Genomic DNA, 230,686 nt, shown 5'->3' on the forward strand with positions numbered 1-230,686 from the left:
CAGCGATTTCGGAGTGCGTGATTGAGGCGTACGGACCATCCGAGTACCTGACACGGCTTAGCGATCCATTCTGGTTTCAGGCCTTTGGCGCAGTAATGGGGATGGACTGGCATTCGTCCGGGATTACCACATCGGTGCTGGGAGCGCTCAAGCGGGGGTTGAACCCGCGCTCCGCGGATCTGGGTTTTACGATCTGCGGAGGCCGCGGAAAGCACTCCCGGCGCACGCCGGATGAGCTGATCGATTTCGCATCGCATACAGGATTGAACGGAGCCGAGTTGGCGCGTACAAGCCGGCTTACCGCTCGCATTGACAACAACGCTGTGGCCGACGGCTTTCAGCTGTATCTGCATTCGTTTGTCATTCACAAATCGGGCGAGTGGGCCGTAGTGCAGCAGGGGATGAACGAGGGAAATCGACTGGCCCGGCGCTACCACTGGCATTCGGCGGCGGTGCGGGATTTTGTTTCCGACCCGCACACCGCAATCGTGGGGAAGCCTCAAGGGACAATCCTGAACCTGGTGGACGCGCGTGCGGCAAAGGCTCAGCACGCACTGCTGGAGATCGCTCACGAGCCGGTGGAGTCGTCGCTCGGCGAGATCAGGAAGCTGGTGATGCCGGTTCATCATGATCTTCGCGCCAAGGACGTTGATCTGAAGCGGCTGGGGGCAGTGCTGGCGGTGGCGCACGAGCAGGATCTGCGGGACTTTGCCTCGCTTTTACTTGTGGAAGGCTTGGGGCCACGAACGCTTCAATCGCTGGCGCTGGTGGCGGAGGTGGTGCACGGCGCCCCGAGCAGGTTTGCAGATCCGGCGCGGTTCTCGTTCGCGCATGGCGGCAAGGATGGTCATCCCTTCCCTGTTCCGCTGAAAACGTATGACGAGTCGCTTGGAGTTCTGCGGCGCGCATTGGACGCGGCGAAGATCGGGCACACGGAGAAACTGGCGGGGTTTCGCCGGCTCGATAAGCTCACGCGAAACGTTGAAGCCGATATGGATCCCGTCGCGGACTTCAGCGGGGCGATGGCGCATGAGCGGGAGATCTCGGCGTCGCTGGGTGGGCGGACGGTGTTCGATGACCGGGCCGAACAGAGAAAAATGAGTTCGAAACGCCAGCTTTCGTTGTTTCCTGAATGATCTGAAAACGCGCGATGAGGCGGAGGAGAATCGGCTGTAGACTTGTTCGCAATGAACAAGCTACTCGGCATAGTGTTTGCCCTCTTTGCAGTTCATGCGTGCTTCAGTATGCCGGCGAAGGCGGGACCGCAAAGGCACGTGCGCCTGGCGATCTGCCAGATTCTTGTGATTGACAGCGATCGGGAGGGGAACTTCCGACGTGTGGAGTATGCGCTGGAGCAGGCCGCCGCACAGCACGCGCAGATTGCGGTGTTTCCTGAATCATCCATTCTTGGTTGGGAAAACCCTGACGCGCACAGGATGGCGGCGGCCATTCCAGGAGCAGACAGCGACCGCATCGCAGGTCTGGCGCGCAAGTACGGGATGATGATCGCAATTGGGCTGGATGAAAAGGACGGAGAGCGTCTTTATGATTCCGCCATTCTCGTGGACAGGTCGGGCAAGCTGCTGTGGAAGCATCGGAAGATCAATGTGCTTCCCGAGTTGATGACGCCGCCGTATTCCCAAGGCCGGCCGGAAGACATTGGAGTCGTGGAAACGGAGTTCGGCAGGATCGCAGTGCTGATCTGCGCCGATACGTTCAGCAACGAGTTTGTGGACCGGATGAAGACACTGAAGCCAGACTTGATGCTGGTTCCCTACGGGTGGGCCGCCGCGAACGACAAATGGCCAGACCACTCGAAGGAGTTGGAGGCACTGGTGAGCCGGCGAGCCGCGCAGGTTCACTGCCCGATGGCGGGCGTAGATCTGGTGGGAGAGATGACGCACGGACCGTGGGCTGGCTGGACGTACGGGGGGTCAAGCTTTGTGGCCGACGGCACCGGGCGCATCATCCTGACCGCACGCGACCGCGATACCGACCTGCGCGTGCTTGATCTGCCGATCGGCTCCCTTGCGGGTTGAAATCCTTTGATATTGAGACGCATCGAAGTCCTTGAGGAGTACAGCCGCAGACGTGTCCGGTTCCGCCACGCTCAGCAACGCTGAAATCGCCGACCGCCTTTCTTCGCTTGCGCAGCTGCTTACAGTGAAAGGCGATAACCCGTATAAGATCCGTGCGTACCGGCGAGCGGCGGCGACAATCCGTGGGCTGGGGGAGAGCGTAGACGAACTGGTTCGCAATGAGGGCGATCTGACTACGTACGAGGGGATCGGTAAGGCGATCGCCTTCGCGGTGCGCGAGATCGTTCTGGAAGGCAAGCTGGGCAGCCTGGAGAAGCTTCGCGCGGAAGTTCCACCTGAGGTGGTGGCCATCAACCAGCATCCGCGGCTGGATGCGAAGCGGGTGCTGCGCGTGTACAAGAAGCTGGGCCTTTCCTCTATCGAGGAGTTGCGCAAGGCTCTCGACAGCGGGCAGATCGACGAGGTGTTCGGTGCGCGCATGGCGCAGCACATCCGGCAGGGGCTGATCGAATCGAGTGCCATCCTTCTCTATCACGCGCACTCGCTGGTTGCGGCCATCCAGCATTTTCTGCTGAAGAAGTGCGGCGTTGCGAGAGCGATCGCAACGGGAGACTACCGGCGATGTGTGGAGGTGATCAGCTCGCTTGACTTCCTTGTCGAGACGACTGACTTTCGCGACGCTGTCGAGGCATTTCAGAAATTCGGCGGGCGTACGCCGATGCTGGAGTTGACCGCGAAAGCTGCAACCTTCTCATTGCCTGCGGGACCCATGCTGCGGCTCGAACCAGCCTTCAGGAATCATTGGGGCCTGGCGCTCATACGTCGGACGGGATCGAAGACGCACCTATCAAAGCTCACGAGGGTGACGGGAAGCCTTTCGGCTCTGGACCGAACCAGGCAGTTTTCGACTGAAGAAGAGTTTTACAAAGAATTCGGCCTGCAGTTCATTCCGCCTGAGTTGCGAGAAGGCCGGGATGAGATGAGACTCGCACGCGAGCGCAAGCTGCCGGCACTCATCACACAGGAAGATCTGCGCGGCGATCTGCACATGCACACGGAGGCGAGCGACGGCATCGCGACGCTGGAGCAGATGGCGCTTGCGGCGAAGAGCCGGAAGTATGCGTATGTGGGCATCAGCGATCATTCGCCCAGTCTGAAGATTGCTAACGGACTTTCGGTCGAGAGATTAAAAGAGCAGATCCGCGCGATCGACAAGCTGAATGAGAAGCTCACGGGCATTCGCATTCTCAAGTCCGCGGAAGTCGACATTCTGGCAGATGGGACGCTCGATTATCCGGACGAGATTCTGCGCGAACTTGACTACACCGTGTGCTCCATTCATTCGCGATTCGGGATGAACAAGGAGCAGCAGACGGAGCGGGTTCTGCGCGCAATGGATAATCGTTACTTCAACATTCTCGGGCATGCAACGGGGCGGCTGCTGCTGAAGAGGCCGGGATATGAAATCGACGTTGAGCGCGTGATCGCGCATGCAAAGGAGAACTGCTGCTTTTTTGAGCTGAACTCCAGCCCCGACCGGCTCGATGTTTCAGCTGAAAATGCGCGAATGATTCGAGAAGCGGGCGTGTTGATCGCTATCTCGACCGATTCGCACAGCACCGGCGAGCTGGCCACGATTCGCTATGGCCTGGAGCAAGCGCGGCGCGCGGGGCTGGAGAAGGCGGCGGTGCTCAATACGCGATCGCTGTCGGAGATTTTGAAGCTGTTCGCCCGGTAGTGATGCAGTTCAGTTCAAGAGAAGAGTAGCGACCGTGCGACTACGTCACACTTCGATTGCCTTGTCTCAATGTGCGACATTTAAGGAGATGCCAAGTAACACTACGATGAGTCCGCGCATTGCTTTTCTCGGTTATGGGGCATGCGCGGTTGCGGGGTGCCTGTGGGGGACGGGCTTCTATTTTGGCCGGCTCGCGCTGAACGAGATGAGCGTGGAGCATATGGTTCTTTATCGTTTTGTGTTCGCGTGCCTGGGCCTGCTGCCGGTTGCGCTGTTGAATCGGGTACGGCTGACGGCGGTTGAATGGCGCATGCTGCTGGTGTCGGCGGCGTTCGGGATTCCGATTCAGTTTCTGATTCAGTTTCATGGGCTGGCGCACACGACGGTGAGCCACGCTGCTCTGATGGTGGGGACCATGCCCGTGCTTTTGGGTGTCGCGGCGGTACTGTTTGCAGGCGAAAGGCTCGAGCCGGTCGGCTGGATTGCGCTGGTCGGGTCGACGGCTGGCGCTGCGCTCATTGTGCTGGGAGGTCATCGCGGTCCTGCTACACAAGGAGAGCCGAGCCTCTATGGCGACATGCTTGTTGTGTTGTCGCTGATCGTCGCACTTGCCTGGGTGCTGCTGAACAAGAGGCTGATGCAATCACATAGCCCAATTGTGGTAACGGCATATTGCATTCTCTCGGGAACGGCGATGCTTGCAGTTTGGATTCTAGGGCCGATGCTATTCAATCCGTGGCGGCAGAATAAGGTTGCGGCCCCGCCCTTCAGCCACGTGAGCGCAACGGCGTGGGTTGCGCTGGCGATCAGCGGGCTGGCGTGTACCGCCACGACTACGTTTCTGTGGAACTGGGGGATCCATCGCGTGCCTGCATCAAGAGCGGGGGTGTTTCTGAATATTGAGCCGGCTCTGGGGTCCTATCTGGGGGTGAGGCTTCTTGGAGAGCACCTGGGCCCGTATGCGTGGGCAGGGGGTGGGCTGATCCTCGCCGCGGCAGTGATTCTCACGACCCGCGGTCACGAGCCCCAGCCCGACATCATTCTTGAGTAATCGTTCGTAATGCGCCTTAGGTCACACTCCGGATGGACCTAAAGACCCATAGCCCTTACCCGATAAGGATCATTGAGGGTTTCTGGAGCGCGGCTAGACTTGCTTCTAGTCTGCGGAGGATGTGTGACGCTGTTGACCTGGAGCCACGAGTGCATCATTGGAGTGCAGGCAATGGATGATCAGCACGGCATCCTGATGGACACGCTGAACGAACTGCGGCGCATGATCGTGCGGGGATCGGATCGGCGGCAGGTTTCGCTCCAACTCGAACGGCTGATTGAGTTCACGCAGATGCACTTCCAGAGCGAAGAGCAGTTGCTGGAGCAGCACCGGTTTCCTGGAACAGCCGAACATCGCGACAGCCACCATGCGTTACTGTCGCGGCTCTACTCTGCCCTGGAGCATGTGAATCGAGAGGAGCCGATTCACTTCAGTTCCGTGCTTGAGTTCCTGCCGTCGTGGTATCAGGAACATGTGGAGCAGGTGGATCAGCCGTACGGTCAGTGGCTGAACGAGCGCGGAGTGTACTGAAGAGCAGTTTTCAGTCTTCAGTTTTCAGTTCTCAGTTCTCAGCTTTTAGCTCTTAGCTCTTTGTTCCGAGCGCTTCAAGACACACTAGCTTTCGAAGGAGAGTTGTGTAGAGGCCCAGGCGGGGAGAGTGGGTTTGGGCTCGGAAGCGAGGTCGTAGACCAGCCGCTCGAGGACGAGGCGCTTGTCTGGCGGGGAAGAGCGGAGTTCCAGATCGGCGCGAGCGATGAGGCGAAGGGCGCGCGTGAGTTCGCGGCGACTCTTGTAGCGGCGGGCCTGGCGAATGAGATCGTCGGCTGCAAATGGTGGCATGCGGAAACCCTGCCACAACGCTTGCCAGATGGCGCGCGAATCGCGGACGTTCTTCTCAAGAATCACGAGCATCTGGCGGAAGGTGCGGGCCAGCATGTAAAGCTGCCCGATGGCTGCGTCTTCACCCGCATCCGAGCTGTTCAAGAGTCCATTGAGGAGAGCCAGGGCTTTTGCCGCGTTGCGGGAGCTGATGGCGTCGGTCAGTTCATAGAGGGAGCGCTGCTTCGCGGCGAGGACCATCGTTTCAACGTCGCCGAGGGTGATGCGACCGCGACCAGAGGTGTAGAGCAAGAGTTTTTCGAGCTCTGAGGCGATGAGCATCATGTCGGAGCCGAGCGCGTCGACGAGTTCGCGCGCGGCATCGGGGTCGAGTCTGGTTTCGGCTGCCTGGGCGGTTGCGGCCGCCCAACGCATCGCGTCTTCGTCGCCAACGCGAGCGAGCTCGACCAGTCCGCAGTGCTCGCCGAGTGTTTCCTGAAGACGTTCGAAGCGCCCCTTATCTTCAAGCTCCATGCGCCGCGTGTCCGTGGGAATGCGGAGGAAGTCTGCGACAAAAATGAGAAGAGCCTGCGGGTTGGGCGAGTGGAAGTAACGAGCAAGCGCGCCGAACTCGTCCTTCTTTGCGCCGCGGGTATAGAGCTGGCGGACGTTGCGGATGAAGATGACCTGGAACGGTGCCATCAGGGAGGGCGTCTGGGCGCGATCGAGGACGTCGAAGATGGGGGTGGAAGACAGATCGAAATCGGAAAGGCAGAAGTCTCTGAGGTCGGCGGGGACGAAGGCCTTCAGGACGGCTTCGCGACAGCGGTCAAGCAGGAAGATCTCGTCGCCGGCAAGGACGTATCCGGGTTTGAGAGAGCCCTGCCCAGCGGATGCAGACTCGATCTCTGAAACGAAACGGCCCACGGCACTGAACCCGGCGCCCCAGCGTCCCGCGCTCATCTGCTGATCCCTCGACAAGAGTGGCTTCGGCGCGAAGTGCTCATGCGTGTTCAGGATATCAGCGCATCACTCAACAAGAGGCTGAGGAAAGCAGGGGCCGAAACTCATCCGCAAACCCCGAAAGAGCGGGGGACGAGGGGACGAGGAACGGGGGAACAAGGAGACCAGAGAACCTAGTGCGGGAATTCCGATTCCGACTGTTCTCCGCCGCTTTTGTTAACTTGTGCCTTTGTCCCCTGCCCTAAAGACCTTCCATGACGTCGGAGACCAGGGCGCGGGCGAAGTCACGCGAGATGCGTTCGACGGCGGCTGGGCTCTCATCGAGGAAGGTGGGAAGGTCGGTGGTGGACTGGTATTGCCCGCGGAAGACATAGTTCTTGTTTTCGTAGAGGACGTTGCCATCGCGATCATTCAGGGTGACGGAGATGACAAGGGTGATGAGGAAGCTGGAAGACTGCTGGGTGGTGGTGTTGTAGGTGAGCGGCGCGACTACCTCGTTGAGGATGGTGCCGTGGAGTACGACGTCGGGACGGATGCCCTCGCCGGGGGAGACCCGCATCTTCGATCGAGCGGCAAACTCCCGGATCACTGCGTCGGTGAGCGCCACTTCCGTGTGGTACGCCTCGGTGCGGGTCGCGAAGACGGGAACGGCCACGGTGTGCGCGTCAGGCGGCAGATGTGTCGCAGCGCCTACAGTGTGGTACCCGCAGCCGGAGAGCAGGGTGAGGGCGGCAAGAGGCACCAAGGTGATTCGCGGGATCATGTTTGAATTCATTGTAGCTGTGGTTACGCTGGAGCCGCGGCGACTAGCATGACAGCATGACCTGGATTGGATGGGCACTGCTTTCAGCGCTCTTCGCAGCGGCTACCGCGCTGCTGGCGAAGGTGGGCGTGGCGCATGTCGACTCAAACCTTGCGACCGCGATTCGCACAACGGTGGTGCTCGTGTTTGCCTGGGGCATCGCTTTGGCTCTGGGAAAGCACGGGGAGTTGCGCTTGCTAGATCGGAAGACGCTTCTGTTCCTTGTTCTTTCGGGGCTGGCGACTGGGCTCTCATGGCTGTGCTATTTCCGCGCTCTGCAACTGGGGCCAGCATCGCGGGTGGCGCCGCTCGACAAGCTGAGCGTGCCACTGGTGATGCTGTTTGCCTGGCTGATTCTGGGTGAAAAGCTTACCGGGGCCGCGCTGACGGGGGGGCTTCTGATCACCGCAGGCGCGATCGTGATGGTACTGGGTTGATCCTTATACTGGGGGTGAGCAAATTCACCGCCCAAACAAGCTAAACCGACGCATGAACTTTAGCCCCGTAAACCCGCCCGTTCGCATCATCCTGACCGGTTTCATGGGATCCGGGAAGTCTACCGTTGGGCCGATGGTCGCTGAGCGGCTGGACTGGCGATTTGTCGACGTGGATGACGTGATCGAAGACGAGGCGGGGATGACGATCGCGCAGATCTTCGCAACCCGGGGGGAAGCGGCATTCCGCGAAGCCGAGCACGCGACCATCGCACGGCTCGCGCGTGAAGAGAATCTCGTCCTCGCGCTCGGAGGCGGAGCTATCGAAAGCGAAGAGACGCGGAAGCTGCTTTTGAACTCACCCGGAACTTTTCTGGTTCATCTTGAAGTGGAACTGGAGACGACGCTCGCCCGATGCAGCGGGACGGAGGGAACCCGACCTGTTCTTGCAGATGAGACAAATCTTGCCGCGCGGTATGAGCGCAGGCTGCCGCTTTACCGGATGGCGCATGCCTCGATTTCAGCGAATACCAAGACACCAAATGAAGTGGCTGAGGCGCTGGTAGGCCTCGTCGGGCTGAGACGCCAGACGGCCTGACGCGTGACATGAGCTGATCGTGTTCAAAGACGACGATCTCTACAACGAGCTGGCCATCTACACCCTGTCGCACGCCGATCCTTCGTTCATTCACCAGTTGGTAGTCGATGCGTATACCGCTCAGAACGCGGACGACACAACAAAGCCCATCGCCGTGGTGTTCGCGGTGATCGGTCTTTATTTGCACATCGAGAAGGGTTATACGGGCAAGCAGGTGCAGCGCGCGCATATGCAGTTGGCAAACCGCTCGAAGACGTGGCCAAAGCTTCCCCTTCCAGCCCAGCGTGGCGTTATCCGGATCCAGGATGTCGTCTCCGTGGAACCGGGCCCGAGCCGCGATGCCATGATCGAGCGCTGGTGCGCGGCAGTCTGGGATGCGTGGCTCGGCAGCCGCACTGGGATCGCGGCCGTCGCCCGCGAACATCTTAGAATTGATTGAACAACTTACGTCCAAGTAGCAGCCGCGGTCGGCTTGTTATCATCAAAGCAGGCACGCTGTTGACTCCGTTGTCTTCCTTGAGGTCCTCTCCGCTCTATGACTCCTGCCTCCCAGGCTGCTGCTGCTCATGATTTTGCCTCGAATGAGACGAGTCTTGCCGCTCAGGATACCGGCCATGCAGCCGCTCCGATCCACGCACCAAAGCCGGGCGTAACTGCTACGTTTATCACAGACATGCGCGAGCTCTTTAAAGTTCGCGTTACGGGTCTGGTGGTCGTTACCGGGTGGGCGGGGTTCTACCTAGGGTCGATGCAGTCGGGCATCTCGAGCGTGCAGCGCGGTCTGCTCGATACGCTGATTGGGATCGGTCTCGTCTCCGCCGGATCGGGCGCGTTGAACCAGGCACTGGAGCGGTCTGTGGACGCGAAGATGAAGCGGACGGCCGACCGGCCGATCGCCTCGGGACGCATCTCGCTGCTGCAAGGGATTCTGGCTGGAATCGGAGCGCTTGCTCTTGGGGCGGCGTGGCTGCTGCTGCATACGAACCTGCTGACTGTTTCTCTGGCCCTGCTCACCGCTTTCTGCTACGTGGCGATCTATACGCCGCTCAAGCGTGTGACGACACTGGCGACCTTTATCGGAGCGTTTCCCGGTGCAATGGGACCTCTGTTGGGGTGGACTGCCGCTCGCGGACGCATAGAGTGGCCTGCGATCGCGCTGTTCGCGATTCTGTTCGTGTGGCAATTTCCGCACTTCATGGCGATCGCGTGGATGTATCGCGACGATTACGCGCGGGCAGGGATCAGGATGCTTCCCGTGGTGCAGCCAGACGGGTTGTCGACCGTTGTGGAGGCTCTGTTCTACGCGGTCGTAATGATTCCAGTAAGCCTCGCTCCATGGAGGCTGGGAATGGCCGGGGCTGTATATGCTGTGCCGGCGACAATCCTGGGGCTGTTCTATCTTGCGTACACGATCCGCTTCACGCGCATTCTTCGCACGACTTCTGAAACAGAAAGCCGGTCGGTAGCGCGCGACCTGCTGAAGGTGAGCGTGATCTATCTGCCGCTTCTGCTCACCACGCTGATGGTGTGCGCGATTGCCCAGCACTAAGAGCCACCACTAGGAACGACATGGGGACAACGGCAACCAGTTCGCAACCGAGAGCAAACACCCGTCCGGCAATCTTCGCCATTCTGGCCATCAGCGCGGCTGCTTCCCTGTTTCTGTTCTGGCTGATCTACCAACACCCGGCGGCGGACACGGCGAGCGTGAGGCTGCCATTTCTGCCGGCGCTGAACGCCATCCTGAACGGGCTGTGCGCGACCTCTCTCATCATTGGGTTCACCTTCATTCGAGCGCGCAACATCGCCGCGCATCGCGCTGCGATGATGACGGCTTTCGTTTTCTCGACGCTGTTTCTGGTCAGCTACATCCTGCACCACTACTTGCACGGCGATGTGCGGTACCCACATGAGGCTGCGTACCGGTCCATCTACCTGCCTCTGCTGGCGAGCCACATTGTGCTGGCGATTGTCGCGCTACCGCTGGTACTGGTGACTTTCTTCTTTTCGCTCACCGGGCGTTTTCCGCAACATCGGAAGGTGGCGCGCTGGACTTTGCCACTCTGGCTCTATGTCTCCGTTACCGGCGTCATTACGTACGCGATGCTGCGGCTTGCGCAGGGAAGGTAAACGGAATGCCCGTGAGCGAACAGATGCCGACCAGTACGAATCGCGCAACGGCTACGCCGGATGACGGAACCCGGCAGCTTCTGCAGTGGGGTTCGTCGATGGTGGGCGCGGGCCTGTTCTCCGCCATCCTGTTGGAGACCGTTCTTGGCGGCTTCGGTCCTACTGGCGCTCACACCAACACCGGGTGGTTTGCCCTGATTATCGCCCTGATGAGTCTTCCCTTCGGGGGACTGCTCCTGGCACTCGGGGTAGCGAAGTGGCTGCGCAATCGCAATCTACGACGAACCGAATAGAGCGAAAAACCTCCCTCTTTATGACCGAATACCTCTGCTGCTGCCGAAGCGCATTGCTCCGTGCGGAGAACATTTGACCTCGGTGAGGATCAACTCCTCGACCATTGGTCACATTAACGCCAATGAGCCTTGACTCCTATTTTATTACCTGGTTACTCTATGCCTGTTTGCGCGAGGTCTCATGGAGAAAGATACATCTCGTGACTTGTTCCCCGGCGCCCTTGAGATGATGATTCTCGAATCTCTTCGCCGCCAACCGGCACACGGATATGCTCTCGTTCAGCACATTCAACAACGATCCAATAATCTGCTGCAGGTGGAAGAGGGTTCGCTCTATCCCGCCCTGCAACGGCTGTTAAAGAGCAAACTCGTCAAGGCAGAGTGGACAGTCTCATCCACAACTAATCGTCGAGTGCGCATATACCAGATCACCAAGGCAGGCTTGCGCCACCTGGAGCGCGAAATCTCGGCCTTCGACCGAATGCTCGATGGCATCCAGATGGTGCTCGGTCCTGAACGTATCGAAAACTCCTAGGAGGTCCGGTCGATGAGTTGGTGGGACCAGTTTTCCCGAGGGCGACAACGTGATAACGATCTTTCTGAAGAGTTACAAGAACACATCGAAGAGAAGACCGAGCAGTTGATGCGCCTTGAGCATCTCTCTCGCGCCGACGCACGCAAGGCAGCGCTCGTCGCTTTTGGAAATCCTGCTCTTGTGGAGCAGCACAGCCGTGAAGTGTGGCAGTGGCGAGCGCTCAATTCAGTGTTCGCGGATGTTCGCCTGGCTTTGCGCCGCTTAGGCAAATCTCCCGGCTTTGCCTTCACGATTCTGTTGACGCTTGCCATCGGCATCGGGGCTAACACGGCGGTATTCAGTGTTGTCGACACCGTGTTGCTGAAGCCTCTTCCATATCCCAATTCAGACCGGCTGGTTTCGTTGTGGTTGCGGGCTCCCGGGGCAGGCATCGCGGATTTTGCGGACGGGCTGATGATGTCGCCGTCGATGTATCTCATATTTTCAGAACACAACCGAAGCTTCGAATCGATGGGTATCTGGTCGCCGCGGACTGCAAATGTCACCGGACTGGCACAGCCGGAAGAGGTTCACACCATTGTTGTGAGCGATGGCGTGCTGCAGGCGCTTGGTGTTCAGCCGGTGATCGGACGATGGTTTTCTCAAGCGGACCAGGAATCTCACGGAGCCAAGACCATCATCCTCAGTTACGGGTATTGGCAGCGACGCTTCGGTGGTGACCCTGGGGTAATTGGCCGAACCATCCAGGTGGATTCGCAAGCGCGTGAGATTGTGGGCGTGATGCCGCGGGATTTCCGTGTGGTGGATAGGGATTTCGACATCTTCGTACCGCTTGCTCCGGAGCGCACGATCAGCGACGGCCCTCCGTTCGGCTATTTCGGCGTCGCCCGGCTCAAGCCTGGAATCGCCATCAATCAGGCCGACGCGGATGTTACGAACCTGTTGCCGATCTGGATGAATTCGTGGCGCTTCGGACACTACTTCGCGATCTGGCGCATCACGCCGGATTTCCGACCGCTCAAGAAGCAGGTAATCGGTCAGGTGGGCAGCATCTTGTGGGTGGTGATGGCAACTGTCGGCCTGGTGATGCTGCTCGCCTCGGTCAACGTCGCCAACCTGCTTCTGGTGCGGGCCGATTCGCGGCAGCAGGAACTTTCAATCCGCGCGGCGCTCGGGGCCGGACGCGCCCGCATTGCGCGCGAGTTGCTCACGGAGAGTCTGGTTCTTGGCCTGCTCGGCGGTGGACTATCGATTGGAGTTGCCACGGGCGGATTGACACTGCTGAAGGCGTTGGGACCGGCTCAGCTTCCGCGTCTCAGCGAGGTTGCGTTGGATAGCCGTTCGACCCTGTTCACGCTCTTTCTCTCCGTGTTCTCAGCTCTGTTTTTCGGCTCGATTCCAGCTATCAAATATGCCAGCACAAAGGCGTCCGATACTCTTTCGGGTTCGAATCGCACGTTGAGCAGCAGCCGCACCCAGAATCGCTCACGAAATGTGCTGGTCATCGCACAAGTAGCCATGGCTCTGGTGCTGCTGATCAGCTCGGCGCTGATGATTCGGACTTTTATTGCACTGCGAAATGTAAACCCCGGGTTTAGCGATCCGGCGCATGTGCAGACGATGCGGATCTCGATTCCGTCTTCAATGGTTCCAGACGAACGGATGGCAACCCGCGTTGAGAACGATATTCTTGACCGGCTCTCGGCGATTCCCGATGTCACGGCGGTCGGATTCGCAGCCTCGGTGCCGCTCGATGGAGTCGACGCCGATTGGAACCAGCTTCAGGTAGAAGGGAAAGACTACAACATCAACAAACCCCAGATGTGGCTCTACGACTACGTTTCGCCTGGATACTTCGGGGCCATGGGCATTCATATGGTTGCGGGTCGCGACTTCAACTGGACTGATAACTATGACCTGCGGCACAAGGTGATCGTGTCGGAGAGTTTCGCCCGGGCAGAGTGGGGCTCGGCCGCGAACGCGATTGGTAAACATGCACGCCAATCTAACAGGAATCCATGGGACGAGGTGATCGGCGTTGTTGCCGATGTGCATCAGCACGGTGTCGACGAAAAGGCGCCCACCATCATTTATTGGCCAGTCCTGATGATCATTCCCTATCTACCTCAGACAACGATCGGCGCCGATCGAAATGTCACGTTTGCCATTCACTGCAGACGCGCGGGAACCGAGGTCTTTCTCAGTCAGGTGCGGCAGGCGGTCAGTTCAGTGAATCCGAATCTGCCCGTTGCCGGCGCGCGTACCATGCAGGAGGTGTACGCGCAGTCGCTGCAGCGGCAATCGTTCACGCTGGTGATGCTTGCCATCGCTGCCGCAATGGCGCTTGCCCTCGGCATTGTTGGTATCTACGGCGTGATCTCCTACTCGGTATCCCAGCGCACGCGCGAAATCGGCATTCGCATGGCGCTCGGTGCGCAGAAGGGCGGGGTTAAATGGATGTTTGTGCGGTCTGCATTAGCCCTGACCGCCATCGGTATTAGTGTCGGCGTCGTGACCGCAGCGGTGCTCGTGCAGTTCATGAAGGCGCTGCTGTTCGGGATTCATCCCATCGATCCCGTCGCGTTCATCGGGGTTCCCGTTGTTCTGATTACGGCTGCAATGGCGGCAAGCTATTTACCGGCTGCGCGAGCTGCTGGCCTCAATGCGGTTGACGCGCTCAAGTCGCAATAAAGCAGAATTCGCAAAATCAAATGCTCCGATTCGCGAAGCTGCGCTTCCCATGGCCGTGAGCGGCTATCCACCCCACGCCCCTCAGGTGAAGCTGAACTCTACCTCCGGATCGCTTGTCCCCTCAAAATGGGTGCTCCCCGGCGACGGGCTTGCGATCGCTCATTGCGCGAGTGACCGACATGAGGGCTGATCTTCTACGAAGAGCCAGGCGTAGATACGGGATGCTCTTCGCGGGCCGAGAACGCAGGTCATGCCCGGCCTGCGCGCCCTTGCGCTCATGCCTTATTATGTTGGGGCAAAGGATGCCAGGCCCTATGATCACCCGAATTAAAGCGATTTTCCTGCTTGCGGTCGTATCCGCATCGAGCCTCTACGCGGCAGAAGTCTCGATGACCGTCACGGACAAGAATTACCTCAACACGCAGGGGTTCAGCGTCTTCCTCTACGACAGCACGTACCATCCGGTCTTCGTGGATCAGAAGAACACGGCGATGGAGATGATCCTACACGGGCAGCGCATCGCGACAAACGGAGACGTGCGCCTGATGCCGACACCGGAGCAATGGGACCTGGTTGCCACGTTGAAGGGGCGTCATGCCGACAAGGTCGGCAACAAGCTGAGCGCGGAACTCGCTTTCCCGACTTTCGATTTGAGCTACACGCTGGAAGTTGCCGCCGAGCCGGGCGGGGTGAAGGTCAGCATCAATCTCGATAAACCGCTGCCGGAAAAGCTCGCAGGGCGCGCAGGGTTTAATCTTGAGTTCCTGCCTTCGATTTACATGGGCAAGGCATACCTTGTCGACGGAACGAGGGCCGGCATCTTCCCGCGGACCCCCAACGATGCCATGAAGGTCTCGCTGCCTTTGGCCGGCGAGCCCAAAAAGGCCTACTACCTCGAGGACTGGGACAAGGCGAAGGGCTACACCGAACCGCTGCCCTTCGCGCAGGGGAAAAGCATCACGCTGGGAGTGGATGATTCGCTGGCGCGCATCAATATCGTTTCCGATACCGCCGACCTGATGTTGTACGACGGTCGCGATCGCGCGCCGAACGGGTGGTTTGTGCTGCGTTCGCTGATTCCTTCGGGCAAGACGGCTGGCGCCATTGTGTGGCACATCCGGCCAGATGTTATTCCGAACTGGACGCGCCCGCCGGTGATCGCTCACAGCCAGGTCGGCTATGCGCCCGAGTTCAAGAAAGAGGCTGTGCTCGAACTCGACCCGAAGTACGACTCACCTAAGACGGGGAAGGTTCTGCGCCTGATGGAGAACGGCGAGTACAAGCAGGTCTTTGAGGGGCCGATCACGCCTTCGACGCCGTGGCTGCGATACGTCTATTCCAAGTTTGACTTCACGTCTGTCAAGGACCCGGGCCTCTACGTCATAGAGTATGCCGGTCAGCGCACCGCGCCCTTCCCTATCTCGAAAGATGCCTACGCGAACATCTGGCAGGATAGCCTGGACCACCACATTGCAGCGCAGATGGATCACGTTTCGGTCCGGGAAGGCTACCGTATGTGGCACGGCGCGTCGCACCTTGATGATGGCCGCATGGCGCCCGTAGTAGGCGAGCAATTTGACGGTTGGAATCAGGCTACTGCGACGGATGGCAAATGGAAAGGCGGGGATCATATTCCGGGAATGAATGTGGGCGGCTGGTACGATGCCGGTGACTTCGACCTTGAGGAGCCAGCGCAGCTCAGCGTGATTCAGAGCCTTTCGCTGGCGTATCGCGAGTTCAACCTGAAGTATGACGAGCTTACGGTGGACGAGAAGGCGCGGCAGGTCGAGATGCATCGGCCGGACGGCGTGCCCGATACGTTGCAGCAGGTGAAGCACGGAGCGATGCTCATCCTGGCGCAGTTCCACAACATTGGCCACGCGATCCGCGGGACGCACGAACCGGATCTGCGCCAGTACACGCAGATTGGTGACGGCGCCTCAAAGACGGATGGCCGCATTTACGACCCCAAGCTCGGGTCGAATGAAGTGAAGGGCGACTACTCGGGCCGCCCCGACGACCGGTGGATATTCACGACGAACAATCCTTTCTTCCAATGGCAGGCCATCGCGGCGCTGGCCGCGGCGGCCGACACGCTGAAAGGCTACGACGATGCGATGGCGAAAGATTGCCTCGACACCGCGATCAAAGCGTGGAACGACGAGAAGGCTCACCCCACGCAATTCCCAGGCGGCGGCGGATTCGGCGGGGATCCGGAAAGTGCTCCCCCGGCCGGCGTACTAGCCGCTTCTCAAGGCGCTGTGAACGGCGCACAGAAGAACAAGAAGCCGCAGAGCACCTCGGCTGCTCCGGCGAATGCCCCTGCTGCAACGAACGCCGCACCAGCCGCACCGCCGGCAAACTCCCGCCGCCGCGCATTCGGCGTCGGCATGGAGTGGCCCGCCGCTCTTGAGCTGACCATCGCGACGCACGGCGCAGATCCCTACAAGGCTCGCCTCAAAGAGCTGTTCCCGCAGATGATCAAGCCGGAGCAGATCGACTTCTTCGGCTGGACCGCGGTGCGCGCCATCGCTTACCTCGACGCCAGTGAGAAAGATCAACTGCGCGAAGCGGTGAAGACCTACGTGGCCGGACTTGACAAGAAGCTGGATGCAACACCGTTCGGCGTGCCTCCGAGCATGGGTACGTGGGGCGGATCAGGCGCCGTGGTGGACATGGCCATCAAAATGTATTTCCTGCACAAAGCGTTCCCTGACCTTGTGGGTCCGGAATACACGCTTCGCGCCGTGAACTACATTCTTGGCACGCACCCTGTGTCGAGCACATCGTATGTCGCGGGCGTCGGCACCGTCTCAAAGACGAAGACCTACAGCAATAACCGCGGCGACAACTCGTACATTCCGGGTGCGGTGATTCCGGGGTACATCGTGATCAAGCCAGATTTCCCGGAGTGCATCGACGATTTCGGATTCTTGTGGTTTGAGGACGAGGCAGTTGTTGCCGGTTCCGCAAGCTGGGTGGTTGCTGGAAATGCGGCGGAGGCACTTGTTCAGGAATCGAAGTGAGGAGCGAGCCTCGGTGGTGATGGGCAGGAGTTCATCTCTAGGGGCGAGGGTGTCTTCACGGTTGGGGTTCACAGCAGGACGCTCAGAACGATCCGAACCTCCAGCTACGAGTGCGCGAGTGACGGAGGGCGTTGAGCGCTGACGTTCACTGCGGATCAACGAGCGGCATCTGTACTGTGAAAGTGCTCCCGACTCCGATGGTGCTGGCGAGTGTGATTGTGCCTCCCATCATGCTGCAGAGTCTTTTGCTGATGGCCAGACCTAGACCGGTTCCGCCGTGGCGGCGCGTCGAAGAAGAATCGACCTGACTGAAAGGTTGGAAGAGCCTCTTCATATCCTCATCGGATATACCGATACCGGTATCGGTGACGTCCCACCGGAGCATCTCTTTGCCTCCCTCAACGGCGCGGGATACGGTGAGGGAGATCTTACCGTTGCTTGTGAACTTGCAGGCATTGCTGAGGAGGTTGAGCAGGCTCTGCCTGAACCTCATCACGTCGACGCGTATGAAGCCGCCGTCATCGACTCGGAATTCCAGCCGATTTCCATTTCGTCGGGCCAAGGGATCGACAGTAGCGACCAGTTCCTTTGTCATGTCGTGGCTGTGGACAGTTTCAAGATGCAACTGCAAAGCTCCAGCTTCGATTTTCGAGATATCGAGAACGTCATTGACCAGGTCAAGGAGGTGGCGTCCCGCGAACAAGATGCGCTGCAAATCAGTAACCGCTGAGGTGTTGCCGGTAGCCCGCGCATCCTCCTCGAGCATCTCGCTATAGCCGAGGATTGCGTTGAGGGGAGTTCTCAGTTCATGACTCATGTTGGCCAGAAATCCGCTTTTCGCGGCGTTTGCGGCTTCAGCAGCGAGCTTGGCATTGACCAGAGATTGCTCAACGGCCTTTCGTTCCGCGATCTCAATGAGTAAGCTTTGCGTCCTCTCCTGCACGCGGGTTTCCAGCTCATCCTGCGCCCGCTGCAATTGGCGATCGCGTTCGCCGATTTTCGCCATCATGTCATTGAACTGATCGATGAGCTGGCCGGTTTCGTCGTCTGAGGTCTTGACAGCGCGAAGGGAGTAATGGCCGCTACCTGAAACCTGCCCAGCGATGCTGGCTAGATGGAGGATCGGTTCGGAGATGGTGCGCTGCAGCTTTGAAGACAGCGCCATTGCAAAGAGGGTGGCCAGGGATAAGACGAAAGTGCTGATGATGCCGAAGCGAAGCCACATGCCGTACATCTCCGCCAGATCAACTTCGAGATACACGGAGCCGAGTGAATCTCCGTTGAACGACACGGGATGGAACATGAGAAGGTGGTGAGCGGTGAAGCGCGCAGTGACACCTGAGGTCACAGGCGGACAATCACGCGGCTCGCCATTGCGTGCATAGGTCGCAAGCACGGCGCCAGTGGAACCGAACAAGCATGCTTTCGCAACTCGAGGCTCGGCCCGCAGGGTGTTCGCAATCTCAGTGGCCGCAGCCCTGTCGCTAAATGTGAGCGCGGCGACGCTGTTATCGCCTAGCATTTGAGCAATGGTAGAGGACTCGCGTTTAAGAGCTTCAACATACAGAAGGGACTGGTAGATCCAGAATGCAATTCCTGCAAGCAGCAGTGCGCTCCCCGCGACAACAGTAGACAGGACGACCAGCTTTGCACGGATACGCCTACGCGCGACAAATTTGCTGATCATTTGCCGGCGACCTTTCGAATGACTTTTGCGACACCCAGCAGGCGACTGCTGATGGCAATGCCGCTCTGCTCGGCGCAGGCCAGGTTGATCTGGATCTCAATGCGATCGCCGATGACGGGCAGCCCGATGATCCCGCCGGATGTGGCAAAGGCCGGATCATCGCTGATGGTCAGAACTCCAGCTTCGATCAAAGACGCGTACAGGCCGTCGAAGTGATGCCTCTCCGTAGAGGACATATACAGAACCTGACACTCGTCGAAGCGCTCAGAACTTGATACCCGACGCACCTGGAATGGCCGGCCGTCAACGGAATGCGCACTGAGGTAGTTCTCGAGCGCCGAGCTTTGCTGGTCGTATCCAAGCAGGCAGATATGAAGCGGTCCGTGCATCTCGTCACGGTTCGACTTGAAGGTTATGAAGCGAACGAGGTTTACGACGATTGCCGCGCGGACCTGAAGTTCATCTGGCATGGGCTCCTGGGCCGAACAGAGCGCGAGTGATGTCGCGACGAAGGCGATTACTCCGGCCAGGCAGATCAGTCGTATTGCTCTCATGGAAGCAGTCTCAACGAGCCCAGTTCAGTGACAGATACAGTCCGCGAGGCACAAAGGCGTTCAGAGTGTAGTCTTCCGGATAGAACTCCTGGTGGCTGGAGCGCAGAAGGTTCGTGCCGCCGACCGCGAATTCCAATCCTTCGCCAAAGCTGTGCGTAACGCGCATGTCGAAGCGCGTATGTCCCGCAACAACCGCGATGGGAATGTTCAGTGAGGATGGGACGGTCGAATTGCCATTGAGAGCAGCGTTGATGCTCCAAGTCCGAGTTGCGCTCCAGTGAGCTCGAACGTCAAAGGTGTTGCGCGGCGTACTCCAGTCCTGTCCTCCGGAAGGCTGGACCATGACGTCCCCATGTTTGTGCAGCCTTGCCTGCATCCAGGCATAGCTGCCAAGCACTCGAACAGACGCGACTGGAGTCCAGCCTATCGATGCTTCGACGCCCTGAGCGTGAGCGGAAAAGCCATTCACATATTCAAACGGCTGGACGAGACCTGCCGGCGGGCCCGGGAGAAGGTATGGCTCCCCTAAATACGTTGCCTGGAGGTCCGAATACCTGTTCAGGAACCCCGCGAGGTCCGCGGAGAACCATTTTGCGAAGCGGCGGCGGTAGCCCACCTCTTCTGCGATTACGATTTCTGACTTTAAGCCGGGATTGCCGGAGATCAATCCGAAAAGAGGCATTGCGTCCGCCTCGCCCATGGGGTAGAGAAACTGCACGTCTCGGTCCTGGTCAGATGGTGTACGGACTGCCCGGGACATTGCTCCCCATAGTGCCTGCGTCGAGTCCGGTGTCCAGATGAGTGACACGCGCGGCTGCCATTCGAAGTTCGTGTAGGAATTCCACTGGACCTTCGATCCCGCCGTGAGCGTCAGCTTGGCGGGTAGAAGCGGATAGCTGTCCTGCATGAAGGCGCTGAACAAGCTTACGAGATGGTCTGAGTGCGTGAAGTACGCCTGCTGCCCCAGAACCTTGTCGGATGTCCACCGGAAGCCAGTGCCCCAGACGATGTCATTACCGGAGCCGGTATTGATGTGGTGCTGGAAATCGATGTCGGCAACCCGCATGTCGAGCTTCATGCCGATTTCGTTTCGGTGCTCATCTGTGAAGTAGCCCTGCAGAGCCAAATCGGACGTGCCGAACTTGCGTTCCCACTTCCCCATGGCGAAGCCGCCGGCACCATAGATCTTGCTGTAAGTAAATTCAGAAGGGCTGTAGCCGAAGCAGATTCGCTGCTGCTCCGGATTTCGAAACAGGTTCGCTTGAAAGGTCAGCTGATCCCGATTTGAGGCGTGCCAGTCGAGACGCCCCCCGATCCTTTCAGATGTGCCACCGTCCCCCGCGGATGCGTTATCGATGGAAAGCAAGTCTCTGTGCCGCACGTACCTGGCGTAAATGCGAGACCTGACGAGATTGCTCGATGCGAAACTCACGCGCTCAGATGCAACTTCATCGATGTTCCCGCCGTGCAGGACGGACAAGGTACGGTCAGAGGCGCGCGGCTTCGAAGTCACGATATTGATGACGCCATTTACGGCATTGGCTCCCCACATCGTTGCTCCGGGGCCGCGGACGATTTCGATTCGATCGATGTCTTCGATGAGCAGATCGTTCTGGTCCCACAGGGTTCCAGAATAGACGGGGTTGTAGATGCTCCGTCCATCGATCATGATGAGCATTTTGTTGGCAAATCTGCTATTGAAGCCCCGTGCGCTCACGGCCCACTTATTCGCGTCGATCTGAGCGACTTCGATTCCTGGAACCATGCGCAACGCTTCGGGCACGCTCGTCGCACCCGAGCGCATCAACTCCTCGTGCGTGATGACATAGACGGCGGCGGGAGTTTCGAAGAGGCTTTGATCGCGACGCGATGCGGTGTTCACTTCAATTCTGGTGAGCTGCTCCAGATTGAGCGCAGACAGATCCGGAAGCGCGCCGTTCTGCGCGTTTGATTGGGAGCAGCATCCTAGAACGACGATGGCTGCAATGGACGTGATTACACTCTTGATCATCTAAGTTCACCTGTGACGACGTCAGCGCCTGCTTCAAGATGCGCGGACTTCCACCGGGTTGCCAGTAGCTCTTCCGTATCTGCTGCACTGACGGGTTTGGAAAAGAAATAGCCCTGGCCAAACTGGCATCCAAAGGCCAAGAGTTTTTGGACATGCTCCTCGGACTCGACGCCCTCGGCGATGACGCCCATCTTCATGTTTTCAGCCATAGCAATGATGGTCTTGATCATGGAAGATTCGCCTGAGTCGATCACGCTTGACGCCAGCTGCACGGTGAAGGACCTATCGATCTTGAGAGTGTCGAAGGGCAGGTCGCAAAGATATCTGAGGCTTGAGTATCCAGTGCCAAAGTCGTCGATCTTGAGGCCGACGCCCAAACGCTTGAGATCCTGGAGGAGCCTTTTTGCGGATTCAACGTCTTCGAGGAGAAGGCTCTCTGTGAGCTCAAGGTGGAGGCACTCGGGAGGCAATCCGGTTTCACAGAGGATTGCCTTAATCTGATTGACCAATCCAGGCTCGCGGCATTGCCGTACAGACAGATTGACGGCCACATCGAGAGGAGGAACGTGCGGGAAGCGGGTGTGCCACTCATGCATCTGACGGCAGGCTTCCTGGAGCACCCAGGCACCTATGCCGATGATGAGACCCGTCTCCTCGGCTACCGGTATGAACTCTGCAGGCATGATGAGCCCTCGTACAGGATGGATCCACCGCACAAGCGCTTCAAAGCCGCGGATTTCTCCGGTCTCGAGCATCACGCGTGGCTGGTAAAAGACGCGAAGTTCTCCACGATCGAGCGCGTGGCGAAGATCTGTCTCAGTTTGCAGCCGCAACCGGACGCGATCCTGCATTGCCGGTTCGAAGACTGCCCAACGCCCGCCGCCTTCGGCCTTAGCCGCGTACATTGCTGTATCCGCGTCGCGAAGCAGGAGAGAGGCATCCGTTGAAGTCTCAGAAGCCAAAACAATACCGATGCTCAACGAACAGTAAACTTCGTTTTCAGGCAAACGAAAGACGGGGCGCATGGACATGGCGATCCGTTCGCAAGCCTTTTCAGCCAGCATGCGATCGCCGATCCCGTTCAGAATGACGGCAAACTCGTCTCCCCCGAGCCGTGCGACCACGTCATTGTCGGCACGGCTGGAAATCTCGATGTCTCGCACGGATCTGCGCAACCGGAGGGCAACTTCACGGAGCAATGTGTCGCCCGCAGCATGACCAAGACTGTCGTTGATCAGCTTGAAGCGATCCACATCGATGAAGACGACTGCGAAAGGGGCGCCTCCACTCTGGTGAAGGCGCAGCAACGAGTCAGAGAGCTGGGTTTCAAAAAGAAGGCGGTTGGCCAGACCCGTTAGAGAGTCGGTTGTAATCTTCTCGGTTACGTCGCTCTGAGAGCCTACCATGCGGACAGCCATACCTTGCTCGTTGCGAACAGAAAGAGCCCGAACGGACATCCAGCGGTAGGATCCATCCCGATGGCGAAGGCGGTACTGGCACTCGAAGGTGGCATCGGCTCCGGGGGCGATATGTTGCTGAAAGGCCTCTTCGAGAAGTTCACGATCAGTTTCATGGACCCGAGAGATCCACTCTGAAGGATCTTGTGACAACTCGCTCTCGCCGTAGCCAACCATCTCCTTCCAGCGCGGCGAATAGTAGACGATGTTACCGGCAAGGTCCCAATCCCAGAGGCCATCGTTGGCGCCGCGAGCGGCAAGAGCGTATCGCTCTTCGCTCTGGCGTAGAGCGGCTTCGGCCCGCTTGCGAGAGAGCTGCGAACGGATCCGGGCCATTGCAACGGAAAAGTCGATTGGCTTGGTGATGTAGTCGTTGGCGCCTTCGTCAAGGGCTTCGGCGATGCTCGTGCTGTCTGTCACGGCGGTGACCATGATGATGGGCAGTTCTTGAGCGGACCATGAGCGACGCAGGAACCTGAGCAGGTCAAGCCCGCTAAGTCCAGGCATCATGTAATCGAGGAGCACGAGGTCGAATGTCTGCCGCTGCAAGTGTTCGATCGCCTCATGAGCGGAAGCCGCAGGCACAGCGTGGAGCCCTTTGCGCTCGAGGCGACGCATACAGATGTCGCGATTCAGCTCTTCGTCGTCAACAACGAGTATTCGGTTGTAAATCATCGCGGAGGTTCTCCCACTGTCAACGAGGACATCTTATGAATGAGCCGCTCAAACTCGATTGGCTTAGTTTCGAACTCGTCGCATCCTGCATCGAGCGCAGATGCGCGATCATCCCGCATGGCGTGCGCGCTGAGCGCAATGATGGGGATGGAACGAAGGTTCGCGTCTGCTTTGATCTGGCGGGCGGCGTTCCATCCGCTGAGGAGTGGGAGGCTGAGGTCCATCAGGATCAGATCCGGCCGGTATTGCTCTGCCAGTCGCACTCCCTGGAGCCCGTCTTCGGCGCACGTGACCTGCCAGCCGCATTTGGTGAGACGGCGCGAAAGCATGTCGCGATTCAGTTCGTTATCCTCGACCAGCAAAACCCGCGCCATCGCGCATTCCTCTCAGTGGTTCCTAGCACGCCTGTTTCAAGGCGGAGCGACCTGGATTCCTTATCGGCAGATGCTGCCAGAAATTCAGGCGATGAGTGATTGGGCATCGAAGAAGGCAAGCATTGCGGCGTATGCGAACTCGCTGTGGGCAGACCATGGGCTCGCGTCCCGCTTATCGCACCTGGATCAGTGAGCGATTCACGCAAAGGCAGGGTCGATACGAGGGGCTTCAGCGCTTCGATGGATTCAGCAGCTTGAAATCGATGAGATGCTGTTTCAGCTGCGACGCACTGATAGGTTTCAACAGGTAGGCATCGCATAACGATCTGTAGGAGGAGCTGACCGTCTTGAGATCGCCCAATGCAGTCGTCATAAAGATTTTGACGCCAGAGGTGGACAGCACTCCCTCACGTTCTTCAATCAACCTGATCTGTCGAAGAGCTTCGGTGCCGTCCATTTCCGGCATATGCACATCCATGCAGATCAAATCGTATCTTCTTCCTGTTTTGAACACAGCGCCGAAGGCGTCAACGGCTTCCCTTCCATTGACTGCTACATGAGAGTCTCCGTAAGGAAGAAGGATGCCCTGCAACATGGCTCTCGAGGCGAAGTCGTCTTCAACGAGGAGAATCTTCAGTCTTGCCCTGCGTCGCAGGGTAGCCGGAAGAGATGCGTTGGCAACAGCGAATTGATTCCGCGAGCTGTCTTTGTTGTCATGGTTCAGGGTTTGATGCTTTCGCGCCTTGAACTGCTGTCGTACTCCACTTGCTCTAGACATAATGCCTCAGGGTTTCAAGTCTGCCTCAGGATTAGGCGCCTGGTTACCGGTCACTTTGTCCAGTTCCGAATGACCGCCATGAGAAGTTCCGCCTGTGACTCCAGATCGGCAATCAAAACCGGCAGTTCACACGCGATTTCGTTCTGTTCAATCCTTTGTGCAACGTTGCTGAGGGCTTCACCGCCGACATTCGCGGCTGAACCCTTGATGGTGTGAATGGAACCCTGAAAGGCTTCTGTTGCGCCTTTCGCCATGCTTTCTTTAACTTCGTTGAGCAGAGCCGGCAGTCGACCAGCGAAGATGGCTGCGATTGCCCGGGCAAACTCTTCGTCGCCCATCATCCGTTGAACGAACGCCTCCCGGTTGAAGACATCGCAGTCAAGGTGTCGCCGCAGCATGATTCCCTCCTCCGACGCAGACGCCGAGGGAGCGTTCAAGTCTCTGACAGCGGCAGAAGTATTCCATCGTCGCGCTCTCGCGTAGCTCATTGCAGGTGGAACCCGATTGACTCCCTCATTGCTACCTATCGTCAGAAGCGGGATCACCCATGAGGGGAAGCGGACTCCGCAGCAGATGAGCGCGGAGAGATTGCTCGCTCAAATCTGCCGATAGACAAGCCAGAACCATGTGTGATGACTGCGGCATGTCGCCGATGTATGACAAGGAACCCTCGCCGCTGGTGGTGGTTGTCGATGATGAGCCCAGCGTTATCCGATCGCTGACCGGATTTCTAGAACGAGCAGGATTGCGCACGGCGACTGCAGGCAGCTGTTCGACAGCTCTGCAACTGATCCGCTCAAAACGCCCCGATCTGATCCTGATGGATGTCGGACTGCCCGACGGTTCAGGCCTTGATCTTTGCCGCCTGTTGCAGACGGAAGGAACGACGTCGAGGACGCCGATCCTTTTCATTTCTGCGCACGATGATCCCTCTATCAAGGTGCGCGGTTTCGAAGCCGGGGGATTGGACTTTATCACAAAGCCGATTGTGGGAGTTGAGGTCATTGCCCGAGTGCGAACGCATTTGCGGCTCAGACAGGCGTACGACCGGTTGTCAGAGCTTCATGCAGAACGACTGCACAACCTGGCAAGCGCGCAGCAGACTCTTATGCCGGCACTGAAGGATGATCACCCGACGCGGTTTTTTGCTTCGATCCGGCAGGCGTTGACCGCGGGAGGCGACTTTTATGACGTGATTCCGACCGGCCCGGAGGTTGTGGATTATCTGGTGGCTGACGCGAGCGGGCATGACCTTGCGGCATCGCTATGGACTGCTTCATTGAAAGCACTGACTGCAGAATTCGCGACTCCCCTGAATACTCCCGGGGACATTGTGCATGCGCTGAACAGCTCATTGCACCACTTCATGCCTTCTGGGGCGTTCTTCACATTGACCTATGCAAGGCTCAACCATCGCACCAGGCGTCTTTCCTTGGTGAGCGCGGGTCAGCCGCCAGCGATCGTCATACACGCCACTGAAGAGAAGCCGCTGATCCTGAGGGTGGAAGGCGACGTGCTTGGAGCCTTCCCGGACGCTGTCTTTGGGAATATCGAGACGACCCTGCAGCCAAGCGATCGGCTTTGGCTCTATACGGACGGCCTGATTGAGAACGGCTGCACGCACGATCTTGGTCTGAGTCGACTCATCTCGGCCTGCATTTCCCGAAAGGATATGCCGCTTGCCATGGCAGTTCCCTCGGTGGTTGACGATCTGATCGGTGATCGCAGTGCAAACGACGACCTTCTGCTTCTAGGAGTGGATGTCTAATGTCGTCTTCTCGGCGGAAATCAATCTGCAAATTCAGTCGGGAGATTGCTCTGCGCCTGGAGGCAGCCGAGCCGCTGTATGTAGAGCTCCGACTTTTTGTGCAGAGTGCAGGACTGGCGAGTCTTTGCTTCTCGATTGAACTGCTGGCGAGGGAATGCCTTAACAATGCAGTAATTCATGGCGCGCCCGCTGACGCCGATAACACAGTTGGTCTGACCCTCTCTGTTGGCCGGAAATGGATCCGCCTCACAGTAGAGGATCACGGCCCGGGTTTCCGGTGGCAAAAGACACGGGAGGGGCTGCCGGACAGCGTCACGCCGTCCGGTCGCGGACTACAGATTTGCATGCTGTATGCAGAACGAGTCCGATTCACTCGCAGCGGAAACGCTGTGGAGATGTGGCTTGAGAAGCCGAGAGAAAGGGATGACCAGGATGGCCGCATGCAGTGTGAAACGCGAACAAGAAGACGTATTGATTCGGCTTGATGGAAATCTGACCGCACTTGTCGTCCCCGACCTTCAGGCAGAGCTAAAGAACCTGCTGACTGAGGGGATCCGCAGGCTCACTTTCGACCTCGCAGAAACAGCAATGCTCGACTCGACAGGTATCGGCTTGCTGATCGCAGCGACAAACACTGCGATGCGTACTGGGGGAGAGCTTCGCGTGATCAACGCGTCGCCCGAGATCTTTCGGTTGCTGCAGAACATGAGGCTAACGGCACGTCTGAATGTGAGCGCCAGAGTCGCATAGGAGCGCCTTGATGGATTCAGAACTGAATGTGGCACTTAACGATGAACTGCTTGTGGAGTTCATCAGCGAGTCTCGGGATCACCTCACTACGATTGAGTCGGACCTTCTGGCCATGGAGGAGGGAGGCTCCAACATCGATTCTGAGTTGGTGAACAAGGTCTTTCGGGCAGCGCACTCGATCAAGGGCGCAAGCGGATATTTCGGGCTAACGAAAGTGAAGGAACTTGCCCATCGCGCAGAAACTGTGCTCGACATGATCCGCTCCGGCAGGATCCCACCGAATGCCGAAGTGACGAACCTGCTGCTGTGCGCTTTCGATCGACTGCGCGAGATGATCAACCGACCGGGCGAGAGCAACGGGACGAACATTGATGACCTGGTCGAGAGCCTGACCGCTCTCGCCTCCTCTTTTCTTCCGGGAGAGAAGAAGTCCTCCGTTTGGGAACGGGTCACGCTTGAGCCTCAGGGTGGCGGCGCACCGGTCATGCTATCGAAGTTTGACTATGAACGGGCGAAAGATGCCGGCAATCGCTTCTACGTCGTGGAAATGGATCTCATCCATGACATCGAACGACGCGGCGAAAATGTGCTCGCAGTGTTTCGCAGATTGTTTGCTGCCGGACAAGTCGTGGATTGCGAGGTCGACTTCGAATCGGTTGGGACGCTTGATGATCCGATCTGCAACCGTGTGCCTTTGAAGCTTGTTCTCGCAACTACGCTCGGTCCTGACAAGATCGACGTTCTGTTTCCGGAGATGCAGGACAGAGTGAAGCTGCTCAGCGAGCATTCCGCGGAAGCGGCGAAAGAAGGATCTGAGAAGACGAGAGAGGATTCTGTCGCTGAAATGCAGGCAGTTCTCGAGACACCGGGCAGTGAAGTTGCACAAGCGCAGACGTCACATACATCCATCGGAACATCGCGCCCGGTAAAGTCAAACTCAACGGAGGATAGTGTCCGCGTAAATGTAGCAACGCTGGAGTTGCTCATGAATTTAGCCGGCGAGCTTGTACTCGGCCGTAATCAGCTGCGAGCTTCTATCGCGCAGAAGAACGGGCAAGCTCTCGATGCCGCCGATCAGAGGATCAACCAGATAACGTCGGAGTTGCAGGACGCTGTCATGCAGACCCGGCTGCAGCCGATTGGAAACGTGTTCGGTAAATTCCCGCGGCTCGTGCGTGACCTAGCTGCTTCCCTCGGCAAAGAAGTGCAGCTGGAAATTCAAGGCAAGGAGGTGGCTCTCGACAGGAGCATTATCGAGTCGCTCTCCGATCCATTGACCCACATGGTGAGGAATGCCGTCGATCACGGAATCGAACCTCCGGAGATCCGTATTCGAGCGGGAAAAGCTCGTCAGGGAGTACTGAATCTCGACGCACGCCATGAAGCAGGGCACGTGGTCGTAGAGATTGCCGATGATGGGCGCGGACTCGATGCCGAGCGGATCGCCAAGTCGGCAATGAGTAAAGGTCTGGTGACTGCCGAGAAGCTGGACCGGATGACCGCAAAGGAAAAGATGTCCTTGATTTTCCTGCCAGGTCTCTCAACCAACTCAGAGGTCAGCGAGATTTCAGGCCGGGGAGTTGGGATGGATGTGGTCAAAACGAACCTGGATAGGCTCGGCGGAAAGGTGGAGATCATCTCTACGGTGGGGAGCGGGACCAGGTTTCGCATCAAGCTGCCGCTGACCCTGGCCATCATTCCATCGCTGATTGTCTCTGTTGAAGGTGAGCGCTTCGCTATTCCACAAATCAATGTTGAAGAGATGTGTCACGTGGTTCCCGGCCAGGGGAGAGCCCGCGTCGAAACCGTGGGCAACGCCCAAGTGTTGGTGTTGAGGGACCGCCTCATTCCGCTGGTGCGGCTCGGCGAATACCTTTCAGCAGGAGAGATCTCGGATCGGAGGGGCTCGGAGAGAGACTCCCAGCGCGAGAAAGGCGACGCGTCAAACATCGTTGTGGTTACAACGGGCGCCCAAAGTTATGGGTTGGTTGTAAGCGGTTTCCACGATGCCGAAGAGATTGTGGTGAAGCCACTCGGAGGCCACTTGAAGGGACTGGAGGAGTATGCAGGCGCCACCATCTTAGGGGATGGTTCACTCGCCCTGATTCTCGACGTTGCCAACCTTGCTGTTAAAGCGAGCCTGAGTGCGACCGGTATTTCCGATACCGCCGCAAAGATCGCCCACGAGGACGCATCGAACGACCGGCATACTTTTGTCCTGTTTCACAACCCGCCCAACGTGCTGTGCGCTCTTCCCCTGAACACTGTGAGGCGGATCGAGCGCGTTGATGCCGCTTGCGTGGAGATGATCGGCGGTAGACGCACGATGAAACTCGATGGTGGCCTGCTGCCGCTGGCAACATTATCAGACGCTGCGCAGGTGGAGCCGATTCCCGCCTCTGGTGAACTTGCAGTCATCCTCGCCACAGTACGTGGAGTAGACATCGGGCTGCTTGGAACTTTGCCGGTTGACGTAGTGGAAACCAGCGGGAGCGTCGAACATACGACCCACCGGCAGAGCGGAATCGCAGGATCGACAATCATTCAGGGCAGGACGGCACTTATCGTCGACCTCTATGAGCTGGCTGATTCGCTGCTTCCGGAACGCGGAAACGGAAGACTGGCAACAGAGAGGCCAGAGCCGGGAATCGAGCGACAGCTGACGGTTCTGCTGGCAGAAGACTCGGACTTCTTCCGGTCGCAGATTGAGCGCTTCCTCAAGGAGGATGGCTATGCGGTGCTGGCGGCGAATGACGGAGAGGCTGCGTGGGAGTTGCTGCTGAGAAGCCTGGACGAAGTGAGTGCAGTTGTCACCGACATTGAGATGCCGCGGCTTGACGGCCTGGGTTTGACGCGGCGGATTCGAGCCGACGCTCTAACCGCACACCTGCCTGTGATTGCGCTGACTTCGCTGGCTGCGGACGATGATGCGGCGCGCGGGCTGGCCGCCGGTATTAGCGACTATCAGACGAAGCTCGACCGAGACAGGCTGCTGGAGCGATTGAGGGAATACACGCATGCGGCAGCAGCGGCCAATGTTTGAACCGGAGATGAGAATCGCGGAGCCTCTCGCGAAGTCTCGCTTCGAACGGGAGGGCTCCGGCCAATGAAAGGGAAGGTACTGTAACGATGAAGATGCGCGGACAGTTGATGCTCGCATTCGCCGCGGTTCTTGGACTAGTGACGATCTCATCCATGGTGGTGTATTGGAGAACCGTGGAAATCAAAAGCAAGCTCGGACGGTTCAAGCAAGTGCGAATGCCTCTTACGCTCGCGGTGGCCGCTATCGATTCAGACCGGGAGCGGGCCAAATCCGAGATAAGAGCTGTATTTCTCGACGTACGACGCGGGGATCTGAAGTCAGCGCAACTTTCAAAGCAGAGGTTCGAAGATGCGTGGAAGGATCTTAATGGAGCTTTCGCGCCGCTTCCCGAACTCAGCAAGAGCTTCGTCTTGCAGGCCAACAAGGACCGCGTAGCCCGGCTTGCCGATGAACTTCCGAAGATGGAACGAGAGGAAGGCACCATTATTGCTGAAGCGATCGCGGGGGGCCAGAGACGCATCACGGCGGTGGAGAACGACTACCGGACGCGGGTTCAGCCGTCGGGCGATGCGGTTATGACGGTCACCGATGAACTGGGCGACAGTTCTACGTCATTGATGAAGGATGACGTTGACGAGAGTACCCGGTTCCAGAGTCAGTCGGAGATGATCCTGATCGTCACGACCTTGCTGGCGGTCGGGGCCGGTATGGGCATTGCGATCGTGCTGAGCGGACGCATGGCGACCGTTCTGTCCCTGGTGGCAAACCGACTCAAAGCCATTGCAAGTGGAGACTTGAGCGGCACGAGGCTGCCGCAAACGATTCTTGAACGACCTGATGAGTTCGGGGAGTTGGCAGTGGCGTCTCAGACGATGTCTGAGAATCTCCGCACGTTGCTGGGCGACATCTCCGCGGGCGTGCGCACACTAGCGGCGTCTGCGAGCGAACTCACGGCAGTGGCGAACCAGACCGCCGAGTCTACCGCTTCGACGATGAACCGGGCGCGAACAGTGGCGGCGGCAGCCGAGGAGACGAGCGCGAACACAATCTCGATCGCGGCAGGCATGGAACAGTCTTCGAGCAGCCTGTCTTCCGTTGCTGCGGCAACCGAGCAGATGAGTGCCACGGTTGGGGACATCTCCTCGAACACTTCAAGAGCTCATGCCATCAGCGAACAGGCGACTGCGCGGGCCCAGACCATTGCTCAGCAAATGCAAAAACTCGGCCAGGCCGCGCAGGAGATTGGCCAGGTGACCGAGACCATCACCCACATCTCGGCTCAGACCAATCTGCTGGCGCTGAACGCGACGATCGAAGCGGCTCGTGCCGGGACAGCAGGCAAAGGCTTTGCTGTGGTGGCCAGCGAAATCAAGGAACTGGCCAGGCAAACGGCGGGGGCCACCGAAGACATTAAAGCGCGCATCGGCGGTATCCAGCGGTCGACCGGAGCGGCCATCACCGACATTGGACAGATCACGACGGTGATCAAGGATGTGGGAACGATCGTGACCAGCATCGCGGCAGCCATTGAGGAGCAAGCTACGGTGACCCGGGATGTGGCCGGCAACATTGCCCAGGCTTCGAGCGGCGTGCGCGATGCAAATGATCGTGTATCACAGACCGCGCAGGTATCGAGAAGCATCGCAGAAGACATCAGCAACGTCACTGCGGCGGTTACGGAAATCGAGAGGGGCGGCGAACACGTTCAGGACCGCGCGATCGAATTGACTCGCCTAGCGGAGCAACTCGGGGCACAGGTAGCTCAGTTCAGGGTTTAGAAGGACGTGTAGATCAGGCCCATGCCGCGACCGGTCGGCAGTGATCACCGGGAACAGGAAACAAAAATGTTCAGACGAATGAAGCTCTCCGGCAAGGTCGCAGGAACGGTGGTAGCCGTTCTTGCGGTTTCCTCGATTATCAGTTTCTGGATAACGCAGCGGCGCATCAACCGGCAGGCAGAAGAGGCTTTCCGGGACAAGATTCGCCAGATTACCGGAATGACAACGGCAACGCAGCGCTGGTATTCGAGCAATCTGGATACTCTGGTCCCGGGCGGGAAGTTCAAGAGCCTCAAACAGGTTCCAGTCGTAGCGGCATGGAGCGTCGCAGAAGCGTACGCACAACGGAACGGGATGAAATTCAGCACACCCTCCCTGGCGCCGAGGAATCCTCTGCATCGGCCCGATGAGTTTGAACGGCGCGCACTGCTCGCGTTTCAGGCCGATCCCAATCTGCAGGAATTTTCAGAGCGGGAGGGCAGCGGAGATCGGCAGGTCATGCGTTATGCGCAGCCGGTTCGCCTGACACAGGATTGTCTGGTTTGCCACGGAGATCCCGCCGGATCGCGAGATGCAGTGGGAGGAATCAGGGAAGGCTACAAGGTTGGCGATCTTCGCGGCGCGTTCTCTGTCACGGCTTCGACCGAGGAACTGGTATCAGCTTCAAACGCCAACTCTGTGGCAACGTTTCTGCTGTCGATGTTGACGCTTCTCGCATCATCGGCTGCAGTGTACCTCGCGATTCGCAGGCTCGTGATTAGGCCGCTGGGACGCTCGGTTCAGCTTGCCAACCGGATAGCGAACAGCGACCTGAGTTCAGCTGATCTCGCCGTGGAGTCGGAGGACGAAATTGGCGACGCAACGAAGGCTCTGAACGCGATGAAGAACAGTCTTCGTCAGCTGCTCGCAGCGATCTCAGCTGGTGTTCAAGCACTGAGCGCCTCGGCGGCTGATCTGGCCGCTTCCTCAAGGCAGACCGTATCCGGGACTGCGGAAGCATCGGAGAAGGCGCACACGGTAGCTGCCGCGGCAGAAGAGGCAAGCGCTAACACGATTTCGATCGCTGCCGGCATGGAGCAATCATCGAGCAGCCTGTCCTCGATAGCCGCAGCAACCGAACAAATGAGCGCCACGGTGGGCGACATCTCGTCGAACACTGCCCGAGCGCACATGATCAGCGAACAGGCGACTGCACAGGCTCAAACCATAGCCGGGCAGATGCAGAGGCTTGGGCAAGCCGCGCAGGAGATCGGCAATGTAACTGAGACGATCACAAACATCTCGGCTCAGACCAATCTTCTCGCTCTCAATGCGACGATTGAAGCCGCCCGTGCAGGAACGGCTGGCAAAGGTTTCGCCGTGGTCGCCAACGAGATCAAGGAGCTGGCGCGCCAGACTGTGGATGCAACGGAGGATATCAAGGCGCGTATCGGCAGTATCCAGCAGTCTACCGGAGCAGCGATTACAGAGATCGGACAGATCACGACGGTAATTGGAGATGTGGGCACGATCGTGACAAGCATTGCGGCGGCGATTGAGGAGCAGGCAACTGTAACGCGAGACGTGGCCGGGAACATCGCCCAAGCGTCACAAGGCGTGCGCGACGTCAATGAGCGGGTTTCACATACGGCCGTCGTTTCGAAGAGCATCGCCGCAGATATAGCCGGAGTCAACGGTGCAGTAAGTGACATACGCCAGGGCGGAGAGCGGGTGCAAACGAATGCAGCCGATCTCTCGAGACTGGCAGAACAGCTGGGCGCGCGAGTAGCCCAGTTCAAGGTCTGAGGTGCACGATGCAGGAAAAAGTCGTCAACTCTGAATATGCCGGTGAACTGCTGGTCTGCACCTTCGCACTCGGCGAAAACGGGGTTTTCGGGATCGATGCCACGCTGGTCCAGGAGGTAGCGATGATGGGCGAGTTGACTCCGGTCCGCCATGCACCGGCTTTTGTGGCAGGGATTCGCAATCTGCGGGGGCGGATCATCACGGTTATCGATTTGTGCGAGCGGCTCGGGCTTGGCGTGGTTCGCGCCACTCCGGAGACACGTCTTCTGATCGCAGACTGGAATGGAGAACCGGTTGGCCTGCTGGTGGACAGGGTTGAGGGGACACTTGCAATGGAAGCCGGCGCTCTGCAGCGCGCCCCATCCAATATATCGAACGTGCAATCGGAGAAACTTCGCGGGGTCTTCCGAACGGGACACGGGCTGGCAGGACTTCTGCACCTGCCCTCCGTACTTGACGGCAACAGTGGAAGCGACACGTCGTTGGCTGAGTAAATCGGCAGAGGAGGACTGCGTGAAGGTCTTGGTTGCTGACGATTCCGTTCTCTTTCGACGTCTGCTCGCCGACGTCCTCGCCACGATCCCGGGTGTGGAGATTGTCGGAACTGCCGCAAACGGCAGGATCGCCTTGCAGAAGGTGAAGGAATTGAGTCCCGATCTACTGACGCTTGACATTGAGATGCCTGAACTGGATGGCGTCGGAGTGATCGACGCGCTTCTACGCCAGGGATACCCCAAGTTGGAAGTGCTGGTGGTCAGTTCGACTTCACCGCGCGCCGGCGATCTTACGATGCAAGCGATGGAGAGAGGCGCATTCGACTTCATATCGAAACCGGAGGCGAATGATTCCGATCAAGCCAGGCGAACGTTGCAGTCGGATCTGGTGCCGAGACTTCGGGCGATTGCGCATCGTCTCGAGGTTCGATCTATCCTTGGAGGAAAACGGTCGCAGGAGCAGCCAAGTGGGCCATCGACGGGGCCGGACGCTTCTCCAGAGCAGACGTCTGTCGAGCGAGTCGCCGGGCGTATGCAGCGTATATTTCGTCCTGCCAGGCCGGAGATGGTGCTGATCGGTGTCTCGACAGGAGGGCCAAAAGCTTTGGGTGAGCTACTTCCGGCCCTTCCGCGAGATCTTGGTGTACCGATCGTCATTGTTCAACATATGCCTCCCGTATTTACGAAGTCGCTCGCAGACAGCCTTGCTTCAAAATGCCTGGTGCGAGTGGTCGAGGCGGTGCAGGGCGAGGCGATCGTGGCGAATACGGCCTATATTGCTCCGGGCGGCCGCCATCTGCGATTGGACACAAGCGCTGATGGTCGTCCTGTGGTGAACTTGAGCGACGATCCGCCCGAGAACAATTGCCGGCCTGCTGTTGACTGTCTACTTCGTTCGGCAGCAAACCGGATTCCGGGACGTTCGTTGGCGGTAATTCTGACGGGCATGGGGAATGATGGGACTCTTGGCTTGCGCCTGCTCAAGAGGCACGGCTGCTATGCAATCGCGCAAGATGAAGCGAGTTGCGTTGTATATGGCATGCCGAAATCCATTGTCGATGCAGGGCTGGCCGATGTGGTTCTGCCTTTGAACGCGATCGCACCGCACATCGTTGCGGCAGTGCGTGAAGGACGGCGATGACCGTAGTACTGCGACGTGAGGAGATGCCGGCATGGTCGCGGTATATACAGGACATTTGCGGCGTTCATCTGGATGACTCGAAGGGCTACCTACTGGAGACCCGCCTCGGGAGCTTGCTCGTCGAGGTTAACGCATCGAGCTTTTCAGAACTTGTGCAAAAGGCGAAGGCGGATCGGACAACGCGCCTGCGCAATAAGATCATTGAGGCGATCACGACCAATGAAACTTCCTTCTTTCGAGACAGTGCGCCGTTCGATCTACTGCGGCACAAACTGATTCCTGATCTGATTGATAAGAGGAGCAGCAACGGCGGCCGCGTCACTCTTCGAATCTGGAGTGCGGCGTGCTCCACCGGACAGGAAGCTTACAGCACCGGGATTGTGTTGAAGGAGTTGCTGGGCGACCTTAGCCGGTACGACATCAGGATCCTGGGGACGGATATCTCGAATAAAGTTGTCGCTCATGCGAGTTATGGAGAGTACAACCGGCTAGAGGTGGAACGGGGTCTGTCTCCGGATGCCGTCGCGCGCCACTTCATTCGATCAGGAGATCGATGGAAAATTCGGGATGAGATTCGAGCGATGGCAAGTTTCAGGACCATGAATCTGCTGGAGCCGTTTTCATTTCCGACACCCTTCGACATCATTTTCTGTCGCAACGTAGCGATCTACTTTACCGACCCGGATAGAACCAGGCTCTTCCAGAACCTCGCGAAATGCCTGGCTAAAGATGGCGGCCTTATCATCGGCGCGACCGAATCAATCTCGGGATTTTGTCAGGAGTTGGAGCCTAAACGCTACCTGCGCTCCGTCTTCTATCAACGGAAGCAGTAGAGATTTGCACTACAAACGTATGTCACTTGTCTTCAGTCTCTGCTCCTGACCCTCCGTCAGTCGATGCGAGCTGGCGAGCGCGCAGTCTCGCCGAGGCCTAGGATCCAGGCGGTTCACGAAATGGCTCAACGGGAATGTGCTCATAGTGCACCTCCAGCACGGTGAGATGCTCAATGCCGCCTGGCGCTCGCAGAACTACTTCGTCGCCTTCTGCAGATTTCATCAACGCGCGCCCCAAAGGAGAGACATAACTGATGTGGTTTCGAGTGAGATCGACTTCGTCGGTACCGACGATGCTTACCAATCGCTCCTCTCCGGCTTCGTTGGCATAGCGTACAGTAGCGCCAAAGAACGCTCTGAGGGCAGCCTGGCCCGACCGTGGAGCCTCGGGATCTACCACTTCTGCCGCTTCGATTCGCTTGGTGAGAAAACGAATTCGGCCGTCGATCTGCCTCAGGCGGCGCTTGCCGTACTGATAGTCGGCGTTTTCACTGCGATCGCCATTGCCCGCAGCCCAAGCTACCATCTCCGCCACAGCCGGGCGGTCCCGGGTGAGTAGAAAGCGGTGCTCGTCCTTGAGGCGCTGCAGTCCGCCGGGGGTTATGTAGTTCTTGACTTCCGGCCCGGAATCATCTGGTCTCGGTCTTCTGGTGAAACCTTTGCGCATCTTCTTAGTCCTTCCTCTGCGAGGTCAGGACGCGCGCAGCCGGACCATCTTTTGTGATGACGACGGGTTCAATGTTGCCGTTTTTATCAAAGACCATCTTGTCGATGGCAAGGACGCGTTTGCTGATGCCTTCGGAGTTGAGAGGATGACGGTGATACACGATGTACCAATCATCGGTGTTCGGAATGTGCAGCACGGAATGGTGACCTGGGCCCTTGGCGATGGCGGGATCGCTTTGCAGGATCTTTCCTACGCGCGTGAAAGGACCGCTGGGGCTGTTGCCGCGAGCATACGCCACGCCATAGTCAGCGCCGCCCCAATCACCCTCAGACCACATGAAATAGTAGACGCCTTTACGTTTGATCATGAAGGGCCCTTCAACATAGTGCTCTGGCGTGATCTCTTTGTAGAGTTGCCCATCCGACATCGGAATCACTTGCTTCAGATCATTGGAGAGCCGCGCGACTACACAATGGCCTTGTCCGCCGAAGTAGAGGTAAATTGAGCCGTCGTCATCGCGGTAAACCATGGGATCGATAGGCTGCGCTGCATCCTCGAAGCGGCCAATCAGCGGTTTCCCGATAGTGTCGATGAAAGGCCCGCCGGGATTATCACTCACCGCAAGGCCGATGCCTCCCTGGAATTTCTCTGTTTTTTGGATGTCGTTGGCAGCGAAGAAGAGATAGTACTTGCCGTTGAGGTGAATTGCAGATGGGGCCCAGACGGCATACGCAGCCCATTTGACATTCTCGATGCTAAGCACTGAGGTGTGCCTGGTCCAGTGGATGAGGTCGGGAGATGAGAAATCGTCCAGGCCTGTTTGAAGAAGATAGTCCTGATGGATCACATGTTGTTTGCGCAGCTCGATCTGGAGTGCATTGAAGGCAGGCTGCTCGATGACGGGGTCATCGGCAGAGACGCTGCGAGTCGGATAGATCCAGTACTGGTTCTCGAATACCCGAACCTCTGGATCAGCATAGTAGCCCTGCGCCGACAAGGCTGCGGTTGACTGCGGATAGAGCGGCAGTGTTGTGCAGGTCATCCCAAGCAAGAGGAGGTTGGAGAGGCAACGCGGAACGGACATTAATTCGATTTTATGATCCGAGTTTGAGGCCGATGCCGACCTGATCCCTGAAATGTGCGTGGGCGTTCGGTTCACTCCCCTGTTCCTTCGCAGAACCTAAGGGTCTTGTGTTTTGTTCGAGTAGTTCTCTTCAATCCCCCTACCGGCCGGAGCTTGGAGATAACGGTTGCGGACGGACCAGCTGGAGCTGATTCCAGTCGCCATTGAGCTGCCCGTTGGGATTGAAGTTCGGATCGTCACTCATGTACTCGTAGGAGCCATTCAGCCAAGCGTGATCGGTACCGGCAGGCATGGCGTGATGAGGATCCTGAACGGCGACTGGAACGATAGCGTTGTTGTTGCAACCACCATGAAATGGAGGCACTTGCAAGCTATTCGACAGGGCTTCCGCCAGCCCTGCTGATTTCCGAATCCCTGGTGATGGGTAGAGCCGGATCACGTTGCTTTGCGAGTGCTTGCTTGGTAATGCCTGCTCACTGATTGCAAGAACGCTCGTTAACCGTCTCCGATTCAAACCTTGACCACGAGCGGCTAGGTTTCAGATCTGTTTTCGGCTGGTCTACGCCGGTGTCCGCATGTCGCACCCGGATGAGATGAATATCCACTGGTCGAGAGCTAAAGGGCGGCTTCCGCCGAGTACGTGCCCAAGACTGAAGATTTATACTTTCAGAGACCGTAAAGGAATTCACGGAAAGGAGTTCTCTGCAGAGTTCACTGTGTTGCGGAGTTTTCCGCCCTCCTCAATTGTGTCAACGGAGGTTAGCATCTCCGGCTGACATCGAGGATTTGGCGCGGCAGCGGTTCGTGAAGCCCACAAGGGCAGTACCGACGAGAATCAGGCAGGGGACAGCGGGCAGGGGGGCGAGAGTTTATGGCAAAGTCAGTAAACAAAGTTATTCTTCTCGGCAACGTTGGAAAGGATCCGGAGATCCGTTCCACGGGCGGAGGAACCATGGTTGCGAGTTTTACCCTGGCTACCAGCGATCGCACGAAGGATCCCCAGGGTAATTGGCAGGATCGTACAGAATGGCACAACCTGAAGGCGTTTGGGCGCACCGCGGAGATTGTGCGCGATTACGTCAAGAAGGGGCACAAGCTCTTTGTCGAGGGCAGAATTTCGACTAGTAGCTGGGACGATAAAGAGTCCGGCCAGAAGAGGTATCGAACCGAGATCATCGTGAATGACCTGTCTCTGCTTTCTGGACGAGATGACGGGGGCGGAGGAGCAAGTCCGTATAGCCGGCAGTCCAGCTCGACGAGCGCAATGGATCAGAGGCAGCCCGCACACCAAGACGAGTATGCGCAGTCGGCCGAGATCTCAGATGACGATATCCCGTTCTAATTGACACCAGCTCAGACGCCGAAGCAACGCGAACCGCCCCTTACCGGGCGGTTCGCCATTTAGAGCCTTTTTTTGGTGCAGTCCAGGTAGTGTCACGATGGTGCCATACAGCGGGCGAGGAAGATGCCACTATAATCATCGGAACTTAAACCAAAAACCACCATGTCAATCGCCGATTCCGATGCTCTTGAAGCACCCGCAATCTCTGAGGCCCGACGCAGCGAGCGCGGCTTCTGGGCACTGATCGCAACACAATTCCAAGGTGCGTTCAGCGACAACGTCCTACGCAACCTCCTGCTGGCGATGATCGTCGGCATGGGACTTGGGAAAGACCAGCGCGACAGTTTTGTCTCAATGGTCACCTTCCTGTTTTCTATGCCGTTTGTGCTTTTCAGCATGACGGGCGGATGGCTGGCCGATCACTTCAGCAAGCGCCAGGTGACGATCTGGACCAAGATAATGGAGATCGGCGCGATGACGATCGCCGCCGCCGGACTGGGGCTGCACATGCGAAGCCTGACGCTGCTCGCGCTGGGACTGGTCGCAACGCAGGCAGCGCTGTTCGGACCCTCAAAATATGGACTGCTTCCAGAGTTGCTGCCGGCCAAGCGCCTCTCCTTTGGTAATGGCGTGATCGAGCTGGGAACTTTTCTGGCAATTATTCTGGGGACCGTCGCCGGAGCCGCAATGGCCGAGCGATTTGCGGGACGTGAGGCCTATGCGGGCTATCTTCTGATCGCTTTTGCATGCGCCGGGCTTGGAACGAGTTTGGGAATCGATCGCGTCGGTGCGGCAGCACCGCAGAAGAAGTTTCACGCGAACTTCGTCGGCGATCTCTGGCGACAGGTCAAGCTGATGCAGCAAGATCGACCACTCTTCCTCGCGGTGGTTGGCAACACGTACTTCTGGTTTCTTGGTTCGCTGCTCTTCTCTACCGTTGTTGTGTACGGACCAGATGTGTTGCACGTAGGTCAGACAAAGACTGGCTACCTGAACGCGGCGCTCGCCGTGGGTATCGGAATCGGCAGCATGATTGCGGGACTCATCAGCAGCAACAAGATCGAATATGGCTTGATTCCGTTGGGTTCGATTGGCATGACCTGCACGGGCATTGCGCTGGGTACGACGCATGTGGGTCTAGGCGGATCGGCTGTGCTTCTTGCGACTCTTGGATTCTGGGCTGGATTCTTTGCCGTGCCTGTGAATGCGCTGATCCAGCATCGCCCTGCCGAGGCGGATAAGGGCGGAATCATCGCCGCTGCAAATCTGTTGTCGTTTGTAGGCATCGCAATCTCTTCCGGTGCATACTTCGTGTTCACGAAGTTTGTTCACCTCAATCCTCGTGGCGTGATCTTGGCGGCATCGTTGATCACAGCAACAGGGACTGCTTACGTTTTATTCCTACTGCCAGAGTGGTTCGGGCGGCTGATTCTCTTCTTCCTCACGCACACGATTTATCGTGTCAAAGTTCTCGGGCGGGATAATTTTCCAGATAGATCAGGGGCGCTTCTGGTGTGCAATCACATGTCGTTTGTGGATGCCTCACTGCTCATTGCGTCAACCGACCGACCTATCCGCTTTCTGGTGTACAAGGGTATCTACGAGAACCGCTTCGTATATCCGTTCGCCAGAATGTTGAAAGCTATTCCTATCTCCGGCGAGCAGCGGCCGCGGGAGATGATCCGCTCTCTGCGAACTGCGAGTGATGCGCTGCGCAACGATGAAATTGTCTGCATCTTCGCGGAGGGCCAGATTACGCGAACGGGCCAGATGCTTCCCTTCCGCCGAGGACTAGAGCGCATCATCAAAGGTATTGATGTTCCTATTATTCCCGTGAACCTTGACGGTGTGTGGGGCAGTATCTTCAGCTTCGAACGCGGGCGATTCCTATGGAAGATGCCCCGCCGGATCCCTTACCCAGTCACGGTAAGCTTTGGCTCTGCAATGCCATCAACGTCGTCAGCGCTTGAGGTGCGTTCTGCCGTTCAGGGACTTCAGGCGGAAGCATTCGTGCAGCGCAAAGGACGGATGGTCACGCTCGACCGCGCGTTTGTGCGCACAGCCCGCCGCTTCCCGTTGCGTTTCATGATGGCGGATGGCAAAACGCCGAAGGTTCGTTTCTTTTCCGCTCTTACGAAGGCCATCTATCTTGCGCGGCGAATTCGGCCGGCGATCGGAGACCAGCAAATGGTTGGGCTTCTGCTGCCCCCATCAGCGGGAGGAGCACTGACCAACTATGCACTTACTCTGCTGGGTCGCGTTCCCGTGAATCTGAATTACACCGCCTCCAGCGAGGTAGTTGCGTCATGTGCGAAGCAGTGCGGCGTGGATGTCGTCATCACGTCCAAGGCTTTCGTTGAGCGGTTCCCAAAGCTGGAGATTCCCGGACGCATTCTGTTTCTGGAAGATGTGCTGGCGTCGCAACGAGCCTTTGAAACGCTCCTTGCATTTGCGGTTGCGGTGGCAGCGCCACAGGATTTGCTTCGCAGGGTCATCGGAGCCTCGCCGGTGCGGCGCAGCATCGATGACCTGGCGACGGTGATCTTCTCGAGCGGCAGCACCGGCGATCCAAAGGGAGTGATGCTGACCCACTACAACATCGCGTCGAATATTCAGCAGGTATCGCAGGTTTTCATGCTGGGTAGCGGCGATCGGATCCTTGGCATTCTGCCATTCTTTCACTCGTTCGGATTCATGGCTGCGCTATGGATGCCAGCAGCAAACGGGATCGGCGTGGTCTACCATCCCAATCCGCTGGACTCCAAAGTGATCGGCGAATTGGTTTCTCAGTATCGAGTCACGTTCCTGATTGCAACGCCAACTTTTTTGCAGGCCTACATGCGTCGGTGTTCGCCGGAGAGCTTCGGCAGCTTACAGTATGTGCTTGTGGGAGCGGAAAAGCTGCCCGACCGCGTTGCACTCGGGTTTGAGGACACGTTCGGCATTCGTCCGCTGGAGGGCTACGGCTGCACGGAGTGCTCTCCGGTGGTGACTGTGAATACACGAGATTTCCGGGCGCCGGGTTTTCGCCAAGTCGGCTCACGCCGCGGGAAGATCGGCCATCCGCTCCCGGGAATTACGGTGAAGGTAGTGGACATCGAGACCGGCGAGCCTGTTAAGCCGGGGCTACCGGGCATGCTTCTAGTGAAAGGCCCGAACGTGATGAAGGGCTATCTCGGCAGGCCTGAGAAGACGGCGGAGGTGCTGCACGATGGCTGGTATACGACGGGAGACGTGGCGGTGCTTGAAGACGACGGCTTTCTCACCATCACCGACCGGCTGTCGCGTTTCAGCAAGATCGGGGGCGAAATGGTTCCGCATGTTCGGATCGAAGACAAGCTTCAGGAACTCGCTGGGGTCACCGAACAGGTTTTTGCCGTTACCTCTCTGCCGGATGATAAGAAAGGCGAGCGCATCGTGGTGGTCTCTACGCTTTCCGACGACAAGCTGGGGCAGGTGATCGAGAAGTTTGCCCAGTGCGATTTGCCGGCGCTCTGGAAGCCTCGCAGCAATCAGTTCTTCCATGTTGAAGCGCTGCCCGTTCTCGGCACCGGCAAGATCGATCTGCGCGGGGTAAAGGCTCTGGCGTCTGCAATGGCTTAAGCAAAAAATGAGGCCTCAGGCGCGAATCCTGCAATTTGCATCGCGCGTGAGGCCTTCGCTCAGAATGGTCGTCTGCTACCAGCGTGTGATTGTCAGGTTATCGATGTATGCGTTCGCAGTACCGTAGCCGCCAAGCCCGTCAATCTGGAAGTTGGTCAGCAGAGTCGGTCCCCATCCGAGGGCGAACGCCGCCGGAACTGTCTCGTTGATGCTCTTCTGCACGCCATCAAATGTCACGTTTTTGTAGGTCACATTGCCGCTGTTGTCTCGCGAGTAGGCCACCTGGACGTGATGCCAGGTATTTCTGGTCCAGTTACGTGGATTGCAGGGAACCGAGGAGTGCAGCCATTCATCGACCGGATGATCAGGCGTCCCGGCGTTCGTGGTGTAGTCCCAGGTGCTCGTGTAGCCATCACACTGGAATCCGTAGATGATCGTCTGCCCATTGCCAATCACCTGGTTCATGTCCATCTCGATATTTGCGATATCCGTTGCCGTCGAGTCCAGATAGACATAGACGTCGTAGAGGAAATTGTGCGCATTTGTGTCTGCGCCAAATGAGGTCCAATACCGCTCGCCGCCTGAGTAGCGATAGCTGGTGACGAACTTGCGGGTAGACCCGCTGAGAGAGGGAGAAGAGGTCACGCTCATCGACCCGCTGGAGATGCCATTGGTACCCGAGTCGCTGGCTTGCTTCCAATAGTAGTTTGATTTCTGAAGGCCGGAGACGACCGTCGCGCCTGACGGTGAGATGGCCGATGTTGAAGTCGATCCGGAGCCCACTGAGATTGCTACATCGGTAACGCATGCGGCACCCTGGTTTCCCCATGACTTGACATGCAAGGTGTGCGAACCGGACGAGGACGAGACCGTGGCATTGATGGCGCTACTGTAAAAGACGGTTGTGCTCGTGCTGCTATCGATGGAATAGCCCATCGATGCGATCGACTGACCGGAGCACGCGGACGCGGTCGCAACCAGGTTGAAAGGCGAGCTCACCTGAGAGCCGTTGGTGGGCGATGTAACGGTAACGCTGGAAAACGCGGGCACTGCTGAGACGATCAGCGCAAGACTAGATACTGCGAATAAATATTTCATTCGGGCACTTCCACTTCCCCGAGCGCAGAAACGGCTTGCAAGATCCCTTGCTCGAGAAGCGGACACACGCCTCTTAACGGTGCGCCCGGCACTCTCTGTTCAGATCTACTCGACCCGCAATCTCTGGATTGATGTTTTGAAATTACGGGAGTACAACTAAAGCGTCAACGCCAAAAACCGCGTTTTATGCAGCTTGAGTGACCATCGTCACTTGTAAGTAGAAGCAGGGTCGAACGGTGGGGGGGTCTACACGTCCATGCAACGGCGCCGGTTCTACGCGCTCAGTCTGTTGTGTAGCGGATCTCAAGGCGTCGCATTCTGATGCAGCAGTAGATCAGCACCACCGCAATGAGGGCGAGCAGGCCGATCACGGCAACCCACGCGGCCACGGGTTCAGTTTCAACCGTAAGAAGAGCGAATATTCCTTCGGCCGGAACACTGACCGGCATGAGGTGACGCAGATATGAGGCGACGCTGAATTTTTGCAGCAATGAGGGCATGACGGGGTTGATCGCTTCCCATCCCCACAGCAAAAGCGCTCCAGGCATCGGATTGCGGAACATCAGGCTGAGCATCAGGAAGAGCGAGCCGTAACCGAGGCACGCCAGCACCATGATGAGCAGATAAGCCTCGAACTGGCCTGGACCGGCACCGTGCAGCATGAAATCCTGCCCCGCGCCGCCATATCCGATATACATCAGCACAAAATCGAATGTCAGGGCCACGCCGAACAGAACCACGGCGCTTACCGAACCAGCAAAGAACTTGGCGAGCAGGATGACTTCGCGCCGCACTGGAGAAAGCAGGTAGTAGTGGAGGCTCCGCTCGATCATCTCGCCGCGAATGAGACGTGAGAAGATTCCAAGGCATCCGAAGAAGACGCCGAGCCGGACGTAGTAGAGCTGAACGATGCCGGCGAGTATGTTCGTGTCTTCAGTCATGGACGAGGGCTGGTGCCTGTCGACGATCAGATGAATGAAGATAATTACCGCCGGCACAAACGCAAGAAAGTAAATCCACCATGCGCGCTTTGTGATCAGATTGCGGCGAATTTCAATCCGTGCAAACCGGCGGAACTGGATCCACCAGAGAGACCACGGCTGCTGCTGGACTGTTCTGATCAAATCCGTCATACCGCGCTCCCGTCGGAACCGATGAGATATTGATAGATCGCGTTGGCATTGTCGTCGAAGGGCGCAACAGCTTCGATCTTGACCGCGCCTTCAATGGCGATTTCATTCAGGATTTTGTAGAACTGATCGACATCTCCGGTCCGCAGGAAGATACCGGCTCCATCCGCGTGAAGCCGGGCCTCGACGCAATGATTCACCGCGAACATCTTTGAAGCCAGCAGGTCAGGCTTGTCGCAGCGAATAAGCAGTTGCATGGGCTTGTCGCGGACTTCCTGACGGACCTCGTGGATATTCCCCTGAGCGATAAGGTAGCCCCCGGTGATCAGAACGACACGGTCAGATACGCGATCGACTTCATCGAGAATATGGCTCGAGATCACGACGTGCATACCTTGCCGCCCAAGCTCCTGGAAGAGAGCAAGCGACTCAGCTCGCGCCATCGGATCAAGGCCGTTGAGCGGCTCGTCGAGGACCAGTACACGCGGATGATGCGCAATGGCCTGTGCCAAACGAATCTTCTGGCGCATGCCCTTGCTGTATCCGGCAATGTTGCGGTGCGCCGCTGCTGCATCCAGCTGTACCCGCTCGAGCGCTTCGACGGCCAGAGCATGCGCATCTTCTTCGCTCATTCCGAAGAGCATGAGGCTATCCAGCACGAACTGGAAACCTGTGAGTCCGCGGGGGAAAGAATCAAATTGCGCGCAGTATCCGACGTTGCAGAAAAACTCTGTCGCGTTCGAGGGCTCAAGGCCCAGGACGGAAATTTTGCCGCGGGATGGCTGAACCAGTCCGGTCATCAGATTCATCAGCGTTGTCTTGCCGGAGCCGTTGGGACCGACGAGAGTGGTGATTCCCGGAGAAAGAGTGAGTGTGATGCGATTGACGCCCAGAACTTCGCCGTAGAACTTCGACACATTTTCAAAGCGAATTGTTTCGATGGCCGCACTCATCCGCGCACCACCTCTCGCGCACGGATGCGGGCGTTAAGAACGGCCACGCACAATAACGATGTGACGACCAAGACCGAAACTATAGCGATATTCGGAAACCAGAACATGGGATTTCCGAATGGCGGGACTCCGAGCAGCCGCATCCAGAGCTCGCTCATGACCACCGGCACATTCAGCAGGAATCCCCACCTTGTGCGTAGAATCGCGCTCACCATGCCGCCAACACCGGCCGGGACAAAGACGACGGCAAAGATTGCTCCGGTCGCAACCACCCGCCACTTTACCCATGATGATACTGCGAGGCAGACGAGCGACAATACGACGATCCAGACGAGTGCGCCGGTGAACAGACCGAATGCAACGCCAAGGTGTCCCACAGCCCACGGCACGGGCGAGGCATAGCACTGGTAAACGAAGAGCAGCAAAAGAGGGATCCACGTTACGTAGGATAGAGAAAGCACGAGGGCGATAAACTTACCGAGTACATAGCCGAAGCGCGAGATCGGATGGCTCAGCAGAATAGGCATGGCGTTGTCGCCAAGATCGAAGGAGACCAGCCTGGGCGCGATCCATGCAGCGAGCACAAGCGCGAACCAGCTCTGGACCTCGAGCAGATTGAAAAAGAATCTCTCATTAATCTCGAGCACTTTGCTGTTGCCCACGACGAGCATCTTCGCAAGCGGATTATCCGCCAAATACATCAGGACGAGTTCGACCAGGCAGGGCAGCAACGCCAGCACAGCCAGACCGATGGTGATTTTTGAACCCCAGGCTTCCGCGAGCCCGTAGCGTGCAAGCACAACCGGGCGTTTCCAGAGCGGAGTGGTTGGTCCCTCGTATGGCCGGTACTCATGCTGGAAGACGGACATGCGTTACCCTTTCCCTCCGTCAACAAAGGCCGGCTGTTGAGCATCCCGGGGCATCACTCCTTCGTACTCCATCGCACGCAGGAAGATGTCTTCGAGCGAGTCACGGCGTGTCTGAATTCGCCGGATTTCCGCCCCGGTTTCAGCAGCTGTGATGTAAAGGTCACGCTGACTCAGCGCGTCGGGCATCACCACTTTGACGCGGCCTCCTGCAAAGCGGGCACACTCGCAGCCGAGAGCATTCATCTTTTGCGCGAAGGCCTCTGTATCTCCTGTCATCTCCATTTCGATGAAGTTGCGATGAGAGCGGCGCTCTTCTTCAATATTCGAGATCGCCGCGATCGTGCCCTTCTTCAGGATCAGCACCTCGTCGCAGGTCTCGTCTATGTCGCGCAGAAGGTGCGAGGAGATGAGCATATGCATGCTTCCCTCTTTGCGAATCTCTTTGATCAGTTGGACCATGCGCTGTCGCGCGGTGGGATCCAGGCCATTGGTGGGTTCATCGAGGATCAGTAGCTTCGGGCCATGGGCGAGCGCTTGCGCCAGCTTGATCAACTGCTTCATTCCCAGGGAGTAGGTGCTGATCTTGCGATAGCGCACTTCGCCCAACCCAACGTAAAACAGCGCCTCGTGCGCGCGTTCCAGCGCTGCAGCGGGAGGAAGCCCGGAAAGCTCGGCCATGTAGCGTACAAAGCGAACGCCGCTCATGTTTCCGATGAAGGAGTCGTTTTCCGGCATGTAGCCCACGCTCTGCCGGATACGCATCCGATCGGTTCGAGCATCCATCCCCAGCACTTTGGCGGTGCCAGCGGAGGGTTCGTGAAATCCGAGGAGCGTGTTGATCAGCGTTGACTTCCCGGCACCGTTCGGCCCGAGCAGTCCAACGGCGCGACCGCGCAGCTCTCCTGTCAGCCCGCTGAGGACGGTGCGGCCGCCAAGCCGCACCTCCAGCCGATCCAGTGCAATCACGCCCATGCGAATCCTTACGTGTGGCTTACTGCTTTAGTTCCGTGCTGCTCAGCTGGCCCTGTTTCTCTGCCTTGAGTATCTGGCCCAAGGTGAGGAAGTCAAAGCCGAACATGTTGCTGTTGCTTGCTGCTTCGATTCGTGAATCCTTGCCCCACGCGCAGATTGCAGTGGGATGAGAATCTGCAGCCAATTTCCTGATGGCGTCCGCCGACGAGCCGCTCATCTGGGACAACAGCGGCGTCAGCACGGGCCCCAGGTTCTGATACGCAACCGCTGAGTAATTCTCGTTCTGATCCACGGGCAGGAGCGCTTTGAAGCTGGACGAGTGAGCCAGCGTGTTGCCCGAAGTATGCGCCTGCATGGCTTCCATCAGCAGAGCACGCGTCGGCGCGAGGATCATATACCCGCTTGCGTAGGTGTACTCCGCGACTTGAGCGCCCGTACCCGGATCTCGAACTTCAAAGAAGGTCTGTCCGCCGGACTGCGTGCTGCTGATCGCGATGCCGTGCTTGTCCTTGCTCTGGAAGTGGGTGCCGGCTGCCTGCACAAGCCGCTCGAGCGTTGACTGGAATCGCGCAGAGTCTTTCACCTCGGCCACGATCTTCCACGATGGTGTAGGCAACACCGGACCGTCGAGCGCGAAGGTAAACTCCCCGCCGAGATTTGCTGCAAGATCGTTGCGGATGTCGATGCCTAATTCTGCCTGGGCCTTGTTGAACTCATCGGTTTTGTGGTCGTTGCCGGCCATCATTGCCATCATGTCGTCGAGGATGGATGCCGGTTCTTTGGTCACTCCTGCAACCACCAGTGCGGCATTCGGCGAGACGAAATCGAGAGAACCCACCGGAGCCGGCGCCCCTAGCCAGGAAGCCACGCGCTGGCGACTGCCGGAGAACTGGAGATTCAGGTGGTTGTCGATTCCATTGTTCGTCTGGCGATGTTCGGCGATCAGGTAGCGCACGCCGCTTACGCCTGATTCCTGCATGAATGCAGACGCATGCTTGCCGCCATGCACTCCTGCTTCTTCCATCATGCGCTGCAGGTTAGCAGCAAGAATGATTCCCGCACCGCGATTGTAGGCCGCTGCGATCTGCTGACCGAAGTCGCCGGTTGCGAATCCACTTGCGCCCGCATTGAGCTGCGCATCGATGGTCTTGAGGGTTTCGATACTGTTGGAAAAGATAACTTCCTTTTCGCGAACCAAGGCGTATCCGCCGTGTCCGCCAGTCGCAGTCGAATTCAGGCCGTTCTCGTCGAGCACGGTCAGACCCTCATGGCCTTCTTTTGCGAACTCCTGCTTCAGCAGAGCCGCCAACCCCTGGCGCTGTACGTCCGCAACGACGGCGAAACCGGGCCCTGTCTGCTGTTTCAAAGCAACGATGACCATCTCGTCGCCGATGTACTGGCTCATATCGTGAACCTTGTTCACCAGCTCGTCCAGCTGAGCAGTTTTGTCCTGCCTGCCTGTGTTCCACCACTTCTGCAGCACGGGGCTTTGCTTCAGCTGATCGTCAAAGATCGATTTTGCCTGCGTGACGAAGTCGCCCAGATTGGGGACGCTGACATAAAGTTGCGTGTCCGCCGGCACGCGGTTGAGCAGGTCGCTCCCGTAGCGCGGCTGCGGCATCGGGATCTGCTCGATCTTGTGTTGCAGCATTGAGAACTGCGCAAGCAGTTCCAGGTACTCATTGCGATTCGGGCTCCAAGCCACCTGTTCAGTCAGCGGCTCCGGCGCGAGGTTCTCCGTCGTGGAGAACATATCGCCAGCATGCACCATGGACCGAACACCGGAATGGCGAACCTCAACAGCGCCCTGCAGAACACCTATCCGGGACCCCTTGATGCCGGAATCCACAGAGAATACGGTGCCGGTCACCGCAACGCGGCAATCTTCGGTCTGCACGTACAGATGCCCCGACTTGCGATGCATGGCCTTAACGATCACAGCGCCGCGATCGAGATCGAGGGTTGCGTTATGACCGCGTGCCTGGAAGCCCAGCGCGCTGCGCTCGTTCATTTCTACGGTTGAGCCGTCAGCGAGTCGAACAACGGCATGCGACCCGCCGCTCGTCCGCAGAATATCGCCGTCATGCAGTTGCGCACCCGGGGCGAGAAGCCGATCGCCTGAATCGGTGATGAGAGATGCGGATCCGTCGATGGATTGCACCTCCGCGCGAACACCGGGCGGTACCTGCCAATATGCCTGATACACAAAGAGACCAGCCGCCGCGACTGCGAGCGACGCGGCCATCGCCCAGGCCATCGCAAGCGGACGTATCCTGGGTCGGATGGGCACGACCTTTGGGACCGACCAGTTCACTGCTCCCGAGCCGGTACGCAAGCGGCGGTAGCATACGGCGCACTCGCGCAGGTGCGCTTCGACCAGCAAAGCTCGCGTTACCGGCAGTGTGCCTGCACGATATGAATCGAGGAGCGGCCGCATGTCGTCGCAGCTCTCGACCGCATCTGCACTCGCAGCGAATACGATCCCTAGCCTTTTCGCAACCTTATCGGCAGAAACAGCCAGGTCGTCCGCACTCGGTTTCACTGCGCGCATTGCTTCGGTGGCTTGATCCAGCAGAATTTCGTCCTGATTCTTCATCGGTTCCCCCGTTCCATCTCGCTCAACCGCTTCTTCAGCTTCGATCGCACCTGGTGCAGCGTCACGGCAACTACGGCTTGCGACGTGTGCATCAGTGCGGCGATCTCGCGGTTGTCCAGTTCTTCCACATAACGCAGCGTGAACATCTCTGCCGCGCGTGGGCTTAGCTCCCCAAGCGCTGTACGTAGACATTCAACCAACTGACCAGCGGCTGCCTCAGCTTCCGGTCGTGACCCTCGCCCTTGCGATGGGACAGAGGCGGCGGAGTCGAGGGACTCGGTCTGCCTTCGCCGGAGCAGGTCGAGTGCTCCGTTGATGGCAGCCCTGTACAGATAGCTACCCGCATTGCTCATGGCGAGGTCGTCGCCCGCCGTGAGCCGGAGGAAGACGCTCTGCGCTATATCTTCCGCGTCTGCCATGCTGCCGGTGATTCGGTAAGCAGCCATCAGAACGCGGCGATGATGCATCGCGAACAGATCGGAAAGACGCTCACGCGTTTCCACCGCCGGCATGGTTGGGATGGCGATCGCCACGGGTTGCCCTTTCTGAGCGTTCATATGGATGACGTGAGAACCAGCCGAATATTAATCCAGCTGTGGTCCTGTACGCCAAAAACGCTAGATCAGTTCAAAAATGCAGGGGTTAGCCGAGATTTGCAAGCGATGAGGGGGCTCGATCTTCGTCTATTCCGTCTTTGCCAACACTGTGATCAGGTTCTCGCGATTACGGTTAGCCAGGGAGTCGGCATGAGCCAGAACCCTGAACCACACGACCCCAGAGATCGCGGCCAGCACCAGAAGGCAAGGTGCAGCCATCCAACTCCGGCCGAGGAATGTGCAGAGTTCGGTAATGAGAACGCCGCACCCAATCACGAGCAACTGAATCAGCATGCTAACCAGGGCGCTGGCTTGCGAGCCGCGTTGCCTTGAAAGTCGCCCGAGGTTCACTCGATAGGGCATCGTCATCGACAGCAGGTTTCCTGCAGCGAGATTGGTCGGGACGGCGAATAAGACCCAGGCAGCGGTTGTAGCCGCGAGCGTGGCGTCCGGCCAGCCAAGGCGAATCGCTGCGAACACCGCGGCCAGAGAAGCCACGACACAGAACAAAGCTCCATGAAGGAGGTTCTTTGCAAGCAGCACGGTCCGCATCGGCGTTGGTGAGAGAAACAGCACCTGGATTGCAGTCCCCTCCGAGCCCAGATTGTTGAAGATCATCTGGGTGAAGCCGAGCAGTGCATAACAGACACACAGCGGGAATGCCCAAGTGAAAGCGTGGCCCGTATCGTTCGTATTCTTCAGCACCGAACTGATGACCAGTACGGTAAGCAGCGGGGCACCCATCGCAAAGAGCAGCGGCATGGATCGAGGTACGATGCGCAGTTCCTTCTCGATGACCGCGGCGATAGGGCCCGAGCCATCGAGCAGCCATTTGGAGTCTTCCGCAGATCGTTTTCGGGCAGCGGGCGTTTCACTCAAACGCTCGCCAGCGTACTCAGCACGCAACCTGAAGCCAAGCACTACGGCTGAAGCGAAGATATAGGCAATTAGACCCGCTATCGACCTTGGTAGCAGCCGCATCTCGGCTTCTGCGACCTGGAGCATCCCGTCTGCGGCGATTCCTGGCGGGAGCCACGGTTCGACCACCGTCAGAGATTTCGCCCACTTCGGCAAGTTGTTCATCACGCTCTGCCCGTCGCCGGGCTGCGTGCCATGATGGGCACGTCGCGGGTGCTGCTGTTCATGCAATGCCGGGTTCAGCAGTTGCAAACTCAGCATGAAGAGGAGAAAGAGAGCACTGACGATTTCACGCGTTCTGCGCTTGGCTAGCCATTTGTCCACCCATGCCAGCACTGCCCGGCCCAGAAGGATGTTGAACAGCGCGTAGGTGAAAAGAATCAGTGCTGTCCAACCCGCGAGAGCGGGCCGGGCCAGCGTGGTTCCGATCCAGATTCCGAGACAGCAGATACCGCCCAGAATCGCGGGTACGTCCACCAGGCCGAAGGCTACGCTGAGCAGATAGAAGGATCCGAAGCTCACCGGAAAGCGCAGCAAGCTGCTCAGATCGAACTGTTCCTGAAAGGACGCCAGCGCGATCGGCAACACCTGCCAGACGAGAAACACCGTCCAAAACAATGCGGGCAGGTACTGGAAGTGCTCGGTCCTGACCAGCGCGTAAGCCGCGCTCCCAAGCCCGATACCCAGGCCCATTCCCATCATCGAGTAAATGATGAAGGCCACACCCTTCGCGCTGAACTCGAAAGCTCCCTGCATTGAGCGAATGCTGTTGGTAAGCATCCGGTATCGCATCCAGAGGATGGCGGAGTACTGGTGACGGGCCAAGGAACCGAACGGGCTGGAGGATACCGGGGCCGCCAATGCGCCTAGGTCAGCCATGAAAGCTCCTGTGGCGTCTCCTGTTCTCCCGCACCCACGACGGATAGGAAGATCTCTTCCAGGGTGAGGCGTTGCTCGCTTTCCGTTCCCAAGAGGGTGCTCGCCACGCCCGATCGCAGCTCTTCGATCGACCCATTTGCCACCAGCCGCCCCTGCTGAATGATGGCGACGTGACTGCAAAGCCGCTCCACGATTTCGAGCACGTGGGAAGTGAGGAAGATGGTCGCGCCGCGGTTGATCATGCCTTGCAGCATGGTCTTCAGCATGCCTGCGGCGATGGCATCCACGCCCTCGAAAGGCTCATCGAGGAACAACACGCGAGGTCCGTGAATCACGGCTGCAGCGAGCGCGAGTTTCTTCTGCATGCCATGAGAGAAGTCTGTAATCAGTTTCCGGCGTTCGTCTGCCAGTTGCATGAACTCGAGAAGTTCTTCTGTGCGCCGGTTCACGGTTTCGCGTTCCAGCCCATACATGCGACCGACGAAGCGCAGATATTCAGGGGCGGTGAGCCGGCCCATGAGGGCCATGCCCTCGGGAACGACGCCGATCTGCCGCTTCAAGTCGAGCGCGCCCGCGCTGAATGGTTTTCCAAGAATTTCGATCGACCCGGCCGTCGGCTCGAGAAGGCCCGTGAGCATCTTGATGGTCGTCGACTTGCCGGCGCCGTTAGGCCCGAGAAAACCGAAGAACTGGCCACTTGCGACCGTGAACGTCACATCCTGGACCGCGGTGAGTGCGCCGAAGGTCCGCGTCAGTCCACGGGTCTGAATCGCCGGAATTGCCATGTGCGGCAAGGATATCAAGGTCGACGAGCCGGGCAATACCACAGCCGTAACACTGCGAGCATGAGCTACTGACCCTGTTCCCCGATGGCGAAAGGATCGTTATTCCGGTCAGTCACCTCGACGATGCTCGCGAGACGCAAAGCCAAGGATTCAGTCCAGCTCCCTTCCGGTACGCGCCAGCTCCAGTTTCCATGCGGTATTGCGGGCGTATTCATCCGGGCCTCAGAACCTAACTCGAGCAGATCCTGAACCGGGTAGATCGAGACTTGCGCAACACTTGATGCGGCCGAGCGAATGAGCGGCCAAGTCGGTTTACCCTGCACGGGGCCCACGAGCGCTTCAACTGCCGCGTGCTCCACATCGCCTGTCACACTCCACCAGCCCTGCGTAGTGTCATTGTCGTGGGTTCCGGTGTACGCCACCATTCCCGGGACGAACTGATGGGGCAGGTGCATGTGCGCCCCCTTGTCGCTGAAACCAAACTGCAGCACACGCATACCCGGCATTGCCAGAGCCAGGCGCAGAGCATCCACGTCCGGAGTGATAAGACCCAAATCTTCGGCGACGAGCGGCAGTGGGCCGAGCACCGTCTCGAGCGTGCGGAATAGCTCAAGACCTGGAGCCGTGATCCACTCGCCATTGATGGCGGTGACCTCATCGGCGCGTATGGACCAGTAGGCCGCGAAGCCGCGGAAGTGATCGAGCCGAATGATGTCATAGAGAGCACGTGACCTGCGCATGCGGTCCACCCACCAGTCGAACCCGCGCTTCTCCAGCACGTCCCATCGATAAAGAGGATTCCCCCATCTCTGTCCGGTAGGCGAGAAATAGTCAGGTGGTACCCCAGCTATGTGAATCGGCTTGAGCTCATCGTCTAGTTCGAAGATCTCCGGATTGGCCCACACATCCGCGGAATCCATGCTGACGAAGATAGCCACGTCGCCGAGAATGCGAATGCCGTGCTGTGCAGCTGCAGAGCGCAAGTTTGCCCACTGAGTGGCAAACGCGAACTGCAGGACCTGCTCCTGAGCCAACGTTCTGCCCGCCTCTGCTGCGATCTTTGCGAGAGCTTTGGGATCGCGGCGGCGAATTTCATCCGGCCACGCAGTCCAGGCGCCCGTGTTGTACCTTCGCCGCAACTCCGCATAAAGCGCGTAGTCAGTAAGCCAGTTCGACTCCAACGCGCAGAAGTCCTGAAAACGGTGCCATTGTCCGGCGAGTTCGGAATCGTGCGGAGCCCTGTCGAGGAAGTTGCCAGCCGCTTCGTACAGCAGCGGAAGCTTGCGCGTCTCGATCTCCTCGAAGACAACATTTCCGCCACGACCAGCGAGACCCGCGATACGCTCGCCGTCAATCCAGCCCCAGTCGGCAAGATACTCGAGGCTGATCAGGTATGGATTCCCTGCGAACGCCGAAGACCCAGCGTAAGGCGAGTGTCCATAACCAGTGGGACAGAGGGGAAGCACCTGCCAGACATGCTGTTTCGCAGCAGCGAGGAACTCGATGAACTCGTGGGCCGCAGGACCGAAATCCCCGATACTCCCGTAAGAAGGCAATGAACTGATATGTAGTAGGACGCCCGATGACCGCTGAAAATCCATGCAACTATTCTCTCTGATGCAGCTGCTCCGATGATTGCGGCTTGTGGGGTCGTCCCAAGAGTCGGGCCCAGATGCACCAAGGCCCGCTTCCAATCAATCGAAAGCGGGCCTTATCCCCCCAGGGATTCCGGTATCTATTCGCCCGTTTGCGGGGGCTGTTGCGACTGCGAGTTAACGCGAACAAGATTCTTCTTGCGGTATTCGCTGATTACGTTGCTGGCGAAGACCTGGAAAGCTTCCTGCTGCTTCTCATCGAGAAGCTGGTCCTTCATGCGATCCAGGTTCTTTGCGATGTCAGCGTCGTTGGGCTGCTGCTTATCTTCGAGCCTGGCTACCACGCCAGTGCGGCCCGCATTGATGGGCCCACTGATCGCTCCCGGAGCCATGTCGAAGAGCTGGGGAGCCACCTGGCCCACGGCACCGAAATCAGGCACCTGTCCACGCTGGTCAACGAGGTCGCTGGTCTTTACCGTAGCGCCAACCTCCTTCGCTGCCTTGGCAAGATCGTTCTCTGCCTTCGCCTTGGCTGCGAGCTCTGCTGTCTTCTGGCTCAGTAGCGCTGGAACCTGGTCGTTCTTAAAGTCATCGAGAACGTGGCTCTTCCAGTCCGCGAAACTCGGCGCGTGTGCCGGCGCGACGCTCTTGACCTGGAAAATTGCATACCCTTCACCGGTCGGAGCGGACTGTGGCGGATCGCTCGGCTTGGATGCAAACGCACGCGAGATCAACTGCTGGCCATCCGGCAAGGCGGGAATCACGCCCTGCTGATTGATTGGAGGAGTCGTGAGTACCTGAAGGTGATGCGCCGCGGCAGTCTTGTCGAGGCCGTTCTTGATCGCTTCCGATGTGAGCGCTTTGGCGTAGGACTCCTGCGCGCCTGTCGATTTCTGGCGCAGCAGGGTGGCTTGAATTGTGGGAAGAACCTCGTTCAAGTCCTGCGTGTGGGCCGGCGTGCGTTCTTCCACCTGAACTACGTGGTAGCCGTACTGTGTCTTGATGATCTTGATGTCGCCAATCTTCTGCGTGAAGATCGCGTTGTCAAACTGCGGCACCATCATCCCGCGGCGCGCGAAACCGAGTTCGCCGCCATTTTCCTTGCTGCCCGGATCGTCCGAGTCTTTTTTGGCGAGTTCGGTCCAGTTTCCGCCATTCTGAAGCTGCTTGAGCACTTCTTCGGCCTTGGCCTTTGCTGCGGAATCCGCTTTGGCATCTGCATTCGGGGCAAGCTGAATGAGGATGTGCCGTGCCTTGGCCTGTTCCGGAACTGAATACTCGCCCTTGTGCGCGTTGTAATACGCCTGAATCTCCTGCTGTGTGGGCTGCTGGACGCCGCCCGGTACATCGTTGGGCGTGAAGGCGAAGTACTGGATTGTGCGCTCTTCCGGAACGGCGTTCGCATACCGGGAAGCATTCTTCTTGAAGAAGGCTTCCAACTCGGCATCGCTGGGATTGATGGACTTACGAATGTCGTCGGAGGAAAGCACCGCGTACTGGAACTTGATCTTGGTGTTCTCCTTGACGTACTCTTCGCGGGCTTCCTTTTCGCCGACGTTTACACCCGCCGTTACATAAGCCCGAAGCCGCTGGATGATGATGTCGTGACGCACGCTCTCTTCGAAGTCGGGCACCGACATGTCGAAGCGGCTTGCGATCAACGAGGTGTACTGATCCTGTCCGATGAACTTTCCGTTCGGGAACAGGATCTGCCCCGCCTGGCCCTGATGGAGGAAGCTGTTAACGTCCTCATTGGTCGCAGTGACACCCAGCTTTTCGGCTTCCGCCAACAGGATTTCCTGCTGAACCATCTGCTGCCCGATCTGCTGCTTGAACATGTTAACGATCATCGGGTTGGATGCGTACTGGGGGTTCTGCTGCTGCAACCTTTGCCGAGTCTGCTGTTCGACCTTCTGTTCGCTGATCTCCTGGCCGCTCGCGAAGATCTTGCTGTACCAGTGCGGGTACACCACGGCGTAGGTGCTGGCCGAGATCGTGCCGCCAGCTGCAAGACCCGGGATCAGGTATACGACCATGGACACCGAGGCAGCGGCGATGATGACGATGAACAGGGCTTTAACGAGACGATTGTCTTTCGACTGCAGAAAACGGATCATGGGTGGGCGGTAGCCTTCAACTCTCTATGCGCGGACAGGATGATCGTGAAGCCGTGAGACTCACGCGGCAAAACTCAGCCGGGCTCATCCCTGAAAACGCGCAATTTCGCTCGTGGCGATTCCTCAACATTATAGACGAGGCTGGTTTCCGGTTGTCGCCTGGGAGGAAGTTGAGGGGGCGTAGATCGAGCTGCGACGGGCACTTCGAGAAAACATCATGGGCACCCGGGTGGGGTGCCCATTGTCTTACAACTGGATCGTTGTCTTACGCCCCGGGAATGGCCGTCTTACCCGAGCTTCGAAGTGTTCAAAGTCTGCCTAACGCCAGTAGTAGTACCCGCCAACCATGTAGTACGGCCGGTAATACACCGGGCCGTAGTAGGCAGCGTATGGGTAAGGCCTGTAGGGCCGGTAGGGATAAGCGTATGCGCGTCGCTGGTAGAGTTGCGGACCGCCGGGGTAAAGTCCCTGCGCGAGGCGCATGGCTCCTTCCGGTGTTACCGGCTCGACCGTGACGGGCGTAGACAGATGGAAGGTCACCAATGCCTCAGCCGGAATCCAGACACCTGGTCCGGAAGTCGCACCCGAAACGGCTGCACCCGTTCCGCCGCCGGCAACCGCGCCGACCGCAGCACCTGTTCCGCCGCCGACTGCTCCGCCGATGATTGCACCGAGTAGCGCTCCGCCCACTACATTGCCAGCAGAGCGGCCGCCTTTCCCGGGGCCCTTCACGCGGAAAAGATCAGACTGGAGCGGGTAGCTTTGTCCCATCAGGTCGAGCGAGGTCAACTCGAGCGCAAGTTCGTTGCTGCCTGTGAGCGCACCCGGATCGGGCCGTTTAACGTCTGCAATGACACCGTGAATGGTGGCGCCGCGGGGTATCGCCAGCGCTCCGGCGACGGTCACATCCTGGATTACGGTGAACTGGATTGGTTCGCCACCCCTGGCGTGTTTGCTGTTCACGGCCTCGCTGGTCCGAAGCTGAACCATGGTTCCCTGCGGGATTACAACCGGCCCACGGGGAATGTTGTATCGAGGCGGCGGAGGCGCCTGAGCATACCCGGGGCGCTGTGGGTAAGGCTGCCCGTACCCCGGGGGGGAGGGGGGGGTGCCTGTTGGCCATATTGCCCCTGGTCGGGGTAGCCCTGCCCGTATGCTTGCTGCTGAGGATAGGGCTGCTGCTGGCCGTAAGCAGGACGCTGCGGGTAATTCTGCTGCCGCGGATTTTGCCCATTGCCCCAGTCGGGGGGCGGAGCCTGATTGATGCTGGGCGGCTCATTCTGGCCGGAGTTGTCGCCGTAGCTCGGATTCTGATCGTAGGGCTGGTTAGGAGAGTCCTGAGAAGGCATGGCCTGTGCGTCGGCCATATCGTCGTTTGCGGGGTCGTTGGCGGGAGCACCCTGCGCGTTGGCGTCGTCAGCCGGATTGCCAACCTTCAAGTTGTTATGAACTTTCGAAACCCCTGGCACGGCCTTGACGATCGATTCTGCAAGTTGTTTTGACGAGTCGCTCGCCACGGTGCCGGAAAGCGTGACTTCGCTTTGAATGGTCGCGGCGGTGATCAGATCGTTCTTGAGGGCCTGCGATCCGTCGAGCGCATGGACCACGTCCATCTCGATCTGGCCATCGCTCCGAGAACCGTTCGCAGGAGCCCCATCCTGCGCGAGTGCAATCGCTCCACTTAAGGCAATCACAGCAACCCACGCCGTTGCGCGGGGAAAAGCTTTCATCATCCGTGGCCTGTTCATCTCTGGTGTCTCCCGCATGCGCAGAAGCTTCGTTCTGAGCATCTTGCGCCGAAGTACCTGTTCTGACGGCGTAATCCTAACGCAGTCATGGTTGTTAACACGGCCTTTTCGGAAAAGTTTCGCCCCTTGGTAACGCCTTCCGCTACGAGGCGAAGGCGCCCAACTGGCTAGTTGTGAAAGCTTTACGCCTCGGCGGGAGCCTGGGCGGCGGCTTGAGCTTCAGCCGCTACTGCACGAGTCAAATCCTCGTCGTCGGGGAAGAAGAGTTGAAATACCGTGCCCGCACCTTCGCGGCTGCGAACGTGCACGACGCCGTGGTGCTTCAGGATGATCTCGTGGCTTACCCACAGGCCCAAGCCGGTGCCTGTGGCCCCTTTGGTAGTGAAGAATGCTTCGAAAAGTCGATCCCTCACTTCGGCATTCATGCCGCTTCCGGTATCCGCAATGGTGATGCGAACTCCATCGCGCTGGGGGTGCACCCAGTCCTTCGATTTGCGTGCAGACACGATCAGCCTGCCGCCTCCTGCGGTGGCGTCCATGGCATTGCTGACGAGATTGGCGATGACCTGGCGCAGTTCACCGGCAAAACAATAGAGGTCGAGGCCGGGCTCGTAATTGCGTTCGAGCTGAATTCCCAGCGTGTGCAGGCGCACGTTGTACATGTCCAGCACGGAGTCGAGCAACTCCGCCATTGTCGTGCGTCCGGGCAAGGTTGATTGACGGTAGAAGCGAAGTGTCTGCTGCGTGATCTCAGACATCCGCCGCACTTCACGTTCGGCGATTGTCACGTAATTCAGCGCGGAATCATCGAGCCTGCAGAACCTGCGCAGCAAGTACAGGAGATTGGTGATTGCCTCGAGAGGATTATTGATCTCGTGCGCGATTGACGCGGCGAGCCGGCCGGTGGCAGCAAGCTTTTCCGTTCTCCGCAGGGCATCTTCGCTGCGCTTGCGTTCGCTCACGTCCATTACGATGACACCGATCCAGCGCACTTCCTCCTGAGCCGGTCTTACCGGATATGCGGTGACGAGCCATGTCCACGCTGCTCGACCGTCTTCCTGGCCGCTCAGTTCGAGGTCGTGGACAGTCATCTCGGTCTCGACCACGTGGCGTACAGCTTCTTCGAGTCGCTGCGCGATGGCGGAAGGCAGAAATTCCGTCACGGTTCGACTGAGCTGCCGGCCGACCGGAACGCCGGTCATCTCGGCAAACACTTCATTCACGCGAACGATCCTGCATCGACGATCGAAGAACACAAGCCCGACTGGCGCGTTCGCGAGCATGGAGTCGAGCAATGAAAGCGTGTCATTCAGTCCTGCTCTCTGCTCTTCCAGAGCCGCAACCATGCGGTTGAATGCCTCGATGAGATCGCCAAACTCGTTGTCCGTCGATACAGGGAGTGGGAATTTGGCCCTGGCCTCCGGACCCTCCATCAGGGCTCGCGTGCCGCCGTGAAGTACGTTGAGCGGGCGGGATATCGACCGCGAAAGCAGCAGTATCAAAAGTCCCGAAGCGCCCATCCAGATGAAGCCGAAGGAGAGAGAACTGTGAAGTACGGTGTTCAACTGCTCGCTATCCCACGAGCGATCGGTCTCGACCCATGCGTAGCCGGTCAGACGCTCTCCGTCGTAGATTGCCTTGACACCTTCCCACCGCCGGTCGCCGAACGAGAATACGAGCGGCATGTGCGCCTGCACTCGGGCGATCTGCTGTTTTTCAGCGGGATCGAGCGGGAACCTGGCAGGCTCGCCATCGCTGACGTAGAGGACATTTCCCGCCATATCGGTGATTTTGGCCTGCGCCACGCTGGGAGCAGCGCCCATCATCTTCAGCGAAGTGACCAGGATGTCAGGACGATTGGCACGGTAGGCCTCCTGCGCCTGGACGGCCACAGAGGTCGCCTGATGCTCAAGCCGCTCAAGCGCGCGCTGCCGGATCTCCCGCCCCTGAATCTCAATGAGAACCAGGGCGAAAAGGGCGACAGACAGCGCCTCCAGCAGCATGAGCCAGGTGATTAATTGCCAGCGAACAGTGCGCGGCCACCACCAGCGCATTAGCTAAACCTCAGGATCATGGGGGAGCCCGTGTTACAAGAGTGTACCGGAAAAGCGGACAAATGTACTCGGCACGAAGTTACTCGGGAGTCTCACAACCTGATAAGGGCAGCTGTAGAAATGCTCGTGCTAATTTTGCGCGAGCAGTGCGCGGGCAATCTGGCCGCCGTGGAATCGGCCGTTCTCGATGAAGATTTCATTGGTGCGCGAACCGGCGACGATTACCCCGGCCAGGAATATGCCTGGCACGTTGCTCTCCAACGTCTGCGGATTACAAACGGGCAGTTTGTCCGGCCCTTCGAACCGCACCCCCATGCTTTGAAGAAAGCTGAAGTCAGGGTGATAGCCGGTCATCGCAAAGACAAAGTCGTTTTTGACGGTCTGAAGCCCATGCGGCGTCTTCAGCACAACGGAGTCTTCAGCTATCTCGACGACTTCGGTATGGAAGCAGGCTTTGATTTCGCCGTTTTTGATCCGGTTCTCGATGTCCGGCTTGATCCAGTACTTTACATGCCGGTGCATGGCCTCGTGCCGATGGACGAGCGTGACGCGCGCACCGCTGCGCCAGAGTTCAAGCGCGGCGATGGCTGCGGAGTTCTTGCCTCCGATGACCATCACGTCGGTATCGAAATAGGGGTGCGGATCGTTGTAGTAGTGGTGGACCTTGCTTAGATTCTCACCGGGAATGTGCATGAGATTCGGGAGATCGTAATAGCCGGTGGAGACGATCAGCTTGCGCGTTTTGAGCTGCCCTCTCCTACCGAAGCGATCCTCGGTGTGCACCATAAAATGCCCGTCTGCTCCCGCGACGCTCTCAACCCGCTCATACTGCCGTACGTCGAGCTTGTAGTGCGCTGCGACGAGGCGGTAATACTGCAGCGCTTCGTTGCGCGTCGGCTTAGGGTTGGGGCTTGGAAATGGGATGTTGCCGATCTCCAGCAATTCTGGAGTGGTGAAGAATGTCATGTGCGAGGGATAGTGGAAGAGCGAGTTGCAGATGCATCCTTTGTCGACTGCCACCACCTTGAAGCCGGCTTTCTGCACCTCGATTGCGCAGGCCAGGCCCGTGGGCCCCGCTCCAATGACCAGCACATCGTAAAGCGCATCTGGAGAGTTCGCTCTCTCGCGTTCGAGCGTTGAGGAGGGTTTTGCGTCGGGGATAGAATCTGCAGGAAAATCCGCCATGCCTCCAGATTAGGGCATGGGCGAGGTAGCTTGTACTTGCTTCGGACGAATTGGCGTCTCTGGCGTTTACTTCAGTTCTTCTCCGCTGGTTTCGCGAATCATGAGCAGGCCGAGGATCGACAGGACTGCCGAGGCGGACAGGTAGTATCCGACGTATGCCAGCCCGAAGCTCTCGGCGAGCCAGGTGGCGATGTAAGGAGCAAGTGAGGCACCCAGTATTCCCGCCATACTGAATGCCAGTGAAGAACCCGTATATCGCACAGGGGTTGGGAACAGTTCAGACACTACTGTTCCCAGCGGGCCATAGGTGATTCCCATCAGTGCCAGACCCAAGCTCATCATCCAGAGCGCGCCGGTGGGACCCGCCGCAAACATTCGAGCCATGAACAGCCCAAACACAGCGATCAGAAACGAGACGCCAAACATAACCGGTCGTCGGCCACGCTCAGCCATCCACGCGGAGAGCGGAATGGTGGCTCCGAAGAACACCACCGCGATCAGCTGCATAACCAGGAACTCCGCACGCGGATAGTGGAGCGCCGTTGTTCCCCACGAGAGCGCGAAGACCGTCATCAGGTAGAAGAGAACGAAGGTTGCCATGCACACCAGGATTCCGGCTATCACATCGCGTGTGTGCCTACGAAAAACTTCTGCAATCGGAACCTGCGCCGGTCTCGCTTTTTTCATTGCCGACTCGAACACAGGAGTCTCCGTGATCGACAGGCGCACATAGAGGCCGAGCAGAACCAGGACCGCACTGGCGAGGAACGGAAGCCTCCAGCCGAACGCAAAGAACTGAGCATCGGTGAGCCAACGCGAGAGGGCGAGAAAGATTCCGCCGGAAAGCAAGAAGCCCAACGGTGCTCCCAATTGCGGAAACATCCCGTAGAAAGCGCGCTTGGAAGGCGGAGCGTTCTCGACGGCGAGCAATACGGCGCCACCCCACTCGCCGCCGAGCCCGATTCCCTGCCCGAACCGGCAAAATGCAAGCAGAACAGGCGCGGCGATTCCGATGGCGTGATAAGAGGGCAACGTCCCGATCACGAATGTAGAGATGCCCATCGTCAGGAGCGCGAGAACCAGCGTCCGCTTGCGCCCGATCCTGTCGCCAAAGTGCCCGAAAAGAGCCGATCCAATGGGCCGCGCGACAAACGCGATGGCGAATGTGGCCAGCGAAGCCAGCACCGACGAAGCGGGATCACTCTTGGGAAAGAACAGCTTTGGGAACACGAGAACTGCCGCAGTCGCGTAGATGTAAAAGTCGAAGAATTCAACGGCCGTTCCCACCAGGCTTGCGAACAAGACCTGGCGGGGCGTGTTGATGAGCTTGTTGCCGATCGCGGGGGAGGAGGTCATCAGGTGTCGTTCTCTACTCAATCACGGGCGGGCAACTCCTGTCATGCTGACCGCATTACGATTTGTTAGTGCCTGTCCTCTTTACCATCGGCCACTCCACGCGCTCGATCGGAGAGTTCATTGCGCTGCTCGAGGCGCACGGTGTGCGGCATCTGGTCGATGTGCGCTCGATCCCGAAATCGCGCCATGTTCCGCAGTTCAACTCGGAGGACTTTGCCTCCGCTCTGAGCGAAGCCGGGATCGGGTACACACATCTGAAAGCGCTTGGAGGGCGACGCCACAGCCGGAAGGACTCCATCAACACCGGCTGGCGGAATACCTCGTTCCGTGGATATGCCGACTATATGGCGACCACTCCGTTTGTAGAGGGATTGGACGCTCTCATCGAAATCGCTCTCGCTCGGCCGACCGCGATCATGTGCGCCGAGGCCGTACCGTGGCGGTGCCATCGCTCGCTGATCGCGGATGCGCTGATGCTCAAGGGTTGGGAGGTTCGCGACATCATCAGCGCAGCCTCGCCTGCCGCGCACAAGCTCACACCCTTTCTCAAGCCCGTAAATGGACAGGCGACGTACCCGGATCCAAATGAATCGGGCTCACTCTTCAGCGCAAACTAGATATGAAACGGAGTTGGAACGCTTACTGCTGTCCTACGACTAATGCCGGCCTCTCGTCCCGTAAGGGGACTGGCTTCGCTTGCTCGATTTTGGCGAGCGACCGCTTGAGCCGCTTCCGGAACCCGCGCTCATCGGAATTGTCGGCACCGACCTGCAGCATCTGCAGGTTCATCCTGCAGCCGCCATCCTGCTCTATCAGCGTGACTCGGCCCGTGTACTTGACCAGATTTCCGATCACATTGAATGACGCATGCAGGGCTAGGTCATTCACGGCGAGAACACCGTAATTGTCAGGAGTATTCAGCGTGTTCTTTACCGCCGTCCATAGCACGTCGCATGGCATGGGATAGACATCTCGCTTTGACCTTGCGTTTGCGAGGAGCACAGAACACGAGCCGAGCGATGCAATCAAAGCTGTACGCGTGTAGCGCGCTAATAACCGCTTGTGGGTCCACGTCACTGGTTTACGAGAGCCTCTCTTAGTTCGCCTGGATCATAGTACGAAGCTAGCTGATGGCGATGTGATAGGGGAAACAAGGCCAGGCCCAAGCAAGCTCCGGTAGAGCCTGACGTGCCACCTCCGTTACCCTAGAGAGTTGGAGCGACCCAGGGGAGTTCTTATGACCACCGTCATCAAGCAGGAAGACTTCATCGCCAGCGTCTATGGCGCGCTGCAGTACATCAGCTACTACCACCCGACCGACTACATCGAGAACCTCGCACGCGCTTACGAACGCGAGCAATCCCCTGCCGCCAAGGACGCGATGGCGCAGATTTTGATCAATAGCCGGATGTGCGCTGAAGGCCATCGGCCAATCTGCCAGGACACTGGCGTCGTCAATGCATTCGTCAAGGTTGGCATGGGTGTGCGCTTCGAAGGGCCCGACGGGGGCGCTCCAGTGCTGGACGTTCAGGAAATGGTTGATGAGGGGGTGCGCCGCGCCTATACGGATCCGGACAATACTCTTCGCGCCTCGATGCTCGCCGATCCCGCGGGCACCCGCAAGAACACGCGAGACAACACTCCCTCGGTGGTGAACGTCGAGCTGGTGCGCGGCAATACGGTCGAGATTACGGTCGCGGCAAAGGGTGGAGGGTCAGAGGCGAAAAGTAAATTTGTGATGCTGAACCCTTCTGATTCGGTAGTGGAGTGGGTACTTAAGACCGTGCCGACGATGGGCGCTGGATGGTGTCCTCCGGGGATGCTCGGAATTGGCATTGGCGGAACGGCCGAAAAGGCGATGTTGCTGGCCAAACAGTCTCTGATGGATCCGATCGACATTCAGGACCTGATCGCGCGTGGTCCGAAGACAACTGCGGAGAAGCTGCGCGTTGAGCTCTACGATAAGGTCAACCGGCTCGGTATCGGTGCACAGGGCCTGGGCGGCCTTACCACTGTGCTCGATGTAAAGGTTCTGGATGTACCTTGCCATGCGGCTAATCTCCCAGTAGCCATGATTCCGAACTGCGCGGCAACCCGGCACGCACACGTGGTTCTCGATGGCTCAGGCCCCGCTTACCTTGATCCGCCATCGCTCGATGCGTGGCCGAAACTCACGTACGATGTCTCAACTGCAAAGCGCGTGAATCTCGACACGGTGACTCGCGCGGATGCGGCAACCTGGAAACCGGGTGAGGTACTCCTTCTAAATGGGAAGCTACTGACAGGCCGCGACGCAGCGCACAAACGGATGACAGATATGCTGAACCGCGGCGAGAAGCTTCCGGTTGACTTCAAGGACAGGTTCATCTACTACGTTGGTCCGGTGGATCCTGTCCGCGAAGAGGTCATTGGGCCTGCGGGGCCAACCACCGCGACACGCATGGACAACTTCACGCGGCAGATGCTGGCGGAGACGGGTCTGCTGGGCATGGTGGGCAAGGCTGAGCGTGGACCGGTCGCGATTGAAGCGATCAAGGAGTTCGGTGCGGTCTATCTGATGGCCGTCGGCGGTGCGGCATACCTGGTTTCGAAAGCAATTGTTGGTGCGCGCCAGCTTGCCTTCGAAGATTTGGGCATGGAAGGCATCTATGAGTTTGAGGTGCGCGACATGCCGGTTACGGTAGCGGTCGATTCAAAGGGCATCAGCGTGCACCAGACGGGGCCCGCGGAATGGCAAAGGCGGATTGCGGGGATTCCGATTCTGCAGTAGGGGACGAGCGTGTGTCAGGAGGCGGCGGGGGATTCTGTCCGGCCGATGACAGCGGCGGCGGCACAATTGCCGACTACGTTCATCATTGTTCGGCCCATGTCCATCAACGTGTCGACGCCGAGGATGAGCAGAATTGGCGCGGTGGGCAGATGCACCGCACTTGCGGTTGCCAATAGCACCACGAGCGAGGCTCGAGGCACTCCTGCTATGCCTTTGCTGGCCGCCATCAGAACGAGTACGATGGCTAGTTGGCGGCCGAATGCGAGGTGCATCCCGGCAGCCTGGCCGACGAAGATTGCGGCCATGGAGAGATACACGCTACCGCCGGTCATGTTGAAGCTGTAGCCAGTGGGAATGACGAAGGAGACGATCCAGCGCGGGACCCCGAACTCCTCCATGCGTTCCATTGCAAGCGGGAGCGCCGCCTCCGAAGTTGTGGTCGCGAATCCGACGGCTGCCGGCTCGCCGACCGCCGCAATGAACTTGCGAACCGGAACGCGAAAGAGCACGAGAGTCGGCGTCAAGACGAAAAGGCCAAAGGCGGTCAGGGCGACATAATAGGTGCCCACCAGCTTAACGAGAGGTAGCAGAGTCGCGATTCCGGTATTCCCAACGGTATAGGCGATGGCTGCTCCTGCTGCGAGCGGCGCGAGGTACATGATGAAACGCGTGAGCTGAAACATTACTTCGACAAGCGATTGCAGTACATCTACCAAGGGCTTGCGCTTCGGCTCGGAGATCATGGCCAGCGCCGAGCCGAAAAGGATGGAAAAAATAGCGACCTGAAGAATCTGATTCTGTGCCACGGCTTCGGCAAGGTTGTTCGGGAAGAGATTGAGGATGATCTGCTGCCAGGTCTGCGGAGCCGCCGCGGATGCCGGCTGTGCTGATTCAATTGAGGCTGGTAAGGTGACGCCCCATCCAGCGCCAGACAGATTCATCGCGACCACGCCTATGATCAGGCCCAACGTCGTAACGACTTCGAAGAAAACAAGTGCTTTCAGCGCGACGCGACCGATTGACTTGAGTTCGTTGTGCCCCGCAATGCCGGTTGTGATGGTGGCAAACAGGAGCGGCGCGACGATCATGCGTATGAACCGGAGGAAGAGGTCGCCCGGCAGACGGACCTGAGCAGCGAGGTGCGGCGCGTCGATGCCAAGTTCGATTCCCGCGATCATCGCAAGAAACGTCCAAGTCATGAGCGAGGGCCGACGCACTGCAAAGAGCAACAAACCGCCGATCCCGACACAACGTACGGTGAGGGCGACCTTTTCTGGTGCGTGTACAAACGCACTCGCGAAGCCAATCGCAAGCAGCGCAATTCCAGCTAGCAGAAATAAGCGCGCAAATCTGTCCTTCGAAACAGCGCGCATTGAGGCGGTTGTAGACATTTCTAATTCGAAGCCAGACCCTTCAGCTTCATTGCCGCTGCGGTCATGTCGGTGTACTTCAAACCGGCGCCGGTGTTGAATAACACCACCCGATCACTCGGCTGGAGATAGCCACTGGCAAGGAGCTTATCGTAGGCGGCCGTGACACTGGCACCCTCAGGCGAGAGGAAGAGACCTTCATTGCGGCCCCAATCGAGGATGGAAGCCAGAATTTCATCGTCGCTGACCGCCATCGCCAGACCGCCGGATGCGCGTACGATGTCGAGGATGATGGCATCGCCATACGGCTTCGGGACGCGAAGGCCAGCTGCGAAGGTTGCGGCATCCTGCCACATGGTACTGACGGTTTCGCCCTGCTCAAAGGCGCGTGCGACGGGGGCACATCCGGTAGATTGCACCGCGATCATCCTGGGACGCTTGCTGCCGCGGACCCAGCCGAGCTGCTCCATCTCTTCGAATGCTTTCCACATTCCGATGAGACCAACGCCGCCGCCCGTGGGATAGAAAACTGCGTCGGGATACTCCCAGCCAAGCTGCTCCACCAATTCGTAGCCCATGGTCTTCTTGCCTTCGACGCGGAAGGGTTCTTTGAGCGTGGAGATATCGAACCATCCTTCCTGCTGCTTCCGCTCGCTTACCACGCGAGCGCAGTCGGAGATAAGACCGTCCACCAGCTGCACGTGAGCACCATATGCGACCGCCTCGACATAGTTGGCGAAGGGCACGTCGCGTGGCATAAAGATGTAGGCCTCGATCTGAGCCGCAGCGGCATACGCCGCCAGCGCGCCGGCTGCGTTGCCGGCAGATGGCACGGCGAGCTTCTTCAGGCCGTAGTGTCGCGCCATTGTGACGGCCATCGAGAGCCCGCGGGCTTTGAAGCTTCCGGTCGGGTTTGCGCCTTCTTCCTTCAGCCACGCGGCGGGATGGCGCCGGCTCTTGAGCATCGGAGTCCAGCCTTCGCCAAGCGTAACCGGATCCGCTGAGGGCAGGACGGATCGATAGCGCCACATTCCCGACCAAGGGCCGGCGGCATCGCGTTCGATCACATTTCGAGGATCCGTACTCTTCAGCGTGGAAAGATCGTACCGAACGAAAAGCGACCCTGCCGGTGCGGTGAGGCACTGCGGGCAGACGGTCTGCGGGATATCTGCAGAGATGCGAGCATGGCAGCGTGCGCACTCAAGAAAAGCAATGGATGGCATCGATTCCTTTTGACTACTGAATCAGCTTACCCGCACCGAAGCTGTGAGACTAATCAGCTGGCCACATTTCAATACTTCGCTTCGAACTCGCGGAAACGACGTTCCAGTTCCCACTGAGCTGCCGCTTTCTCGTTCGCATCCAGAAAGCTCTTACACGACTCGGATGGCTTAGGTTCACCAACGACCTGGCCTCGGCATGCAGGTGACAGAGCGTCGAATGCATCGCGCACTGCCCAGAGGCTCGAGCCCGGCAAGAAGTTGTGCTCCATTCCGGTACGCACCAATTGCTTCAGATCTGCATAGCTTAAGTGGTATTCGTTCGCGGCCCTGACATACTCGTGCGTCAGATCGATACGACTTACAGCCTGATCGTCCGTAGAAAGGGTGACGGGAACGTGCGCTGCCCGGTAGTACTGGAAAGGGTGCCGGTCGCCCGTGATGCCAAGGATACCGTCATTGGACGTGAGATTGATCTCGACCATGACGTGCTTGCGAGCCATCTCTTTCAGCAGTTCGGGGGCTTCGTTTTCAAACATCACGTCAACGCCGTGTCCGATGCGTTCGGCGTGCCCGATCTCCACTGCTTGCCGGACGTGAAATCTCAAACCCTCGGGTGGAACCATACCCGGGGCGAGCTCTCCAGCGTGTAAGGTGATGTGCACCTTGGGATAGAGACCGTGAAGGTAGTCGATCATTTTCATGTGCAGCGAGTAGTCGCGCATCGAGACCAAGTAGTCTTCCGGCTGAACGAAGTTGAGGCCCACCCAGTCGTCTGAGCCCTGATCGATGGCCTGCTCCACCGTTTCGACGCCAAGCAGCGTCTGCGCGAAGACCTGTTCAGGCGAGTATGCGCGAAGTATTTGGTAGATGAAGCGCACTTCTACCTTGCAAGCTGAGCTCGCCTGAGGCGTGCCGCACTTCTGAATCTCGCTCCGGGCCGAGACGGCCCTTTGAATCTCCTCGCGATCCGTCGCGATCTCATCGCGCAGGCCATGATCGAGCAAGCTTTGCCGCATCTGACTGAAGTCAGGATTCCAGCCGATCTCGTGGGCAATGCGCGCCGCATGGCCGAAAGAAGGCGTATGCATCAGCTCGAGGTATTGATTGTTCTCCGCATCAGACCGCCGCGTGATTTCGTCGAGCCACTGACCGATGTGCCCTTTGTCGAGACCGCCGAATCGATCGAATGTTGCAAAGAATTGATCGTGTCCGCTGTAGCCGGAGGTCGGAACGTAGTTGCGCAACGAGAAGGCGTCGACAATGCGATCGTATAGATCCTGCTCCGCGGGCGTGAGACTGCTTCCGTTCAGCTCCGCCGCTGAAACCAGAGGCGCTGCACATGGCTCCTTGAGCGTCTTACCCTGCTCGTCGCGCGCAAATTGCGCCTTATCCGCATCGATGCACACTCTGTCCTCAGCGGCCGCGCGGATCAATGTCTCGGCATATACGCCGGCCGTGAGATGAAAGTGCAGATCCGCACCCTTGGGAAATGTTGCGAGGAAAGCCTGCACTGCGAGCGGCCCCTGATGCACGGCACGCTCATAGGCACGTGTCGCATGCGCTTCATGCTCAGCGCGGGTCGACGCGCCTTGTTGCGGTGCAGCGGCGAGGGCAACCGCGGGTCCGAGACTCAGCACCGAGGTAACCAGCGTGGACGACACGAGCCGGGAGAGGCGAAGAGATTGGGTGAGCATGCTTTGCATTCCAGTTTACGAGGACAACTTCACTTGGGAAGCGTTATCTCGGGCGAGAGGGAGCCTTGGCGTTCATGGAAAAGTCATCTTTGTGCGGCACAGTACCGGTATGTGCGGATCGCGTGACCTTTGGGCGCGCGGAGGACAGACGCGTCGCGGTTTCGATTGCATCATAAGAATAGGCGCGATTGAAGCAATTCTCATCAGCTCGCTTACGGAATTATCGAAATAGTCTTAAAAGGGTCGACAACATAGATGGATTCAACCATTACTGCTGAAGCGCAGCAGGTCTCAAGGCGTTCCTTTCTGAAGGGAGCGATGTTCGGCGCGGGTGGCCTGGCGCTGTATGCGGGAGTTTTCGAACGGCATTGGCTCGAAATCGTCCACAAGGAAGTCGCGATCGGCGGATTACCTGAGGCCTTCGACGGCATCAAGGTGGCTCAGCTGAGCGATATCCACCTCGACGAATTCACCGAGCCATTCCTGCTGCGCGAATCAATTGACGAAATTAATCGTGCCAAGCCCGATGTAGTGCTGCTCACAGGGGATTACGTGAGCGCCGAGGTGCTTCCTCGGAACCTGACGGCGAAAGCGGCGTGGCAATGCGGAAGCATGCTGAGCCGCATCCAGTGCCCTCAGCGCTACGCGATATTCGGCAATCATGACGTCTGGGCCGGTGAGGAACACGTCGGTGAGGCACTTACGACGAACGGTATATCCGTTTTGAGAAACTCCTATCTGCCGCTGGAACGGGGCGGAGCAAGGGTATGGCTCGCAGGGCTCGACGATCCGGTGTGCGGGAGGCCTGATCCAGACCTAGCGATTCCAGCTTCAATTCGAAACCGGGCGGGCGAGCCTGTCATCCTGATGTGTCATGCGCCAGACTTCGTTGACGAGTTGCGGGATCATCCCGCGGGGCGCGCGATTTCACTTGTACTCAGCGGGCATACGCATGGAGGACAGATTCGGCTGCCCTTCGTGGGCGCACTTCATTTGCCGCCGGGCGGCCGTAACTACGTCGAAGGCATGTTCCAAGTCGGCGCGATGCAGCTATATGTGAACCGCGGCATCGGCAGCGTCGGAGTGCCGTTCCGATTTGACTGCAGACCGGAGATCACCATCTTCACGCTTCGTTCTGTCTGAGGGTCGGAATCAGTGCGTCGCAGGCGGGTTGTTGAGCGCCTGCGGCTGCGTGCCCGGAGCGATCTGTTCCATAGGCAGTTCAAGCGCGAAGACACTGGAGTCGCCTTGATCAGCGTGGACCCACATGCCATGGAATGCCTGCCGGAGGCCGGGGTGCTGTGCGAGGAGCGCGGTCATGATGTCTGTAACCTGCTTGCGGGCCTCTGTAGGGGTTCTGAGTTGCGCCGTCTGCGTCGGGTTCGGAATGTAGTGGACATCGAGATCGAGTCCACCGAACTGGGTCGTCGTATCGACCGCACTAAGGCTATACGAAGCTCCCTGCGTGTTGAGGCTTGTCTGCGATTTGTCAGCAGGAAAGTCCTTGGGATGGGCTTGCTGAGCTTCCTGCTGCAGCTTCTGCAGGTTTGGGCTGGAGAGGAAGTCCACAGGACTTAGGAGCGCTTCTGCGATGTGGTAGTAAAGCCACGCTGTCCAATCATCTTTCATCTGGGCGTATCTACGCGCTGAGGTCCAGTACCAAATTCCATCGTGATCGGCGTGAATCATCGGCTTGGCGTAGAAGCCGGCAAGCTGCCATTGATTCCCTGGCGCGCTGGCCAGAATCAGAGCAATCTGCTGCGGGTCTTTCACACCCGTTGCGTGCAGAATGGCAAGCGCGTAAGTGCCGGGAGGAATTCCGTTGAAGGTGAGGACAACGATTGGCGAACCGCAGAAGAATTGCGTGCGTTCGGCGCCGGGCGCGTCTTTTGAAGCATCAAGCAGGTAAACAGAATCGACCGTCATGGTCGCCGTCTGAATCTGCGGCTTCAGCGCCGTGACGGATGCGGCGATGCCATCGAAATCCGATGCAATGGCCGGCAGGATCTTTGCGCGCAGAGCCTGCGTGTCGCCGCTCTGCACGATGGCACCGATCGTGCGAGCCTCGCCCATGAAGGTCGAGCGCTGTGCCGCAGTCATCTGAGATTGAGTTGTGCAAGTAGCGCCGTGGAGGCTCGGCGTCAAGACGGCAACGGCCGCACACGCAGATACAAGGAGGGTGCGACGCAAGGATTCCTTTTTCACGAACATGCTCTCGTCCAGCGGGTTGGAGTAGGAAAGAACCGCTACTTACTCAGATGCGAGTTGATGGCGCGGAGAAGTGCCTCTCGTTTTTGGAGTAAGCGAGAAGCGGAGTGCGGCGATCGCGCGTTGTAGCCGATGCGAGGTCGGCTGCCGCGGACCGGTGTGCGCCGATCGATCTCAGATTATGAACTGAAACCTTCTACAAACCCCTACAAACAATGGATTTCCGGGTAATTCTTACCGGAATTGCGTAGGAAGTTCTCGCTACAAAGATCCTTCTCGCGCCTGTGCAATTTTGTTGCTGGAATGGGGTTGTTGGGCTGCTCTGAACGTGAAATATTTCTTGAAAGCTTTTAGCGATTGGTTGCCTCAGCCTGGAAGTTTTTGAGTCGATGCACAGCCGTTCGATCAGATGGCTCGTTTCGACGTAGGAGTGTCAGGCTGTGGCGCGGGGAAAGCCGGAAGATTAGGTGGACCCGCTAAGTTGAACCAGAGGTTGCTGGGTAGTATTCTCAGGCGTTTCGCGCCTTGTGTCTCAGAACAGCCCTTTACAGCTCACTTTCTGCGTTCTCGATTTGATGGGAACGTAAGCGGAATACCAAGCCGCACAGGATATCCCTGTCTCCGGCGACCACGCGCGCTGAGAACACGCAGAGTTCTCAGCGCAGATGACGAGAAGACGATTGGAGCAGCGACTCATCAGAAGCCGAAATCTGACGAGCGGGGATCGTAAACAACAACAGAGCGAACGCGTTGGGCCCACTGATGGGTGAGGCACCTGAAACGGCAACGAAGAGTAACCCATTCTTACGAGAAGGTACTGATGAAAATCCCGCAGAACATTTGCATCGCAATTCTCCTATTTGTCTCGATGGCGATCCCATCTCTCGCAAGCGTCGTCGTGAACACCCCTACGAACGGCAGCACTGTGCAATCTCCTTTCAGTTTGTCTGCATTCACGTCGCTGTGCTCGGGGCAACAAGTCATCACGACCGGCTACTCGCTCGATAACAGCACCAACGACACGTTCTTCCAGGCGCCTGCGATCACGACGTCTGTGTGGGCGCCTGCGGGGGGACATACCCTGCATGTGAAGGCCTGGGGGGGCTTCAGGAGCGGTCTGCGTGACCGACGTAGCCATCATCGTGGGCAATTCGTCGTCTGTCCCGGCCAACACTTCGAACGTCAGCAGCCTGCAGACATTTGGAGGCTGGCTGTCCGTGCATGATGGCGGAACGCCTGGAAGCTCAAATGGCTGGTCTGCGGTGGTCAGTTCTCCCTCTCGCACCGGAGCCGCGCGGAAGTTTGCGATGAACTACTCGTATTATGGCGGGCAACGCTATAGCCTTTCGTTTGGCGACGACGCAGCTGCTACGAATTTCGTTCTCGACACGTGGGTGTTCATTCCGAATGGAGACGACAACCTGAAGACGCTGGAACTCGACACGAACCAGGTGATCGGAACTGGAGCGACGGTTATTTACGGCATGCAGTGCGACGGGTGGAGCGGCACGTGGGACGTCGCTGTGAACAAGGGTTCTGCGACGAGTCCGTGGAATACGTGGGCACATACCTCGGCGCCCTGCAACCTGCAAAGCTGGGGCAAAAACGAGTGGCACCACATCCAGCTTAGCTACTCGCGGAACGACACGGGATGGATCACGTACAAGTCGGCCGCAGTGGACGGAGCGTCGAGTCCGATCAATATGACCGTGCTCGGAGCCTACATGCTGGGTTGGGGCCAAACGCTGCTGGTGAATGTTCAGATCAATGGAGCGACGAGCGGAAGCGGGTCGGCTGAGGTCACCCTGGATAATCTGACGATTCAAAGGTGGTAGGCGAGGCGGCGAAATAAAGGCCCGCCGGCCCGTAACCTCCTCATTTTGCTCGCAGAATTCTGCCTCGTCGTTTTGCAGGTTAATTGCACCGAAAAGCGCACACTGATCTTGTAGTCCGATCCATCTCGATACGCACCGAAGCCTGATCCATGGCCTTTGGTCTCTGTTCACTGCTCTCTTGCTCTCTGATCACTGATCACTGACAACTGACAACTGGCAACTGGCAACTCGTAACTGGCAACTGACAACTGGCAACTGACAACTGGCAACTGATTCTTGTCCCTTGGAGCTTTCTATGTTCACGACCTGCTCGCACACGCTCGAATCCGGCGCAACCTGCAACTCGCCCGCCGTCCGCGGTACCGCTCTCTGCTACCATCACACCCCGCGCGAAACCATCCGGCGCGCACCGCGTCGAGCGAGCGCCTCGTTTGAGCTTCCCGTTCTCGATTCGAGGAACTCGATCCTCTTCGCCACCAATGAGGTTCTTCAGCGCCTCGCCGAGGGCAGCATGAAACGCTCCGAGGCGGAAACCCTGCTCAGAGCTCTCAAGATGGCGACGCGCATCATGGGCGAGTTGGAACAGGAGTGCGACGAACCAGACTCCTTCTTCGACGATTCCGATCTCGGCGGGGCGGACCTCTCGGCCCGAACCGCGCCGAGGCCCGAACCCTCAACGCGCAAGGATGCTGCGAGGATGATCAGGAATTTAGGTCACGCAGCGCCGTCGATCCGGAACTAAGCCGCGCCTGCAGAGGAATATGACAAAGAACAGGTTCGTTTTTATTTCCACAAGTGGGGAGAGGGTACCCCACACGATGCACTGCCGAATTGCTCTCACCTCTGGAGACATGGTTTGAATTCGCTCTTTCGTCCCGAGCTGTGCCCGTTCATCGCACAGAGTCATCATGCGATGAGCGGGCAGAACCCACGAGCGGCAACGAAAGCCGGGTGCCCCATCCAAGCTCTGCTTGGGTGGGAACGAAACACTCAGCGAAGGCATTAGCTAAAAGCTAAGAGCTAACAGCTAAGAGCTAAAAGCTAACGGCTAATACCTAACAGCTGACGGGCACACCCTCCCAGCCACTCTCGCACTGCTACGATTCTCAGCAGGAGTAACGATACTTGCGCGAGCACCTGGCCACGCTGCTGCAGGACTTCAGAAAACACGGCAGCGACATCGCAATCGTCCGCTACCAGGGTGTTCGCCGGCGCGAGACAACCTACGGTGAGTTGGCCCGGCTCGCTGGTCGATTCGCGGCTTTTTTAGAGGAGCGCGGAATCGGCAAGGGCGATCGCCTCCTCCTCTGGGCTGAAAACGGCGCCGAATGGGTCGCAGCGTTCTATGGCTGCATGCTGCGCGGCGTCATCGCCGTGCCGCTCGATGCCTTCGGAAGCGCCGACTTCGCGCGACGGATAGCCGCCGATGTGAAGCCCAGGCTCGCCGTTGGCGACGCGAACCTGATGACGAAGCTTCACGACGAACTGGACATCACAGATCAGGCGTCCGGCCGCGAGCAGAGGACGAGCATTCCCACCCTCTGTTTCGAGGACTGGGATGCTTCCCTGCCCCGGCACGAAGCTGGCCCGATAGATGGATTGTCGCGCGAGACTCCGCTCCAGATCCTCTTCACCTCCGGAACGACCGGAGATCCGAAAGGCATCGTTCACACCCACGGCAACGTTCTGGCGAGCGTCGGGCCGATCGAACAGGCTGCACAGAAGTATCTGCGCTACGAGAAGTACGTGCATCCGCTGCGCTTCCTGCACACGCTTCCGCTGAGTCACGTCTTCGGGCAGACAATGGGTCTGTGGATACCGCCCATCTTTGCAGCCGAAGTCCACTTCGACACGCGGCTCGTCGCTCCCCGATTGGTGGAGACCATCAGGCACGAGCGAATCTCCGTGCTCGCCGCAGTGCCGCGCGTGATGGCGCTGATCAAGGCGCATCTCGAGAACACGGGCCGCGGCTTGGCGGAACGGATCGCCGCTTCGAAAGGAATGAAAGCGTGGAAGCGCTGGTGGGTCTTTCGAGACGTTCATCACAAGCTTGGGTTCAAGTTCTGGGCGTTGATCTCCGGCGGCGGCGCTCTGGCCGGACCTCTCGAGCAGTTCTGGAACGGCCTGGGATTCGTTGTTGTCCAGGGCTATGGAATGACGGAGACGACAGCGCTCATTACACTCAATCATCCGTTCCACGTCGCGAGCGGCACAATCGGGAAGCCGCTGCCGGGCCGCGAAGTGAAGATCGGACCGGACGGCGAAGTCCTCGTGAAAGGGCCGATGATCTCAACCGCCACCTGGAGCGGCGGAGAGCTACGCCAGCGCGAAGATGAATGGCTCGCGACCGGTGACTTGGCCGAGAAACAGGCAACCGGAGAGTTGCGCTTCATGGGTCGCAAAAGCGAAGTCATCGTCACCGCAGCAGGCGTGAATGTGCATCCGGAAGATCTCGAAGCCGCTCTCGAAGCGCAACCCGAGATTGCCGCGAGCGCGGTCGTGGCGCTCGAAACCCCCGCAGGACCGGAGCCATGCGCCGTACTGGCAACACGAGGAGACGAGAAGAAAGCAGCAGAAGCAGTCGATCGCGCCAATGCAAGGCTGGCAGATTACCAGCGCGTTCGGCGCTGGATGATCTGGCCTGAGCCCGATCTGCCCCGAACCTCCACGGGAAAGGTGAGACGAAAGGTAGTTGCGGAGTGGCTCGCAAACAAATCGGCGCCTTCAGAAGTTGCATCTGGTGATGATGCTGGCCGCTCGTCTGCATTCAGAGGAGATTGGCTTTACTCCCTGGTCGCTGAGATCGCGGGTGAGCATCCGGTCGGCAACGATGAGTTGCGTCTGAGCGAGGACTTTCATCTCGACAGCCTCGGACGCGTTCAGCTTGCCTCAGCCCTCGACGAGCGAATGGCAGACGCTCCAAAAGAGGGTTCGGTCGACGCTGCGCGCACTCTGGGCGACCTTCGTGCGCTGCTCGGCGCATCGCGATCGCGCGAAACCCTCGCTGAGCAATCTGCCGAAGCAGCGGGCAACTTAGGGCCAAAGGCTAGCGCCGCAACAGCCGCGCAAGGCAGCGCCGCAGATGATGCACGCAATCTGGCCGAGGCTCGTGCTGAGAATTCAGAGTCCGCACCTGCCACGATCGTCGAAACGCAAAGCGCTACGGAGAGAACAACGTTTCACTACCCGAAGTGGCCGTGGTCGAAGCCGATGCAGGGTATCCGCTCTGTGTTTCTTGAACTCGTTGCGCAGCCGTTCGTCTGGTTTCTCGGCAGTCCGCGCGTCACCAGGCCACGCGATCTGAACACGCACGAGCCGATGCTCATCATCTGCAACCACGTCACTGCGTACGATGGCGCGCTCGTGGAATACGGCTTGCCCGGCCCGATGCGCCGGAGAGTTGCAGCCGCGATGCTCGGAGAGATGCTGCAGGACTACCGCCGTTTTCGCAATCCAGAGACCGGAAGATTCATGCTCTTCGGTCCCGCAGCATACTGGCTTGTGACCGCGCTCTACAACGTCTTTCCGTTGCCGCGCAGGCGCGATTTTCAGAGAAGCTTTGCACACGCGGGTGAAGCGCTCGATCGCGGCTACAACTTGCTCATCTTTCCGGAGGGCACGCGCTCTCCCGCAGGCGAACTCGCGCCGTTCCGCCCTGGCATCGGGCTGCTTGTAAAGCAGGCACACGCTCCCGTGCTGCCCGTCGCGTTAAACGGTCTGGGCGAGTTGAAGGCGAAAGGGCGCGGATGGTTCCGGTCGGGAAAGCTGGAAGTTCGGATCGGGCAGCCGATGCGCTTCGGACCGCTCGAAAGCGAAGCAGAAATCACAGAGAAGCTGCATTCCGCGGTTGCAGAGCTTATGAAGAGCAACGGATGAAAGCGGCCTACGCCGGCAAATCTCCGGCTGGTCCTTTCTGCTCGCTCGGCTCAGGGGATTTTGTCTTCTGGCTTGAATAGAACTCGAACGGCGCGCCGCGATGACCCTGGCATCGTGCATAGAGCTCAAGGCCAAGTGCCGTCGGAGTCAGATTCGCGGTCTGGGCGAACGAAAAGTACTTCGCCTTCTCGCGCGGTTCTAGAAGGCCGAGAATCGAGAGCTGGAGAATGTTGCGATCGATTTTGGAAAGATCCTTCGTGCCGGTCAGATGAATCATCTCGTCGGCGGTGCACATCAGCGGACTCGCAGAAACAGCGCCATTGGTGGCGAACACCTTCGGCGCTTTCGAACACGCCTCGACATAGAGCCGCGTATCGACTGTGGCCATCTCGGCGAGCAGATCCATGTACGGCAGGTTCGATTCGTCGTCGCCCGCTATGGTGCACGCGGTCGCAAGAATGCCGGCCCACAAGTTCTGCGTCGCGGTGTCTTCGGCCCAGGAGCCTTCTTTGACAACGCGAAGCACGACACTGGCAGGCGCATGCATCTGGTGGAAGTTAGCCTCGGCCGCCAGCATGATTTCGGCGCGATGTGCGATTGCGATCGCGTTCGGCACACGCATGTTACCCAGACCTTCGCGGAACAACAGATTCAATTCCTGGGTTGCTGCTGGACAGATGCGGCGCAGAAACGCAAGAGCGCGCGAAAGACGGAACTCGCTGAGAATATCTGCCGGTTCTACACGCTCGCCTGCCTGCCATAGCCACAAATCCATGCACTCGGGCAGCACGAACGAGAGACCCATGCCGTCCTCTCCCCAGCGCACGGTGCGGGTCTCAATGGTGACCTGCTTCTCCGCGGAGTCGTCGGTGAGTTCCGGGTATACGAGCCGGACTGGATTGATCTCGCCTTCGGGCCAGCGCTCGCGGGTCACGAGATACATTCCGGTGGAGCTGATGTTCTTGACGATGTCGAGCCCGGGAGAAGAGCCTGTCCAGTGGATCGCCTCTAGACCGGGAACTTCGCGCCGTTCCGCACGCGCCTGAATCTCGTGTTCATGAGCAAACTTCTTCTCGAACCAGCTCCTCAGTGACATCCTGCCCTCCTGGCGGCAGTTGCGGAACTCAAGGCTTCAGCTGAACCGACAGAGAATTGTTCCTGAGTGCATGCTACTCCCACAATTGCCTCTTCGTAACAGGGAGGTAATTACTTAGGCAGCAGCAGATTCCGTCCAATTTTGTTGGACTGATGTACCCAAAGCCGATCTGCGTGGCCGGCGGCGTTAACGGGCCGCCAGAGCTGCCATCGCGGGCTGGAGGCCGTAGAAGGAGCACGGGTCTCCGCGGTGTGCGTGACATCGCGCATACAGCCGGAGTGCCAGAGGCGTGGGAGTTGTATTCGCTTCATCGATCAGCGCGAAGAACTTCCACTTAATACCCTGCTCCAGAAGGCCGAGCCATGAGAGGTGCTGTATGTCCCGCTCGATATGAGCTCTGTCGTGAATGCCGGAGATTCGAGCGAGTTCATCGGCAGAACGCGTGAGGGAGCCGGCACGGACTTGTCCGTAAGAATCCAGCTCCTTTGGTGCTGTGTCGCAGGCGCTCGCAAAAATCCGCGCCTGAATCGTGGTGAGTTGGCTGAGCAGGCCGGCGAGCTCGAAATCGGGCTCGGCGGCATCGTGGGCAGCGTTGCAATAGCTGACCAGCAGTCCGGACCAGTAATGCTAGATCCAATCGATTTCAGCCCACGACCCTTCCTCGAGAGCGCGCAGAACGAAGTCCGGGTTTGCCTGGAGGCGCATGCCTCCGGGCGCGAGCGCGAGGAGTTCCTCGGCATGCAGAGCGATTTCGAGAGCGCTCTCCAGCCTGTGGCTGCTGAGACCGCGACGGAATAGCCAGTTGGCCCGATCGGCGGCTTGCGGGGCGAGCCGCTTGACGAAGGCGATGGCAGCGGCCGTGCGAAATTCGCGGACTACATCTTCCGGTTCCGTTTGCGGCGCACTGGCTTTGATGGTTGGTTCCCAGAGGTTGAGTTCTGTCTCCCTTGGCAGCATGTACGCGATGGCCACTCCATCTTTGTCGCGGCGGACGGTTCTAGCCTGAACGGTATACCGGCCCCGGCTCGCGTCCTCCAGCCTGCCTTTTCTCTGAAAGGTGAGGGAGACGATCTGTCCTGGACTCCACTGTGCGCGGGTGACGAGATAGGCGCCACTGCTGCTGAGGTTCGCAACGGGGTTCTGGTGAGCAGTCCGTCCTTCCCAGTGGACGGCCACGAGCGCTGGGGATTCGCGACGTTCAGCGCGCGGACGATACATGAATGGCAGGCGTAACCACGATCTGGAAGAACTCAAAGAATCCTCCGGAATCTGCGAACTATCCGGCAATGCCATCGCGGCAAGACAAAGCATGAACTTTCCCGCGATCGCTATTTCAACTACGTGGATTCTATTGAGAGTTAAATTTAACGTTTGTGTTCGGCATCACCAGTGCGTGTGAAAAATGTCAGGAGCTATTAGCTGTTAGCTATTAGCTTTTAGCTTTTAGCTTTTAGCTTTTAGCTTTTAGCTTCTGGCTTTTAGCTTCTGGCTTCTGGCTACTAGCCTTGCCTTCGTTGACTGTATCGCTCCCACCCAAGCAGAGCTTGGATGGGGCACCCGGGCACGCGGCGGGTGCGGAGCGAGATGTCGTGTTCCTTGTCACATGTCTTGACACATGACTACCCCCGCCCCCTCCCCATATTGCTTGTAAACAACAGCATTGTTTCGTTGGACTTACAGCGGGAGAGCGGCCGCAAGTGTATCTCCGGATTGGACTTATGCACAATCTATGTCATAACAAAGGACTTAGAAGCAGGGACAAAGGGACAGAGGGACAGAGGCACCGAGGGACAAAGGCAACGAGGGAGTAGGGACAGAGGGACTAAAGAACGAGGGGATAAGGGGCGAGATTCATAGGAGATTCTCCTGGAGCCGTCATGTTTGCGCGGGCGATGCATATATCTCAAGTATGACGAAACGCGCGCAATAGACTGCAAATTCGCTACGGTGTTTTTTGCCTTTGGGATCTGCAGTTTAGGGGGTCGATGTTGAGAACGGTTCTTGACGTCGGGTTAGAGTGAACCCCATTGCTGAGACAGTTCGAGACGGATCGACGCCAGCTCATCGCAGGAGGCGCCGGCGGATAGGGTACAGCTTCGCCCCTGGATTCGATAGCCGTTCTACTTCTCGAGGGCGAGGGCACCAGAAGGGGTCATGGGAACGCCGTAGAAGTTCTGGGCGGTGCCGCGGTGGCCATTGCACCGGGCGTAGAGTTGAAGGCCCAGGTTCGTCAGCGCAATTGTGGTGTCGGTCATCTGCTGGAAAAATGCTGACTTCTCTCGAGGCGCGATGAGCCCGATGTCGGCCATGTAATTGAGTTCGCGGTCGAGCTTGATGAGGTCAGCGGACCCGGAGAAGCGCACCAGATCAGCCGCATTCCATTTGAGTGGGCGGGTATACATAGTGCCCTGGGCCCCAGAGACTTTGGAGGATTTGGCGGCAGCAGCCGACAGGATGCGCATGTGGAGCATTTTCAGCTGGCTGAGAAGATCTACAAAAGCGACGATCGACTGGTCATCGCCGGTAGAACTGCACGAGGCGGCGAGGAGGCCCGCCCAGAACTGGAGCATCCACTTGTCGTCGGAAGACCAAGATCCGGCCTCCAGGATGCGCATTGCGATTTCGGGCAGAGCGCGAAGATGGTCTTCTTCCACGGCGGCCCCGAGCATTCTCTCGGCCTTGCGAGCAATCTCGATGGCATTTTCAAGACGGTAGTTGCTCAGTTCTTCATGGAGAAGACGGCTCACAGCGACGCGTGTTTCCGGCGAGATGCGGCTTAGAAAGGAGATGGTCTGCGCCACACGGAACTCGCGCAGGATATCTTCCGGCTCGTTTTGTAACTCGGCACTCTTGAGCGGGCTCTGCCACAGGCGGAGGTCGGCGCCGGGAGGGAGCAGGAAAGAGACCGCGACTCCGTCATTGTCCCAACGAACAGCCTTGGCCTGGACGGAGAAGGCGTTCTCCTTTTCAGGAGGGCCGCTTCGCTGGAGGGTGAGTGACACGACTTCGCCGGGCTCCCAGCGTTCCTGGGTGAGGAGGAATGCACCCGTGCAGCTGATGTCTCTCACCGAATTCAGCCGCGGGTAGGGTCCCTTCCAGTGGTAAGCAGCAAGCGCTGGCGCATTGCGTCTTTCGGCGCGCCGGTCCTGCCCGGTTGAGTGTCCATCGAAGCGGGAATTGGAATTCGCCATACGACCCTCAGGTGATCAAACCGCGCCGGTCACGGAGTATAAAGACGATAAGGAATCAGCGCAGGCCGCGGCTGGCGGCGGGGCGCCGTACAAGTGACAATCTTACTCCTGAACATCCCACGTTTATGGGAGGGACCCTCATTACTTTGGGTACATACCGGGAGTTTTCGGCTGTAGACGGAATAGGGTACGTTGGATAATAGAAATAACCCAAGACCGTTGAACCGATCGTTGGAGCATACGGCGAATTTGCTGCGAGGTGCTGTGTCGATACTCCTGCTCACTGAGATATTCGCGGCGGGCAGTCTCCTGAGCGCTGTCTGCTGCTGCCTGCTCGAGGTGGCCATGGTGGCGGAGATCCGCCGGGGACTTACGGGTTGGGATACGCCTGACCTGCAGCGGGACATTGTCGTGACCTTCCGTAGCCATCGGAGGTTCTATCCATCGAGTCCTTTGCGGCGAGCCTTCGTTGTGTCGTCGATGGTTCTGGGGTTCTGCATCGCGGGCCTGGTGATGATCCATCGGACGACTCACACGCTGTAAGCCTGGGTAGAAAGCATCCCTCAGGGGCTAAAGCCCGGGGGCGTTTTGCAGGGCTTTTCGGCACGACTGAAGTCGTGCCCTGACGCTTCTTGCTACGGCGATGATCTGGCAGGCGAAGCGGCTTTCAGTCGTGCCCTCATACACCGTCCCTACGGGACTCATGTTTGCCTAATCTACGAACCCCGCGCTGAAGCGCGGGGCTAACAACCTTTGCGCCTAACGGCGCGTTCTGGCACGACTGAAGTCGTGCCCTTTCAAAACCCGGCCGTTTCGGACTCTTACAGCAAGCCGTGAAGTCGTGCCCTGATACAGGGCTCCTCAAGGTCGAGTTCTTCAGCAAGCTGTAAAGTCGTGCCCTGATACAGGGCTCCTCAGGGCTGAGTTCTTCAGGAACCTATTGAGTTCTTCGGCAAACTGCAAAGTCTTGCGCTTTCGAAGTTGCGGCTTGCCCGGAGTTCTCACGCAGACGCTGTAGGCCGGCGGCATCGAACTCCGGTTTGTGCGGTGGAATTAGACTTGGCTCATGAACGCGACTCCTGCCCGTACAAGCAACGACGAACTGCTGCGACAAGCAACGCTTGCTGCTGAGAAGTCCTACTCGCCGTATTCAAATTTCAAGGTGGGAGCTGCTCTGTTGCTGGAAAACGGTCAGGTCGTGACCGGGACAAATGTGGAGAACGTGAGCTTCGGGTTGACGATCTGCGCCGAGCGGGCGGCGCTGGTGCGAGCGGTGAGCGAGTTTGGGCCTGAGATTCGGATCGTTGCGGTTGCTGTTGCCAACCTGAACAAGGCGGCCAGCCCGCCTTGCGGCGCCTGCCGGCAGATGCTGGCGGAGTTTGCGAGCGCGGATGCCGCGATCGTCTTTCCAGCTGCGGCAGGGGTGACCACAATGCGCTTCGAAGAGGTTCTGCCCCTCGGCTTCGATATGCAGTTGAAAGACAAGGCGCGCTGAGCCGCTGCGCGGGCGCCGGTCTTGCGGGATGGCGCTCACAGACGAGTCTCACCGGTTGCGATAATCTCAACAGTCCAGAAATAGAGGTTGGGCTTCATGCCTGACCTGAAATAGAGGTTGGGCTTCATGCCTGAACGAGAAGACGCAGGTTCGGCTGCATCCCTGCACATGGTCGACCTGATCCGGAAGATGCGGGATGGTGGCGGTCTGGATGAGCGCGAGATCGGGTTCATCGTGGAAGGCGCTGCGAACGAATCGATACCGATCGAACAGCTTTCTGCGTGGCTGATGGCGGCCTGGATGAACGGTCTCTCCATTGCAGAAACGCGGGCGCTCGCGATCGCGATGCGCGACTCGGGAGAGAAGCTCGACTCTTCACATCTAGGCAGGCCGGCGGTGGATAAGCACTCGACCGGAGGTGTCGGGGATAAGACGAGCTTTCTGGTTGCACCGCTGGCGGCTGCATGCGGAGTGGCTGTACCGATGATCAGCGGGCGGGCGCTAGGCCACACAGGCGGCACGCTCGACAAGCTTGACTCGATTCCGGGCTTTCGTTCCGCCTTATCGCTTCCGGAATTCGAAACGGTGGTGAAGCAGTGTGGAGTCGCGATTGTGAGCCAGACCCCAACGCTGGTTCCGGCGGATCGGGTTCTGTATGCGTTGCGCGACCGGACGGGGACAGTGGAAGACCCTGGACTGATTTGCGCATCGATTTTGAGCAAGAAGCTGGCAGCCGGTCTGCGCGGGCTTGTACTGGATGTGAAGACGGGATCGGGCGCATTCCTGCGGAAGCGCGAGGACGCGGAGTTTCTTGCGGCGCTGATGGTGGCGACAGCGGAGAGCGCCGGGACGCACACGGTGGCGCTGATGACAGACATGAGCCAGCCGCTGGGCAGGACTGCGGGCAACTGGATTGAGATTGCCGAGTGTGTGGAATTGCTGCAAGGTGAGGCGGGCGGAAGCAATGCGGATCTGCGCGAGTTGTCGCTGCAGCTTGCAGGGTGGATGATCCACCTGGGCGGGAAGACGGAGACTGCTGAGCAGGGATACGAGGCTGCGGCTGCGGCGCTTGCGAATGGAAGCGGTCTGCGGGTCTTCAAGGAGATGGTTCGCGCGCAAGGCGGAGATGTGACGGTCTTTGAAGATTTGCAAAGCTCCCACAGACCGGGGGCAAGACTGGAGCTTAAGGCGTGGAAGACGGGTTACGTGTCGCAGATGGACACGATGGAACTGGGCTGGGCCGTGCAGCGGCTCGGCGCCGGTCGCCTGAGGGCAGGAGAACCGGTGGACCCGCATGCAGGAGTGGAGTTCCATGCGCGCCGTGGAGTTCACGTCGAAGCGGGTCAGCCGTTCGCAACGCTTTTCGCGAGCGACGAGACGATGCTGGCGGAGCCGAGCGAACGCATCAAGCGGGCCGTGACTATTTCCGATGAGGCTCCCGAAGAGGTACCGCTCGTGAGCCTCATCTTCACGCGGGAAAACGCGGAGCGCTACCTCCGCGATGCAGTAAGGTAGGGAAAATAGCTGAGTTGAAGCTTCGACGCGAACCTGTATCCGGTGTATGTGAGATCACTGGCCGAGTATTTGAACTGCGAGAAGCTGAAGCTGGAACGGCTTTGCTCAAGGAGCGCTGATTGCAACGTTTCACCGGTGTGTTAGGGATCGTGGCCGTGCTGCTGGCGGCGTGGTTGTTTTCGACGGACCGACGGAGCATTCGCTGGCGCACGGTCGCGTGGGGGTTGAGCCTTCAGTTCCTGTTCGCGTTTTTTGTCCTGCGATTCGACTTCGGGCAGCGAGCGATGTATTGGGCAGGCGGTGTGGTAACGAAGATGCTGAGCGCAACGGCTGCGGGCACTTCGGTCCTTTTCGGAAAGCTGGGAACGCCGGACACTTCGCTGGGCTCGATCTTTGCGTTTCAAGTGCTTCCGACGATTATTTTTATTTCGGCGTTCTTTGCGGTGATGTATCACATCGGCCTGATGCAGATCATCATTCGCGCGCTCGCATGGGTCATGCTGAAAACGATGCGCATCTCCGGTGCCGAGAGCATGAACGTGGCGGCATCGATTTTCATGGGGCAGACGGAGGCTCCGCTGACGATCAGGCCGTTTCTTGCCGGAGCTACACGCAGCGAGCTGATGACGATCATGACGAGCGGAATGGCGCACGTAAGCGGCGGCATCATGGCGATGTATATCTCTCAAGGGATCGAAGCGCGGCACCTTCTTTCCGCAGTGATCATGACGTCGCCGGGCACGATCCTGATGGCGAAGATGCTCGTACCGGAGACGGAGGTTCCTGCGACGGAAGGCAAGGTTGTCATCCCGAAGAGCGAGGAGCATGCGGAAGAGAACCTCATTGGAGCGATTGCGCGGGGCACGATCGACGGCGGCAAACTGGCACTGAATGTGGCCATCATGCTGATCAGCTTTCTGGCCTTGGTGGCGTTGCTTGACATGCTGCTTGGGTGGGTCCACCTGCACGCAGGGTTTCATTGGGTTCCGGGCAGCCTGGGGGAGATTCTCGGCTACGTGTTCTGGCCGGTGGCGTGGCTGATCGGCGTGCCTGCGCAGGACTGCAGCCTGATTGGAAATCTGCTGGGCACGCGCATGGCTCTCAACGAGGTGATCGCCTACATTGCGCTGGGAGCGCATAAGGCGATGATTCTGCCGAGGTCGTTTACGATTGCGACGTTTGCGCTTTGCGGGTTTGCCAATCTGGGGTCGATTGGAATGCAGATCGGCGGGATTGGGGCTCTGGTGCCGGAGCGTCGCAATGATCTAGCGCGGCTCGGAGTACGGGCGATGCTGGCGGGAACGATGGCCAATCTGATTTCTGCTTCGATTGCGGGGATGTTTCTCGGGTAGCTGTTGGAGCTCAGTGGCTATCGGGGTCCACAGGGCAACGACGGAGTGCATTTGCGCTTCCAAAACTGCAGGCTCTGGGACGGGCAAGGTAAGGGACTGAGACGAACCTTAGAGCAAGTTTTATATTTCTGAGTTCTTTGTCCGGCGCATAGATTATGGCTCATTCTTCGATGGTCCACCCGGTGCACGACGACCCAGCGCCTCCGGCTGCCCCGGAACGAGGTCCAGGGAAAAAGCACAGGATACGCAGGAAGGTCAGAAGCATCTGGCAGGAGGCTCCGCTGTGGGTGCACATCGCAATTGTGGCGGCTGGGGCTTTGCTTGCAGGGGCAACGGTGTTTATCAGCGCGAACTGGCCGTACCGCCATCGCAAGATACACGCGATGCTCGAGGACGTATTGACGAGTGATGTGAAGTTCACGGGCTATCACCGCGTGTACTTCCCTCGCCCGGGATTTGAAGCTACCGGGATTACGATTCGACGGAAGACGGCACCTGCGGGAACTCCACCGCTGGGGCGGATCGAGTCGATGAAGGTCGTGGGGACGTGGAGCGATCTCATCATGCTGCGGCGGAGGGTGGAGCAGGTCGAGGTAACCGGCTTTCACATTGTTATTCCGGCGGTCGGCAGCACTGCGAGCAGGTTGAGTTTTCCGGCTGGAAGTTCGAAGGAGTTCGGCGGGCCGGACACGATGATCGAGAGGATGATTGTTCACGACAGCATCCTGGAGATTCTTCGCGATAGCGGAAAGCCGCTCGCGTTTCCTATCAAGCAGGTGGAACTCACCAATCTGCATAAAGGTGAAGCGTTCACGTACGCGGTGGACATGACGAATGCGATCCCGCGGGGCCGGATTCTTGCGAGAGGCAGCATGGGGCCGATCCGCGCGCACGATTTCAATGGGACGCCGCTGAGCGGAACCTTCGCATTTACGGGTGTGAATCTGCATGATGTGGGGGAGATCAGCGGAACGCTGGATTCGCGAGGGGAGTTCAAGGGCTCGATTGGAGAGATGAGGGTAGAGGCTTCGGAGACAACGGCCAACTTTGCCGTTCAAGACGGTAAGCCGACGCGTGTGGATGGCACGCTGCAGGGCTCGCTGCGTGGAGCCAACGGAGATTTGACGGTGCAGTCGATCGAGTTGAAGATCGGGCCGACGACGATACAGGCGAGGGGATCGATCGAGGGCAGTCCGAAGAAGACGAACTTCGACATCAGTGTTGATCGCGGGCGGGCTGAGGACCTGATGAGGCCATTTATTCATCGGGATGTGCCGATCACCGGCCCAGTCACGTTGAAGAGCCACGCATACCTTGGGCCTCCAGGGGACGGTTTTATCGCCAGACTGCGGCTGAACGGCAGCTTCGACGTGCCTGCTGAGAAGTTGACCGACAAGGATACGGAAAAAAGCCTTTCTGCATTCAGCCAGAGGGCGCAAGGAAAGCAGAAGAATACTGGGCTCGAAGCAGATCCGAACGCGCCGGCACCCGGAACAGATGTGGTGTCTTCGCTGCGCGGGCCGGCAAAGGTTGAGGATGGAGTGGCTTCGACATCGCACCTTGAATTTCGAATTCCGGGAGCGATGGCGACTCTCGTGGGGACATTTCGATTTCACGATGATGCGGTGCACCTGACTGGCGATCTGAAGATGGACACGGACATTTCGCATACGGCGACTGGATTCAAGTCGTTTTTGCTGAAGCCGCTTGCGCCGTTCTTCAAGAAGAAGAATGCGGGCGCGGTGATCCCGATTGCGGTTACGGGGTTGCCCGGGCACTACAAGGTTTCGCAAAATCTGGCGCACACTAAGTAGCCCTTCATGCAAAATGCAAGTGGCTGATATATCTAGGCTTCGGCACTTCGTGCGCCTGGGCGACCAACCGCTGTTTCGATGGGTCGCATCACAACCAGACAGGAGATTTTGCCTGGTGCCGATGCCCCGGAAAATCCGAATCGCGACGTGCCTGATTGCCATGGGAATGGCGTCGGGGCTGGTCGCATTTCGGAGCACGCCAGCGCCTCCAGCACCGGCACCTGTGGCCGAGCCGGCAGCGCCAGCACTGGAGCTGAAGCCTGCACCTTCGACGCCGATTGCTGAGAAGAAGGCGGAGCTGGGGGATGACGACACGTGGCGGCCGGAGTGGGATGCCACGATCGAGAAGGCGCTGCCGGAGGAGCTCGTCTCGCCCAAGATGGGACACAAAGTAGCCCAGTTCTGCCCGCGGTTTAGCAGGATGAGCGAGGCGGATCGCCGAGCTTTCTGGGCGTACTTCTTCCAGGCGCTCGCCGGCGCGGAGGCGGGTTTGCACGCTACCGCGGATGTGCAGCATACCGAAGCTCAGGTTGCCGTAGTGGATGGCGTGAGCCATCGAATGGTCCGCGCCTCTGGCCTGCTGCAGCTGACTTACGAGGATTCGCGTCGATATGGATGTGACTTCGACTGGCATGCAGACAAGCATCTGCCTCCGCACGATCCGCGGAAGACCATTCTGCAGCCCGACAATAATCTGCTGTGCGGCGTGAGCATTCTGGACAATCAACTGATCGATCAGAAGAAGCCCCTGATTTCGGTGTCCAGCTACTGGTCGACATTGAGACCGGGATGGCCGGGCAACAAGGTGTTCATTGAGCAGATGCGAAATGTTCCGTCAGCATGCGGCCGTCCGCGGTTGGTCGTTCCGAAGCGACCCGCGCCTCCGCAGTCCTCAAACACTACTGAAACGGGCGACTGATACAAGGGGCTCGCGATCAGTGCCCAGCGATAGAAGCGCTCGCGGCCTTTCCGGGATCCGGGCTCAACTGCATCAGTTCCTCCTTGGCCTGCTGGAGAGATGTGCCCTGATTGATCTGCTTGAAGTGCGACTTCACGTCGTCTTCGTTCTCTGAGATGGTCTTGAAGATCAGGGCGTGGCCATCGATGTGAACGTGAGTTTCGACGATCTCCCATACGGTCGGGGTGAGTTCGCGGCGCTCGACATCAAATGTGCCACCAGCCTTCAGCTGGCCAAGGATGCCGTAGCCGATCTTCACGTCGTGAATGAGCCGGCCTTTGAGAGTCGCGATGCGGTGCTGCTGTCGATCGACGGCCATGTCGCCTTCCATCCCGGCAAATACGCGGGCCTCCAGGTCAGGCGGACGAAACTGCGGATCGGGCTTGAAATGAAGAAAGATCTCGTTCCCTCTTTGACCGTCAAAGTTCCAGATGAAAGCGTCCGGCAGAATCTTTAAGAGCTCTGCCGCCTGCTCGTCATCGTGCTGGCCGCTTTTGCGCTTCTTGTTCTGCGCGCTCGGATCGTTGATGAAGGAACTCATTTCCTGACTCTGCTGGTATTCGGGCAGCGGCTGACCATCTCTCTCGACTACGCGTTCGAGGCTGACGGACCGCGCCTCCGCAACCCATTGCTTCACAGTCTTGTCTGGTTTGCGGTCGAATTCGAAGTAGAGCCAGTGGGAGTGGTCGTTGCTCGAAGCTGCGAGCTCAGTCTGCACTGCTTGCCTTACGATGTCGCGAGGGCTCTGAGCGGCAGCGACGGCGGTCAACAGAGGAATGACGAGGGTCAGTATGGGTCGGGTGCGGGTCACGGAGAACCTCCGGGTGCCTCACAGACAAAGAGTTGGATGCCGTGAGTGCCCGGTGAGGGTTTCCTGGAGAGAGTAGAAGAACGCTGGGCGGGGACTTAGCTTGGCCTGGGAGTCTCTGGAGCAGAGAGCCTGCGGAGGCGGTAGAAGATGGTCAAACCGGTGACGGAGCCGCAGGTGAGGAGGCTTGCGGCCATGCCGAGAGTGAGAGATGGATCGTGCTGGTAAAGGCCGTGGACGATTCCGATGACCTGGAGGACGCTGAAGCCGCCGAAGGTGATGAGGGAGATGCCTTCATCGCTCTTCTTGCGCCAGACCGCGATGACCTGTGGAACGAAGAGGAGGGCGTTGCCGAGTAAGCCTACTCCGAAGATGACCGCGACGATCTCTTTCATTGAATTACGTCCTTCGGGAACCTCTGTTCGTTGCGCATGCGCGCTTTCATAGCTTCTTCTTCGCGGTTGCGAGCGGGCGAGTTTGTCTCGAGTGACGCGAGGAGGCGTGCGGAGGCGGCTGCGACCTCATCGATGGCAGCGGCAAATGCGGCTTCATTTGCCTTGGAGGGCTTGTTGAAGCCGCTGATCTTGCGGACGAACTGAAGCGAGGCGGCGCGGATTTCGCTGTCGGTTACGGGCGGATCGAAGTTGAAGAGAGGCTTGATGTTTCGGCACATGGCTGTCTCCGGTGCGATGAGGTCCGCGTCACGCGAACGCCATCCGGTTCAGTTGTAGAATCGCAGCAACGCAACTTATTCGCAAAATATGAGCTATTTTGAGGACGTAAAGAAGGCTGCGCAGTACGTGCGCGCGCGGCTTGGAAGGCTTGAGCCGCATCTCGGAATCGTGCTTGGATCTGGACTCGGGGCTGCTGCCGAGTCGGTGATGAATCCTGTCGTCATTCCTTACGAAGATATCCCAAATTTTCCTCGATCCACGGTGGAGGGGCATTCGGGGAGGCTGGTTGCCGGAACACTGGGCGGAGCTCCGGTCGTGGTGATGCAAGGGCGCGTGCATTACTACGAAGGACATCGGCCGGAGGCGGTCATATTTCCCATGCGGGTGCTGGGAACTCTCGGGATACGGGCGGTGATCCTGACGAACGCGGCTGGAGGGATCTCGGAGAAGTACCGGATCGGGCAGCTGGTGTTGATCGCGGACCACATCAACCTGATGGGTTGGAATCCGCTGGTGGGGCCGAACGAGGCGCAGTTCGCGTTCGGGCGAAAAGGGTTCGGACTTCGGTTCTTTGACATGACGGAGGCCTACTCCAAGAGGCTGCGCGAACTCGCAGTCCGCGCCGCGGCGCTGGAAGGCGAGAAGCTCGATGAGGGCGTTTACCTGGCGGTGAGCGGGCCAAGTTTCGAGACGCCTGCGGAGATCAAGGCGTTTCGGACGATGGGTGCGACGCTGGTGGGCATGTCGACGGTTCCGGAGACGATTGTGGCGCGGCATATGGGTGTCGAGGTGCTCGGTATTTCGTGCGTGACTAATCTTGCGTCCGGCCTTAACGAGACTCCGCTGAGCCATGCGGAGGTGTTCGAGGCAGGACGGCAGGTGGAGCGCAAGCTGGCGGATCTGCTGGAGAGGCTGGCAATGTGGATGTCTGCGCTGGTGGATACCGAGTCGTGAGCGAAGCGGGGGCCACTGCAGAGTCATCGCCACGGCTGCCGTTTCCGCCGGTGGTGATGGGAATCGCAGGCGCGTCGGGTTCGGGCAAGACGACGCTGGCAGCGGAGCTGGCCCGTGAACTTAACGGCGTCTATTTTCCGATCGATAACTACTATCGCGACCTGAGTCACCTTCCTTTCTCGGAACGGGTGAAGCAGAATTTCGATGATCCGGCGCTGATTGAGAGCTCGCTGCTTGCGCAGCATGTGGCTGCGCTGGCGCGAGGCGAGGAGATCGAGCGGCCGTTATACGACTTTGCGACACACACGCGCGTGCGGGGCCGCACGGAACCGATACGCGCGAGCGATTTCGTTCTCGTGGAGGGTCTGTTTGCGCTTTACTATCCAGAACTGCTGCCGCTGTATCAGTTCAGCGTGTACATCGATACTCCCGACGACATCTGCTTTGAGCGCCGCATGAAGCGGGACACGGTCGAACGGGGCAGAACGCCGGAGTCGGTGCGCGCGCAGTATGAGACGACGGTCAGGCCTTCGAGCATGAGCTACGTGCGGCCGTCGTCGTCGCATGCGGACCTGGTGATTGAAGGCACGGCAGCGCTGGACTGGAAGGTGGAGCAGGTGCTGGGGGAGATGAAGAAGCGCGGGTTGATTCGAGTGACGCGATAGAGCGTGTTGGTCCTCCGATTGGCATTGCGACGCGAAGATTCGCAGGGGCTGAAGCCCGGCAATTGCATGGCGGTGTGCGGCACGGCTGAAGCCGTGCCCTGATACAAAGCCGACGCGCGATTGGGTTCAAGAGTACCCAGAAGCGGCATGGCTGAACAGCTTGCTGAAAATGCGCCGGTCTTGCCAGGACTCATCGAAACCGTCCCGCGGTGGCTAAAGCCGCGCTCTCTTTGCACCCTTATCGGCACAGATAAATCTGTGCCCTTTCAAAACCCAGCCGTTTCGGACTTTTTCAGCACCTGTGAAGCCGTGCCCTGGTACGAAGCCTTGCCAAGGCCTTTCTTATCGCAACGTGACACTTTGGGCGGGGGAGTTGCGCCTAAAGTGGGAGGGCTTTCGGGGTGTGAAGCAGCCTACTCTGATGAATGCGAGCTGGCCTGGTGTGAAATGGGCAGGGATCCCAGTGCACTATTGGTTCAGTTCACAAAAGTTTCACGCAACATCCAAAAGGGAACGGGATTCGTACCGATAGCGTAGGAAACAGAGATGAGCAGATCACTGCAAGCAATGCGCGTGAAGGTCGAGGGCTGGCTGAGCCAAGGTGTCTCGCCGGAGCGCCTTGCGTTGACGCTTGCGCTCGGGTTTGCGATCGGGTGTCTGCCGATGATCGGGATACCGACGGCACTCTGCCTCGTTCTGGCTCTCGGGCTGCGACTGAATGTTCCCGCGATTCAGGCAGCGAACTACGCGGCAATGCCGCTGCAGGTTGCGCTGATCTTTCCGTTTGTACGGCTTGGGCAGTGGATGTTCTCCTCGGGATCGAGCGCCGCGTCTAACGCGAGCTCCGCCATGCATGGCTCGTCCTTGAAGCTGATCTGGGCTTCGGGGAGCCTTGCGGGGCATGCGCTGGGCGCGTGGTTCGTGACTGCGGTTCCGATGGTGGCGCTGATGACATTTGTGCTGACTGGCTTGCTGCGGCGCGTGCCGGTGCTGGCGAAGGCGCAGGCCGGCGACTAGCGAACGGCCGGTCTACAGTTCAGGGCCCCCCGCCCCCTCCCCCATTGCTTGTAAACAAATGCAGCGTTTTCTTCGGCTTGCAACGAAGGGTCAGCCCCAAGTGTGTCCTCTGACTGGATTTAGGCGCAAGTGTTTCTCCCTGTTGAGTTTAGAAGCGGGTTTACGTGGATTTCAGTGTGTTGTTCGCCTCATTTCGAGATTGGAACTTACCTCTATTGTGACTGAAATTGTGAAATGGACTGCAAACTGGGGAAGTTCTGATTTCGGTTTTGGAATGAGGTACTTAGGGGAGGTTGCGGGAAGGCAGGGGGTTGACTTTACGACGCCCGCTATCGCTCAACCACCCCAGCGACAAAGACCTGTCGCTGGGGACCCCCACGCCGCGATGACCGGAGCACAGCTTTGGGTCATCCCGGGGTTGAGTGAGGGGAGTTACATTCCGGAGGGTTGGCGGGTGGGTTCGGGGTCGGCGCTGCGGAGCCAGGCGGTGTAGATCATGTCGCGGAGCATGGTGGCCCCGGCGGCGATGCGATCGGCGGTGAAGTCGCGCGATTCCTGAGAGCCGGCTCCGTCGAAGCCTCCGGCCTTCTCCAGCTGGTAGACCTTTTCGACGGATTTCGAGGTCTGGCGGAGATAGGCCACGTAGTCGTCGAAGACGTCGCCTTGGAGAGCGTGAACGGGGGCTATGCGAGGCTGGACGTCTGAGGCGTGAATGTTGGCTCCGACGAACGGCCCTTCGAACTTCCAGTGAATCTTGTGGTCGGTGGTGTAGCCGTTGGGGTTGGGGCCTGTCCAGCCGTTGTACTGGACGGTGGTGTGGAGAGGCTGGGAGGCATCGCCGACGTAGTGACCGAGCCAGCCGGCGTAGAAGATGGCGGCCTGTTCGACGTCGTGGGTGTCCTGATGGGCTTCGGAGAGGCGGCGGTATTCGCGGAAGGCTGCTTTGAGACGCTGCCAGATTTCGGTGGCCTGCCAGGGCTGGAGGCCGATCTTGTCGGGGCGCTGTCCGGCGGCGAAGGCGGCGGCTTCGAAGTCGAAGCGGCGGTGAGGGAGAGGGCCGAGGGGATCGGCCAGTTCGAGGTCGATGAAGTGCTCGGGTGCCTGGACGGCGAGGAGTTCGGGCTCGGCTGGGGAACGCCAGCGGTCGGGCTCGGGCCCGAGGTATTCAATCTCAGAGAGGGCGCCGGCCCAGCGTAGAAAGGCGGGGGCATCCTGTGGGAGGTTGGTGACGGCGAGGCGGTTGATGATGCGATGACCTTCGTTACCCCAGGCGAATGCGAAAGGCGGCGGCACGAAAGTGCTTACAACGAGAATGAAGACAGGAAGATACAGGGTCTTACGGAGGCGTTTCCGGAACATGGAAGCCAGTATAAGACCGGGCGGGTCTGACGGCTGCGGGAGGCCGGTGCGAAAGAGCGCTGGATTGCGCCTTCGGGCTGATGCTGTTCTGGGTACAACAGTACTTGGGTTCAGTAACATACGCTTGAAAACAAGACGTGTTTGTGGGAGGGTGCAAGATAAGCCTTCTTGCGTTCGTACTCTTGCTGCGATCCGGCGTTCTGCGGGTGCGTGGGACAGCTGGTGATTGTTGCATGTATTCTCGCTGGAACGGTGCGAGCGAAGGGGTGGGGCAGCACGGTTCTGCCCGGGAAACGCACGTGCGATCCATGGCAAGTCGCGCGGCGAAGTGTTACACCGGTGTAAGTGCCGGCTTCCGTTGATGAGGAAGCTCAGGTCGGACCGGCAGATTGCAGGAGCGCGGCAAAAGGGATGGACTCACGCGAAGCCAGGCAGTTGAAGCAGGACGCAGAGAGTCAATCTCCGCCGATCTGGTCTTCCCTTTCGATTCTGGCGGTGGCGATGGCGGCGGGGGCGATCCTCGCGCGCGTGGAAGCTGGTCCGAGCTACGACTGGCTCCTGATCATGATCGCGATGGGCCTGACCGCGGCCGTGTTGATGCGGGTGCTGGCCGACAATGCCGCGGACAACGAAGCTGCGGCGCGCTACGCGGGCGATCCGCTGAAGGACATTCTGGATTCAGCGGGAACGCTGGTGCTTTCGATCGGGCTGGACGGCAAACTTACGTATGTGAATCCCGCGGCGGAGCGGCTGCTGGGATATCACGCTTCGGAGCTGGTGAATCGTGAGAGCACTGAAAAGCTGATGGCGCAGGGTGAGGAGAACCGGCTCGTTTCTGAACTGCGCCGGCTGTACGGGATCACCAAGCCGATGGGAGCGGCGCAAGAGGGCTCGCTGACGTCGTACGCGGAGGTGGTGCACTCGCTGGCTCCGAGCCAGGTGCCGACGTTCGAGACGCATCTGCGGCGGAAGGACGGAGCGCTCTTCCCTGTTCGCCTGCACATCTCGACGTTGCGAAACCGGGAGGGTATGCCGACGGGACTCGTGGCGGTAGCGCTCGATCAGACGAACTCCGGGTCGCCGGGCGAAGGACTGAAGATCCCGCGGGACCGGTATCGCGATCTGTTTGAGAGCTCGAGCGAGATGATCGCAACGCTCGATTTGGAAGGCAGGTACCTCTACGCCAATCCAGCATGGCGACAGATTTTCCGGCTTGATCCGACTGCGCCGCTGGAGAGCGAGCAGTTTGCGGATGTCTTCGGGCCGGGAGCACGCGAGGAGGCTGCTGCGCTGCTGAAGAAAGCGCAGGACGGGTTCACGGTGGACCGTGCGCCAGTGCGAACGGAGACCGGGGACGGGCGCATGCTGGAACTGGAGATGAGCCTGCACCAGCGGCGGCGCGCGGGCAAGCCCGTAGCCATCCAGTGCCTGCTGCACGATGTGACGCAGCAGAAGCAGCGCGAGCACAGGCTGGCACTGCAACTGGTCGTCAGCCAGATTGTGGGCGAGAATGTCTCGGCCGAAGTGGCGACGAAGCGTGTTCTGGAGGCGCTCTGCATTTCGCAGGGCTGGGACGTTGCGGTGAAGTGGGACGTGAACCCGGAGGAGAACCGGCTGGAGTTCAGCACGGGCTGGGGGGTTCCGGGCAGGGATTCGGAGTCGCTGATCCAGGAGAGCATGGGAGTTACGCTGGCTCCGGGGGGAAGTCTGCCGGGCCGCGCGTGGAAGGAAGGGCGACTGGTGTGGGCGTCGGATCTATCGGTGATCACGCCGACGCCCCGGATACAGACTGCTTTGCGCAGCAGGATGATTTCAGGCTGGGCGGCGCCGGTGCAGGTTGGGAACCATGTGCTGGCGGTGCTGGAGTTCTATTGCCACTCGCGCATCCGGGAGGACCGCGAAACCACGGCGGCCATGGAGACGGTGGCGGGATCGTTGGCACAGATGCTGGCGCGGACGCGGGAACGCGAGCGCGCTGAAGAGCTGAGCCGACAACAGGAAATTCTGCTGGGGTCAGTGGCAGACGGCATCTGCGGAATCGATCGCAACGGTCTGGTGCGGTTTGCGAATCCGGCGGCGGCGCGGCTGCTGGGTGCGCGACCACAGAACCTGATCGGCAAGCCGGTTCATCAACTGGTGCACGGATCGGCGCCGGCGGACAAGAAGTGCGGCGACGATTGTCCGCTGCGGCGAGCGACGGGACAGCGGAAGTCCGTGACCGGCGAGGGGACGATTTATCGAAGCAATGGGACGGGATTCCCGGCGGAGTTCTTCCTGAATCCGATTCTGGACCAGGGGCGTTTTTCGGGTTCGGTGCTGAGCTTCAGGGACATCAGCCAGCGTTACGCGCTGGACCGCATGAAGGATGAGTTCGTTTCGACGGTGAGCCACGAGCTGCGCACACCGCTGACTTCAATTCGCGGCGCGCTGGGACTGCTGTCTTCGGGCATGCTGGGCGTGATCAACGAGAAGGCCGCGAACCTGCTGCGGATTGCGCTGAACAACTCGGAGCGTCTGGTGCGGCTGATTAACGACATTCTGGATCTGGAACGCACGCAGAGCGGACGCGAACCGCTGGCGTTCCGACAGATTCAGCTGGGCGAGATTGTGCGGCAGGCGATCGACGGCGTGCAGCCGATGGCGGACGAGGCGGGCGTGCTGCTGATCCACGACAAGACGCAGACGGAAGTGACTGCGGATCCGGATCGACTGCTGCAGGTGATCACGAATCTGCTTTCGAATGCGATCAAGTTTTCGCCTGCGAATTCGGCAATCTCCGTGATGCTGCGCTCGGGCGCGAGCGGTGTGACGCTGTCGGTGATCGACCAGGGCCGCGGCATACCAGCGGACAAGCTCGAAGCGATTTTCGGACGCTTCCAGCAGGTGGATGCTTCGGACTCGAGACAGAAGGGCGGGAGCGGACTTGGTCTCGCGATCTGCCGGGCCATCGTGCTGCAGCATAACGGGCGCATCTGGGCGGAGCGGAACCCGGTGCGGGGTTCCACGTTCCGCGTGTTTTTGCCGTATCAGCCGGCTGCGGCCGGAAAACATCCGGACAGCGGGGCGAGCCCTGCCGCGCATGGGGCGGTGTTGATTGCGGACACGAACGGTACGACGCGGCCGTTGATTGCGGACCAGCTGGCGCGGTTTGGATACAGGATTGTCGAGGCAACTACCGTTGACCAGGCTGTGGCGGTGGCACACGACGGAGTCTCCGCGATTGTGCTGGACACGACGCTGGACGGGATCAACGGATGGGAGATTCTGCCGCTGCTGCGTCGAGAAGAGCCGGAAGCGAATACGCCGGTGGTGTTGCTGGGAGTGGCGAATCCGCAGCAGGCGCAAGACGCAAATCAAAAGAAGAAAGCTGACCGGCTATTCCCGCGCCCCAGCGACGACTTTCTGCTGGAGGAACTGACGAAGGTGTTGTGCGTGCCGGGCGAGCAGGCGCGCATTCTGGTGGTTGAAGATGATCCGGAACTGGGCCAGGTGATCGGCGAGATCTTCCGCCGCGAAAATACGGTGGTTCATGTCGCGGGTTCGAGGCAGGCGGCTCTGGATGATTGCCTGAGCTTTATGCCGCATATGATTGTGCTGGACATCGGGATGCCGAATGGCGATGGATTCAACGTGGTGGACTGGCTGCGGCAGCACGAGGACCTGAGCAAATCGCCGCTGATTGCTTACTCCGCGCACGGATTGACGCAGGCAGAGCGCATGCAGCTGGTGCTTGGGCTGAATCACTTCCTGGCGAAGGCGAGCGTTGAGCCGGAGCAACTGGAAGCGCTGGTGTTGACGATGTTGCGCAGCCCGCAGGAAGCTGAAGAGTCAGTCTCGGAAGTGTCAGCAGGCCAGGGTTCTTAACGGAATTTGGAGAAGTTGTCGATGCACCGCATTCTTATCATTGATGACGAAGACGATATTCGCGAAGTAGCAGCGCTGAGCCTGGAGACCGTCGCGGGCTGGGAAGTGATGGTGGCGAGTTCGGGCGCGCAGGGACTGGCGCGGGCGGCGACGTACCAGCCGGACGCCATCCTGCTGGATGTGATGATGCCGGGGATGGACGGGCCGGCGACGTTTCGCGAGTTACAGAAGAATCCGGCAACGGCGCACATTCCTGTGATGCTGCTGACGGCGAAGGTGCAAGCGACCGATCGATCGCGATTCGCAGATCTTGGCGTGAGAGCTGTGCTGGTGAAACCGTTCGATCCTCTATCGCTATCGCAGCAGGTGGCGGAGATTCTTGGCTGGAACTAGGACGCAGTTATGGGCGACGCCGCCGGATCCCAAATTTCCGAAGCGATGAACCGGCTGTGGCAGAAGTTTCTGCCGCAGATGGAGGAGCGCGTGGCGACACTGCAAAACGCCGCGGGGCATTTGTCGACCGGAGCTTCGATCTCGCGAGAAGAACAGAGCAGCGCAGCTGCGGAGGCGCACAAGCTTGCGGGAGTGCTGGGGACCTTTGGCTTGCAGGAAGGAACCGAGCTTGCGCGCGAGGCGGAAGGGCTGCTGGAGGGATCGTCGAGTTTCGAGCCGACGGCGGTGGCGCGGTTGAACGACATCGCGGAACGGCTGAAAGTGATGATCGCGAGCCGGGGATAGGGCTCCATGGGGTTGCGGGCCGGCATTGAACGCCGACAATTACACTCGTAAGTGGTGAATCGCCCCGAAGCACTTACGCCGCAGCAGCAACTCGGGTTCACGTTTGAGGAGCCGAAGAGCGTGCGCCGCATTTGGCCGGTGCGCGAACTGGTATCGCATGTTTGCGGGCAGGTAGAGCGGGAGTACAGCGATGTGTGGGTGGAGGGCGAGATTTCAAACTGCCGCCCGGCGCCCTCGGGACACTTGTATTTCACGCTGAAAGATGCAGATGCGCAGCTGCCGGTTGTGCTGTTCAGAAGGCAGGCGTTGCTGCTGCGGTTCAAGCCAGCGGATGGGCAGCATGTGCTGGTGCGCGGGCGCGTGAGCGTGTATCCGCAGCGGGGACAGCTGCAGCTGGTAGGCGAGACGGTTGAGCCGGTCGGAGCGGGTTCGCTGCAGCTGGCGTTTGAGCAGCTCAGAGAGAAGCTCAAGGCAGAGGGGCTGTTCGACTCGGCGAGGAAGAGGCCTTTGCCTGCTTTCCCGCGGAGCGTCGGGATTGTGACATCGCCTACGGGAGCGGTGATTCGAGACTTTCTGAACATTGTGGGACGACGGCATGCGGGGCTGAATGTTGTGTTGTGCCCGGCAGCGGTGCAGGGCGAGCAGGCGATTGCTGAGGTTGAGTTGGCGATTGCACATCTGAATGCGTCGGGGCTGGTGGATGTGATTGTGGTGGCTCGCGGCGGCGGTTCGGCAGAGGATCTTGCCGCATTCAACAGTGAGCGGATCGCACGGGCCATTGCGGCATCGGGGCTGCCGGTGGTGTCGGCGGTGGGACACGAGACGGATTTTACGATTGCGGATTTTGTGGCGGATTTGCGCGCGCCGACGCCGTCCGCAGCAGCGGAGTTGATTACGGAGGCGCAGCATCGGGTGGCGGAGCGGGTTGCGAACCAGGCGAGCAGGCTGGAGCGAGCTGCGCGGTTCCAGGTTCTGCACGCGCGGCAGAAGCTGGACAGGGTGGCCGTGGAGCGGGCGGAGCGAAAAGTCTCCGGCAATCTGCGGCGGGTGAGCCAGCGGCTCGATGACCTCGAGTTTCGATTGGATGGCGCGATGAATGGCGGGATCCGCATGCATCAGCGCGCTGTCGCGGAGCTGGCTGCGGATGTGCTGCATCATGAGCCGAGGCAGTTGCTTGCGCGTGCGCGAGAACGGTTGGGCGTGAGCGATACGCGGATTGAACGATCGGTGGAGCGGACGGTGAGGAGAGCGTCGGCACGCGTGGATGCGCTGAATGCGCGGCTGAGATCGCTCTCTCCGCTGGCTGTGCTGGAGAGAGGGTATGCACTCGTCATGAATGAGGATGGGGCCGTGATTCGATCTCTCTCGCAAGTGAGTGAGCAAGACAAATTGAGAACGCGGCTAAGCGATGGAGAGTTTGTGAGTACTGTCGAAGAGGTTCGCGAGAGTTCAAGCGGCACAAAGTGAGGATATGAGCAAGCAAGGGACACGCAAGCTGTTTGGAACGGATGGGATTCGGGCAGTCGCAGGGGAACCACCTCTCGATGCGAAGACGATTTACGCGGTGGGGTTGGCACTCGGGCATTCGTTGCGAGACATGGAGAAGCCGAAGGTCCTGCTGGGTCGGGATACGCGCGAGTCGAGCCCGTGGATTGCGGCGACGATTGCAGCGGCGCTGCGGGAGACCGGGGTTGATGTGGAAAGCGCGGGAGTGGTGCCGACGCCGGCGGTGGCGTACCTGGCGCGGACACGCGGATTCAATGCTGGAGTGGTGATTTCAGCGTCGCACAATCCATGGCGGGACAATGGCATTAAGCTGTTCGGGCCGGATGGATTCAAGCTGCCGGATGCGACAGAGCTGGCGATGGAAGATGAGATTCTCCGCCATGCAGAGAGCGCAAATGTTCCGGACGCGAAGGGCCTACCGGCGGTTGAAGACAACTCCGCGCTGCAGGAAGATTACATTGACTTTCTGATTAGCTGCGTTCCCGATCTGCGACTGCAGGGGCTGCGTATCGTCGCGGACTGCGCGAATGGCGCCGCTGCCGCGGTTGCGCCAAAGCTGTTTGCGAAGCTGGGCGTGGTCGATGCTGACGAGTTCGCGGTTTTGAATGTTGCTCCGAATGGCAGAAACATCAACGACGGTTGCGGGGCGTTGCACCCAGAGTGGCTGGCAGCGGAGGTGAAGAAGCGCGGCGCGTCGATGGGGCTGACGTTTGATGGGGACGCGGATCGATGCATGCTTGCCGGAGCGCATGGGAACGTCATCAATGGGGATGCGATTCTGCTGCTGGCCGCGCGCGATCTGAAGAGTCGCGGGTTGCTGAGCGGGGATGTGGTCGTGGCAACCACGATGTCGAACATGGGCCTGGAGGCTGCGTTGAAGCGCTCGGGAATTCAGATGCTGCGCGCTCCGGTGGGTGATCGCTACGTGCTCGAGCAGATGCAGCAGAACGGTGCTGCGCTGGGAGGAGAGCAGTCGGGGGCACATCCTCTTCCCTCACCTGGCGACGACGGGGGACGGTCTGCTGACAGCGCTTGTGGTGCTGGATCTGGTTGCGCGGAGCGGCAAAAGCATCGACGAGCTGGTTGCGGATCTGAAGGTATTTCCGCAGGTGATTGTGAATGTGAAGGTGCGGGAGAAAAAGCCGCTGGAGAACATTCCGGCTGTTGCGGCGCGAATCCGGGCGGCAGAAGAGGAACTGCGGGACTCGGGGCGAGTGGTGATTCGGTATTCAGGAACAGAGGCGCTGGCGCGGGTGATGATCGAAGCCGAGAGCGGTGAGGCGATGCGAAGACATGCGGAGGCGATTGCGGAGGCGATCAGGGCGGAGTTGGGCATTTAGGCGAATGCGGGAGAGTGGTTGGATCGCGATATCTTTGCCAGCTCATCGCGATGGAGCTGCGATGAACGGGGCACGACCGAATCAATAGCCTCTAGAGGTCGCGCCAGTTGGGGCCGAAGGCGAGGTCGGCGACGAGGGGGACGTTGAGCTTGACGACGCCTTCCATCTCGGAGCGGACGAGGTCTTCAACTTCCTTTTTCTCGTCGTGGGGGACTTCGAAGAGCAGTTCGTCGTGGACCTGAAGGACCATGCGGGTCTTGAGCTCGCGTTCCGTGAGCTTGCGATCGAGCGAGATCATGGCGAGCTTGATGAGGTCGGCGGCGGTGCCCTGGAGCGGCGTGTTGACCGCGGTGCGCTCGGCGAATCCGCGGGCGTTCGAGTTGCGGCTGGTGATGTCGGGGATGGGGCGGACGCGGCCGAACATGGTGCGGACGGCGCCTTCGCGGCGGGTGTCCTCGAGTGTTTTGTTGATGAACTCTTTGACTCCCTGGTACCGTTCGAAGTAGCGATCAATGTAGGCGCGGGCTTCCGTTTGCGGGATGCCGAGCTGGGCGGCAAGACCGAACGGCGATATGCCGTAGACGATTCCGAAGTTCACGGCCTTGGCGCGGTTGCGGGTCTCCTTGTCCATGGTTTCCGCGGGAACGCCGAAGACTTCGCTTGCGGTGAGGGTGTGGATGTCCTCGTTCTGCTGGTAGGCACGCACGAGGAGCGGGTCGGCGCTGAAGTGAGCGAGGAGACGGAGCTCGATTTGCGAGTAGTCGGCAGAGAGCAGCTCAGTGCCGGGAGCGGCGGTGAAGGCGGCCCGGATTTCACGGCCTAATTCGGTTTTGATAGGGATGTTCTGGAGGTTCGGATTGAAGGAGGAGAGCCGACCGGTGGAGGTTGCCGCTGATTGGAAGGTGGTGTGCACTCGGGAATCGGCGTCGGCCTGAGCGGGGAGCACGTCGATGTAGGTTGACTTGAGTTTGGAGAGATGGCGGAATTCGAGGACGAGACGGACTACTTCGAATTTTTCGGCGAGGGGTTCGAGTACGTCCTGCGCTGTGGAAACAACTTTGCCTTTGCCGTACTTCATGGGCATGGGCAGGTTCATTTTGGTAAATAAGACTTCACCGAGCTTTTTGGGGGAGCCAATGTTGAAGCGCTCACCGGCGAGCTCGTAGACGCGTTCGCTGACTCGCTGGATTTCGCTGCCGAAGCGAGCGGAGAGATGGGCGAGCACTTCCTTGTTGATGCGAACGCCGTTCTTTTCCATGCGGAAGAGGACGGGGGCGAGAGGAAGATCAATGGTTTCGTAGACACTGGTGACGCTGCTGCGCTCGGCTTCAGCTCGCAGGTTGGTGACGAGGGTTTCTGTAATGGCGGCGGAAGCAGCGAGGGAGACGGGCGGCGCCTGATTGTGGCGAGCGGCCACGTCGGCGAGAGTCTGGGTGGTGTGGGTGGGGTTGAGCGCGTAGGAGAGCAGTTGAGAGTCGTCGACTTTGCCCTGCAGATCGACGCCGAGTCCGCAGAGGACGTGGAGAGACAGTTTGAGGTCGTGAACGCGCTTGGGGATCTTTGGATCTTCGAACAGTGACTTGAGTTCGGTCGTAAGGGAGAGGCAGAGGCCTCTGCCGGGCTCGGCGCTGACGCCGATGCTGGATTCCGTTTTCTTCTCGGCTTCTTCGACGACGTCGAGGAGAGAGAGGGTCTGCGGGGGCTCGGGTTCTTCTGACTCGGTTTCGGGTTCGGTTGGTTCTTTGGCTGCGAGCGCGAAGGAGAAGCCGTTTGCGCGGGCTGCGGCGTAGAAGGCGGCAGCCTGTTCGGGCGTTGGCTGTTCGATAATTTCGAGTTGAGGTGCGGATGCGGATGGCGCGAGTTCGCGCAGCATGGAGGTGAATTCGAGCTCGGTGAAGAGCGTGCGGCAGGCCTCCAGATCGGGCTCCTGCGTCTGCATTGCGGTAAGGTCGAGCGGGAGAGGAACGCGGCAATCGATGGTGACGAGATCTTTGGAAAGCAGGACGGCGTCGCGGTTCTGCTCGAGGGACTCGCGGTAGCTCTTGCGCTTGACTTCGGAGGCGCGGTCGAGCACGGCTTCGAGGCTGCCGAATTCGACGATGAGGTCGACACTGCCTTTGTCGCCGATGCCGGGGGCGCCGGGGATGTTGTCAATGGTGTCTCCGCGAAGGGCCATGACGTCGACGACCTTTTCGGGCGGGACACCGAGGACTTCTTTCACTTTTTCGGCATCGAGGATGAGGTTGTCTTTTTGCGGGTTGAGGACTTTGATGTGAGTGGAGACGAGCTGCATCATGTCCTTGTCGCCGGAGACGATGTAGACCTCGTGGCCCTGCTCGGCGGCTTCGCGCGCGAGGGTGCCGATGACGTCGTCGGCTTCGAAGCCCTGGGCTTCGAGGATAGGGATGCGCAGCGCATCGAGGGAGCGGCGAATGTAGGGGACCTGGCGGCGAAGGTCATCGGGCATGGATTCGCGCTTGGCTTTATAGCCGTCGTACGCGACTTCTTCAAAGGACTGGAGCTTGGAGTTCCACTTGCGGAGGGTGCCGATGTCTTTGGCGCGTTCGTCGCGGAATACGGCTCCGCTGGGGTCGAAGACGGCGGCGAAATATTTAGGCGAGAAGTCCTCGCGGAGCTTGCGGATCATGTTGACGAAGACGTAAATGGCGGCCGTGGGCAGGCCGGAGCGCGTCGACATGGGCCGGCTGCGCTGCATCGCGTGGTAGGCGCGGAAGATGAACGACATGGCGTCGAGGAGGAAGACGGGAGGCTTGGCTTGGTCGCTTGTCGAGGCTGGCGAGGGGGGCGGAACGGTGGCTGGCACGGTTCGAGTTTATCAGCGTGCAGATGGAGCAGGAGGGACGAGGGAACAAGGGGACGAGGTGACAAGGGAACGAGGGGACGGGAGGACGGGGGACGAGGAGACAAGGGGACGAGACTCGTTCGGAAAGAGCGAGTTATTCAGCCGTTGATGGATGGAGGAGGTGGTCGTATTGGGCGATCTGGGCGCGGGTCTCGGCGGCCATGTCTGCGCCGGTGGCGCGCAGGCGATACCAGTGAAGCGTCCAGTCGAGGGCTGCTTGAAGGTTGAGGCTCGGACGCCAGCCGAGTTCTGCGCGAGCCTTGCTGGAGTCGAGCTTGAGGTAGTGTGCTTCATGGACGCTCGGGGCGTTGTCGCGGACCCAGGATGCACCTGCGCCCCAGAGGTTCACCATTCTGTCGGCGATACGTTCGACGGGCCATGCATCGTCTTCGCTGGGGCCGAAGTTGAAGGCTGAGGCCGCTTCTGCGCGACCGGCGAGGAGGTGCTCGGCAAGGGTGATGTAGCCGTGGAGAGGCTCGAGAACGTGCTGCCAGGGGCGGATCGCGTTGGGGCGGCGGATGAGGACGGGCTTGCCGGATTCGAATCCGCGGATGAGGTCGGGGATGAGGCGATCTTCGGACCAGTCGCCTCCGCCGATGACGTTGCCCGCGCGGGCAGTGGCGATGGCGACGCGGTGGTCAGAGAGGCGGTTGAGCGGGAAATAGGAATCGCGGAATGCGGAGACGACGATTTCGGCTGCGGCCTTGCTGGAGGAGTAGGGGTCGTGACCGCCGAGAGGATCGGTCTCACGGTATGGCCACGCCCACTCCCGATTCTGGTAGCACTTGTCGGTGGTGACGCAGACGACGGCGCGGACGCTGGAGGTCTTGCGAACGGCCTCGAGAAGATTGGCGGTGCCCATGACGTTGGTGCCGTAGGTGCCGAGCGGGTCGACATAAGAACGGCGAAGGAGGGGCTGGGCGGCGAGATGAAAGACGACCTCGGGTTCGAAATCGACGAGGGAGGCTTCGAGTTTGGGGTAGTCCTGAATGTCGCCGCGATCGTCATCGAGGATGTCGGCTACGCGCGCATCGGAAAAGAGATTTGGCTGGGTTGCTGGATCGAGGGCGTAGCCGCGAACCAGCGCGCCCTTGGCCGCCAGCCAGAGTGCGAGCCATCCGCCTTTGAATCCGGTGTGGCCCGTGAGGAAGACGCGGCGACCTTCCCAGGAAGAGCGATCTTGCTGGGACCGGCTTTGGGTGATTGGGCTGCTCACCAGGTTTTCCATGGAGCGCTCCCGCTGGCCCACAACTCTTCGAGGCGCTGCTTCTCGCGGACGGTGTCCATGGGCTGCCAGAAGCCGTTGTGAAAGTAGGCCTGCACTTCTCCTTTGGCGGTGAGGCTCTCGATGGGCTCGCGTTCGAAGGACGTTGTCTCGTCGGCGATCTCATCGATGACCGAGGGGGAGAGCACGAAGAAGCCGCCGTTGATCCAGCCGCCTTCGCCTTCAACTTTCTCCTGAAATGCGGTGATGTGATTGCCTTCGAGGCTGAGACCGCCGAAGCGTGCTGCGGGGCGAACGGCGGTGACGGTGACCTGCTTTCCGTGAGCGCGGTGGAAGGCGATTTCTTCGGTGATGTTCACGTCGCTGACGCCGTCGCCGTAGGTCATGCAGAAGGCATCTTCGCCATCGAGATAGCGAGCTATGTTGCGAAGGCGTCCGCCGGTGCCGGCGTTGTCGCCGGTGTCGACGAGGGTGACGCGCCAGGGCTCGGCGACACTCTGATGAACCTGCATGCGGTTCTCGCGCATGTCGAAGGTGATGTCGGACATGTGGAGGAAGTAGTTGGCGAAGTATTCCTTGATGAGATAGCCCTTGTAGCCGCAGCAGATGATGAAGTCGTTGATCTGGTGCTGGGAGTAGATCTTGAGGATGTGCCAGAGGATAGGGCGCCCGCCGATTTCAACCATCGGTTTGGGGCGGACTGTAGTTTCTTCGCTGAGCCGGGTACCGAAGCCTCCGGCCAGGATAACTGCTTTCATTTGATCCCCTTGCTGCCGGTTAACCCGCGAACGCACGGCAGCTGGAACTCAACTAGGTACCTTGGTTGCTTTCCTTGAGTAATACAGTACACCGCGATGATTCGATTGAGTATGCTGGGAGGTGTATCCCCCATGACTAATGGCAGTGGTCGGCTTCGGCAGCAGATTCTTGAGTTAACGGCGCAGTACTTTGCCGAAGCATTTCTGCCGTCCGACTTCCAGCCGGGGGTCACGCCTGTTCCGGTGTCGGGCAAGGTGGTGGATGCAGCCGATATCGGAGCAGTGGTGGAATCGGCCCTGGACGGCTGGTTCACCACGGGGCGATTTGCGAAGGATTTCGAGCGGAAGCTGGCGCGATTTGGGGGTGTTCGCGGCGCGTCGCTGGTGAACTCGGGGTCGTCGGCGAATCTGCTGGCGCTGACTGCGCTGACATCTCCCAAGTTGGGCGATCGGCGGCTGAAACCGGGTGACGAAGTCATCACGGTGGCGGCCGGGTTCCCGACGACGGTAAACCCGATCATCCAGAACCGGCTTATCCCGGTGTTTGTCGATGTAACTCTGCCGAGTTATGAGATCGATGTAACTCAGTTAGAAGCCGCCAGGAGCGAAAAGACGCGGGCGATCATGATCGCGCACACGCTGGGGAATGTGTTCGACCTGGACGCGGTGACGGCTTTCGCAAAGAAACATGACCTGTGGCTGATTGAAGATTGCTGCGATGCCCTGGGTTCGACGTGGAAGAGCCAGCATGTGGGCACGTTTGGGGATGTGGCGACGGTGAGTTTCTATCCGGCGCATCACATCACGCTCGGAGAAGGTGGAGCGGTACTGACGGACAAGCCGGCGCTGCAGCTGATTATCGAGTCCTTTAGAGACTGGGGACGGGATTGCTGGTGCGAGCCGGGGAAGGACAATACCTGCGGCAAGCGATTTGAGTGGCAACTCGGTTCCCTGCCCTGCGGGTACGACCACAAGTACACCTACTCGCACATTGGGTACAACCTGAAGGCGACCGACATGCAGGCGGCGCTGGGCGTGTCGCAGATCGACAAGCTGCCTGGGTTCGTTGAGAGACGGAAGGAGAACTTCCGGTATCTTTATCAGGCTTTGAAGCCGCTGGAGGATGTGCTGGTGCTGCCGGAAGCAACGCCGGGGGCGGACCCGTCTTGGTTTGGGTTTCCGATTGGGGTGCGGGAGAGCGCGCCCTTCACGAGGCAGGAACTCGTTCGAGCGCTGGAGGCGAAGAAGATCGGCACGCGGCTGCTGTTTGCGGGGAACCTGCTGCGGCAGCCGGCTTACGAAGGGTGCGAGCGCCGCGTGATCGGAGACCTAAAGAACACCGATTTCGCAATGAACAATGTGTTCTGGATCGGTGTGTATCCGGGGCTCACGGAAGAGATGCTGAATTTTGTCGCGGAAACCATTCGAGGTTTTGTTCGCGAGCAGAACGCGGGGCTGCCGGTGCTGAACGCAGCCGGTTCCAAGTAACGGAGATATTGCATGGGAAACATCGGTCAGCGGCCGCTCTTTATCTACGAAATGGCGAACAACCACATGGGAGATGTGGAGCACGGCATACGCATCGTGCGTGAGTTGAAAGCCGCCTCCGAGGGGTTCCCTTTTGCGTTCTGCGTCAAGCTGCAGTACCGGGATATCGCGAGCTGCATTCATCCGGCATACAAGGATCGCTTCGATCTGAAGTACGTGAAGCGCTTCTCTGAGACACACCTGAGCTGGGAGAACTACAAGAGGCTGAAGGACGCGATTGTTGAGGCCGGCTTTCTGTCGATGTGTACGCCGTGGGATGAGAACTCTGTGGACAAGATCGTCGAGCATGGGTTCGATTTCATGAAGATTCCGAGCTGCTATGTGAGTGACTGGCCGCTGCTGGAGAGGATTGCGCAGTACGATTTGCCGATTGTGGCATCGACCGCAGGCGAGCCGCTGGAGGAGATCGACAGGGTGGTCAGCTTTTTCAAGCATCGGGAGAAGTCGCTGGCGATCATGCACTGCGTTGGTGAGTATCCTGCGCCCGACGACCATCTGCACCTAGGGCAGATTGCGTTATTGAAGAAGCGGTATCCGGAGCTGGAGGTGGGGTATTCCACGCACGAACGGCCGGACAACTTCGAGGCGGTGAAGATCGCGATTGCGCTGGGCGCGGTGATGTTTGAGAAGCATGTGGGCGTGCCGACTGAGAAGTACGCGATCAACGCGTACAGTGCCACGCCGGCTCAGGTTCGGAAGTGGCTTGAGTCGGCGTCCGATGCGATGACCATGATGGGCAGCATGGAGAAGCGGTATCCAGCGCCGCCGGGGGAACAGGCCGCGTTGCGCGATCTGGCGCGCGGAGCGTTTGTGCGGCAAGCGGTGAAGGCCGGCGAGGTGATCGACCACGCGAATGTGTTTTTCGCGATGCCGAACGTGAAGGATCAGCTGGTTGCGCAGGACTTCTCGAAGTACAGCGAGTACGTTGCGAAGAACAATATCGCGGCGAACGGCCCCGTGATGACGGATGAGGTGACGGCGCGGAACACGCGCGAGCTTGTATACAAGATTGTTTCGGACGTGAAGAGCCTGATCAAGAAGAGCAAGGTGCAGGTTCCGGGACAATGCGATCTTGAGATTTCGCATCACTACGGGCTGGAGAAGTTTCGCGAGAGCGGGCTTACGGCGATTACGGTGGTGAACCGCGAGTACTGCAAGCGACTGATGGTCGTTCTGCCAGGCCAGAAGCATCCAGAGCAGTGGCACAACCAGAAGGACGAGACGTATCACATTCTGTATGGCGATGTGACGGTGGAGTTGGATGGGAAGAGGACGACGCACAAGTCGAACTCGGTGATCACGATTTCGCATGGCGTGAAGCACTCGTTCTGGACGACGCATGGCGCGATTATTGAGGAGGTTTCGTCGAGTTATTCCAAAGACGATTCGTTCTACAGCGATCCGGCAATCATGGCGAATGGCAATCGGAAAACATTTGTGACGTACTGGATCGGGTGATGCTCACCATCGTTTGGGATGTTGACGATGTGTTGAACGACCTGATGCTGCAGTGGTTCACGCACTGCTGGAAATGCGAGCGGCCGGAGTGCACCTTAGGTTATCGCGAATTGAGAGAGAACCCACCCGATGCGGTGCTCGGCATCGCGCGCGAGGAGTATCTGCTTTCAATTGATGAGTTCAGAGCCACTGACCGGGCAAGAGAGATGGCTCCGAATGCGGCTGTGCTGAAGTGGATGGGGCAGTACGGGGCACAATTCCGGCATATCGGATTGACTGCGCGGCCGCTGGGCTCGGCGCCGGACGTTGCCGAGTGGGTGATGCGGCACTTTGGGGCGTGGATTCGATGCTTTGGGGTCGTGCACACGCGAAGGGACGATCAGTTCCCTGCTTACGATCGAACCAAGGGTGAGTTTCTTGACTGGATCAAGTGCGGCGACATCCTGGTTGACGATTCGGCGGAGAACATTCGGCAGGCACAGTTGCGCGGGCTGAAAACATTGCTTTATCCGCAGCCCTGGAACGACAGCAAGCTGAGCGTAGAGGAGCTGCTGGACGAGCTTACGAAGATGGCGGTGGGTGTTTGATCAAGCTTTCTGATTACGTGATGCGCTTCCTGCATGGGGCGGGGATTCGGCGGATCTTCATGCTGACGGGCGGCGGGTGCATGCACCTGGTGGATTCCGTGGGACGCCAGGAGGGGCTGGAGTACGTCTGCTGCCTCCATGAGCAGGCATGCGCTTTTGCAGCGCAGGCGCATGCGGAATTCACGAGCGAAGCGAGCGCCGTTCTGGTGACGACTGGGCCGGGCGGCACGAATGCAGTGACGGGCCTTGCGTCGGCGTGGCTGGACTCGACACCGTGCGTGTTTCTATCGGGACAGGTAAAGCGGGCTGACCTGATGACCGGGCGCGGGGTCCGTTCGATGGGTCCGCAGGAGCTCGATGTCGTGTCGGTGGTGAAGCCTCTGACCAAGTACGCGAAGACGATTGTTGAGCCGAACAGCATTCGATACGAGTTGGAGAAGGCCTGGCATCTTGTGAATTCGGGCAGGCGCGGGCCGGTGTGGCTGGATATTCCGCTTGATGTGCAGTCGGCAATGACCGAGGAGAAAGACCTCGAAGGATTTCGGCCCGAGGCGTTGGTTGTAAACCGTGATGTGCTGCGCAAGCAGGTGGCCGAAACAATCGAGATGCTGCGCAAGGCTGAGCGGCCGGTGTTGTTCATCGGGAATGGGGCACGGCTGGCGTATGTGCAAGGGCTGGTCGGCGCGCTGGTAGAGAAGCTGAAGGTACCGACTCTGTTGACGTGGAAGTCGATGGATATGCTGCCGGATGAGCATTCGTACTTTGCGGGAAGGCCGGGTTCGGTGGCGTCGCGAGGGGCGAACTTCACGCAGCAGAATGCGGATTGCATTCTCGTAATCGGTGCGCGGCTGGATATGCCGCAGGTTGCATTCAGCCACAGGAACTTCGCACGCGGGGCGCGGAAGATCGTTGTCGATGTTGATGAACATGAGCTGGCGAAGTTGGACATGCCGGTGGATGTGGCGGCGAACTTCGATGCGCGGGATTTTGTCTCGGAGTTGTTGAGGCAACTCGAGGGTGTGAATCTGCCGGATGTCGGGCCGTGGCTGGCGCGTACGAGGGAGTGGAGAGAGAAGTATCCCGTGATTCTGCCGGAGTACTGGCGGGAGTCGCAGTTTGTAAACACGTACGTGCTGGTGGATGTGTTGTCCGACCTTTGCGGGCCGGAGGACGTGCTTGCGCCGGGAAGTTCGGGAGCGTGCAGCGATATCTTTCTGCAGTGTTTTCGGTTGAAGCAGGGGCAGCGGGTGGTGAATTCGCCGACGCTGGGGGCGATGGGGACTGGGCTTCCGGGAACGATCGGCACATGCCTGGCGAGCGACCGGCGACGGACGATTTGCGTGAATGGAGATGGCGGATTCCAGCTGAACATTCAAGATCTGGAGACGGTGCGACGATTGAATCTGCCGATCAAGTACTTCATTCTGTGCAATGGGAATTACGCGTCGATTATTACGTCGCAGAGAACGCACTTCCAGGGCAGGCTGGTGGGCAGCGATCCATCGAGCCATCTGACGTTGCCGGATGTGTGCAAGGTGGCCGAGGCTTACGGCATCGCGAGCTGTGAAATCCGAGATCATGAGGGACTACGCGAGAAGGTGAAGCAAGTGCTGGAATCGCCGGGGCCGATGGTTTGTGCGGTGAATGTGTCTGCCGATCAGGTGACCGCGCCGAGGGCCACATCGATGATTCGTGGTGATGGCACGATCGTGAGCTTGCCGATGGAGGACATGGCTCCGAGGTTGCCGCGCGAGGAGTTCAGGGCGCAGATGATTGTTCCGCCACTAGAGGATTAGTTCGGCAAGGACTTTGCGGGCTCGGAGGAGTTTTGAGAACGAAGAGACATCCGATTGTCGAAGAAGATCTGAGGAGGATTGTCGCGAGTCCGCTTCCCTGGGAACGATTCTTCGGGAAGACGGTGTTGATTACGGGCGCGAATGGCTTCGTGCCGGCCTACATGCTGGAGACGCTGATTCATCTGAACGACACGTCGGATGCGGGGATTCATGTTGTGGCCATGGTCCGGAATCGCGAGAAGGCGATGAGGCGACTCGGAGAGTTCGAGGGCCGGCGGGATCTCACGGTGCATGTTCAGGACGTACGGGATGCGTATTCGGGGCCGACAGCGGTGAACTTCGTAGTTCATGCAGCGAGCCAGGCGAGTCCGAAGTTTTTCGGTGTCGATCCGGTCGGGACGTTCGAGGCCAATGTGATCGGGACGCAACACTTGCTGCAGCTCGCGCACGCATCGGAGAGCGAGGGATTCCTTTTCTTCAGCAGCGGAGAGGTTTATGGGCAGCCGGCCGACTGTTCGACAGTGAAGGAAAGCGACTACGGGTATCTGGACCCGCTCAACGTCAGGTCATGCTACGCGGAGGGCAAGCGGGCCGGAGAGACGCTGTGCGCCTGCTGGCACGCGCAGTTCGGGGTGCCGGCGAAGATCGTGCGCCTGTCGCATACCTACGGGCCGGGAATGGAGTTGAACGACGGGCGGGTGTTTGCGGATTTTGTCGCGAACATCGTCGCGGGGCAAGACATCGTGTTGAAGAGCGATGGAAGCGCGACGCGCCCGTTCTGCTACCTGGCGGACGCGACAGAGGCCCACTTTCGAGTGCTGCTGACTGGCAAAGCAGGCGAGGCCTACAACCTGGGCAGCGGGATGCAGTGCTCGGTACTGGAGCTGGCGGAGATGCTTTGTAGGCAGTTTCCAGAACAGGGGTGCAAGGTGGTGCGGCAGGCGCGAAGCGCTGGAGACGCGTATGTGCCGTCAGCGGTTCAGGGATTCGAGCTGGACCTCGGGAAGATTCACGCGCTCGGGTGGAAGGCGACGACCAGCATTGAAGAGGGGTTCAGGCGGACCGTGGAGAGCTACCGGTAAGGACGGCGGAGGCTGCATCTGAATCGGAATCGTCAACCGGCACGTCGTCCATGTTGATGCGTTCCTTCTCGGTGACAAGCGGGCGGCGGAGGACCAGCGTATGGATGGAGCCTACGTATTCGCCGATGATGCCGAGCGCGATGAGCTGAATGGACCCGAGAAAGAAGAGCCCGAGAACAACGGGAGCGATGCCGACGCTGAAGCTGCGCCAGAAGATCAGCTTGTAGGTGAGATAGAACATTCCGAGCAGGAAGCTGAAGAAGGCGGAGACAAATCCGCCGAAGATGACTAGGCGCAGAGGCACCTTGGACAAATTGGTGATGCCCAGCATCGCGAAATCGTAAAGCGTGTAGAAATTGTTCTTGGAGATGCCGCGCTCACGGCGCTTCTGGTTGTAGTAGACCTTCGCGATCGGCAGGCCGAGTTCGGCGATGATGCCGCGGAAGTAGGGATGTGGGTCTGGGAATTCGCTGCGAATTTTGTCGAAGACAGATTTATCGTAGAGGCCGAAACCGGTGAAGTGTTCAAGGACGCTGACGTTGGTGAGGCGCGCGACCAGGCGGTAATAGAAAGTGCGGACCCGGTACATGAGTCCGTTCTCTTCGCTGGTGTTCTTGATGGCGGCGACAATGGGGTAGCCTTTCTCCCACTCACGAACCATGTCGATGAAGAGCTCGGGGGGGTCCTGAAGGTCGGCGAAGAGGCTGCCGATGGCGTCTCCGCGCGCATTGAGGAAGCCGTGCATGCCGGACCGCGCGCCGCCGACGTTGCGGGCGTTGACGATCACCCTGACAGATGGATCCTCGGCGGCCATTTCGCGGAGGATTTCGACGGTGCGGTCGGTTGAGGCGTTGTCGATGAAGAGGTGCTCGAAACGGTAGCCGGGTAGCTTTGCGGCTGTCTCCATCAGTCGACGGTGAACTTCGCGCACGTTGGCTTCTTCGTTGAAGCACGGCGTCATGATGGTGATGAGTTTCTGGCTCATGCGTAAGTTCCCTGGAAGTTCACGCCTTGGCGGACATGCAATCAGGAGCGGACGAGTTGTTCCGCGCGAATGATGGTGGAATCGCGGTCACAGGCAATATTGCACGGCATGGAACAGAGGACGTCCTCTTTATTGAGCTGGAAGTCTTGATCAAAGAGGTTCCCTACCCGGAAGTAGCCGAGTTCCCTGCCTTGAGCCATTCCGGCGTGGAGCGGGGAGTGCAAGAAATTCATACCACCCTGACAGGTGTAGGCGGACCCATCGGGCGAGAAATTGATGTAATTGCGGCCGGCTGAACAGCGTTTCGGCGAGTAGTCGTCGTAGTCGAGCTGGGACTCGGGCTGGCGGTCTGGCGTGATGTGCTTATGCAGAATCCTGAGCTGATCGGGCGTGTAGTGGAAGCCGATGTCGACGTAAGGGTCGACGTGCAGCTCGACGCCGGCAGCGTGTAGCTCGTCGGCGATCTGCTCGAGTACGAGGAGGTTCTCGGGAGTGGCGACGATGTTGACCTGGATGTGGAAGTGGGGGCTGAGTTCTTTGATTTTGGCGAGGAACTCTGGGCCGTCGGTGTGCTCGCGGTGGAAGCTGGCGTTGAGGTGGATTTTGCGCTCGATTTTGCGGTAGACACTGGTGGGCTGCGAGAGGTTGGTGACGATGCCGACGAGGGAGTGCTTTTCAGGCAGGTTGTTCACGAGCAGCGGGAGATCGGCGTAGACAAAGGGCTCTCCGCCGCAAAGGTAGATCAGCGCGGGAGGGAGCTTCTCGAGGCCCTGAAGCCACTCCTGGCCGGAGCGTTCGCCTGCTTTGGGGACCACGGATGTGTAGGCGAATTTAGTAACGATGCAGCAGTAGGAACAGCGGTAGTTGCAGCGCCATGTTGGGTTTAGAAGGACGACGAGCTTGTTGGAGAAGATTTTGCGATAGTAGGGCTTCAGCCGGTACTTGATTCCGGCGGGGACGAAGCGCTGCAGCTCGATGAGATCCAGTTTGGGCACAAGAGGGGGCTCGACTTCGAAGTTGGTTGTGTAGATTGTAACGTCGAAGCGGACGAACGGCGGAGGGGCGAGTCAGAAGGGACACTGTTTTTGTAGTACTTCGGTGCGGGATGGATCGGACGGAAATGGGCCTCAGTTCTGAGGTCAGTTGCGCGCCCGGAGAGTGAAAGAGAGCTATGAGCCTTTTTCGAAATGTCGGCGGTAGAGGGAGAAGGCCCAGGCGGTGCGGCCCGGGATGAAGCGGGTGATGGACTCAGGGTCGCGGGCGACGGAGCGGACCAGGTTGAGGTTGTTTTCGTAGCCGATGTACTCCTGCTGCATGTCGCGGACGAGGTCGTGCTCGTTGCGGGCTTGGTAGACGGAGGCTTTGTTCCAGATGACCTGGTAGCCGCGGGCCTGGAAGTAGTAGGAGGGCCAGATGTCGTCCATGCGGCCGACGTGGGGAAACACCATGTAGTCCTTGAGGCAGTGTCCGGCGAGGAAGGTGTTCTGGGAGTTGAAGGGGCCGGGCTTGTTGGCGGCCATGGGGAAGAATGAGTCGTCGAATTTGCATTCGGGGGCGTGTTCGAGGCGGCAGATGGCGTCGACGTCGGGGTCGCCGTTCCAGAAGTCGGCCTGCACATCGGGAGTGACGGTGCGGCGGGTGCGATGGTAGTAGTCGCGGCGCGGAATGAGCTGGATTGGGTATCCGCGGTGCCAGAGGTGCGGGTGGTTGGTGGCGCCGACGGGATCGAAGGCGTCGAGGTCGGTCTCATAGTAGTTGACTTCGACCTCGCGGCCGATGAGGAGGTTTTGTCCCCAGCCTTCGAAGGGGATGTTGTCGTCGTCGACGAGGGCGATAATGTCGGCGTGCATGTCGTGCGCGGCGAGAAAGGCGAAGTTGCGGCGCTGGATCGAGTTCCAGCCGATGGCCTCGGAGAGGAGCGGGTCGTATTTCTCCTGGTCTTCGGGGCTGAGGTAGGTGCCGCGTTCGAGGCGGTATTCCGGGGTTTTGCGATCGCCAGCAACAATGAGGTGCCAGTCTGGCATGGAGTCGAATTTGCGGATGGCTTCAGTGGGCGGATTGATGGTGGTGGTGACGATGACCTTCTTCAAACTGCTCTCCAGTGTTGCTCGACCCTAGAGGACAACACCGGGCTTGAGCAGAGATTTGCGGGCGGCGAAGCGCGTTTTGAGGCCGGTGCGGAAGTAGACAAAGTTGCGGAAGAAGGTGTTCTGCGATTCGCCTTCAATGCGGGCGGTCCAGACGGAAGTGACTTCGACGACGGGCGTCCCGAGCCGCATGGGCTTGACCAGGCATTCGAGAAGGAAAGGGTGGCGGAGTTCTTGCCAATCGATGCTCTGGATGATGCGGGTGGGATAGATGCGGTAGCCGAAGGTCATGTCGGTGAGGCGGGCGCCGTAGAGGACCGAGAAGAACATCTGGAAGATGCGATTGAGGACGAGCTTGACGGGCGAGTATCCGGTGAAGGAGCCGCCTTTGCGCCAGCGAGAGGCCTGAATGATGGCGTCAGGGTGGTTTCTGGAGACTGCGATCATCTCGGCCAGTTCGTCGGGGTTGGTTTCGAGGTCGCTGGCCATGAGAGCGGTGTGAGAACCGCGGGCGAGGTCGAAGGCTTCGCGGAGAGCTCCGCCGAGGAAAGGGAGGGTCTGAGAATGGACGATGACGAGTTTGGGATAGCGCGCCGAAAGTGAGTCGATGACCTCGCGGGCTTCGGGGGTCGTTTTGCGGCAGATGACGATGATGATCTCGGCGATGGACTCACGAGCGTCGCGGAGGACGATTTCGACGGTGCGCTCGAGCGAAATGGTCTCGTTGATGACGGGAAGGATGATGGAAAGGGATTGAAACCCGGTCTGAACCTGCGTGGGAACCTCGAGGCGCTCGAGCACAGGCATATCTGCAACTCCTTCAAAAGCAAGGGGAACTGCTTGCTGGACGTTTTTGAGAGCATATCTCAGCTACGAGACAAATGAAACTGAGAACGTATGGTCGGGAAGTGACCGACGTGACTCTCTTTGGGCGGGGGCGCGGCGCATTCCGGAAAGTTGAGATTTCGTTGGACTGAGCACTGTCCCACTATGCGCGACCGGGAGAGTGGTACCGGGGGCCCCTCCCCATCTCGAATTATTTATATAGCATCTCTTATCTCAAAATATTGAATCGAGGCGAGTTAGATTTTACGATCTGCTGATTCCAGGGTGGCATAAACGCGAATAATTTCCTGCAAATTGCAAACACCCGCTAAGTGGAGTTAGGGTGAGAGTTTGCTGACGCAGGCAATTCTGCCGCTCGGACCGATGCACCCCCCTCCCCCCACCTGCCTGTTTTCAACAACCTGCGGCAATGTGAGGCCGCAAGGTGTTCATTCCCTTGCTCTTGACATCTAAATAGGTAGAAACAATGAGTTACGTGCCGATGTACCATATCACGATATTTCATAGGATAGCTTCGCTGAAACATATTCCGCCTCGTGAGTGCCCGATGAGCTGGTTCTCGTAGTTAGTGGAGTACTGATTCAATGGTGGCATAAACGGGGTTAATTGACTGCAAACTTAGGGCACTTTTTTCCGCGCTGCGATCCGTCGCGGATGCGGGAATTTTTCGTAAGATCGGGCTAAGATTCCGAACGAGTTCTGACGCAGCGGAGGTTTGTTCTTGCAGCCCGGCGATCTACCCACAATTTCAATCGTCGTTCCCAATTACAACGGAGGGGCAACGATCGAGGCCACGTTGAAGAGTCTGATCGACCAGCAGTACCCGAAGCTGGAGATCCTGGTTGTGGATGGCGGGTCAAAGGACAACAGCGTCGAGATCATCCGCAAGTACGAGGACAAGATCGCGTGGTGGGTGAGCGAGAAGGACCGCGGGCAATCGCATGCGATCAACAAGGGGTTCGCACGGGCGAAGGGCGAGGTCCTGAACTGGTTGTGCAGTGATGATGTTCTGCTGCCGGGAGCGCTGAGGACGGTGGGCGAGACTTTCGCGGATGAACCGGACATCGATGTAGTTGCGGGAACCACGATCGAGCATCATGCGACGGGCAAGTGGCCGGACCGAATTTGGAAGCCATCTCAGGAACTTATTGACATTCTGCCGATTACTGCGCCGTTTGGGCAGCCGAGCTGTTTCTACAGGCGACATCTGGTTGAAAGAAGGACGCCTCCGGTCGATGAGACGAACCACTATTCGATGGATTTGGAATTGTGGACGTACTTCAAGTCGGTTCGGGCCACGTGGAAGCTCATTGAGATGCCTCTGAGTTGGGCACTGCACTGGGAGCAGAACAAGACAACAACTGGAGGAGTGAAGATCACGTACGAGCTGGAGGAGATATACAAGACGTACGTAAAGGAAAAGATACCTTTGACGTATTGGCACCGGATATTGCGATATCCTCTGGAGCGAGTTCGGCACAATCATCCCGGGCTGCTCTTTGGGTTGCTCTACTTCCCGTATCAGTGCGCGATCATCGCGCTTCTCAGCCCGTTCTATGGGTTCAAGAGGTGCAGGTGGATGAATTGGGTAGTGTTTTCGTGAAGCGAGTATCGAATGATCTGAGGAATAGATGGACTACCGGGAATACTTCACATTACGACGGCAAAGTTCAGAATTCTATGCGAGTTTTGAGTTACCACCCTATCTCTATCCCGTACTCAAAGAGATCGATGATCCCAGAATACTGGATTTTGGCTGTGGTTTCGGACAGATGCTACGGGCACTCGCGCGAGCAGGTCTCAGAGAGATTGAAGGAATCGACATCGAGCCTGAGGCGATTGAATTTTGCCGCTCACAAGGCTTGAAGTGCACCAATAGCTTCGAGCAACCGGGGTTCTTTGAGGAACACTCCGCATCTTTCGATTTCGTTATCATGAGTCACGTACTGGAGCATTTTCCCAAAGAAAAGATGATCGAGCACTTGCGACAAATCAGGAATCTCCTCAGGCCAGGCGGAGCACTCATCCTGATGGTCCCAAATGCCCAAGCCAACACAGGTTGTTACTGGGCCTTTGAGGACTTTACGCATCATTTTCTTTTCACTTCGGGTTCTCTCTTTTACGTGCTCCGTGCCGCGGGATTCAACGACGTCGAGTTTCTCGACATCGACTGCACATCTGGACTGCCAGTTTGGAAACGGGCGGCTCAACGTTTTTTTCTGAGACTTTACGCGGCCAATTACAACTTCTGGAACAAAATAACCGGGAGTGCCTTTCATCATTCAAGCCCGCTGATCTTCTCGTATGAGATCAAGGCGGTCGCCCGAGTATGAGTCTGGTAAAGGCTCAGTCGTCCGAGTCGTCGATGAGGTTTCGTCGAGCCAAGACTTCATTTATTGAGCGTCTATATCGGTTCTCAATAAAGCCGATCACGGCTCGGAAGCTTCGGGTTCTCACTGGCGCTCTGAGGAGACTCGGCTTGCTCTCCAATCCAAGAACCACCAGCAGTTCACGGATCGATCGCATTCTCGTAGCGTACCCGGGGAGCAATCTTGGAGATGTAATCCTAATGATGCCCATGCTGGAAGCAATACGCCATGAATGGCCCGCTGCTGAACTTGATGTGGTTGTGAATAGTCGAGCTGTCGACGTGCTGGATCGCATCCCCTGGATAACATCCGTCTACGGATTTGATCACGGTGCGGTTAGGTTGCCCGGTCTCTCGAGCTATAAGTGTATTTACAACCTCATTTCGCTATATCGGAATTCGTTGATGGGAAGGGATTACGATATCGCGATCGATCCGCGATGGGGAAGAGACGATTTCTGGGGAAACTTCCTCGTGTATCTGTCGGGAGCACCAGTACGCTGCGGTTACTCCGGAGTTGTTGAGGATGGGAAAAACGACCTCGATGCATTCTTTACCAAGGTTGCCATTGGAGGGCACCACGAACACGAAACGCTCCGCGACCTACGAGTCCTGAGCCGTTCGAATCTTCGGATTGATTCGCCCAGTGACGTTTCGATCCCGACACATCCAATTTCTAGCCTCATATCAGTGAGCAAGCTGAGTAGTGAGAACCTCAGCGAACAACTTAAAGCTCTGTGTGAGAGACCTTACATAGTGTTTTCTCCCGCGGCTACGAAGCAATTCCGCTGTTGGCCACTTCAGAATTTTGGATTGCTTGCCGCCTATCTCCGGTCTTTGGATGCAATCAGTTTTGTCATCGTCGGCAGCGAAGACGACTCCGATCTCTGCGATTCTCTTGTAAAGCAGATTGGACACGGTGCAGTATCCCTCGCCGGTGAAACGACAGTTATCGAGCTAATCTCCTTGCTATCGAACGCGAAGCTTTTTGTAGGAAACGACTCGGGTCCCGCGCATATTGCTGGTGCACTGGGTACCCCCACGGTTGTTATAAGTCCGTTCCCCACTAGATGCACGGATGAACATCCCAACTCTCCTGTTCGATTCCGTCCATGCGGTCCGAAGGTCGCCGTTCTGCAGCCGACCGATCCACTGGAGCCTTGCTGGCCTTCATGTTCATGGGACGAGCCACACTGCATCGCTCAAGTGAGTGTTGGGCAAGTAGCACAAATCGCAAAGAAGATGACATGGGACTAGCGGGTAAGATCCGGCGGATCTGGGATCGAGCCTCCCTCTCCTCCGTAAGCCACGACTCGCCTCTGAATCGTTCCTCCATTCGAAAGCGGAGAGCCGCGTTCACTGGTGGTACCGCTTTTTTCGCGCGGTTAGTTCAAGCTGGAGTTTCGCTGATTACGATCCCGCTGACGATTCACTATCTTGGGACGGAGCAGTTCGGACTGTGGGTCACGATCAGCTCGATGCTGGCGATGGCGACGTTTGCCGATTTCGGAATCGGGAACGGAGTGCTGAACCTGGTTGCTTATGCCGATGGGAAGAATGATCACGAAGCGATTCGGCGGGCCATCTCCAGCGGTTTCTCGGTCCTCGGACTGGTTGGGATTGTCTTGTTTGCGGTATTCGCCGGCACAGCCAACCTGCTGTCCTGGCCAGATTTTCTTCACGTAACGTCGGCCCGGGCGCGGGCAGAGACGACGACCACAATCATCGTATTTGCGGCCTGTTTCACGCTGAACATTCCCCTAGATCTCGTGCAGCGGGCACAGCTCGGATTGCAGGAGGGGTTCCGCACTCATCTCTGGCAGCTTGCAGGAAGCCTTGTGAGCCTGGCCGGGGTTCTTGCCGGCATTCATCTCAAAGCTTCGCTGCCGCTACTGGTGGCGGTGCTGGCAGGAGCGCCGGTGCTTGCTGTCGCGCTCAACACGATTCACTTCTTCGGGCTGAGCCGCCCGGATCTGCGCCCGAGGCTGGCGCTGGTGACGAAGGCCGGTGTGCGCCAGATCATGGGATATGGGACGCTTTTTTTCGTTCTGCAGCTGGCGGTCGCGGTTTCGTTTTCGGCGGACAACGTCATCATTGCGCGAGTGCTGGGAGTGGCACGGGTTCCGGAGTACTCGATTCCACAGCGTATGTTCGGGGTGATTGCGATGGTGGTGGGGATGCTCGTAACTCCATTGTGGCCGGCATACGCGGAGGCGATTTCGCGCGGAGATGTTGGCTGGGTGCGCCGGACGCTGGTTCGATCACTTGTGTTTGTGTCTTCATTTTCCGCAGCAGGCGCTGCGGTGCTCCTGCTGGCGTCGCGGATGATTCTGAGGTGGTGGATTGGGCCGGATTTCCACGCTTCGTTTGCGCTTCTTGCGGGGCTGGCGATCTGGAGCGTCTTTGAGTGCTGCGGGAACGCGAACGCAATGTTTATGAACGGGGCGAACATCGTGCGCTTTCAGATTGTTATTGCGATCGTGTGTGGCGTCAGCTGTCTTGCGGCCAAGATTTATCTGACGGAGCGGTTCGGGATTGCGGCAATTCCGTGGGCTACGCTGCTGACTTATATTCCCGTCGTAGTCATTCCAACGGCGTTCTATGTTCCACGCGCGTTGCGGCATTTGCACCAATCGGAGCCGAGGGTGCAGATTGCAACCGCGACGGAGTAGGTGAGAACGGATTTGAAGCGGATGCGCGTACTTCAACTCAGTCTCGGGTATTGCAGCACGGGGGCGGATCGGTGTGCGCGGGAGCTGTTTGAGAAGCTGCCTGGGATGGGCATCGAGACGGAGATGTGGATTGGGGAGTACCGCCGCGATTTGCCGGCCGGGGTGAAGTACCTGCCGCGCCCGTGGGAGCGGTTTCTGTTTGCGCTGGAGACGGTGCCCGACCTGACGGACTGGCGGCATCGGGGGTCGATTGAGGCGCTGGGCAGGCTGGGCAAGGACAGCTTCGATGTTGTGCATATGCACAACGTGCACAGCGGGTGGCTCTCGATGAAGGCGCTGCGGGAGTTTACGCTGCGGTTTCCGTGCGTGTGGACGCTGCACGACGAATGGGCTCCGACGCGGGGGATTACCTACAACCTGACGGGAAAGATCACGAAGGAGGAGGCCAGGCGGCTGTCGCACGGGCCGCTCAGGTATATTCCGTACCCGCGGTACCACGAGAACTTCAAATGGCGGAGGACGCGCGGGTTTCTGGAGAAGTGGATGCCGCAGCCGCGGGTAGTGATCTGTCCTAGCAGGTACATGGCGGAGCTTGCGGGAGGGGCGGGCGTGTTTCCGCGATCGGAGATTGTGCAGGTTCTGAACGGGACCGAGGTGCCGGAGGCGGCGAACGCGACCATGGACAGAGACGAGGCGAAGCGGAGCTTTGGGCTGGCGGGAGGCTGGCCGGTGGTTCTGCTGGTGGCAGCGGATCTGGGCAATGCGCATAAGGGGATCAGCCTTGGGGTCAGAGCGATCAGGGAGAGCGCAGGGGATAAGCAGGTGCTGTTGCTGGGACGTTCGGCGGATAAGATTCGACGGCTGCTCGATCCGATACCTTGCGTGACTGCGTTTGCAAAGGATGATGCGACTTTGGCTCGGGCCTACAGGGCTGCGGACGTGACGGTCATTCCATCACTGGGCGAGAATCTGCCATATGTGGCGCTGGAGTCGCTGGGATGCGGAACGCCGATTGTGGCGTTTCCGATTGGCGGAATGCCGGAGATTGTGGGAAAGAACGAGCGAGGCAGGGTGTGCGGCGCGATCGATGCGGTGGAGATGTCGCGGCACATTGGGGAACTGCTGAGGGATGATGATCTGCGGCGGAAGCTTGGCGGGCGGGGTGCGGAGTGGGTTCGGCGAGAGTGCGGGATGACCGGGTATCTCGCGCGGATTGCGGAGATCTATTCGCGGGTCGCGGGTTAACGGCAATCGAGGGCACGGAAATCAGGATCGGAGACTACGGCGGGAAGGTTCCAAACCCAGCTGCCGCGGTCGTTCCACGGCGCGTCGTAGGAGTAGGCGACGAGGTAGTGGATTCGGAACTGTTTGCAGGCTGCACGGGCCTGGGCAGCGGATGCGTAGTCGAACAGCGGCACAACTGACCGCACTATAGCGGGACAGCCGGAGGGATCGCCTCCGAGTTCGGCCCCACACCAGAGGTGATGGCTTACCGTCACCGTTTGATGGCCCACGTTGGCCAGATCAATGTTCTTCCAAAACATCCATTCACCGCCAGGATTGAACTGGACGACTGCGTCGGGGGGGATGCGGGAGTTGAGTTGGCGGTAGCCGTTGTAGGCGATGAAGGCTTTGTGGGGGAGTTCGGCGACCTGGGGGTTGGAGGCGGCGGAGGCGGAGATGTCGGCGATGGGGAGGAGGAAGCGGAGGACGGCGGCGCGCCAGCAGGAGCTGAGGATTCCTATAAGGATGGCGAGGGTGATAAGGGAGCGGAGGAGGGGCGGAGGGAGGATGAGGCCCGAGGCTTTTGCGGCTTCGTGCGTTGCTGGTGAGGCCTGGGTGAGTTTCGGGGTAGGTGCGGTGGTGGTTTCGAATGTGGCGGCGGAGGATGGGGCGGTGTCGCGCATTGCTTGCGAGGTGGCGGTGCGTCTCGGGGCGAGAGCGCGTGTGGTTTCGAGGGTGGCGGCGGGTGTTGGGGAGGCAGACGCTGGGGTGGCGGTGGGGCGGGAGAGTTTGATGGCGATGAGGAGTTCGGAGGCGAGGAGGAGGAGGGGGTACTGGAGGAAGAGGGCGGAGTGGATGCCGAAGTCGTTGACGTCGAGGACGGCGGAGCGGATGAAGGACGTGATGGGAAGGGTGACGAGGGCGATGAAGAGGAGGGTTCGGTGGGGCGGCTTGAGTTGGCGGCGGCGCAGGAGGAAGAGGACGAGGACAATGGTGTAGAGGCCGAGTTCGAGGGCGAAGCCGGCGGGGAGCAGGATGAGTTTGGCGAGGGCGCGCGCGGAGGCTGGGTTCGAGGGGTGGAGCAGGCGGGCGAGGCGGTCGGGGGGGATGGTTTCGCGGATGCTGGGGACAAATGGGGAGCTACTGGCGGGGGATGAGGAGGAGGCGGGGCCGGTGGAGGCGGCCGCGGCCATCTTGGATGGGGAATGCGTGATTTCGTAGAGGTAAGGGAGGAGCAGGAGGAGCGAGAGGGCTCCGCCGGCGAGGAGGATGAGCGGGGAGCGGAAGGAGTGCCGGATGACTTGCCAGGTGGCCCAGCAGAGGCAGATGAGGAAGAAGGCAAAGGTGGTGTAGACGGAGATTCCGAAGGCGCTGGCGATGGCGAGGGCGATGAAGAGGACGGTGGGGATTCTGGATCGGCTGATGTCGCGGGTTGAGGATTCGGTGTGTGAGCGTGTTGGCGCGATCCAGGCGAGGAGGAAGGCGAACATGCAGAGGGTCATGCCGATGAGGTGGTGGGGATAGAAGAGCGGGAAGCTGACGAGGTCGGCGATCTGGCCGGCGTACCAGACGTCTCCCGGCGGAGGGATGTGGAGGACGATCATGTTCCAGAGGAAGATGAGGAAGGAGAATCCGGCGACGGCGGGAAGGAGCGCGGCGATGTAGAACTGGCGGCGCAGGTGGGCGCCGACGCTGAGGAAGTGCTTGAGGTAAAGGCCGGTGAGAGCGGTGAGGGCGAATCCCGACCAGATGCAGCCGGCGTTGACGATGGAGCGCATGGGGAGGCGGGAGAATTTGGCGACGACGGCGCAGTTGACGAGCCAGAAGTAGTAGTAGCGGAGATTGGCGGGGTGCAGGTAGAAGTAGTGGGGGTTGGCTGGAGGCACGCCGGTGCGGAGAACGCTGTTGGCCCAGTTGGTGCGCGGGGCGATGTCGTAGAAGGTGAGGCTGAGGTAGAGGCACTGGCCCCGCTGAAAGTCGACGAGGGAGAAGATTTCGAAGGCGATGAAGCAGAGGGCGAGGATGACGATAGTTGCGCCGAGGGGGCGGAGGCCGATGAGCCATTTCTGCGAAGAGCGGCGGAGATGGAGGTGTTCCTGGAGGAGGACGGCCACGCAGCCCGCGGTGCAGAGGAGGATGAGTGCAGTCGCAGCGGTGAGTGAGGCGAAGCGGCTGACGAGAACGGAGGTGATGGTGGAGACGGCGATGGAGAGGGGGATGCTCCAGCAGAGGCGCTCGACGAGGGAGCGGCGTCGGAAGCCGTGGAGGTTTGTGAGCCAGGCGGCGAGATAGCCGGGGCAAAGGGTGACGGGAATGAAAGCGAGGGTTGCGGCGAAGCTGGTGAGGATTTGCTCGGCGGTGATGTTCACTTGATCACCTCCGGTGTAGGGCTTGCGGCGATGGCGGTGGAGGCGGGGCGAAGTTGCACGAGGTAGAAGAGAGCCATCGCGAGCAGTATGAGCGGACTGGGGCGCGTGAGGATGAGCGTGGCGAGGTGGTTGAGGAATCCGGCCTGGGGGACGATGATGCTGCGCGTGAGCAGGATGCGCGCGGCGGAGAGAATGTCGCCGTTGATGAGAATTGCGGCGAGGGTGATGAAGAGAGCGAGCCGGGCCGTGCGGTCGCGTTTGGTCCAAAGCATGGCACAGGCGGGGATGGCGATGAGGAGCAGTTTGGCGTCGTGCTGAAAGTGGTAGGTGGGGAGAACCGTGAGCGGGGCGGCTGCGGCGAGGCAGAGCCAAATGGCGGGGACCGTGGGGCGCATTCTGAGGGTTCGGTAGATCCAGTAGAGCAGGAGCGGAGCGCAAATCAGCCAGGTGATGATGCTCCAGGCAGCGGGTTCAGCGAAAAAGACGCTGACGGCGGTTTGGAGTTGGACGATGCAGTCCATGTTGCGGCCTGCCATGCCGGTGAGGCCCGGATCCACGATGCCGCCGGTTCCGGAGAAGGAGGCCATGTTGGTGCGAAGCTCCGGAAGCCAATGCGGCGCGATGCGGGTGACCCAGATGAGGAAGGGGAAGCTGAGAACTGCGAGGAGCGCGAGTGATTGGAGCGCTCGTTTGCGGAAGGTGGGCACGAGCAGGAAGAAGAGCCATACGAGGCCGGAGTCGTTTGGCTTGAGCGCGAGGCTTAGGGCCAGGCATAGGACGCCGGCAGCCATGAAGCGCTCGCGGTAGAAACACCATGTTGCGATGGTGCAGAGTCCGACGGCGATGGCAGCGGAGTTGCCGATCATGAAGAGCCAGAAGCTGCCTGCGAGGAGGAGACCGCAGAGCAGACCGGAGAGCAGCGGCGCGTAATCGGCTGCCACGTCGTAGATGAGCAGAGCAGCGACGATGAAGACACCGGCGCAGAGGATTGTCCAGAGGAGCTTGGCGGCGGTGAAGCCGAGCGCGGCGACGGGGATCGTGAGGATGAAAGCCGTTGGGGGATAGAAGAAGCGCGTCTTCACTTCCCTGTCGAGCACGGGCTCAGTGGCGCGCTCGCGGCCTTCAGCGTTGTAGATGCGCAGGACATCTTGTTCGCTGTAGGGGTTGCCGTGCTGGAGGAGGCAGCGGGCGCTGTAGTAGACGACCTTGAAGTCGCCCATGTCGATCAGAGAGAGATGCTTCCAGGCAAGACCGATGGCGATGAAGGCGACGGCACCGATCGCGAGAAGGATGAGGCCGTCGCGCCGAGGCCTGCGAGCGGGCGTCAGCGTTTGATTCGCCTTCGATCCATCGAGGTCGATGGCACCGTTCGCGTTAGCCAAGCTGCACCGCTTTCAGTTGCGGGCTGCCCGCCTCGGAGTGGGTCGGTTCCGGCAAGCGGCGCGTGTAGAGCCAGAGGAAATACACGGTCATGATGAGCAGGGCAAGCGCGGCCGGCCTGTTGAAGAGGATCATCTGTAACTTGCCGCTCAGGGTAGAGACGGTGAAGTGGTGGCCGGCATCAAGGTTCTCGAGGATTGCTCTCGGTATGTCGCCGGTAACGGCGATGCTCACGGTTGCGATGAGTACGCCGATCTTGCCGAGGATTGAGCGTTGGGTCCAGAGGATGGCGCAGGCGGGCACGGCTAGCAGCAAGAGCCTAGCGTCGTGGTGGCGGTGATAGAGGGGGAGCATCGCGAGGGCGGTCACCGCTGCAAGTCCCAGGTATTGCTGCGCGACCGTTCCGGTGGCGCGGACGGTCATCCACAGCAGCCAGAGGAGCAGAATGGTGCACACGAGGTAGGTCGCTGCGTTGTAGAAGCCAGGCCTATCGACGAAGACAGAGAAGAACGTCTGAAGATTGACCGCGGAGTTCGTGACGTGGCTTGTGTACGTGGTCGGGCCAGGATCGTTGATGCCTCCGCGCGCAGAGAGGCTGGCGATGTTGCCGCTCAGTTTTCGCGGCCAATCAGGAGATAGATGGGAGACCCAGAGGACTGCAGGTATGGCGAGAAGGGCGACAGCAAGCAGGGTCTGTAACGCGCGCCGGCGGAGGACGCCTCCAGAGACCAGCAGAAACAACCAGACGAGTCCCCCGTCATGGGGCTTGAGGCAGAGGCTGATTGCCAGACAGATGATGGCAACTGCAGAGAATCGATTCTTGAGAAATAGGGCAACTGCTACCGCGCAAAGCCCAACGGCAGGACCGGCCGCATTCGCTTCGAACAAGACCGTGATGCTGTTGACGAGGATGAAACCGATCAGGGCTCCGGCAAATAGGGGAGCGGAGTCCGCAGCGAGCGTCCAGGTCAAGATGGCTCCGATGACGAGGCTTGCCGCTGAAACGGTGAGCCATACGAGGTCGGCTGAGTGCCAGGGCAGAAGCGCGAGCGGAGCGGTGACGAGCAGCGCGGTGGGAGGGTAGACGCAGGGAATGTAAAACCGGTCGGCAACAGATATCGCACCCGGCTGCAAATAGCCTTGGGCTTTGAAAGCGAGGTAGCTGCTTTGCAGGTAGACGTATGGATCTTGATGTTGAACGAGGAAGCGTGTTGGATAGTAAACCGCGCCGAAGTCACAGGAACCAGCGGGAGGCCGCTGGGAGAGAGTGAAGCCGATCAACACAAAGAAGGACGAAGCCAACAGAACAAGAGAGAGCCCGACCAGCCGTTTTGTCCGATCCGTGTTTTCGACTGGTTGCATGGCCTGTTCTCTTCCGGACTATTTGCTGATGGCGGCGTGGGTTGCCATTGCATTACGAACACGCGCGTGGATCCCCAGGCTGCGCGCGCAGACGAGAGTTAAGAAGATCGCGAGTAGAAGCAGAAGAAGCGAAGCCGGGCGGACTATGGGCAGGAGCAGCGCTCGTTCGGCGAGACCCATGCGTGCCAGATCGAGATTGTGAGTGAGCATACTGACTAGTGCAAGTGGGATGTCGGCGGTGAAGACGATTGCAAAGACAGAGAGGAGGGCTGTTGCCTTCTGCATCGTGTTTTGCGTGGCCCAGAGCATCGCCGTAGCAGGCATGGCCAGCAGCAGGAGCCGAGCGTCGTAGGGGCGATGATAGCTGGGAAGCATGGTGAGTGCAGAAACAGCTGCGACTGCAAACCATGCATTCGGGAATGAGGCCCCGCTCCAGATCGTGCGGAACAGGACGGCTACGAGCAAGCCGCCGGCGATCAGCAGCGATGCGGGATTGTAGAAGCCTGGGTTCTCGTTGAACAAACTTAGAACTGTCTGCAGGTCGATGATGATGTCGGCACTTCCCTTCCGGCTGCTGGAAGCCGGGCCGGGATCGCTGATGTCGCCGTGGGCTGAGGTCGCGGCAAGATTGGCGGTAAGCTCGGAACGCCAGTGAGGAGAAGATTGCCCAACGACAAGCACTGCGGGAAGGGCGATGGCGGCGACAAAAAGCGCTGTCTGCAGAGCACGTTTGCGAAGCAGCCCGCCGGAGGCGAGAAGCCAAAGCCAGATGAGGCCTGAGTCGTGGGGTTTGAGAGCCAGGCTGATGGCGAGACAGACGACTCCAAAACCCTCGAATCTGTTCCGAACAAAACACCAGACGGAGATCACGCAAAGTCCGACGGCGATGCCGGCGGTGTTCGCCACCGTGAAAAGCACCTCACAGTTCGCCATCAGGAAGCAGACGAGGAAGAGCGGCAGATGAGAATCGGTTTGCGGTGTGAGGTCGTACGCCAGGACGGCCGCCGCTGTGAGACTGAGCGCGATGGCGGCGAGCCACAGCAGGTGGGACAGGCCCCAGGGGAGCAGAGCCAATGGGAGAAGGAGAAAGAGCGTGGTGGGCAGATTGACGCAGACCATCACTGCTCTGAGAAAAGGCGGTCTATGGGAAGGGTCTCTGGGAAGAGCGGCGTCTTCCGCCATGTATACGCGCGAGAACTGAGCAGGATCGTACGGATCGGCGTGCTGGAGGAGGCAGCGTGCGCCATAGTAGACGGCGCGATAGCTGGAGACGCCGGCGCCTGAACTTTGATCGAGAGCTCTGCCCACCAGGAGCGAGAATGCGCTGCAGAGCAGAATGAGGATCACACTCTTTGAGCGCAGATTGGGCATAGCGGTCTGCAACCTGGATCAGGAATGGTTCGGAGCTTGCGAGTAGAGCTGCTGCGTGACCTTGCGGCCTTTTGCGTCGAAGCGGGGCAGGTGGATGATACCGAGCTTGTGTGCCACGAAGGAGAGTGTGGTTCCAACGACGCCGAGGCCATACTCGATGCTGCGTTTCAGATTGATGGATGAAGCCTCTTCGAAGTATTTGGTCGGGCAGGAGATTTCTCCGATCTTGAAGCCGAACATCACTGCCTGCGCGACCATCTGATTGTCGAAGACGAAGTCGTCGGAGTTCTCGAGGATGGGAAGCGCTTCAAGGAGTTGACGCGAGAAGGCGCGGAAGCCCGTGTGATATTCAGAGAGCTTTACGCCAAGGAACACGTTCTGAAAGGCCGTGAGCAGACGGTTGGAGATGTACTTGTAAACGGGCATGCCGCCCCGAAGCGCGCCGCCGCCGAGGATGCGAGAGGCAAGGACCATGTCATATACGCCGCTGGCGATCATACCGGCCATGGCTGGGACGAGCAGCGGAGTGTACTGATAATCGGGATGAACCATGACGACGATGTCAGCGCCTGCGGCGAGTGCTTCGCGATAGCAGGTCTGCTGATTGCGACCGTAGCCGTAGTTCTGTTCATGAACGAAGGTCGTGATGCCGAGGTCGCGGGAGAGTTGGGCAGTCTGGTCCCTGCTGGAGTCATCGACGAGGATGCGGATGTCGACGACGTCAGAGAGTTCGCGCACCGTCATTTCGAGGGTCTTCTCGGCGTTATACGCCGGCATGACGACTGCGACTTTTTTGCCATTGATCAAGTGCGGTTGACCCCCGATTGGTTTATTTTCCCATCTTTCAAGGTGTTTTGAATCAGCGAAGTGGCACTGCGGTAACCTGTTGCGCCAAGGGGTAAGGGAGAAGGCGGTTCTGGATTGAGTCGGGCTGAACGAGCCAGACCGTTCTGTTGGGGTAGTAGCGAATCAGCTCGGCGTCGCTTGCGGGATCCATGGCGCGAGCCCAGATGATTTCGGAGGCGTTGATGTCAGCCTGGTTGTAGACCCATTCATCGAGCGGATCGTGGTCAGGCGCATAGCGGACGATGGCGAGTTGAGGGCCGGGTTGCTGCTGGAGTTGGCGCTCGACGAAGCTTCGGTCGGTGACGAAGTGATCAGGGCCGAACCAGCTGACGATCCAGGTGGAGACGGGCTTCTCAGGAATAGGGCAACCGAGTTGCCGATTGAACGGGCGCAGCAAAGCCAGAAGCACGCAGATAGCTACGACGGAGTGAGCGATGGCGCGGCCGGCAGGCTTGCAATGGTAGAGATGGCGCATCGCCTGGAGTCCGACGGCATAGAAGGCGGCTGTGAACGGCGCGACGTAATGCGGGATGAGAAATATCTCGATGGCCATGCCGACGGCGAGCACACAGAGGGAGATGACGAGGAAGCGAATGCGACGATCGCGAAGCGCCCACGGGAGAAGAAATAGCGGCGGAATCAGGGCCACACCGGTGAAGAAATACACGGCGCGGACCGCCTTGACCGTGGTCATGAAGAAGAAACCGCTGATGGAGTGATTGCGGTTGTAGTCTTCAAGTTCGTCGACCGTGTAGAAGCGTCGCATCTCGGCGTGGCGGTAGTGTGGCTCGGGACGCGGGTCTTGCCAGACGTAGTAGGTCGCCATGGCATACGTGGCGCGATTGACGGTGTACGGAAGGGTGAGCGGGCTGCCAAACGCTTTGTAGTCGTAGTAGCCAAGCCAGGCGAGTCCCGCGATGAGGACGACCAGTGCGGGGGAAGCCCGGAGAAGAAGAGTCCGCATCGAAAGGCGCCTGGTCCTGATCAGCCAGTGAGCCAAGGCCACGAGGACTGGAAGGCAGAGGAGGAGACCTTCATAGGGGCGAGATATGGCGAGGATGACGGCTCCTGCTGCCATCGCGAGGAGATAGCGAGCGTGCGGCGATCGCTTGAAGCGAGGCAGGGCTCCGAGTACGAGAGCTCCGCCGATGGCGCAGATGGGGCCGGCGGTGTGGTAGGTACTCGTCCAGTAGCTGAATAGAGCGATACGCATCATCAGCAGGAGGCCGCCGAGCACGGCCCATGCGGGGGGGAGCCAGCCCTGAAGCATCCAGGTAACGGCTGAGCACATGAACGCGCCGCTGATCAGGATTCCGAACCAGGGATGGCCGAAGAGCAGCTTCCCTGCCGCCATGAGGAGCCCCTGCGCAGGGAAATACATGGATGCGTAGGTGGGAAGCATGTCGACATGGATGGTCTCGAAGTGGACCCACATGGCTGGAGTGGGGTTGGCAAGACGGCCGTGGAGGAAGGTATCTGCCGCGAGGAGATTGCTGAAGTCGTCCGGGGCAAACGGCATGGGGATGGGGTGGACGGGCAGGACGGCGAGCCGGATGAGTAGGGTCGCCAGCCCGACGACGAGGAGCGCGAGAGAGCGTTTTCGCGCCAACGCTGCGAAGTGCCTCCGCAGCCGGGCGAAGAGTTTGCCGGCGAATCGGGGCCAGGCAAAGGATGCTGCGACGGCGAGGACCGTCAGGCCAGCTTCGATCCCCATGATGGAGAACGTCGGCGGAGAGGGAGGCTGCGCTGCCATGTGCAACATCATCGCGACCCTGTGTCTGCGCGCTTGATGATGCGCATGTGCCACCCATCAGGGTTGATTGGAATCCAAAGCGCCGTTCCGGGCGGGGCGGCTTCAATCCGGCGCACTTCTGCCGGGTAGTTGAGATCCGGGAAGGCGGGGCGCTTCCATTGGATTTCGATCCCGATGCAGAGGCAGAACAGGATGGCCGCGGATGTGACTTTGAGCACTTGATTGCGGCCGGTAAAGCCATACAGAAGAAGCCAAATGAACGTGAGTGTGGGTAAAAACCAGTAGCGCACGGCGCCGGCCTTGGCGATCATCTCCCATTGGCCGGTTCCGGGGGGCGCGTAGGAGGACGGTAAAGCAAGCGCCGCCGCCAGCAACAAAGCCGCATAGAGTGCCATGAGCCGCATCGGCAGGGGGGCTTTGATCAGGGAGGCTGCAGCGATTGCGCATCCAGCGGCCGCGGCGATCGCAAGGATGATGAAAACCCTGGTGCCGGGAACTCCGGCGAAGTTGTTTGATCCGATGATGGCTCCGATAAAGACATTTCCGCCAAGGATGCGTACGAGCAGGTCGAAGCGGGCGCCGAGGACTCCCCAGTGACTGCGGGCAGTTGGGCTTATGACGGTGAGTCCGATGAACTGGATCGCAGAGCAGACTGCGAGAATGCAAGGCGGAATCCATCGCGAGGCGCCGCTGCGGCGAAACGCGATCAGGAGTGCGATGGGGAGCAGGAAGATACAGAACGGGCCTGTAAGGCCGCTGAGGAGCATGCAGCACACGTCGAGGGCCCGCATAGCAGGTGAGGCCGGCGCGGAGCCTACGAGCAGCAGGAAGGCGCAAAATGCGAGTGTCCACTGTTCATTGGTGATGTTGGCGGCGATCTCCGGACTGCTCGGGATCGCGAGGTATGCGGCCGCGAGGAGAGCGCGCATCCGCAGGCTTCCCCAGACCGCCGAACGGTCGGAGATGAGGAGATTGACGGGGAGCGTATGGACAGCAACGGCGAGAAGATTCATCACCAGCGGAGCAGAGAGCAGCGGAACGAACAGGGCAAGATCGGCGGCCAGGCGCGGGAGAGTTTGGAAATAACCTGTCTCCGTGTGCAAGAAGGGGCGCCATGGACCGAGGTTGTAGGCATCTGCGAACCACACTCTGCCGTCCTCGGCCCAGAACTGGGCATGAAAAAAGGCGTCTGGCTTGCGCGACATCAGGAGCGCGTAGGCGATGACGAACAGGAGAACATGCTGCCAAGCGCGGACTCCCATGGCCGGAACTTTCGTTCGTCCGGAGGCGGAGCCGCCTACAACGATTGCTTGAGTTTTGAGCAGCATCGGGATAGCAAGTTCATCATAAGTGCAATCACGCGGTCGGCAGATCGAGAGGTTTCGATTTAGGGGAGCGGGGTAACTGGCGAGTCAGGAGAAGCGGGCAGGAGAGATAGAGAGTCAGGGTAACTCTGCTAAAAGTTGAAACGCGGAAACAGCCAGGCTGTTTCCGCGTCTCAAGGTTAAAGGAATCAGGCAAGGACTGAGCCTTGCCTGTCGCAACTACACGTTGGCGGTGAGGGTGCTCGAGATCTGCGAGAAGGCGTTGTTCAGGCCCTTCGCAAGAACTCCCATACCGGTGATCGCGCCGAACGCAATCAGAGCAACAACGAGGGCGTACTCAACGAGGTCCTGGCCTTCTTCGCGCTCGATCAGCGACTTGGCAACGAGGTACATCTTCATCATCATGGTGTTCATTTGAAAAATCTCCATTTCCTGGGTTGGGGTTCCAGTCTAAGACTGGGTGTCGTGCATGGCTTGAAGCAAGTGTTGTGCTTTTGGTTTTAGCACTTGGTTTAATTTAAAGTCAATCGCTGTTAGAAGGGGATACCACTTCCGTAGTAACGATAGTTATCTAACGCGGTACTTGATCTACAAAGAAGCATCGACCCGGTCGTATAACACCAAAGTGTTATTCCCAAATGACCCTTGTTGGGGCGACTTCGCTGCTGATGGTGGATGGCTTGCGGGGGGCGACGGAAGTGAGGCGGGCGAAGCCGGCAGTGTTGCGATGTGCAAAGCGGAGAAGCTATCGAAGGTGCCTGGAGAACTGCTTCACAGCGTGCCTGAAGCTCTTTTGTCGCTTGCAGTTGAGCCGCTTCCCTGTTTGTGCCATCCGCCGCGAATGACCATGTTTGACAGGACTGTGCAGAGGATGACCATCAGGATTCCAGCGAGGACATCAATTCCATAATGCCAACCTGTGGTGATGGTCGAGACCGTGATCAGGCCAGCGGCGACGGTAGCCGGGTAACGAAGGTAACGAAACGGGTAGAGAGCCTGCGCCGAAACAATTGCCCAAAAAGTATGGAATGAGGGCAGGCAGACGATGCCACCGAAGTTATCGCGGATGTTGAGCGACCCGTGCCGCAAGGCGTAGATGGTGGCTTCGCAGGCCTTCTGAAGCTTGTCGGGCGGGAAACCCCAACCGACCCACGGGCCGACCGCGGGCAGAAAGATCATGAGCGGTAGAGCCAGAACGAAGCTGAAGGCATTTGACAGGACAAACTGCTGAGCAGCCTCTTTTCTGCCGAGCAGCGAGGGCAGCAGAATCGCGCAGAGCACAAGGGGATGCAATGCGAATGCATACGCTCTGATAAGCAACGCATTGATTGCGGGATGATGTCGAACGAGTTCGATGATGGCCGGTACGTCGATACCGAGATGCACGTCGAGCCTGCGCCAGAGATTGTCGCGCAGGGGATAGGCAAACGTGGCAGTGATCGGCGCTGCCTGAACGATGAGCATCGCGATGCAGAGCGTCCAGGGCAACATCAGTGCGCTCTCGCGATGCCCCCATTTCTTGCGCTCGTGGAAGAGAGCTGCGGGAACCAGCAATGGCGCCGTGAGGACCACGGCAGTGATGATGAGCGGCTGAGCAGTCTTCATGGCGCCGGCCGGAGCCGCGAAAACACAGAAGGCGAGTAAGAACAGACTGCAGCAGATCAGCGCGCCATGGACACGCCAAGATGGATCGCCGGAACGCGAAGCGAAAGGCGCAGCGGCGACAGGATCTGCTACGGCGTTGGATTGCATGCCCTCTCACTATAGCAATGGATGGAGTGGGAGCTACTGAAGTTGAGAGCGCTACTTCGTTACTTTCACCCATCTGGCGCTTTGCAGGAAGTTCCGAGGCCTGCTCTCACCAACTGGCGGACTGAACGAACTCCCTCAATCTGGAAGGTTCGGGTTCGTTTTTCTCGATGGACCCGATGTGCGGTCATCGACCAAATCACCGCAAGGTTCTTGCGGGAATAGGAAAGAGTTTCTCAATCAGAATGAGCTGAGTGCCGTTACTTTTAACCGTCCTTGTCCGTGGATTTGGCCTTTATCATTCGGTGTTTTCGTTTATAGTAAGCCCACGCTTTCTAGTATCAGCAGATCCAAAGACGTCCAGCATGCCAGAAGTAAGGTCAAACGACGATGTGAGGCCGTGTGTATCGGTTGTCATGCCGGTATTCAATGAGGTTTCGACGGTCGAGAGTATTGTTCAGGTTGTTCTTGCGCAGAACCCGGTCCAACAACTGATCATCGTTGATGATGCTTCACGGGACGGTTCTGGCGAGTTGCTTGAGAGAGTCGCGAAGCGCGATAGCCGAATCGTTCTTTGCCGGCATGCAGTAAACCAGGGTAAAGGAGCTGCACTGCGCACGGGGATCGCACGCGCAGAGGCCGAAATCGTGATCATCCAGGATGCAGACCTCGAGTACAGTCCTCGCGAATATTACCTTTTGCTCGGACCGATCCTAGCCGGAAAAGCGGATGTGGTTTATGGTTCAAGGTTTGTCGGCGGACTGGGAGCTCATCGGGTGCTGTATTTCTGGCATTCGGTGGGGAACAAGTTCCTGACTCTTTGCTCCAACATGGCCAGCGACCTGAATTTGACTGATATGGAGACTTGCTACAAAGCATTTCGCAGAGAAGTCATACAAAAGATCAACATCCGAGAGAATCGGTTCGGGTTCGAACCAGAGATCACCGCGAAGCTGGCGAAAGCCAATCTTCGCATCTTTGAGGTTGGCATCTCTTACAGCGGTCGAACTTACTCAGAGGGGAAAAAGATCGGCTGGCGTGACGGATTCCGCGCGCTGTGGTGCATTCTGATGTACAACCTGATCAGCGAATGACCAGCATACCCAACGCAACAAGGAACACGGAAGATTTCGAGTTCCAGGCGCTCAATGAAGCCAGGAACTACAGGAACGCACTCCTTCGCGAATTTGGGCCGTTTCTGAAAGGAAACGTGCTCGAGGTGGGCGCGGGTGTCGGCCAACTGACTGAAGAGTTGCGGAGATTAGGTCCAGTACAAAAATTATGCGCCGTCGAACCTGACGAAGTTTTTTGCGAACGAATCCGGGCGAAGTTTCCCGACCAGCAGGTTGTGCACGGAACGATTGAAAATCTGGAAGAGCGACAAGGCTGGAGCTCGATCATCAGTGTGAACGTACTTGAGCACATCGAAGAAGATGAGGCGGAACTGAAGAGTTATCGCCAACTGCTCGCGGACAAGGGGGGCTGGCTCTGCCTGTTCGTTCCAGCTCGGCCGGAGATCTACGCACCCATCGATCGGGATTTCGGACACTTCCGGAGATACACACGAGGGGCTCTTCGCTCGAGACTTGAGGCAGCGGGATTTTCCGTCGATCGGCTTCGCTACTACAACTTTGCCGGCTACTTCGCTTGGTGGCTCAATTTTTGCGTATTGAAAAAGCGCGGGTTTGAGAGGAATGCTGTTCGCTTTTTCGATCGCGCCATTTTCCCACTCGTGAACTGGTCTGAGACCTCAATTTCAGCACCGCCGATCGGGCAGAGCCTGCTGGCAATCGCTAGAGCTAATCGCTAACTTTTCTGGAGCCCGGCAGGAATTGGGGGAAGGCCCGTATTCGCCAGCGAGAACGCAACCAGCCAACCAAGTCCTGTCCACCATAGAAACATATATCCGAATCCAAAATGCCCAGCCGCATTGGAGAGGTATGCAAGAAACCCAAGATCTGTGACGGCGAAGGCAAGAAGAAATGCTCGGCGGTTCCCGTAAGCATACGCGGTGATCAAGGCCGGCAAACATAAGATTTGATCGTAGGGATAGCTGTAGTAGCTACAGACAACTGAAACCATGAGCACTACCGGGCCATGGTGTCTCCAATTCCATTCCTCCCTATTCTTCATCCAGTAAAAGCCGAGCCAGAGCAATCCAGCGGCTTGGGGAAGCAGTGCGAGAGAGTGGTTGCCGGACAGGGAATACAGTATGCCGCCGAGGTTGGGATAGGCCTCCGTTTCGTGCACCACAAGTGACGAGCGGTGCAGGAACTGCTGAAAGACATGGCGATTAATTGCAGTGGCAAGCAGGCTCGTGGTAGCCAGAACGATCGACCCGGAAGCTAACATTGCCCATCGTCGCCGGTGAATTATCCAGCAAGCAATCGAGATGAGAAAGAGAATCGTAATGTGAGGTTTCCCAAGTACAAGGAGAAGAGATGCTCCGGCGAGGGACTCTCGTTTGGAGGCTGCGAAACTGCAGAACAGAACTGAGCCAAGCAGCGTGAAAACGGTGTACTGTCCCAGCATGAGCAGCACCACAGTAGGACCGAAGATGAAGGGCAATACCGGAAGCGCAATATTGGCGGTTTGTTGAAGATGACTACCTATTACGTAGGAGCACAAGCCGATGACCAGCACGCTGGCGACTGTCCACAGAGCGAACGAAGCGTGATAATCAAGCAGCCCGAGAGGGAGAAAGGTGACAATAGCCCAAGGCGGCATTTTCGTTATGAGTGGCGTAGAGAGTATGCCCGCCCCGCGCTCGAAAGTGCTGGTCAGTTCCGCGGAATATGGATTGCTGTGAAGCAGATGTGCGGCTGCCCAGTACTGTGCCAGGTCTTGTACGGGAAGAGCGTAAGAAGCCGTAAATGCGGCCAGGAAAGCTGCGGCGCCTGCAACCAAGATGACTGTAGACAAGAGAACTTTGTCCGAGAGTTTCAGAGCCGTGCTTTGATTCCGTTCCGCGTTGCGCATCAGTTTCAATGGGATGGTTCTTCGACGCGCAGTACGTCACGAGGCTGGGTTTGTGTAGCGACGATTGTTCCGGCTGGAAGTTCCAGGATCGAATGAGCCGTCAAACAGGCGGAGACTCTCCAAGCCTTCACATTGGGTCTGACCTTCTTCACGCGAAGCTCTTTGTCCAGATAGATAAGGTCGATGGGAAATTGCATGAAGAAGGTGTGGACTGATTCGCAGGGGATGATCCACATGCCGCCTCCGGGATCAAGGCCATTTCTGCCCAACAGGCCTTTCGAGCGCTTTGCGCTGGTGCGTGCCACTTCAGCACGTTCGGCAACTAGCGTTCCGCGGGTGAGGTTGCGGATTACAACGAAGTCATCGCTGGGTGAAGTTGATCGATCAGTGAAATTCATTCGGTTCCAATTGCTCAGCGTTTGTCGATTGAGGATGCTTGGACTGGAGGGCAGAAACTCGCATTTGAAAGTCGAGCCCCAGTAGAAACTCTGTTCTACTGGGGCTCGGGTTGATATCGCCTCCGCAATTATTGAGGTGCTTGCTGCGTGCTTGCGGAAGAGCCGCCGCCGCCGCCACCGACTCCCATTCCGCTGTCGAGGACGAGAGGCTGCTCGGGCTTCATGCTCTCGATCAGCTTTTCAACCGGTATAGTTGCCGGAGGAGGAGCCGGAGCGGAGCCCGCCGGTTTCTGGTCAGGCGTGTGCATCGCAATGGTGGAGTTCGGGGGCAGGAACCCGGAGGGGAATTTGATCTCCGGAACCGGTGTACCCACGTCGATGGGGCTGACGATTTCGGGCGTGACCGTGACGATCAGTTCTGTGTTGGTTCGCGTGCGTTGCATGGACTGGAAGAACTTGCCCAGGATCGGAATGTCGCCGATGAAGGGGATCTTCTGGAAGTTTTCCGTTTCGCGGTTGTCGAGCAATCCGCCGATGATGAAGGTCTGCCCTTCCGAGAGCTCGACTTCCGTCTTCACACGCCTGATGGTGAGTGCCGGTACGGTTGCTCCACCGATATTGACGGCATTGCCGTAGTCGAGTGCGCTGACTTCAGGCGCGACCTGAAGGCGGATGGTTCCGCGATTGGTGATTGTGGGAAGGAAGGCAAGCAGGACGCCGTATTGTTTGTACTGGATTGTGATTGGGGATGCAGCGCCGCTGACTGCACCAGATTGAGCAACGGGGTATGGGTATTCGCCGCCGGCAAGGAAGCTCGCTTGATGACCGTTTTTGGCGAGCACGTTCGGCTCAGCAAGGACTTCGGCGAGACCTCTGGTTTCCAGAGCCTGAATGCTGGCTCCGAGACCAATGCCGGGATAGATACCAAAAATATTAGTCCCGCCAACTGAGAGGGTGCCAGTCTGGCCTACGTTGATTCCATTGAACTGTCCGGTGCCAATGGAACCGATGGTATTCCCGAGGCCGTTCAGGGCGAAGTTGATGCCCAACTGCTTGAGGCGGTTGCGATCGACGCTGGCAAACCTTACCTTGAGGAGGATCTGGGGCTCGGGAGCCGGAACGTTCACGTTCAGCAGGTTAACGACTTTGCCAGCTGTGGAGGCGATCATGACCGCGCGGTCAGAACTGTTGAGATTGGTGACCGTTCCGCGCAGGAAGATGACGCCATTGTCCTGAGAGACTCTGACGTTTTGGCCAGGAAGCTCGGCTCTCAGTTCGCGGCGAAGGCCCTCGAGCTGATCGTTGGACGCGAAGGAGCTGGCCCGGACCGTTACGTTGAAGAACTGGCGCCCGCCGGTCTGATCCCAGATGATGAGGCTGGTTTCACCTGGTGCTTTTCCATTGAGCAAAATCTGTGTCGGGCTGACTGCCTGAGCCTCCGCGAAGCCGCCAGCGCCAACGACGATGCGGGTTACGGGACGGGCGAGATCCAGAACAACGGATTTGCCGACGGCCAGCGAGAGGTCATTTGTGGAATCCTGACTCGTAGCTGCGGCTGGCTGCGCACCCGCCGGGGGCCCCTGGGCCAAAACGGCCCCACTCGCAAAAAAGACCAGTGTCAATGCACTGACACAGGTTGTGGCGATCCCAGTCTTAACGTTCACTGTTTACCCCCGGGCGCTGCGAATTTCTCGTCTGTTTTTGTGCTGCCATTGATGACCGTAACGGTGAATGAATCGTTCTTCGGCTTCGGTGCTCTGACCGGGCCAGTGAGCTTGGGTTTCGAAGGAGGAGCCGCCTGCTCGGCGAACAGGTTGGTCATGCCGGTGCCTGAAACCTTGACTTCCTTTGTGTCGAGCGGGTTGCGGAGGACCAGCTGAATTCGTGTTTCGTTACTGGCGAGCGCGAGCACCTGCGCCTGTTCTGGTGTCACAAGAAGGTTGACGACCTGCACCTGCTGCGGCTTGCCCTCGGCGTCCTTCTGAATATCCGTACCGGCGGACAGTACTTCGATGTTCTGGAGCACGGTTCTGACCTGGGTGTTGTTTCCGCTGCCGGCGTTCTGAGCGCTGGGCGGAACAGCCGAGACGAGGACGTCCACGTGCATGCCGGGAGTCACGAATCCGGCGACGCCAACCACCTGATCGACTCGAACAGCGATCGCGCGATAGCCATCTTTAATGGTTGCGGCCAGACCGCCGCCTGAACCTACCGGCGCAAGACGGTTGTCAAGAATCGGCTCGCCCGCAAAGATGGGCTGCATCACGCCGCGTCCGATTGCGTTCTTGGCATCGAGGATGGCGGTCTTGGGCACCGTGCCCTGAATCTGAACCGTGGTCAAATCCGCAGCGCTCAACAATTGCCCAATCTTGAGATCGGCGGCTGCGGCAACCACGCGAGTTGCAGGTTGCGGTTTAGCCGCAGCAATGCGCATGCCGACCAACCGGTATACGAGCACGGAGCACAGTGCTGCCACTACGAATGCAGCAAGTAGGATTGTTACCAGTCTTCGGTTCATCAGAATCCTGTCTTCGTGAGGTGAAGCACCCTGGTTTCTACTCCCTTCGGCTGTCGACCAGCTTTGGGCAGGAAAGTAGCGGCCTCTTCACGCAGAGTTAGTGGTCGAAATGGTTAACTGCCTGCACGGGTGAATGCCGCTAGAGTATAGCACTATGCGGCTTTACGTATGCATCGAATTTAACTCCGCTAAACCGAAGTACCTAGAACGCAACACGCAGTGGAAATGCGGTTGAATCAAGGTCGTGGCGATGCGGAGTGATTCATAGCTTTGCATCAACAATGACCACGCAATCACGCGGTGTCAACGGTACGAAAGCGTGAAATCTACAGGGCGTAATCGATGTTTGCAAGGACGAGGCCACTGATGAAAAGTGACTCAAGTGACATGATTGCGGCGATTGCTCTTGTCGAGTTATGGAGCTACGCGCATACTTAAAGGAACGTTTGCCACAGCAGCTTCTGGATCACGCGACTTTACAGCGTTGACCAAGCCCAGGTGTAACTCGGCGGCCCAGGTAGTTATGGCGGTGATCGCGGGAGTAACACCTCACCAGAACAGAAATTGTCCCCGCGTAGGATGATCACCAGGTAAGCCGAACAGAGAGGGGTTCACCGGGCGAATGAGGTCTTCGCGCACCATCACTCTTTTCACGCTGCAGCCCGAGGCGCCGCGGGGCCCGTCGGCCATTGTTGCTTCCGTGGTGTTCCACTCTGCGGCGATCGCCTTCATTCTCTCGACATTTCTCTATGCGCCCCGGTTTAGGCTGCCGACTCCCGACGTCTACATGATGCAGCATGTGAATCTGAACATGCCGTACCCGCCGATTCCGAAGTCGGGCGGCAGCGGCAGCAGCGCGTACCTGAAGGCCGCCACGGGCCAGGAGAGTTCCGCCGAGGAGAAGATCGCCGCGCCGGCGTCAAGCCGTGTGCATTTTCAACGCCGAAAGCTTGCGCCACAGACGCTGATCCAGCCGGATGTCGATCCCGACAAGATGCTGCCGAAGGAGACGCCTCTTCCCTCGATGCTGCTATGGTCCGGGCATCGGCCGAAGGTGCAGATGCTTACGCCGCCGAAGCCGCAGCCACCCTCGATCACGCTGGACAAGCCCAAGCTCAATTTCCCCAACAAGGAGACGCACATTGCTGCGCTCGACATCTCTCCGACGCCTTTCACGTCGAAGATGCCCATGCCGATCACCAGCAAGTCTTCTCCTGTGATTTTGAACCGGCAGTTGGAGGTCGAGCGGATTCCCGAGACGGGCTCTGTTTCAAGCATCGAGTCGACCCCAGCCGCTGTGTTATCCGCCTCTGACCTGCACATGAATCAGGGCGTGGTAAGCATGCCTGCCGCGAATCAAACGGCTGAAGGCAACGAGAAGGGCGGCCTTGGAACAGGAAAAGCGGCCAACCCACTCCAAACCGGAGCGGGTGACGGCAGCACCGGTTCTGACAAAGCCACGGGCAAAGGCCAGAGCGGCACGGGCGGCAAGGCCGCGGGACAAGGCACTGGCGGGAAGAACAACGGCAGCGGGAACGGCAACACCCAGCAGGGCACCGGCAACGGAAACGGGGGCAGCGGATCCCAGGCTGGCTCCGGCACGGGACAGGGTGCAGGTCACAATGCTGGGGCAGGATCGGGTGCAGGGCCAGCAAACGGTCACGGGTCCGGCGATGGCGACAACGGCACAGTAACGCGAATCAATCTGCCGAAAAACGGGCAATTCAATGTCGTCGTAGTTGGGTCGACGCTGGACGAACAGTACCCCGAGACGACGGAAGTTTGGAAGGGGCGGCTTGCCTATTCGGTTTATCTGAAGGTCGGGCTGGAGAAGAACTGGATCCTGCAGTATTCCCTGCCCCGCGCCGCGGACTCAGCAAACGCGGGGAGCGCACACCTCGATGCGCCCTGGCCTTACTACATCGTTCGACCGAACCTGAACCCGGACGATGCAACGTCCGACTCGGTGATGGTACATGGGTTTGTGAACGAGGCCGGACACTTCGAGAAGCTCTCCGTGGTGTTTCCGACCGACATGGGCTATGCGCGCGAGCAGCTAGTTCTGAACGCTCTGCAGCAGTGGCAATTCAGGGCGGGCAGCCATGATGGGCAGGTCGCGAAACTGGAAGTTTTGCTGATCATTCCGGAGATCCTGCAGTAGGCACAGCAGGGATCATTGAAAATCCTGAGCTGCCAGGTGGGCCGGATGCCGTTCGGCCTAGCCGGGCTGCTGCACGCGCTGAATGAAACGATGCAGCGCCTTTTTGCCCACGCCGGTATCGGGCAGAGGCTCGCCACTGTTGAGATCGACAGTGTTCGACGGAACGAAAGTGAGCCCGACCCCGTCGGTTCCCCAACGGATGACTTTCGTTAACACCGAGATGAAATCATCGGGGTCGTCGCCATCGGTATTGGTTCTCTGCAACGTCATCAGGATCATGGTTCCGGGGAACCAGCGCTCATCGGTGAGCAGGTAGATCCCGACGTTGCTGATGTCGGCAATGTGGAAAGCCTGAGGCGCACCGCCGGTCCAGTAATAGGCCACCAGGCCAGGCAGAGGGTGACGTTTGGAGGCGCGCCGGTCGGTGGACAGCCAGCGCAGAAAACGCATGAACCAAGACGCGCTCGCTGGGCCGGTGCTCTCGATTTCGGCAGTTTCTTTTTCAATGAGCCGCTGATGCGCTGCGAGCAGTTCGGTGGGACGATCGACCTGAGGCGGGGGCTCGGCGACCATGGTCTGGGAGGAAGCTGAGCGTCCCGCACTCGAAGCCTGCTTCGTCCGACTGCCGGCAGCGGAGGCCCCGAGGCGTTCCTCCATCTCGTCGGCGTAACAGATCAGCATGGCATCGCCCGGTTGAGTCTGGCTCGAGAAGATGGTGTGCCCTGCAAGAATCAGCGCGCTCGCGGGCTGCTCGCGAGTAGGCTCGACAGCGTAGTTGGGGAAGTTTTCGACCGCCTGGATGACGCGATTGTCTTCGTCGAGATAAATGAGGTCAACAGGCGAGAGACCTTTGGTGGCGGGAATGCCGCGAAAAGGCGAGAGCCACAGGCCAGCGTCCGGCTTGACCGACAGGTCTTCGAGGAGCGCCTTCAGCTGCCTAGCGGCAGAATCGGCCATGACCACGCCGAGGCTCAGGAAGCTTTCCCGTGTCTGGTTGTACACACAGTATTTGCGGGACTCCGTCATTGCGCCTCTCAAGAGAACCAGCTGCAGGAATACGGTCGAGCCGTCTTTTGACTCAATCTGTGTCCAGCAGAGACGCAGAGGTATCTGCGTGGTGCTACCCGAAACGAGCTTCTGCGAATCGACAGGTGCCTTCGATCCCAAAAAAGCGAAGCTTTACTGAAGCTGAGAGTAGATTACAACGCAGCCGGCGGGACAACACAAATTACCGTCGGAAGTTCCCTTAAAAGGGGCTGGATGCCGGGGAGGTCGGGGGGCCCGAACCTGCCGGCATCCTTAGGCCAGGGTCACACTTACTTTACGCGCGTGCGGCGCCGCTGAATCAGGATTACCAGCACGATAACAAAAAGCACGCCGGACACAATCCGGATAATCGTGGTTTGATCCATTTTGATTCTCTCCCTTCCTTTGATTGGTTGCGGAATTTAGCTTCCGAAAAACTGTTTGAATGAATCCGCCATCACCAGCACAGCGGGGCCAAGCACGACCAAAAATAGCGAGGGGAAAATGAAGAGCACCAGAGGGAACAGCAATTTAACTGATAGTTTTGCCGCTTTCTCTTCGATTTCCTGAACGCGCTTTGTGCGCATGGTATCGGAGTGAACGCGGAGTGTCTTGCCAATACTGGTGCCGAACTGCTCAGCCTGCACCAGCATGGAAACGAGGTTTCTCACGACGTCGACGTCGGTGCGCTCTGCGAGATGCTTCCAGGCGTCGGCGCGAGCCCTGCCGGCACGCTGTTCCAGGGCGACGATACCGAGTTCGTCGGCAAGTTCGGGTTGTGCTTTTTCCAGCTCCTGAGCGGTGCGCGCGGTTGCCTGGTCAAGGCTGAGTCCGGCTTCAACGCAGATTACGAGGAGGTCGAGGACGTCGGGCAAACCTTTCTTGATGGCCGACTGACGATTCGAAATTTTCCGCCCCAGCCAGAAATCAGGCGCGAGAAAGCCGCCGCCGGCTGCGAGCGCGAACATGAACATGGGAGCAAAGTGGTAAGCACCGGAAATCCAGACGAGGAGGACCAGGATACAGGGGACCATGACCTTCGCGCCGTAGAACATCTTGACGGCGTTGTCGGATCGCATGCCGGCGCGAACGAGTCGCTGCTGGATGACGGAGATCTCCTGCTGGCTTTTGGGCAGGACTTTCTCGAAGTGCTCAACGACGCCGCCGATGACATGGCGGGTTTCCTCGAGGGTGGTGGAGATTGACTTCTTCTGCGTGGCGCGCGGATAGAGAGCCGATGAAATTCGGTCCTGGATCTTGTCGCGGTAGAAGATCAACAGGCCGCCGCTACCGATCAGAAGAAAGGCAACGAGGAAGGCGATGATTGCAAATGCCATTGTTTCTCCTCTAGACGTCCATGTTGACGATTTTGCGAATAATCATACCGCCGATGAAGATCATGACACCGGCAATATAGAGCAGCTTCACGCCTAACGGCTTTTTCCAGAGCAAGCTCATCAGGTCGGGGTTAACGAGATACAGCAGAAAACCGAGGACGACCGGGAGGAGAGTAAGAATCCAGCCGGTCAAGCGGCCCTGCGCGGTATGGGTAAGAACCTGCCGCTTCAGTCTGAACCGCTCGCGAATGACCTGCGCGGTCTTTTCGAGGACTTCAGCCAGGTTGCCGCCGCTTTCCCGTTGAATCAGGATTGCGGTTGAGACGATCTTTACGTCCTGGATTGGAACACGGGTGACCATGTTGTCGAGGGCAGACTTCAACTCCAGACCGTAGTTCATCTCGTCGAAGGTGAGCCGGAATTCTCCACCGACGGGATCCGCACATTCGCGAGAGACGAGGCCCATGGCTGCGTTGAGGCTATGACCGACGCGGAGGGCGCTGACGATCAGCTCGAGAGCTTCCGGAATGCCCTGCTCGAATTTGTCCAGGCGCTTTTTGCGCTTCTGCCAGACGAAGGCGATGGGGCCGGCTCCGGTGAGGAGACCAATGAGAAAGCCAAAGAAGATCGCGTCAGTGCGGAGGTAGACGAGGTAAGCGGGGACGATGAAACTCAGACCACAGAAGAGAGCCAGCTGGCCGACGGTCCATTTGACGTTGGCCTGGTAGAGGAACCTGCGGATACGGGGAGCAAGTTCCATCTTTGTGAGTGCGCGATCGAGCCACGGGATGGAGCTCATGACGTCGTTCTTGCGAACGTCGACGATGAGGTCTGTCATCTCGGGCTTGCCGACCGCGATGGCGGACTCAAGCCTGGTCATGATCGCGCGGGTCTGTTCAGTCGCGCCGGAGCCGCTAGCGGCGGCCACCAAGACGACGACCAAAAAGACTCCCAAAAAACAAGAACACCAATCATTAACATGCCACTACCTCCGCACGACTCCGGCTCAGTTCACTTCCGTTACTTTCTCAAACAAGCTGGGCGGCAGGAAGATGCCAGCGGTACGTAGCTGTTCGAGGAATTTGGGACGGATGCGGCTGGGAACGAAGGCGCCTTGCACTCTGCCGTTGGGGCCGATGCCCTTCTTCTGGAATGCAAAGATTTCCTGCATGGAGATCACGTTCTCTTCCATGCCCGTGATCTCGTGAATACTTACGCATTTACGGGAACCGTCGCTGAGACGCGAGGCCTGGACGACGATGGTCAATGCCGATGCAATCTGCTGGCGGACTGTCTTTTCCGGCAGGTTGAGGTTGGTCATGGCGACCATGGACTCAAGACGGGTTAGAGCGTCGCGCGCCGTGTTGGCGTGGATGGTGGTCATCGATCCCTCGTGACCCGTGTTCATGGCCTGAAGCATGTCGAACGCTTCTTCGCCACGGCACTCACCGATGATGATGCGGTCGGGGCGCATACGCAAACAGTTGATGAGAAGCTGTCTCTGTCGAATGGCGCCCTGGCCTTCAACGTTCGGCGGGCGTGTTTCGAGCCGGACGATGTTTTCCTGGGCGAGCTGAAGTTCGGCCGCGTCTTCAATGGTGATGACGCGCTCGTTCGGTGGAATGTACTGCGACAGGATGTTCAGGAAGGTCGTTTTACCGGCGCCGGTACCGCCCGAGATGAGGATGCTGAGGCGGGCGCGCACGGCGGCGGAGAGCAGTTCCATCATCTCTGCCGAAATACTTTTGAGCTGAACGAGCTGATTCGCGGCCAGAGGACCGGTGCCGAAACGACGGATGGACATCGACGGTCCGTCGAGTGCGAGCGGGGGAATGATGGCGTTCACACGGGAACCGTCAGGGAGTCGCGCGTCCACCATCGGCGAGGACTCGTCAACGCGTCGACCGACGCGGGAGACGATGCGATCGATGATCTGCAGCAGGTGACGGTCGTCGCGGAACGAGCAGTCGGCTCGCTGAATGAGACCGCCTTTTTCAATGAAGACATGGTCCTTGTCATTGACCATGATGTCGGAGATCTTCGGATCTTTCAGAAGGGGCTCGAGAGGTCCGAGGCCGAAGACTTCGTCGAGAAGGTCTGTCTGGATCTTTTCCTGCTCGTCAAAGCTGAGCGGAACGCGGCGGTCGCTGATGATCTCGTTGATGATGCTGGAGACCGCCTGGCGAGCCTGGCTGGAGTTGATGCGGGAGAGCTTTTCCAGGTCAAGCTTCGACAGCAGCGTTCGGTGCACTTCTGCCTTGAAGTTTTCCAGATTCATTGATTCCACGATGCGCCGTCCTTCACTTCAGAATCCGTCAAATACGGGGGATTATTTGAAAAGGCTGAAGCCTTTCCGCTTTTCGGGTTTGGGGGGCATACCGCAAGCCGCCCGTGCCATGTCCTGGAGAACTCTTGCAATGCTCGAATCGTCGAGCGCCAGCGGAACGGCTTCATTCTGCATTCTGCGAACGTTGAAGTAGTCGCTGGGGATCTTCCACGAGATCGGCTTGGTGAGGGCCTTCTCGATGTGTTCTTCATCAACGCCCATCGAACTTTTCACGTACCGGTTGAGTACGATTTCGAGTTTGGGCGTTCCTGCCTTGAAAAATTCAGAGATGAGTCGGTGGGAGTTACGAAGCTCGGGGATACCCGCCTGCATGACGAGATATGCGGTGTCGGCCTGCTCGAACCATCCGGCGTCGGTGAGGTCAAAACGCGATCCCGCGTCGATGACGACATAGGAGAAGTCCTGTCGCGCGACGTTGAGCATCTTCTCGATCGCATCGTTGGTGGCCTGGACGTGCGGGAAGCGGCCCGGAGCTGCGAGAACGGGAAGGCCCGAGTTATGCTTTGTGAGCAATTTGGAGAAGAAGTTGGTGTCGATGCGGTCGGCGTTCTGCAAAGCGTCGGCCGTGGAGAACTGGGTGGTGAGGCCGAGGCTAAGAGCGGCGTCGCCGAGAGGTAAGTCGAGGTCGATAAGGACCGCACTTTGCTGGCACTCCTGCACGAGCGCAACGGCGAAGTTACAAGCTACGGTTGTAACTCCCGAGCCACCTTTGCCGCCGAGGAAGACGAGGAGTTTGCCGCCTGTCTTCTTGGCGGCGCCGCCTTTTCCGCCGGTACGGCGGGAACCGGCGCGCATGAGCGCATCGGACAGGGCGTTGGGATCGATGGGATCGGAGAGGAATTCGCGGGCGCCGGCGCGCATGGAGCGCACCATGACATTGGGATCGAGCCGCGAAGTGTAGACCATCACGGTGGTGCTGGTGGTAGATGCGACGAACTCAACGAGTTCCAGGGCGTATTCGACGTCTGATTCGAGGTCGATGATGACCGTGTCGAAGGACTTCTCACCCAGCATTCTGGGCATTTCCTTCAAGGTCGGGGGATAGGAAGAGTATTCCCGCACAATCGCGGCGTGTGAGTTATTCAAGGCACTCACAATCGTCCTGCGGCGCTGCTCACTGGGACAGATCAGCGCGATGGACAGGACGTTTCCGCCAAGGGGATCAGAGTCGTGCGTGTTATCGGTCACAAATTCAAAACTCCCAGGATCTTGTACCCGACTGCGGTGTCACCGAAGTTCAGGGCGTTTGTCAGCATACTTTAGTCGTTCTTGAATCACCTTCTCAACGAGAAAAGAAGGAAATGAGAGTACCAATTGCTATTGCGGGAGCGTAAGGCATCTTACGTGCCTTTGGGTTGGAAAGGTTGAGGTCGGGAGGCGTATGGAGTCCGCGCTTGCGCCAACCAAACAACAAATCCCCTGCTCCGGAAAACATTTCGCCCATGAACCCACCGAACGCGGCCCATGCCAGCGCCATGATTCCGCCAGCGACGGCAATCATGACGAGGGCAAAAACAAGCTGCTGCCACCAAATCCAAGCACCGATGGCGGCGCAGAGTTTGACATCTCCCATGCCCATGCCGCCCATCATGGCCAATGTCCCGTAGACGATGCCGCCGAGCAACATTCCGATGAGGCTCTGGCCGAGACCATGCCATCCGTCCACCCACGTTGAAACGACGATCCCCCCCAGTAAAAAGGGAAAAACGAGCCAGTTTGGGATACGGCGGCTGCGGATGTCAGTTACGGTCGCCACAATAACCACGGCTAAGGTTGGCCACCAGGCATACGGGTGCTGCATGTGCTGCAAAGCATATCCTCCTATGCTCCCCCGTCCTGATAGCTGCAGTCAGAGCAATTGCCCCACGATGGACGCATCTTAAGTCACGAACAATTCAATGCGTTACATTGGGGGTGTCGAGCCAAGTGTACACGGAAGTGCACCTGTGGAGTACCCCGGGCCAATCTGGGGTATACACCGGAGTAATGCCCATCGACGGCATGAAAAGGGAGAGAGGAACCCGTGTTTTCCTATCCTCTCATTGAATCTGAGTTCGCCGCCAGCAGGAGGGGAGAAAGTGCCGATTTACCGAGCTAGTGCCAAAATGGGGCTGGGGAAGATTCCCTTCCCTGGTGAATTTCCAAGGGTGTAACTCGAGTTATGGACTTTTGATAGCTCGGGTGGTTCCCGGAAGTGCACTGAGTTACTTCCGGCTTCCATGAAGCGGCTATCTGTCGTTGTATGCTTCTTTTTAATGTTCAGGCGACATGGTTTTGCGTTCATTCTTGCTGTGGCTCTGTCGCCTGTGGCTGGGATGGCTCAGTTGGACGGAGGACCTGCGGTCAGACCCACGTCCGCAGCCGCCAAGGCGAACCAGCCACCCGCGACGAACGCGGAGAACGCGCCGCAACCGCCACCACAGATTGTGGTCACCGCGCCCCCTGCTCAGGCAGTGCCCTGGTCGTGGCACGATAAGGTGCTGTGGGGGGCCGACCTCGTTCTGGTGATTCTGGGATACGCGGGCGTGCTGCTGGCGCTAAAGACCCTCAAGAATATCCAGCGACAGACGGAGTTTGGAGTTTCGGCGGCGCAGGCGGCGCTGCAGTGCGCCAATGCGGCGCTGGAGAGTTCGCAGGCCATCGTCGATTCAGGCCGACCCTGGATTGTCATTACGGTGGAACCCTTCTTGAGCGTGGAACACGGTTTCAAAGTGATGGCGACAAACCGAGGCCGGACGCCGGCGCGCATCCTGGCCAAGGCCGACTGCGTGCGGATTGCGAAGGATGAAACCGAGCTGCCTACACCGCCCGACTACGATAGCGGCAAATCGGCCACCCCGTTCGAGCCCATCATCCTGCTGCCGGGGGAGACGGCGGGTATCCGGCCGTTCCGGCGATCGGATGTTCGGTCCTACTGCTCGTCGGACGACCAGATGAAACGGCTTGAGCGCTGGGAGGAGAAGTTGTTTGTGTACGGGCGGGTTATCTACCGGGACCTGATTTCTCCGATGGATCAGCCGAACCATGAGACCGACTGGTGCTGCTGGTACGTCTACGGAGACAAGGACGCGCTCGTGCTCGCCGGCCCCCCGGAGTATAACAAGCACAATTGAAGGGCCGGGAACGCGGATCGTCGTCAGAACGTATCATCTCTGGTATCCATCGACAACTAGTACCCGATCAATCCTGTTCGAAAAATCTCGCCGGGAGCCTCAAGGGAAAACATGCCAGTCGTTGAACTCGCAGGAGTGACAAAGGCCTACGAGAGCAAGGTCGCTGTGCGCGATCTGAGTCTTTCCATCGAAGCAGGGCAGATGTTCGGCCTGCTTGGGCCGAATGGAGCCGGGAAGACGAGCTCCATTCGCATGATGATGGGCATGACGATGCCCGATTCGGGAACAGTGAAGCTGTTCGAGAAGCCCTTTGAACGCAGCAACCTCGACCGCGTCGGCTACCTGCCGGAGGAACGCGGTCTTTACAAAAAGATGAAGGTGCTGGAGCAGCTGGTCTTTTTCGGGCAGTTGCACGGGCTCAGCGCGGGCGATGCGGAGAGGAAGGCGACCGCGTGGGCGAAGCGGCTGGATATTGACGAAGCTTTGCCTAAGAAGACGGAAGAGCTGTCGAAGGGCATGCAGCAGAAGATCCAGTTCATCGGTTCCCTACTCCACGATCCGGGGCTGATTGTGATGGACGAGCCCTTCAGCGGGCTCGACCCGGTAAATGCCAAGCTGCTGGAGCAGACGCTGCTCGAACTTAAGGACGAAGGCAGGGCGATCGTGTTCTCGACGCACCGGATGGACCAGGTGGAAAAGCTGTGCGATTCGATTTGCCTGATCAACAAGGGGCAGGCGGTGCTGTCAGGCCGGGTGCGGGAGATTAAATCGCGGTATGAGCGGAACCACGTGATTGTGGAGTTCGATGGCAGCGCAGATTTTCTCGCGAGCTCTGAGATCGCCGAGGCGCAGAACTATTCGGGACATGCCGAGATCAAGCTGAAGCCGCACGGGGACGCACAGAAGCTGCTGCGGGAGGCGTCAGAGAAGGCGAAGATCTACCGGTTCGAGATGGTTGAGCCATCGCTTGAGGAGATTTTTATTCAGACCGTGGGGGAGAGCGTCGATGCGTAATGTGCTGCTGGTGGCTAAGCGCGAGTACCTGGAACAGGTGCGCGGCCGCGCTTTCAAAATGACGACGTTCGGCGTCCCCCTGATCTTCGCTGCGATTCTGGGCATTGCATTCATGTCCAGCCGGGGGCTTGGTTCGGGGAAGCATCTCGCAGTGGCTTCGAACGATGCGCTGCTGGCGGCAGAGATCAAAGGGCAGCTGGTCGGAAACAAGGATACGAAGACGAAGGTGGACGTGGTTTCTCCAGCGACGCCGGGGGACCGCGATACGTTGGTCGACGAAGTAAAGACGAAGAAGATTGAGGGGTTTCTGTGGGTTGAGACGTTGCAGGGAAAGCCTGCGAAGGCGACCTACACTTCGCAATCTTCGGGAGATTTCATTACGGGCGCCCGGATGCGAGAGGCTGTGAACCATGCGCTGCTGGATGCGCGGCTGCAGAGCGGAGGGCTTCAGCATCAGGCGGCGGAAGATCTCGTCAAAGGGATTCCAGTCGAGACCTTTCAAGTAAAGAAGGACGGCGCGGTCGTGAAGAGTAATGCGACTGCTTCATTCTGGAAGGGCTACGTGATGGCGATCCTGCTGTCGATGACCACGATGGTGTACGGCATGAACGTGGCGCGTTCGGTGATTCAGGAGAAAACCTCGCGGATCTTCGAAGTGATGCTATCGATCGCGAAGCCTGCCGATATGCTGGCGGGCAAGCTGATTGGAGTGGGCGCTGTCGGGCTGACGCAGATTGGAATCTGGCTGGTAGCAGGGGCGATCATTCTGGGAACTCCGTTTGCGGCGACGATTCTGAGCGGAGACTACGCTGTGCACGTATCGGCACTGGAGACGGTGCTCTTCCCTGTTTACTTTCTGCTTGGGTATCTGCTCTACAGTTCGCGATTCGCAGGACTGGCGGCGACCTGCGAGACGGAGCAGGAATTGCAGATGTACATGCCGCTGGCCGCCGTGCCTGTTTGGCTGAGCTTTTCCCTGATCATGGTCGTGATGAACGATTCGAATTCGGCCTGGGCGGTGGGAGGATCGCTGTTTCCGCCGACGGCCCCGATCATCATGTTTTTGCGGATGGCTTCTCAGGTACCGCCGGCGTGGCAGTTTGCAGTGTCGATTGGGCTGCTGGTGCTGAGTATTGTTTCGGTGCTATGGGTTTCCGCGAAGCTGTATCGGGTAGGAATTCTGATGTATGGAAAGCGCGCGACTCTGCCGGAGCTGATGCGGTGGCTGCGATACAGCTAGAGATGATCAGTTGTTCTGTGCGGGTCGATATTCGGAGTACTCGGAGCTGAAGAGCGCTGTGCGGGTGGAATAGCCGCCCGCTCCTGAATCTCCGTTGGGCACCACGACGAGATCGACGACCGACCTCAGAGGCGCGATGATCGTTGCCTGCCCGGCCCGGGTTGGACCGTAGTCGATGCGGGTGTCCATCTGGTGGACTACGTCGGAAGGCTTCAACTCTGCTTCGACGATCATGCGCAGAACGGTTCCGGTAGCGGGATCGATGTAAAAGCGCCCATGGTAGGGGACGGTTGATTGGAAGTCGTTCCAGTCGGTGTTGGTTTGAAAGTTGCCCGCAACGCCGCCGCCAGATTTTCCTTCGGAACCAAGGAGGGGCCCGTTCATCGACGTGTAGAAGCGGGCAATTCCGGCCTGCTTTACATTGGGAAAACAGCACACATCAACATCGAGCCTGGATTGCTGGCGAGGCACTTCAAAGGAGAAGACCGCCGCGATTTTCGTACCGATGAGTTCCCAGCGGGACCAAGTTATCTTTTCAGCGGCTTGCGCTTCCTCAAAAACGGGCGGGAGAGCTGGATCGGGTTCTGGAACCTTCAGGAGGCCGTTCGCGCCCCAACGAACCGGATCTTTCGCAGAGGCTTTCTTTGGGGCGCCATGCTCGATTACACCGGGTAAGCCGCTGCATTGATGTAGTGGATGAATGCGCCGGGATTCGAAATGCCGGAGGAGGTGACGGCATCTTTGGCTCCTGAGCCGATGCCCGAGCTCGAGGCAATTGCGGCGGTGCTGTCCTGAAAACGCAAAGTGGTTTTCTTAGCGGTGAGCGCGGGAAGCTGCGCGTAGGTCTTGGTGATGTAGGTCTCAGCGCGAACGAGGATCGCTTTCTGCTGCGCGGCGTCCGGTGCAGGTACAGAAGGCAGGTCGGATGCGGGTGGAGCCAAGTTGGCGCTGCGTGCCTCAAGAACAAAAATCTGCTCGGTGGTGAGAGGGCCGGGGGCGAACTTGGTCAGGCCGTTCATGGCGGAGCGGGTCAGCTGCTCCTGGAGTTCCAACTCCTGGAGAGCGGCCGCGGCTTCAGAATCAGACTTCTTTTCGTCGTGGAGAGAGCGCAGCAGGTCCTGGAGTTGCGCGACCGAGACTTTACGGGCGCTCCAAGCCGGTGAAGCGAGAGAGAGCAGAAGGAGGAGGAGGATACAGCGCTTCATGAGCCCCAATTCCTGTACGGGAGCAGCGACGGGCCGGGTGGCACGCCGCCGCTCATCGAGAGCTATTTCAACTTGAAGTCTTTGTATTCGCTGGTGAAGAGCGTACACCGCGTGGAGAACTTGCCCGCGGACTGCGAGTCGCCGTTGGGCACAACTTCGGTGTTGATCACGGTCTTCATGGGGAGCACGAGGTCTTTGTCGCCCACCTTGGCCGGCGCGTAATCGATACGGGTGTCCTGCTGGTGAACCACGTCGGTCTGCTTGAGCTCGAGTTGCGTGATCAGGCGGACGACGATTCCGGTATCGGGGTCAACGAACAATTCACCGTGATAGGGAACCCCGTTGGCCTTGTAATGATTGCTGTACTCGGTGTTGGTCTGGAAGTTTCCGGATGCGCCTCCCGATCCACCTGTGGGACCGGCAATGGCCGCCGAACTGAAGCGAGCGACACCGGTCTGATCGACGTTGGGGAAGCAGCAGACATTGGTGTTGAGATGCGATTTCTTTTTAGGAATCTGGTATGCGAAGACAGCAGCGGGCTTGCCGTTGATCTCTTCCCAGCGAAGCCAGGAGATGGTGCCGCCGTTCTGGGCGTCCTGGAGAACGGTGGAAAGGCTCGGATCCGGCTCCTGAAGAGCGATCATGCGGTTGGCACCCCACTTCGTCTTGTCCTCGGGGAGCTTCTCGATGCCGTGGTCGAGCGAGTAGAGGCTCTCGGTCGAGTTGATGTAGTGGACGAACTGATAGGGGTTCACGAATGAGGAGCCGGTAGCGACTTCCTTGGCGCTTCCGCTCAAGCCGGAACTCGAGCCGGTCGCTTCAACGTTGTCCTGAAAACGAAGAGTCGTCTTGGTTGCGGTGAGTGACGGAAGCTGTGCCCACGTTTTGGTGGCGTATGCGGAGGCTTTGTCGAGGATTGCTTTCTGCGCAGCGGCATCGGGCGCAGCCGTTTTGGGCAGATCGGCTGCGGGTGGAGGAAGAACGGCACTGCGCGCCTCGAGCACGTAAACCTGTTCGTTGGTCAGGGGTCCGGGCGAGTAGGCCGTGTAGCTGTTCATCGTGTCGCGCGAGAGGAGCTCGGTGAGCTGGACCTGCTTGAGGGCAGCGGCGACATCTGCATCCGGTTTCTGCTGGTCGTGCATGGTCTTCAGCAAGTCAGTGAGTTCGGCCACGGTGATCTTCTTCGCGGACCACGCCGGAAGGGCGGAAAGGGCCAACGCAAGAATGCAAACAAATCGTTTCATCTGCATATCCTTCTGGATTAAAGCCAATGATTGTTGCGCTCGAATTCTAACGCATCCCGTCAGAGTCGGATGTGGCGCAAAGCATGGGTCGAGCTGAACGGATTTCCTAGTTTGAAGACGGAACAGGAGCGCGGCAGGTTTCGCGAGAGGGAGACTTCGCGCTCATTTCTGGAATGGGCGACGAGCGCGGCTGCCAGAAAACAGAGAGGGCGGCCTGCTGGTGAAGGCCGCCCTGCTCTGTATCTATTTATGTGTATTCTCTATGGCTGAGATTCCGGGAGGGGCAGCTTTTTGCGCTGCGGCGGCTGAACGGCGGAGTCGCCCGGCGCTGCTGAAGCGGCGTCGGCGGGAGCAGCCATCGCTGCAAGTTCGGATTTGCGGTATTTTGGCGCGCTGACGTAGCCGTGGATGTGGTCCTTGTCGACCTGATTAATGACGATCTCGACCGGTTGCGGGCTATCCGGCGTGTAGAACATGACCGGCTGGTAGAGGTTGACGTGCTTCTGCGAGAGGTTGCGATCGTCGACCATCATTTCGAGATCGGCGTACTGGTGCTTGTTGTTGGCCTTCTTCAGGCGGATTTCAAGGGGACCTTCGCGCTTAAAGGTCTTCGACTTGGCGAGGTCGAACTCGGCGTAGCTACGCTCGCCTTTCTTTTCGAGGAGGACGAGTTCGTCGTGGGTGTGCGCGATGGAGCCTGAAAGCTCGGTGCGGGTGCTGGCCAGAGTGCCTTCGAGATCCTTACGGTTTTGCTCGATGGCTTTGTTCTGGGCGTCGAGCTGGGCCTGCAATTTCTTGTAGCGGGAATCGACTCTCGCCCGGGGCTTGGTGGTGGCGCGAGCCGCTGGGGCTGTGCGGGCGGGAGCAGGTGCAGCTGGAGCAAGCGATGCCTGGGCTGCGTTGACTGCGGCGAGCTCATTAACGCGGGTGGCGAGATCGCTGAGCTGATGCTGGGTGGCAGAGAGGGTGGCGTTCTGCTGCGCGTTTTGCGCGGCCAGTTCCTGCGCAGTGCTGTGCTCGTGTATCGCGTAGCCGCCCAGGCCGAGGCCGAGAACTGCGACTGCGGCGTAAGCGATCCAGTGTTTGGGTGTGGCCGAGGTCTGGGGGGAAGCAAGATCGTCCATGGTGCCTCCTGAGTGCTGCGGGGAGATGTGTACTGCTGTTCACTACAGAATGTGCACGTGAGGTTCCAGAGTGGCGGGGAAGGTAAGTAGTTGAATCAGGCGTGTGTTGCGATTGAGGTGCGGTTTTGCGGCAGGAAAGAAGTTCCTGCGAACGGAAAAATCTACCTAGTGAGATCGCTCGCGATGATGAAGATTAAGAGGGGCTGGTCGCAATCGGAGTCGGCCGCGGTGCGCCTTCGAGGGTGACGAAAGTACGAGGCCGGCAGCATGCTTTGGTGAGGCGCTGCAGATCGGATTGCATTTCGCGATCGGCACTGAAAGAGGCCAGAGCCGCTTCGAGAATGGCGAGAGGGCCGGAGTGCGAGGGGCGTTCGATGCGGTAGTGCATCCACTTCCCTTCCCGTCGAGCGGCAACGATTCCGGCGCGCCGAAGGTAGGCGAGATGCCGTGAGATCTTGGGCTGGCTCTGGCGCAGGACCTCGACGAAGTAGCAGACGCAGACCTCGCGGCCGTCCATGAGATTGAGCAGGCGCAGGCGAGTACGGTCGGCCAGAGCGGCGAAGAGCGGTGTCAGATCGGGACTGGAGGAAGAACGCGCCACGAAACGATTATATACGCCTTGACGCATGTGAGGCGGAAGGAATACATTCGTGTGAGCGTATATGAGGACGCCATCGTGAATTCTATTCACTCGGTCAAAGACGAAGTGAGGCAGAAGTATGGGAGCGCGGCAAAGGCCGTAGCGGAAGCGGGAAGCGTGCAGGCTTGTTGCGATCCTGGGCTGCGGTGCTGCGATCCGATCACGACCAATCTTTACAGCAAGGACGAGAAGGGACTGATTCCGGAGAAAGCCGTACTGGCATCGCTGGGGTGCGGAAATCCTACGGCGCTGATTGAGCTGAAGGCGGGTGAGGCGGTGCTGGACCTTGGGTCGGGCGGCGGCATCGATGTGCTGCTGTCGGCAAAGAGAGTGGGGCCGACTGGCAAAGCTTATGGGCTGGATATGACAGACGAGATGCTGGCGCTGGCACGCGAGAACCAGAGACAAGCGGGCGTAGAGAATGTCGAGTTTCTGAAGGGCGAGATCGAGAGTATCCCGCTGCCGGATAATGCGGTCGATGTGGTGATTTCAAACTGCGTGATCAACCTGTCGGCGGATAAGGACAAGGTGCTGCGCGAGGCGTTTCGGGTTCTGAAGCCGGGTGGGCGTTTTGCGGTTTCGGATGTGGTGGTGCGCGGCGAGGTGCCGGATGAGGTGCGCAGAAGCATGTTGCTGTGGGTGGGTTGCATCGCAGGCGCGCTGGAAGAAAACGACTACATTGCGAAGTTGAAGGCTGCGGGGTTCGAGGATGTTTCGATTGAGCCGACGCGCGAGTACGACGTGGAAGATGCACGGCATTTTCTGACCGAGGCCGGTGTGGACGTGGATGCGATTGCTCCGCTCGTTCACAAGAAGTTCATGAGCGGATTCATAAGGGCTTCAAAGCCGAAGGCGGCCTGTTGCGGAACTGATTGCTGTAATCCGATCTCGATTGCGAGCGCATAAAGAATGTCCGATCACTACAACGTGCTGTTTTTGTGCACTGGGAATTCGGCCCGGTCCATCATGGCTGAAGCAATCCTGAACCATAGGGGGCGGGGCCGATTCACGGCGTACAGCGCGGGAAGTCATCCAACAGGGCAGCCGAGGCCAGAGGCTCTGCGGCAATTGCAGCTGGCTGGAATTTCGATTGAGGGATTGAGGAGCAAATCGTGGGATGAGTTTGCGGGGCCAGGAGCTCCGCATCTGGATTTCATCTTTACTGTTTGCGATAACGCGGCGCGAGAGCATTGCCCTTTGTGGCCGGGGCGCGCGATTACCGCGCATTGGGGGATCGCCGATCCCGCTGCGGTTAAGGACTCGCCGGAGGAGATCGCATGGGCGTTTCGCGAGGCTTTTGAAAAGCTGGACGCTAGGATCGAACGACTTGGTGCGCTCCGCATCGAGGAGTTTGACGACCCAGCCCTGCAGAGAGAGCTCGCTCAGATCGGCAGAATCTGAACACAAGGCGGGCGTTCTGCCGGATTTCAGTCTTGCGAATCTCGAGGTTCACGGGTCACACCGCAGCGCTTCAGGAACCTTTAGGATGGTTCCGATGAAGGTTTTGAGCGCAGCGGAGATGCAGGCGTGCGATCGCGTCACGACGGAGCGCGCTGGCGTGCCGTCTATCGAGCTGATGCGGAACGCAGCGGCGGCTGTGGACGTGTTTGCGCGGGAGCAGTACCCGAAAGCGCGGCGTGTGACCGTGCTGTGCGGCAAGGGCAATAACGGCGGCGATGGAATGATGGCAGCACGGCTGCTGGCGAAGGCCGGACTGGAAGTCACAACGCTGCTGCTTGGATCGCAATATGAGCTGAAGGGCGATGCTGCCGTTGCATGGCGAGAACTGAGTGTTTCGCCGAACCGGTATATCTCTGAGGTAAATACCGCGACTGAGTTGCGCAATCATAACGCGGCTCTCGAGACGGATTTGATTATCGATGCGGTGGTGGGAACGGGATTCAAACCTCCAATTCGCGGCCTGGCAGAGGCGGCGCTGGAGTGGGTGAGTGCCAGCAAGGCACCCTTCCTGTCGATTGATTTGCCATCAGGGTGGCCGGCGGACGCGACGGCGAGTCAGGTTGAGACGAAGACGTTTCCTTCAGACGCGGTGATCACATTTACGGCTCCCAAGCCGGCGCATGTATTTGGAGAACTGACCCGGCGATGGGACCAGCCGGTTGTGGTAGCGGCGATTGGATCTCCCGATGAAGCGATTGTGTCGAAGGAGCAGATCGAGTGGGCGGGCGGCGCGCATAGTTTGCTGGAACGGCCGCGGGCTGCTGATGCGAACAAGGGCAAATACGGGCATGTGCTGGTGATTGGCGGTTCGACGGGAAAGTCGGGTGCTCCGGCGATGTCGGCAATGGCTGCGATGCGGGCGGGAGCAGGACTGGTGACGGCTGCAGTGCCGAGTTCGATTGCGGCGCAGGTTGCGGCATTTGCGCCGGAGTTGATGACGCATCCGATGATGGCGAGCCCGGCCGGCGAACTTGCGAGCAGCGGAATCACGGCGCAGCAATTTGAGAAGCTGATCGAGAAGATCACGGTCATCGCAGTAGGGCCGGGGCTGGGACAGGGGCCGGGAGTGGAGATCCTGCTTGAGGCAGCTCTCTCAGACACGAAGCTGCCGCTGGTGATTGATGCGGACGGGCTGAATACGCTGGCGGCGAATCCGCCTCTGATGGAGAAACTCGCCGAGAGCGGCAAGAGCGGACGCACGATTGTGCTCACTCCACATCCGGGAGAGATGGCTCGGCTGGCACAAAAGATCGTTGCGGAGGTGCAGGCTAACCGATTGGAAACGGCTCGCATCTTTGCACGGGATAACGGCGTGACGCTGGTGCTGAAGGGCTCGCGGACGCTCATCGCACATCCGGACGGAAGAGTGGCGGTGAATACATCAGGGAATCCTGGGATGGCGAAAGGCGGTAGCGGCGATGTGCTGACTGGCATTGTTGCGGGAATGCTGGCGCAATTTTCAGGTGAAGCTGCGAGCGCGGTCGAAGCGGCGGTGTATCTGCACGGGCTTGCGGCGGATATTGCGGTGCGGGATGCGGATGAGCACACGGTATTGGCGACGGACAGTTTCCAGTATTTCCCCGAGGCGTTTCGTTTTCGGGCGAATCGCTTTTGCAAAAACGGGCAAAGAGGGTATGTTTGGTTGCAGGGGCTGCCGGAGAGGCGCTCCGCGGAGACGGCAGGATGAGCAAGGAAGCGCCGGTGGCCGAGGGTCGCATTCACGAGTTCGTAACACAGAGCGGCTCCGACACGGTCGAGGTCGGGCGCAAGCTGGTGCATTTGCTCGCGCCTCCGCAACTGCTGATTCTGCGCGGCGATCTTGGAACAGGCAAGACAACGCTGGTGAAAGGGATTGCGCAGGCGCTTGACGCCGCAGAGCCTGACGAAGTGACGAGTCCCACGTTCACGCTGCTGCATGAATATGACGGCACGCGCGAAGGCAAGCCGGTGAAGCTCTTCCACCTTGATGTGTACCGCATTGAAGGCGAGCGCCAGCTGGAGACGCTGGGCATGGAAGAACTGCTGACATCCGACGCGCTGGTCCTCGTGGAGTGGGGCGAGAAGTTCAAGAGCATCCGCAAGAAGGCGACGGGAGAGATCGCGATTGCCTCAGCCGGTGGTGACGCGCGGAAGATCACGGTTACGCTGAAGGACTGATCGCGTCGAAGCTTTAGCTGTTCTCAGTGGTGCTGCAATTTTTCCCTGGTTCCTGCGTGCGTTTTGAAATTGAACGATAAAGGAGGCCAGGGATGCGACTCCTTCCAGTTTGCCTTCCGTTGGTCCTTGCTCCGCTCATTGCGGCTCCGCTGATCGCGGCCGGTCAGCAGCCACAGCCCACGACAACACAGAAACCGGCTCAGACGAGTGCAGCGAAGCAGGTGAGTTCTACTGCAGTGCACAAAGCTTCTACGCGGCATCGGGCACGGCACCACAGACGCAAAGCTGCGGCGCACAAGGGCCGCAAGCAAGCGCAATCGAACGCGGTGCCGGTGGACGTGATCAACGGCGAGGAGATGCGCCACGTCGTTCTCGACAAGGGATCCACGGCGGAAGCATCTTCGAAAGCCAAGTCGCGGCAGATGAAGGTCGAGGTCATCAACGGGTCGACGGCAGGGACGCAGGTTTTCTCGAACAACAATCAGGAGGCTGCGCACAATCAGCCAGTGGTTGTGGGGGTGCAGTCAGGCGATACGCGGTTCGCGGGCGGCAATAAAAGCCCTGTGGTCACGGGAGTGACATCAAGCAGTTCCGTTGATGCGACCAGTGCAAGCAGCGGCGGCCAGCCTGTAGCGAAGCAGGTTTCACCGCGGCCAAAGCGGCCGGTGTACGCGCCGGAGCAACACTGAGCGTTTGCGGCGCGATCGATGCGAGTTAGTCACTCCTCACATCTGATGTGAGGAACCGCGGCCGAAGCTTGTAAGATGTTGGGGCAATCCTGCTGTTCTCGAACCGGTCTCGCCTGAAGGTGCGTGGGGCGAACCGGCGTTCCCGGAGGATCCCTGATGCGAAAGCTACGCCTGCCTGTGTTTGCCTGCCTTGCTGTTTTCCTGATCGCGACCGGACGGATGACCGGATCTGTCGCGCAAGCTGCCACCAAACCGCACATCTTTCAGCATCCCGCGCTGAGCAAAGACCTGATCGCGTTCGGGTATGCGGGAGACTTGTGGACCGTGCCACGGGCAGGTGGTGTGGCTCGCAGGCTGACGACGGGCGTTGGGATCGAGACGGACCCAGTGTTCTCGCCGGATGGCAGCACCATTGCGTTTACGGGAGACTATGACGGGAATACGGATGTGTTCACGATTCCCGCAGCGGGCGGAGTTCCGTTTCGCGTGACGTATCATCCGGCGGCGGATTACGCGGTTGCGTGGACCCGCGACGGGAAGGACATTGTGTTTCGGTCGACACGGATCTCGCAGAGCCGGTATACGCAGCTGTACGACGTGCCGGCGAAGGGCGGGATCGCGAAGGTATTGCCGTTACCGATGGCGTATCAGGGGACATTTTCGCAAGACGGAACGCAGATTGCGTATTCGCCGCTGCCGCCCGCGTATGGATTCGATTACATGTCGTATGTGTCGTGGGGGAACTATCGAGGCGGACGTGCGAGCACGATCTGGGTGACGACGCTGCCGGGACTCGAGTCGGTTCAGATTCCACATGAAGTGTCGTCGGATTTCGCGCCGGTGTTTGCGGGCGGCAAGGTCTACTTCCTGTCGGCACGGAAGGGCAAGGCGACGATCTTCAAGTACGATCCGGCGTCGAAGACTGTGTCGCAGGCGCTTGAGAATGATGGATCGGACATTCGGTCGATGCAGGGCGAGGGTGACACGCTGGTGTACGACCGGCTGGGCGAGATTTATCTGTACGACACGAAGAGCGGAACGAGCAAACTTGTGCCGATCGAGATTGACGCGGACATGCCTGAGGTGCGGTCGCGCATTGCGAGCGTGGGGGACGAGTTGGAGAATGCGGCTGTTTCGCCGACTGGCCTTCGCGCGGTGATTGAGGCGCATGGCGACATCTTCACGGTGCCGGTGAAGCACGGGCCAACGCGCGACATCACCAATACGCCGGGAGTGATGGAGCGAGAACCGGCATGGTCGCCGGACGGGCAGTCGATTGCATACTTCTCTGACGAGTCGGGGCTGTATGCGTTGCATGTTGCGCCGCAGACGGGGAACGCCACGGCAGGCGCTGGAGCAGTTAAGAAATTCCCGCTTGAGAAAGAAGCGGACTACTACTTCGGCACCAAGTGGTCGCCCGACTCGAAGAAGGTTGCGTTCTACGATAACCGTTCGAAGACGTATGTGCTGGACACGACGAACGGCAAGTTGTCGGTGGTGAATGACAAGAATGTCTACGGAGGGTTCTCGGATCAGGAGCTGGACTTTGCGTGGTCGCCGGATTCGAAGTGGGTGGCGTATGCGCGATCAATGCCGAATCACCTGCACGCGATCTACCTGTACTCGCTGGAATCGGGGCAGTCGACGCAGGTAACGAGCCTGATGGGGGACGCGAGTCATCCGGCATTCGATCGAGATGGCAAGTACCTGTACTTGATTGCGAGCACCAATGCGGGCCCGACTTCGGATGGGCTGGATATGACGAGCGATCTTTACCTGGTGACTTCGCATATCTATGCGGTGACGCTGGCGGCGGATACGGCTTCGCCGATTGCGCCGGAGATGGACGACGAGAAAAATCCTTCGGACGAAAAGAAGAACAAGGACGAAGATAAGGCCGGCGAGAAGAAGAGCGAGGGCGATCAGAAGTCTGCCGATACGAAGGAGACCAGCGGCGACGAAAAGGCGCATGCAAAGCCCGCTCCGCCGAAGCCGGTGAAGGTGGATCTGGATGGCATCGAGAAGCGGATCGTAGCGATGCCTCTGCCCGCGAGCGTCTACACCGGAGTTGCAGGCGGGTTGAAGGGCAGCGTGTATTTCACGGAGAGGTCGCTGTCGGACAGATTTTCAGAGCGCGGGGAGATCCTAAGCCGCTGGACGCCGGAGGAACGAAAGACGGAGAAGCTGGCGGAGAATGCCGAGCACTTCGAACTGACTGCGAACGGCGAGAAGATGCTGCTTGCGCTCGGACATTCAGGTTCTGGAGGCGACACACCTCCGGGTGGAGGTCCCAAACCCACGTGGGTGATCGTGGCGGCGAATGCTCCGGTGAAGGCCGGCGAGGGAGTGCTTTCGTTCGGGGACGTAAAGATGCGCGTGGATCCACATGCGGAGTGGGCCCAAATGTACCACGACGTGTGGCGAATCGAGCGCGCGTTCTTCTACGATCCGAACTTCCACGGAACGAACACGGTTGCAGATGAGAAGAAGTTCGAGCCGTACGTCGAGTCGATTGCGTCGCGCGCGGACCTGAACTACATCTTTCAGGAGATGCTGAGCGCGTTCTCCGTGGGGCATCTGCGGGGAAACGGGGGACAGATTCCGAGTGCGAAGAAGGTACCCGGAGGGCTGCTGGGTGCTGATTACCAGATCAAGGGCAATCGCTACTGCATCGCCAAGATCTACACCGGAGGCGATTTCAATCCGCAGGCGAGAGCGCCGCTGGCGCAGCCGGGATTGAACGTAAAGGTTGGCGACTGCATTCTCGATCTCAATGGGCAGGAGCTGACGGCTGATATGGACATTCAGCAGCCGCTGGAGGGAACGGCGGGCAAGGTGATCAGCGTGCGCATTGGAGATGCCGACGGGAAGAATGCGCGCGACATCTCGGTGACGCCGATTCCAAGCGAAGCGGCGCTGCGCAACGTGGACTGGATCGACAGCAATCAGAAGAAGGTGGATCAGCTCTCGGGGGGCAAGCTGGCGTATGTCTATCTGCCGGATACGGGCGAAGGCGGATTTACGAACTTCAACCGGTACTACTTTGCGCAGACGGACAAGCAGGGTGCGATTATCGATGAGCGGTTCAACGGCGGCGGACAGGTTGCCGATTACTTTATCGAAGTGCTGGGGCGCCATATCGAGTCGTACTGGGCGCCGAGGTACGGGAAGATCGAGCATACCCCGAACGCCGGCATTTATGGACCGAAGGTCATGATCGCGAATGAATTTTCAGGATCGGGCGGCGATGCCCTGCCCTGGCTGTTCAAACAGGCGAAGCTCGGACCTCTCGTGGGCAAGCGAACCTGGGGCGGACTGGTGGGGATCGGGCCGATTCCGGTGCTGATGGATGGCGGACATGTGACGTCACCCAGCGTTGCGTTCTTCTCGCCGAAGGGCGAGTGGGATGTTGAGAATCACGGCGTGGAACCGGATTATGCGGTGGAGCAGGATCCGAAGGCCGTGAGCGAGGGACACGATCCGCAGTTGGAGAAAGCGGTGTCGCTGGCACTGGATGAGTTGAGCAAGCAGCCGGAGCATGAGGTGCAGCGGCCGGTGTATCCGAATTACCACAAGGGCAGAGAGCAGTGATCAGGGGTCAGTGATCAGTGTTCAGAGTCTCTTTCGACGAGGTTGGGAAGCAGTTGGCAAGTGTCCTGCGTTCGCTGGGTTTCAGTGAAGAGCGGGCGAGGTTGTCGGCGCGGCTTTTTGCGGAGACGACTTGCGACGGGGTGTATTCGCACGGGGTGAACCGCTTTCCGCGGTTCGTGGCGATGGTGCGCAATGGGAGCGTCGATCCGGATGCGGAGCCGCGCATCGTTGCGCGGTTTGGTGCGATGGAGCGGTGCGATGGGCGGCGCGGACCGGGGAATCTGAATGCGCATGCTGCAATGGCGCGAGCTGTTGAGCTGAGCGGTGAGCATGGCATCGGGTGCGTCGCGCTGGCGAATACGAATCACTGGATGCGGGGCGGGACTTACGGGTGGCAAGCGGCGGATTCGGGAGTGATCGGGATCTGCTGGACCAACACCATGCCAAATGTGCCGCCATGGGGCGGGCTGGATGCGGCGATCGGCAACAACCCTGTTGTGCTTGCAGTGCCGCGGGCGAATGGACACGTGGTGCTCGACATGGCGATGTCGCAGTTTTCGTATGGAGCGCTGGAGAGCTATCGCCGCCGTGGCGAAATGTTGCCGGTCGAGGGCGGATTCGATGCCGAAGGCAAGGTGACCCGCGATCCCGCAGCGATCGAGGCATCGCAGCGGCTGCTGCCGATCGGGTTCTGGAAAGGGTCTGGATTGGCAGTGATGCTCGACCTGATTGCGTCGATGACGTCGATGGGAAATGCGACCCATCAGATTGCGAATGACCCGCTCCGCGAGACGGGGCTGTCGCAGATGTTCGTGGCCATCGATCCGCGGACGCTTGGAGATGCGGATAAGCTCGAGCTGATCGCGGACGAGGTGGTCGCTTCCCTGCACCGCTCGCGGCCTGCCGAAGATAGCAAGGGGGTCCGCTATCCCGGAGAAAACACGCTGCGGCTGCGCGAAGAGAACCGCCGGCTGGGTCTGGCGATCGATGAAGTCATCTGGGCGGAGATCGGCGAGATGACGAAATGAGATTGGGAATTCTTAGTGGGCAGGAGTAATCTTCGAGTGCCAACAGGTGCGGCAGTTTTGGAGGAATCCATGAGGCGGTTCTTTTCAACTATGGTTCTTATGGGAGTTCTTGGAGCGTCGTCTGCAATCGCGCAGCAACCGCCGATCATCGACCGGGCGGCATTCTTCGGTGAGATTCAGATTGCGGGTGCACAGATCTCACCCGATGGACAGTGGATCTCGTTCCTCAAGCCGTACAAAGGGACCCGGAACATATGGGTGAAGAAGGCGACCGAGCCCTTCAGCGCGGCGCGGCCCGTGAGCCACGAGGCTTCGCGGCCGGTCCGAGGGTATTTCTGGAGCCGGGATTCGAAATACCTGCTCTACGCGCAGGATGCAGGCGGTGACGAGAACTTCAACGTGTACGCGATCGATCCAACGCAGGCGGTCGAGCCTGCGACTGGAACGCCGCCGACACGCGCGCTGACAAGTTTGAAGGGCGTACGGACGATGATTTACGCCGCGCCGAAATCGAAGCCGAACACGCTTTACATCGGACTGAACGACCGCGATCCGAAGTGGCACGACCTTTATGAGCTGTCGATTTCGTCGGGCGAAAAGAAGCTGGTCAAGCAGAACACTGAGCAGATTGCAGGATGGGATTTCGACAATTCCGGCACGCTGCGGATTGCTGAGCGGACCAACAAGGCTGGAGACACCGAAATCCTGAGGGTCGATCCTGATGGCTTCAAGCTGATCTACAGCTGCACGGTGCTGGAGTCGTGCGGAGTTTCCGGGTTCGACGCGGAGAACAAGCAGGTCTATCTGGTAACGAACAAGGGCGACGTTGATCTCACCGAGATCCAGATGATGGACCCGTCTTCGGGCTCCACGAAGATCTACGAGAAAGATCCCGAGAACCGGGTTGATTCCGAGGGCCTGCTGCAGTCGGAGGTTGACTATCGCGTGCTGTTTACGCGGTATGAGGATGATCGCTCACGGCTCTATTTCAAGGACAAGGCATTTGAAAGCGAGTACAAGTGGCTGCAGTCGAAGCTGCCGGGCAAGGAGATCGACTTGGGCGCGCGATCGAACGATGAGAACATCTGGATCGTGAATGCCCATAGCGATGTGGAGCCGGGCGAGACGTACGTGTGGGACCGGAAGGCGAAGAAACTCGACCTGCAATATCGTATTCGCGAGGAGTTGCCGCGTAATGCTCTGTCGGAGCGCAAGCCGTACCGGTACAAGTCGTCTGATGGTCTGGAGATTCCCGCATATCTGACACTGCCGAAGGGCCTGCCGGCAAAAAACCTGCCCCTAGTGGTGTTTCCGCACGGCGGGCCGTGGGGGCGAGACACGTGGGGCTACGACACGTTCGCACAGTTCTTTGCGAACCGCGGCTACGCCGTGCTGCAGCCGAACTTCAGAGCTTCGACAGGGTATGGAAAGAAGTTCCTGAACGCGGGCAATGGCGAGTGGGGCCGCAAGATGCAGGACGACATCACCTGGGGTGTGAAAGCTCTGATCGCGGACGGAACAGTCGACGCAAAGAAGGTTGCGATCGCCGGCGGATCTTACGGCGGTTATGCGACGCTTGCAGGGGTTGCGTTCACGCCGGATGTGTACGCGGCGGCGGTTGCCATCGTTGCGCCCTCGAATCTGATTACGCTGCTGGATGCGATTCCGCCGTACTGGGAGGCGGGGCGCAAGCAAATGTACACGCGGATGGCCGATCCGACTACGCCGGAAGGCAAAGCGCTGCTGATGGCTGAGTCGCCGCTGACGAAAGCGAAGGACATCGTCACGCCGCTGATGGTGGTGCAGGGGAAGAACGATCCGCGCGTGAACATTCGCGAGAGCAACCAGATCGTCGCGGCGGTGCGGGACAACGGGAAGCCAGTAGAGTACCTAGTCGCATCGGATGAGGGCCACGGATTCGCGAGGCCCATCAACAACCTGGCAATGGTCACGGCGATTGAGCAGTTCCTGCCGAAGTATCTGGGCGGACGTTATCAAAAGGACGTTCCGGCGGATGTAGAGACGAAGCTGAAGGAACTGATCGTAGATCCGAAGACGGTGAGCGGAGATGTGCAGCTGAAGGGGGCGCTGGCACCGTCGTCGAAATAGCGGGGTTCTGCGCTACTTTACCGGGCGCAGGCCGGCGACGAGGATGTCGACGAGGCGGCGCGCACTCTGCTGCCAGTCTGGTGCGGCAGGCACGTAGGCAACGCCGACCAGAGCGCGCAGCAGATCAAAGGGTTCGATGTCCTTGCGCACATCTCCATTTTTGATGGCACGCTTGACCAGCAGTTCAAGCGTGCCTCTTACTTTGCTGTGGGAGTTCTCGTAGAGCCTGCCAGGACCGCCGACGATGGAATTGAGGGCCGGAGCGATGATCAGCTTGGCGGCGACATGATCCACAAAGAGCAGCATCCAGGCCCGGAGTGCTTCGAGAGGAGGCTTCTCTTCGGCAAGCTGTCGTCCGGCGGCGGCGATCCTCTCTACCTCGCTGCGATAGACGGCTTCCAATAGCGCATCTCTGGTTGGGAAGTGGCGATAGAGGGTTCCGGGACCGACTTCCGCTGATCGGGCAATCTCGTCCATGCTGGCGTCGGCACCCTGGCGCGTAAAGACTTGTTTCGCGACCTCGAGAATGCGCTCGCGATTGCGCTGCGCATCGGCACGGGGTTTTCGCGCATCTGATTTTGATATTTTGCCAGCCACCTGAAAAATTCCTGCAACCGGAGAGAAGCTCCGGTTATCTACTGTTTCGGAGACACTCTCCGTTTTAACTCTGCCGGGAAGGTTCGTCAAGGCAGAGCGGGCGTGAAGAGAGTTCTGCTGGAGGATTTGCGATGGCAAAGGACAGTAGTTCGAAACAAACATTCACCTTCCCCAGAACGTCGTTGACGGTGAAGCGCATGGGATACGGCGCCATGCAGCTTGCGGGGCGCGATGGCAACAAGTTTGTGTGGGGTCCGCCGGCCGACGTTGAGGGCGCGATCGCGCTGTTGCGTGAGGTTGTTGCAAGCGGGGTGGACCATATTGATACGGCTGACATTTACGGACCTCATGTCACGAACCAGATCATCAGGCAGGCGCTGAAGCCGTATCCCAAGGATCTCGTGATCGTGACCAAGGTTGGAGCGCGGCGAGGCGACGATGGGTCGTGGATATCGGATGCTACACCTGAAGGGCTGACGCGGTCCGTCCACGACAATCTGCGTAATCTTGGTCTCGATGTTCTGGATGTGGTCAATCTGCGCGTCATGTTCAGCCCGCACCACCCCGTCGAAGGTTCGATTGAGCCTCAAGTGACTGCGATGGCAGAGCTGCAGCGGCAAGGCCTGATCCGCCACATAGGACTGAGCAACGTGACGCCTGTACAGGTGGATGAGGCGAGGCGCATCGTTCCGATTGTGTGCGTCCAGAACCAGTACAACCTTGCGCAGCGCGGTGATGATGCTCTAATTGACGCGTTGAATCGCGATGGGATTGCGTACGTGCCGTTCTTCCCGCTGGGTGGATTCAGCCCACTGCAATCGGATGCGCTGTCGAAGACGGCTGAGCGCCTGAACGCGACGCCGATGCAGGTTGCGCTGGCGTGGCTGCTGCATCGCTCGCCCAACATCCTGGTGATTCCGGGGACTTCGTCGCGGGTGCACTTCCGCGAGAATCTCGAGGCCGCGACCTTGGAGGTTCCGGTCGAGGTGATGGCGGAGCTCGACGCGATGGCCGGAGCGGGCGCAGCTGCTTCCTCGGCAGCTCATTGATCACACGAAGGATTAACTGAAAATTCAGGAGGTTTTTCTATGCGCGTTTTTGTTACAGGGGCAACAGGGTTTATTGGTTCGGTGGTCGTGAAGGATCTGATCGAGGCCGGACATAGCGTTCTTGGGCTCACTCGCAGCGATGCGGGAGCCCGCGAACTGGCTGCGGCGCGAGCGGAGGCGCACCGCGGAAGCCTGGAAGATGTGGAGAGTCTTCGCAGCGGAGCGGCTTCGGCCGATGCGGTGATTCATACGGCGTTCAATCACGACTTCTCCCGGTTTCAGCAGGATTGCGACGAAGACCGGAAAGCGATCGAAGCCATGGGAGAGGTGCTGGCGGGATCGGGGAAGACGCTGATCGTCACCAGCGGGGTTGCGCTGGTGGCGCAGGGTCGTCCGGCGACAGAGGATGATGCTCCTCCCTCGTTGGGATCGGGCTTTCCGCGTGCTTCAGAACATGCGGCGGCGGCCGTGGAGAAGCTGGGAGTGAAGTCCATGGTGATTCGCCTGCCGCAGGTTCACGATACGGAGAAGCAAGGGCTGATTACGTATCTCATTCAGACCGCGCGGCAGACTGGAGTCTCTGCGTACGTTGGGGATGGGGAGAATCGCTGGGCGGCGGCCCCGAGGTATTCTGCTGCCGGGCTGTACCGGCTCGCGCTGGAGAAGGGCCGCTCGGGAGCGCGCTACCACGCGGTGGCAGAAGAAGGTGTACGCGTGAGAGAGATTGCTGAGGCGATCGGGCGCGGGCTCAAGGTTCCGGTGAAGTCGCTCTCGCAGGAAGAGGCGAACGCGCACTTTGGGTTCCTTGGCCGCCTGGTCGGAATCGATCTTACCGCGTCGAGTGAGAAGACGCGGAAGGAACTGGGATGGAGTTCCAGTGGCCCGGCGCTGCTGTCTGATCTTGGGAATATGAAATTTGCGTGAACCGATTCGGCCCGGCTAAATCCACCTGAGAGGTGATGCCGGGCAACGATCGGGCGCGAAAAGTTACTCGAACGGAATCGGGAAATGGAGAAGCGATGACGAACAAAGTTGCGATTATCACGGGTGGAAGCCGCGGCCTCGGCCGCAACACGGCCCTGAATCTCTTCGCGCGCGGGGTGGATGTGATCTTCACCTATCGCGCGAATCAAGAAGAGGCGGCCAGCCTGATTCGCGAAGCTGAAGCAAAAGGGCGGAAAGCGGTCGGGTTTCAGCTTGATACGGGGGACGTCCGAGCCTTCGACGCATTCGTTACCGAGGTGCGCAAGACGCTGCAGAGCTGGGGGAAGGAGCGGTTCGATTACCTTGTCAACAACGCGGGGAATTCACTGCACGCGGATTTTGCCGTTACGACGGAAGAGCAGTTCGACGGCATTTTCAACGTTCATGTGAAGGGCGTGTACTTCCTGACGCAGAAGCTTCTGCCGTTGATGAATGACGGCGGCCGGATCGTGAATGTCTCCTCGGGGCTCGCGCGGGTCTCGCTGCCGGGCAGTTCTGCTTATGGCGCGGCGAAGGGAGCAGTCGAGGTGCTGACGCGCTACATGGCGAGGGAACTGGGGCCGCGCCGGATAACGGCTAACGTGGTTGCGCCGGGCGCCATCGAGACCGACTTCAGCGGCGGCATGGTGCGCGACAATCCGGAGATGAACAAGCGTGTCGCCGATATGACTGCCCTGGGGCGACCGGGAGTGGCGGACGATATCGGTCCGATGATCGCGTCACTGCTTTCGGATGAGAACCGGTGGGTGAATGGGCAGAGGATCGAGGTTTCGGGGGGCATGCTGCTCTGAACTTTGAGGCGGAAGTGGCGCGAGGGCGGCTGACGGGCTATGCTCAACCGCATGCGTTTGCAGGTCGTCGTCGCCGCTTTTGTTCCGCTTATGATGATTGGCACTGGTTGGGCCCAAAGCGCGACGCCGTCGTTTGAGGTGGCGTCGGTGAGGCCCAGCCAGCATGCGGTCGGGCCGGACTACAACAACCAGATTGCGTATTCGGGCGATCGATTTGTCGCGAAGAACGTCACGCTGAAGCGGCTGATTGCGGAGGCGTGGCACCTCCAGATGAATCAGGTTTCGGGTCCGGCCTGGATCGGCCGCAATGAGTACGACGTCGAGGCGCGCGTGTCTGCGGGCGCCGATGGGGAGAAAGTGCATCTGATGTTGCGCGGTTTTCTTGCGGAGCGGTTTCATCTGAAGGAGCAGAACGAGACGCGCGAGATGCGTACTTATGAGCTAACGGTGGGCAAAGGCGGCGCGAAGGTCCAGCCAGTGAAGGACGGAAAGACGGGGGCCGCAGCAGGACCCGGTCTTCACTTTCACGGAGATATGCGGGAATTTGCGGATTTGCTGGCGGTACAGTTCTCGATTCCCGCGGCTCCTCCGGACCCGGGCACGCCAGTGCGGGCGGGTGGAACGATGATTCCAGTTCTGGACAAGACGGGGCTTCAGGGGATCTATGACTTCTCGGCTGATGTTCGACCGGAGCCGGGAACGGATGCGTTCACCGCGTGGAAACGAGTGCTGGAGAATCAGCTGGGGCTGGAGATCGAAAGCAAAAAGGCGGATGTTCCGCTTTTGGTTGTCGATGATGCGGATAAGGTGCCGACGGCGAACTGAGGCAGCTTAGCTGTGCTGTGCGATCTGCGGAAAAGCAGATCCTTCGCTTACCACCCCCAAGCTGATGAAAGCGCTTGGGGCCCCGTGCGCTCAGGATGACACTCAATCTTTAAGCTCTAAGTGCGTCGAGATTAGAAGCCCATGATGTTGTAGCCGCAATCGACGTACAGAGTCTCGCCGGTGACCGCCGTGGAGAGATCGCTGGCGAGGAAGAGGGCGACACCGCCGACTTCGAGCTGGTCGACGTTGCGCTTGAGGGGGGCGCGATCGGCAGCGGCCTTCAGCATGTCGCCCAAGGCTCCGATGCCTCGTGCAGCGAGGGTCTTGATAGGACCGGCAGAGATGGCGTTGACGCGAATGTTTTTCGGGCCGAGGCCGGCCGCGAGATAGCGCACACAGGACTCGAGGGAAGCCTTGGCGAGTGCCATCACGTTGTAGTTGGGAACAACTTTTTCCGCGGCGAAGTAGGTGAGGGTCATGATGCTGCCGCCTTCGGTCATGAGCGGAGCTGCGGCGCGGCTGACGGCGATGAGCGAGTAGACGCTAACGTCGTGGGCGATGCGGAAGCCTTCGCGGCTGGTGTTGATGAATTCGCCCTTGAGATCTTCGGCGGGGGCATACGCCACGGCGTGCACGAGGACGTCGAGCTTGGTGTACTTGTCTTTCAGCGCGGTGAAGAGGGTGTCGATCTCGCTGTCGACGGAAACGTCGCACTGGAAGCCGCTGGCACCCGGGAGTTCCTTTATCAGGTCTTCGGCTTCTGCGCGCATGCGCTCGTTCTGGTAGCAGATGGCGAGCGTGGCTCCGGCTGCGGAGAGCTTCTGGGCGATGCCCCATGCGATGGAGCGCTTGTTGGCGAGCCCGAAGACAACAGCCGTTTTGCCCGACAGATTGATCATGCTTTAGGTGTTCCTCCAGTAGCAGCTAGTGAACGGGGATGCAATTCCCAAACGGTTCTTAGAATATCAGCCGGGCTGGAAAGCTCACTTAGCCGGCTCAGTGGGCTTCTGAGCAGGTGACGCAACCCACTCGGGATGTTCCTTCCCAATCTCTTCACCTATCTCCATCCCGAGTCTCGCGCCGATTTGCGAGGTGCCACCGATAATCTCGCTTTGAATTGCAATCGCGTTCTTCTGCAATTTTTCTTTGAGTGCATCGGGAAGGACAGTTGGTTTACCCTCTTTTTTGCTGATGGCCACCTTATCCAGCTGATCGAGTTCGTCAGCTGTAAAGTGCCTTTCGTAGACTTGCACTACGACCGCAATGAAATCTTCGGGTTTCAACCTAGCCTTCATCCTTTTTCGCCATTCTTCGATGAACTCCGGGCTGAGGCTAGGGGCCTGGGCCTTCATTACTGCAATCCCCCGATCCAGATCGGCATCCACTCCTACCATCATCTTTTCTTTGAGTCCAAGAACCTCGACAAGGTGGACGGTTGCTTCATGAGCCCTGGAATCCACTCCCGCGGTGGTCTGTACAGTGGAGATACCAACTGTCGGTGTTTCTGGTTGCTGAGGATAGCTGGTCCGGGCGAACACTAGACTCAGAGCAGCGTAGCCGGCCGTTGCGAGAATGAGGCGTCGACGAGATTTCATGAGGACTCTCTCTTTGCGCAAGCTTGGTACTGATCGGTGTGTGAATTCTACCCACCTAAATCAACAAGTTGTACGTTACCTGTGGGACGGCCGAGGAAGCGCGAGCCGAGGCGTTCGAACTTGTCGACGGAGTCGGTGGCGAAGCAGTGAATCTCAGTGTGCTGAGGGGAACTCTCCGGCGATACCTGGCCGGGCTGGCCATTGATCAGATGAGCAGCAGCTTCCGCGGTGGACTCAGCGGAGTCGATGACGGTGATGCCGCGCGGTGCGGCGCGCTCGATGAGCGAGCGGAGAAGAGGATAATGCGTGCAGCCGAGGACGAGGGTGTCGGCGCTCATACCGGCTGCTGCGGCGTCGCTGGTGAGTTCGCCGAGGTAGATGCGCACGACTGCGTCTGTGACGTGGTGATTGATCCAACCTTCTTCGACCAGGGGCACTAGGAGCGGGCAGGCTTTCTCGTAGGCGCGGAGGTTCCGGGCGGCGCAGGCGGCCTTGTAGGCATGGCTGTGGACGGTGGCGTCGGTGGCGATGACAAGGACGTCTCCGGTTTGCGAGGCAGCTTGCGCGGCGGCGGCGCCGGGCTCGATGACGCCGAGGACTGGAACGGGAACGGCGTCCTGAATGGCGTCAAGGGCGAGCGCGCTGGCGGTGTTGCAGGCGATGACGAGGAATTCAGCGCCTTGCTCGCGGACCAAAAATTGAGCGCTCTCGGACGCGTACCGCGCGACGGTGCGGCGCGATTTGGAGCCGTAGGGCAGGCGGGCTGTGTCGCCGATGAAGGCGTAGCGAGCGTTGGGCATCCTGCGCATGAGCGCAGCGAGGACAGTGAGGCCGCCGAAGCCGGAGTCGAAGACGCCGATGGTGGGAGTGGGATGCATTTCGGTCAAGGTTTTGTGCCTTCCTCCGGCGCCGCTTCGCTGGTGAGGTAGGTGCGAGTCAGATCGGCGTGGCCGGCGAGGGTGGGGCGTTCGACTCCGTCCACGAGAAAGCGGACTTCAGTGATCGTCGGGAAATTGGCCCGCAGCGTTGCGCAGATTGACAGAACGGTGAGGGATTCGGCTTCGAGCCCTGCGGGGTGGCTGGCAGCGAAGGTGCCGGTCAGATTCACAACGGCCAGCTGGTCGCCACGCTCCCGTGCTCCCGGAGCCGCAAGCAAAAACACCTGATCCACCGATGCGGCACCGCCGGGGATCTGGTGAGTGGATTCGGGAGCGGCGTAGAGGTCGAGCAGTTTTCCCAAGACGGCGCGTGCGCGGGCTCCTGGGTCTGCAGGCAGAGGCAAGGAGTGGACCTGAGGAACGAGGGAATTGTCCAAGTCGTTAGCGACAACGAGGGTCGCCTGTTCCGCCGGCGCGACGACGGGAGCAGCAGTGGGGGCGATGGTCTGTCCGGCGAGGAGGCGCTTGTGGGCGCGATCGCGCAGCTGCCAGAGTTTGAAGCCCATGCCGAGAGCGGCAATGAGGAGGATTACGAAGAGAACTTTCTGATAGCGGGGAATCACGGCTGTCGTGCCCCCGTGCGGTTGGGATCGGAGCGCCACTCGAGGATCGCCGCTGCGAGCGCGGAGGCAACCTGGGCCTGGTAGTCGGGAGTGTCGGGCTCGGCGCTGACTTTCCTGTCCGCATCGCGCTGGGGACCGAGTTCAACGGCGAGCGCGGGGCAGGTCATGCTTTCGATGCCGGGCAACGGAATTCGGCCTAGTGTCACGGTCAAGCCGGCGTGAGCGAGGGAGGAGTTTACGGCGCCGGCGAGGCCGAGACTGCGTGTCTCCCATGCCGCCTGCGCGGTCTTCCAGGGCATGAAGCGGGTCGGATTCGCCGGCGCGAGCGAAGAGGCGAATAGATGGATTCCGGAGCCGCTTTCGGTGGCGTGCAGCGTGATGCAAACGGCGGCATTGGCGTGGTTGGCGAGTTCGGCGCGGCGATTGAGATCGATAAACGTGTCGTTCTCGCGGGTCGTAACCACCTGGAATCCGCGGGCGGTAAGCAGGGAGCGCAGGCGGACGCTGAGGGCGAGATTGGCGGATTTTTCAAGCTGGCCACTGGAGAGGTGTGCGCCAGTGTCGTCGCCGCCGTGGGCAGCGTCGAGAACGACGACAAAGCGGGGGCTGGGAGTAGACGGGGGCGGCGCCTGCTGAGGCTGCTGGGCGGGTACTCGCAGCGCCAAGACCAAGAACAGAGCGGTCGTCGGATTACTCCAGCGCATAGATAGTGAGGCCGCTCAGCAGTTTGGGGTAGAAGTCGGTCGATTTCTGCGGCATCACGGCCCCGGCGAATGCGACCTCGCGCAGTTGCTCCATCGTGACTGGGTTCGTGAGAAAGGTGATGTCGGCTTCTCCACGCCTGACCTGGTCGACGGCCTGGCCGGCATCGCGGAGATAACGGATGTTGGTCTGCTCGCGAACCTTTTCCGCGTCGAGGCCGAGGAGCTTATCGAGGATGATGGCGTGCAAATGTGTCAGATCGAGCTGGCGCTGATTCTCCGGCAGAGACGACAGCGGGCCTGTGGCTGCATCGGGATTGGAGCGCAACAGCATTGCGCCTGCGCGAGTGACGGCGATGAAGGCGGTTCCCTTCTGTTGCCGGAGTGTGTCGAGAAGACTGGCGGGCGAAGCCTCGGGAAGTGGCTCGATCGCGAAGTACGCCGCGGCCGCCTGGGTGAATTGTGCTGGATCGAAGCCGGGGAGGTCGTGTACGACGCGATGCGTGGGAAGAACGACCAGGCCATCGGAGTCCATGTTCACGAAGGTCATCATGACGGCCGCTTCGGGAAAGGCGGGATGCGGAAGCTCGCTGGCGCTGTGTTCGGCTCGCACGGGGCTGGCTGGGGCGTGTTCTTTCGCGTAGTTCAGCGCCGTCTCGTAGCGATGATGGCCATCAGCGATGATGAGCTTTTTGTCGGCCATGGTGGAAGCCAGCATGCGGATGACAGCCGGGTCGCTGACGCGCCAGACACGGTGAAGAACGCCATACTCGTCGGTGACCTGAGCGTCTGCCGGACCTGCGCCGTCGTAGAGGAGCTTTTCTGCGGTACGAACCGGGTCGGAGTAGAGCATGAAGATCTGGCCGAAGTGGGCACGCGTGGCTTTGAGGAGCTTCAGCCGATCGCTCTTCGGTTTGGAGAGGGTCTGCTCGTGGCGAAAGACGACCTGGTCGGCGTAGTCGTGAAGTTTACCGAGAGCGATGAATCCGCGACGCTCTTTGACTTCGGATGAACTCGGGACAGTGAAGCGCTGCGAATAGGCGAAGATGCAGGGGTCTTTTCCTGAACGAGTATGCCCTGCCGGCGCCAGGCCTTGAAGTCGCGGGCGGCACGTGAGTACACATTCTCGCCGCGCTCGGCATCAAACAGTTCAGGCAGACCAAGGATGATGCGAACCAGGTTGTAGGGGCTGCGCTGGTAGTATCCCTCCTGCATGGCAGGTGAGATCTTGTCGTAGGGCTGGGTTACGACATCTTGGAGGTGCACGACCGATGGGTTGTAGCGCCATGCGCGGAACGGATAGATGCTTGCCATGCGAACGGGCTTGCTCCCTGAACGAAAAGGACGATTTGCGCCGGAGATCCGCTATGTAGAAGTGCCGCTGGAACTGTCGGTTAGAGACGATTGTATCCCAGCGCCGATGACGGATTCCGAAGAGGCAACGTCAAAGAAAACGAGGGCATCAGTGGAGAAACGCAGGGCTTCCCCCGGGCATGCTAATATCGCCTTCATTCCCTGGTGCGAGCTAATGAAATTACTCCTCCATCGTTCCGAGGTGTTGCGCCGGCAGCTCGTGATTCTGGTTGCCCTTGCGCTGGCCTGCGTTTTGCCGTCTCGCCTCTCCGCCCAGGATGATCCGCTGAACAAGGTGCATGTTCCGCCGCCTTCGACAAACAATACGCCGACGACGGGTGCGCCGGCCGGTGTGGATGCTCCTGCGACGGTGGGGGCGCCAAAGGAAAAGTTGAAGCCGGGTTCGGTTATCCGGATGAATGTCGACATGGTGCTGGTTCCGGTGACGGTTACGGATCCGATGAACCGGCTGGTTACAGGGCTGGAGAAGGAAGACTTCAACATCTACGAAAATAACGGCGAGCAGCGGATTAAAAGCTTCGCGGCCGAGGATGCGCCGGTCTCGATCGGAATCATCTTCGATCTTTCCGGATCGATGAACTCCAAACTGATTCGGGCGCGCGAGTCGATCTTGCAGTTTGCAAAGACTGCCAATCCCGAGGACGAGTTCTTTGTGATCGGCTTCAACGACAGGCCGGAGTTGATTGAGGACTTCACCAACTCAGTGGAGGAGATTCAGGCTCGCCTTGCGACGGTCCGCAGCGGGCATCGTACCGCGCTGCTGGATGCCATCTACTACGGCGTGGCGAAGATGAAGGAAGCCAAGCACGAACGAAAGGCGCTGCTGGTGGTTTCAGACGGCGGCGACAACCGATCGCGCTATACGGAGGGCGAGGTGCGGGCGCAGGTCCGAGAATCGGATGTCGAGATCTATTCGATTGGGATTTTCGATCCGTATGCGGCGACTCCGGAGGAGCGGACGGGGCCGATCCTGCTGAATGAGTTGTGCGAGGAGACGGGCGGACGCCTGTTCCGGGTGGACGATATCTCGGAAATGAGCGATATCGCTGAGAAGATTTCTACAGAGTTGCGTAACCAATACGTAATCGGCTACACGCCAAAGAACGCGTCGCGTGACGGCAAGTGGCGTAAAGTGAAGGTGAAGCTCACCCCGCCATCGGGTCTGCCTCCACTGACGGTCCATGCTCGAACCGGATACTATGCGCCTTTGCAATAAGTCGGTCCTTTCCTTACTTATCCTGGTTTCATCACTCTCGCTTGAGGCTCAACAGGCCGACAAGCCTGCTGCGCCCAGTCCGCAGACGCAGGCTGCTCCATTGACCGTGGATCGCGACCCGGTGCGCTCGCCGGATGCCGAAACGCCAGCAGCTGCAGGAGGGGAACCGCTCGAGAAGAAGGGTTCGGGCTACGTTCTGCATACCGATGTGGAAGAGGTAGTTCTGAATGCGACGGTTTTGTCAGGCAACAACCAACTCGTCCAGAACCTGAAGAAGGACAACTTCCAAGTCTTTGAGGACGGGGTCAAGCAGAATATCGTCAGCTTTCAGCACTCGGATCTACCGGTTTCGATTGCGCTGGTGATCGATAACTCCGGATCGATGTCGAAGAAGCGGCCATCGGTGAATAAGGCTGCGCTGGATCTGGTGGAGGCGTCGAATCCGCAGGATGAAGCGTTCGTGGTGAATTTCTCGGATGAGGCGTATATCGACCAGGAGTTCACGTCGAATGTGAATAAGCTGCGGGACGGTCTGGCGCATATCGAATCGCGCGGGGGAACGGCGCTTTACGATGCGGTGGTGGCATCGGCGGACAAGCTGGTTTCTGATGCAAGCCGTCCCAAGCAGGTGCTGGTGATTGTGACGGATGGCGAGGATAACGCTTCGACACTTTCGCTGGAGCAGACGATTCGCCGCGTGCAGGAATTGTCAGGACCGGTGATCTACTCGATCGGGCTGCTCTTTGGCGATGAGATGAGCCATGCGGAGGTGCGGCACGCGAGGCGCGCGCTGGAGATGCTGTCGACAGAGACGGGCGGGATTGCGTTTTTCCCGAAGAATATCGAGCAGGTGGACGAGATTGCGGCAGAAGTGGCGCGCGACATTCGCAGCCAGTACACGATCGGGTATCACTCGACCAAGCCGTCTACCCAGCCTGGATTCCGGCGCGTGCAGGTGACCGCTGAGGAGCCTGGAGGCGGCAAGTTCACGGTGAGAACGCGCACCGGGTACTTCCCCGAGAGCCGTTCAAAGCGGAGTGGAGCGAAGAAGCAGCAGCCCTGAGAGCCCTGGAGCGGTCCGGTTCTGCAAGGATCACCGGAACTGCGTGAATGAGGAACGATAGGCTAAACTGCATCCCATGGCAGTCGAAAGCCCTTCCACCTCCCTTCCCCGTATCGCAGCCGATATCACACAGCTTGTAGGTCATACCCCGATGCTCCGCCTCAGTCGGGTGGTGCCGACCGGATCTGCCGATGTTTTCGCAAAGCTGGAGTTTTTGAATCCGGGCGGAAGCGTGAAGGACCGCGCGGCTCTTGGCATGATTCTGGATGCCGAGGCGAAGGGGCTGCTGCGGCCGGGTTCGACGATCGTGGAGGCAACAGCAGGCAACACTGGGGTTGGGCTGGCGCTGATTGGGGTGAATCGCGGTTACAAGGTGAAATTGTTCGTGCCGGAGGGATTCGCAGAAGAGAAGTGCATTCTGATGCGCGGGTTCGGAGCGGACGTGGTGAGAACGCCTGAGACAGACGGCATGAAGGGCGCGATTGCGGAAGCCAACAAGCTGGCGGCTTCGATTCCCGGAGCGTTCATCGCGGGGCAGTTTACGAACCAGGCGAATCCGAAGTTTCACCACGTCACGACAGCAGCGGAGATCTGGGAGCAGATGGAGGGCCGAGTCGACGGCTTTGTCGGCGGAGTGGGGACGGGCGGGACTTTCTCCGGCGTTGCACGATATATGAAAGAGAAGAACCCGTCGGTCGTGAACGTGGCTGTAGAAACGCAGGGCTCAATTCTGCAGGGCGGCGAGCCGGGTAAGCACCGTGTGGAAGGCATCGGGGTAAGTTTCGTTCCGGAGACATTTCATCGCGAGGTCTGCGATCGCATTGTGAAGGTAAGCGACGAGGACGCGTTCGCGATGGTGAAGCGGCTGGCGGCGGAAGAGGGGGTGTTGGGTGGTTCGAGCGCTGGGGCTGCGGTGCATGCCGCAGTTCTGCTGGCGCGCGAGCTGGGTCCGGGCAAGCGGGTCGGAACGATCATTCCGGATTCGGCGGAGCGGTACCTTTCGAAGAAGATCTTCGAAGGGGGAGTGTAGGAGACAGCTCTTAGCTCTTAGCTCTTAGCTCTTAGCTCTTAGCTCTTAGCTCTTAGCTCTTAGCTCTTAGCTCTTAGCTCTTAGCTCTTAGCTCTTAGCTCTTAGCTCTTAGCTCTTAGCTCTCAAGAGGATTTTCTCAAGAGATGTGACAAAGAGCATGGCACAATCTCAATTCTGATCGGAACTGCTTCGTCGCAGGCTGATGGAGTCGAGTCAGGCTTTCATGCCGGCGTGGGTGCAGCCGTCATGGCCGCAGGTGCAGACAATCTCGATCTTCTCGGCGATGCCTTCGCAATGTGCGCTACAGTACTTTTCTTTCTCGGGCGCGGTGCAGGTGCAGGCGGGGTTGGCGCATTTCTTCGGAGTGCTGACCATAGAACCTCCTCAACACCGGACGACTTCCGGTGTGCCCGGTTTCGATGCAGGTAGCGCGAAAATGGATGCAGCCGTAAAGCTGTGGGCAGGGCTTCGATGACGGTCGCGGCAGCGCGATAAGCTAAAGCTGGAAGCCCTGGAGTTCGAGATACAACATGTCAAATCCGAAATATGCGACGCTGGCGGTGCACGCCGGCCAGCAGCCTGATCCTCTAACTGGCGCGGTGAATGTGCCGGTTTACCTGACTTCCACGTTTGAGCTGACCGGGATCGAGTCGAGCCGGGGGTATGACTACTCCCGTGCCGGAAATCCGACCCGTACGCGGGTGGAAGAGGCGCTGGCTGCGCTGGAAGGTGGCGTTTGCGGTCACGCCTTTGCAAGCGGCATGGCAGCGATTTACGCGCTCGTGGCGACGCTGCGAGCGGGCGATCACCTCATTTGCTCAGCGAACGTGTACGGCGGCACTGCGCGGCTCTTCAACCTCATCATTCAGCACTACGGAATTGAGATTGAGTATGTCGATACGGCCAATGTGGATGCGGTGAACGCGGCAATCAAGCCGAACACGAAGCTTATCCATATCGAGACGCCGACGAATCCTTTGATGGTTCTGACGGATATTGCCGCGGTTTGCGAGATTGCACATGCCAAAGGCGTCGAGGTGAGCGTGGACAACACCTTTATGTCGCCTGCATTGCAGAGCCCGATTGCATTGGGGGCGGACATTGTGATGCACTCGACGACCAAGTTTTTGAACGGTCACTCAGACGGGCTGGGTGGGGCGCTGATCGGGACGAAGCCGGAGCACAAGGATCGGTTCCTGCTCGTGCAGAAGGCGGCGGGTGGCATCATGTCGCCGTTTGAGTGCTTTCTGGTGCTGCGAGGGATCAAGACTCTGGTATTGCGTATGAGACAGCACGAGGAGAACGGACGCGCAGTTGCGGAATTTCTATCGACGCAGGGGAAGGTGTCGCGCCTGAATTATCCGGGGTTGAAGAGCCACCCGCAGCATGAATTGGCGAAGAAACAGCAGCGCGGATTCGGATCGATGTTGAGCTTCGATTTGGGCTCACGCGAGAAGGTCGGGAAGTTTCTGGGCGCGCTGAAGCTGTTTCTGAATGCGGAATCGCTGGGCGGAGTTGAGTCGCTTGCTTCGCACTCGGCGACGACAACGCACGCCGCGCTTTCGGCTGAGGATCGTGCCAAGGTGGGGATCACCGATGGTCTGGTGCGGCTGTCAGTAGGCATTGAGGATAAAGAAGACTTGGTCGCGGATCTGGAGCAGGCGCTGAAAGCGGTGTAAGGGCAGCTTTCAGCCATCAGCTGTCAGTTCAAGATCAACAAATGGTCGCGCGTCAGAGCGGTTCATCGGAGGGTGACAGGTGGCAAACTCGGATGCTGCATTACGCAATCTGGTGCACGCGATCGCGGCTCAAAATGCTGCAGAGTTCTCAAAGCAGCTGGCTGACAACTCCAGGTTGGCAAGAGCCCGTTTCGAGATTACGAATGTTACGCGCCAAGCTGCGAAGGAGAACTTCGTGGCTGAAGTGGGCAGATACATTTACCGCGGGGACACGGCGCTGCACTTTGCGGCTGCGGCGCACAATGCGGAGGTGATCAATGTGCTCGTGGCGCATGGTGCGGATGTTCGCGCGAAAAACCGACTCGGCGATGAGCCTCTGCATGCGGCGGCGGTGGGAACACCGGGCTCGGAGCGCTGGGATTCGAAGGCCCAATCGGCCGCCATCAAGGCGCTCGTTGAAGCCGGCGCCGATCCAAACGCGGTGAATAAGATGGGCGTGTCGCCGCTGCACAGGGCGGTAAGGACCCGTTGCTCCGAAGCAGTGCGAAGTCTGCTTGCATCGGGCGCCGATCCAGCCGGGAAGAACAAGCACGGCTCTGACGCATTGTTGCTCGCGAGTATGAACACTGGCCGAAGCGGGTCCGGATCGGCAAAAGCGAAAGCAGCGCAACTGGAGATTCTGCGTCTGCTGGAGGAAGCCAGCAGATGTCGGTAGCATGCTCTCTGTTCGTTAGAATCGAGTGAGTGAACCGCGAAGACAGGCAAGGATTCACGCTCAGCCAGCGCATTGTGCTGGCGGTTGTGCCGCGTGTTGTCTGGGCGCTGTTGTGGGTCTTCGGGCGGACGTGGCGCTTTGAGGTGATCGCAGAAGACGGCGTTACGCCGGTTGTTTTTGGACAGAAGGCCGGTCCGGAAATCTACTGTTTCTGGCATCAATGCGTGCTGCCCTGCACTGTTTACTTCCGGAAGTCGAATGCCGTGATTCTCATAAGCCAGAGTTTCGACGGCGAGCTGATTACGCGCATTCTGAGGATGTTCGGGTTCGATGCGGTTCGGGGATCGAGTTCGCGGAACTCACGGGAGGGGCTGCTGGGGCTGAAGCACGTGATTGAGAGCGGGCGTACGGGGATCTTTACCGCAGACGGGCCGAGGGGGCCGATTTACCAGACGAAGATGGGGCCAATCAAACTGGCGCAGACAACGGGCGCGCCGATCGGGGCATTTCATCTGCAGCCGGAGAAGGCCTGGGTGGTGAATTCATGGGATCGCTTTCTGGTGCCGAAGCCATTCACGCGGATCGTTGTGAGTTGGGCGCAATGGACGCATGTGCCGGCTGATCTGCCGGCCGAGGATTTTGAGAACAAGCGCCAGCAACTGAACGATGCTCTGGAGCGCGCGAGGATGCGAGCGTATAAGCACCTGGGACAGCGGAGCCGATGAGCGATCTGCTCGTTACTGACTTTGACTATCACCTGCCGGAGGAGTTGATCGCGCAGGAGCCGCCGGCAGAGCGGGGCGCAAGCCGCATGCTGGTGGTGGACCGTGCGAGCGGCGCGCTTCGCGATAGCCAATTCAGCGACTTTCCTTCGTTGTTGTGCGATGGCGATCTGCTGGTGCTGAACGACAGTCGCGTAATCCCCGCGCGGCTCTACGCGAGACGAACTCTGCGACGAGAGAAGGAAAAGCCGACCGGGCGTATTGAAGTGATGCTCACCGAACCCACTGGGGAAAATCGATGGCACGCTCTGGTGAGGCCGGGACGAAAGGTAGCGATCGGCGAGCGGCTCGTATTTCCTGCGCCGGACGGCTCGATTGCGCTGGAGGCCGAAGTGCTGGAGCGGGGGCAGTTCGGCGACCGATTGATCGAATTCGCGGCTGTTGACGATTTCTTCGGGGTTCTCGAGCGCATCGGCCACATACCCCTTCCGCCCTACATACACCGGGATGACGCAGCGGCTGACCGAGAACGCTATCAAACGGTGTTCTCGCGTGAGCGCGGCTCGGTGGCCGCGCCTACTGCGGGACTGCACTTCACGCCGCAAACGCTGGAGGCGATCAAAGCACGCGGAGTGGAGATCGCCCGGGTTACTTTACACGTAGGGCTGGGCACATTCGCCCCATTGCGGGTCGACCGCGTGGACGAGGTTCACCTGCATCGGGAGCGCTACAGCGTTTCGGCCGAAGCAGCGGATGCTCTCAATCGAGCCAGGAATGAAGGGCGGCGCGTCGTTGCAGTGGGTACCACGGTTGTGCGCACGCTGGAGTCGGCTGGAATGAGAGCCGGCACCGCGCAAATCACGGCTCACTCGGGCGATACGGAGATTTTCATCTCGCCGGGCTTTCAGTTCCGGCTCGTGGGAGCGCTGTTGACGAACTTTCACCTGCCGCAGTCGAGCCTTCTGATGCTGGTGAGTGCCTTCGCGGGGCGTGAGCAGGTGCTGGCTGCCTACAGGCATGCTGTAGAAGCCCGCTACCGATTTTTCAGCTATGGGGACTGTATGTTTCTGGCGTAGACAGCATCAAAGCGTGTGAGGGTACACCTCGCACGCTATTGGTGTGATTAGAGTTTCAACCTGTGAGATACGGTAGACTTACGCCGTAAGCACATATAGAGATTTAGAACGCCCGGTCCTCGAGTTTGTTCATCTTTTCGGGCCTAACCCCAAGGAAGCGATCACGCAATGACAGCTACAAACGACACGATCCTCGTCACAGGCGGCGCGGGATTCATTGGTTCGAATTTCGTTCTGCGCTGGATCGAGAAGGTCGGCACGCCCGTTGTGAATCTCGATCTGCTGACCTACGCAGGAAACCCAGCGAATCTTGCGTCGGTGGAGGACAATTCGCGGTACCAGCTCGTTCGAGCAGATATCTGCGATGCTGATGCGGTTGCTGAGGCATTGGCAAAGCATCGGCCGCGCGCAGTTGTTCATTTTGCCGCGGAGAGCCATGTCGACCGCTCAATCATCGATCCGGGAGCTTTCATCCGCACCAACGTGCAGGGCACCTACACCATGCTTGAGCAGGCGCGACGGTACTGGTCCGGGCTGGATGGAACGGCGAAGGAGAAGTTCCGTTTTCTGCACGTCTCGACCGATGAGGTGTACGGAACGCTGGGACCGGATGATCCGGCGTTCTCGGAGACGACTCCGTACGCGCCGAACAGTCCGTATGCGGCATCGAAGGCAGGGTCCGATCACCTGGCGCGCGCATACTTCCATACCTTCAAGCTTCCGGTGCTGACCACGAACTGCTCGAACAACTATGGGCCGTTTCAGTTTCCGGAGAAACTGATTCCGCTGGTGATCCTGAATGCGCTTGAGGGCAAGCCGCTGCCGGTGTACGGCGACGGGCAGAATGTGCGCGACTGGCTGTTCGTGGATGACCACTGCTCGGCGATCAGAACAGTGCTGGAACGCGGCGAGCTTGGCGAGACGTATAACGTGGGCGGTAACAGCGAGCGCAATAATCTGCATGTAGTGAATACAATCTGCGATCTGGTGGATGAAATCAGGCCGGACGCGAAGATCGGAACGCGCCGCCAGCTGATCAAGTTTGTGACCGATCGTCCGGGCCACGATCGGCGGTACGCGATTGACGCGCGGAAGATTGCACGCGATTTAGGGTGGCAGCCGTCGGTGAAGTTTGAACAGGGTCTGCGCGAGACGGTGGAGTGGTATCTGAATCACTCTGAGTGGGTGGAAAACGTCAGAAGCGGCAGCTATCTGAACTGGATCAAGCAGAACTACGAGGAGCGGATCGCGCAATGAAAGGAATCATTCTCGCGGGCGGTTCCGGCACGCGGCTTTATCCGGTGACCCACGTTGTTTCGAAGCAGCTTTTGCCGGTTTACGACAAGCCGATGATCTACTACCCGCTCAGCACATTGATGCTGGCGGGGCTGCGCGACATCCTGATCATCTCGACGCCGGAGGACACCCAGCGGTTCGCTGACCTGCTGGGTGATGGCAAGCGATGGGGCATCAACCTGAGCTATGCGGTTCAGCCGAAGCCCGAGGGGCTGGCGCAAGCGTTCACGATCGGCAAGCAGTTCATTGGCAACGACTCGTGTTCGCTGATTCTTGGCGACAACATTTTCTACGGACAGTCGTTCTCGCGGGATCTGCAGAAGGCTGCGAAGCTTACAAGCGGGGCGCTGGTGTTTGCGTATCCCGTGCACGACCCGGAGCGCTATGGTGTGGTGGAGTTCGATGGCTCCGGACATGCCATCAGCATTGAAGAGAAGCCCAAACAGCCCAAGTCGCGCTACGCGGTGACGGGTCTATACTTCTACGACAACGACGTGGTGACGCTGGCGGAAAATCTGAAGCCATCGGCTCGCGGCGAGCTTGAGATTACAGATTTGAACAGGCTGTATCTCGAGGCGGGCAAGCTGAAGGTGCAGGTGATGAGCCGGGGGATGGCGTGGCTGGATACCGGGACGCACGATTCGCTGTTTGAGGCCGGACTTTACATCCAGACGATTGAGCGGCGGCAGGGATTGATGATCGCGTGTCCCGAAGAGATTGCGTATCACTTCGGGTACATCAATGGCGATCAGCTTGAGGCGCTGGCCCAACCGGTGGCGAAGAGCCACTACGGGCAGTACCTGCTTGCTCTGCGCAGAGAGCGGCACATTCCCGGAGGCTCAGGCGACACGTTATGAAGATCCAAGAGACTTCCCTTCCCGGCGTGCTCATCATTACGCCGAGGGTATTCAGTGATAATCGCGGCGCGTTCTGGGAGACGTGGAATCACAAGGCGTTTGAAGAGGCGGGAATGCCATGCACATGGGTGCAGGATAATTTCTCGGTTTCGAAGAAGAATGTGCTGCGCGGGATTCACTATCAGGTTACTCAGCCGCAGGGGAAGCTGGTGCGGGTAGCGTTCGGCGCGGTGCTGGATGTGGCTGTGGATCTGCGCAGGAAGTCGCCGGATTTTGGCAAGCATGTGGCTGTCGAGATCAGCGAAGAGAACGGGCGGATGCTCTGGATACCGGAAGGATTCGGGCATGGATTCCTGGTGCTGAGCGAGCAGGCTGGATTTGCATACAAGGTGACGGACTACTACAACCCGAAGGGTGAACGCACGATTGTGTGGAACGATCCTGAGCTCGGGATTGAGTGGCCTGTGAAAGCTGACGAGGTGATCGTCTCCGACAAAGATGCGCAGGGAGCGACGCTGGCGAGCGCTGAGGTCTTTGCTTGAGCAGCCGGTTGCGAGTTCTGATCACAGGAGCAGATGGGCAGGTTGGACGCGCGCTGATTTCTCAATTTGCGGAAAGCGCGGAAGTGATTGGTTGCAATCGCCAGACACTCGATCTCTCGAATGCGGATCAGATTCGCGCCAAGGTGCGCGAAACGAATCCGGCGATCATTCTCAATGCGGGTGCTTACACAGCAGTCGATCGAGCTGAGACGGAACGGGATCTTGCGATGGCGATCAACGGGGGTGCCCCGGGGGTGCTGGCGGAGGAGGCGAATCGAGCTGGGGCGCTGCTGGTTCACTACTCGACCGATTACGTGTTCGATGGATCGAAGCAGGGACCGTGGGTTGAGGACGACGGGACGAACCCGCTGAGCGTGTACGGAGCGAGTAAACTAGCCGGCGAAGACGCGATTCGGGCGGCCGGTGGCAAGTACCTGATCTTCAGGACCAGCTGGGTGTATGCGCCGGAGGGCAAGAACTTCGTGCTGACGATGCTGCGGTTGGGGCGGGAGCGCGACTCGCTGAATGTGGTGGATGACCAGGTGGGGGCTCCGACAACTGCTGCTGAATTGGCGAAGGCGACTCTTACGATTGCTGACGGCGTCCGGAACGGCAAGTTCGGGCCTGAGACGGACTGGGCGGGTACGTATCACATGACGTGCGGCGGGAGCGTGTCGTGGTGCGGATTTGCGCGGGCGATTTTCGAGCGGGCGCCGGAGCTGCTGGATGGCAAGAAGCCAACGGTGAATCCGATCAAGACGAGCGAGTATCCGACGCCGGCGAAGCGGCCGTTGAACTCCGTGCTGTCGAACGAAAAGCTTCAACAAAGGTTCGGTGTGCGGCTGGCCAGCTGGCAGGCGGCGCTGGATGAGGTTCTGAAGGATTTATCCGCTCAGCGAGGCTAACTCCTTCCTTCGTCTGGGCCGAAATCCGCTTTTTCAGTACCACGGTGTATGCACCTGCGGCGGGTAATGCTTCCATCGCTGATCGCACGACGGGTACTGTAGAACCATGGAATCCATTTCAGCCACAGAGAGCCCGATGGAGCTGCAGACAGCTCCAGTGGCGGCAAGCCCATTTCAACGGCTCCTGGCACGCGTGTTTACGCGGCACTTAATGAACATCGCCATTCTGATGGTGTTGCCGATGATCTTTTCGGTGTCGCTGAACCCTCTTTACCGTTCTCTTGAGGATCCAGACATCTGGTGGCACCTGGCCGACGCGCGTCAGCTAGTGACGACACACCACTTCATCCATACGGAGCCGAACTCGTTTACGGTTGGCGGCAAGCCGTGGGTAAATCCGGAGTGGCTGGCGGAGCTGCCGTACTGGTTCGGCTACGAAGCGCTGCAGAATCGCGGAATCTATCTGGTGGAGTGGCTGGTTATCGGCGCAAACCTGATTTTCATGTACTGGCGGGCTTACAAGCGGTCGGGACATGCGGGGGCAGCGTGGTGGGCGGGGGCGCTGGCTTTCACGCTGATTTCGGTGAATGCCGGGCCGCGGACAATTGGAATTGCCTACCTTGCAATGGGTCTGGAACTGGCGATTCTGGAGGCGTACGACCGGCGGAACAAGCGCTGGCTTTGGCTGCTGCCACCGCTGTTCTGTATCTGGGTGAATCTGCATGGAAGCTGGCTGATCGGGCTGGCGCTTTTTGTGCTCTACATTCTGTGCGGGTCGTTTGAGTTCAAGCGGGGCGTAGTGGAACAGGACGCTCTGCAGGCGAGCGAGCGCAACCGGCTGCTGATCATTCTTGGGCTTTGCCTCGTGGCTGTGCTGATCAATCCGTATGGATGGCGACTGGCATGGAACCCGATCGACATGATGGCGAACCAGAAGCTGAACATTGCGAACGTGTCGGAGTGGAAGCCGCTGAATCTCAGCTCGATGGCGGGGATCTTCGCCTTCGGGGCGATGTGCCTGATGGCCGTGACCAATGCATTCAAGGGCAGAAAGTGGCGCGTGTACGAGCTGGCCATCGTGTTTTTCGCGTGGTACGCGGCGCTCGATCATATGCGGTTCCTATTCCTGGCTGCGGTGCTGACGACTCCGCTGCTGGCGGCTGATATTCGGCGCGGGTTCGATCTCGAGTCGGACGAAAAAACCATACCCGCCGCCAATGCGTTTATGGTGGCGGCAGCGCTGGTTGTGATGTGGCTGATCTTCCCGACGGAGGCGAAGATCACGAAGAAGCTGAATACGTTCTTCCCGATGAAGACGATCGCGAGCCTTCAGCCGCAGTGGCATACGTTCAACGCCGACTATGTGGGCGGCATGATGACGTTCCAGTCGAAGCCGGTGTTCATCGACTCGCGGTTTGACATCTTCGAGCACGAGGGCGTGCTGGGCGACTACCTGAAGGGCATGTACCTAGTGTCGTCGTTTGAGGTGCTCGACAAGTACCACGTCGACCATTTGCTGCTGACCGACACCATGCCGCTGAGCTATCTGCTGAAACACTCGCCGGGATGGACGATTGTGAAGCGCGAACGGACGCGCGAGGATCTGTACGTTCTGTTTGCGCGTACGCCTGGCGCTGCGGCGGGGGCGGTTGCACCGGATGCGACGGATGGCGGGCCGATCATCAAGGACGAAGAGAGTAAGTAGTGAGCAGCTGTCAGCTTTCAGCTGTCAGTGGCTCCTGGTTATTTGCGGTCTTCCCTAGGAACTGTCCGTCTTTGGGGGCCCCCTCCCCCCTCCCCATACTCCATGTGAGCAAGTTTCCTGTTTTGTGCGACTTGCGGCGATGCGAGCGCTGTATCTATGTCATATCGTTGAAGTTACGTACAAGGTGGTTGAGAACAAAGGACTTAGACGCGCGGCGCGAGGGCGCAAGGCCATCTGGTGCGAGAGAGTCGGGCGATCGTTTTGTCCCCGGCCACGATTTGGAGTTCTGTTGCATATAGCTCAAGTATGACGAGATTTGCGAAATAAACTGCAATGCGGGCGGGTGGTTTTTTCTGTTTGGAATCAGGAGTTTAGCGTGAGGTTCGAAGGTGGGGATCTTGACCGGTTTGGGAGGAGGGTTTCTGACTTCCTTAACCGGGTGGTAAATGACGTATTGGCGACGATCCGCTCGGGCCGCGGGCCGATCTGCTAGTGCGATGCGGCGCAAGTTACGCAGAGTGTCGTTTTGAGGCGCCGAATCGCAACCAAGCTCGCGCTGAAGAGCCGTTACGCGAAGCGGGTCTTGTTTCTCGTGGCACATTGATGTGCCGTTAAAATTTCTACTTGAGCCAAACATCATGAGAATTGGACTGCAGGCGTGGGGAAGCGAGGGGGACATCTCGCCTTTCCTGGTCCTTGCTGCCGGGCTGGTTCGTGAAGGCCATGAAGTCACACTGGCCGTTACAGACAACGCCGGCCGCGATTACTCGCGCCACGCCCATGAGGGCAAATACGAGCTGGTCTCCATTCCGCTGCCTCCACCTACCAATGGCGAAGATGTGGAAACAATCTGGCGTAAGATCATCGAAATCGGCAATCCCCTTCGCCAGGCCGAGTTGGTCCTGAAGTTCGGCTACGATCCTGTCGCAGACGAAATGCTGGAAGCCGCTACTGCCCTTGCCGAGAAGAACGATGCGCTGATAGGTCATTTTTTTGCCTATCCTCTTCAAATTGCAGCGGAGCGGGCCAGTAAACCAGCCGCTACGCTTCAGGTCGTGCACAACTGCGTTCCCACCAACGCGTGGCAAGCTCCCGGAGTGCCTAATCTGGGCACTTGGTCGCATCGCCCAGGTTGGCGGCTGGCACAAAGCATTGTGAATCGCATTTTCCTTCCGCGGTACAACCGCCAACGGATGCGGCTTGGACTGGCCCCGCTTCGAGACACGATGACCCAAGCCTGGGCGAGTAGCCGATTGAACCTAATCGCGGTAAGCCCCTCGATCTGCAACCGCCCCCATGACTGGGCGAGCAATCATGTGGTAACCGGGTTTATCAACGAACCCAGCCAGGCGTCGAATCGTCCTCTTCCCGCGTCGCTTCAAGCATTCCTCGATCAGGGTGAGCCCCCTGTATTCATTGGTTTCGGTAGCATGATGCATTCCGGAGCTGCCGATTACGCAAGGGAGACGATCGAAATATGGCGGGATGTTGTAAGCACGCTAAAGACTCGAGCGGTCTTTCAACTTCCGGAGCCACTGCTGAGTCTCGTTCGTACCGAAAGCTCGGTACACGCGGTCTCCTGGGCAGACTATCGGTTGCTCTTTCCTCGCTGCTCTGCAATCGTCCACCACGGCGGAGCAGGCACAACGCAATCGGCCTTGCGCGCCGGTCGCCCCTCAGTCATTGTGGCGCACGTTTCGGATCAGTTCTTTTGGGGACAGGAACTCGAACGGCTTGGTGTTGCCGGACCGACCCAGCGGCGAAAAGGCCTATCGGCGGCAAAATTGAGTCAGGCAATTCGCGTCACTCTGAATGACCCCCTACTGGCTCCCGATGCCAAATCGCTGGGAGAATCAATGCTCAAGGAAGACGGTTTAGGAACGGCAATTCGGGCAGTTGGCACCGCGCTGCAGAGAACTGGCGAACTGGATTGATCTCTGGCGCCGGTTTGGTCTTTAGGGCGCTTTTTCGGCACGACTGAAGTCGTGCCCTGACGCTTCTCGTTTGCGCTGAGCTTTGCGGGCTGTTTACGCTCGTGTCTTTTCCGCGGATGCAAGGTCCGGTCGTGTCACCGCCGATGAGGGAGTTTCGTGCGAGGGACTTCCTTCAGGGGCTGGAGCCGCGAGGTTTTAGGAGGCCTTCTCGGCACGACTAAACAGGTTGCTGAAAAATGCGCGGTCTTGCTAGGACTCATCGAAATCATCCCGCAGCGGCTAAAGCCGCGCTCTATTTGCACCCCTTATCGGCACAGATAAATCTGTGCCCTTTCAAAACCCAGCCGTTTCGGACTTCTGCAGCAAGCTGTGAAGTCGTGCCCTGATACAAGACTGGTCGGGACGCGTCTTCGGCATCCTACGGGTGGAGCAGTGTGGAAATGCGAAGGGCTCAATGTGCCAACTCATCGCCGTCTTCGCGCGAACTATAGTTTGCACCGAGGTCATTGCCCGGAAGGTGTTATTTGAGAAAGACCTGAGCGAAAGTAGCGTACTTGCAAGGGCTTCGAGCCCGTTGAACTCAGCCCAGGGGAAGGTACGCAGCGTGGAGAGCCGACGCTCCTCCACCACCTACAGCCGCTCATGGCCACTGCATATCTCGTCGACGTCGTTTTCCAGCCCGTGACCGCAAAGGCCGAGGCACGGCCTGCGCTGGTTCGCATCACGCACTGGATCTTCACGCTCAGCTTCTTCGGCCTTGCCATCAGCGGTTTCGCGATCGTGCTGGTACATCCCCACTTTTATTGGGGCGAGGCCGGGAACGCCGGCACACCAGCGTTGTTCAGCCTCCCCGTACACCCGCCCGTTCTGTTCGGGCTGCCGGAGCGAACCATTGTGGGTGGACTCTCGGGACGGGGCCGGCATTTGCATTTTCAGTCTGCCTGGTTCGCCATGTTGTCCGGACTGGTATACGTGATCTTCGGGATGTTGTCGCAGCACTTCAGAAATCAGCTGGTCCCCACGGCGGATCAACTCTCGTGGCGCAGTCTTCGCACGGCGGTGCGGGATCACCTGAGCCTCAGGACTCTGCGCGCACACCAGTCCTATAACCTCGTTCAGCGGCTTACGTATCTGTTCGTCATCTTCATGCTCTTTCCTCTGGCGACGCTCTCGGGTTTTGCGATGTCGCCTTCGATCACGTCGGTGTTTCCTTCGCTCTCAATCGCCTTTGGCGGCCAGCAATCAGCGCGCACGATTCACTTCTTCCTGTCGAGCCTGCTCTGTCTCTTCGTCGTAGTGCATGTTCTCATGATTTGCCTGACGGGTTTTGAGAAACGCATGCGGTCGATGATGGCGAGCAAGGAGGAGCGATGAGCGAGACTCTCACGCGCCGCAAACTGATCACGACGGGCCTCGCAGGCGTCGCTGGGGTTACGGGCCTTTCCGCGGCCGAGCGTATTGCGAATCGCTATGGGCTGATTCCGCCCGACTGCGGCGGCATCTGGGGAGTTGGCGATACGCTGACGTACGCTGCACAGCGCATCCTGATGTCGCACCACTCGATGGCGCGCGAGTTCAGCCCGAGTGAAATCTCGAAGTCTATCCCCATCAACAGCGGCGCACCGCAGACAGAGGACTACCAGCGCCATCTCGCCGGGAATTTCGAAGATTGGCGGCTCAAGGTCGACGGCCTTGTGGCGCGTCCGGCATCGTTCTCGCTTGCCGAAATTCAGCGGATGCCGGCAAGGACGCAGATTACTCACCAGGGATGCGAACAGGGCTGGTCGTTCATCGCCCAGTGGAGCGGTGTCCCTCTCTCGTATGTTCTGAATCGTGTGGGTGTCAGCACCCGTGCAAAGTATGTGGTCTTCTGGTCGTTTGATCCGCGATGGGACAGCCTTGACCTGACCGACGCGTTCCACCCGCAGACCTTGCTGGCTTACAACATGAACGGGAAGGATCTGCCGCCTGACTATGGCGCGCCGCTGCGCGTGCGCGTGCCCCGGCAACTCGGCTACAAGAGCGTGAAGTATCTCACGCGCATCACCGTGGTTGACGACATCAAGAAGGTCGGGGACGGTAAGGGCTCGGCGTTACCGGCGCATGGCTTCTCGTGGTACGCCGGCATCTAGCGGGTTGTCTGCTGGAGTCCATCCTGGATTGCTGCTGTGAGGACTTTGAGGTTGATGTCGGACAGCTTCTTGAACTTGATGCAGTATCCGGTTACGGATGCTTTTCCCAAGAGCTTGCCGAAGGTTCGTGGGAGGTATTCCCTGTCCTCCAGTCCCATGATGTAGACGGAGATGCCCACGGTATTGGCACTGAGCCCGATCTGGTAGAACTCCCTGGAGGTTCCGTCGGCATAGCGGAGGATTTGCGATCCGTAGCCGATGTTTGGATTGGAGACGGTCTTGCCTTTTTCGTCTTTGCCGTCGAGGAACCAGAGTTTGCATTGCGGCATGAGGTCGAGGATGAGGCGATGGAGTTGCTGCAGATCGACGCGTTTTGGCGCCGGCTGGGCGGCGAGGTATGTGTCGATCTGATGCTGGATGTTCATGTCGGTATCTATGGTAGGGCACGGCGCGTTTTGGCGCGGCTGAAGCCGTGCCCGGTACAAAACCCGCTTGAAAGTGGGTCCCCGGTCCCCAAGTGCGAGGGACCCTTCGGCAAACTCAGGGCGGGGCTCGGGGCAGCCGGCACTGGGGACTCGGCACCGCGCGTCTCAGAGTGCGAAACGGGGGAGCGGGGTGGAGCGCCCGGATGTGACAGATATCACTTAAGGGAGCGAAGCGGTCATGGAATGATGTCTTTCAATGGGCTTACCCGTGATCGCTATGGCAACACATACGACTTGGAGTGCTTCCGTGAATTTCGATTCATCGTCATTCATCGCCGAGAAGGAGCTTATCGAAGCCCTGGAGAAGCGCTCGTCGACGCTGGTGTGCGCGGAGGGGCGGAAGCTCTTCACGCAGGGCGGGAGGCCTGACGGGCTGTACATCCTGCGGAAGGGATCGGCGACGTTGTCGATGGAGTCGCCTACAGGCGGCACGCTGATGTCGATCACGCTGTTCCCTGGATCGCTGATGGGGCTGCCGGCGCTGATCGGGAATGAGCCTTACACGCTGACCGGAACCGCGCAGAAGGGGTCGGAATTCGGGTTTGTGACACGGGAAGACTTCAATGGGCTGATGCTGACCGATCCGAGCCTGGCGGTGCGGGTGCTTCGCGTGCTGGCGGCTGAGGTGCGTACGGCGCGGCATGCAATTTCGGAGTTCTGATCCGCGAGATTTCGATCGAAACCCTTTGACGGAAAAACCTGAGTACCGATGTGAAACGCCGTTCGGTTCAGTGCGTTAGCATCCGAAGTGTGTTCCGGCTCGACAGCGAAGTAAAGTTTGTGCGCGGCGTGGGTCCGCATGTCTCGGAGATGCTGAAGGCGAAGAGCATCGAGACGGCGGAGGACCTGCTGTATCACCTGCCGTTTCGCTATGAGGACCGCCAGAATCCGCGCAGTCTGGATGAGCTGAAGCCGGGAGAAACCGCGAGCGTAATCGCGGAGGTGCGCGGGGCAATGCTGATGCGCACGCGCAAGATGCCGCTGTTTGAGCTGACGGTGGGACAGGGGCGCTATGCGCTGAAATGCATCTGGTTCAACGCGCGGTATCTGGAGGGGAAGTTTCACGCGGGGCAGACGGTGGCCCTGTACGGGAAGCTTGAGCCTTCGCGATCGTCGAGCAATCTGAAGATGATTCAGCCGCAGTTTGAGATCCTGCCGGACTCGAGCGACGACGCGGAGACGCGCTTGCTCGAGGTGGGGCGGATTACGCCGGTGTACGAGTCGCTGGGCGGATCGAGGCTGGCCTCGCGCTGGCAGCGGAAGGTGATTTTCAACCTGCTGGAGGCGGTGCGCGGGAGCGTGCCGGAGAGCCTGCCTGCGCCGTTGCTGGGGAAGCTGGACTTGCCGGATCGCGAGGCGGCGCTGCGGGAGGTGCATTTTCCGCCGGAGGGCACTTCCCTCACCCAGCTGCAGGCGTGGGCGACGCCGGCGCACCGGCGGCTGATCTTTGAGGAGCTGTTCTACCTCGAGCTCGGGCTGGAGCTAAAGCGCAGGCGGATGCGGGAGCGGCAAGGAATCGCGTTTGCGACGGACGAGAAGGTGCGCGGGGCGATTCGCGAGGTGCTGCCGTTTCATCCGACGGCGGCGCAGAAGAGGACGCTGGGCGAGATTGTCGCGGACATGCGCACGCCGAATCCCATGCGGCGGCTGCTGCAGGGGGATGTAGGTTCGGGCAAGACGATTGTGGCGCTGCAGGCGATGCTGGTGGCGATTGAGAACGGGTACCAGGCGGCTCTGATGGCGCCTACGGAGATTCTGGCGACGCAGCATTTTCTGGCGGCGCGGAAGCTGCTGGAGCGGTCGTCACGAAAGTACAAGCTGGTGCTGCTGACGGGGTCGCTGGACGAGGATCGGAAGCGCACGAATCGCGGGATGATCAATCGCGGCGAGGCGCAGCTGGTGATCGGGACGCATGCGCTGATTGAAGAGAAGGTGGAGTTCGACAACCTGGGGCTCGTGGTGGTGGACGAACAGCACCGGTTCGGCGTGCTGCAGCGGTTCAAGCTGATGAAAAAGCCGAATCAGCCGGAGCCGGATGTGCTGGTGATGACGGCGACGCCGATTCCGCGGACGCTGGCGCTCTCGCTATATGGCGATCTGGATGTGAGCATCCTGGATGAGCTGCCGCCGGGAAGGACGCCGATTGCGACAAGGCGCGTGCCGGATGAGCGGTCGGGCGAGGTGTGGGAGTTTGTCCGCAAGCAGGTGAAGCAGGGGTGTCAGGCGTACGTGGTGTATCCGGTGATTGAGGGAAGCAGCGACGATCAGCCGGAGCTGGATTTTGCGAAGGAAGACGCGGACAACGACGGAGGCGACCGGAGTTCATCCCCGATCTCAGAATCGAGACCCTTCGACAAGCTCAGGGCAGGCACTGGGGCACCCCAATCGCCCGAGAAGAGAGTCCGCAAGGGGAAGACGGCGGATTTGTTTCCGGGTGCGGCGAAGGAGGCTAATCCGGCGGCGAAGTCGGGGTTGAAGTCGGCAGTGGCGATGCATGAGAAGCTGCGGACCGGTCCGCTGGCGGGATTAAAGGTGGGTCTGCTGCATGGGCGGCTGGATGCCGACGATAAGGAAGTGATGATGCGGCGATTTCAACGGGGCGAGATCGACGTGCTGGTGGCGACGACGGTGATCGAGGTGGGCGTGGATGTTCCGAATGCGACGGTGATGGTGGTGGAGCATGCGGAGCGGTTCGGGCTGGCGCAGCTGCACCAGCTGCGGGGGCGCGTGGGGCGCGGTGCGGCGAAGAGCTACTGCATCCTGATCACGGGCGAGCGGGTTTCAGAGCAGGCGGAGGAGCGGCTGAACGCGATGGTGCGGACGCAGGATGGGTTCGAGCTGGCGGAGCTGGATCTGTCGATGCGGGGGCCGGGGGAGATTTTCGGAACGCGGCAGGCGGGGTTGCCGGAGTTCCGGGTTGCGAATCTGGTGAGGGACAAGGCGCTGCTGGAGCTGGCAAAGCGGGAGGCGGAGTATTTCGTGAAGAATCCGGAGGGCTTCTCAGAGACGGAGCGGGCGAGGGTTCGAGCGAGGTTGAAAGAAGCCTGGCAGCGGAGGTATGGCCTGGTGGAGGCTGGGTGAGGCTGGCGGCGGGTTACTGCGTCATGGGTTGGGTTGCGGTCTGGTCAGAGAGCGGAGAGGTCTGAATTTCGAGGTCGACGCTGACGATCTCGTTGGGAGACCCCTCGCGGCGCAGGATGGTGCACTGGCAAAGCTCAGTGAACTGGTGGTGGGCGGCCCGGCTCAGTTCGACGCCGGAGGCGATGAGGATGCTGTAGATTTCGAGGCACGATCGCCGTTCGAATTCGAAGAGGAGGTCGATAAGTCCGCTATCGGAGGCGCTGCGGCTCAGCATCCAGCCGCCTGAGGCAAGGATCGCTCCCGTAACGTTTTTGACGAGGCGGCTTGGCTCTTCGTTGGAGATTGCTCTCATCTGAAGGGCCCAAGGGATGGTGCCGGGTGCTACGACTGCGGATGGAGCTGTTGCCTGTCTCACACTCCCGGTATCGGCGGCCGGAGAAGGGATCATTACGCTGTCTGAATGTCGGACTGCACGAAGGTGCCGCCTGGAGAGTTGCGACCCTCGGCGGTTGTTAGGTTGGTACACAGCATGATTGTGGGAAGCGGCATAGACCTGGTGGAGATTGCGCGGATTCAGCAGTCGGTGGAGCGGTTTGGCAAGCGGTTCCTGAATCGCGTGTATACCCCTGCGGAGCAGGCATATTGCCTGAGGAAACGGAATGCGGCGGAGAGCCTGGCTGCGCGGTTCGCGGCGAAGGAAGCCGGGGCGAAGGCGCTGGGCACGGGAATCAGCCGCGGGGTGAGCTGGCTGGAGATTGAAGTGGTGCGGGAGCCGAGCGGCCGGCCGACGATCCGGTTTCACGGACGGGCTGCGGAGATCGCAGAGAGCATGGGGGTGGGGCATGTCGCGCTTTCGATCACCCATACGGCAGCGCTGTCGATGGCGAGCGTCGTGGTGGAGAAGCTGCCGTAGCGGTCGAGAGGTAAGTTGCTGACCCGAGACTGTTTATTTCAATGAAACTCCGGTGTGACCCGGAGCATCACAATGCTTTCGACGCCGGGCGGGGAGAACGGGTAACCCCTGCCGTATCTGCTATTCTCAAGGCGACGAGACTGATCTGACGCTGATTTCGTCGAAGGGAAAACGCATTGCCAAGCCGCAAAGAGATTCAGTGGTCCCAGCTCAAGGTTGGTGCATTGGTCGTGGCGGCCATGGCGGTTCTGATTTTCGTCATTTTGCTGATGAATTCGGCCGCAGGCGGGGTGTTTGCAAAGAAGCTGACGCTTCGGACTTATTTTGACAATGCGGGCGGGTTGAAGAACGGGGCTCCGGTGACGCTGGAAGGCGTGACGATCGGCAACGTGATGAAGATCCGTGTGGTTCCGGAGCGCGCGCCGAAGCCGGTGGAAGTGACGCTGCGAGTGGGCGGGAACTATGCGCAGTTTCTGCATACCGATTCAAAGACCACGATCGCGCAGGCCGGCGTACTGGGCGACAGCTACGTCGATATTTCTTCGGTACAGGCCAGGGGGCCTGAGATTGCGAACAACGGCGAGCTGCCTTCGACCGAGGCGCCGAGCCTGCAGGGCGTGATTACGGCCAGCCAGACTTCGATTGAAGAGATCACGAAGCTGATGCGGAACTCAAACCGGCTGGTGGACAGTCTGAACTCGACTAAGGGGACGCTGGGCGGCATCATCAACGACCCGAAGTTCTATGCGAAGCTGAACCGGATCGCGGACAACCTGGACAAGATGACGGCTGCCATCAATAGCGACCAGGGCACGCTGGGCAAGATTATCAACGACGACAAGCTGTATACGCATGCGGACGCGATGATCGGGCACTTCGACCAGATTGCCGAGGGCATCCAGAACGGCCAGGGCACGGCAGGCAAGCTGGTAAAGGACGACAAGCTCTACAACAACCTGAATGAGTCTGTGGCCAACCTGAACGAGGTGCTGAAGGGCGTGAACGACGGGAAGGGCGCGATCGGCAAGCTGGCGAAGGATCCGGAGTTTGCGCGCAAGCTTGACGACACGCTGAGCCGGCTCGATGGGATTCTAACGAATATCGACGAGGGCAAGGGCACGGTGGGTCAGCTGATGCAGAACCGGTCGCTCTATGACCATGCAGACGCGACGATGAGCGAGACGCAGCAGCTGGTGAAGAGCATCCGGGAGAACCCGAAGAAGTACCTTGTGATCCGGTTGAAGCTGTTTTAGATCAGGGCGGCTGCGACCGAATTGCCGGCGCAGCGTTTTTCGTCACAATTCAGTCATTGTCTCAGGGTCGGTTGCGTTCTCCTGACATCGGAGGTCAGCGTGGGCAGAAAGTCTTGCTTCGTGGCGGTGGCGGTGTGCGTGTTGTCGGTGGCGCTGGGATCGGTATTGTGGTGGCGGAACAGCAGCAGGGTGGTTAAGGCGGGCAGCTCGGATACGCCTTCGTACGCGGCGAACGGCGACATGCGGCCGCCAGCAGATTATCGCGAGTGGGTTTACCTGAGCACTGGCATCGACATGAGCTACTCGCCGAATGCGATGCAGATGGATCACTCGAGCTTCGATAACGTGTTCGTGAATCCCGCCGCGTACCGGAGTTTTCTTGCGACGGGCACGTGGCCGGACAAGACGGTGATGGTGCTCGAGGTGCGCGGAGCGAAGAAGAAGGGCTCGATCAATCAGCGGGGGCAATTCCAGGACACGGCGGTCAACGGCATCGAGGTGCACGTGAAGGATGAAGGGCGCTTCCCGGGGGAATGGGCTTTCTTTGAGTTCGATTCGATGCAGAAGGACGGCACGCTGATCCCGGACAAGGCTCCCTGCTACACGTGTCATCAAGCGCATGGTGCGGTGGACACGACATTCGTGCAGTTCTACCCGACACTGCTGCCTCTGGCGAAGGAGAAGAAGACGCTGAGCGCGAGCTACCTGAAGGATGAAGAGAGCGCGGCGGCAAAATAAGGGCCGACTCGAGAGGAGGCCCGACTACTGAGCGGAGCCGCCGCGGAAGATCTTCCAGAACTGGACGAAGCAGGTGAGGCGCACGATCTGGAAGTAGTCGTGTGCGATGAGGTAGAAGATCGTTGCTCCCGCCCAGACCACGTGGAGCGCATCGCCTCCGAGTTCGTCGCTGAATGGCAATGGGGCGGCGGAGAGCACCATGGCCACGACGATGAGCGCCAGGTTGACGATGCCCATGACCATCCCGATCTCGAAGAGTTCGGCGGTGAACGGACGTTTGAGTCTGAAGGCGAGGCGAAGCGCTGAGGCCGCGGAGCATTCTTCGAGCAGCATGAGAACCGGGGCGACTGAGGCGATCCAGCCTAGCAGCGCCCAGATGGTGAAGAAGCCCAGAGACAGGAAGATGAGCCAGATGGCGAAGCCGATGAGGTCTGGCTCGGCGCCGCTGAAGTGGGTGGCCGCTGCCCAGCCGACGGAGCGGAACCAGCCCCAGCAGATACCGCCGAAGACGATGAGCCAGATGGTTTGCAGGAGGAGCATGGGGGCGGGGCGAAGGCGGATGCGCGGTTCGGCAAGCTTGAGGGCGAGGTTGCGGCCGAATGCGGAGATGAGGATCCAGGCAAGCGCGGCAATGGGCAGGATGGCGCGGAGCTCGTGCGTGACGAGAGGTTGATAGTGCCACCAGGCACGGCTGAGCTGTGCGGTGGCGACCCAGGGATTGCGCGAGTCGATGGCAGTGAGGCCGGCTTCTTCCGGGGTGAGGACGGCGAGTACGTGCTGCAGGCGTGACCAGCAGACGAGCAGGAAGGGGATGCCGAAGAGCCAGCGCCAGCCGACCTCGAGAGCGACGACTGCCGGATGGCGGAGCATCCAGCCCATTTGATTTACGAGCGTCTGCGTGCCGCGAACCTGCTCGGCTCGACTTCCGCTTGAGATCACTTCAACCCCAATCGCTTATTTCACCACAAGGTTAACCGCACGACCGGGCACAACGATGACCTTGGCGACGGTTTTGCCGGCGGTGCGTGCTTGAACCTTTTCTTCAGCGAGCGCGGCGGCTTCGATGGTCTTTGCGTCAGAACCGGCGGGCACGCGAATGAGGCTGACGAGCTTGCCGTTGATCTGCACGGGGATCTCGATCTCGTCTTCCTTTGCGAGTCCGGGATCGCTCTTGGGCCAGGGCTGACGAAGAACGGCGCCCTGCCCGCCGAGTTCCTCCCAGAGTTCCGCGGCGAGGAATGGAGCGAAGGGGGCCATCAGGAGGACCACCGTCCGCAGGAGTTCGTACATGACGGGAGCGGGAACTTCCCCGGCGACGAGCTGCGCGTCGGCGGACTGGATCTCGTTGACGAGCTCCATGATGGCGGCGACGCAGGTGTTGAAGTGCCAGCGGCCTTCGAAGTCCTGGGTGATTTTCGCGGTGGTTTGGTGCAGCTTGCGCAGTAACTTGAGGGCGACGCCCTGCGGGTTGTCGGGTTTCTGCTGAGCGCCGGCGCGTGCGGCAGGCGCATAACGAGTGACGATGCGAAAGACGCGTCCGAGGAAGCGGCTGACACCGGCGACTCCGTCTTCCTGCCAGTCGAGATCGCGATCGGGCGGCGCGGCAAAGAGCGAGTACATGCGCGCTGCGTCGGCGCCGAAGCGGGCCACCATCTCGTCGGGCGAGACCACGTTGCCGCGGTTCTTGGACATCTTGGCGCCGTCTTTGAGCACCATGCCCTGCGTGAAGAGGCGTTCGACGGGTTCGCTGTTTGTGATGAGGCCGAGGTCGCGCATCATCTTGGTCCAGAAGCGCGAGTAGATGAGGTGCAAGATGGCGTGCTCGACGCCGCCGATGTACTGATCGATGGGGAACCAGTACTGCGCGGTCTTTGGGTCGAAGGGAGCGGTGTTGTTCTTCGCGTCGGTGTAGCGATAGAAGTACCAGCTGGAGTCGACGAAGGTGTCCATGGTGTCGGTCTCGCGGCGGGCGGGACCTTTGCACTTGGGGCAGGTGACGTTGACGAAGTCGGAGAGCTTGGCGAGCGGAGAGCCGCCCTGCTGCGTGATCTCGATGTTGTCGGGCAGAAGCACGGGGAGCTGATCTTCGGGAACGGGAACGATGCCGTCGCGCTCGCAATGGATGATGGGGATGGGGGTGCCCCAGTAGCGCTGGCGGCTGATGCCCCAATCCTTGAGGCGATAGGTGATGGTGGCTTCGCCGAAGCCTTTGGCCTTGGCGATCTCCTGCAGTTTCTTTTGCGCGTCGTGGCAGGAGAGGCCGTTGAACTCGCCGGAGTTGACGAGGACCCCTTCTTCGGAGAGGAACGGCAACTCGGGTTCATCGGCGGCGGGATCGGCGGGCGCGATGACGCGGCGGACGGGGATGGCGTACTTTTTCGCGAATTCAAAGTCGCGCTCGTCGTGGCCGGGAACGCTCATGATGGCGCCGGTGCCGTAGTCGATGAGCACGTAGTTGGCTACCCAGATGGGAACGAGCTCGCCGCTGTAAGGGTTGATGGCGAACTTGCCCGTGGGAATGCCGTGTTTTTCGATTGCGCCGATATCGCCGGCTTCGCGCGCTTTCTTCTGTTCGTCGAGGAGCTTGGCGACCTGCTCGCGCAATCCGGCGTCTTCGGAGGACATGGCGATGACGAGAGGATGCTCAGGCGCAAGCTGCACGCTGGTGGCACCGAAGATGGTGTCGACGCGCGTGGTAAAGACGCGGATCTTTTCGGAGCGGTTTTCGACAGAGAACTCGACTTCGGTGCCTTCGCTGCGGCCGATCCAGTTGCGCTGCATGGTGCGCACTTTTTCAGGCCAGCCCTGGAGTTTGTCGAGGTCATCGAGAAGTTCCTGAGCATAAGAGGTGATGCGGAGGAACCACTGCACGAGGTCGCGCTGCTCAACGATGGTGTCTTCGTGACGCCAGCAGCGGCCGTCGATGACCTGTTCGTTGGCGAGAACGGTGACGCACTCGGGGCACCAGTTGACCTTGCTCTTTTTGCGATAGGCGAGGCCCTTCTCGTACATGCGGAGGAAGAACCACTGGTTCCAGCGGTAGTAGTCGGGGAAGCAGGTGGTGACTTCGGTGGCCCAGTCGAAGCCCATGCCGAGGCGCTGGAACTGGCGCTTCATGGCGGCGATGTTGGAGAGTGTCCACTCGCGCGGGGGCGTGTTGTTCTTGAGGGCGGCGTTTTCCGCGGGAAGGCCGAAGGCGTCCCACCCCATGGGGTGCAGGACGTTGTAGCCGCGCATCCACATGTGGCGCGCAAGGGCATCACCGATGGAGTAGTTGCGCACGTGGCCCATGTGGAGCTGGCCGCTGGGATAGGGCAACATCTCGAGGACGTAGTACTTGGGCTTGCCGGAGGAGTGGGGTTCGGCGGCGTACATGCCGGGGTCTGCGGCCCAGCGCGCCTGCCATTTTGGCTCAATCACGGCCGGGTCGTAACGTAGTTCCTTCTCTTCTGCCATAACCTTTCAGTGTAAACGGGGGGACATCACTCTTTGGGCAGCAGGGGCGCGAGCCAGTCGGGGACGGGCTTGATCTTGCGAAGAGCCCCGCCATCTTCTCGAACGAGAACAAGACGATACGGGTGCAGCAGATCACTATTGTCGTAGACGTGAATGTTGGAGAGTTCAGCCAAGGACTGCTTCAAGTTGCGCAGCACTCGCGGATACCGGTTGAAAAGTTTGCCTTGCGGTACGTCATGGCCACCCTGCGAGACTCGCATGGAAACTCGCTCGTCGGAGATCTCAGGGCTGTCGAGGCCGATGAAGAACAACGCCACGGTGTAGCCGAGAGCCTCAGCACGTTTGAGGAAGTGGAGTTTGTCGCCTGCAGGGTCGGAGAACACGGTCTCGAAGACGAAACTTGCTCTGTTCTCCAGGAGGTGCTGGCGGAAGGCTCCGGCCATCTCTGCGGCACGGTAGGGATCGACATTCAACTCTTTGGCGATGAGGTCTGCGTTGACGAAGTAGAGCCCCGAGGAGGCGAGGAAAGCCCGGTAGAACGTTGTCTTACCGGCGCCGTTGGGTCCGGCGATAGCTATGATGATCGGCCGGCGGTCGAGAATCTCCACTCAACCCCTGGCTCCGGCAACTTTTCCGGTACGAGGGATGCGCGAGGCTGTCTCTCGCTTGGGAGCCATGCGGCCCTCGGGCACAAACTCGCGATTGACGAACTTGCCTACGGTCTTGGTTCCGTCCCTCTCGGTACGAACGAGCATCCCCTTCCTTTTCGGGTGTGGCTCATAGTGGGGATAAGGAAGGCTTTGAAGATAGTTGGACAATTGGCGCCGCCCGCGGGAGGTTTCAACCGATTCGATGGCAGCGGTCAGTGGCGTTGCATTGGCGTTGCGTGACAGCGCGAGTACCTGGCGGCCTTCCAGTAGGGCTTCAACGCCGCGGCCAAGCTTGGCCCAGAATTCGACCTGACCGGCTATGGAGCGCTCCTGGGCGTCACCGACAATTCTGGCGTCCAGCACTAAAGCATCAGACAGTTTCACTGGCTGGCTCATAGGATCATGGTAGCAAAATGCTACCAAGTTGTCACGATAGCAGTTTCTACTGAACGAGGCTCTTGAGGACTTTGACATTGCGTTCTTCGTCGCCGTCGGCGTCGGTGGGGGTTTCGGCGATGAAGGCGCAGTGCTCGAAGCGCGGGTCGTTCAGGAGCCAGCGGAAGGGCTCAATGCCGATGTTGCCCTGGCCGATGTGATCGTGGCGATCGAGCTTGGAGCCGCGCGCGGCTTTGGCGTCGTTGCAGTGCCAGACGCGGACGGCGTCGACGCCGAAGGTGATGTCGGCCTGGGTGATGGTTTCGAGATAGCCCTGTTGCGTGGTGATGTCGTAGCCGGAGACGTGGGTGTGGCAGGTGTCGAGGCAGACGCCGACCGGGGCGTGTGCTTTGAGGCGGTCGACGAGTTCGGCAACCTGCTCGAAATTTCCGCCGAGGGAGCACTCGGCGCCGGCGGTGTTTTCGATGAGGATGCTGAAGTCAGTTCCCTGCCAGGGGAGTCCATCGACGGCACGCTGGATGGACTCGGCGGCGAGCTTGAGGCCTTCGTTCCGGGTGAGGCCTTTCCAGGAGCCGGGGTGGAGTACGAGGTATTCAGCGCCGAGCATGAGGGCGCGCTCGATCTCGCCGCGAAATGCGACGACGCTTTTCTCGCGGAAGTCTTCGGTCTGGCTGCAAACGTTGACCAGGTAGCTGGTGTGAATGACGAGGGGGCCGACATCGAGTTTGGCGCGCTGCGCACGCATGCGCTCGGCCTGCTTGGGGTCGATCTTCTGCGGACGCCACATGCGCGGGCTCGAGGAGAAAATCTGAAATGTGTTGGCGCCGATCTCGTGCGCCTTGTCTACAGCATTGGAGGCACCTCCGGCCGTGCCCAGGTGTACCCCGATTCGCTTCGCCATTGCTCGATTTTAACTGGCGCGGCTGGCTGCGATGATGCACGGCGCGTGCGTGAATCGCGGTGGATCAGGAGAGAAGCTTCATCTCTTCAGGATCCCACTTGATGACTTCTTTTTTCTGAATACTCAGGTTGCTGAGGAGCGCGGCGCCGGCTGCACGGTAGCCGAAGACTGCGTCTTCAACGACTGGCTTGCGGGAGCGTACCGAGGCGAAGAAATTTTTGAAGTGGTCGTAGCTGTCGCTGTAGCCGTCGGGAGCGACGAATTTTTCGAAGCCCGCGGCCGGAGCGCCTTCGGGGTGCTGCCGGGGATACTTCTTTGCGTGCTCGGCTTCGATCTGCGCCTGCATGGCTTTGGGGAAGGTGTCGATGGTGAGACCCGGATCTTTTTCGCGCGGAACGCGATTGATGCTGACCCACCCGCCGCCGATTTCCATGGTGCCTTCATCGCCGGTGAAGAGAAGGCCTTCGCTCTCATCGCCGCCATCGACGAAGTTGACGCGCAGGCTGAGGTTGAACGCCTGGGGGTAATCGAACAAACCCAGCACTACGTCGAGCGCGTCGCGGCCGTCTTTCCAGTAGCGGAGGCCGCCGGTGGCCATGCCCTGCGTCGGTCCATGAGAGCCGGTGATGAAGTGCGTGCCACTGAAGAGATGCACGAAGAGATCGCCCGCAACGCCCGTGCCGTAGTCTTTCCACTTGCGCCATTGAAAGAAACGTTCGGCGCTAAAAGGAATCTTGGGAGCGGTGCCTTCGAAGCGCGGCCAGTCGCAGGTTTCAGGCGAGGCGTCGGGTGGGATGGTGTAGTTCCACGCCCCCATGGAGGAGTTGCGATCCCAGCGGGCGGTGACCATGTTGAGTTTGCCGATGGCGCCGGAGGCGAGGAGGTCTTTCGCCTTGGCGTAGATGATGGAGCTGACGCGCTGGCTGCCGATCTGGATGATGCGGTTGCTGGTCTTCGCGGTTTCGATCATCGCCGGGCCATCGGAGTAAATGTGGATCATCGGCTTTTCGCAATAAACATCTTTGCCGGCCTTCATGGAGTCGATGGATGCCTGCTTGTGCCAGTGATCCGGTGTGCCGATGATGACGGCATCGACGTCCTTGCGCGCGAGGATTTCGTTGTAGTCGCGAGTGGTGAAGGTGTCGGCGCCCCAGAGCTCTTTGCTGCGCTCGAGGCGGCCGTTGTAGCAGTCGGCGACCGCGACGAGCTTGACGCCGGGCACCTGGATGGCTTCGCTGGTGTCGTACATGCCCTGGCCGCCTGCACCAATGAGGGCGATCTGGATGTGGTCGTTTGCAGCAACGGGGCGGGCGGGCTCCTGCTCGGGGGTCAGCAGGAAGACGTTCTTGCCGGTTGCAGCTACAGCACGTGATGCGGCTACCGTGGCGGCTGAAACGGCTGCCGCGGTCTTGAGAAAGTGTCTGCGATTCCAGATCTGCACAGCTCCCCCTTGCGATTCAAAATGCTGCCGCATACAACGATACACGGCTCCTTTGTACGATCGAGGCTTAGAGCCGCTAACAGGAAGAGACACGACGATGCCGTGGCAGAGCAAGTGGAGAGTGCGAGACAGAAACAGGCTGCTGTTGTTCCTTATCAACGAGCTAGCCGGAGCAGCCCACATCTCTTTGGAAGGGGATCTACCCCCTGGGATTCTGGAGTTCCCGGGCGCATCCGGAATCGAAACTGAAATTCTGAAGCGCGGAACACTGACGCCAGCTCAACATTTCGCGATTCTTCCGCTTGAGCGAGCAACAGTTCCAGAGATTGTCCGCGGGATCGGCGGCACGATCCCGCGCGGGCTCCTCCATATCCAGATCGAGAAAGGTGGCAGGTTGGCCTTTGCGGCCTACGACAACTTTCATCCCGACTGCACTTACTTTGGGGAGGCTATTTCCGCCGATTTCATCGAGAGACTAATCGCGAACAAGTGCATCGCCGCGATCATCTGACTTGATCTGCTTAATCGTCGTCATCCTTCCGCGGCTTTACGCGTTTCTGGGTGAGCATGGCGGGAACGGGCCTGGATGCCATTGCGTCTTTCCAGAGCACCACGTTGAGCTTTTGTGCGTCGGCCTGGTCGGCGTGGCGGAAGTCCATCTTTGAGCTCTCCTGCGCACCCGGGGCTTTCTTGGGGTTGGCGGTGTAGATGAGGCCGTTGTCGCGATTGGAATAGTCGGCTGTGTAGGGCGGCTGGTCGCCGGGGCCCGTGAACAGCGTAGAGACCATGGAGCTGAACGCATCGTTGTTGTTCATTGGAGGCAGGCCGAGCAGCGTCTCCATGGTGCGGATGAAGCTGACGGTCGAATAAAAGCGGCTGTCGACGACCGGGGCACCTTCTGTGCCATGCGGCGCGTATTTGCTGATGACGAGGCCGATGCTGCGGTGCGCATCGACGTGATCGGCGCCGTTCTGCGCGTCGTCTTCGAGGATGAAGAACGCGGTGTCGTCCCAGAAGGGCGAGTGGGAGATGGCATCGACGGCACGGCCGACGGCGAGGTCGTTGTCAGAGACGCTGGCTTTCGGAGCGGGCCGGCCCGGCACGGTGCCGTTGGTGTGGTCATCGGGAATGCGGAGCTGGATGAAGTTGGGCATGGTGTCTTTGCCCTTTGCTTTGTCGGCTTCCCACTGCTTGAGGTGGCGCAAAAAGACCTCGACGCGGATCTGATCGGGCACAGCGAGATTGAAGTCCGGAGCTTCAGCGGCGAAGTGGCCGATGAGTTCGGGCTTGGTGGGCTTAGCCGAGGCGATGAGCGGGATGGGCCAGGGCCACTTGTTTGTGCCGCCACCCCACTCAGCGGGGATCTGCTCGCCGGGCTTGATTGCTTTGGTCGCACACTTAGCGCCGGGAAGCATGGGGCCGGCCTGAGGGCTCACGGACTTGAGCTCGTCGCAGAAGGTATCTGCAATGTACTCGCCGAAGTGGTAGTAGGTCTTGCCATGCTTCGCGAGGTTGGTCCAGAGATAGCCGCTGGCGGGCTCGTTGACATCGGGGATCTTCTGCTCGAGCGGGAGGCCGTCGGCGACTACGCCTTCGAAGTCGTAGGTGCGCTCGCTGCCGCGATAGGCCTGCTGCCATGTCTTCTCGAGGTAGTCGGTGCCGATGGCGGCGTTTGACCAGACGTGTCCGTCGCCTGACACTTCGCCGGAGTCGTAGAAGTTGTCGAGCACGCCGAACTGAAGGGCGAGCTTGTGCAGATTCGGCGTGATGTCTTTGCCGTACATGGTGAGGCTGCTGTCGCCGTTGCCGACGGGTTTGCCGTTCTGCTGGAGGTCGCCGAGGATCTGGTCGTAGGTGCGGTTCTCTTTGATGATGTAGATGACGTGCTTGATGCGGTTGCTCGATCCATCAGAGAAGCAGATCTTCTCTTGTGCCGCTTTCATGCGGTTCGACTCGAGCACCGTTTCGGTGAAGTCGTGCAGCTTCTGTCCGATTTCGTTTTCGTCGAGGACAGCAAGCGAGCCGTAGAGCAGGGTTGCGATGTAGTTGGTCTTCTTCGGCATGCCGGGCTCGGGCTTCTGGTCTTTTGGCGGGTAAGGATTGGCAACCGTTCCTTTGCCTTTATCCGTGGCGACGAACAGCTTGCCGTTCGATCCGGTGCCGGGGATGAAGGCCATGGACATCGGCATCCACTCTGTGGGGACGAAGCCGGTGGGCTCGACCATTCCTTTGCGGGAGACGGTTGCGGTGAGCTTTTTGGTGTCGATTACTGCCACGGCATCGCTGCCCATGTTAGCGACGTAGAGGCGGGTGTTGTCCGCGTTGAGTGCGAGGGCCACGGGCTCTGCTCCGAAGTAGCTCTGGCCGGGAAGGCGCGTGTCGAAGTAGCCCTTGACGGAGAACAGCGCACCGGAGACGTTGACGGCTGCGACAGCGTCGCGATTGGCCAGGGCGACGTAGAGGGTTTTGCCATCGGAGCTGAGGGCGAAGGCGCAGGGATGAGTGCCGGGGCGGACGGGATCAGTGGGCTTGAGGAGCGCGAGTTTGCGGCCGACTGTATTTTTCTGGAGGTCGAGTTCGACGATCTCGGAGGCGTTCCAGAGCGCGACGTACGCTTTGCGGCCGTCTTTGGAGAGTTGCAGGGCGACCGGATAGGTGGAGGGCACCGCGCTGCTTTCGGTGAGGTCGAAGCGATGCTCGATGTTGCCAGTGGCAGGGTCGATGAGCAGGACGTCATCGGTGAGGTTTTCGGCGACGAGCAACTTCTCTGCCCCGCTGCTGCGGACCACTGCAATTGCGGCGGGAAAGGGGATGCCCTTGTCACCGTCGACTTCGCCGATGAGTTTTGTCTTGTGGCCGGGCTGAAGCGTTTCGAGGGGCAGGCGGATGATGCGATCGGGCTCGATGCGGCCGTCGGTAAAGCGATAGACGAGGATTCCGCTGCCGGTATCGTGCGGGCCGTGCTGCGGCTGATTCTTGCCTTCGGGATCTGTCTCGGAGCCGATGCTTGCGTAGAGATGCGCGCCATCGCTGCTGAAGGCCAGGCCGGAGTAGAGGGTCTGATTGCCTCGTCCGGAGTAGGTGCGATCGTCGGGGAAGTCGGTGACCTTCTGCGACTGCGTGTCGTATACAGCGAGGGACTGCTCGTATTTGGATTCGTAGGTGCCGTATCCGGCGTTCACGGTGACCACGTAGCGCGAGTCGGGCGAAACGGCCATCGTGATGGGCTCGCTGTTCAAACGCTGCGGGCTGCCCGGAACGGGCTCGATGAGCTGCTTGCTTGAAGGAAGATTGATGGTCTGGGCAACACTGGACTGCGCTCCGGTCATCGACAAAACGCCAGCAACGAAGAACACCGCCGAATTTCGCATGGCAAAACGATATCAGGTGAGACAGTGGAGTTTTCTTACAGCGCGATGACAGCAGTGAGTTGGTGCAAGCGGACGGCGGTGGTGTGCGCACCTGCAATAATTGATGGCTATGCAGACAGTTGTGACAGCAGCGAGACTCTGGGACGGAACGAGCCTCCATGAGAATCCGCTCATTCTGATTGAAGACGGACGCATCCATTCGATTACGAGCCGCGAGTCGGCGGAGTTGCCGGCGAGGGCGCGGGTACTGGACTATCACGGGGCGACGATTGGGCCGTCGTTTTTCGATGTGCATTTTCACGGGGCTGCCGGGCACGATGTGATGGAAGCGACGACGCCCGCGCTGGAGACGATCGGCAGATTCCTGGCGTCGCGCGGGACTGCTGCGTATCTGGCGACGACGGTGACTGCTCCGCTGGATGCGACGCTGCGCGCGCTGGACGGAATTGCAAACGAGATTGCGAAGCTGCCGGAGCCGGGACGGGCGCGTCCGCTGGGGATCCATTTGGAGGGGCCGTTTCTTTCGCATGAGAAGCGCGGGGTGCATCCGCCGGACCTTCTTCTGCCGCCAAGCATTGCGACCTTCGATCGGCTGATCGATGCGGCGCATGGGCATGTGCGGCTGATTACGATTGCACCGGAGCTGCCGGGCGCTGAGGAGCTGATTCGTCATGCGGTGTCGTGCGGCGTTCGGGTCTCGCTGGGCCACTCGAATGCAACGGCAGCACAGACGAAGGCCGGAATTGCGGCGGGCGGATCGAGCGCGACGCATACGTTCAATGCGATGCGGGCTCTTGATCATCGCGAGCCGGGGATTCTGGGGACCGTGCTGACGGATGACTCACTGTATGCGGATCTGATTTGCGATGGGGTGCATACGACGCCGGAGATTGTGCGGCTCTTCTGGCGGGCCAAGGGGCCGGAGAGGGCAATTCTTATTACGGACGCGCTGGCAGCGGCGGGCATGCCCGATGGAGAGTATTTTCTTGGAGGATTCGCTGTCGAGGTCAAGGGAGATCGTGCGATGGCTCGGGGAGTGCTGGCGGGCAGCGTGCTGACGCTGGATCGCGCACTGTCGAACTTCGTTCAGTTCACCGGGGCCACTGTGGACCAGGGGCTGCGGTTGCTGACGCGGAATCCGGCAGCGATGACGGGGCTCGACCATCGGGCAGGAAGCATTGTGCCTGGACGCGCGGCGAACCTGGTTGCGGTGGACGAGCAGGGGAAGCTGGTGGCTTCGATCATTGCGGGAATGCAGGTGAACTAGCTGGAGGTCTTCGCGAGCTGCTGCGCGCGCCAGACGGCTCCTTCGATGCCCGCGACTTCCGTGTCGCGAACGGGCATGTGAGGTGCGGAGGCTTTGAGGCCTGCGAAGAAGGCTTCGCGGACGATGCGAGACTTTCCGATGACGCTGCCGATCCATGCAACCGGAACTTCTTCGGTGAGGTTGTGCTTGCGGCGGAGCTTGGAGCGGACGAGCAGGACGCTGTCGACGAGGTCGTCGGCAGCCTGATTCAGAACACTGAGCGCGACCGCATCGCCTTCTTCGGCGAGTTTGTCGATGGCGGGAGCGAGAGCGGCGAAGTCGGGGCCGGGGGTGCTGTCGCCGAGATTAACGAGCTCTTCAATGGTGCGGGTTCCCCAGATGGCGCCGACTGATTCAAGGATGCGCGTTGGTTCTTCGTGGTCATAGGCGCGCAGAGCGCGGCGGACGGCGTGAAGGCCGATCCAGTAGCCGGAACCTTCGTCGCCGAGACGCGAGCTCCAGCCGCCGGCGCTTTCGCGACCTCCGCCGGGAGCGCGACCGATGCAGTTGGAACCGGTGCCGGCGATCTGAAGGATGCCGGGGCCACCTTTGAAGGCTCCGTCGAGCGCGATGACTTCGTCGCCGACGACTTCTGAGCGCTCGACACCGAATTCGGAGAAGACTCCGGTGATCCACTCCTTGACGCCGGGCATGGTGGCGCTGGCGACGCCGGCGGAGGCGGTTTTCACTTCTTTGACACCGGCCTTGGCGAAGACATCTTCGAGGATGGCGCGGAGGTTTGCTTCCGCTGTTGCTGCACCGACACGGAGCCGCTTGATGGAACCGTTTTCGACAAAGGCCAGCACATCTGCGCCATCGACGATGGAGGCGCGCGTTCGAGTACCACCCCCATCGATGCCCAAGACTGCGCTCATTGCGGTCCCTTCTCCGCCTCTGACGGTGCTGGTGTATTCAGGGTTTCAACTCCATTGTCGCGCAACGTACCGGCGAGAACGTTTAAGCTGCCGTCATTTCTCGGGACCTGAAGGCCGAGGATGTGAGCGATCCAGGGGTAGAGGTTGGTGTTCTGAAAAGGAGCGACGGTCTTGCCGGGGATGATGTCGGGGCCTGCGGCAAAAAAGATGGCCTTCATGTCAGGCATACGGGCGGGATCGAAACCATGCATGCCGGCTTCGGGCGGATTATCGGGTTTGCCTTCGGACGGCTTGTGAGCGCGGATGGCGTAAGGGCCGGTGGCGATGATGACCGGGTCGCCTTCGCGCGGGTTCTGGTTGTAATCGAGGCCCGCGGGAACATCTTTGCGGCGGTAGGCCATGAACTGGGAAGAGGCCTGCTTGAGCTTCGTGTAGACGCGGGCGCGGTCTTCTTCTGTCTTGCCGTAAAGGAGAGAGCCGGCGTTTTCGAAGCCGCTGAGATCGGCGAAATCATCGAGCGTGATCCAGCTGCCTTCGACTTTGGCCATGCCGTGATCGCTTACGACGACGAGGTCGATGGGCAGGGCGGTGGATTTCAAGGCGCGCTCGAGTTTACCGATGAGTTTGTCCATTTTGAGGACGGCGGCTTTCGTCTGGGGAGCGTCTGGACCAAACTGATGGCCTTCGTGATCGGGCTCTGAGTAATAGATGGTGATGAAGTGGGGGCGCTCGGCCTCGGGCATTTTGAGGAGCGCCACAGCGTCGTCGATGCGGGCCTGCTCGACTTCATCGCTGGCCTGAGTCTTGTTGTCGAAGACGGCGTACCAGGTGGGACGATGGCCGGCGATTTCGGCTTCTGACCCGGGCCAGAAAAGACAGGCGGCGCGCATTCCCTGGCTTTCGGCGAGGCTCCAGAGCGGCGTCCCGCTGTACCAGCTTCCATCGCGCACAACGCCGGGATCGGAGATGGTGTACTTCGCTGTTTTGGTCTCGTCGTAGAAGGTGTTGGCGACGAGACCGTGATGCTCAGGGTAGAGACCGGTGACGAGGGTGAAGTGATTGGGGAATGTGAGCGAGGGGTAGCTCGGCATCATGCCGTCCGGCGCCCAGACTCCCTTTTTGCCGAGGGCCAGCAGGTTGGCAGCGTTGTCGCGTTTAGGGTAGTCCCAGCGCAAGCCATCGAGCGAGACGAGGACAACGTAGTGAGCACTCTGAGCGGCGGTGGAATTGGGCGGGTTTTCTACATGGACGAGAGGAAGGGCGGGGCTGCCACCAGCGATGGGCTGCGGTTGCTGGGCGTGCGATGAAGCGCACGGCAGAAGGGGAAGTGTGAGCGCGAGCAGCGCGACTTGAACCCTTCTGGGAACCCGGTAGCCCATTGTCGTTCTCCTCGAACAGCTTATCGTACACACGACCTTTTTCCGGTTCGCGGTGGGCAAGGAGAACCTGGGGAAACTCGGATGATCAGCTAAGTGGATTGAGGCTTCGTGAACCTTGAGCGCTGACTTGTCTATCCCGCGAAGGATTCTTCACGGGATAGACGGGAAACTCTAGCGGCTGGGAGCCGGTGCCGTAGCAGGCGCTGCGGCAGGAGCCTCCGCCGGTGCAGGCGCGGGTTCTGCGGCAGGGGCTGCGGCGGGAGCGGCGGACTGGTTCTTTGCGAATTTGCGAATGTACTGAACGAGGTTGCGAACTTCATCGTCCTTGGCGCGGGCGGCGTCTTCGGGAGGCATTTTGCCGGAGCCTTTGCGGATGGCGTTGAAGAGGTCCTGATCGGATTTGCCGGAGAGGGACTTCGGGTCGGTCCAATCAAGCAGGTTCAGAGACATGTCCTTGGCGAGATCGCTTTTGCCATCGCCCGCTGCGCCGTGACAAAGAGCGCAATCGAGTTCGTAGACTTTTTTGGCTTTGGCCATGGACTCCCCGCCGGCTTTCTTTCCGGCTGAAGGCTGGCTCGATTCCTGTGGGGGACGGGCGGGGGCGGAGACGGCTGCTACAACAAGCAAGACAACCGCCGCGAAGTACGCGAACGACTTAACCATAGATGTCTCCTCAGTTGCAGGTGTCTGGGGATTGGCATCGGCAGCTGTATCAGTTTTTATTCGACGCCATTATAGGCCCCTTTGAAAGTGAGTTGCATCACGTCTTTTTACTGGCCGGATTCCTGCGGGGATTCGAGGAACGGGGTCGAAGCGCGCGTCCTAACACCCGCTGTGGTATACGTTTGCACATGCTTCGCACGAGCCTGTTTTCGGCGCTACTTTTTGCCCTTGTTCCAGTGTCCATTGCCCAGTCTTCCCAGAACCCGGCTCCTACGCCGCCGCTCGGGTGGAACAGCTGGGACTCGTACGGGCTGACGATCGGTGAAGCCGACTACCGCGCGAATACCAAGGTGCTGGCCGGGATGCGCCAGTATGGATGGCAGTACTCGGTGATTGACGAGGGCTGGTACATGCAGGATCCTTTCGCCGATTCCGTGGAGGCGAAGAAGTACATCTGGGATGAGAACGGGATTCTCATTCCCGACGGGAAGCGCTTCCCTTCTTCCGTGATGGGCGCGGGGTTCAAGCCGCTGGCGGATTGGGTACATGCATTCGGACTGAAGTTTGGGATTCATATTGTGCGCGGAATTCCGAGGCAGGTGGTGGAGCAGAATCTGCCGATTGCGGGGACACAGTTTCATGCAAAGGATGCGGCAGATCTGACTTCGCCGTGCCCGTGGGACCAGGGCAACTGGGGCATCAAGGACAACGAAGCTGGCCAGGCGTACTACGACTCGATGCTGAAGCTCTATGCGGACTGGGGGCTGGACTACATCAAGGTGGACTGCATCAGCGATCACCCGTATCGCGTGACGGAGATTCGGCAGATTGCGGAGGCGATTCGGAAGACGGGGCGGCCCATCGTGCTGAGCCTTTCGCCTGGACCTACGCAGATTGAGCATGCTGCGGAGATTGCGAAGTACGCGCAAATGTGGCGGATCACCGATGACCACTGGGACGGCTGGAAGTTCGAGCACAAGGATCCGAAAAGCGAGTTCCCTGTCGGGCTGCACGATGAATTCGACCGCATTGCTGCGTGGTCGCAATATGTGAGGCCGGGCAGCTGGCCAGATCCCGATATGTTGCCCGAGGGTTTTCTTGGTCCGCATCCAGGGCTGGGCGAAGCACGCACGTCACGCTATACGCAGGACGAGGAGCGCAGCGAGTTTACGCTGTGGGCGATATCGCGATCGCCGCTGATTCTGGGCGACAACCTGACGAAGCTCGATGACTTCTCGCGGTCGCTCTATACGAACAAAGAAGTGCTCGATCTAAATCAGCAGGCAGTGGAATCGAAGCCGGGCCTTCTGCCGAAGAGCAAGGAAAACGACAAGGAGTTTCCGCAGCGCTACTGGTACGCGAGCACCGGCGGACCGAAGCCGAAACATTATGTCGCGGTCTTCAACCTGGCGGATGCCAAGACGACGGCGAACCTGCCGTGGATGATTTTTCATTTACCGAACAAGAGCTATGCGGCGTTTGATGTGTGGAACCAGAAGCAGATTGCGAAATCGAAGACTCTGCAGGTTGACTTGCCAGCGCATGGATGCGCGCTGCTGCGGATCGAATGAAAGCCCTGAACCGCCGCTCGCTCTTATGCACCTTAGCTGCAGGCTGCATGGCTCGACACGTGTGGGCCAGCGCGAGCAGTGGTGAACGCGTCGCATCCGCAGCGCGGGCGCAGGTCGGAGTCACGACCGGATACGACCCAGCCTGGATTGCAATAAGTTATCCGAACGGCGATGTAGCTCGCTCGACAGGCGTATGTGCCGACGTGGTGATCCGTGCCGCGCGCGATGGTCTCGGACTCGATCTGCAGAAGCTGGTCCATGAAGATATGACGGCGCACTTCGATGTCTACCCTGCGCGCCGGACATGGAGATCGAGACGTCCAGACTCAAACATCGATCATCGCCGCGTGTTGAATCTCGAAACCTTTTTCCAGCGGACCGGCTCTTGTCTATGGCACGCGTCCGGACCGGTGGCTGGGGATGCATTCCCAAGACCACTGCAGGCTGGCGACATCGTTACCTGGCTACTCGACGCCCGGCTTCCGCACATTGGGATCGTCGTCGGAACCTCGAGATCGGGTTCCAGCGCCGACAATCCAAAATGCCAGATCGTTCACAACATTGGGCGTGGCGCGGAGCAATCGATGTTGGCGGAGTTCCACCCACATCGTGCGGCCGGGCACTATCGCTGGCCGACCTCGTCGTGAAAATGGCAGTGTTACTCATGAAAATCTCCATGCCGCCGCATGCAGTCAATCCTCCGCCTAATATGCGAAACTAAGTAGTCGGATCGGAGCGTCTCCTTGCCCCAGACCTCCGCCGGCAAGGTCTAATTGATGCCCGTTCTTCGTTCCGCCTTTATCGCGCTCTCCCGCAATCCATCTCTCCGCAAATTTGCCGAACACTCAAGCTTCGGCGGCAAGCTCAGTTCGCGTTTCGTGGCCGGACTGGAGATTGAGGACGCGCTGCGCGTCTGCTCGCAGGTCAATGCGCAGGGAATGCACGTGACACTCGACTCGCTGGGCGAGAGCGTGACGAATCCGGATGAGGCGCATCGTGCGGCCGACATCTACCACCGTCTTCTCGATCAGATCGCCGCGCGCAAGCTGGACTCGAACATCAGCGTGAAGCTGACGCAGATGGGTCTGACGCTGGACCCGGCGCTCGCGGAGCAGATCGCGATGGATCTGACTAGGCATGCGCAATCGACGGGCAACTTTGTCCGGATCGACATGGAGGATTCGTCGCTGACGCAGGTGACTCTGGATATTGTGAGGCGGATTCACGCGCGCGCTGAACTGCGGGGTCATATCGGCATCGTGATCCAGTCGTACCTTTATCGCTCGCAGGCTGACATTGAATCGCTGATCGCGGACGGCATTCGCGTGCGGCTCTGCAAGGGCGCCTACAAGGAGCCGGCGGAAGTTGCTTTTCCGAAGAAGACGGATGTCGATGCGAATTACGTAAAGCTGGGAAATCTGCTGCTGCAGAGCCCGGTTTATCACGGGCTGGCAACACACGACGAAAAGATGATCGCGGCGGCGAAGAGCTTTGCGACCCAGCGCGGCATTGATCGCAGCCGGTTCGAATTCCAGATGCTGTTTGGAGTGCGGCGCGATCTGCAGCGAAGCCTGGTTGCGGAGGGGTACAACGTGCGGGTCTATATTCCGTTCGGGCGCGAGTGGTATCCGTACTTTATGCGGCGACTGGCTGAGCGGCCCGCGAACGTGCTGTTTATTGCGAAGAATATGCTGCGGAAGTAGGGCGGGGGCACGGGTTCGAGTCTTATCTTCCGAACTTAAGTTGAGGGCGTTGTTCCAAAGTTCTCGCCGACCCGAAAACAATGGAGAAATCTGGACTATAAAAAACAACTACAGGTTCCTCCGCTACGGTCGCCCAAGGGCGACCTCCGGTCGGAGTGACACGCTGAATTAGCGGGCGCAAGGTATATCAGACTTCGTTCCCGCGTGCGTCGACCCCGAAGAACAACCGCAGATCCTTCGACTCCTCACTGCGTTCGTCGCTCAGGATGACACTGTGCAGGAGGAATGGGATGCGCATTCATGCGATCGTTGGCGGGAAGGTAGCAACTGGCGAGGACGCTTTTTGTCGCGAGCTACCGCCATCCTCCGGCGATGGAGGGGATGATGGAGAGCGTGTCGGTGCCGGAGACCTGGGAGTTCTCCTTCTCGGGTAGATAGCGGACGTCTTCGTCGTTGAGGTAGAGGTTGACGAAGGAGCGAACCTTGCCGTCGGTGGTGAACAGATGCTTGCGCAGATCGGGGTACTCGCTGGTGAGAGAGTTCAGGGCTTCCGATATGGTTGCTGCGCCAATTTCGATGGCGTCTTTGCCTCCAGCGTAGGTGCGCAGCGGTGTGGGGATGTAGATCGTCATTTACCTTTGGTCCTTGATGGATTGGTTTGCTTGTTGCTGTGATTCGAACTGCGCCGAGGGCGCGTCGCCGACGTGGATGGTCTCGTGCTCGAAGTGCTTGTCTTCCTCGGTGGTGCCGGCGAGCAGGAATGAATTAGTGATGGCCGCGCGGCCTTTCTCGACGGATGTGATCACGTAGGAACAGCCGAGCCAGTGGGCCTCGGCGAAGTCGGTCTGCGACCACTGCGCGGGGTGATCGGGATGCGAGTGGTAGAAGCCGGCGATTTCAAGGCCCTTCTCGCGCGCGCTGCGCTGAATGCGGACAAGTTCGATCGGAGCGATGTTGTAGCGATTGTGAGCAGAATCGGTTCGCGTGTTCCCTGCCCTGATCGCATCGGTGACGACCCAGCCGTGCTCGCCGGGGCGGCCGAGCAGAGCGCCGCAGCACTCGTGTGGGTAGGTGTCTTCGCCGTGGGTGCGGATTGCCTGGAAGATTTCGCTGGTGAGATGGAGAGTGCTCACTCTTCCTCCCAGAAGCGCTCGCTCAGGTATTTGTCGGCGGAGTCGGGGAGCACGGTAACGATGGTGGCCTCGCGTCCGGCGGCCGATTCTTCTTTTGCAATCTGTTCACAGGTGACGACAGAGGCTGCGGCGGAGATGCCGACGAGGACGCCTTCTTCGCGCGCGAGCCGCTTGGCCATGGCGTAGGCTGCTTCGGTTTCCACGTCGATGTTGCGATCGGCGAGTTTGGGATCGTAGATGGAAGGAACGATGGCAGTGGCCATGTGCTTGAGGCCTTCGAGGCCGTGAAAGGGCGAATCGGGCTGCATGCTGATGGCCTGGACAGCTGGCTTCAGCTCCTTCAAGCGGCGGACAGTTCCCACGAAGGTGCCGCTGGTGCCGAGGCCGGCGACGAAGTGGGTGACGGTACCGCCGGTCTGCTTCCAGATCTCAGGGCCGGTGGTTTCGTAGTGCGCGCGCCAGTTTGCGGGGTTGGAGTACTGGTCCATGTAGCAGTAGCGATCGGGGTCGCTGGCCGCGAGTTCGCGGACACGGCGGATTGCGCCGTCTGAGCCCTGATCGGGATCGGTCCACTCGACCTGGGCGCCGTAGGCTTTCAGGATTCGCTTGCGCTCGGGCGAGACGTTGCTCGGCATGACCAGCTTCACGGGAAATCCGAACGACGCGCCGAGCATGGCGAAGGCGATGCCGGTGTTGCCGCTGGTGGCGTCGAGCAGGGTTTTGCCGCTGCCCAGGCGGCCGGACATCAGGGCGTGGCGCACCATCGAGGCGGCGGCACGGTCTTTCACGCTTCCGCCCGGGTTCACCCATTCAGCCTTGCCAAGCAGGGTGACTCCGGCGTAGGGACACGCAATACGATCGAGCCGGATCAGCGGGGTGTTGCCGATGCGATCGATCAGCTCAGACCCATACCTGGCCTCAGGTTCGTTCTGCCATTGTGCTTCCGGGATGTAAACCCTATGCGCCAATCCTTCGTCTCCGATGAGTGTGTTATTGAGGTTGCGCTGCGGTGCGCAGGTATGGCTTGACCGTTTTGAAGCCCGGGAACTGTTTCTCTGCCTGCTCGTTCGAAACGGAGCCGGCGATGATGACGTCTTCGCCCTGTTTCCAGTTGGCGGGGGTCGAGACCGGATGCTTCGCGGTGAGCTGGATGGAATCGAGAACGCGGATGATCTCGTCGAAGTTGCGGCCAGTGGTCATTGGATAGCTCAGGGTCAGCTTGATCTTCTTGTCGGGGCCGATGACGAAGACGGTGCGCACTGGGGCGTTGAGGGCGGGCGTGCGGCCTTCGCAGGAGTCGCCGGCGTCCGCCGCGAGCATGTCATAGAGCTTTGCGATCTTCAGCTCGGGGTCGCCGATGATGGGATAGTTCACGTCGTGGCCGCCTACGTCCTTGATGTCTGATGCCCATTTGCTGTGGCTTGAGACGGGATCGACGCTGAGGCCGATCACTTTCGCTCCGCGCCGGGCGAAGTCCTTCTCCAGAGCGGCGACGGCGCCGAGTTCGGTCGTGCAGACGGGGGTGAAGTCCTTGGGGTGGGAGAAGAGCACGGCCCAGTTTTCGCCGATCCACTGATGGAAATTGATGGTTCCCTGGGTTGTTTCGGCGGTGAAATCGGGGGCGACATCGTTGATGCGGAGCGACATTCTGACTTCCTCCTGAGGCGGTTGGTGCACGTGTATTGGTTCAACTCTCGTGCACAAAAAATGAAAAACCCACTCGCAGATGGCTGCGGGTGGGTCAAAGGGAACGACAAACTTGGATCGAACGCGCTCTCTCAGACACAGTCCCGCAGGCTGTGACACATACAACAACAGGCCATGCGGAATGTGGAGAATGCGTTCATCGACTGATTCAAGGCTAGTGCCTTCGTATCGTTGATGTCAATCGGCGGCTATGCGACAGGCGCTGCCTTTATGGCTTCGATGGGACCGGATCAGCTTTTTAAATTGGGCTGTTCGGAGGCCCATTTGTATCTGCGTGATTGGCCGCGGTGGGGCATGAGGCGGAGTTTGCGGCAGGTTGGGCACTCCCACGGGTACAGGCCGAGACGCGGAAGGACTTTCTCCTGGAGGAAGCCTTCGCGCGGCAGACGGCGCATGGGGTGGGTCTTGCACTTGGGACAGAGCGGATGCGGATTGACGCGGCGCTCGGTTGGGGCTTCGCCAGTGGACATCGGGCCTGCTCTCACCTTCTGATGCAGCCGGCCCGGATGGAGAGGAATGAGCAGTCGGTTCTGAGCGACTCTAACTCAGGCGAGCGGCGGTTCGTTCTCTTGTAATCGACGGAGACCACGGATCGCAAGACTCGCAACTGAGCGCGCCAGGGTGAGAGAGGTGTTGAGAGACTCGGGGCGTTCGAGCTGGATGGCGAGGCTTTTGGCGTATTCCTTGAAGGCGATGTCGACGTCGTAGAGGATTTCGACGTGATCGCAGAGGAAGCCGATGGGCTGCAGCAGGAGGGTTTTCACGCCTTCGGCGGCGATGGAGGTGAGGGTGTCTTCAACGGTGGGTCCGATCCAGGGACCGCCGCTGGCACCCTGGCTCTGAAAGGCGAACCACCATTTTGGGATCCCGGAGACGCGAGCGGCGACGAGTTCCGCAGTGTGTTTGGCTTCCTGGGCGTAGGGATCGACGCCTTCGCCGGGCCAGTGGCGGGGCTGGCCTTCGTTCGCGGCGGGAGTCTGAATAGTGCGGCATGGGACGCTGTGAGCGGTGAATAGGACGGGGACGGGCGAGCCCAACTCCGAAGTGAGTTTCTCTTCGGCTGCGCGCAGGCGTTCGGCGAAGGCGTCGGCGAGGAGAGGATCGTAGGCCCATCCTTCCGTGAAGTCGATTTTGAGGGCACCGGCTTCGGCTTGAACGGCGCGTTTGTAGAGGCCGACGCTGGTGCGCGAGTTTTGCGGGGCGAGGCAGAGCACGGCGGCTTCTTCGACGCCGTCGGCGCGCATCTTGCGAACTACGTCGGGGATGTAGGGTTTCCAGTTGCGCATGCCGACGTAGACCTGCGCGTCGATGCCCTCCATGGCGAGTTCGGCTTCGACGAGTTTGCCCTGCTCGAGCGTGATATCGGTGAGAGGGCTGCGACCAATCAGCGAGTAGCGGTGTTTGATTTCCTCGATGACGTGCTCGGGGAGCGGACGGCCGCTTACGACATTGCGCAGGTATTCGGGGATGTCGTCGACGGTTTCGGGTGTTCCGTGGGCGAGAAGAAGTACGGCCTGCTTAGGCATTCGGTGTCTCCAGGCGGAACTCGCGGACCATGCGGACGACAGCCTGCACGTTTTCGACGGGGGTGTTGGGGACGATGCCGTGGCCGAGGTTGAAGATGTGGCCGGGGCGGCCCGCTGCGGCGCGGAGGATCTCTTTGACGCGGGTTTCGATCACCTCGATGGGAGCGAAGAGCGTGATGGGATCGAGGTTGCCCTGGACGGCGTGGGTATGGCCGACCTCGCGCCAACCGACGTCGAGAGGCTGGCGCCAGTCGAGGCCGATGACGTCTGCACCGGTGGAGGCCATATGCGAGAGCAGGCCGGCGGTTTCAACGCCAAAGTAGATGACGGGGACGCCCATCTCCTGCACGGCACGGACCAGGCGCTTTGAGGCTTCGAAGGCGTAGTCGCGGTAGTCGGCGAGGCTGAGTGCGCCAACCCAGCTGTCGAAGATCTGGATGACGTCAGCGCCGGCCTGGACCTGGAGGCGGCAGTACTCGGTGAGTACGACGACCAGTTTGTCGAGCAGGCTGCGCCACGAGGCGGTATCGCCATACATCATCTGCTTGGTGAAGACGTAGTTGCGGGAACCGCCGCCCTCGATCATGTAGCTGGCGAGGGTGAAAGGCGCGCCGCAGAAGCCGATGATGCCGAGGCGATCGGCGAAGTGCGATGAGACTTTTTCGATGGCGCGCGCGACGTAGGCGAGTTCGGAAGCGCGGTCGGTGCGGAGTGCCTTGACATCTTCGGCGGTGCGTACGGGATGGTGGACGACGGGGCCTTCGCCCGCCTGAAACTCGAAGGGCAGGCCCATGGGTTCGAGGGGGAGCAGGAGGTCGGCAAAGATGATGGCGGCGTCGACGCCGAGTTTCTCAGCCGCGGTAATCGTGACCTCAGCGGCGATGTCGGGCTGCTTGCAGATCTCAACGAGCGTGTGGTGCTTGCGAACGTCCCTGTACTCCTGCATGTAGCGACCAGCCTGGCGGAGGAACCAGACGGGGGTGCGGTCAACAGGCTTGCGGAGGCAGGCACGCACGAAACGGGTACCCTCAAGTAGAGATTCCTGACCTGGAACGGTCGCAGCGGCACTTTTACCGACATTGTCCATACAGGCTGATTCTAATGGGCATGCGCAGTGCCGCAAGGTACTTTGTCACACGAGGTTTGCGGGATCAAAGTGCCGGATGTTGCGCCGCGGGTTGTGTTCTCAAGGGTGGAATAGAGACAATCTGTACGCCATGAGTTCCCCGCGTGATTCGCTCCGCTTCGAAGGCGTACATTGCAGCATTCGGCTCGAGCGAGCGGCGGATTCGGTCATCCTGCTGGATATCAAAGGGACGGATACGGGCGAGTTGGGTGAGGCTCCGATGCGGGCGTTGGAGGAGTGGCTCGGGTCTTCCGGGCTCGGCCCTAATCGTCCGATGAAGCTGTTCATTGATGCGCGCGCGGTTCGCGGCGCCTCCATCGACGTGAGCAGTGAATGGGCAGCCTGGCTGAAGGAGCACCGAGGTCAACTGGAGTCGGTGACGATGCTAACCGGATCGAAGTTCATCCAGGTTACGGCGGAGTTCGTGCGGCGCTTCGCGGATCTGAACGGGATCATGTGGGTGTGCACTGAGCCTGCGGTGTTCGACCTGGCGATGGAGCAAGCGCGACGACCGTAGACTGACGATTGCCTCGGCCCGATGTTCCGTTACAGGTTGATGGTCGCCCAGTGACCGTCGACGCGATGCAGGTCGAACATGCGACCGTGCACTTCGAGCTTGTAGGTTCCGTCGGGAGGCGTTTCCTCGGCGGCTGTGATGCGGAGGCTTGTCCACACGGCGACATTCGGCCGGTCGTGATTCAGCTTGGTGCTCAGGGCGACGGTGCAAGCGCTCTGGAACGATTGACCCCGAATTACGCCGCGGAGGGTATCGGTGGTGTGTTGTTCCCGCTTTCGCTTTTCCATCCATGCCTCAGTATGCGAAGAGGTTGACTGCGCTGGGATTCTGGGCAGATTACCGGATTCTGCCAGCGGCCTGCAATTGGCTTTGTGGGTCCGGCCCGATGTGCCGTGCACGGACGGGCCGATGCTCGGGGCAAGCCCAGGTTGCCGGAGTGAGGGGCGCGCGTTCGATTCAGGCAGGAGAAGTGGCGGGAGTTAAAGGAATATTATTTTTGGGAGAATCGACAGCAACTTACACAAAACTAAATCTTTACCGGCATGTGAGGCATTCGATCCGTCCCCAAGTTACTGATTTTCAGGAACAAAGCCCGTAACACCGGCATTGGCCCCCGAATTGCAGATAGTACGACAATTCTCCCCCTGGCGTGCGTCACGCAGTGTGAAAGCGTGGTGCTTTCCCCGACCTGCCAAAAGCTCTCTCGCTTGTCGTAGTAGTTCTCAGGAATGGCAGGTCCAGCTCAACCGAAGTGAAGGATCAGAAAACATATGAAAAAGATCACTTTAGCCGCGATCTCCCTGTTCCTGTTTGCTCTAGTGGCGCCCGTCGCAGCGATTGCGCAGGCCACGGCAAGCGCGACCATCGTTGGGAGCGCAACGGATGCATCCGGAGCGGTGGTAGGGGCCCATGTGACGGCAACCAGCAAGGCCACGGGCGCCACCCGCACCACAGTTGTGAACACATCGGGGGACTTTCGCTTTGATCAGGTTGCGCCCGGATCGTACACGATCAGGGTCACCAAAGACGGGTATGCTACCTACGAGCAAAACGTAGATTTGCTGGTCGGCCAGACGGCCACCGTGGCAGCAGTGATGAAGGTTGGCCAGACCAGCCAGGTGGTTGAAGTTCATGCAGCCGATGTTGTGATCGATCTGGCGAAGACCGAGGTCGCGCAGCAGATCTCGCCGCAGGAAGTCGACCAGCTGCCGATGCTCGGCCGGGACTCTGCGAACCTCGCCTATCTGGTTCCGGGCGTTAAGGCGGCTGATTCCTACGACCCGACGAAGAACCGTTCCGCTGTTCTGTCTGTGAACGGAGCCAGCGGCCGCAACGTGAACGTGACGGTCAACGGCGTGGACAACAAGGACAACACGGTTGGCGGCACGGTCATGCAGGTACCCCTGGAGGCTGTGGAAGAGTTCAACATCAGCACGCAGCGCTTCTCGGCCGCGAATGGCCGTTCAGAGGGCGCGGTGATCAACCTGATCACGAAGAGCGGCACCAATCAACTCCACGGCTCATTGTTTTCGTTCTTCCGCGATCAGGCTCTCAATTCTGACCAGAAGACGGCGAACGGCGACGGAACGTACACCCTGAACAATTCTCCTTATGCGCGCCAGCAGTTCGGCGGGAGCTTCGGAGGTCCAATTGCGAAGGACAAGCTCTTCGCCTTCTTCGCGTACGAGCGGCAGCGCGAGCACACCTCGATTACCGACAGCGCCGGCTTTGTCAGCGAGATCTCACTTCTCACCGGTATCGGCGCCGTACCCGCGACCGTAATCCCCACGCCGTTCTTCGATACGCGATACAACGGCCGCATGGACTATCTGCTCAACCAGGCGAACAAGATGTCGTTCAGCTACACGTCGCAAGGCAATAACTCGAACAACGACCAGTCTGCCGGCAATGGGGATCTGACCAGCGGCAACACTACGACGAACCAGCTGCAGCTGGCCAGTTTCAACTGGGGCTCGACGATCTCTCAGACCCTGGTGAATCAATTCACGGCCGGATATCAGTACTGGAACAACAAGATTCTCGCGACCTCACAGCTCCCCAACCTTAACTTCAACGGCGGAGCAACTATTGGAACAAACGGCAACGTGCCGCAGCAGAGCTTCCAACGCAAGTGGCAGATGCGGGACGACATCAGCAAGGTGATCGGCAAGCACACGGTTTCTACCGGCGTCGACTACATCTGGGAGCAGGCTCTCGGCGGATACTTCAAGTTCAACACGCCGATCCAGGTGGATTTCAACATCGATCCTTCGGATCTGGGAAGCACGCCTGACCAGGTAGCCAAGGCCCTCGGTTCAACCAAGGGATTGGTGAATGACATCATCTTCGCTACGGGCGATCCCGCCACGAACGTTCCCAATGGCACCAAGCAGCTCGGACTGTACGTGCAGGATGACTGGAAGGCGACTCGCAGGCTCACGCTGAACCTAGGCGTGCGCTACGACCGCGACTTCAACATGGTGGAAGCGAACACGATCGGCACGAGCCGCACCTACCTGGAATTGAAGGCAGCATCAGCCTTCAACTCGAGCCTGCTCCCGTTTGTGAACAAGATCGCTTCCGATGACGCATTGAACTTCAGCCCGCGCGTTGGCTTTGCCTACGATGTTTTCGGCAAAGGTACGGATGTAGTCCGCGGTGGATTTGGCCTGTATTACGGTGACATCTTCCAGAACATTCCGATCTTCATGGAGCAGCAGCACAACCCGTTCATCTACCAGGCATATGAATACGACCTCGGTGATGGGCAGGTGCTCCCTGGCTATACGAACACCACGGTGGATGACTTCACCTACACTCAGGCGAACATCAACCAGGTGCTTTCTAACCTGCCGCCTCCGTCGAAGGATCTGCTGCCTGGCTCGACCGGCTTCTACATCGATCCGAACTACAAGAACCCGGTCACGGAAGAGTTCAACGCCGGCTGGGCACACTCCTTCAACAACATCTCTTCGCTCGAAGTCGATTACGTGCACGTTCTGGGACTGCACGAGAATAAGACTCGTTTGATCAATCCGAAGCTGCCGCTGGTCACGAATGGCGTTGTCGATTACACGAAGAGCTATCGTCCGCTGACTGCCGCATTTCAGGCGGCCGAAGTGCCGGTGCTCGGTTCTGTGCGCGATGAAAGCTCGATCGGGCGTTCACGGTATGACGGTTTGAACGTCAGCTATAAACAGCGCCTTTCGCATCGCTTCAGCCTGAATGCCAGTTACACGCTCGCCTGGGCTTACGGCTACGATGAGAATCCCTATCACAGCTATGCCAAGGATCCGTTGAAGCAGCTGAACCCGCGGGACTGGGGTCCGAACCCGAACGACGAGCGGCACCACATCTCTGTAAGCGGGATCATCAAGCTTCCTGCGGGCTTTGACTTCGCACCGATCCTGCAGTATGGCTCGGCGCGGCCTTACGACATCACCTCGCCGAAGGATTACACCGGGTACGGCAACCGGTCGGCTCTTTACGGCGTGCTGGTGCCGGTGAACGATCAGACCAACTACACCTACGCCCTTACGTCAGGACTGAGCGCAGCCCAGTTGCGCGCGGGATATTTCGGAGGGACGCTGACTACGGCGAAGTGGGATCCGCTGCGAGGCGATCCAACCTTCAACCTGGATGCCCGTCTTGCCAAGAACATCAAGTTCCGCGAGCGCCTGAATCTGCAGCTGATTGCTCAGGCATTCGACCTGACCAACCGGGCAAACTACGGAAGCAACTTTGGAACCAACATTGGATCTTCCAACTACCGGAAGCCGGTGGGCTGGCTGAACCCGAACAGCTCGATCACTCCTCGTTCGTTGATTGGAGAGTTTGGGTTCCGGTTCAGCTTCTAACCTGAGTCGCAGTACACCTGGAGAGGGCTGGCGTTCGCGCCGGCCCTTTCTTTTTGCCCGTTACGGAAGAGATATACACAGCGATTCTGGAGTGGCATTCGTCACTTCGAAAAAAGAAAGTGCCGCTATACTGAGGACACAAAAGCCCATTCAATCTCTTGTTGGTGGTAACGAGCTTTGCGTCTTCTGAAGAGAAGC

198 protein-coding genes and 2 pseudogenes (1 of these 200 running past the window's edge) are annotated in these 230,686 nt (G+C 59.2%); 101 read left to right on the forward strand and 99 right to left on the reverse strand.

What is annotated here, in order from left to right; translation table 11 throughout:
- The 5 genes from DHV10_RS12260 to DHV10_RS12280 form a co-directional block, all read left to right on the forward strand.
- A protein-coding gene (locus DHV10_RS12260; protein WP_109486671.1) for a DUF763 domain-containing protein crosses the window boundary here: on the forward strand, positions 1-1,136 show its 3' portion. The gene continues 85 nt to the left of window position 1, outside the view; 1,136 of the gene's 1,221 nt are visible here — the last part of the coding sequence; its start codon lies beyond the left edge, outside the window; it ends in the stop codon at positions 1,134-1,136.
- A 51-nt stretch (positions 1,137-1,187) separates the two neighbouring features.
- Positions 1,188-2,039 (forward strand): carbon-nitrogen hydrolase family protein, encoded by an 852-nt coding sequence (locus tag DHV10_RS12265; protein ID WP_109486672.1) that lies wholly within the window; start codon positions 1,188-1,190, stop codon positions 2,037-2,039.
- Between the two features lie 52 nt (positions 2,040-2,091).
- The gene (locus tag DHV10_RS12270; RefSeq protein ID WP_162601470.1) at positions 2,092-3,777 is read left to right on the forward strand and encodes a DNA polymerase/3'-5' exonuclease PolX; all 1,686 of its coding nucleotides are present in this window, start codon (positions 2,092-2,094) and stop codon (positions 3,775-3,777) included.
- Between the two features lie 106 nt (positions 3,778-3,883).
- Positions 3,884-4,828: a DMT family transporter gene (locus tag DHV10_RS12275; protein WP_239461592.1), complete on the forward strand. Its 945-nt coding sequence runs from the start codon at positions 3,884-3,886 to the stop codon at positions 4,826-4,828.
- Positions 4,829-4,951: 123 nt separating this feature from the next.
- Positions 4,952-5,359, forward strand: coding sequence for a bacteriohemerythrin (locus tag DHV10_RS12280; protein ID WP_109486675.1), 408 nt, complete (start codon positions 4,952-4,954; stop codon positions 5,357-5,359).
- Positions 5,360-5,443: 84 nt separating this feature from the next.
- On the opposite strand, the gene holA is transcribed toward DHV10_RS12280, so the two are convergent.
- Both holA and lptE read right to left on the reverse strand, forming a co-directional pair.
- Positions 5,444-6,610 (reverse strand): DNA polymerase III subunit delta, encoded by a 1,167-nt coding sequence (holA, locus tag DHV10_RS12285; RefSeq protein WP_109486676.1) that lies wholly within the window; start codon positions 6,608-6,610, stop codon positions 5,444-5,446.
- A 241-nt stretch (positions 6,611-6,851) separates the two neighbouring features.
- On the reverse strand, positions 6,852-7,373 hold the full coding sequence (gene lptE / locus DHV10_RS12290) for an LPS assembly lipoprotein LptE (protein WP_109486677.1): 522 nt from the start codon (positions 7,371-7,373) through the stop codon (positions 6,852-6,854).
- A 56-nt stretch (positions 7,374-7,429) separates the two neighbouring features.
- On the opposite strand from lptE, the gene DHV10_RS12295 reads away from it, so the two are divergent.
- The 9 genes from DHV10_RS12295 (at position 7,430) to DHV10_RS12335 (ending at position 17,119) form a co-directional block, all read left to right on the forward strand.
- Positions 7,430-7,849, forward strand: a complete 420-nt coding sequence (locus DHV10_RS12295) for an EamA family transporter (RefSeq protein ID WP_109486678.1) — start codon at positions 7,430-7,432, stop codon at positions 7,847-7,849.
- A 52-nt stretch (positions 7,850-7,901) separates the two neighbouring features.
- Positions 7,902-8,444 carry a shikimate kinase gene (locus DHV10_RS12300; protein WP_109486679.1) on the forward strand — a complete coding sequence of 181 codons (543 nt, stop codon included), beginning with the start codon at positions 7,902-7,904 and terminating at the stop codon, positions 8,442-8,444.
- 19 nt (positions 8,445-8,463) lie between these two features.
- Positions 8,464-8,883 (forward strand): DUF5946 family protein, encoded by a 420-nt coding sequence (locus tag DHV10_RS12305; protein WP_204101402.1) that lies wholly within the window; start codon positions 8,464-8,466, stop codon positions 8,881-8,883.
- Between the two features lie 96 nt (positions 8,884-8,979).
- Positions 8,980-9,993 carry a heme o synthase gene (gene cyoE / locus DHV10_RS12310; protein ID WP_109486681.1) on the forward strand — a complete coding sequence of 338 codons (1,014 nt, stop codon included), beginning with the start codon at positions 8,980-8,982 and terminating at the stop codon, positions 9,991-9,993.
- Positions 9,994-10,013: 20 nt separating this feature from the next.
- The gene (locus tag DHV10_RS12315; RefSeq protein ID WP_109486682.1) at positions 10,014-10,574 is read left to right on the forward strand and encodes a DUF420 domain-containing protein; all 561 of its coding nucleotides are present in this window, start codon (positions 10,014-10,016) and stop codon (positions 10,572-10,574) included.
- A 23-nt stretch (positions 10,575-10,597) separates the two neighbouring features.
- Positions 10,598-10,867 (forward strand): hypothetical protein, encoded by a 270-nt coding sequence (locus tag DHV10_RS12320; RefSeq protein WP_162601471.1) that lies wholly within the window; start codon positions 10,598-10,600, stop codon positions 10,865-10,867.
- A 181-nt stretch (positions 10,868-11,048) separates the two neighbouring features.
- On the forward strand, positions 11,049-11,402 hold the full coding sequence (locus tag DHV10_RS12325) for a PadR family transcriptional regulator (RefSeq protein ID WP_109486684.1): 354 nt from the start codon (positions 11,049-11,051) through the stop codon (positions 11,400-11,402).
- 12 nt (positions 11,403-11,414) lie between these two features.
- Positions 11,415-14,093, forward strand: coding sequence for an ABC transporter permease (locus tag DHV10_RS12330; protein ID WP_109486685.1), 2,679 nt, complete (start codon positions 11,415-11,417; stop codon positions 14,091-14,093).
- Between the two features lie 314 nt (positions 14,094-14,407).
- On the forward strand, positions 14,408-17,119 hold the full coding sequence (locus DHV10_RS12335) for a glycoside hydrolase family 9 protein (RefSeq protein WP_109486686.1): 2,712 nt from the start codon (positions 14,408-14,410) through the stop codon (positions 17,117-17,119).
- Positions 17,120-17,264: 145 nt separating this feature from the next.
- Here the strand turns inward: DHV10_RS12335 and DHV10_RS12340 are convergent, their stop codons facing one another.
- The 7 genes from DHV10_RS12340 to DHV10_RS12370 form a co-directional block, all read right to left on the reverse strand.
- On the reverse strand, positions 17,265-18,806 hold the full coding sequence (locus tag DHV10_RS12340) for a sensor histidine kinase, YfiR-like protein-associated (RefSeq protein WP_109486687.1): 1,542 nt from the start codon (positions 18,804-18,806) through the stop codon (positions 17,265-17,267).
- The gene (locus DHV10_RS12345; RefSeq protein ID WP_109486688.1) at positions 18,803-19,360 is read right to left on the reverse strand and encodes a YfiR family protein; all 558 of its coding nucleotides are present in this window, start codon (positions 19,358-19,360) and stop codon (positions 18,803-18,805) included. Before DHV10_RS12345 ends, DHV10_RS12340 begins: the two co-directional genes overlap by 4 nt.
- A 10-nt stretch (positions 19,361-19,370) precedes the next feature.
- The gene (locus DHV10_RS12350) at positions 19,371-21,371 is read right to left on the reverse strand and encodes a TonB-dependent receptor plug domain-containing protein (protein ID WP_109486689.1); all 2,001 of its coding nucleotides are present in this window, start codon (positions 21,369-21,371) and stop codon (positions 19,371-19,373) included.
- Entirely contained in the window at positions 21,368-23,503 is a 2,136-nt protein-coding gene (locus tag DHV10_RS27995) for a putative bifunctional diguanylate cyclase/phosphodiesterase (protein WP_109486690.1), read from the reverse strand. Before DHV10_RS27995 ends, DHV10_RS12350 begins: the two co-directional genes overlap by 4 nt.
- Positions 23,500-23,877, reverse strand: coding sequence for a response regulator (locus DHV10_RS12360; RefSeq protein WP_109486691.1), 378 nt, complete (start codon positions 23,875-23,877; stop codon positions 23,500-23,502). The genes DHV10_RS27995 and DHV10_RS12360 overlap by 4 nt, the downstream gene beginning before the upstream one ends.
- 229 nt (positions 23,878-24,106) lie before the next feature.
- Entirely contained in the window at positions 24,107-24,655 is a 549-nt protein-coding gene (locus DHV10_RS12365) for a response regulator (protein ID WP_275425917.1), read from the reverse strand.
- Positions 24,656-24,705: 50 nt separating this feature from the next.
- Positions 24,706-24,996 carry an Hpt domain-containing protein gene (locus DHV10_RS12370; RefSeq protein ID WP_162601472.1) on the reverse strand — a complete coding sequence of 97 codons (291 nt, stop codon included), beginning with the start codon at positions 24,994-24,996 and terminating at the stop codon, positions 24,706-24,708.
- Positions 24,997-25,280: 284 nt separating this feature from the next.
- On the opposite strand from DHV10_RS12370, the gene DHV10_RS12375 reads away from it, so the two are divergent.
- The 9 genes from DHV10_RS12375 to DHV10_RS12415 all read left to right on the forward strand — a co-directional run bounded on the left by DHV10_RS12375 (position 25,281) and on the right by DHV10_RS12415 (position 36,247).
- Entirely contained in the window at positions 25,281-26,423 is a 1,143-nt protein-coding gene (locus DHV10_RS12375) for a PP2C family protein-serine/threonine phosphatase (protein WP_109486693.1), read from the forward strand.
- Positions 26,423-26,908, forward strand: coding sequence for an ATP-binding protein (locus tag DHV10_RS28265; RefSeq protein ID WP_109487147.1), 486 nt, complete (start codon positions 26,423-26,425; stop codon positions 26,906-26,908). The genes DHV10_RS12375 and DHV10_RS28265 overlap by 1 nt, the downstream gene beginning before the upstream one ends.
- Positions 26,871-27,173 (forward strand): STAS domain-containing protein, encoded by a 303-nt coding sequence (locus DHV10_RS12385; RefSeq protein ID WP_162601473.1) that lies wholly within the window; start codon positions 26,871-26,873, stop codon positions 27,171-27,173. Before DHV10_RS28265 ends, DHV10_RS12385 begins: the two co-directional genes overlap by 38 nt.
- A gap of 10 nt (positions 27,174-27,183) precedes the next feature.
- Entirely contained in the window at positions 27,184-30,216 is a 3,033-nt protein-coding gene (locus DHV10_RS12390) for a hybrid sensor histidine kinase/response regulator (protein WP_109486695.1), read from the forward strand.
- Positions 30,217-30,302: 86 nt separating this feature from the next.
- On the forward strand, positions 30,303-31,994 hold the full coding sequence (locus DHV10_RS12395; RefSeq protein ID WP_109486696.1) for a methyl-accepting chemotaxis protein: 1,692 nt from the start codon (positions 30,303-30,305) through the stop codon (positions 31,992-31,994).
- Positions 31,995-32,060: 66 nt separating this feature from the next.
- The gene (locus DHV10_RS12400; protein ID WP_162601474.1) at positions 32,061-33,779 is read left to right on the forward strand and encodes a methyl-accepting chemotaxis protein; all 1,719 of its coding nucleotides are present in this window, start codon (positions 32,061-32,063) and stop codon (positions 33,777-33,779) included.
- A gap of 8 nt (positions 33,780-33,787) precedes the next feature.
- Complete coding sequence (locus tag DHV10_RS12405) at positions 33,788-34,273, forward strand: chemotaxis protein CheW (RefSeq protein WP_109486698.1); 486 nt, start codon at positions 33,788-33,790, stop codon at positions 34,271-34,273.
- 19 nt (positions 34,274-34,292) lie between these two features.
- A complete protein-coding gene (locus tag DHV10_RS12410; protein ID WP_109486699.1) occupies positions 34,293-35,414 on the forward strand; it encodes a protein-glutamate methylesterase/protein-glutamine glutaminase in 1,122 nt (373 codons plus the stop codon).
- On the forward strand, positions 35,411-36,247 hold the full coding sequence (locus DHV10_RS12415; protein ID WP_109486700.1) for a CheR family methyltransferase: 837 nt from the start codon (positions 35,411-35,413) through the stop codon (positions 36,245-36,247). Before DHV10_RS12410 ends, DHV10_RS12415 begins: the two co-directional genes overlap by 4 nt.
- A 97-nt stretch (positions 36,248-36,344) precedes the next feature.
- Here DHV10_RS12415 and greB read toward each other — a convergent pair whose 3' ends face one another.
- The 3 genes from greB to DHV10_RS27120 form a co-directional block, all read right to left on the reverse strand.
- Positions 36,345-36,914, reverse strand: a complete 570-nt coding sequence (gene greB, locus DHV10_RS12420) for a transcription elongation factor GreB (RefSeq protein WP_109486701.1) — start codon at positions 36,912-36,914, stop codon at positions 36,345-36,347.
- Between the two features lie 4 nt (positions 36,915-36,918).
- Positions 36,919-37,998, reverse strand: coding sequence for a glycoside hydrolase family 43 protein (locus DHV10_RS12425; protein ID WP_239461595.1), 1,080 nt, complete (start codon positions 37,996-37,998; stop codon positions 36,919-36,921).
- A 139-nt stretch (positions 37,999-38,137) separates the two neighbouring features.
- Complete coding sequence (locus tag DHV10_RS27120) at positions 38,138-38,290, reverse strand: hypothetical protein (protein ID WP_162601475.1); 153 nt, start codon at positions 38,288-38,290, stop codon at positions 38,138-38,140.
- A gap of 579 nt (positions 38,291-38,869) precedes the next feature.
- Here DHV10_RS27120 and DHV10_RS12435 point away from each other — a divergent pair.
- The gene (locus DHV10_RS12435) at positions 38,870-39,340 is read left to right on the forward strand and encodes a single-stranded DNA-binding protein (protein WP_109486703.1); all 471 of its coding nucleotides are present in this window, start codon (positions 38,870-38,872) and stop codon (positions 39,338-39,340) included.
- Between the two features lie 162 nt (positions 39,341-39,502).
- Positions 39,503-42,943: an acyl-[ACP]--phospholipid O-acyltransferase gene (locus DHV10_RS12440; protein WP_109486704.1), complete on the forward strand. Its 3,441-nt coding sequence runs from the start codon at positions 39,503-39,505 to the stop codon at positions 42,941-42,943.
- Positions 42,944-43,018: 75 nt separating this feature from the next.
- Here the strand turns inward: DHV10_RS12440 and DHV10_RS12445 are convergent, their stop codons facing one another.
- The 16 genes from DHV10_RS12445 to DHV10_RS12515 all read right to left on the reverse strand — a co-directional run bounded on the left by DHV10_RS12445 (position 43,019) and on the right by DHV10_RS12515 (position 63,794).
- Complete coding sequence (locus tag DHV10_RS12445; RefSeq protein ID WP_109486705.1) at positions 43,019-44,041, reverse strand: Ig-like domain-containing protein; 1,023 nt, start codon at positions 44,039-44,041, stop codon at positions 43,019-43,021.
- 281 nt (positions 44,042-44,322) lie between these two features.
- Positions 44,323-45,174: an ABC transporter permease gene (locus tag DHV10_RS12450; RefSeq protein WP_109486706.1), complete on the reverse strand. Its 852-nt coding sequence runs from the start codon at positions 45,172-45,174 to the stop codon at positions 44,323-44,325.
- Positions 45,171-46,124: an ABC transporter ATP-binding protein gene (locus DHV10_RS12455; protein WP_109486707.1), complete on the reverse strand. Its 954-nt coding sequence runs from the start codon at positions 46,122-46,124 to the stop codon at positions 45,171-45,173. Before DHV10_RS12455 ends, DHV10_RS12450 begins: the two co-directional genes overlap by 4 nt.
- Positions 46,121-46,993 (reverse strand): ABC transporter permease, encoded by an 873-nt coding sequence (locus DHV10_RS12460; RefSeq protein ID WP_109486708.1) that lies wholly within the window; start codon positions 46,991-46,993, stop codon positions 46,121-46,123. The genes DHV10_RS12455 and DHV10_RS12460 overlap by 4 nt, the downstream gene beginning before the upstream one ends.
- 3 nt (positions 46,994-46,996) lie before the next feature.
- On the reverse strand, positions 46,997-47,965 hold the full coding sequence (locus DHV10_RS12465) for an ABC transporter ATP-binding protein (RefSeq protein WP_109486709.1): 969 nt from the start codon (positions 47,963-47,965) through the stop codon (positions 46,997-46,999).
- 19 nt (positions 47,966-47,984) lie between these two features.
- Positions 47,985-50,561: a FecR domain-containing protein gene (locus tag DHV10_RS12470; protein WP_109486710.1), complete on the reverse strand. Its 2,577-nt coding sequence runs from the start codon at positions 50,559-50,561 to the stop codon at positions 47,985-47,987.
- On the reverse strand, positions 50,558-51,094 hold the full coding sequence (locus DHV10_RS12475; RefSeq protein WP_162601476.1) for an RNA polymerase sigma factor: 537 nt from the start codon (positions 51,092-51,094) through the stop codon (positions 50,558-50,560). The genes DHV10_RS12470 and DHV10_RS12475 overlap by 4 nt, the downstream gene beginning before the upstream one ends.
- A 150-nt stretch (positions 51,095-51,244) precedes the next feature.
- Positions 51,245-52,954 carry a hypothetical protein gene (locus tag DHV10_RS12480; RefSeq protein WP_109486712.1) on the reverse strand — a complete coding sequence of 570 codons (1,710 nt, stop codon included), beginning with the start codon at positions 52,952-52,954 and terminating at the stop codon, positions 51,245-51,247.
- A complete protein-coding gene (locus DHV10_RS12485; RefSeq protein WP_204101404.1) occupies positions 52,942-53,739 on the reverse strand; it encodes an ABC transporter ATP-binding protein in 798 nt (265 codons plus the stop codon). Before DHV10_RS12485 ends, DHV10_RS12480 begins: the two co-directional genes overlap by 13 nt.
- Positions 53,740-53,804: 65 nt before the next feature.
- Positions 53,805-55,340: a 4-alpha-glucanotransferase gene (gene malQ / locus DHV10_RS12490; RefSeq protein WP_109486713.1), complete on the reverse strand. Its 1,536-nt coding sequence runs from the start codon at positions 55,338-55,340 to the stop codon at positions 53,805-53,807.
- Positions 55,341-55,474: 134 nt separating this feature from the next.
- The gene (locus tag DHV10_RS12495; protein ID WP_109486714.1) at positions 55,475-57,451 is read right to left on the reverse strand and encodes a peptidyl-prolyl cis-trans isomerase; all 1,977 of its coding nucleotides are present in this window, start codon (positions 57,449-57,451) and stop codon (positions 55,475-55,477) included.
- A 318-nt stretch (positions 57,452-57,769) separates the two neighbouring features.
- A complete protein-coding gene (locus DHV10_RS27125; protein WP_162601451.1) occupies positions 57,770-58,441 on the reverse strand; it encodes a hypothetical protein in 672 nt (223 codons plus the stop codon).
- Positions 58,442-58,455: 14 nt separating this feature from the next.
- The gene (locus DHV10_RS27130) at positions 58,456-59,199 is read right to left on the reverse strand and encodes a BON domain-containing protein (protein ID WP_162601477.1); all 744 of its coding nucleotides are present in this window, start codon (positions 59,197-59,199) and stop codon (positions 58,456-58,458) included.
- A 182-nt stretch (positions 59,200-59,381) separates the two neighbouring features.
- The gene (locus DHV10_RS12505) at positions 59,382-61,253 is read right to left on the reverse strand and encodes a sensor histidine kinase (RefSeq protein WP_109486715.1); all 1,872 of its coding nucleotides are present in this window, start codon (positions 61,251-61,253) and stop codon (positions 59,382-59,384) included.
- 129 nt (positions 61,254-61,382) lie between these two features.
- Positions 61,383-62,438, reverse strand: coding sequence for a YpdA family putative bacillithiol disulfide reductase (locus tag DHV10_RS12510; protein ID WP_109486716.1), 1,056 nt, complete (start codon positions 62,436-62,438; stop codon positions 61,383-61,385).
- A gap of 66 nt (positions 62,439-62,504) precedes the next feature.
- Positions 62,505-63,794 (reverse strand): MFS transporter, encoded by a 1,290-nt coding sequence (locus DHV10_RS12515; protein ID WP_109486717.1) that lies wholly within the window; start codon positions 63,792-63,794, stop codon positions 62,505-62,507.
- Between the two features lie 68 nt (positions 63,795-63,862).
- Between DHV10_RS12515 and DHV10_RS12520 the strand changes: the two genes are divergently transcribed.
- Positions 63,863-64,411: a DUF488 domain-containing protein gene (locus DHV10_RS12520; RefSeq protein ID WP_109486718.1), complete on the forward strand. Its 549-nt coding sequence runs from the start codon at positions 63,863-63,865 to the stop codon at positions 64,409-64,411.
- A 22-nt stretch (positions 64,412-64,433) separates the two neighbouring features.
- Here the strand turns inward: DHV10_RS12520 and DHV10_RS12525 are convergent, their stop codons facing one another.
- Entirely contained in the window at positions 64,434-64,754 is a 321-nt protein-coding gene (locus DHV10_RS12525; RefSeq protein ID WP_109486719.1) for a hypothetical protein, read from the reverse strand.
- Positions 64,755-65,031: 277 nt separating this feature from the next.
- Here DHV10_RS12525 and DHV10_RS12530 point away from each other — a divergent pair, with 277 nt between their 5' ends.
- Positions 65,032-66,564, forward strand: a complete 1,533-nt coding sequence (locus tag DHV10_RS12530) for a fumarate hydratase (protein ID WP_109486720.1) — start codon at positions 65,032-65,034, stop codon at positions 66,562-66,564.
- Positions 66,565-66,578: 14 nt separating this feature from the next.
- Here DHV10_RS12530 and DHV10_RS12535 read toward each other — a convergent pair whose 3' ends face one another.
- From DHV10_RS12535 to DHV10_RS12545, 3 genes are all read right to left on the reverse strand, one after another.
- A complete protein-coding gene (locus tag DHV10_RS12535; RefSeq protein WP_239461598.1) occupies positions 66,579-67,955 on the reverse strand; it encodes a dicarboxylate/amino acid:cation symporter in 1,377 nt (458 codons plus the stop codon).
- Positions 67,956-67,957: 2 nt separating this feature from the next.
- Complete coding sequence (locus tag DHV10_RS12540) at positions 67,958-69,157, reverse strand: threonine synthase (protein WP_109486721.1); 1,200 nt, start codon at positions 69,155-69,157, stop codon at positions 67,958-67,960.
- Between the two features lie 68 nt (positions 69,158-69,225).
- Positions 69,226-70,851, reverse strand: coding sequence for an adenosine deaminase family protein (locus tag DHV10_RS12545; protein ID WP_162601478.1), 1,626 nt, complete (start codon positions 70,849-70,851; stop codon positions 69,226-69,228).
- A 255-nt stretch (positions 70,852-71,106) separates the two neighbouring features.
- On the opposite strand from DHV10_RS12545, the gene DHV10_RS12550 reads away from it, so the two are divergent.
- Positions 71,107-71,994, forward strand: a complete 888-nt coding sequence (locus DHV10_RS12550) for a metallophosphoesterase (protein ID WP_109486723.1) — start codon at positions 71,107-71,109, stop codon at positions 71,992-71,994.
- Positions 71,995-72,003: 9 nt separating this feature from the next.
- Here DHV10_RS12550 and DHV10_RS12555 read toward each other — a convergent pair whose 3' ends face one another.
- Positions 72,004-73,056 (reverse strand): DUF2141 domain-containing protein, encoded by a 1,053-nt coding sequence (locus DHV10_RS12555; RefSeq protein ID WP_162601479.1) that lies wholly within the window; start codon positions 73,054-73,056, stop codon positions 72,004-72,006.
- A gap of 1,124 nt (positions 73,057-74,180) precedes the next feature.
- On the opposite strand from DHV10_RS12555, the gene DHV10_RS12560 reads away from it, so the two are divergent.
- From DHV10_RS12560 to DHV10_RS12570, 3 genes are all read left to right on the forward strand, one after another.
- Entirely contained in the window at positions 74,181-74,894 is a 714-nt protein-coding gene (locus DHV10_RS12560; RefSeq protein WP_109486725.1) for a hypothetical protein, read from the forward strand.
- 295 nt (positions 74,895-75,189) lie between these two features.
- Positions 75,190-75,636 (forward strand): hypothetical protein, encoded by a 447-nt coding sequence (locus DHV10_RS12565; RefSeq protein WP_109486726.1) that lies wholly within the window; start codon positions 75,190-75,192, stop codon positions 75,634-75,636.
- 383 nt (positions 75,637-76,019) lie between these two features.
- Positions 76,020-78,770 (forward strand): AMP-binding protein, encoded by a 2,751-nt coding sequence (locus DHV10_RS12570; RefSeq protein ID WP_109486727.1) that lies wholly within the window; start codon positions 76,020-76,022, stop codon positions 78,768-78,770.
- A 7-nt stretch (positions 78,771-78,777) separates the two neighbouring features.
- Here the strand turns inward: DHV10_RS12570 and DHV10_RS12575 are convergent, their stop codons facing one another.
- From DHV10_RS12575 to DHV10_RS12590, 3 genes are all read right to left on the reverse strand, one after another.
- Positions 78,778-79,866 (reverse strand): hypothetical protein, encoded by a 1,089-nt coding sequence (locus DHV10_RS12575; protein ID WP_109486728.1) that lies wholly within the window; start codon positions 79,864-79,866, stop codon positions 78,778-78,780.
- 627 nt (positions 79,867-80,493) lie between these two features.
- Positions 80,494-81,120: a PilZ domain-containing protein gene (locus DHV10_RS27135; protein WP_162601480.1), complete on the reverse strand. Its 627-nt coding sequence runs from the start codon at positions 81,118-81,120 to the stop codon at positions 80,494-80,496.
- An 866-nt stretch (positions 81,121-81,986) separates the two neighbouring features.
- Positions 81,987-83,057: an Abi-alpha family protein gene (locus DHV10_RS12590; protein ID WP_109486731.1), complete on the reverse strand. Its 1,071-nt coding sequence runs from the start codon at positions 83,055-83,057 to the stop codon at positions 81,987-81,989.
- Between the two features lie 264 nt (positions 83,058-83,321).
- Here DHV10_RS12590 and DHV10_RS12595 point away from each other — a divergent pair, with 264 nt between their 5' ends.
- From DHV10_RS12595 to DHV10_RS12620, 6 genes are all read left to right on the forward strand, one after another.
- Positions 83,322-83,600, forward strand: a complete 279-nt coding sequence (locus tag DHV10_RS12595; protein WP_109486732.1) for a hypothetical protein — start codon at positions 83,322-83,324, stop codon at positions 83,598-83,600.
- A gap of 523 nt (positions 83,601-84,123) precedes the next feature.
- Positions 84,124-84,552: a cytidine deaminase gene (gene cdd / locus DHV10_RS12600; RefSeq protein WP_109486733.1), complete on the forward strand. Its 429-nt coding sequence runs from the start codon at positions 84,124-84,126 to the stop codon at positions 84,550-84,552.
- Between the two features lie 126 nt (positions 84,553-84,678).
- Positions 84,679-86,067 carry a thymidine phosphorylase gene (locus DHV10_RS12605; protein WP_204101405.1) on the forward strand — a complete coding sequence of 463 codons (1,389 nt, stop codon included), beginning with the start codon at positions 84,679-84,681 and terminating at the stop codon, positions 86,065-86,067.
- A 119-nt stretch (positions 86,068-86,186) separates the two neighbouring features.
- Entirely contained in the window at positions 86,187-87,419 is a 1,233-nt protein-coding gene (locus DHV10_RS12610; RefSeq protein ID WP_109486734.1) for a NupC/NupG family nucleoside CNT transporter, read from the forward strand.
- 287 nt (positions 87,420-87,706) lie between these two features.
- A complete protein-coding gene (locus tag DHV10_RS12615) occupies positions 87,707-89,233 on the forward strand; it encodes an AsmA family protein (RefSeq protein ID WP_162601481.1) in 1,527 nt (508 codons plus the stop codon).
- A gap of 115 nt (positions 89,234-89,348) precedes the next feature.
- A complete protein-coding gene (locus DHV10_RS12620; protein ID WP_162601482.1) occupies positions 89,349-90,152 on the forward strand; it encodes a hypothetical protein in 804 nt (267 codons plus the stop codon).
- 16 nt (positions 90,153-90,168) lie between these two features.
- On the opposite strand, the gene DHV10_RS12625 is transcribed toward DHV10_RS12620, so the two are convergent.
- The 3 genes from DHV10_RS12625 to DHV10_RS12635 all read right to left on the reverse strand — a co-directional run bounded on the left by DHV10_RS12625 (position 90,169) and on the right by DHV10_RS12635 (position 91,672).
- Positions 90,169-91,002, reverse strand: a complete 834-nt coding sequence (locus tag DHV10_RS12625) for a hypothetical protein (RefSeq protein ID WP_109486737.1) — start codon at positions 91,000-91,002, stop codon at positions 90,169-90,171.
- A 95-nt stretch (positions 91,003-91,097) separates the two neighbouring features.
- Positions 91,098-91,394: a PQ-loop domain-containing transporter gene (locus tag DHV10_RS12630; RefSeq protein WP_109486738.1), complete on the reverse strand. Its 297-nt coding sequence runs from the start codon at positions 91,392-91,394 to the stop codon at positions 91,098-91,100.
- The gene (locus DHV10_RS12635) at positions 91,391-91,672 is read right to left on the reverse strand and encodes a DUF2277 domain-containing protein (RefSeq protein ID WP_109486739.1); all 282 of its coding nucleotides are present in this window, start codon (positions 91,670-91,672) and stop codon (positions 91,391-91,393) included. Before DHV10_RS12635 ends, DHV10_RS12630 begins: the two co-directional genes overlap by 4 nt.
- Before the next feature lie 88 nt (positions 91,673-91,760).
- Here DHV10_RS12635 and DHV10_RS12640 point away from each other — a divergent pair, with 88 nt between their 5' ends.
- From DHV10_RS12640 to DHV10_RS12650, 3 genes are all read left to right on the forward strand, one after another.
- The gene (locus DHV10_RS12640; protein ID WP_109486740.1) at positions 91,761-92,627 is read left to right on the forward strand and encodes a purine-nucleoside phosphorylase; all 867 of its coding nucleotides are present in this window, start codon (positions 91,761-91,763) and stop codon (positions 92,625-92,627) included.
- A complete protein-coding gene (udk, locus tag DHV10_RS12645; protein ID WP_239461601.1) occupies positions 92,624-93,292 on the forward strand; it encodes a uridine kinase in 669 nt (222 codons plus the stop codon). The genes DHV10_RS12640 and udk overlap by 4 nt, the downstream gene beginning before the upstream one ends.
- Positions 93,293-93,838: 546 nt before the next feature.
- Complete coding sequence (locus DHV10_RS12650; RefSeq protein WP_109486741.1) at positions 93,839-94,309, forward strand: DUF2062 domain-containing protein; 471 nt, start codon at positions 93,839-93,841, stop codon at positions 94,307-94,309.
- Between the two features lie 432 nt (positions 94,310-94,741).
- On the opposite strand, the gene DHV10_RS12655 is transcribed toward DHV10_RS12650, so the two are convergent.
- Entirely contained in the window at positions 94,742-95,602 is an 861-nt protein-coding gene (locus DHV10_RS12655; RefSeq protein WP_239461603.1) for a S1/P1 nuclease, read from the reverse strand.
- A 477-nt stretch (positions 95,603-96,079) separates the two neighbouring features.
- Here DHV10_RS12655 and DHV10_RS12660 point away from each other — a divergent pair, with 477 nt between their 5' ends.
- From DHV10_RS12660 to DHV10_RS28095, 6 genes and pseudogenes are all read left to right on the forward strand, one after another.
- Entirely contained in the window at positions 96,080-99,532 is a 3,453-nt protein-coding gene (locus DHV10_RS12660; RefSeq protein ID WP_109486743.1) for a PAS domain S-box protein, read from the forward strand.
- A 21-nt stretch (positions 99,533-99,553) separates the two neighbouring features.
- Positions 99,554-99,925 (forward strand): response regulator, encoded by a 372-nt coding sequence (locus DHV10_RS12665; RefSeq protein ID WP_109486744.1) that lies wholly within the window; start codon positions 99,554-99,556, stop codon positions 99,923-99,925.
- Positions 99,926-99,934: 9 nt separating this feature from the next.
- On the forward strand, positions 99,935-100,270 hold the full coding sequence (locus tag DHV10_RS12670; RefSeq protein WP_109486745.1) for an Hpt domain-containing protein: 336 nt from the start codon (positions 99,935-99,937) through the stop codon (positions 100,268-100,270).
- A gap of 54 nt (positions 100,271-100,324) precedes the next feature.
- The gene (gene xseA, locus DHV10_RS12675) at positions 100,325-101,737 is read left to right on the forward strand and encodes an exodeoxyribonuclease VII large subunit (protein ID WP_239461605.1); all 1,413 of its coding nucleotides are present in this window, start codon (positions 100,325-100,327) and stop codon (positions 101,735-101,737) included.
- Between the two features lie 4 nt (positions 101,738-101,741).
- Positions 101,742-102,807, forward strand: a pseudogene (locus DHV10_RS12680) (phosphohexomutase domain-containing protein); the annotation flags it as partial.
- Between the two features lie 96 nt (positions 102,808-102,903).
- Positions 102,904-103,116, forward strand: coding sequence for a hypothetical protein (locus DHV10_RS28095; RefSeq protein WP_338042609.1), 213 nt, complete (start codon positions 102,904-102,906; stop codon positions 103,114-103,116).
- A gap of 91 nt (positions 103,117-103,207) precedes the next feature.
- Here the strand turns inward: DHV10_RS28095 and polA are convergent, their stop codons facing one another.
- The 3 genes from polA to rfbF all read right to left on the reverse strand — a co-directional run bounded on the left by polA (position 103,208) and on the right by rfbF (position 107,962).
- On the reverse strand, positions 103,208-105,940 hold the full coding sequence (gene polA / locus DHV10_RS12685) for a DNA polymerase I (protein ID WP_275425918.1): 2,733 nt from the start codon (positions 105,938-105,940) through the stop codon (positions 103,208-103,210).
- A gap of 133 nt (positions 105,941-106,073) precedes the next feature.
- Positions 106,074-107,207 (reverse strand): CDP-glucose 4,6-dehydratase, encoded by a 1,134-nt coding sequence (gene rfbG, locus DHV10_RS12695; RefSeq protein ID WP_109486748.1) that lies wholly within the window; start codon positions 107,205-107,207, stop codon positions 106,074-106,076.
- On the reverse strand, positions 107,192-107,962 hold the full coding sequence (gene rfbF, locus DHV10_RS12700) for a glucose-1-phosphate cytidylyltransferase (protein ID WP_109486749.1): 771 nt from the start codon (positions 107,960-107,962) through the stop codon (positions 107,192-107,194). The genes rfbG and rfbF overlap by 16 nt, the downstream gene beginning before the upstream one ends.
- 132 nt (positions 107,963-108,094) lie before the next feature.
- On the opposite strand from rfbF, the gene rfbH reads away from it, so the two are divergent.
- Genes rfbH through DHV10_RS12725 form a run of 5 tightly spaced genes read left to right on the forward strand, consistent with a single transcriptional unit; the run spans position 108,095 to position 114,433 of the window.
- Complete coding sequence (gene rfbH, locus DHV10_RS12705; RefSeq protein WP_204101406.1) at positions 108,095-109,450, forward strand: lipopolysaccharide biosynthesis protein RfbH; 1,356 nt, start codon at positions 108,095-108,097, stop codon at positions 109,448-109,450.
- 12 nt (positions 109,451-109,462) lie between these two features.
- Complete coding sequence (locus tag DHV10_RS12710) at positions 109,463-110,968, forward strand: N-acetylneuraminate synthase family protein (protein WP_109486751.1); 1,506 nt, start codon at positions 109,463-109,465, stop codon at positions 110,966-110,968.
- Positions 110,968-111,555, forward strand: coding sequence for a hypothetical protein (locus DHV10_RS12715; RefSeq protein ID WP_109486752.1), 588 nt, complete (start codon positions 110,968-110,970; stop codon positions 111,553-111,555). The genes DHV10_RS12710 and DHV10_RS12715 overlap by 1 nt, the downstream gene beginning before the upstream one ends.
- Entirely contained in the window at positions 111,552-113,351 is a 1,800-nt protein-coding gene (locus tag DHV10_RS12720; RefSeq protein WP_109486753.1) for a thiamine pyrophosphate-binding protein, read from the forward strand. Before DHV10_RS12715 ends, DHV10_RS12720 begins: the two co-directional genes overlap by 4 nt.
- Positions 113,352-113,383: 32 nt before the next feature.
- Positions 113,384-114,433, forward strand: a complete 1,050-nt coding sequence (locus DHV10_RS12725) for an NAD-dependent epimerase/dehydratase family protein (RefSeq protein WP_109486754.1) — start codon at positions 113,384-113,386, stop codon at positions 114,431-114,433.
- On the opposite strand, the gene DHV10_RS12730 is transcribed toward DHV10_RS12725, so the two are convergent.
- The 4 genes from DHV10_RS12730 to DHV10_RS12745 all read right to left on the reverse strand — a co-directional run bounded on the left by DHV10_RS12730 (position 114,405) and on the right by DHV10_RS12745 (position 118,312).
- Positions 114,405-115,418 carry a glycosyltransferase family 2 protein gene (locus DHV10_RS12730; protein WP_109486755.1) on the reverse strand — a complete coding sequence of 338 codons (1,014 nt, stop codon included), beginning with the start codon at positions 115,416-115,418 and terminating at the stop codon, positions 114,405-114,407. The two genes, DHV10_RS12725 and DHV10_RS12730, sit on opposite strands and share 29 nt — an antisense overlap.
- A 41-nt stretch (positions 115,419-115,459) precedes the next feature.
- A complete protein-coding gene (locus DHV10_RS12735; protein WP_204101407.1) occupies positions 115,460-116,413 on the reverse strand; it encodes a radical SAM protein in 954 nt (317 codons plus the stop codon).
- Positions 116,414-116,587: 174 nt separating this feature from the next.
- Positions 116,588-117,508, reverse strand: coding sequence for a hypothetical protein (locus tag DHV10_RS12740; RefSeq protein WP_109486756.1), 921 nt, complete (start codon positions 117,506-117,508; stop codon positions 116,588-116,590).
- Between the two features lie 24 nt (positions 117,509-117,532).
- On the reverse strand, positions 117,533-118,312 hold the full coding sequence (locus DHV10_RS12745; protein ID WP_109486757.1) for a glycosyltransferase family 2 protein: 780 nt from the start codon (positions 118,310-118,312) through the stop codon (positions 117,533-117,535).
- Positions 118,313-119,066: 754 nt separating this feature from the next.
- Here DHV10_RS12745 and DHV10_RS12750 point away from each other — a divergent pair.
- The 5 genes from DHV10_RS12750 to DHV10_RS12770 all read left to right on the forward strand — a co-directional run bounded on the left by DHV10_RS12750 (position 119,067) and on the right by DHV10_RS12770 (position 124,636).
- A complete protein-coding gene (locus tag DHV10_RS12750; protein WP_109486758.1) occupies positions 119,067-119,954 on the forward strand; it encodes a glycosyltransferase family 2 protein in 888 nt (295 codons plus the stop codon).
- Positions 119,955-119,982: 28 nt separating this feature from the next.
- Positions 119,983-120,684, forward strand: coding sequence for a class I SAM-dependent methyltransferase (locus tag DHV10_RS12755; RefSeq protein ID WP_109486759.1), 702 nt, complete (start codon positions 119,983-119,985; stop codon positions 120,682-120,684).
- A gap of 146 nt (positions 120,685-120,830) precedes the next feature.
- Entirely contained in the window at positions 120,831-121,976 is a 1,146-nt protein-coding gene (locus DHV10_RS12760; protein WP_162601483.1) for a glycosyltransferase family 9 protein, read from the forward strand.
- Complete coding sequence (locus DHV10_RS12765; protein WP_162601484.1) at positions 121,967-123,391, forward strand: oligosaccharide flippase family protein; 1,425 nt, start codon at positions 121,967-121,969, stop codon at positions 123,389-123,391. Before DHV10_RS12760 ends, DHV10_RS12765 begins: the two co-directional genes overlap by 10 nt.
- Before the next feature lie 21 nt (positions 123,392-123,412).
- Positions 123,413-124,636 (forward strand): glycosyltransferase, encoded by a 1,224-nt coding sequence (locus DHV10_RS12770; protein ID WP_109486761.1) that lies wholly within the window; start codon positions 123,413-123,415, stop codon positions 124,634-124,636.
- On the opposite strand, the gene DHV10_RS12775 is transcribed toward DHV10_RS12770, so the two are convergent.
- The 9 genes from DHV10_RS12775 to DHV10_RS12815 form a co-directional block, all read right to left on the reverse strand.
- The gene (locus DHV10_RS12775; RefSeq protein WP_109486762.1) at positions 124,633-126,984 is read right to left on the reverse strand and encodes a hypothetical protein; all 2,352 of its coding nucleotides are present in this window, start codon (positions 126,982-126,984) and stop codon (positions 124,633-124,635) included. The genes DHV10_RS12770 and DHV10_RS12775 overlap by 4 nt on opposite strands.
- Complete coding sequence (locus tag DHV10_RS12780) at positions 126,981-128,366, reverse strand: hypothetical protein (RefSeq protein WP_109486763.1); 1,386 nt, start codon at positions 128,364-128,366, stop codon at positions 126,981-126,983. Before DHV10_RS12780 ends, DHV10_RS12775 begins: the two co-directional genes overlap by 4 nt.
- Positions 128,359-129,726, reverse strand: coding sequence for a glycosyltransferase family 87 protein (locus tag DHV10_RS12785; RefSeq protein ID WP_109486764.1), 1,368 nt, complete (start codon positions 129,724-129,726; stop codon positions 128,359-128,361). Before DHV10_RS12785 ends, DHV10_RS12780 begins: the two co-directional genes overlap by 8 nt.
- Before the next feature lie 18 nt (positions 129,727-129,744).
- Entirely contained in the window at positions 129,745-131,097 is a 1,353-nt protein-coding gene (locus tag DHV10_RS12790) for a DUF2029 domain-containing protein (RefSeq protein WP_109486765.1), read from the reverse strand.
- An 18-nt stretch (positions 131,098-131,115) separates the two neighbouring features.
- Positions 131,116-131,904 (reverse strand): glycosyltransferase family 2 protein, encoded by a 789-nt coding sequence (locus DHV10_RS12795; RefSeq protein WP_109486766.1) that lies wholly within the window; start codon positions 131,902-131,904, stop codon positions 131,116-131,118.
- 52 nt (positions 131,905-131,956) lie between these two features.
- Positions 131,957-133,696, reverse strand: a complete 1,740-nt coding sequence (locus DHV10_RS12800) for a hypothetical protein (RefSeq protein ID WP_162601485.1) — start codon at positions 133,694-133,696, stop codon at positions 131,957-131,959.
- An 8-nt stretch (positions 133,697-133,704) separates the two neighbouring features.
- Complete coding sequence (locus tag DHV10_RS12805; RefSeq protein WP_109486768.1) at positions 133,705-135,024, reverse strand: hypothetical protein; 1,320 nt, start codon at positions 135,022-135,024, stop codon at positions 133,705-133,707.
- Positions 135,025-135,240: 216 nt separating this feature from the next.
- The gene (locus DHV10_RS12810; RefSeq protein ID WP_109486769.1) at positions 135,241-135,435 is read right to left on the reverse strand and encodes a Flp family type IVb pilin; all 195 of its coding nucleotides are present in this window, start codon (positions 135,433-135,435) and stop codon (positions 135,241-135,243) included.
- A 357-nt stretch (positions 135,436-135,792) separates the two neighbouring features.
- Entirely contained in the window at positions 135,793-136,773 is a 981-nt protein-coding gene (locus tag DHV10_RS12815; protein WP_109486770.1) for a phosphatase PAP2 family protein, read from the reverse strand.
- 362 nt (positions 136,774-137,135) lie between these two features.
- Here DHV10_RS12815 and DHV10_RS12820 point away from each other — a divergent pair, with 362 nt between their 5' ends.
- Both DHV10_RS12820 and DHV10_RS12825 read left to right on the forward strand, forming a co-directional pair.
- The gene (locus DHV10_RS12820; RefSeq protein WP_109486771.1) at positions 137,136-137,864 is read left to right on the forward strand and encodes a glycosyltransferase family 2 protein; all 729 of its coding nucleotides are present in this window, start codon (positions 137,136-137,138) and stop codon (positions 137,862-137,864) included.
- Positions 137,861-138,580, forward strand: coding sequence for a class I SAM-dependent methyltransferase (locus DHV10_RS12825; RefSeq protein ID WP_109486772.1), 720 nt, complete (start codon positions 137,861-137,863; stop codon positions 138,578-138,580). The genes DHV10_RS12820 and DHV10_RS12825 overlap by 4 nt, the downstream gene beginning before the upstream one ends.
- Here DHV10_RS12825 and DHV10_RS12830 read toward each other — a convergent pair.
- The 4 genes from DHV10_RS12830 to cpaB all read right to left on the reverse strand — a co-directional run bounded on the left by DHV10_RS12830 (position 138,577) and on the right by cpaB (position 142,665).
- A complete protein-coding gene (locus tag DHV10_RS12830; protein ID WP_239461722.1) occupies positions 138,577-139,749 on the reverse strand; it encodes a glycosyltransferase family 87 protein in 1,173 nt (390 codons plus the stop codon). The genes DHV10_RS12825 and DHV10_RS12830 overlap by 4 nt on opposite strands.
- A gap of 5 nt (positions 139,750-139,754) precedes the next feature.
- Positions 139,755-140,147 (reverse strand): DUF192 domain-containing protein, encoded by a 393-nt coding sequence (locus DHV10_RS12835; RefSeq protein WP_109486774.1) that lies wholly within the window; start codon positions 140,145-140,147, stop codon positions 139,755-139,757.
- A gap of 128 nt (positions 140,148-140,275) precedes the next feature.
- Positions 140,276-141,736: a type II and III secretion system protein family protein gene (locus tag DHV10_RS12840; RefSeq protein WP_109486775.1), complete on the reverse strand. Its 1,461-nt coding sequence runs from the start codon at positions 141,734-141,736 to the stop codon at positions 140,276-140,278.
- A 71-nt stretch (positions 141,737-141,807) separates the two neighbouring features.
- Positions 141,808-142,665, reverse strand: a complete 858-nt coding sequence (cpaB, locus tag DHV10_RS12845) for a Flp pilus assembly protein CpaB (protein WP_109486776.1) — start codon at positions 142,663-142,665, stop codon at positions 141,808-141,810.
- Positions 142,666-143,287: 622 nt separating this feature from the next.
- On the opposite strand from cpaB, the gene DHV10_RS12850 reads away from it, so the two are divergent.
- Positions 143,288-144,826 (forward strand): hypothetical protein, encoded by a 1,539-nt coding sequence (locus DHV10_RS12850; RefSeq protein ID WP_109486777.1) that lies wholly within the window; start codon positions 143,288-143,290, stop codon positions 144,824-144,826.
- 57 nt (positions 144,827-144,883) lie between these two features.
- On the opposite strand, the gene DHV10_RS12855 is transcribed toward DHV10_RS12850, so the two are convergent.
- From DHV10_RS12855 to DHV10_RS12880, 6 genes are all read right to left on the reverse strand, one after another.
- The gene (locus DHV10_RS12855) at positions 144,884-145,852 is read right to left on the reverse strand and encodes a PilZ domain-containing protein (RefSeq protein WP_162601486.1); all 969 of its coding nucleotides are present in this window, start codon (positions 145,850-145,852) and stop codon (positions 144,884-144,886) included.
- Positions 145,853-146,274: 422 nt separating this feature from the next.
- Positions 146,275-147,189 carry a type II secretion system F family protein gene (locus DHV10_RS12860; RefSeq protein WP_109486779.1) on the reverse strand — a complete coding sequence of 305 codons (915 nt, stop codon included), beginning with the start codon at positions 147,187-147,189 and terminating at the stop codon, positions 146,275-146,277.
- 10 nt (positions 147,190-147,199) lie between these two features.
- Positions 147,200-148,132 carry a type II secretion system F family protein gene (locus DHV10_RS12865; RefSeq protein ID WP_239461608.1) on the reverse strand — a complete coding sequence of 311 codons (933 nt, stop codon included), beginning with the start codon at positions 148,130-148,132 and terminating at the stop codon, positions 147,200-147,202.
- Positions 148,133-148,195: 63 nt separating this feature from the next.
- On the reverse strand, positions 148,196-149,467 hold the full coding sequence (locus tag DHV10_RS12870; RefSeq protein WP_204101426.1) for a TadA family conjugal transfer-associated ATPase: 1,272 nt from the start codon (positions 149,465-149,467) through the stop codon (positions 148,196-148,198).
- A gap of 51 nt (positions 149,468-149,518) precedes the next feature.
- Entirely contained in the window at positions 149,519-150,724 is a 1,206-nt protein-coding gene (locus DHV10_RS12875; protein WP_109486781.1) for a CpaE/TadZ family protein, read from the reverse strand.
- A 94-nt stretch (positions 150,725-150,818) separates the two neighbouring features.
- Positions 150,819-151,337: an A24 family peptidase gene (locus DHV10_RS12880; protein ID WP_109487157.1), complete on the reverse strand. Its 519-nt coding sequence runs from the start codon at positions 151,335-151,337 to the stop codon at positions 150,819-150,821.
- 514 nt (positions 151,338-151,851) lie between these two features.
- On the opposite strand from DHV10_RS12880, the gene DHV10_RS12885 reads away from it, so the two are divergent.
- The 3 genes from DHV10_RS12885 to DHV10_RS12895 all read left to right on the forward strand — a co-directional run bounded on the left by DHV10_RS12885 (position 151,852) and on the right by DHV10_RS12895 (position 154,903).
- On the forward strand, positions 151,852-152,649 hold the full coding sequence (locus tag DHV10_RS12885) for a hypothetical protein (protein WP_162601487.1): 798 nt from the start codon (positions 151,852-151,854) through the stop codon (positions 152,647-152,649).
- Positions 152,650-152,760: 111 nt separating this feature from the next.
- Entirely contained in the window at positions 152,761-153,663 is a 903-nt protein-coding gene (locus DHV10_RS12890) for an ABC transporter ATP-binding protein (RefSeq protein WP_109486783.1), read from the forward strand.
- Positions 153,656-154,903, forward strand: coding sequence for an ABC transporter permease (locus DHV10_RS12895; protein ID WP_109486784.1), 1,248 nt, complete (start codon positions 153,656-153,658; stop codon positions 154,901-154,903). Before DHV10_RS12890 ends, DHV10_RS12895 begins: the two co-directional genes overlap by 8 nt.
- A 6-nt stretch (positions 154,904-154,909) precedes the next feature.
- Here DHV10_RS12895 and DHV10_RS12900 read toward each other — a convergent pair whose 3' ends face one another.
- The 5 genes from DHV10_RS12900 to DHV10_RS12925 all read right to left on the reverse strand — a co-directional run bounded on the left by DHV10_RS12900 (position 154,910) and on the right by DHV10_RS12925 (position 159,077).
- Positions 154,910-155,341 carry a hypothetical protein gene (locus DHV10_RS12900; protein WP_109486785.1) on the reverse strand — a complete coding sequence of 144 codons (432 nt, stop codon included), beginning with the start codon at positions 155,339-155,341 and terminating at the stop codon, positions 154,910-154,912.
- A 224-nt stretch (positions 155,342-155,565) separates the two neighbouring features.
- Positions 155,566-156,108 (reverse strand): hypothetical protein, encoded by a 543-nt coding sequence (locus DHV10_RS12910; protein ID WP_109486787.1) that lies wholly within the window; start codon positions 156,106-156,108, stop codon positions 155,566-155,568.
- A gap of 62 nt (positions 156,109-156,170) precedes the next feature.
- Positions 156,171-157,352 (reverse strand): hypothetical protein, encoded by a 1,182-nt coding sequence (locus tag DHV10_RS12915; protein WP_162601488.1) that lies wholly within the window; start codon positions 157,350-157,352, stop codon positions 156,171-156,173.
- 260 nt (positions 157,353-157,612) lie between these two features.
- Positions 157,613-158,476, reverse strand: a complete 864-nt coding sequence (locus DHV10_RS12920) for a hypothetical protein (protein WP_109486789.1) — start codon at positions 158,474-158,476, stop codon at positions 157,613-157,615.
- Positions 158,477-158,669: 193 nt separating this feature from the next.
- A complete protein-coding gene (locus DHV10_RS12925) occupies positions 158,670-159,077 on the reverse strand; it encodes an ArsR/SmtB family transcription factor (protein WP_239461611.1) in 408 nt (135 codons plus the stop codon).
- A gap of 75 nt (positions 159,078-159,152) precedes the next feature.
- Here DHV10_RS12925 and DHV10_RS12930 point away from each other — a divergent pair, with 75 nt between their 5' ends.
- The 8 genes from DHV10_RS12930 to DHV10_RS12965 all read left to right on the forward strand — a co-directional run bounded on the left by DHV10_RS12930 (position 159,153) and on the right by DHV10_RS12965 (position 170,151).
- Entirely contained in the window at positions 159,153-160,022 is an 870-nt protein-coding gene (locus DHV10_RS12930) for an arsenite methyltransferase (protein WP_204101408.1), read from the forward strand.
- A 3-nt stretch (positions 160,023-160,025) separates the two neighbouring features.
- Entirely contained in the window at positions 160,026-160,517 is a 492-nt protein-coding gene (locus DHV10_RS12935; protein ID WP_109486791.1) for an arsenate reductase ArsC, read from the forward strand.
- 94 nt (positions 160,518-160,611) lie between these two features.
- Complete coding sequence (locus DHV10_RS12940; protein WP_109487159.1) at positions 160,612-162,264, forward strand: NAD(P)H-hydrate dehydratase; 1,653 nt, start codon at positions 160,612-160,614, stop codon at positions 162,262-162,264.
- Entirely contained in the window at positions 162,261-162,734 is a 474-nt protein-coding gene (tsaE, locus tag DHV10_RS12945) for a tRNA (adenosine(37)-N6)-threonylcarbamoyltransferase complex ATPase subunit type 1 TsaE (RefSeq protein ID WP_109486792.1), read from the forward strand. The genes DHV10_RS12940 and tsaE overlap by 4 nt, the downstream gene beginning before the upstream one ends.
- A 92-nt stretch (positions 162,735-162,826) precedes the next feature.
- Entirely contained in the window at positions 162,827-163,423 is a 597-nt protein-coding gene (locus tag DHV10_RS12950; protein ID WP_109486793.1) for a hypothetical protein, read from the forward strand.
- Positions 163,424-163,579: 156 nt separating this feature from the next.
- Positions 163,580-167,014 carry a S41 family peptidase gene (locus tag DHV10_RS12955; protein WP_239461614.1) on the forward strand — a complete coding sequence of 1,145 codons (3,435 nt, stop codon included), beginning with the start codon at positions 163,580-163,582 and terminating at the stop codon, positions 167,012-167,014.
- 17 nt (positions 167,015-167,031) lie between these two features.
- Positions 167,032-168,042: a 3-dehydro-L-gulonate 2-dehydrogenase gene (gene yiaK / locus DHV10_RS12960; RefSeq protein WP_109486794.1), complete on the forward strand. Its 1,011-nt coding sequence runs from the start codon at positions 167,032-167,034 to the stop codon at positions 168,040-168,042.
- A gap of 69 nt (positions 168,043-168,111) precedes the next feature.
- On the forward strand, positions 168,112-170,151 hold the full coding sequence (locus DHV10_RS12965) for a S9 family peptidase (protein WP_109486795.1): 2,040 nt from the start codon (positions 168,112-168,114) through the stop codon (positions 170,149-170,151).
- A gap of 12 nt (positions 170,152-170,163) precedes the next feature.
- On the opposite strand, the gene DHV10_RS12970 is transcribed toward DHV10_RS12965, so the two are convergent.
- Positions 170,164-170,748: a TetR/AcrR family transcriptional regulator gene (locus DHV10_RS12970; protein ID WP_239461618.1), complete on the reverse strand. Its 585-nt coding sequence runs from the start codon at positions 170,746-170,748 to the stop codon at positions 170,164-170,166.
- A gap of 131 nt (positions 170,749-170,879) precedes the next feature.
- On the opposite strand from DHV10_RS12970, the gene DHV10_RS12975 reads away from it, so the two are divergent.
- The 4 genes from DHV10_RS12975 to DHV10_RS12990 all read left to right on the forward strand — a co-directional run bounded on the left by DHV10_RS12975 (position 170,880) and on the right by DHV10_RS12990 (position 174,397).
- Positions 170,880-171,797, forward strand: a complete 918-nt coding sequence (locus DHV10_RS12975) for an aldo/keto reductase family oxidoreductase (protein WP_109486797.1) — start codon at positions 170,880-170,882, stop codon at positions 171,795-171,797.
- 39 nt (positions 171,798-171,836) lie between these two features.
- Positions 171,837-172,721: an SDR family oxidoreductase gene (locus DHV10_RS12980; RefSeq protein WP_109486798.1), complete on the forward strand. Its 885-nt coding sequence runs from the start codon at positions 171,837-171,839 to the stop codon at positions 172,719-172,721.
- Positions 172,722-172,816: 95 nt separating this feature from the next.
- Positions 172,817-173,572 carry an SDR family NAD(P)-dependent oxidoreductase gene (locus DHV10_RS12985; protein WP_109487161.1) on the forward strand — a complete coding sequence of 252 codons (756 nt, stop codon included), beginning with the start codon at positions 172,817-172,819 and terminating at the stop codon, positions 173,570-173,572.
- Between the two features lie 39 nt (positions 173,573-173,611).
- Positions 173,612-174,397 carry a TIGR03435 family protein gene (locus DHV10_RS12990; RefSeq protein ID WP_109486799.1) on the forward strand — a complete coding sequence of 262 codons (786 nt, stop codon included), beginning with the start codon at positions 173,612-173,614 and terminating at the stop codon, positions 174,395-174,397.
- Between the two features lie 131 nt (positions 174,398-174,528).
- Here DHV10_RS12990 and DHV10_RS12995 read toward each other — a convergent pair whose 3' ends face one another.
- The 6 genes and pseudogenes from DHV10_RS12995 to DHV10_RS13020 all read right to left on the reverse strand — a co-directional run bounded on the left by DHV10_RS12995 (position 174,529) and on the right by DHV10_RS13020 (position 179,508).
- Entirely contained in the window at positions 174,529-175,296 is a 768-nt protein-coding gene (locus DHV10_RS12995) for an enoyl-ACP reductase FabI (protein WP_109486800.1), read from the reverse strand.
- A gap of 84 nt (positions 175,297-175,380) precedes the next feature.
- Positions 175,381-175,992, reverse strand: a complete 612-nt coding sequence (locus DHV10_RS13000) for a DUF2059 domain-containing protein (RefSeq protein ID WP_109486801.1) — start codon at positions 175,990-175,992, stop codon at positions 175,381-175,383.
- A 47-nt stretch (positions 175,993-176,039) separates the two neighbouring features.
- A complete protein-coding gene (gene murI, locus DHV10_RS13005) occupies positions 176,040-176,870 on the reverse strand; it encodes a glutamate racemase (protein ID WP_109487162.1) in 831 nt (276 codons plus the stop codon).
- A gap of 5 nt (positions 176,871-176,875) precedes the next feature.
- Positions 176,876-177,493, reverse strand: coding sequence for a GerMN domain-containing protein (locus DHV10_RS13010; protein ID WP_109486802.1), 618 nt, complete (start codon positions 177,491-177,493; stop codon positions 176,876-176,878).
- Positions 177,490-178,197, reverse strand: coding sequence for an N-acetylmuramoyl-L-alanine amidase family protein (locus DHV10_RS13015; protein ID WP_109486803.1), 708 nt, complete (start codon positions 178,195-178,197; stop codon positions 177,490-177,492). Before DHV10_RS13015 ends, DHV10_RS13010 begins: the two co-directional genes overlap by 4 nt.
- Positions 178,184-179,508 (reverse strand): annotated as a pseudogene (locus DHV10_RS13020) (DUF1015 domain-containing protein). The gene DHV10_RS13015 and the pseudogene DHV10_RS13020 overlap by 14 nt, the downstream one beginning before the upstream one ends.
- Positions 179,509-179,722: 214 nt before the next feature.
- On the opposite strand from DHV10_RS13020, the gene DHV10_RS13025 reads away from it, so the two are divergent.
- The 3 genes from DHV10_RS13025 (at position 179,723) to cysK (ending at position 182,877) form a co-directional block, all read left to right on the forward strand.
- The gene (locus DHV10_RS13025) at positions 179,723-180,784 is read left to right on the forward strand and encodes a VWA domain-containing protein (RefSeq protein WP_204101409.1); all 1,062 of its coding nucleotides are present in this window, start codon (positions 179,723-179,725) and stop codon (positions 180,782-180,784) included.
- A complete protein-coding gene (locus DHV10_RS13030) occupies positions 180,768-181,847 on the forward strand; it encodes a VWA domain-containing protein (RefSeq protein ID WP_109486804.1) in 1,080 nt (359 codons plus the stop codon). Before DHV10_RS13025 ends, DHV10_RS13030 begins: the two co-directional genes overlap by 17 nt.
- A gap of 76 nt (positions 181,848-181,923) precedes the next feature.
- A complete protein-coding gene (gene cysK, locus DHV10_RS13035) occupies positions 181,924-182,877 on the forward strand; it encodes a cysteine synthase A (RefSeq protein ID WP_109486805.1) in 954 nt (317 codons plus the stop codon).
- A 213-nt stretch (positions 182,878-183,090) separates the two neighbouring features.
- Here cysK and DHV10_RS27140 read toward each other — a convergent pair whose 3' ends face one another.
- A complete protein-coding gene (locus tag DHV10_RS27140; protein ID WP_162601489.1) occupies positions 183,091-183,252 on the reverse strand; it encodes a hypothetical protein in 162 nt (53 codons plus the stop codon).
- A gap of 155 nt (positions 183,253-183,407) precedes the next feature.
- On the opposite strand from DHV10_RS27140, the gene DHV10_RS13040 reads away from it, so the two are divergent.
- The 12 genes from DHV10_RS13040 to DHV10_RS13095 all read left to right on the forward strand — a co-directional run bounded on the left by DHV10_RS13040 (position 183,408) and on the right by DHV10_RS13095 (position 196,440).
- Entirely contained in the window at positions 183,408-184,556 is a 1,149-nt protein-coding gene (locus DHV10_RS13040) for a trans-sulfuration enzyme family protein (RefSeq protein WP_109486806.1), read from the forward strand.
- A gap of 79 nt (positions 184,557-184,635) precedes the next feature.
- Positions 184,636-185,271 (forward strand): ankyrin repeat domain-containing protein, encoded by a 636-nt coding sequence (locus DHV10_RS13045; protein ID WP_109486807.1) that lies wholly within the window; start codon positions 184,636-184,638, stop codon positions 185,269-185,271.
- 29 nt (positions 185,272-185,300) lie between these two features.
- A complete protein-coding gene (locus DHV10_RS13050) occupies positions 185,301-185,996 on the forward strand; it encodes a lysophospholipid acyltransferase family protein (protein ID WP_109486808.1) in 696 nt (231 codons plus the stop codon).
- Positions 185,993-187,069 (forward strand): tRNA preQ1(34) S-adenosylmethionine ribosyltransferase-isomerase QueA, encoded by a 1,077-nt coding sequence (gene queA, locus DHV10_RS13055; protein ID WP_338042600.1) that lies wholly within the window; start codon positions 185,993-185,995, stop codon positions 187,067-187,069. Before DHV10_RS13050 ends, queA begins: the two co-directional genes overlap by 4 nt.
- Before the next feature lie 168 nt (positions 187,070-187,237).
- A complete protein-coding gene (gene rfbB / locus DHV10_RS13060) occupies positions 187,238-188,326 on the forward strand; it encodes a dTDP-glucose 4,6-dehydratase (RefSeq protein ID WP_109486809.1) in 1,089 nt (362 codons plus the stop codon).
- On the forward strand, positions 188,323-189,222 hold the full coding sequence (gene rfbA / locus DHV10_RS13065; RefSeq protein WP_109486810.1) for a glucose-1-phosphate thymidylyltransferase RfbA: 900 nt from the start codon (positions 188,323-188,325) through the stop codon (positions 189,220-189,222). Before rfbB ends, rfbA begins: the two co-directional genes overlap by 4 nt.
- The gene (gene rfbC, locus DHV10_RS13070; RefSeq protein ID WP_109486811.1) at positions 189,219-189,764 is read left to right on the forward strand and encodes a dTDP-4-dehydrorhamnose 3,5-epimerase; all 546 of its coding nucleotides are present in this window, start codon (positions 189,219-189,221) and stop codon (positions 189,762-189,764) included. The genes rfbA and rfbC overlap by 4 nt, the downstream gene beginning before the upstream one ends.
- An 8-nt stretch (positions 189,765-189,772) precedes the next feature.
- Complete coding sequence (gene rfbD, locus DHV10_RS13075) at positions 189,773-190,669, forward strand: dTDP-4-dehydrorhamnose reductase (protein ID WP_204101410.1); 897 nt, start codon at positions 189,773-189,775, stop codon at positions 190,667-190,669.
- Positions 190,670-190,805: 136 nt separating this feature from the next.
- On the forward strand, positions 190,806-192,374 hold the full coding sequence (locus DHV10_RS13080; RefSeq protein ID WP_109486813.1) for a hypothetical protein: 1,569 nt from the start codon (positions 190,806-190,808) through the stop codon (positions 192,372-192,374).
- Between the two features lie 638 nt (positions 192,375-193,012).
- The gene (locus DHV10_RS13085) at positions 193,013-194,308 is read left to right on the forward strand and encodes a glycosyltransferase (RefSeq protein ID WP_109486814.1); all 1,296 of its coding nucleotides are present in this window, start codon (positions 193,013-193,015) and stop codon (positions 194,306-194,308) included.
- A 642-nt stretch (positions 194,309-194,950) separates the two neighbouring features.
- Entirely contained in the window at positions 194,951-195,682 is a 732-nt protein-coding gene (locus DHV10_RS13090; protein WP_109486815.1) for a cytochrome b/b6 domain-containing protein, read from the forward strand.
- Positions 195,679-196,440 carry a molybdopterin-dependent oxidoreductase gene (locus tag DHV10_RS13095; protein WP_109486816.1) on the forward strand — a complete coding sequence of 254 codons (762 nt, stop codon included), beginning with the start codon at positions 195,679-195,681 and terminating at the stop codon, positions 196,438-196,440. The genes DHV10_RS13090 and DHV10_RS13095 overlap by 4 nt, the downstream gene beginning before the upstream one ends.
- Here DHV10_RS13095 and DHV10_RS13100 read toward each other — a convergent pair.
- Positions 196,437-196,865: a DUF1801 domain-containing protein gene (locus DHV10_RS13100; protein WP_109486817.1), complete on the reverse strand. Its 429-nt coding sequence runs from the start codon at positions 196,863-196,865 to the stop codon at positions 196,437-196,439. The two genes, DHV10_RS13095 and DHV10_RS13100, sit on opposite strands and share 4 nt — an antisense overlap.
- A 307-nt stretch (positions 196,866-197,172) precedes the next feature.
- Between DHV10_RS13100 and DHV10_RS13105 the strand changes: the two genes are divergently transcribed.
- Both DHV10_RS13105 and recG read left to right on the forward strand, forming a co-directional pair.
- Positions 197,173-197,586, forward strand: coding sequence for a Crp/Fnr family transcriptional regulator (locus tag DHV10_RS13105; protein WP_162601490.1), 414 nt, complete (start codon positions 197,173-197,175; stop codon positions 197,584-197,586).
- Positions 197,587-197,735: 149 nt separating this feature from the next.
- Entirely contained in the window at positions 197,736-200,006 is a 2,271-nt protein-coding gene (recG, locus tag DHV10_RS13110) for an ATP-dependent DNA helicase RecG (protein ID WP_239461728.1), read from the forward strand.
- A 13-nt stretch (positions 200,007-200,019) separates the two neighbouring features.
- Here recG and DHV10_RS13115 read toward each other — a convergent pair whose 3' ends face one another.
- Positions 200,020-200,358: a hypothetical protein gene (locus tag DHV10_RS13115; RefSeq protein ID WP_162601491.1), complete on the reverse strand. Its 339-nt coding sequence runs from the start codon at positions 200,356-200,358 to the stop codon at positions 200,020-200,022.
- A 177-nt stretch (positions 200,359-200,535) separates the two neighbouring features.
- On the opposite strand from DHV10_RS13115, the gene acpS reads away from it, so the two are divergent.
- The 3 genes from acpS to DHV10_RS13135 all read left to right on the forward strand — a co-directional run bounded on the left by acpS (position 200,536) and on the right by DHV10_RS13135 (position 202,910).
- A complete protein-coding gene (acpS, locus tag DHV10_RS13120; protein ID WP_109487165.1) occupies positions 200,536-200,919 on the forward strand; it encodes a holo-ACP synthase in 384 nt (127 codons plus the stop codon).
- 176 nt (positions 200,920-201,095) lie between these two features.
- The gene (locus tag DHV10_RS13125) at positions 201,096-202,172 is read left to right on the forward strand and encodes an MlaD family protein (RefSeq protein WP_109486821.1); all 1,077 of its coding nucleotides are present in this window, start codon (positions 201,096-201,098) and stop codon (positions 202,170-202,172) included.
- A 99-nt stretch (positions 202,173-202,271) separates the two neighbouring features.
- Entirely contained in the window at positions 202,272-202,910 is a 639-nt protein-coding gene (locus DHV10_RS13135) for a cytochrome P460 family protein (protein ID WP_239461620.1), read from the forward strand.
- A gap of 24 nt (positions 202,911-202,934) precedes the next feature.
- Here the strand turns inward: DHV10_RS13135 and DHV10_RS13140 are convergent, their stop codons facing one another.
- The 6 genes from DHV10_RS13140 to DHV10_RS13165 all read right to left on the reverse strand — a co-directional run bounded on the left by DHV10_RS13140 (position 202,935) and on the right by DHV10_RS13165 (position 209,787).
- Positions 202,935-203,849: a hypothetical protein gene (locus tag DHV10_RS13140; RefSeq protein WP_109486824.1), complete on the reverse strand. Its 915-nt coding sequence runs from the start codon at positions 203,847-203,849 to the stop codon at positions 202,935-202,937.
- A 15-nt stretch (positions 203,850-203,864) separates the two neighbouring features.
- Entirely contained in the window at positions 203,865-206,366 is a 2,502-nt protein-coding gene (leuS, locus tag DHV10_RS13145; RefSeq protein WP_109486825.1) for a leucine--tRNA ligase, read from the reverse strand.
- 26 nt (positions 206,367-206,392) lie between these two features.
- On the reverse strand, positions 206,393-206,974 hold the full coding sequence (locus DHV10_RS13150; protein WP_109486826.1) for an ATPase: 582 nt from the start codon (positions 206,972-206,974) through the stop codon (positions 206,393-206,395).
- Positions 206,975-207,400: a TA system antitoxin ParD family protein gene (locus DHV10_RS13155; RefSeq protein WP_162601492.1), complete on the reverse strand. Its 426-nt coding sequence runs from the start codon at positions 207,398-207,400 to the stop codon at positions 206,975-206,977.
- Positions 207,401-207,458: 58 nt separating this feature from the next.
- Complete coding sequence (locus DHV10_RS13160) at positions 207,459-208,313, reverse strand: deoxyribonuclease IV (protein WP_109486828.1); 855 nt, start codon at positions 208,311-208,313, stop codon at positions 207,459-207,461.
- A 64-nt stretch (positions 208,314-208,377) separates the two neighbouring features.
- On the reverse strand, positions 208,378-209,787 hold the full coding sequence (locus tag DHV10_RS13165; protein ID WP_109486829.1) for a Gfo/Idh/MocA family protein: 1,410 nt from the start codon (positions 209,785-209,787) through the stop codon (positions 208,378-208,380).
- Positions 209,788-209,851: 64 nt separating this feature from the next.
- Between DHV10_RS13165 and DHV10_RS13170 the strand changes: the two genes are divergently transcribed.
- Positions 209,852-210,265 carry a hypothetical protein gene (locus DHV10_RS13170; RefSeq protein WP_109486830.1) on the forward strand — a complete coding sequence of 138 codons (414 nt, stop codon included), beginning with the start codon at positions 209,852-209,854 and terminating at the stop codon, positions 210,263-210,265.
- Between the two features lie 10 nt (positions 210,266-210,275).
- Here DHV10_RS13170 and DHV10_RS13175 read toward each other — a convergent pair whose 3' ends face one another.
- Positions 210,276-213,125 carry a bifunctional YncE family protein/alkaline phosphatase family protein gene (locus tag DHV10_RS13175; RefSeq protein ID WP_109486831.1) on the reverse strand — a complete coding sequence of 950 codons (2,850 nt, stop codon included), beginning with the start codon at positions 213,123-213,125 and terminating at the stop codon, positions 210,276-210,278.
- Between the two features lie 109 nt (positions 213,126-213,234).
- On the opposite strand from DHV10_RS13175, the gene nagA reads away from it, so the two are divergent.
- Positions 213,235-214,392 carry an N-acetylglucosamine-6-phosphate deacetylase gene (gene nagA / locus DHV10_RS13180; protein ID WP_109486832.1) on the forward strand — a complete coding sequence of 386 codons (1,158 nt, stop codon included), beginning with the start codon at positions 213,235-213,237 and terminating at the stop codon, positions 214,390-214,392.
- On the opposite strand, the gene DHV10_RS13185 is transcribed toward nagA, so the two are convergent.
- From DHV10_RS13185 to DHV10_RS27545, 3 genes are all read right to left on the reverse strand, one after another.
- Positions 214,389-215,306 carry an N-acetylglucosamine kinase gene (locus DHV10_RS13185; protein ID WP_109486833.1) on the reverse strand — a complete coding sequence of 306 codons (918 nt, stop codon included), beginning with the start codon at positions 215,304-215,306 and terminating at the stop codon, positions 214,389-214,391. The genes nagA and DHV10_RS13185 overlap by 4 nt on opposite strands.
- Positions 215,303-216,685 carry an alkaline phosphatase family protein gene (locus DHV10_RS13190; RefSeq protein ID WP_109486834.1) on the reverse strand — a complete coding sequence of 461 codons (1,383 nt, stop codon included), beginning with the start codon at positions 216,683-216,685 and terminating at the stop codon, positions 215,303-215,305. Before DHV10_RS13190 ends, DHV10_RS13185 begins: the two co-directional genes overlap by 4 nt.
- 171 nt (positions 216,686-216,856) lie before the next feature.
- The gene (locus DHV10_RS27545) at positions 216,857-217,348 is read right to left on the reverse strand and encodes a c-type cytochrome (protein ID WP_204101411.1); all 492 of its coding nucleotides are present in this window, start codon (positions 217,346-217,348) and stop codon (positions 216,857-216,859) included.
- A 188-nt stretch (positions 217,349-217,536) separates the two neighbouring features.
- On the opposite strand from DHV10_RS27545, the gene DHV10_RS13200 reads away from it, so the two are divergent.
- From DHV10_RS13200 to DHV10_RS13210, 3 genes are all read left to right on the forward strand, one after another.
- Positions 217,537-218,919, forward strand: coding sequence for a glycoside hydrolase family 27 protein (locus DHV10_RS13200; RefSeq protein WP_109487166.1), 1,383 nt, complete (start codon positions 217,537-217,539; stop codon positions 218,917-218,919).
- 47 nt (positions 218,920-218,966) lie between these two features.
- Positions 218,967-219,566, forward strand: coding sequence for a DUF1287 domain-containing protein (locus DHV10_RS13205; RefSeq protein ID WP_204101412.1), 600 nt, complete (start codon positions 218,967-218,969; stop codon positions 219,564-219,566).
- 129 nt (positions 219,567-219,695) lie between these two features.
- Positions 219,696-220,622, forward strand: a complete 927-nt coding sequence (locus tag DHV10_RS13210; protein ID WP_109486835.1) for a proline dehydrogenase family protein — start codon at positions 219,696-219,698, stop codon at positions 220,620-220,622.
- Positions 220,623-220,975: 353 nt separating this feature from the next.
- Here DHV10_RS13210 and DHV10_RS13215 read toward each other — a convergent pair whose 3' ends face one another.
- From DHV10_RS13215 to hemE, 7 genes are all read right to left on the reverse strand, one after another.
- Positions 220,976-221,254 carry a MoaD/ThiS family protein gene (locus DHV10_RS13215; protein WP_109486836.1) on the reverse strand — a complete coding sequence of 93 codons (279 nt, stop codon included), beginning with the start codon at positions 221,252-221,254 and terminating at the stop codon, positions 220,976-220,978.
- Positions 221,255-221,755, reverse strand: a complete 501-nt coding sequence (locus DHV10_RS13220) for a M67 family metallopeptidase (RefSeq protein ID WP_109486837.1) — start codon at positions 221,753-221,755, stop codon at positions 221,255-221,257.
- On the reverse strand, positions 221,752-222,723 hold the full coding sequence (locus tag DHV10_RS13225; RefSeq protein WP_109486838.1) for a PLP-dependent cysteine synthase family protein: 972 nt from the start codon (positions 222,721-222,723) through the stop codon (positions 221,752-221,754). Before DHV10_RS13225 ends, DHV10_RS13220 begins: the two co-directional genes overlap by 4 nt.
- 22 nt (positions 222,724-222,745) lie before the next feature.
- Positions 222,746-223,402: a peroxiredoxin gene (locus DHV10_RS13230; RefSeq protein ID WP_109486839.1), complete on the reverse strand. Its 657-nt coding sequence runs from the start codon at positions 223,400-223,402 to the stop codon at positions 222,746-222,748.
- Positions 223,403-223,692: 290 nt separating this feature from the next.
- Positions 223,693-223,932 (reverse strand): hypothetical protein, encoded by a 240-nt coding sequence (locus DHV10_RS27150; RefSeq protein WP_162601493.1) that lies wholly within the window; start codon positions 223,930-223,932, stop codon positions 223,693-223,695.
- A 75-nt stretch (positions 223,933-224,007) separates the two neighbouring features.
- On the reverse strand, positions 224,008-224,988 hold the full coding sequence (gene hemH, locus DHV10_RS13240; protein WP_109486841.1) for a ferrochelatase: 981 nt from the start codon (positions 224,986-224,988) through the stop codon (positions 224,008-224,010).
- Positions 224,981-226,003: a uroporphyrinogen decarboxylase gene (gene hemE / locus DHV10_RS13245; protein WP_420818747.1), complete on the reverse strand. Its 1,023-nt coding sequence runs from the start codon at positions 226,001-226,003 to the stop codon at positions 224,981-224,983. Before hemE ends, hemH begins: the two co-directional genes overlap by 8 nt.
- Before the next feature lie 202 nt (positions 226,004-226,205).
- Here hemE and DHV10_RS13250 point away from each other — a divergent pair, with 202 nt between their 5' ends.
- Complete coding sequence (locus DHV10_RS13250; RefSeq protein ID WP_109486843.1) at positions 226,206-226,631, forward strand: hypothetical protein; 426 nt, start codon at positions 226,206-226,208, stop codon at positions 226,629-226,631.
- A gap of 29 nt (positions 226,632-226,660) precedes the next feature.
- Here the strand turns inward: DHV10_RS13250 and DHV10_RS13255 are convergent, their stop codons facing one another.
- Positions 226,661-226,918, reverse strand: coding sequence for a hypothetical protein (locus tag DHV10_RS13255; RefSeq protein WP_109486844.1), 258 nt, complete (start codon positions 226,916-226,918; stop codon positions 226,661-226,663).
- A gap of 483 nt (positions 226,919-227,401) precedes the next feature.
- Between DHV10_RS13255 and DHV10_RS13260 the strand changes: the two genes are divergently transcribed.
- The gene (locus DHV10_RS13260) at positions 227,402-230,488 is read left to right on the forward strand and encodes a TonB-dependent receptor (RefSeq protein WP_109486845.1); all 3,087 of its coding nucleotides are present in this window, start codon (positions 227,402-227,404) and stop codon (positions 230,486-230,488) included.
- Positions 230,489-230,686 lie beyond the last annotated feature (198 nt).

The organism is Occallatibacter savannae (assembly GCF_003131205.1).
Lineage (GTDB): Bacteria > Acidobacteriota > Terriglobia > Terriglobales > Acidobacteriaceae > Telmatobacter > Telmatobacter savannae.

What these genes read in the sequence shown, in the direction of transcription:
- DHV10_RS12265 (WP_109486672.1), top strand. Translation starts at nt 1,188, where the DNA reads ATGAACAAGCTACTCGGCATAGTGTTTGCCCTCTTTGCAGTTCATGCG.
- DHV10_RS12275 (WP_239461592.1), top strand. Translation starts at nt 3,884, where the DNA reads ATGAGTCCGCGCATTGCTTTTCTCGGTTATGGGGCATGCGCGGTTGCG.
- holA (WP_109486676.1), bottom strand. Translation starts at nt 6,610, where the DNA reads ATGAGCGCGGGACGCTGGGGCGCCGGGTTCAGTGCCGTGGGCCGTTTC.
- lptE (WP_109486677.1), bottom strand. Translation starts at nt 7,373, where the DNA reads ATGATCCCGCGAATCACCTTGGTGCCTCTTGCCGCCCTCACCCTGCTC.
- DHV10_RS12295 (WP_109486678.1), top strand. Translation starts at nt 7,430, where the DNA reads ATGACCTGGATTGGATGGGCACTGCTTTCAGCGCTCTTCGCAGCGGCT.
- DHV10_RS12300 (WP_109486679.1), top strand. Translation starts at nt 7,902, where the DNA reads ATGAACTTTAGCCCCGTAAACCCGCCCGTTCGCATCATCCTGACCGGT.
- cyoE (WP_109486681.1), top strand. Translation starts at nt 8,980, where the DNA reads ATGACTCCTGCCTCCCAGGCTGCTGCTGCTCATGATTTTGCCTCGAAT.
- DHV10_RS12315 (WP_109486682.1), top strand. Translation starts at nt 10,014, where the DNA reads ATGGGGACAACGGCAACCAGTTCGCAACCGAGAGCAAACACCCGTCCG.
- DHV10_RS12320 (WP_162601471.1), top strand. Translation starts at nt 10,598, where the DNA reads ATGCCGACCAGTACGAATCGCGCAACGGCTACGCCGGATGACGGAACC.
- DHV10_RS12325 (WP_109486684.1), top strand. Translation starts at nt 11,049, where the DNA reads ATGGAGAAAGATACATCTCGTGACTTGTTCCCCGGCGCCCTTGAGATG.
- DHV10_RS12330 (WP_109486685.1), top strand. Translation starts at nt 11,415, where the DNA reads ATGAGTTGGTGGGACCAGTTTTCCCGAGGGCGACAACGTGATAACGAT.
- DHV10_RS12335 (WP_109486686.1), top strand. Translation starts at nt 14,408, where the DNA reads ATGATCACCCGAATTAAAGCGATTTTCCTGCTTGCGGTCGTATCCGCA.
- DHV10_RS12340 (WP_109486687.1), bottom strand. Translation starts at nt 18,806, where the DNA reads ATGATCAGCAAATTTGTCGCGCGTAGGCGTATCCGTGCAAAGCTGGTC.
- DHV10_RS12345 (WP_109486688.1), bottom strand. Translation starts at nt 19,360, where the DNA reads ATGAGAGCAATACGACTGATCTGCCTGGCCGGAGTAATCGCCTTCGTC.
- DHV10_RS12350 (WP_109486689.1), bottom strand. Translation starts at nt 21,371, where the DNA reads ATGATCAAGAGTGTAATCACGTCCATTGCAGCCATCGTCGTTCTAGGA.
- DHV10_RS27995 (WP_109486690.1), bottom strand. Translation starts at nt 23,503, where the DNA reads ATGATTTACAACCGAATACTCGTTGTTGACGACGAAGAGCTGAATCGC.
- DHV10_RS12360 (WP_109486691.1), bottom strand. Translation starts at nt 23,877, where the DNA reads ATGGCGCGGGTTTTGCTGGTCGAGGATAACGAACTGAATCGCGACATG.
- DHV10_RS12365 (WP_275425917.1), bottom strand. Translation starts at nt 24,655, where the DNA reads ATGTCTAGAGCAAGTGGAGTACGACAGCAGTTCAAGGCGCGAAAGCAT.
- DHV10_RS12370 (WP_162601472.1), bottom strand. Translation starts at nt 24,996, where the DNA reads ATGATGGGCGACGAAGAGTTTGCCCGGGCAATCGCAGCCATCTTCGCT.
- DHV10_RS12375 (WP_109486693.1), top strand. Translation starts at nt 25,281, where the DNA reads ATGTGTGATGACTGCGGCATGTCGCCGATGTATGACAAGGAACCCTCG.
- DHV10_RS28265 (WP_109487147.1), top strand. Translation starts at nt 26,423, where the DNA reads ATGTCGTCTTCTCGGCGGAAATCAATCTGCAAATTCAGTCGGGAGATT.
- DHV10_RS12390 (WP_109486695.1), top strand. Translation starts at nt 27,184, where the DNA reads ATGGATTCAGAACTGAATGTGGCACTTAACGATGAACTGCTTGTGGAG.
- DHV10_RS12395 (WP_109486696.1), top strand. Translation starts at nt 30,303, where the DNA reads ATGAAGATGCGCGGACAGTTGATGCTCGCATTCGCCGCGGTTCTTGGA.
- DHV10_RS12400 (WP_162601474.1), top strand. Translation starts at nt 32,061, where the DNA reads ATGTTCAGACGAATGAAGCTCTCCGGCAAGGTCGCAGGAACGGTGGTA.
- DHV10_RS12405 (WP_109486698.1), top strand. Translation starts at nt 33,788, where the DNA reads ATGCAGGAAAAAGTCGTCAACTCTGAATATGCCGGTGAACTGCTGGTC.
- DHV10_RS12415 (WP_109486700.1), top strand. Translation starts at nt 35,411, where the DNA reads ATGACCGTAGTACTGCGACGTGAGGAGATGCCGGCATGGTCGCGGTAT.
- greB (WP_109486701.1), bottom strand. Translation starts at nt 36,914, where the DNA reads ATGCGCAAAGGTTTCACCAGAAGACCGAGACCAGATGATTCCGGGCCG.
- DHV10_RS12425 (WP_239461595.1), bottom strand. Translation starts at nt 37,998, where the DNA reads ATGTCCGTTCCGCGTTGCCTCTCCAACCTCCTCTTGCTTGGGATGACC.
- DHV10_RS27120 (WP_162601475.1), bottom strand. Translation starts at nt 38,290, where the DNA reads ATGCCTGCCGGTACCGATCACGCTTGGCTGAATGGCTCCTACGAGTAC.
- DHV10_RS12435 (WP_109486703.1), top strand. Translation starts at nt 38,870, where the DNA reads ATGGCAAAGTCAGTAAACAAAGTTATTCTTCTCGGCAACGTTGGAAAG.
- DHV10_RS12440 (WP_109486704.1), top strand. Translation starts at nt 39,503, where the DNA reads ATGTCAATCGCCGATTCCGATGCTCTTGAAGCACCCGCAATCTCTGAG.
- DHV10_RS12445 (WP_109486705.1), bottom strand. Translation starts at nt 44,041, where the DNA reads ATGAAATATTTATTCGCAGTATCTAGTCTTGCGCTGATCGTCTCAGCA.
- DHV10_RS12450 (WP_109486706.1), bottom strand. Translation starts at nt 45,174, where the DNA reads ATGACGGATTTGATCAGAACAGTCCAGCAGCAGCCGTGGTCTCTCTGG.
- DHV10_RS12455 (WP_109486707.1), bottom strand. Translation starts at nt 46,124, where the DNA reads ATGAGTGCGGCCATCGAAACAATTCGCTTTGAAAATGTGTCGAAGTTC.
- DHV10_RS12460 (WP_109486708.1), bottom strand. Translation starts at nt 46,993, where the DNA reads ATGTCCGTCTTCCAGCATGAGTACCGGCCATACGAGGGACCAACCACT.
- DHV10_RS12465 (WP_109486709.1), bottom strand. Translation starts at nt 47,965, where the DNA reads ATGGGCGTGATTGCACTGGATCGGCTGGAGGTGCGGCTTGGCGGCCGC.
- DHV10_RS12470 (WP_109486710.1), bottom strand. Translation starts at nt 50,561, where the DNA reads ATGAAGAATCAGGACGAAATTCTGCTGGATCAAGCCACCGAAGCAATG.
- DHV10_RS12480 (WP_109486712.1), bottom strand. Translation starts at nt 52,954, where the DNA reads ATGGCTGACCTAGGCGCATTGGCGGCCCCGGTATCCTCCAGCCCGTTC.
- DHV10_RS12485 (WP_204101404.1), bottom strand. Translation starts at nt 53,739, where the DNA reads ATGGCAATTCCGGCGATTCAGACCCGTGGACTGACGCGGACCTTCGGC.
- malQ (WP_109486713.1), bottom strand. Translation starts at nt 55,340, where the DNA reads ATGGATTTTCAGCGGTCATCGGGCGTCCTACTACATATCAGTTCATTG.
- DHV10_RS12495 (WP_109486714.1), bottom strand. Translation starts at nt 57,451, where the DNA reads ATGATCCGTTTTCTGCAGTCGAAAGACAATCGTCTCGTTAAAGCCCTG.
- DHV10_RS27125 (WP_162601451.1), bottom strand. Translation starts at nt 58,441, where the DNA reads ATGGTTCAGCTTCGGACCAGCGAGGCCGTGAACAGCAAACACGCCAGG.
- DHV10_RS27130 (WP_162601477.1), bottom strand. Translation starts at nt 59,199, where the DNA reads ATGAACAGGCCACGGATGATGAAAGCTTTTCCCCGCGCAACGGCGTGG.
- DHV10_RS12505 (WP_109486715.1), bottom strand. Translation starts at nt 61,253, where the DNA reads ATGCGCTGGTGGTGGCCGCGCACTGTTCGCTGGCAATTAATCACCTGG.
- DHV10_RS12510 (WP_109486716.1), bottom strand. Translation starts at nt 62,438, where the DNA reads ATGGCGGATTTTCCTGCAGATTCTATCCCCGACGCAAAACCCTCCTCA.
- DHV10_RS12515 (WP_109486717.1), bottom strand. Translation starts at nt 63,794, where the DNA reads ATGACCTCCTCCCCCGCGATCGGCAACAAGCTCATCAACACGCCCCGC.
- DHV10_RS12525 (WP_109486719.1), bottom strand. Translation starts at nt 64,754, where the DNA reads ATGCCATGCGACGTGCTATGGACGGCGGTAAAGAACACGCTGAATACT.
- DHV10_RS12530 (WP_109486720.1), top strand. Translation starts at nt 65,032, where the DNA reads ATGACCACCGTCATCAAGCAGGAAGACTTCATCGCCAGCGTCTATGGC.
- DHV10_RS12535 (WP_239461598.1), bottom strand. Translation starts at nt 67,955, where the DNA reads ATGTCTACAACCGCCTCAATGCGCGCTGTTTCGAAGGACAGATTTGCG.
- DHV10_RS12540 (WP_109486721.1), bottom strand. Translation starts at nt 69,157, where the DNA reads ATGCCATCCATTGCTTTTCTTGAGTGCGCACGCTGCCATGCTCGCATC.
- DHV10_RS12545 (WP_162601478.1), bottom strand. Translation starts at nt 70,851, where the DNA reads ATGCTCACCCAATCTCTTCGCCTCTCCCGGCTCGTGTCGTCCACGCTG.
- DHV10_RS12550 (WP_109486723.1), top strand. Translation starts at nt 71,107, where the DNA reads ATGGATTCAACCATTACTGCTGAAGCGCAGCAGGTCTCAAGGCGTTCC.
- DHV10_RS12565 (WP_109486726.1), top strand. Translation starts at nt 75,190, where the DNA reads ATGTTCACGACCTGCTCGCACACGCTCGAATCCGGCGCAACCTGCAAC.
- DHV10_RS12575 (WP_109486728.1), bottom strand. Translation starts at nt 79,866, where the DNA reads ATGTCACTGAGGAGCTGGTTCGAGAAGAAGTTTGCTCATGAACACGAG.
- DHV10_RS12590 (WP_109486731.1), bottom strand. Translation starts at nt 83,057, where the DNA reads ATGGCGAATTCCAATTCCCGCTTCGATGGACACTCAACCGGGCAGGAC.
- cdd (WP_109486733.1), top strand. Translation starts at nt 84,124, where the DNA reads ATGAACGCGACTCCTGCCCGTACAAGCAACGACGAACTGCTGCGACAA.
- DHV10_RS12605 (WP_204101405.1), top strand. Translation starts at nt 84,679, where the DNA reads ATGCCTGAACGAGAAGACGCAGGTTCGGCTGCATCCCTGCACATGGTC.
- DHV10_RS12630 (WP_109486738.1), bottom strand. Translation starts at nt 91,394, where the DNA reads ATGAAAGAGATCGTCGCGGTCATCTTCGGAGTAGGCTTACTCGGCAAC.
- DHV10_RS12635 (WP_109486739.1), bottom strand. Translation starts at nt 91,672, where the DNA reads ATGTGCCGAAACATCAAGCCTCTCTTCAACTTCGATCCGCCCGTAACC.
- DHV10_RS12640 (WP_109486740.1), top strand. Translation starts at nt 91,761, where the DNA reads ATGAGCTATTTTGAGGACGTAAAGAAGGCTGCGCAGTACGTGCGCGCG.
- DHV10_RS12650 (WP_109486741.1), top strand. Translation starts at nt 93,839, where the DNA reads ATGAGCAGATCACTGCAAGCAATGCGCGTGAAGGTCGAGGGCTGGCTG.
- DHV10_RS12660 (WP_109486743.1), top strand. Translation starts at nt 96,080, where the DNA reads ATGGACTCACGCGAAGCCAGGCAGTTGAAGCAGGACGCAGAGAGTCAA.
- DHV10_RS12665 (WP_109486744.1), top strand. Translation starts at nt 99,554, where the DNA reads ATGCACCGCATTCTTATCATTGATGACGAAGACGATATTCGCGAAGTA.
- DHV10_RS12670 (WP_109486745.1), top strand. Translation starts at nt 99,935, where the DNA reads ATGGGCGACGCCGCCGGATCCCAAATTTCCGAAGCGATGAACCGGCTG.
- rfbG (WP_109486748.1), bottom strand. Translation starts at nt 107,207, where the DNA reads ATGGAAAACCTGGTGAGCAGCCCAATCACCCAAAGCCGGTCCCAGCAA.
- rfbF (WP_109486749.1), bottom strand. Translation starts at nt 107,962, where the DNA reads ATGAAAGCAGTTATCCTGGCCGGAGGCTTCGGTACCCGGCTCAGCGAA.
- rfbH (WP_204101406.1), top strand. Translation starts at nt 108,095, where the DNA reads ATGACTAATGGCAGTGGTCGGCTTCGGCAGCAGATTCTTGAGTTAACG.
- DHV10_RS12710 (WP_109486751.1), top strand. Translation starts at nt 109,463, where the DNA reads ATGGGAAACATCGGTCAGCGGCCGCTCTTTATCTACGAAATGGCGAAC.
- DHV10_RS12715 (WP_109486752.1), top strand. Translation starts at nt 110,968, where the DNA reads ATGCTCACCATCGTTTGGGATGTTGACGATGTGTTGAACGACCTGATG.
- DHV10_RS12730 (WP_109486755.1), bottom strand. Translation starts at nt 115,418, where the DNA reads ATGAGCCAGAAACTCATCACCATCATGACGCCGTGCTTCAACGAAGAA.
- DHV10_RS12745 (WP_109486757.1), bottom strand. Translation starts at nt 118,312, where the DNA reads ATGCCTGTGCTCGAGCGCCTCGAGGTTCCCACGCAGGTTCAGACCGGG.
- DHV10_RS12755 (WP_109486759.1), top strand. Translation starts at nt 119,983, where the DNA reads ATGGACTACCGGGAATACTTCACATTACGACGGCAAAGTTCAGAATTC.
- DHV10_RS12765 (WP_162601484.1), top strand. Translation starts at nt 121,967, where the DNA reads ATGGGACTAGCGGGTAAGATCCGGCGGATCTGGGATCGAGCCTCCCTC.
- DHV10_RS12770 (WP_109486761.1), top strand. Translation starts at nt 123,413, where the DNA reads ATGCGCGTACTTCAACTCAGTCTCGGGTATTGCAGCACGGGGGCGGAT.
- DHV10_RS12785 (WP_109486764.1), bottom strand. Translation starts at nt 129,726, where the DNA reads ATGCAACCAGTCGAAAACACGGATCGGACAAAACGGCTGGTCGGGCTC.
- DHV10_RS12790 (WP_109486765.1), bottom strand. Translation starts at nt 131,097, where the DNA reads ATGCCCAATCTGCGCTCAAAGAGTGTGATCCTCATTCTGCTCTGCAGC.
- DHV10_RS12800 (WP_162601485.1), bottom strand. Translation starts at nt 133,696, where the DNA reads ATGGCAGCGCAGCCTCCCTCTCCGCCGACGTTCTCCATCATGGGGATC.
- DHV10_RS12805 (WP_109486768.1), bottom strand. Translation starts at nt 135,024, where the DNA reads ATGCTGCTCAAAACTCAAGCAATCGTTGTAGGCGGCTCCGCCTCCGGA.
- DHV10_RS12810 (WP_109486769.1), bottom strand. Translation starts at nt 135,435, where the DNA reads ATGAACACCATGATGATGAAGATGTACCTCGTTGCCAAGTCGCTGATC.
- DHV10_RS12815 (WP_109486770.1), bottom strand. Translation starts at nt 136,773, where the DNA reads ATGCAATCCAACGCCGTAGCAGATCCTGTCGCCGCTGCGCCTTTCGCT.
- DHV10_RS12820 (WP_109486771.1), top strand. Translation starts at nt 137,136, where the DNA reads ATGCCAGAAGTAAGGTCAAACGACGATGTGAGGCCGTGTGTATCGGTT.
- DHV10_RS12825 (WP_109486772.1), top strand. Translation starts at nt 137,861, where the DNA reads ATGACCAGCATACCCAACGCAACAAGGAACACGGAAGATTTCGAGTTC.
- DHV10_RS12830 (WP_239461722.1), bottom strand. Translation starts at nt 139,749, where the DNA reads ATGCGCAACGCGGAACGGAATCAAAGCACGGCTCTGAAACTCTCGGAC.
- DHV10_RS12835 (WP_109486774.1), bottom strand. Translation starts at nt 140,147, where the DNA reads ATGAATTTCACTGATCGATCAACTTCACCCAGCGATGACTTCGTTGTA.
- cpaB (WP_109486776.1), bottom strand. Translation starts at nt 142,665, where the DNA reads ATGAACCGAAGACTGGTAACAATCCTACTTGCTGCATTCGTAGTGGCA.
- DHV10_RS12850 (WP_109486777.1), top strand. Translation starts at nt 143,288, where the DNA reads ATGAGGTCTTCGCGCACCATCACTCTTTTCACGCTGCAGCCCGAGGCG.
- DHV10_RS12855 (WP_162601486.1), bottom strand. Translation starts at nt 145,852, where the DNA reads ATGACGGAGTCCCGCAAATACTGTGTGTACAACCAGACACGGGAAAGC.
- DHV10_RS12860 (WP_109486779.1), bottom strand. Translation starts at nt 147,189, where the DNA reads ATGGCATTTGCAATCATCGCCTTCCTCGTTGCCTTTCTTCTGATCGGT.
- DHV10_RS12870 (WP_204101426.1), bottom strand. Translation starts at nt 149,467, where the DNA reads ATGAATCTGGAAAACTTCAAGGCAGAAGTGCACCGAACGCTGCTGTCG.
- DHV10_RS12880 (WP_109487157.1), bottom strand. Translation starts at nt 151,337, where the DNA reads ATGCAGCACCCGTATGCCTGGTGGCCAACCTTAGCCGTGGTTATTGTG.
- DHV10_RS12885 (WP_162601487.1), top strand. Translation starts at nt 151,852, where the DNA reads ATGGCTCAGTTGGACGGAGGACCTGCGGTCAGACCCACGTCCGCAGCC.
- DHV10_RS12890 (WP_109486783.1), top strand. Translation starts at nt 152,761, where the DNA reads ATGCCAGTCGTTGAACTCGCAGGAGTGACAAAGGCCTACGAGAGCAAG.
- DHV10_RS12895 (WP_109486784.1), top strand. Translation starts at nt 153,656, where the DNA reads ATGCGTAATGTGCTGCTGGTGGCTAAGCGCGAGTACCTGGAACAGGTG.
- DHV10_RS12910 (WP_109486787.1), bottom strand. Translation starts at nt 156,108, where the DNA reads ATGAAGCGCTGTATCCTCCTCCTCCTTCTGCTCTCTCTCGCTTCACCG.
- DHV10_RS12915 (WP_162601488.1), bottom strand. Translation starts at nt 157,352, where the DNA reads ATGAAACGATTTGTTTGCATTCTTGCGTTGGCCCTTTCCGCCCTTCCG.
- DHV10_RS12920 (WP_109486789.1), bottom strand. Translation starts at nt 158,476, where the DNA reads ATGGACGATCTTGCTTCCCCCCAGACCTCGGCCACACCCAAACACTGG.
- DHV10_RS12935 (WP_109486791.1), top strand. Translation starts at nt 160,026, where the DNA reads ATGTCCGATCACTACAACGTGCTGTTTTTGTGCACTGGGAATTCGGCC.
- DHV10_RS12940 (WP_109487159.1), top strand. Translation starts at nt 160,612, where the DNA reads ATGAAGGTTTTGAGCGCAGCGGAGATGCAGGCGTGCGATCGCGTCACG.
- tsaE (WP_109486792.1), top strand. Translation starts at nt 162,261, where the DNA reads ATGAGCAAGGAAGCGCCGGTGGCCGAGGGTCGCATTCACGAGTTCGTA.
- DHV10_RS12950 (WP_109486793.1), top strand. Translation starts at nt 162,827, where the DNA reads ATGCGACTCCTTCCAGTTTGCCTTCCGTTGGTCCTTGCTCCGCTCATT.
- DHV10_RS12955 (WP_239461614.1), top strand. Translation starts at nt 163,580, where the DNA reads ATGCGAAAGCTACGCCTGCCTGTGTTTGCCTGCCTTGCTGTTTTCCTG.
- DHV10_RS12965 (WP_109486795.1), top strand. Translation starts at nt 168,112, where the DNA reads ATGAGGCGGTTCTTTTCAACTATGGTTCTTATGGGAGTTCTTGGAGCG.
- DHV10_RS12975 (WP_109486797.1), top strand. Translation starts at nt 170,880, where the DNA reads ATGGCAAAGGACAGTAGTTCGAAACAAACATTCACCTTCCCCAGAACG.
- DHV10_RS12980 (WP_109486798.1), top strand. Translation starts at nt 171,837, where the DNA reads ATGCGCGTTTTTGTTACAGGGGCAACAGGGTTTATTGGTTCGGTGGTC.
- DHV10_RS12985 (WP_109487161.1), top strand. Translation starts at nt 172,817, where the DNA reads ATGACGAACAAAGTTGCGATTATCACGGGTGGAAGCCGCGGCCTCGGC.
- DHV10_RS12990 (WP_109486799.1), top strand. Translation starts at nt 173,612, where the DNA reads ATGCTCAACCGCATGCGTTTGCAGGTCGTCGTCGCCGCTTTTGTTCCG.
- DHV10_RS12995 (WP_109486800.1), bottom strand. Translation starts at nt 175,296, where the DNA reads ATGATCAATCTGTCGGGCAAAACGGCTGTTGTCTTCGGGCTCGCCAAC.
- DHV10_RS13000 (WP_109486801.1), bottom strand. Translation starts at nt 175,992, where the DNA reads ATGAAATCTCGTCGACGCCTCATTCTCGCAACGGCCGGCTACGCTGCT.
- murI (WP_109487162.1), bottom strand. Translation starts at nt 176,870, where the DNA reads ATGCATCCCACTCCCACCATCGGCGTCTTCGACTCCGGCTTCGGCGGC.
- DHV10_RS13015 (WP_109486803.1), bottom strand. Translation starts at nt 178,197, where the DNA reads ATGCGCTGGAGTAATCCGACGACCGCTCTGTTCTTGGTCTTGGCGCTG.
- DHV10_RS13025 (WP_204101409.1), top strand. Translation starts at nt 179,723, where the DNA reads ATGAAATTACTCCTCCATCGTTCCGAGGTGTTGCGCCGGCAGCTCGTG.
- DHV10_RS13030 (WP_109486804.1), top strand. Translation starts at nt 180,768, where the DNA reads ATGCGCCTTTGCAATAAGTCGGTCCTTTCCTTACTTATCCTGGTTTCA.
- cysK (WP_109486805.1), top strand. Translation starts at nt 181,924, where the DNA reads ATGGCAGTCGAAAGCCCTTCCACCTCCCTTCCCCGTATCGCAGCCGAT.
- DHV10_RS27140 (WP_162601489.1), bottom strand. Translation starts at nt 183,252, where the DNA reads ATGGTCAGCACTCCGAAGAAATGCGCCAACCCCGCCTGCACCTGCACC.
- DHV10_RS13040 (WP_109486806.1), top strand. Translation starts at nt 183,408, where the DNA reads ATGTCAAATCCGAAATATGCGACGCTGGCGGTGCACGCCGGCCAGCAG.
- queA (WP_338042600.1), top strand. Translation starts at nt 185,993, where the DNA reads ATGAGCGATCTGCTCGTTACTGACTTTGACTATCACCTGCCGGAGGAG.
- rfbB (WP_109486809.1), top strand. Translation starts at nt 187,238, where the DNA reads ATGACAGCTACAAACGACACGATCCTCGTCACAGGCGGCGCGGGATTC.
- rfbA (WP_109486810.1), top strand. Translation starts at nt 188,323, where the DNA reads ATGAAAGGAATCATTCTCGCGGGCGGTTCCGGCACGCGGCTTTATCCG.
- rfbC (WP_109486811.1), top strand. Translation starts at nt 189,219, where the DNA reads ATGAAGATCCAAGAGACTTCCCTTCCCGGCGTGCTCATCATTACGCCG.
- DHV10_RS13080 (WP_109486813.1), top strand. Translation starts at nt 190,806, where the DNA reads ATGGAGCTGCAGACAGCTCCAGTGGCGGCAAGCCCATTTCAACGGCTC.
- DHV10_RS13085 (WP_109486814.1), top strand. Translation starts at nt 193,013, where the DNA reads ATGAGAATTGGACTGCAGGCGTGGGGAAGCGAGGGGGACATCTCGCCT.
- DHV10_RS13090 (WP_109486815.1), top strand. Translation starts at nt 194,951, where the DNA reads ATGGCCACTGCATATCTCGTCGACGTCGTTTTCCAGCCCGTGACCGCA.
- DHV10_RS13095 (WP_109486816.1), top strand. Translation starts at nt 195,679, where the DNA reads ATGAGCGAGACTCTCACGCGCCGCAAACTGATCACGACGGGCCTCGCA.
- DHV10_RS13100 (WP_109486817.1), bottom strand. Translation starts at nt 196,865, where the DNA reads ATGAACATCCAGCATCAGATCGACACATACCTCGCCGCCCAGCCGGCG.
- recG (WP_239461728.1), top strand. Translation starts at nt 197,736, where the DNA reads ATGCTGAAGGCGAAGAGCATCGAGACGGCGGAGGACCTGCTGTATCAC.
- DHV10_RS13115 (WP_162601491.1), bottom strand. Translation starts at nt 200,358, where the DNA reads ATGAGAGCAATCTCCAACGAAGAGCCAAGCCGCCTCGTCAAAAACGTT.
- acpS (WP_109487165.1), top strand. Translation starts at nt 200,536, where the DNA reads ATGATTGTGGGAAGCGGCATAGACCTGGTGGAGATTGCGCGGATTCAG.
- leuS (WP_109486825.1), bottom strand. Translation starts at nt 206,366, where the DNA reads ATGGCAGAAGAGAAGGAACTACGTTACGACCCGGCCGTGATTGAGCCA.
- DHV10_RS13160 (WP_109486828.1), bottom strand. Translation starts at nt 208,313, where the DNA reads ATGGCGAAGCGAATCGGGGTACACCTGGGCACGGCCGGAGGTGCCTCC.
- DHV10_RS13165 (WP_109486829.1), bottom strand. Translation starts at nt 209,787, where the DNA reads ATGCGGCAGCATTTTGAATCGCAAGGGGGAGCTGTGCAGATCTGGAAT.
- DHV10_RS13170 (WP_109486830.1), top strand. Translation starts at nt 209,852, where the DNA reads ATGCCGTGGCAGAGCAAGTGGAGAGTGCGAGACAGAAACAGGCTGCTG.
- DHV10_RS13175 (WP_109486831.1), bottom strand. Translation starts at nt 213,125, where the DNA reads ATGCGAAATTCGGCGGTGTTCTTCGTTGCTGGCGTTTTGTCGATGACC.
- nagA (WP_109486832.1), top strand. Translation starts at nt 213,235, where the DNA reads ATGCAGACAGTTGTGACAGCAGCGAGACTCTGGGACGGAACGAGCCTC.
- DHV10_RS13185 (WP_109486833.1), bottom strand. Translation starts at nt 215,306, where the DNA reads ATGAGCGCAGTCTTGGGCATCGATGGGGGTGGTACTCGAACGCGCGCC.
- DHV10_RS13190 (WP_109486834.1), bottom strand. Translation starts at nt 216,685, where the DNA reads ATGGGCTACCGGGTTCCCAGAAGGGTTCAAGTCGCGCTGCTCGCGCTC.
- DHV10_RS27545 (WP_204101411.1), bottom strand. Translation starts at nt 217,348, where the DNA reads ATGGTTAAGTCGTTCGCGTACTTCGCGGCGGTTGTCTTGCTTGTTGTA.
- DHV10_RS13200 (WP_109487166.1), top strand. Translation starts at nt 217,537, where the DNA reads ATGCTTCGCACGAGCCTGTTTTCGGCGCTACTTTTTGCCCTTGTTCCA.
- DHV10_RS13205 (WP_204101412.1), top strand. Translation starts at nt 218,967, where the DNA reads ATGGCTCGACACGTGTGGGCCAGCGCGAGCAGTGGTGAACGCGTCGCA.
- DHV10_RS13210 (WP_109486835.1), top strand. Translation starts at nt 219,696, where the DNA reads ATGCCCGTTCTTCGTTCCGCCTTTATCGCGCTCTCCCGCAATCCATCT.
- DHV10_RS13215 (WP_109486836.1), bottom strand. Translation starts at nt 221,254, where the DNA reads ATGACGATCTACATCCCCACACCGCTGCGCACCTACGCTGGAGGCAAA.
- DHV10_RS13230 (WP_109486839.1), bottom strand. Translation starts at nt 223,402, where the DNA reads ATGTCGCTCCGCATCAACGATGTCGCCCCCGATTTCACCGCCGAAACA.
- DHV10_RS27150 (WP_162601493.1), bottom strand. Translation starts at nt 223,932, where the DNA reads ATGTCCACTGGCGAAGCCCCAACCGAGCGCCGCGTCAATCCGCATCCG.
- hemH (WP_109486841.1), bottom strand. Translation starts at nt 224,988, where the DNA reads ATGCCTAAGCAGGCCGTACTTCTTCTCGCCCACGGAACACCCGAAACC.
- DHV10_RS13250 (WP_109486843.1), top strand. Translation starts at nt 226,206, where the DNA reads ATGAGTTCCCCGCGTGATTCGCTCCGCTTCGAAGGCGTACATTGCAGC.
- DHV10_RS13255 (WP_109486844.1), bottom strand. Translation starts at nt 226,918, where the DNA reads ATGGAAAAGCGAAAGCGGGAACAACACACCACCGATACCCTCCGCGGC.
- DHV10_RS13260 (WP_109486845.1), top strand. Translation starts at nt 227,402, where the DNA reads ATGAAAAAGATCACTTTAGCCGCGATCTCCCTGTTCCTGTTTGCTCTA.